The sequence below is a fragment of the Lachnospira multipara LB2003 genome, assembly GCF_000702205.1.
Taxonomy (GTDB): domain Bacteria; phylum Bacillota; class Clostridia; order Lachnospirales; family Lachnospiraceae; genus Lachnospira; species Lachnospira multipara_A.
In genome coordinates, this window is the sequence record NZ_KL370871.1 from 230,687 (window position 1) to 461,372 (window position 230,686).

Genomic DNA, 230,686 nt, shown 5'->3' on the forward strand with positions numbered 1-230,686 from the left:
TCAGATGGTAAATACAATATAACCAATGATTTTGGTGGAACCCTTCACAACTACATAGGAAAGCAAAAAGCGCTAGAGCTAATGCACTATGTGGATGAAATCAACTTAGCTAATGGGGGAGAAGGAACCAAACTTTACTCAACAGCCGGAACTGATTTTAAGAAAAAATGCATACAAAACGGATTACATCTACTTGATGCATCCGTTAGACACTTAGGAACAGATATTAATTATATAGTGCTAAAAATTCTATATGATAAGCTAAAAGATAAAGTAGATTTTTATTTTAAGACTAAAGTAGAATCTGTTAAAGCCTTAAATCCTGGATTTGAAGTGCTTTGTAAAAATAAGACATACACTTGTAATACCTGCATTATTAGTGTGGGACGAAGTGGAAGCAAATGGATGGAAAAAGTCTGTAATGAGCTAAATATTGATACACTTTCTAATAGAGTGGATTTAGGTGTTAGAGTTGAATTACCAGCTGAGGTATTTTCTCACATTACAGATGAATTATATGAAAGCAAGATTGTATATCGTACTCAAAAATACGAAGATCTTGTAAGAACATTTTGTATGAATCCAAAGGGCGCTGTTGTTAATGAGAATACCAACGGAATTGTAACCGTTAATGGTCACAGCTATGAAGATAAGGAAAAGCAAACAAATAATACTAATTTTGCCTTACTAGTAGCTAAGCATTTTACATATCCATTTAAAGATTCCAATGGATATGGCGAAAGCATTGCAAGACTAAGCAACATGCTTGGAGGCGGTGTAATTGTTCAGCGTTTTGGTGATTTAATAAGGGGACACAGAAGTTCTCAATCAGACATAGATGAGTCCTTTACTACACCAACCCTTAACGCAAGCCCAGGAGATTTAAGTCTTGTTCTACCAAAAAGAATACTTGATGGAATAATTGAAATGATATATGCACTTGATAAAGTTGCACCGGGAACCGCTAATGATGACACTTTGCTATATGGTGTGGAAGTTAAGTTCTACAACATGGAAGTTAATGTAGATAACAATCTTATGACAAAATACGATGGACTCTACGTTATTGGGGATGGTAGCGGAATTACTCATTCTCTATCCCACGCTTCAGCAAGTGGTATCTATGTAGCAAGACAAATTGCCAATTAACTAGTTTTTTTACTAATCCAAAAACACTAATTTTGGAGGATAGCCTATGTTTTTTGATGATGAAAACCTAATCGGGGCAGGATACGACCTTGATCATGATGGAGAAATTGATCCTAACGAGCGAAGTTTTGCCCATGAAGATTTTGAAAAAGAATGGAATAAAATGTGGCGACACAACTACTACTATTCAGATGATGAAGACGAGGAATCTTTATCTGATTCTTTGGAAGATGAGGATGAAGAAGAATATAGTGTAAGTACAGGAAATCCAAGTCTTAATCTAGGAAGGGGTGCAAAATCTAATGAGCCTGATTCCAATAATACACCCCTTAATAATAAGCTTAAGCTTTTAAATGCAGTCCTTGAAAGAAAGAAAATCTCCAAGGAAGATTGGGATTTAAAAGACGATGAAGACAAGTGTAGATTTCTTCGTGCAGCTGGCCTAAACCCAGCGCTATATGACATTATTTATCCATTGGATGATGCAATTTATAAAAATAATTATACTTGGACTGATTGGGATTCCTACTTTTCTGATAACGACAAATGTAAAATAATTAGGAAAGAACACTTAGACCCTGCAGATTACAACATACAAACAGACCTAGATACATTCCTATACAGCCACGATTCATCTTGGAAAGTATGGGATAATCAAACCTTTGATGAAAGAGATGAATGGCTTAAAGGCTTTAATTTAAGCATTTATGACTTTGACACAGATTAATTACTTCTTTTTTATATTTTTACCATTTTCCTTTCTATTCTAGGCAAATGCTTAGAAAAAGAGCCTCCTGTAAATTTACAGGAGGCTCTTCCCATTATATAATGGTGTTCTATATTATCTAATCAGCTATTAATTAGTCAACTATTAATTAGTCTTCCTTAACACTTACAAGTTCAATTTCAAAGTTAAGTTCCTTACCTGCAAGTTCATGGTTAGCATCAAAAGTGATTTCTTCTTCTGTCTTATCTACTACACGAACAGCTACAGCTCCGCCGTATGCATTCTGTAAATAAGCCTGATGACCAACTTCTAAATCTTCTGAACCTGGAAGATCCTTGATTTTTAACTTAATAATATTGTTCTCATCTGGCATACCATAAGCTTCTTCTGGTGAAAGATGAATTGTAACTTTCTCACCAACTTCCATATTGACAACAGCCTTATCAAAGCCAGGAATCATCATACCTACACCACTTAAGTAATCAAGAGTCTGACCTCTATCATATGATGAATCAAACTGAGTACCATCATTTAAAGTACCTCTATAATGTACACTTACTGTCTTGCCAGCATTCTTACCTTCATAAATAACTTCAGGTGTGCCACCGCAACCAGAGCATGAACCGCAGCTACCAGAACATTCTTCTTCGCCACATTCGCTACCGCACTCTGATTCTTCTTCATGATGTCCGCAACCATGTTCACCACAAGCATGATCTTCACCACTGTGGTGATCACAATTAGCTCCTGTTGAAACTAATTCACCCTTTAAATAGCTTTCTACTGCTTCATCAGTATTGCCGCTAGCACCAGCAATTACTTCAATACCTGCCTCTGTAAGTGCTGTTAGGGCACCACCGCCAAGGCCACCACAAATAAGCACATCAACATTAGCTTCCTTTAATACATTAGCAAGTGCGCCATGACCAGCTCCATTAGAGCTAATAACCTCGCTTGAAAGAATTTTTTTATCTTCAACTTCATAAATCTTAAAGCTTTCTGTCTTACCAAAATGTGGGAATACATCACCGTTTAAATATGTTACTGCTACTCTCATTTTAAACTCCTTAAATCTCAATATGATACGAACTATAATTTTTCAAATTTACAGTCAAAGTTTATTGTACAAGAATATCAAAAATAAAACAACCATCAATAATTTTTTCTCAATAATTGATTTGATGATTTTTATCATTTATATATTTTTCCTTGCATTTATAGGATTCTTATAGTATCTTAGATTCAACAACAAAAAGGTGGTGACTAAATGAATATATCAGATTTACGAATTGTAAACATTGGTATCCTTATACCGTTTCTTGGTACAACGCTTGGGGCTGCCATGGTTTTTTTCTTTAAAAAAGACACCATGAATGTAGGTGTCCAAAAAATTCTATCAGGATTTGCAGCAGGCGTAATGGTGGCAGCATCCGTGTGGTCCCTACTTATTCCTGCCATGGATCAAAGCAGTAATTTAGGAAGACTAGCTTTCCTGCCTGCAACAACAGGTTTTATGATAGGTATTCTATTTTTATTACTTATCGATTTTATCCTTCCTCATATGCACGTGGGAAGCGAAAAACCTGAAGGTATAAAGGCTAATTTAAAAAAGAGTACAATGCTTGTTTTTGCCGTAACACTGCACAACTTTCCAGAAGGTATGGCAGTTGGTGTAGCACTAGCAGCCGTTATTAGCGGCACATCAAGTATTTCCTTAACTGCTGCCCTTGCTCTATCTATTGGTATTGCAATTCAAAATTTCCCTGAGGGAGCTATTATTTCACTTCCCTTAAGACACGAACTTGGAAGCAGAAAAAAAGCCTTTCTTTATGGATTTTTATCAGGAGTTGTGGAACCAATCGGAGCAATTATCACAATTTTACTCACAAAATTTATGGTGCCAATACTTCCATATCTATTATCATTTGCAGCCGGTGCCATGATTTACGTAGTTGTGGAAGAGCTTCTACCAGAAGCTTCCGAAGGAGAGCACTCTAACTGGTCAACTCTTTCCTTCTCTCTAGGATTTGTCCTAATGATGATCCTAGATGTAGCACTTGGGTAATTTATCTTTAGCTTGTTTTTATTGCTCTGGAAGATACTTTCGTCCTGTTGGTGTTGTGGCAAGGCCACCTGTAGAAGTTTCTCTAAGGGAAACATCCATTTTTCTACCAATTTCTCCCATGGCATCAATAACTTCATCAAATGGAATTCTACTTTCAATTCCTGCTAGTGCAATTTCTGCTGATGTTACAGCATTAGTTGCTCCTGTAACATTTCTTTTGATACATGGTACTTCCACATATCCCCCAACAGGATCACATGCAAGACCAAGTAATGCTTTAAGGGAAAGGGCTCCAGCATTCATAATTTTATTAATATCTCCGCCATTTAAATATGCAAATGCGCAAGCTGCCATTGAACTAGCTGCACCAATTTCTGCCTGACAACCACACTCAGCTCCTGCAATTGAGGCACGCTGGGCAATAACCTCACCTACAGCAGCTGCTAAATAAAGACTTCTTACGATTTTTTCATCAAGGGTAAAATTCCCACTTTCATCATTAAGCGAAAGACGTACATCACCATTAGCTAAATTGGCCTTAACATGATTACAATAAGTTACCAAAACCGCTGGAATAACTCCACAAGAACCAGCTGTTGGTGCTGCAACTATTCTCTTCATGCAGGCATTGGACTCAGAAACCTTTAAAGCATTTTTTATAAGGTCTGATAAAAGGCTTCCAACAACGCCGCCTCCATTATTTCTGTATTCTTCGTACTTAGCCGCATCTCCTCCTGACAAGCCACTATTAGAACGAAGTCCTCCATCATAATTATTAACAGAAGCCACCATAGCTTCCCATAACTTCTTCATCTGTTCAACTGACTGTTCCCTTGTAATATCTCTTTCGTGGCAGTCACCATCTATGATTTTTTCAATAAGTTCCTCACTGTTTGATACATCTTCAATCAATTCTTTTATGCTTAAATATGACATAATATCACCTTTTTTATATTTCCTTGCTTATGTTAATATAGGTTACCTTTAAAATTCCTTCCAAATGCTCAATCCACTTAATTGCAGACTCTGGAATATCCTGATCTGTTTCTACAATCATAACTGCAAATCCGCCCCTCTTGTCTCTATAAAGATTAAGAGTTGCCACATTGACACTTTTATGAGCAAGTGTTGATGTAACTTCAGCTATATGACCTGGCTGGTCAATGTTTCTTACAATAAGAGTTGGATAATCGCAAGAAAATCTTGTATCAATTCCGTCGATTTGCTCAATAGAAATTCTTCCACCACCAAGACTTGCACCTATTAAATTTAATTTCTTTCCTGATGCCGATGAAAGCTCAAGACCTGCAGCATTAGCACACTCAGTCTTTAACTGTTCCTTTACCACCTCTATTTTTATATTTTTTTCTTTGGCTATATTAAAACTATCAGGAATTCGCTCATCGTCTGGCATCATTCCCATAAGTCCTGCAACAATCGCTTTATCTGTACCATGTCCCTTACCTGTTGCGGCAAATGAACCATGTAATTTTATCTTAGCCTCTACTAATTCTTCCCCAAGTAACTGTCTTGCAACATAGCCTATTCTACATGCCCCAGCTGTATGGGAGCTCGATGGCCCAACCATAATAGGCCCCATAATATCAAAAATATTCATACCTTTTTCCACCTGCTTTACTAAAAAAGGAGCCGATGGCTACTGCTATCGACTCCCTCGTCTTCTCTCGTCTTCCGTATTCTATCATATTAAAAATTAAAATCAAGTTATTAATGTAGCTTACTAAAGTGTTATTTTTTACTTCCGGAACCTGTATATTCCGGACCTGAGGAGTCACCAGTTGCATAATCAATTGTTATTCCTGGCTGCACATTATAGCAATATACACAAAAGCTCAAACCTGCACCATTATCCTCTACAGACTTTCCTTCCATAAGCACACCAGAAGCAAGCAAATTACTTCCTTCAAAAATAGGTGTTACCCTGTACATCACGTGATTACCTGTGTTTTTAATATAATCAGCTGTTTTATTCTCCCATGGAAGCATACCATCCACATTTAAATAACGAGTTCCTGTTATTAAGTTTCTTGTGTTGGCATTCTCAGCCGTTAACTGATATCCAATTAAATGACATCTATTATATAAATAATTTCCGTTAATTCCTGCATACTTTACAAGATGCCAACCTGTTGGATGAACATTTCCTATATTTCCTCTCTGGCTTGTTGGCATAAGGTCAGTTCCTATTGATGCCATACATGTCCGACATCTTCCCAAAGCATCTAACTCACCGTATGTTTCATAACTTTGTGTTGTCATCTCATCCTGTGTAAAAAATGGATTTCCTCCATTTATCTCGCACCAAGGGCTTCCCTGATATTCCGGCACAGTTGATAAATCAAAGACTTCAAGTCCAGTCTTTACACTTTCTCCTGCAACTACGGACTCACTGGCAACCCCAGTCTCTTGACTAGTTGTGCTTTCACTTTCAATTGTAGTTGCAATTGTAGTTACATTTTCTTTATTACTGTCCTTTGTGGAACATCCAGTAAATAAGCTTAAAACAAGCAGCAGCCACAATATTGGCCAAAACTTCTTCTTCATAAAATTCTCCCTAAATCCCTTTTATTCGCAATTCATCCCAGCAGCTACACTTCGTTTAGATGTGGGGATTTCTTGCTCACGGCCTATTAAACCTAAATTATTTTATACTAGGGCAAGGCCTGAATCAATACAGAAATCGAGAGTTTAAGTTATGAGTTCAAATTTATGAAATTTTTAGCACTCTGACTTGCAAAGTGCTAAGTGTAGTGTTATAATACATCCCAGTAAAACGTTTTACAGATACATGATAATTTAATATCACTTAACAATACCTAATTCTATTATGCAGAATTTGAAGGCTGCTAAGCGATGAGTTTTTAAAAGAGTAAACTAGAAACTATTATTATAGTTAATCTTAGTTTGCCTCAGGAGGTAAAGACAAATGGATACTTTAAAAACACAGCGCAGAGATATTGCCGACAAAGCTAAGAAACTAAGAAGAGAAGGTTATGTAGTCGGTAGCCTTTTTGGAAAGGAAATCAAGAATTCACTTCTTTTCAAGGTTGATAAATTAGAATTGACTAAATTTTTAAGAAACAATGGTAAGGGATCAAAAATCACTCTTGATATTGATGGAGAAACTCATATAGCTCTTATTAAGTCAATTGACTATGACCCATACAAAGGCTGCATTAACGAAATTTCAATGCAGGAACTTCTTAAGGACGAGGTTGTAAAATCAGTTGCAGAAATAGTTATTGAAAATAGAGATAAAGTCCAGGATGGTGTTCTTCAGGAAGATTTAACAGAGGTTTCATACTCAGCACTTCCTAGCGACTTAGTAGATAAAGTTATAATTGATGCTTCTAAGCTAAAATTTGGTGATACACTAAGAGTTAAGGATCTTGACCTTTACAAGAATCCAAAGCTTACAGTTCACACAAATCCAGAAGCTATCATCTTAAGCGTAAGTGCTTCTCATATTAACGAAGAGGAAGAAGAAGCAAGTGAAGCTGCTAGTGCAAACTCAACAGTAGCATAATATAACAAAAATACTTAACAATAGCCAAAAATATAGGTGTAGTTGTGAATACAACTACACCTTTTTATTTGTTATTAGATGACGGGCTTTTAGTGCAATGCTAATCCCAACCTTGCATCTTCAATCGCAAAATCTAGACTATATTTAGACTTGCCAAGAAGCAAGTCAGCAATAGCTATTTCATCATTTCCAAAGCCTAAATTCAAATATGGATTTATCCATAGACACTTACCCCTAAAGCAAATTTTTTCCACTTCAGAAGCTGAATAGTGGATTTCAAGTTTTTCTTTGCAATATCTATATTTTTCTACTATTTCTTTATGAATTTCATCGACACTAGCAGTGTTTTTTACCTCTTTCGCAAAAATGAATTCTCCATCCTTGTATTCTCCAAGACTCCCTCTAATTGTCAGGCTTTGATTTGCAATTTCTGTATGATAAAGAAGAGATGAAAAATCATAAGTTGCATGTCGATTAGCGCTAAATTCCAGCAAAGCAATAGATCTTTTATATTCTTTTAAGCTGCCGTCATATTTAACTCCACCGCGGTTGCCTGTTTCAAGGACATTAATTGGATACTCCGTATTAAATAAGACCTTAGCGCCATCTATATTTCCAAAGAAAAAGCGCATTAAACTTACGGCATGATAGTCATGACATAGGCTCATAACCATATCGTTAATGTTTCCAAGAATTCCAGTTTCCAACACGCTTTTAATTGCTTGATAGATTGGATATCTGTGGTACTGCTCCGCAACACTTATTTTATCTTTACAATTACACGTCTCAAATTTACTAAAATCTTCTTCACTAATCCCTGCAGGTGTCTCCATCAACACTTCAAACCCGTAGTTAGCCCACTTAATAGCAGTATCAACTATGTTTGTTTTGGATGTGGCAACTACCACTAAATCTGGATTTAGATCAACGCACTCCTTTTCATTTGTTGTAACATAAATGCCATTTTCGCTAGCCACTCTTAAAGCTGTTTCTTCTGATCTAGTAAGCATGGCAAGGAGCCTAAATTTATCAGGCATAGCCTTAATTACACGTACAAAGAAAAGTGATCTCCATCCAGATCCTACAATTACAATATTCTTCATCTTATCCTCCCTTATAAAATCCTTGATATGTTCTTCTTTATAATAACCTAGTTCAAACATTTTTTGCATAATTATTTCCTTTAACTTCTCCAAATTATTCTGTCTGTCATACTCATCGTTATAGAAATATTACATCACATTCTATATACTTTTGCTTTTTTTATTGATTTATTTTTTTCACTATGCTAAAGTGAGTCCTTGGATGGTATTCGAAAGAAGCTGTACCGATAGAATTAATTGATTATAAGTTAATATCCCTTATCTTTAACCTTAAAGTAAGTAGGCTTTCTTGTTTAATTTAGACCTATATGGCTAATATTTATAAACTTCTTAGGACTTACTAAAGGGAATCCATTTAAGTTAGATTCAGTATTTTGCTGAAACTATTTGGAGTTATAAAGAAAGGCGGTGATTTTATGAATATAGGTTTTATTGGTGCTGGTAAAGTTGGGTTTTCCTTTGGAAAATACCTAAGTCTTAACCAGCATTTTTTATCTGGTTATTACAGTAAGAACTTAGATTCAGCATTAGAAGCAGGGAAATTTACTAATTCCTTATGCTTTGACAATTTATATGAACTAATAAAGAAGAGTGATATTATTCTCATCACAGTGCCAGACGGACAAATTAAAGCTGTGGCCCAGGAAATAGCTACAATCCAAGGGCTCAATTTTAGTAATAAGTTTTTTGGCCACTGCAGTGGTGCTTTTAATCACACTATCTTATCGGATTTAAAATCTTTAGGAGCTTATACTTTCTCTCTCCATCCATTCCTAGCAATTTCAGATAAATACAAGTCATACAGAGATTTTTCAAATGCCTTTTTTACAATCGAAGGCGATGACATGGGCACTAAGATGGCCAGTTCATTAGTTAAGTCTCTTGGCAACCACTACAAGGTTATTGATTCAAATTGTAAGCCTAAATACCATACTGCAGCGGTTTTTGCCACTAACCTTATGGTGGGACTATGTGATATGGCATCGGATTTACTTATGGACTGCGGTTTTTCAAAGGAAGAAGCTAGTCTCTCCCTTAGTAACATCCTTCGGGCAAATCTTGAAAATGTTATTCAAAAAGGTAGCGTAAATGCCTTAACTGGCCCAGTGGAGCGAAATGACGAAGGCACAGTAATCACCCACCTAAACTGTCTATCTAACAGGGAGGATTACAGCCATGTATACAAGGACTTATCACTACATTTAATCGAAATTGCAAAAATCAAACATCCAGACAGGGACTATAGCGACTTAGAAGAAAAGCTTATGGTACTTGGCTAAGAAAAAAGAAGGAGAATTTATGAAACGTACTGTTACTACTTTACAAAAAGCTAAAGAAGAAGGTAAGAAAATCAGCATGCTTACTTGCTATGACTACACAACTGCTTGCATCGTTGAAGAGGCTGGCATTGACTGCGTACTTATTGGGGATTCCCTTGGTATGACTATGTTAGGTTACGATGACACTCTTCCTGTTACCATGGAAGATATGATTCATCACACAAGAGCTGTATCTAGAGGTCTTTCTAATACTTTTCTTGTAGCTGATATGCCATTTTTATCTTATCAGACTTCTATCTATGATGCAGTTATGAATGCTGGTCGTCTAGTTAAGGAAGGTCATGCACAGGCTGTAAAACTTGAAGGTGGTGCTAAGGTTTGCCCTCAAATCGAGGCTATTGTCAAAGCTGACATTCCTGTTGTTGCTCACATCGGTCTTACTCCTCAATCTGTTAATGCATTTGGTGGCTTTAAGGTTCAGGGTAAAACAACAGACAATGCTAAACAACTTATTGAAGATGCCCTTGCTGTAGAAAAGGCTGGTGCTTTTATGGTTGTTCTTGAATGTGTTCCTGCTAAACTTGCTAGTTTAATTTCTAAGAAGCTTTCTATTCCTACTATTGGTATCGGCGCTGGTGCTGGCTGCGATGGACAGGTTCTTGTATACCAAGATATGCTTGGTATGTTTAATGGCATCAAGCCTAAGTTTGTTAAGCATTTTGCTAACATTGGAGAAGAAATGAAGAAGGCATTTATGGCTTACGATGAAGAAGTTAAGGCTTGTAGCTTCCCAGCAGAGGAGCATACATTTGCGATTTCTGATGAAGTTATGAAGGAGCTTAACTAGTAAGACTTGTCTTTAATATAAAATTTTGGAGGATTGTAAAATGATTAGAACTGAATTTATTGCTGATGTTAAGAAACTTGTTCGTGAATGGAAGAGTGCTGGGCTTTCTATTGGCCTTGTACCTACTATGGGTTATCTTCATGAAGGTCACGCTAGTCTTATTAAGAAAGCTAGAGAAGAAAATGACCGTGTTATTGTTAGTGATTTTGTTAATCCTATTCAATTTGGTGTTGGTGAGGATTTAGAAAGTTACCCTCGTGACTTTGAGGCTGACTGTAATTTATGTGAAAGTTTAGGAGTGGACCTTATTTTCCATCCATCTCCAGAGGAAATGTATTTACCTGGTTTCCACTCTCATGTAGGTGTAGATACTTTATCAACAAATCTATGCGGTAAGAGCCGTCCTATCCACTTTAACGGTGTATGTACTGTTGTTACTAAGCTTTTTAATATCTCTGAGGCTGACAGAGCTTACTTTGGTCAAAAAGATGCTCAGCAGCTTTGCATTGTTAAGCGTATGGTTCGTGATCTTAACATGAATATTAGTATTATTGGCTGCCCTATCATTCGTGAGGATGACGGCCTTGCAAAGAGCTCTCGTAACACTTACCTTAATGCCGAAGAAAGACAGGCTGCTCTTATTCTTCACAAAGCTTTAACTAAGGGTGAAGAACTTGTAAAATCTGGTGAAACTGATGCAAGCAAAGTTAAGCAGGCTATTACAGATATTATTAATTCAGAGCCTCTTGCAAAAATCGACTACGTTGAAATCGTTGATGCATCTGAATTACAAGCTGTTGAAACTATAAATGGCGAGATTTTATGTGCTATTGCTGTTTACATTGGAAAAACAAGACTTATTGATAATTTCTTTGCATAAGATTTCAATTTTGATATATTGCTAAATTTAATTATTAGGAGAAGTATTATGAATTTAACTATGTTAAAGGGTAAGATTCACCGTGCAGTTGTTACACAGGCTGAATTAAATTACGTTGGAAGTATTACAATTGATAGTGAGCTTCTTGAAGCTGCTGGAATCTTAGAATATGAAATGGTACAAATCGTTGACGTTCAAAACGGTAACCGTTTCGAAACATATACAATCGCTGGAGAAGCTGGTTCTGGCATGATTTGCCTTAACGGTGCTGCTGCAAGACAGGTTTCTGTTGGAGATAATGTCATTATAATGTGCTACGCACATTATAACGAAGAAGAAGCTAAGTCTCATAAGCCTAAGGTTGTATTTGTTGACGAGCACAACAAAGCTACTCGTATTACAAATTACGAAAAGCACGGAGAACTAGGTTAATGTAAACCGTAAATAGCTAATTAGTTAATACTAAAGATAGGCTGATAATAAAAGGCTAATAAAGATGGCTGATAAAAGAAAGGCTGTCATGCAATGCATGACAGCCTTTCTTATTCCCATAACCTATTTAATTAATAGTCGGGGTGACAGGATTCGAACCTGCGACCTCTTGATCCCAAATCAAGCGCTCTAGCCAAGCTGAGCCACACCCCGTAAGGTTTAAATTAAATCAAAGACGTTTAATAGAATACCATATTTTTAGATAAAATCAAGCACTTTCTATTAAATTCCGTAAATTTCTTGGGTAATTGTATCTTTCCCGGGGCTTTGGCGCCCTTTGGGCGCTTAGTTTCGTACTGGAATTCTGAGATTTTGCGGGTAAGTTGAGATTTTGCGTGTTTTGATGGTATGCGAAATTACAGGACTTGGGAAAAAATCCGAATATTCAACAGTTGATACGGGCACACCGAAGAATTCTTATAATTACCCGTATTAAGCTAGTTAAATGTTTGCAACAAGTTGCAGGTAAGATTTGATTTCTTGGTTTTTACCGGTAATCTCCTACTTGCCTTAAAACTTACAATACCGGTAGATGATAAATTTCTGAGAATTGCCTGTAACTTGCTTAATCAGGGAAGGCTATGCCAAATCAAGGCATACAAGCAAAAAAAGAATTCTTAAGCTTTACCTGTACGATATTAAATTAATTTAGTTAGCTTAATACCATCAAAATTAGAATTCTTGGCTGTTGCCTGTAGGCAAGGCCGAAATTCCTCAAAAAGTCGCCGGAAATTCCTCAAAAAACACTGGAATCCCCTCAAAAACTACCGGAATACCCTCAAAAACCACAGAAATTTCCAAAAATGGAGTTGCCAGTTCACACTGGCAACTCCATTAAATCTTACAACTTCATTTCCATACCTAGCTTTAAGCACTCAAATCCATTCCTCTCATAGAACTTCATTGCGCTTTCATTACAAGCCCAAACATTTAAAGTTACGTTGTAGTATCCATTATCCTTGGCAAAGCTTTTAACATAGTCAATAAGCTTTGTTCCAACATGCTTTCCTCTTGCCCTCTCATCTACGCATAAATCATCAACATAAAGAGACTTTATATCGGTTAAGATGTTATCTCCAATATGCTGCTGTGTCTGACAGAAAGCATAACCTAATACCTTTCCTTCTTCCTCTGCAACAAAAATAGGATTTAAATCGTTCTTTATTAATTCCTCTAACTGTTCCTTAGTATACTTAGTTCCTACGTTAAAGATATCCGGTCTTCCCTTGTGATGAACTAAGTTTACTTGTAAAAGCAAATCTAGAATTGTCTCTAAATCTTTAGATTGCGCTCTTCTAATCATTTCTTCTTCCTCCTTGTTGTTAACGCAATTGCTTTATATCACTGGTTAACAACACAATCTTCTCTAAAGCTATAATACGCTTACTTACTTAATTTTTTATTAACTATAAGATTAATGAACTTAGTTTATATACGGTTTCATTAATCAAAGTCGCAATAAAAATTATGTTTTTAAGCTGTTAATTCATGTCTTATTTTTTCAATAAGTGTTACATCAGCAGGTAGCCATGCAACCTCGTCTAAATGCTTACTAGTTAGCCACTTTGCGGCTTCATGTTCCTTAAGAACTAAGTCTCCCTCTTCGATCTCAGACCAGAAACAATCCATTGAAAGATGGAAAGTTGGGTAGTCGTATTCGATTGTATCAATTAAATCGCCCACCTTAATCTTAGTGTCCAATTCTTCCATAATTTCTCTACGAAGGGCTTCCTTAGGAGTCTCCCCCTCCTCAATCTTACCGCCAGGAAATTCCCAGCCACCCTTTAAATCACCATACCCTCTTTGAGTTGCAAAAATGATTGGATCACCGTTAGCGTTTTTATCCTTTATGACAGCTGCCACAACTCTAATAGTTTTCATATGTCCTCCCGTCTTTATAGTTATTTTTATTCAAAGTCGATTAACTAATCAAATATTCATATATATCCTCACGAACCTCTCTATCAAGGCTAAACAAGAAATTCACTATAGGCAAATCTTGACCTTTGTCATTCTTAATGGTCTTTTGTTGCCAATCAATTGGCTTTACATTTCCCATATAATAAAAATCTGAACCCTCGCCATCACTCTTCTTAATAAAGAGACAAATTTTAAGATTGTTATCTTTATAGTTGATTATACTCTGTGCTTCATCCTTTTCAAGAGTCACCCTACTTCTTGTCATCCAACTAAATATACGTTGATTAATAAATTGATCCTCGTATTTTGTACTTTCTGAGATATCATCTTTTTTCTCATAAGTTATAAAAATAGGACAAGTATTATGCTTAATTCTATATCCATACATAGTTGAACTCTCATCCTTATCCCAGTTCATAAGACGACATACATCTTTTCTGGAATATTTTTCATAGAGAACTAAATTGTTATCATCATGATTCTTATAAATATCCTCATATCGTCTAAAGCCGTATTCTATGAGATTTTCCAACTCATTTTTAAAATACAAATCATGTAAAATATTATAAAAAGCAGTTTCTCGTTTTAGGTAATCCTTATTGAAAGTCTTCATATCAACAAAATCAACATCTTTAAAATTTTTCTTATCTGAACCAGATAAAAACTCCCCTGTAATAATTCTTAAAGCTGATTCATAATCTGCTTCTTTAAACTTTTCATTTTGGGCTTCCAGATTTTTGATAAAATCGGACTTTTCAATTTTTCCCTTTTCAATTATTGCCTTTAACATTAAAAGCTCATGAATTCTCTTTCCATCAACTATTAAATTAGATATAAAGCTAATTGTATCCACTTGCTCCTTATTAAAATTAATGACGTAATCCTTATCAACGCTCTTAACGAATTCATAATAAGAACCAGAATATTTTATAAATAGCATAGGATCAACTTCACCATGTTCATAAAAATCTAGCACTGAAGGAATCCTACCAAGCTTATATTTCATCTGATAATACTTCTCAGAAAGCATCTTCTTTTTTGTTGTCATCTTATCGATAGATTCATAAATTTGCTTTCTAGTTATTTCATCAAAATGTATTGTTGAACAGCCAGGAATCACCCTTGAACCTTCTCTTACATACTTACGAATTGTATCCTTGTTATAGCTTCTATCTCCAGAAAGGGCAATTGGAATCAGGAAGTTATTCTGATAATTTCCAATAAAATCAAGAACAACAACATATTCCTTGTTGTCAGCTTTTCTTAAGCCTCTTCCTAATTGCTGCACAAAAATAATTGCTGACTGTGTTGGACGAAGCATAATAACCTGATTAACCTCAGGAATATCAACACCCTCGTTAAAGATATCTACAGTGAAAATGTAGTCTAAGGCCTTATGTCCATTTTCTTCAAAATTATCCATCTCAAGTCTTGCAACTGCTGCCTCACGTTCCTCTTCTGAATTCTCACCTGAAAGTGCAACAGTGTTTAAACCTCGGCTATTAAATTCTTCAGAAAGCTGTTTAGCCTCTTCATTTCTAGAACAAAAGATAAGCCCTTTAACCCTATTTCCAGAATGGCCATAATAATTTGCCTGTTCTAAAATGTGGTCCACTCTAGACTTTGATGTGAGTTTATTAAAGGCTGTGTTATCGTCAATCAATTCTCCATCAATGGATAAATCCGAAATTCCAAAGTAATGAAATGGACATAATAAATCCTCTTCTAAGGCTTGATTAAGGCGAATCTCGTAAGCAATATTATGATCAAAAAGCTTATATATATCAAAGCCATCCGTTCTTTCTGGAGATGCTGTCATTCCAAGAAAAAGACGTGGTTTAAAATATTCCATAATTTTCTGATAAGTTGGGGCACCTGCCTTATGAGTCTCATCAATTACAATACAATCAAAACGATTGATGTCGAATTTATTCAAAATTTCATCTCTACTCATTGTCTGAACAGTTGAAAACAAATAATCGGCATGGTAATCCTTATGATTTCCTGACAAAAGCCCTGTGGATACCGTACTTGGCAAAACCTTTTTATAAGAATTCCTTGCCTGCTTTAAAATCTGCTCACGATGCACCAAAAATAAAACCTTCTTAAACCCCAACTCACGCATGGCAAAAGCTGAAGCGTAAGTCTTACCAGTACCTGTTGCAGAAATAAGTAAAGCCCTAGTTTTTTTATTTCCGTCTGTTTCATTTTTTTCTATAATCTTTTTTAAATTAGAAATAAAGCCTACTTGCATGCTGTTAGGTTCTAGTTTATATTTTTCTAAAGATATCAATTCTTCAGCCTTAGCAATCTGTCGTTGCTTGCTTATGATTTGATACTTTTCTTTATAATTCTCAATAAAATCCTCAAAGCTTAAGCTATCCTGCGAGTTCCATAAAGCATTAAACTCCTCAATGATCTGCTTTGTCATCTCACCATCTTTAGTCGAGACAAGTTTTGTGTTCCACTCAATATTCTTAGTAAGAGCTGAACCTGTAAGATTCGCACTACCAATGATTATTCTGTATATTTCTTCTTTTTTGAAAATGTATCCCTTAGTGTGAAATCCTTCTTTGCCGTCCTGTACGTGATACATTTTAAGTTCTATATTCTTTAATTGGTGAATTGTTTCAAGAGCCTTGGGTTCGCTAAAGTTAAGATAATCCGTTGTTAGAATCTGACCGGGAATATTCTTCTCTTCAAGCTCCTTTAATATGGATAATAAAGGAGTGATGCCACTTCTAGTAATAAAGGCAACGCTGATTTGAAAGCTATCACAAACTCGAAGTTCATTCTCGATAGACGAAATAACTTTCTTACCCTCTCTATAATTATTAGATACAAACTGAGGTCTAAAACTTTCGTTAGACACAACTGAACCATCTATGTATGCAGTTTCAAAACCTCTTCTCATTTCCTCTATCATAATGTCCCTCACTTTTACGTATTTTGCTTGATTACTGTATTCTATTATACTACATGGATTATTTTAGTGACATTATTTCTAGATTAATAATTTCAATTAATACCATAAAAATAAGGTGATACAGTGTTTTGCTGTACCACCCAGTAGTTATTATTTAATTTTTACTTGATAATAATATCCTGTGTAATTATAGTTAGTAATTGTTATATTTTGTGCCTGTTCAATTACATCTTTGTTAACTTCAGCGAATAAAATAAAATCGTATTCTTTAAAACATTCAAGCTGTTTATCAGGAAATGGCATTGTTAATATTTCATCATTCAACTTACATAAAGCTTTACATCGAATTTCAGCTCCATCAATATTTAATGTTACATTTATCTTATCATTATTCTTAAAATAATCTGATAAAAAGAGATTATCGTAAAGATGTAGTGGGATATCCGTATAATCATATAAAGGTTCTACGTACATACTATACTCACATATAAAAAAAGTATTATTAACATCCTGTAAATCATCTATATATTCTCCATAAGGATATCCCTCATTATCCAAATAATAATCTTTAAATGTAAATGTATTTTTTTGTATATTATCATCTATTGTATATTCTTCAACTTTATTTAGTTCATATTTCTCTATATCCTTTTGTGATTCTGTTTCTTTTTCTGTTTTAGCAACTGTCTTAGTTTCTAATTCAGCAGGAATAGATTCTGTTTCAATTTCTTTTGGACTTCCTGTTTTACCACACCCAATAAGTGATAACATCAATACAGATAATGCTGTTATAAATATTTTCTTCATACTTAACCCCCTTAGATTACTCTTATAGCTTTAATACATAACTTCATCATCTACTAATATTACTAACTCCGATTGTGCTCTTGTATAAGCAATGTACTTCTCATTCTTAGACATTTTATTTGGAAGAACAAAAACCTTATCAAATTCTATGCCCTTAACTTGTTCAACTGTCATAAATGATATTATACCCTTACCTGTACTTTCTTCTGATATTCTATTTAATTCTTTCAAATCTTTCTTTGAAAAAACATAATTTTTATCAAGCTTTCTAGAAACTATAATAGCTATTCTAGAATCATCATATGACATATCTTTAATTGCATCTTTTAATCGTTTTAAATTAAGTTCACTTACCACTGCACCATCAACACCAGTTTGTTGTACTGACATATCAAAATTCTTATTACAGAATTTAGTAATTTGATTTGTATTTCTATAATTTTCATTGAGCACAAACATATTTGCTTCATATTTGTTTTTTAATTCAGACCAATCCGTTATCCCTCTTTCTTTAAATATACATTGATTTATATCTCCATATATATTCAAATATGGTTTTTTCTTGTTCATTGACATAATAAGTTTAATTTCATTTACAGCAAGGTCCTGACCTTCATCAATAGAGATAAACTCATAACTACCATATGTCTTATTAAAGTATTTCTTACATAGATACAAACGTACATATAAATCATATCTATGCAATCCACCCTTTAATTCTACTTTGTTTTCTTCTCTAAACTTTCTGCTTGCCTTTAAGAAAATGTTATTAAATGTTTTCTTAACCTGCCAATCAAGCGACTCTTTATATAGCTTATTTATTCTCTCATATAACTCCTCACTTTTTTCGTTTTCTTTTAGATTAGCTAGTTTATTTGATATTTTCTCTATTCTAGTTTTACAAGCGTTCAACTCCTTAGTTCTTCTGTCTAACCTTTTACTTAGGTTTTCACAGTCTTTAACTAGTTTTAAAGCGTCTAACATAGTAACACATATAGCTGATATTTCATCTAGTGCTTTTGATTCATAGTCATAATTAAGCATTGTTACATATTGTTTTTTTACATTATCTAATTTCTTTAATTCATTAAGATTCTCGTCAATTTTTTCTTGAATACGCTGTATCTTTCTTGCTCTACCAATGTTAATAAATGCGCTTTTTTCTTTCTCAACTCTGGTGTTTAATTCTGCAATTGTATTATTAATCTTTTCTTCTTCTATTTGATTCTCATTTATTTTCTCAATAATTACATTTTTAATTTTATCTGGTAATTCTTGAATACTTGTTACATATTCTTCATTAGATTTTAAATAGGCTTCTTCCCTAGCTTTTAAATTTATCTTTTCCTGTCTAAGTTTTAAGGTCTCATCTTCAATATTTTGCTTATTAATTTCAATAAGGTTTTTATATCCTTCTACTTTCATCCTGAAATTAAAAGCATATGTAAATTCATTTTCATCATTTAGCCCTTTTACTGCTTTTCCAAACTCGACAGATATCTCCTGTAGGTCCAAAAATTTCTTTTTTCTTTTTTCTATCTCCTTTTTATATGCATTGTCTAAATCCTTTAAAAATGTATCTGAATATACATATTCAACGAATTTTGATGATTGTTTCATATCCTCATCAACTTTTTTAATTGCTAAGAAAGCAGTGTCATATTTTCCTAAAAAGTACTTATAATACTGTTCAATAGACATTCTCTCAATCCCACTTAACTGCAATTCGTCTGCTATGCCTCTAATATGCAGATTAAAAGTTTCATTAGGTGTTAATATCACATATTTATCAGCATCTATTTCTGGATGTCTATATATTAAGGAGGAAAGTCTGTGAAGTAAAACCATTGTTTTACCTGAACCTGCACAACCTTGTACAATAATATTTTTAAAATAAGATTCATCTACAATAGAATTCTGATTTTCTTGTATAGTTGCAATAATATCCACAAGATTTCTTTGTTTCTTTCTTATTGCTAACACGTTTCTTAAATATGGATCCGTAATACCTTTCTTAAATATAATATCTTCATCACTTTTCAAATTATTATAGCCATACAATTTTGCATCATAAATATCAAACTCTCTTGAAAGTTTAATAGAATACTCTATTCCATTTCTTTCCACTTTACGAGTTTGCACATTAACCAATTCTCTACCAAAAGGACTCATAAATGAAATTACTTTTTTCTCACCATTTAATACAACATCTTTTGCTCCTAAATAAAAAACTTTCGAATCGCCATCTTCACTTTCTATCTCAACTCTATATCTATAAGGCTTTGGCATATAACTGTATAATAAATCCAATTCACCCTCATACTTTCTCTTACTATTAGATTTAGCGTATGTTAACGAATCATCATAGCCACCTGAAAATGTAGCATACTGACTTACATAATCATTCTCACTTTTAATATCATCTATACGATTTTCAAGCTCATTTTCTAAACCTTCTAAATGTTTCTTTTCTTCATTAAACACTTCACCAGATGTGATATTATAACTACCATCTAAAACATCAACTACTATTGAAACATCTGGACGTCCAATATTATAGATTGAATCATAATCTAATTGACTAATATAAAACTTCTCACAATCTCTACAATATGAAGCCTCAAAAGCATAACTCTTCTTTGTATCACCTTTTCTTACAATAAAAAATGCAATTATGCATTCTTCATTAAAATGTGATTCATGATTACAATATGCCCCTTCTGATACAACAACAATATCATTTTCAGTTAGCCAAATTACATCCTCAGGATACTTAACCGTACTTTTCTTTACTTTTCCGTTCTCAACAACAAAATTCAAAATATAGTTCTTTTGATTATCTCTATCTTCCTTATAAGTTCTTTGCTTTTGTACTACTAACTCTGGTGGAGTAATTCCTAAATTATGACATTTATCTTGAATGTCTAGAGCTATAGAACGTCTTACAAATATCTTTCTACACTTAGGACAAAGGTAAACAACAAATTCAAGTCCTTCAGTATTCTTTTTATATTCACAAGGTAATTTCATTAGTTTCACATTATCATCAGAGCATGTGGGATTATCTTCTATCCATTCTGATGCAACATATATAATAGAATCTTGATTTAAAACTTCTGGCTTTAGATTCGAATTTAGAAATCTATTTGTCTCCTCTAAGGAATATATTCTTACCTCATATCCCATTTTTTCTATATTGTCTTTTACAATAGCTACATCCTTTTCTTTTAAATAAAGCCTTTTGCATTTAGGACATACTAATGGAGCAACTCCATAAACAGACTTACCATTTTTATATCTAAGATTAATCTTTTCTAAATTCATAGAATGAATTAAACAATAATCCACAGAGTTTTCAATTGTAAAAGTTTCAAACGGAATTAATTCTTTATCCTCATACATTTTAAAATCTTTAATTTCACTATATGGATTATTAGAAAAATCTTCTTGATTATTTTCAATAATATTTTCTAATTCTAGTTCTTCATCAATGCTTACTTCTAAATTAGTCTTTTCAATTTCAGGAAAATCTTCTTCTGAAAAAATCGAATCATCATTTTCTACATCTATTTCTTCAGAGATTTCACTTTCATTAATTTGTGACTCATAATTTAAAGCAGCACTTAAATCAGGACGAGATAAAATTATCTCTTCCTGTCTCTCTTTTGATAACCCATTAAAGTAATTAATAAACTCTTCAGGTATATTATTTACCTCAAAATTATCTATGTCTCTTTGTGTGAAAAAAAATAATCCCATAGCAACACCTTACTCTCCTGCATATATTTCAAATGCTCTCTTTAAAGCTAGAAAATGTCTTGGACTATATTTAATAACAACTTCTTCTCCCTCAGGGATTTCCACCTTTATTTTTATCGGTTCATCAGAATCTACTTCAATTTGAGTCTGCATAACTTGATCATATAATCCTGATATAACCTTAGAACAATAATTATATTTAGCTGCACAATTAGGACATAAACTTAACGAATTCCAACCCAAATTAAAACTCTTAGTCATATGCTCTTGTAAATCATTTGCTTTTACTATATTAATAGCTTCAAAATACGAATCTCCATTCCACTTCTTTATTCTTGTTTTACATATCTGACAATATCCTCCATATTCACTTTCTAAGAAAAGTTTTTCTTCTTTATTGGATTCTCTTCTTGTAAATACAACGCCTCTGCCAAGATAGTCCTCATTTTTCATGGAATTCAAAAATTCTTTTTCCAAATTAGCTTCACGCTTTTTTAAGCCTCGCTCTGAAATACTTCTAACTTCAAAATCTGTTTCATCATTATAAACATCCCTTTGAGACTTATCTGCTTGTCCTAATAAGCTTTTTAAATCGGATTCCTTTTTTGCTTTTGCATCTCTTTTAGCCTTAGCTTTATTATACGTTTGCAACATTTCTTTTATTTGGCTACCATTATCATTCATAATCATTTCTATAAATTGCTTACTCGTTTCATTATCAATACCAAATGCCTTAAATGACTGTACTAATAATTCGCTATCTTTTTTAAAAGGTAATACGTCAATTATTCTTTTATAACGTGAATATTCATCTGCTATTTCTTCTTTGTTAAGTTCTCCAGGTGAATATATTCTATCTTCATCCTCTTTATATATCCATTTTTCTCTACTAAGAATTAAACCCACTGCTGAATATATTTCCATGGCATCAACATTTCTACCGTCATAATTTCTATCATCAGCTCCAAGTAACCTATCTTTTATTAAAAAATCATTAGTGTGGGCATTTAAAAATTCAAATATTAGTTTTGACTTTTCTTTAGTCATGTTCTTAAACAGCAACTCAAATTGATCATAATATACATTCCAAAAATCATTAGAAATATAATTCTTATACAAAATCTTAGTTTGTATTTCTCTCATTTTTCCCGCACCATCATATTGTCTTACTAATCTTAAATAATGTTCTCTATCAATTTCTGTTTTTTTCAGACCTTCAGAACAACCCAATGTTTTAAAAAAATTGTCATCCAAATTTACTTCTAACACAGTATCATCAAAATATTTATTAGATAAATATTTTATATCCTGTAAATCTGATAAAAGCTTATATCCCGTTCTAACATCTGTGGACTTTATATGAAGTTCCTCCGGTTTAAACCACTCATTCCCATCAGTTACAATATAATATTCTTTTATTTTTTCTTTAAGTCCAATATTGGTTTTTAAAGCCTCTTTTATAGTTGCTAAATCGTTTATATTTTCCTTTATGTGATTAGTTGTATTAAAAGATACACTTCTAGAGAGATATTTAGGTAGTATTTTATCTACAACCTCACGCTCTATATTGTATTCAGGAATGTGTAACACTCTATTGTAAAAATTGTAAACAATATCATTATCAAGAAACTTGCTATCAATTCTATATTTAGCTATCTCAGGATTATTTAAATACACCTGATACTTGCCTTCTTTTTGTGCTGTAATTTGCTCACCTGCGCTTGTTCTGACAAAAGGGATACTTAGCGCATTAATTGAAATTGATTTATTAGCTGTTTTATAGCACATATTCTCTATGGATGAAAACAGATTTTCAAACCAAGATACATTTTTAGTTTTTAAAAATATAGCATTTAAGTTTACTACTAATTCCTTCCAACTACATACTCTAAATTTAAAATTTGTATTCAAATATTCTCTAAATTCTGAATACCTGCTACTAGTTATATCTTTAGCCATCCAATACAAATCTCTATCTCCAAGTAAAAAATGCATATCTTCATCATCAAATACATCTACTATGCTACGCGATTCAGGTACCAAGATTTCTTTTATATTTTTGAATACGCCTTCTTTATTTGTTGGTAAAATTCTTTCTCCTGATTGAATAAAATCGACACTATTTACATAAATGTCATAAAACAAATCTTCTTCATCATACTTATATATTGGATAAACTTTATTTAAAACGTCTAGATTTAAATATCCATTATCTTTCATCCAAATAAAAGCAAATTGAATTAATCTAGATAAATTTTTTACAAACATTTTGTTTCTGTTTGCTGCTTGTGTTACTGCTATTAAGTTATCTCTTGCTGGTGTTGTATCAAATGGTGCATGAATAATAAAATTTTGATGGGACTCCTTAGCTGTAGGAAAATAAGCATAAATTAAGCTATTTCTTATTTCCTTAATTTCCTTACCATCTACACTAAATAAAATTGTTACAGCTTCTTTTTCCGCATCTGTAAATAATAAATAATTCTTTTCGTCCTCTTCATTCTTTTTACCATCTACATTTTCTGTACGAATATTGACATCGAAAACATTTCCACTGCCATCCTTTTGTCTCATTTCCTTATCAACATTAATTTCCTCTTCTGTACCATCTATAATTATATGTATCTCTCTAATATTTTTTAAAATCAATAAGCTATCAGAATTCATTTTCTTCTTTAAACCTTTATGAATTTCTTCATAACAAATTTCTTTAGGTACGCTTGCTTTATTAAAAGGCAACACGATTTTAGTTTCTAAGTCATCTAAATTAGGATCTGCTTCCACCTCATAAGGTTTTACATATTCCTCAATTCTAAAATGATACTTAGATGAATAAATTACTGGTGTTTCTGTATAACCATATACCGCTTTAAACCCTATTCCAAAGTGTCCAATCTTAGTGCCTTCATCACTGTAATCTTCTTTTTTTGTACTAGCCATCATACCGCAGATACCAATAACATCTTTTTCATTAAATGGGCGACCATCATGTCTAATCTCAAATCTATCCTTAAACAAAATGAATTTAATTTTACTAGCCATTGCATCTTCAGCATTTTGTAAAATTTCAAATAAAAAATGAGTTCTATCACTATATTGGTTTGCAGCCAAAGAAAGAGTATCACTCGCTTTTCTTCCAAAATCTAATATATTATCTTTTCTTAATTGTTCATAAAAATCCATAGACAACTCCATAATCTTTTATCATTTACTATTCTCAACTCTTAAGATTCCATAACATAATACTTCCGAAAATATATCCGCTTTTTTCTTCTTTTCTTGTAATTCATCATAAAGAAACTTGTAATCATTCTTTGCCTTATTTATTTTTCCTTCTGTTAATCTTAAATATACTTCACCAGAATTGTTAGAATTTAATTTTTGATCCTCAAGCATTGCAATACGTGCCATAGTGCTAGTATAAAGACTTGTTTCTCTATACTTGATTCTTTCCTCTGTTTTTGCTTTATTTTTCTCTATTTCATTTTTCCAAATATCATGACTTTTCTCTTCTAATTCTTTCCAATCAAATGGATCTTCATACTCTTCATTATCATCCTCACAATTTTTTAAAAAGCCAAATATTGCATTGTCTAAATCAGAGTTTTCCGATAAAACTCTAATCTCTATATCTTTCTTGTCGCTAACTATTACCCATTGATATAGAATAAAATGATAAACACCCTCTTTTATATCATCAGTTGTTACTTTAATACGACAAATAGTTTTCTTATTGCTTTCTAAAAATTCTGCTGCCTGTCTAACCATAGGATGAGTTGTATTAATCAAATTAAGATTCATATCCTCTAAACCAGCTTCTGAACTAAAAGTAACCTTCCAAAAAGTCCCTTCACCTTTTAAATACTTCTCATATGCTCTTACCAGTTTATTCTTTTTATAATGTCTGCCTTTAAAATCATCTAATAATACTTTTCTTGCTTCCTGTGATAATCTAAGGTTTTTTATATTCTTTTCACCTAAAAGATACTCTGCTGGTTTTTCTAAAATTTCATTTAAAAATTCCTCTACTAAATTTTCTATCATATCTTGTGATAGCCAATAATTCTTAGCATTATCTAATTTTTTATCAAATTCTGCACTATCTATATTTATTCCAAAAAGCTCCCTTTGTTTTTCTTCTAATTTTTCTTCTTCCTGTATAAAACGAACCCTGTTGTCTGTCATTTGCTGTAGGGCATCTCTTCTTTCTTCGTCTGACATATCAAAATTAGTAGCTATTTTATTTATTTCCTTAGTAACACCACCTAATATATCTTCACAATCACCTATTGATTCTTTAAATACTCCCACTCTTAATAAACATCTATCATATATGTCTGCATCAATTGTTCCTGGAGTTATTAGATTATAAATATTAACTTTCTCACTTGTTTGACCATTTCTATCAATACGACCAATTCTCTGTTCTATTCTCATAGGATTCCAAGGCAAATCATAATTAATCATGCAATCACAAAATTGGTAATCTAATCCTTCTGTACCAACTTCAGAAAATAACATAATATCTATAGCGTTTGAAGAACTAATATCTGTAATTGATGGATCAAATCTTTCTCTTAATTCTAGTCTATCACTATCTTTTACTCCGCCATGAATTAAACCTACTCTGTAGCCATCACTAATTAATCTCTTATAAAGATAATTCAATGTATGTCTAAAGCTACTAAAAATCATTACCTTATTTTTTTCAGATTGCTGTTTCTTTTCGATAATTTGTAGCATTGCATCATATTTAGGATCTTCTTCCGGTAAATTCTTAGCTAAAGTAATAATCTGATTTATTCTTGTATTAATTTCTAAGTCACTTAAAATTGAAGAATTATCAACAGAATCATAGCCTTCATCAAATTCAAAAATTAATTCATTCTCATGCCTTCTTAATAACTCTTCAAGCATGGGAACAAGACCAAATAAGCAACTTGCTACTTGGCGTCGTATAGTTGTCATCATAAACATCGTATTCTCTGTCATATGTATTATTGATAACATTTCATGTATTATTTTCAAAATTGCATCATGTAACATTTTTTGTGCAGATGTAAATTGAATTTCAACTGTTTGCGAATCTCTCGTTGTATAACGTCCAATATCCCTTCTTCTCGTTCTATTAATAACATTTGAAAATGTATGCATATTTTCAACATCTGTTATTAACTTAACGGTATCTTCTATTTTAATTTCATTACTTTTTAATTTTGATATAATGTCCTTTACATCAGGGTTATCACTAAATATTTTTCTTCCCCAAGCGGTATTGCACGCTTTATTTATATTTTCTAGTGCTTCTTCCTGCCAATTATCTCCTCTAGCTCTTATTATTCTTGATGCAGAATTTATAAATACGTTTGGTTCTGACATTTGTTGAAAAGTATTTTTGTCAATCACATAATCTGGTCTTAAAAGTTTTAAAAGTGTATATAAATCATCTGCTTCAAGCTGTACTGGTGTAGCTGTAAGGAATACTACTGCCTCCGCATTATCTACAAAGGTTTCAACTGCTTTATAAGCATAAGTTTCTGTATTTCTAATATGATGCGCCTCATCAACTATTACTAAATCAAATTTAGGTGGATCAACTTCTAATAATGCTTTTGTCTTTCTTTTATATTCATCTGAACCCTCTACTTTATTTTTATCAAATAAAGAAAAAGGAATAATTGCTTTACTATATTTTTCCGGCCATTCTCCCTCTAAATCCATTTGACTAAGGCAAAACTTAAATTTATCACCATCTATAGGTTCAAATGATTCATCAAATCTTTTCATTTCCAATTCCCACTTACGTTCAGCTATAAGTGGACGCGGACATATAATCAAAACTGAATTAATATTACTTCTTGCCTCAAGTTCTTTTAAAATCAATCCTGCTTCAATTGTTTTTCCAACACCTACGCCATCAGCAATTAATAAACGAGGTCTATCTGAATTTATAAATTTTAAAACAGGTCTAAACTGATGTGGTATTATATTTATTTTTGCACTGTTAAGCGAATAAAGCGAAGAAACCACTGGATTTCTAATTAAAGACGCAGTTATCCTAGCATTAAAGGTATTAAAACCTACATAGTCTTTTTTTGACTCTAAATCTATCTTCTCTAATTGGGATTCATAATAAGTTTTATCACCATTCTTGGTATAAACTGTATACTTTGTTTCTTTTTGATCCTGAAAGATTCCAATTACAGCACCTTCAATGCTATTATCCGAAATAAGTGTCACCTTATCTCCCATTTTAAAATTTGCCATAAATGCTCCTTAATTAGTATAAATACAAGATTTCAATATTCTATTATCACGAATGTTATATATACTAATTATATAGTTTTTAACCTTTTCTTTCAACTTTTAAGATGGAATACTTGCTTTCATTAAACACAAAAAGACCTAGTCTCTCGACTAGGTCCTCATTTGCTTATTTATAAATTAATTATGTATTTCTTCTTCCTATATTTCTTTTATCTCATGTCTCTTAGTAGCCACTATTACTAGTGCTGATAGGATTAGAACTAAGACAACTAGTGCCATCTGCTGTTTATCGCCTGTATTGCTTGTGTCTGCTGCGACTTCGCCAGCATCTTCTATTACTGGACTCTTTACCTCATCTGATAGTGCTACTGTGTCTTTTGTTGTTGGGCTTGGAAGGACTGTTGCTGTGTCTGCTGCAATCTCACCCTGCTCTGTTGTATCCTGCTCTTTTGTAGTCTGCTCTGTTTCGGATTGCTTAGTATCATCCTTTGTTGCTTCTTCTTCAGGCTTGATATCAGCTGGGTTCTCTTCTTTTGCAACTGGATCTAGTTTTAAATAAAGACCTGGATCTAGAATAACTCCAGCTGTGTAATCAGGTGAATTTGGTGTCTTTAAATAATAGCCTCCATAATAGGACATTTCAGTAGCTGCTAATAAGAAATTTCCGCCCTTATTTAATTTTTCAATACTATCTTCCTTTGCCTTTAATCTAAAGCTAAGCTTTTTTTGATACTTATTAAAACCAATATCATAACTAAATTTAGAATCATTTACTTTGATTATACCTGGAGTACTAACATCATCAATTTTTTCTGAGCCCTCTACTAATTCAAAATCTTCTCCAATTATTTCTTTAAGATTTAAATTAATGCCTAAATATTTTTCCATATCTAAAGGATTTATCATATATGTAACATCATATGTGTAATCCTCGCCCTCCACAGGAGTATAATATCCGTAAAATTCAAATATATTCTGGGCAATTTGTATATTTACACCCTCTGGTTTTTCCTCTGGTTTATTATAAACTACAACTACTTTGTTCTCGCTACCGCTTTGGGCATAGCCTGTGTAATTGTCTGATTTTGTAATTTCAACCTTTCCTGTATATCCTTCAGGTCGATTATAATCAATGTCATTATTAGGATCAGCTAAATTATCATTAAATGGAAGCTTATCACCAACATAAATCATATTTGATTTTGCATTAATGAAACGCAACTCACCATTATCATTATAGTTATACACAATTGTATAACCAGTATATTCCCTATACTTATAAACTACGTTAACCACATTTTTATCATCATCTTCTACAACCTCAATGGTTCTGACATTATTGTCATCAATAAATCCAGTATCTTGATATCCATAAGGAACAAATTTTCCACTATACTCTATATCAGATTTATTAATAGTTGATCCAACTTTCATATTAGCGTAAGTTGTATCATCTGTTCCTAGATAATACTTATAGTTTCCATCTTCATCCTTTTCATCACTTACCTTATCTTTGTAATAATTAACAACTACTGTCCTAAAAGCTGGTAGATTAATTTTATTAACTGTATAATTTTTTCCTACCACATTAATTACAGGAGTACCCACTGCATTTTCGTATGTATACCTATATGTCATATCATAAAAAATAGCAGTTTCACCACCTCTTAGCACTTTATCCATTGCAGAATCCTTTGCTTTTACTTGAAAGCTAAATCTTATTCTAGACGATTCATTAATTTTAAATTTGCCCTGTAAACGGTTGCTACTTGATGCTGTAATACTACCAAGGTTTTCTGAAATAATAGTAGCTCCATTGATTTTTTCAGAGCCATTTACAAACTCAAAATTCTCATTAATTTTCCCTTTAAATATCACATTAAAATCTGTAAACTTTGCTATATCTAAAGCATTGGCCACGACATTAATTTCATATGTATAATCATCTTCATTTACTCCAGTTACATATGAACTAAATTCAAAATAATTCTTTACATTAACAATCTCTTCTCCAAAAAGCCCTATATTATCATCACCTGAATTAATATCAGTCATTGGATAAAGCTTTCCTATATCTTGCTCAGTTGGTGCTTTAGCTGATACATCTGTCTTAAACTCTACTAATTGTGACATGACAATAATTAATACTAACCCTAAGGTCACTAACTGCCTAAACTTTCCCATTAGTTTATTCATTTTCTCTCCTCCATACTCTTACATTAAAGATTTTTTGCGAACTATACTAAAATCGTATTTTATTTCGCAAAGCTTTTCTTATATTACCCCCTCTCATCCCCCTATCCACCCCTCTTTTGGTGGGTATTTTGTTGAATAATGCAGGTGAGTTGTTTTTATTAAAGTGCAATATTTTTTAGTATAAATAAAAAGCCCCATACTTTAGTATGGGGTCTTCAGCTCTAATATATTCTATTATATGCTCACTCTATTAAATACTAATCTTATTGCTGTTTATCTTTGATTAGAATTCAATTGTTTCTGGTTCTCTAGTAAATGAACAAAATGTAGCTTTTGCATTTTTAAAATATAACATCTGCATGTTATCATCATCTGCACTATACATTTTCTTAAGACTTGGCATTGCTTCAAGCATTGCTTCCTTTACTTCTTTTGAATCGTCATTTACTAATTCTCCACAAACTCTAATCCATTCGCCACCCTTAAAAGCTGTAAGTTCTACCTTAGGATTAGCTGCAATCTGCTTTGAAACGTCCTTAACCTTACCTGTCTGGATGTAAAGCTTATCATTACATAATAAAGCTGTTCCAAAAGGACGCACTCTTGGCTGATTGCCTTCTACTGTTGCTAAATAATACGTCTTTGCTTCTGTTAAAAATTGGCATACTCTCTCGATATTCTGCATATTTGTTATCTCCATTTCTTAATTAAATTCATTGTGCATATTTAGATTGTACTCAACTATGTTTATAATAATACCGTAATTTTTAGAATACAAGGGATGAGGAAAAATTTAGATTTTGTTAAGACTATTACTCCTCCATAAATAGCACCCCAAGTGTTCCTGGGCCACAATGACTTGAAATTACACTTCCTGCTCTTGTGACAAGTATCTCATCAAATCTATTTAGGGCTTCTAGTTTCTCCCTTACCTTAGCAATCAGTTCTTTATCACAACCTGAATGTGTAATAAAGACTCTATCTTTCTTTGCCTTAGCTAGCTCTTCTTCTAGGTCTACTACGTATTTCAAAATTGCAGAATCGATGCTACCTCTGTATTTTTTACTAGCGATCATTTTTCCATTTTCCACAACTATCTTTGGATGGAGCTTAAGTAAGCCCCCTGCTATAGCTGCGACGCTTGAGCACCTGCCGCCTCTTTGAAGATAAACTAAAGTGTCGATTACGAAACTTGCTCTTACACGATGTCGCATTTTTTCAATTTCTTTTACGATAGTTTCGGCAGATTCGCCATTTTTAGCCATAATAGCAGCCTCCACTACAAGATGCCCCACACCTGTTGAAAGATTCATAGAGTCTATGACATGAATCTTATCTTCCTTTTCTAACTCTTCTGCTGCGATACGCATAACATTGGCAGTTGTGGACATATCCTCAGAAATTGCAAATGCAATTATTTCCTCTCCGGCATCAATATATTTTCTAAAAAGATTGATTGCCTCCCCAATTCCTACTGCGGAAGTCTTAGGAGTTTCCTTATGTTCATCGGACCACACATAGATTTCATCAGGGCTTATGTTGACACCATCAATATACTCCTTATCCCCCATAACCACATGAAGTGGCAAAATATCAATGTCGTATTTATTCAAAAGTTCTTCAGATAAATCGCAAGTGCTATCAGAAATGATTTTTATCATGGTTCCCCTCCGTTTCATTAAAGATATACATAATTTTAGACTGCAAATCTTGCAATGTAAAGCAAAAGAAAAAGGCGCAACCACTAGGGTCACGCCATATAATAGAAAAGACATATCACTTGGTTCCCACAAGTAGCATAGATCCTCTTAGTCCGCAAAAATAGCCCTCGAACTTACTCATAAATCTACCCTCATCTGTGCGTATTAGATGAACTTCTTCATAGCCATCCGCTCTTAATTTGTCCACCAATTTTTCTATGTCGCCGTATTTCGACTTGGTCATAATATCATGAATTGCGAATTTGCCGCCCTTTTTCACAGTACGTAAACTCTCTAAGATAAGCTCCTGCTTGTTAAATCCAGAAATATTGCTGTATACGTAGTTACACACAAGCCCGTCAAATACTTCATCTTCAAAATCAAGGCTAGATGCACTGCCTTGCTTAAATTCCACGTTGCCAACACCCTCAGCCTTGGCATTTTCTTCGCACAAAGCCTTTGAAAAAGCAGCGTATTCCTTGCCCCATCTATCAACACCAATAACTTTAGCATCTGGATTTTTCTTAGCCACTGCAATTGAAAGTGCACCACTTCCAGCTCCAACTTCCAAAATCTGACCTTTCACCTCTCCTAAGCACTCTGCTGTCCCATCAATAATTCGTCTTGATAACTGCCTCTTCCCATCATAGGAAAAAGCCATGTACATAAAGGTTAACCTAAAGGTCGCAAATAGGAATAAAATGGACACAATTGCAAAAATCACAGTCAGCTCCACCATATCCTTCTTATAACCTGCATATGTAAAATACGCCGCGATGACACTGGCTCCAAAAGACGAAAAAATCAACCTTTTAGGCACCCAATTTTCGTAATTTGCCTTCATAAAAACCCTCCCCAGTATTTCAATTTCTCATTTTTTCTTAAAAATATCTATTAATGATATTATAGCATTAATCTGACATTACTAGGAAGTTAAATTTGATTTTTAATATTCAAGACAGGCAGTTATATAATTAATCTCCGCAGCATCCCTTTTCTTTTTCTTTAAATGTATTGCTCTCTTTATCATAAATTATAGTTTCTGGGACATTTTCCAAGGTTGGATAAACCTTCTTAGTAAATTCTTCAAGGTTAAGGGATGGATCTAAGTCGCCTGTTTCCTGTAAGTCCCTAAATGTAGACACAAATGTCTCTCTACCAAGTTTAATTGAAGGTTCATAGTTTAAGCCTGCTAAAATCTCGCCATATTTTACAACGTCTTCATCGCTTTCTGAAGGCATGTATCCATTAGCAACCTGGAGTCTTGCTGCTTCTTGTGGATTTGCCTGTACAAAAGCTGCGGCTTTTTGAATTGCTCTTGCATAGGCAGCTGCGCCTTCTGGATTTTTAGCTATAAGATCTTGTGAAACATAAGCCTGGCAGCAGTATTCCTCAGAAAAATCCGGATCTATACCTATATCAAAAATCTTCTTAAAATCATAGTTTTTCTCTGCTGTATAAGCTACCGGGTCATGAATTCCAATAGCATCAACTGCGCCCTTATCAAGAGCTGTTGGAAGATCTGTCATTGCATATGTTACAAACTGAATATCAGCGTCGCTTCCATTTATTTTAAATCCAAGACGGTAAAGTTTTCTTTTTAGCTGAATTATTGCTGAATCAGACAATGATGCAACACCTACTGTCTTTCCCTTTAAATCCTCTAGGCTGTCTATTCCAGTTCCCTTTTTAGAATAAAATTTAGTACATCCTCTATGTAGGCCAGTAACATAGGCAATCTCAAGACCGTTGGCAATAGGCTGCATTAAAGTTCCTGTAAGTCCATAACCTGCATTAATTTCACCACTAGTAATCTGTTCTGTAATAGTATCCAGATTAGATGTTACAATTTCGTACTCCTGTCCAATAGCTGCAAATTCCTCATCAAAATATCCGTTAATAATTGCAATGTGTACTGGGGCAAGGCACAAACTTTCCTTGTTGTTTAATATCTTAACAATATTCTTATCCTTTGTTGCCTCCTTCTTACCCTGTCCACAGCCAGCAAGTGTTGAAGCAAACACAACAACACTTAAAACTAAGGCCCATAATCTCTTCATCTTTTTCATCATAATTCCTTCATTCTCCCTTTATTTCATAAAATTTTATAAATAATACTCAGGTTCAACATTTTCCCCTGCGTAATTAAGTATCTTAAGTATCTGGGTTCTGTACTTGAGAAAGTCCTCGTTTCCCCTGGCTCTAGGTCTAGCAAGTTCTATATCTATGACTTTTTCTATCTTGGCCGGACGAGGAGTCATAATCACAACCTGATCTGACAAATATATAGCCTCATCAACATCATGAGTTACCATAATAATTGTAATTTTCTGCTCCTTCCAAATTCTTAGAATTTCATCCTGCATATTCATCCTAGTAAAAGCATCTAGTGCGCCAAGTGGTTCATCAAGTAGCAAAACCTTAGGATGTCCTACTAGAGCCCTTGCAAGAGAAGCCCTCTGATTCATACCTCCCGATAACTGATGTGGATATGAATTTTCAAAACCCTTAAGCCCCACCATCTCTATGTATTCCTTAACATCCTGCTTTTTTTCTTTATAAATTCCCCTTGCCTTTAATCCAAAGGAAATATTTTTCTCTATAGTTAACCATGGATAGAGATTGGCCTGCTGAAAAGCAAATCCCCTGTCATGCCCCGGTTTTTTTATTTCTTCCCCGTCAAGAAGTATCACTCCCGTATCTTGAAGGTTTAATCCTGAAATTGCCCTTAACAAGGTGGTTTTTCCACAACCAGAGGGTCCAATCAGTGATATGAAAGAGCCAGGCTTAACCTTAAGATTTACATTATTAAGGGCTTTAACCTCACTGCCATCAGGATTTGTAAAGCTTTTTGACACATGGTCAATCACAATTTCTCCTACCATTTAATTACTCCTTTCTGCCATCCAAGTAATCTGTCTCTTATTTTGAATAAAAGGGTAATAATCAAATTACATAAAAGTGCCAATACAATAAGACCCGCGTAAACATTGGCATACAGCATCATGCTTTTTTGCCAATTTAGATACCAACCGATTCCCGATTTACATCCAAACATCTCAGCCGTAACCAGTGTGATGAAGGAACCCGTAGTTGCATAGAAAAATCCTAAGAAGACACTTGGCAAGGCTGCAGGTATCCCCACCTTAAAAATCTTATAGAACTTACCAGCCCCTAGAGTGTCTGCCACTTCAAAATAAGTCTGCTGCACATTATTAATTCCGTTGCTTGTCATAACTGTAATCGGGAACCACACCGCTAGGGCTATCATAAACACTGCTGCCTGATATGATGTGCTAAAAAGCGATAACACCAAAGGCGACCAAGAAGTTGCAGGTATGGGACCGATTATTTTGATAAATGGGTTTATCCAATAGGCCAATTTCTTATTAAATCCCACTACTATACCAGTTATAAAACCTAGGCTTGCCCCAACTAAAAATCCTATTCCTAGAAGTTTTGCCGATGATAAAATACATTTCACAATCAAAGACCTATCCTTTACAAACACCGCAAAAACTCTATCTAGAGATGGGAAAAAAAGTACTGGCAACAGGGCATATTTACTGCAAACCAGATTTATAATGCTAAGTAACAGTATCCCTCCTGCAAGTAGGGGAGCTTTTTTCTCAAACTTTGCTGATAACTTATTACTAAAAAAGGACAGCAGATAAAAAAATACGATTATTATCCCTGCAATTCCTAGAAAATACAGAAAGTAGGGCTTGTCTGTAACAGGTTGTCTAGCTGCGTTTGGAATTAACACAGCCACTGCAATAGCAAGCAACAAAGATATGATGACACTAACTTTCTTAATCTCTTTCACTAACATGTTCTTCCTCCTTCTAAGCAAAAAAACCAGAGGTCCTGACACGCTTAACGCGATGCCAACCTCCGGTTTTCCAGTCAGTTTTTGATTTTTATTCACCAAACAGTTTCATATCAATTTATAAATCCTAAAATTTAAAAATCGCAGTTCTTATAAAGCGCCCGTTTGGGATACAAAAATAGTATCATGCCAAATATAATTTGTATAATCTGTGTAATTAATTGTTGGTGATAAATGAAACTTATTATGGGATGAAATTTCTTTACTTAAGATACTTCCATTATTACTGTTAAATTGTTGTTTATTGCATAATCTAAAATATCCAATATTAAATTATAAGCTTCCTTAGTCTCTTCATTTTTAAATTTTTTATTACCATATTGCAATAAATCTTCTTTATATTCTTTTAAATCAATTTCATAATCGTCACATGTATAAGCGCCTTCTTCTTGATGATAATCTCTAGTAAATCCCTTCCAACCTTTTCCTTCCAAGTTGGCCTCTTTAAATATTTCATCAAAATATCCACACCAAATATGAATGTTTATGGAAGGATTTTCCTTTATCAACAGTATTATTTCTTCTTCTCCTTCAAAGCCTTCATACAATTTGTAATTATTTTTTAGATTTCCAATGTCCATTTTTTAACATCTCCTTTTGCTTCTTTGTCGCCATTCCATTTTTTCTTGCCTTTATTGCCTCATTCCATTTTTCTTTATCTATCCATATATTGTTTCCTTTTTTATCTTTTCCAATTAATACTTCTACAACTTTATGTCTAGCATTAGGTCCGTATCCAATACCTTCCTTTTTTCGTTCAACAACCCATGTATTTCCTTGATCTTCTGGAGCGTTAGGAGTTCTTTGATGCCATCTTGAAGTATAATTATAACCATCTTGTTTCCATTGATACTTTATCTGCCTATATCCTGCTATTTTATTCTGATCTTTTATACTAGCTCCTGGAGGAATTTTAATAGGTGAATCTTTAGGTAATTCGTTTTTTAAAAAGTATTGTTCTTGTTTTAAATTATTTAATTCTATTTCACTAGAAATAATTTGTTCTTTCATTTCGTTTAATGATAGCTGTGAATTTGTACCACACCCTGTTCCTTGACCTATGTTACTTATATGCATTTTTTCGTTCCTCCTTTAACTTTATATTTCTCTCTTTTAAAGTATTTGGAGGAATAATTACATTTATGCCTTTTTTTATAGCATACTCAAAAACATCTAATGCAGTTGTATAATCACCACAAACATCATAAACTATTATTGCTTCGAGCTTTTCCAATTTATCTACAGTATATCTTATGGCCTTCTTTAAAAGCTTCAACTCATATTCATCTTTCATATAACCTTTTGTACTAAAACCAACAACCGAACATTCTTCCAAGCCATCTAAAAACCACTTAAAACTGTCTTCACTCGGAAATGTTATTGTCGGAATTACCACTGCATTTAATTCCGTAGTTAACCATATAGCAACTACCCTAGCTTTAAATATTCTATACTCATTATCAATAGCAATCCCATCACCACACTCACTATAGTCTGGCGTAAAGAAAAATTTTACATTTTTAAACCTTTCTTTGAATTTTTTTAAAGTATTTTCGTCATTGAAGTAAATTGCTTCAAACAAGCCATTTCTACCATCAATTGTATTATCATATTCAAACCATACAACTGCTGTATTTCTTGTTTTATAATATGTACTTTTTTGTGAATATAATGCCAAATAATCAGGATATACTTTTGTCCTACATACAATTTGTGGTAAATTTTTTTCACCACATTTAGAAGTCAGGTTAGTATATTTCAGATAATAAAGATTCATCAACTTCATATAATTTTTTTCTTCTTTTACTTTTTTACCTGTTTCTGAAACTATAATCTTATAGTATTTCATAAAAATCTCCTTTCTTATCGAGAAGATTTCATGATTTAAAATCTTCTCAGTAATTATTTATTGAATTATTACTGAGAATCTGGTAAACTCAACTTGCGAGGTAGTAGTCTATCAGATTACTCATATTAAAGCACTGACAATTTATTTGTTACGTGCTTTTTTTAGTCAAGCTTAAACTCTAACTGATTTTATATCTGCCATTCATAATTTTCACTTTTTAATTTCATCGTTTCCTCCTGTATCTATTAATAATTTAATAATTTCCATTTTTTCTTCTTTGCTCATTTTTGAAGCATTTCTTTCAATTAAAGACTTTGCAAATTCTAGATCTCTATCTATATCACCATCCAATAATTCATCTGTAGTTATTCCTAAAGCTTTTGCAATTTTCATTAAGTTTTCCTCTCTAGGCACTCTCTCTCCTTTAATATATCGTGAAATTGCAGACTCTGTAATTCCTGTATCTACTGATAGTTGTTTTTGTGTAATGCCCTGCTTTCTTAATATTTCCCCAATCTTATTAGTTATTACTCTTGACATTATACGTCCTCCTTAGAAGAATTTAATTTTCTTCTTTTAACAAGATATCATCAAATTATAATTTTGTCAACACGTTATATATATATTGTATTTAATTCATTAATTTTAAACTAGATATAGCGTTTATAACGTATTACTTGACATTTTAAAATTTATAACTTTTATATTATAACATATTTAATTAACCTTTGCCAAATTTTAATTTTTTTGATTTTTAATAAATATAAAATAAAAGCACCTGCCATGTTGACAGATGCCTTTAACCAAATCATTATCAATACTATGCCCACTCGTATCTTGGTCGAGCCTTCCAAGGAATTATTTCATCCTTCATAAGCCTACCTTGGACAATATAATTTTTCACATTCTGTGTGCTTGCAAATCGCTCAATCTCACTTGCTCTTTTATATCCCTCTGCAGCCACAAATTTCTTGTATGCCTTTGAATCAATTAAGAACTCGCCTGCCATACTATCAGCCTTTGCTTCAACTTCTCCTGAAACCGAATCAAAATCAATGAATTCATGTTTTGTGTCGCCATTTAAAATATGGGCAATTTCATGAAACAACGTAAACCAAAAGATATCAGCAAACTTTTGTCTCAATGTCATACATAGAATTAATGCCCCATCTTCTGTTTTCTTAATAAAGCCCTGCACCGGCGCACCAGTAAAGTTTGGAACAATTCTAAAAGCAATTCCACATTCAGAAAAAATAGCAGTCAATTTCTTCTGAATTTGATTTGCCCTCATGAACATTACCTGTTTAATATCAGGTATCATCTCTCTTAGCTTTTCCGTGTCTACTTCATCTGCTATTTCGATGTTCTTTGTAAGAAGCTCACACATTCTTTGCCATGCAAATAGTACATACGGATCTACATTTTTATTTTGAGCACGGTAAGCAGCTGCATATGAAATTTTTGGAGTATCGAGCAGATTACTAATACCAAAAATCATCCGAAAATCCAGCACCATTGCGGCAGGATTCGTTTCTTTATCAAGCCATCCAAAAGACGTCCAAACTTCTATAACTTCCTTAAGATTTTTCAGAACGCCTAATTCGGCTTCAGTGATATTATTCACTTCCTCAAACTCAAGTAATTCACGGTCGTAGTTTGCTTGAAGATTCATCCAAAAAGATGTCTCAATTCCCAAAGCATACTCTAACTTTCTTGCAAAAGCAGCTGATATGCCCTTCTGTCCATGAATAACTGTACTGATATGCTTTTCAGTCATTCCAGTTCTGACAGCAAGTTCCCTTTGCGACATCTCCCTGTCTTCAAGTACTTCCGCTAATGTCTCTCCCGGATGAATAATATAATCACGGGATAATCCAACTAAATTTTTTTCCTTTACCATGATAATCAATCACCCCTTCGATAATTAGTGTGTCGCAACTCTTAAGGCTTTCTGCACTTAAATCTTTTGCTTTTGGTTTAACAATCAAGCGATAGTTTGCGGAAACCCTTAATGAATATGACCCCTTTCGGTCGCCCTCCAAGGATTCCATTTTTCCTATTCCAGATTGTCGAAGTGCTGAAAACGAGGTAAACGCAACAATTTGATTATATCGTTTCTTAACAGCCTTCGTTAATTCTGCACCGATTTCCTTTTTCATTAAGTTTTTAGAATTACGAACATCATTCAAATCGTCAAATAGTTCTTTGACCTCATTATCTTCATACTCAACGTTCAGAACAGGATCACCTCCCTGTTAAAAACTTACCTTTTAGGTAAGTATATTATAGCATTTCTAAATGAAATGTCAACGCTTTTTTGAAGATAATACACCAACAATCTACAGAACCAACAGGCTGCGCTCATCATAAACACTCCCCTGCAGCTCCATCTGATTGCGGATGCACCGATCAAAAGCCATGATTGCAGCTACAATACCAAAAGAGGCCAATTTACTGATATAGTAAATCGGTCTCTATAAAATTTAATTATTCTATTATACTCTTCTTAAAGTTGGTCGTACTTTAAAGCCTTACCCTTAGCTTTCTCAACTGGGTATTTAGCTTCGTTCTGTGTCATCTTCATATTTACGATTTCATCTGCATCAAGACCTAACTTATCTAGTAACTGCTGGCTACATATAAGTACGTCTGCAAGTTCTTCTTTAACGCTTTGCAAATCGTAGTTATCGTTATCCCATTGAAAACACTCTAGAAGCTCTGCTGCCTCAATGACAACTGACTTTGCTAAGTTAGCAGGTGCGTGGAACTGATCCCAATCGCGGTCCTCTGAAAATTTTCTAATACGGTTAATTGTTTCTTGGTTCATTTTAAACTCCTTTATAAGAATATAAAGAACCTACATCAACTATTAGTTAATGTAAGTTCTTGCTTACTATTCTATTTTAGACACTCTCTTAAATAATTAGCTAAGTTCTTGTCAGTACAATAAACATAACAACCCTTCATTCCTCGTGTCATAAGGGTTCTGTAGGTATTTTTTATAATCTCATCTGCCTCAGATAAAGCTTTCTCTGGATTCTCCTTATAGAGCTTTTTAATACCCTTAAGAGATTGGTCAGTTGTGGCTCTCTTGGTAAAATCTGTGACTATGTGCCCATTTTCATAACGCATATCATCACCAATAATTACGCCAACATAATCAAACTCAAGTCCCTGTGAAGTATGAATACAACCTACTTCATTAACTGAAGTGTCTGAAAGGGCAAATGGCTGAGAATCCGATAGATTCCAGCTCATCTCAAAATCGCCAATCTTGATATCATGCACGTTAGTATCTGCTTTACCATCTTTTAGCCATTCCCAACAATAGCCTGCAACCATACGAGCTCTATTGTGAGAATTTAAGTTCTTTTCTATGATAATATCTCTTACTTCATTAGGATCATCAACGATTTGTATATCATACTCAATATCTTTCAAATCATGATTTGCTGTCTCTCTAATTTCTAGCACATCATCTAGCCAAGCAAGATAGCCATCTGAACCATTACATCTAAACTGAGACAACAATTCCATTTCAAGAATTTCAGAATCTTCTTCGTCTGCCCATTTCTTGATTTCACCAATAGAACCAATATCACTTAAAGTAACTCTCTGACTTTCATCTATAAAGAAAACGCTACATAAACTTGCATTTATAATTTCTTTAATCTGGTTCTCTCCCTTGTTATGGAATAAACCAGACTTCTCATTAAGTCTATGGGCTTCGTCGCTAAGAATAACATCGATTACATTTTTATCAACATCAACATAAGAACCTGAACCCTTAAACATATTATTAATACTTGATTTCTTAAAGCCTGTAAGTTTCTTAGAATAAACTTCTCTAGGCGCACTATTCTTAGAGGTATACTGAACAAACATACCTTCATTAGTTAGCTTTGCAAGCAAATTAATGGCTACAACAGTTTTTCCTGTGCCTGGACCACCCTTTACAACCACCGTACGTTTCTTTAAATCTGTCATACACTGCTTAGCCACCCTTAAGATTTCCTCATACACAACTTTTTGCTCATCAAGCATAACAAATTCCTGATTGCCCTTTAACATACTATTTATCGTATCCTGAAGGCTTTTAGATGGTCTTATACGTCCATTATCTATGTCGTATAGGACTTCTTTATTATCCCCTATCTTAACAGATTTTTTGATGAATTCTCTTAATTTATAGACTTCACCTCGACCAAAAATCGGAGCATCCTCAACGTATTCTTTATATTGATTTTCCTCTAATTTTTCTGGATTGGATTTTCTATAATTATGCATAAATGCGCATGGATGAAGAATTATGTTACCTTCCTGCACATTTTGATTATAATCATAAATCATAGCTGCATATGACCAAGCCTGATATGATGGATGAACTACCTTTCTTATGGCGCCTCCTGTAAAGGTCTCAACTAAAGCATCCTGCCCATTTACTGTATCTACCTTGTCCCACTGCTTTAACTCTATAATAATTACATTAGGATCTTTCTTCTCACCATATCCTGATATAATAAAATCAACTCTCTTTGAAGTTTGTGGAATATTATATTCTATAGCAATACCTGAGTTTTCTGGAATTGTGTCATCATTAAGCACTTTATACATGTATTCTAATGAATTCTCCCAAGAACGAAATTCATTACGAGCTGTTTTTTTATGCATCTTGTTATAAATTGTCTCTTCAATTTCTTCTGCTATAGAGTCTTCTTCTACAGACCTTAAAAAATCTTTCTTTAAGCCAGAATAAACTAACATATATCCTCCCTTAGGTCTTTATTCTTTTTCATTTTTTTAAACATAAGCAAACTTTTTTTATTATTTAATAGTGTTCTATTTCTAGTCGCCTTTTTATCATAACTCTCAGACGAATCATAAACAATCCTTCTATCCTTATATTTTACTGATTTACATATAATTACAGCCTCGTAAATTATATAATTACTTCTCTATCACTCTACTATCATGACAAGTAAAATATATAATCTGATATTTTTCTGATATCTTCTTTAAGAAATTCTTACCACCTTGAATCTTATCTTCATCAAGATTTACAAAAGGATCATCAAATATTAAAAATGGCTTTTCCTGAGTATACATTGCATCTATCATAGCAAGTCGTCTGCATAATCCAACCATGTCACTATAACCCGCACTTAAATGTGCAATATTATGAGACGTGCCCTGTTCTATAAGTTGAATCTCAAGTTTAGCATCAATTTCATATTTCTTACTATCATCATCAGTTAATATTGAATAATAACTATCAAAAGCTTCCTTAATTGGATTAGAGTATTTCTTAAGATAGTTTTGTTTTGCTTCTTCCAAATACTTTTCAGTAGATCTTAAAATTTCATCTCTAAATATGTTCTCTTTATATAGTTCTGTTTTACTTTCTAGTTCTAGTTCTTTTTTTTCAATTTCATCAAGCTTTTCAGATAATTCATCACTAGTTTTTTGATATACATGTAGACTATTTATAAGTGCATCTCTTTTTTCATATAAAGCATTATTTTGATTTGCATATTCCTGTACCTTTTCTGCAGCATTTGCATCTACTGTCATTAAAGCCTCCATATCATTTACTTCTTCGAAACTATGTAATTCTTCTCTTTTTTCAATTACTCTCTTTTCAATTTCATTGTATTTTATAATATTCTTTTCTAATCTATAAAGTTCATCAACATAATTCTGATTCAACTCTAGATTTAAATTATATTCATCATTAAAAGAAAGCAATTCATTTTTTATATTATCTAACGATTGCTTATTATTCTCATATCTTAACTGTTTATCATTTAATCGATTGTATTCTGTACAATCTGATTTTAAAGAATACAATGTCTTCTCGAATAAATCCTCAGAAATATCATTATAATAATTACTCAATTTTCTAACAATATTTTTCCCTAATTCAAGATTATCATCATTAACGATACTGTTTTCCTGTCCTTTTCTATTCTTAAAAGACTGGTACTGAATTAGTTCTCTATTAACTTCATCTAATGCATGTGTTATTGAGTCATCTGTATAAAACTCACCATAGTTAAACTCTGATAAAAATGCTCTCACCTTAGCATCTAACTTTTCAATTGTTTCGTTAGCAGTATTTATTTCTAAATTTAAATTTGCAATCTTTGTTTCTAACGCATCATTATTTTTGTTAGATGATAATACAAATCCTAACACAGCCATTACAACAGCAAAAGCACCTGATACAAGGCCTACAATTGGTAATTTAATAACAGCTAAAGAAATAATAGCAACTACAATTGCAACTGCTGCTATGCCCCATAACATATAGGATATAGAATTCTTTTTATTACTCTTTGTATTATTGTAAGCAGTAACTTCAGCATTCTTGTTAGATACATTACTTTTTAAGCTTTTAACGTCTTCCCAGTTACGCATCAATCCTTCAACCTCAGAAGTTTCTGGTAGTCGTTCTTTATACTTAGCCTTTAGTTGTTCCCATTTAATATTTTCTTCGCTTGATAATACACTATTATATTTTAATGCACTTACCTCATTGTATTTTTTTATATCAGATTCGATTTCTTCAAGCTCTATATTTGATGGTACTCCATTAACAAATAATGCCTTAAGTTTTTCTAAGTTTCCTGCTTCTATTGAAGTTAACTTCATTTCTTCTAATGACTTATTCTTATATTTGTAATCATTAGCCTTATTTATTTCCTCATTAAGTTTTGAAAGCTCCAACTTTTTATCTGGAATACTTTTCTTTAGCTCTTCTAATTCACTTTCTTCTAAACTAATATCTTTCTGTTTTCTTTCATACTCTTTCTTTTTATCAGCATTATTAATAACTTCTTGAATCTTCTTTTGTTTCTCACCTATTTCATTTATCTTCTCTTCTATTGCTAATTTATTAATCTTCGTAGCTTTGATATTTTCATTAACTTCATTTAGTTCAGATTCAATTCTTTCTTTTTTAGAAATTTCTACTTTTAAGAAACTTATCTCATCTTTAAGTTTAGGTAAAACAGAATTTTTATTATATGATAACGAATTATACTCATCCTTAATCTTTTGAATTATTTTTTCAAAATTAGATAAATCACTTGTTACTTCTGCTTTATCAGTTAATTTTGCCGACATATCCGGTTTTACTTCTAACTGACAATCCTGTTGTCCAACAAAGACTGTATTTTTAAATGCTTCTAAATCAATACCAAATAATTCTTCACCTATATTATCTTTTAATTTTTTTATCTCTAATTTAGTATCTGCATTAATGAGCTTATATGTATCAGCGCTTTTTTTCTCTCCAAAATTTCTCTCTATTGTATAGGTATTGCCATTTTCTTCAAATGTTAATTGTCCACCATAAACCCCTGCTTGCCATGGTTTATAAATAAACCTCTCTTTAGCTATATTGTCACGTTTAGTTTCATTTTCAAATCCGTAAAACATAACCTTAATAAAACTAGCTAATGTAGTTTTTCCCCAGCCATTCTCTTCATTTATACAATTTATATTTTTATCAAAATCTATTGTTACATCCGATAATTTACCAAAATTTTCTATATGACATCTTATTAAATGCATTTATTAATCTCCTCCCCATCTAAGGCTTTTATTCCACATCTGATTATGGCAGCTTTTTTCTCTTCATCTATATCCTCAAGACCACTTACCAATCTTACAAATTCGCCTTTTAATGAAACGTCTCCTGAGTAATCTTTTACATCTACTGCAAGCGTACTTTCATCATATATCTTAACGAAGAAAAATCGCTGTTCTAGATTAGTTGTCATATATGAGATGCTCTTTTCAATATTCACATCCACTTCACCAGTTAGTATGATCTTAATCATATCTTCCTTAGTGCATTCAATCTGTGATAATTCAGCATTAATCTTTTCTAATACTTCAATTGTTGTCATACATTCAGATATATCAACTGCTACTTCATATAAACATCTTGTTGAAAATGCAATAAAATCATCTCTTAATTCTTTTGTGTCCTCATTAATATCAAGCACTACAAATCCGTGTACGCCTAATTCATCAAATCCGCGACCTTCAAGACATCCTGGATAACAATAGATTCCTCTTGCGTCCAATTCTCCTCTTTCATATTTATGTACATGACCTAGGGCTAAGTAATCAATATTTTTATTACGTAAATCACTACGACTAATTACTTCTGCTCTATCCTTGCTTTTATGTTCATTTTCTTGTCCATGTAAAACAACAATATTAAATTCATCACTATTTAAATGTAAAGATGAATATATCTTGTTGTTATTATCATAAGTTAATTCGACCCCAGTAACTGCAACTTTAAAATTTCTACTTGTTTCTGATACTATATAATATGTTTTCCATTCATCTTCAAACATGTGAAGATTTTCTGGTACTACATCTAATGAAGTTATGAAATTATTGCTATCATGGTTCCCTCTAAGATAATAGAATTGAATATTAGGATAATTTGTTATATTACCTATAACAACATTTTGTACTTTAGTAGATACGTTATCTCTATCAAATAAATCTCCAGCTATAATTATATGCATAATTTCATTTTCATTAGCATATTCTACTAGCTCTGCAAATTTATTTAGTATCTCATTTCTTCTCTTTTTTGCTTTTTCTGCTTTTAAATTGGTTTCTAGTCTAGAATCCAAATGCAAATCCGCACAATGTAATATTTTCATATTTTCTACCTCTTAATTTTCAAAATATTTTTATATAACACAAGGGCAAAAATCGAAATATCATTTGATTTTTGCCCTTATTAATTCCCTCTAATTACTAAAAATCATCCTCTGTTAAAAAACATTCGGATTTATCAACTACGTGTTTATTTACTATTATTCCATATTTATTTAACAATTCAATAAATTTTTCTCCATCTATTAATTCAATATTTTCTTCTTCTGCAAATTGTTTTGCCCCGGCCGTAAAATTACCTGTTGTAATTATTATTTTATTATCGACTTGATAATCTTGTATAATTATCTTCTTTACAAATGGTTTACCAACATTAGATTCTGTGTCTATACACTTGCATAACACAATTGTTTTTTTCCCATTTTTATCTAGATATAAACCACATTCATCAGCTTTTATTTTCTCTTTTATTTCATATCCCATCTTTAATAAAAGATCTCCACATAAATCCGTAAAAGCATCATTCATGTTTTCGTATTTATTTGCGAGTTTAACTAACTTTTTTGATTTCCATTCTTTCTCTTTCTTTATTCTCAAAGATTTTAATTTACGTTTTTCTTGATCACACAACTCAATTTTATAATTTGTTCTTAACTCTAGGACTAATTCGTATATATCTTCAGCATAATAACTATAAAGATAATTTTTATCAAAAAACAGTTCACTACGCATCTTTACTAATCTGTTATTTCGTGTGTATCGCTCATCTTTTGTTCCATCTTTCTTGTGATGGTACCAATAAGATTTTCTTAAAACGAAATAATTTCTATTCTCCTTTTTTCCTTTTCTCACTTTTATCGTATTACTTATACTGGATAAATCATACTTTATCATAAAAGTTTTTCTTCTAGCCGCCTCAACTAACATTATTACAACATAAATGATAATAGCAACAATACCAAACACAATAAAAAACATTAAGGAAAAAATATCGTCATCAAACATTACAGACTCCTTTACAAACATTAATTATCCCTTATATTTATTTGTTCCGTTTTTTATGAATTTATTATAACATAAACTTATTAGCTTTTATACAACTTAAAACTAGTCTTATAACCACACCTGATAGCCCTGCCTTTTGGCAGAATCATACACAGGCTGCATATTTTTTTCTAAAATTCCATAAAACTCATCTTTTGAATTTCCCTTGCGATACAATTCCTGATTTGCCCAAATCGAATGCAAGTTATCCCTAAAGCAGCCTTCAAAAAGTCTTCTAATCTCTGGCTTACTCCCATCATTTACCAACTGATACATCAAATATTGATTCCTAGCAAATTTTTTAAAAAATGGATTCCACTTTGGCAACTTATTGCTTTTAGCCAAATTTAACGAGCTATCCATAGGCATTAAATTCCACAGCTCATCATTCATCACAAAAGACCAAGGAATAAAATGATCCACATCATAAGCCTTATCATCAATCACAGTATCCTTGAACACATCCATCACAGGACTTAAATCTATAATAGCATCCCAAAGCTTATGCACATGAGCGAGCTTTCTTACATTTTCATCCATAGGCTCTAGCTTATAAACCAAACTTGGCACCTCAGGATTGTTGTTTTGTAGCCACTTCACCTTCTCATACTGAATCCAACTAAGAATAGCAACGGTGTTGTCTTGTATCATTTTAATCCAAAAAGAATTGAAAGCAACTTCCCTGTTAAGCCCCGTCTCCCTGCCTATTATATAAGGCAAAGCTCTAAGTTTGTTGACCTCTTCAATATAAACTGTCAACCTGCCAATGCTCTCCCAATTTGGATTTTTCTCGTATCTATCAAAAAATCCCGCCAAAGCCCTATAAGGCACCATCTTTGTCAACTGAATCTTAACCGCCCTCATGGCAGTTTCATTGGCCTTTATCGCATTTTTAATCTCAATCTTTGATGCGCTTGTGGGCAAATCACTAAGCTCCTTTAATAAAAGCACAGCCCTCTCAAGGCCATCCCTAACCTCGCCTAGAACCACGCCGCTTAGATGGATGTGATACTCTAGAACCGTATACCATGCATTTGCTATCATCTCATCTATTATTTCTGAAAATGTAGTTCTTTCCACATCTTCAGCGATCAACTTCACGCAAGCCTCTAACCAGTAGAATTTGTAGCAATAAGAGGGATTCTTTAACATTTGATAAAATGCTTCCATATCCAAATGGTTATAATATTCTTCCTTAAGATTAACTTTTAGTCCACTTTTTTCAAAATCAAATTCAGCCATTTCTCGTCCTCTCTTAATTCTCTAACATCATTTCACCATAATTATATGGTCTCATTCAATTGCATCTCAATTGCATCATCGTCAATTCAATTATATCATTTTGGTAAAAATGATATAATTGAATTTCAAGATGATGTTATTAAACTAAAAAACAAGCCATAAAAATACCGACCTCCCATCGTTAGATTTTTAGGTCTAACTTTTGGGGGTCGGTACAAATATGACTTGTCTTTTCTCACATATTTTTCTTATCTCACAAAATTTGTTGCCTGCCATTCTTCTTTTTCTGGCAAGCCGTATTTTTCCTTGCCAAGGGCGATGCTCTTAATAAGGAATGACATGTTTCGTGCAAGTACGCGCATTGTCTGTAAGCCTTCCTTGTCGCTTTCGGCTTCTCCCTTTAATCTACCGTGAATGCTATTCCAGTACTGGCTTGATGCCACCGGCATGCCGCTTATTGTAAAATACTTATTTAACTCGTCAAATGTTGCTGATGAGCCGCCTCTTCTAGCAACTACCACGCTTGCTCCAACCTTCATTGTCTTATCAAAACTTGTGCTATAGAAGAGTCTATCAAGACAGGCGATAAGTGTTGCATTTGCAGAAGCATAATATACTGGAGATGCTACAACGAGTCCATCTGCTTCTTCAAACTTTGGTGCGAGCTCATTAACCACATCATCAAATACACATTTTCCCTTAGTTGAACAGACGCCACAAGCTATACAGCCTCTTACATCTTTTTGTCCGATTTGTACAATTTCAGTTTCGATTCCTTCCTTATCAAAAATCTTCACCATCTCATTTAATGCTATTGTTGTATTGCCCTCTATTCTTGGGCTTCCATTAATTATTAATACTTTCATATAAATCTCCTTTATTACCACACCAAAATCTTATTAACTATATGATTATAGCATTTTTGTCAATCTTGGCGGGATGTATAGGTCTTAATTAATATATAGTGTAGAGGTTAATTTGTCCCGTGTCCGCATAAAGGCTTGTTTCTATGAGAAGTACCCATACGCCATAAAAAAGCTTCCTAAGGGCAACAAATTTCATTTCACACGGAAGAATTTTAATCTTTTTGGGAGGATTCTATGAGATTTAGATACTTTTCATTATTATACTCTCCCAAAAAGACTGATTTTCTCATCCAAATCATCAATTAATCTTCAAAAAAGATTACAGGTAAAATTTTTACAATTCTTAATTTGCTATTTAGTTGCCTTTTACAAGGAATTTTCCATTATTTAGGCAAACCCCGGACCCCCCACTCATAAAGATTTCACCCACACAAGTCACAAAAAATATGCGCCTATAAATAGGCGCATACTCTCACTAGTATCAAAATAAATACCGTTCTTTATAATTTCAAAAAGTCATAAAATAAGACTCGCATGTACTACGAATTTTTCATAAAGCTAGTCGTAGTCCATGGATTTGCAGACTCCACATGCAAGATGCATATGGCTTAAAGAATCACACATAGATCATGTATGAATTTGTTAAAATATAATAACCTGGGGTTATTGGCAGTTTGATTAGCTCTAATCGCACTAAACTAAATTGAATTAAAATACATTTATTTGAAGATACATAACTTTAACTCAACATAAATTAAGATGCAGCTTTACAACTGCCCTAAAGAAGTTTCGATGATTCACAACCACATTGATATATATTTAGTACTTTATATTTCATTTATCTTTAGAATTAATTTGCCATTTTTCTTTAGTATTCAACCTTCGCCATCCTATTTTACAAATATATTAGAATCTATCTTTTAAACTAAATAGAATAAATAAGACACGCACAATTCATAAATAATCCTATTAATTCAATAAAAACAGTTCCTTCAGCATCTTTTTTATCACCTTAGAATTTAAGGGATGTTGATCAGTTTCAAAAGTAAATATTAGATTTTTCCCTAAAAAAATATTGTTCTTTTGATACTCATCAAGCTTCTTTAAACTTGCCTTTAAGTAATCTCTCTCGTCTAAAAGTCCAAAATGTTCAAAGTATATTTCCGTTCCTGTTTCCTTGTTATATAGCGTGAAATCTGGAAATCTAACCTCTCCATTTTTAAGGAATAAAGCCTTTTCATAATGATATGGAATGTCCAATTCGTACAAAATATCAGCAATTATAGCCTCTGACTTTGAACGAACCAACTCTCCTCGCTTTGTTTCATAAACTTTATTCTCTTCCAAAAAATCTGTTGTTTGAATTTTCTTATTTTGCCACTTCATGGCGCTTTGTTCCTTATCCAAAATATAGGGATTTACTAGGCTTTTTCGAACATCTGACAGATTGTCATAAAGCAAATTTAGATTCATTGTTGAGATTTTTTTCTTTACCTTCTCAAGGTAATTGATTTCATTTTCGCAATGCTTAATAAAATCAGCATGATATTTCTTTTGTGCAAGATTTTTCGCTATTTTAATGTCGTTTTTCTTCAAATATCTCTCGCTACTCTTATCATTTGGAAAAACTTGATAAAAACGCGGCCTCCGATTATAAAATGAAACTCGCAAATAGCCTTCACAAAACTTGTCATTGTCTCTCTTTGCCAGACTAAGCGCTTGTTTATCGGCAATAATCCGCTCTTCTAGTATTGATATTAATTTCTTCATTACTTCTCCTGTGTAAAAAATTGTAATAGGAATTCTGCGCGTAATTAGAAGTGTTAGAATTCTACATATATTGAAATTCTAGGTGTATTGAAATCTACACATATTGGAATTCTACGTGTGTTGAAATCTACACGTATTGGAATTTTCACATAAATGTAAAAATTAGACATAGTCGCGCTAAAGTTGATTGATGGTTAAACCGTGCTTGTGCATTATTGTTGCTTAACCGTGGTTAGTATATCATATAAGAATTATTTTGTCACTAACAATATATTTAACAATATGGCCCTTTGGGGATGAATTGCCCGTGGTTACTGCTTTTATCCCAGAAAGGCAATTTTTTTAGAAATAAAAAAAGTAAGATTCATCTTTTTGGATACTTTTTCTTCTTTTTGGATTATCAAGCTAACGATTTACCAGCAAATAAAGCAAAATAATTGCCCTTATGTGAAATTTCTCTTTCAAAAAGATGCTTGCTTAATTATCTTTAACTTTCATTTTTCAAAAAAATTGCCCAAACAAGCATTTTTCTGCTCATTTGGGCAATTCCCACATCAAACTAAGCAAGTTGCCGCACTTCCCGCCTGTTCTTCAAAGCTGTCCTGGCCGGACAGCTACTTTCTTTCTTTTTCTTTCTTTTTTTCACTTCTCACCAAACTAAGCAAGTTGCCATGCTTCCCACCTGGTTCTTACAGCTGTCCTGGCCGGACAGCTACTTTCTTTATCTAGTTTTCTCGAAGGCTATTCTTGGCATGTCGTCGCTTTCCACATAGACTGTGCCTGTGTGCTTAAATCCAAGCTTTGTAAGAAGATTCTGCATTACCTTGTTATCACCATGTGTGTCGATTCGTACATGGCCTGACTTTTCAAAAGCCCAATTAAGGCAAAATGTGCCTATGCCTTTTTGGGAGCCATCAGCTGCTAGTCTGTGAACCACTGCATATGGGCTTTCATCAAACCAGTTACCATCTGTAATATCGCCATAAGTTGGATCAATATCCTTACCGTAGTCATAGAAGAAGACGCCTATTACTTCGTCATTGTTATTAACACATACATAGCTTTTCTCTCTTTGTATATCTTCTTCTATAAGATTTCTTGGAGGCCAATTGCTAGTTCCCCACTGTGTTGGATTTCCATGTTCTGCCATGAAAGCTCTAGCATAAGCATAGATATCCATAATACGATCAAGATCTGATTTTACTGCATTTCTAATTCTCATCTTTATTTCCTTTCATTTTCCTTTCAATCTCATTTTCTTCCATCTTTAATTCGTTTGCAATTTAATTGTGTCAAATATTATCCACAATCATTTTACACAGCCTACTCTTGCTTGTAAAGACTTGAAAAGCTTGACTAGCTTGTATTTTGTCACAAACAATATATTAAATAATATGGTTCTTTGAGGATGAATTGCCCGTGGTTATCACTTTTATCCCAGAAAGGCAATTTTTTTAGAAATAAAAAGAGTAAAATTCATCTTTTTAGATGCTTTTTCTTCTTTTTGGATTATCAAGCTAGCAATTTACAAGCAAATAAAGCAAAAAAATTACCCTTATGTGAAATTTCTCTTTCAAAAAGATGCTTACTTAATTATCTTTAACTTTCATTTTTCAAAAAAATTGCCCAAACAAGCATTTTTCTGCTCATTTGGGCAATTCCCACATCAAACTAAGCAAGTTGCCGTGCTTCCCACCAGTTCTTCAAAGCTGTCCTGGCCGGACAGCCACTTTCTTTCTCTATTTTTTCAATTCTCGCCAAACTAAGCAAGTTGCCGTGCTTCCCGCCAGTTCTTCAAAGCTGTCCTGGTCGGACAGCCACTTTTTTCTCTATTTTTCAATGCCAACTAGCCAACTCAATACTTACTAGCTAACCCGATTCTCACTAGCTTGCAAGACTTTCGCTTGCTTCATTTCTTTTTCCTACTGTAACTTTCTTAATAACAACAAGTGTAAGAATCATAAGAACAACAGCTATAAGAAGACATATTGCCCAGTTTCTTACAAAGCCTGCGATTACGTAAGAGACAAGTGAAACAGTTGCAACTGTAATAACGTATGGAAGCTGTGTGCTTACGTGTCTTATATGTTCACAACCTGCACCAGCTGATGCCATAATTGTTGTATCAGAAATAGGTGAGCAGTGATCTCCACATACAGCACCTGCCATACATGCTGAAATTGCAATAATCATAAGCTCGTTGTTTACATCACCACCAAAGAGGTTAACAACTATAGGAATTAAAATTCCGAATGTACCCCATGATGTTCCTGTTGCAAATGCAAGGAAGATACCTACTAGGAATACAAGTGCTGGAATTAAACTCATAACTGCGCCATTAGCTGCAACACGAGCAACTACGCCACCTACATATTCTGATGCACCTAAAGAATCAGTCATTGCCTTAAGAGTCCATGCAAATGTTAATACAAGAATTGCTGGTACCATACTCTTAAAACCTTCAGGAATTGCATTCATACAGTCGTTGAAGCTAAGAACCTTAGTTGCAACAAAGAATACAATTGTAATAATAAGAGCTACAACTGAGCCATAAACTAAACCAACTGATGCATCTGAATTTGAGAATGCAGTTACAAAATCTACACCTGAGAAAAATCCACCTGTATAAATCATACCAATTACACAGCAAATAATAAGGGAAACTATTGGAAGTACCAAGTGAATTACCTTACCATTTTGTGAAATTGGAGGATGTGGCTGATCTTCTGCACCTGTAAGACTGGCTGCATCCTTCTTCTTCTTGTTCTTGTTCTCAACCATATGGTTAAGTTCAGCAAGATTCATTGAACAATAATCAAATTTCAATGTTGTAATTGTAAACATCATTACAAGTGTAAGTAATGCATAAAAATTATATGGAATTGCCTTTACAAAAAGAGAAAGTCCATTAGCCCCATCAACAAAGCCTGTAACAGCTGCTGCCCAAGATGAAATAGGTGAAATAATACATATTGGGGCTGCTGTTGCATCAATAATATATGCAAGCTTTTCTCTTGAAATTCCATGCTTATCAGTTACAGGTCTCATAACTGAACCTACTGTAAGACAATTGAAATAATCATCAATAAAGATAAGTACACCAAGAATAATTGTGGCAATCTGTGCACCTGCCTTTGTCTTAACGTGTTTAACTGCCCATTTACCAAATGCAGCAGATCCACCGGCTCTATTCATAAGCATAACCATGCTACCAAGTATAACTAAGAATACTAAAATACCAACATTCCAGCTATCTGAAAGTTGACCAATCATACCATCTACAAAGATGTGATTCATAGCAACTGAAAGGTTAAAACCTGCAAATAATAATCCGCCTGCGAAGATACCAATAAAAAGTGATGAATATACTTCCTTTGTAATTAAGGCCAAAATAATGGCAATAAGTGGTGGAAGTAATGACCAAATTGTGTTAGTAAAATCCATATTTTTCTTCTTCCTTCAATCAATATTTGTTATATAGCGGTTCTAATTTTGCGCTGTAACAAACAGTATAACAAACATTGTCAAGGATTTCATCTTAAAAAAAATAAACTTTTATTAGATCCAGAAAAATCCTTACTTTAGAACAAATCAAGCATGCTATCTAAATACATTTCTTCTCTAATTAGAAGCTGATATTCAGGCTTTACCATATAATAAAGTATAAACTCAAGTAGTATTGCGCTTCCAAGGCCTCGTCCTTCAATTTTAAAGTGAGAAAAACCCATCTTAGCATATGTATTTACAATATCATCAATCCCTATAAATCCTGGATTTTTCATTGCTACAGAGAAACGATAACCTTCTTTTCCCCTTAAAGAAGCGCAGTGAAAATCCCTTTCAGTCTTACCAAGAGCCTTTAATGATACATTTTTATAACATTCTTTTCTAGCCTTGCAATCATAGTCGCAACACTCATTGCATAAAAACTCCACTTTACTCTTTAAATTCTTTGGGAGATCCGCCAATTCCTTGAAAGACTTATTAAGTCTAAAATCAGGAACCACAAATCTAAATTCTTCCCTTTCTAGCTCTTTTTCTAAATCCTTAAAGTCTGTTAATACCTTAGTTGTAGAAGATACAAGATAAAGCCCTGGATATTTTTTTCTTAAATATTTAAGAAGTAATTCAGAGTGAACTATAACGCCATTTTGTCCATTTTTTTCAAAAGCTTCGCATAGCTTATTACACATATAGTCCTCTAGGTCATCTTCTTCAAGCTCAGAGTTACTAAAGGTGAGTCTTGCGCTTATGCCATACTCTCCCACTAGCTTTAATACATCACCAAATCTAGCATCTCCAAAGCCTACTCTACCACCACCCCACAGAGCATCTGATGGAGCACCATAGATTGAGCCTATGTCACACCAGTCGTAAAAATATTCTCTTTTTTCTGACCAGATTTTTAAAAACTCCTTATAAAAATCATAAAACTCAAACAAACCTGGTAAGTGGTAGTAAATCTTCATTAATACTAAAAATCCTCCTTAAACTTTTCACTTTTTGGCGGAAAGTCATTACAATCAAATCGTGGCAACAAAAGCTTATTATCCTTAGTTAAATCTGCCAGTCTAACTTCTGTTGAAAGGCCCAAAACTGCGCCTTTTTCCTTAACTATTTCAAGTACATCATCGTTATAACTTCCATAAGGATAATTCATAACCCAAGAACTCTTATCAATAAACTCGTCCATAACGTCTAAAGCCTTTGTTAAGTCCTGTCTTACTTTTTCCTTATCAATATTTCCAAGCCAGTAATGCTCGTAACTGTGAACCCCAATAAACATGCCATTGTCCTGCATAAGCTTTATCTGGTCTTTATTTAGGTAGAGTTCGTAAGCTAACTGCTCCTCAGTTATTCCAACATATTTTGAAAAAAGATTACTAGAAATAATATTTCTTAGACGCTCTGGAAGGGCTGTTTGCAACATTCTTTTTACAAAAATTGTTTCCTTATTGTCAAACCTGTTGGCAACCGCGTATTTTTCATATAATTCATCCGTTGATGGGAACACAAATTCCGTGCCCCTATGCCTATCCATCTGCTCCTTAACATCAGCCATAAGCTTCATTATATCCGCACAAGCTAAGATATAGTGCAACTTATTCACATCAAGAAGCTGATGCTCATTAATGGTTTTTCCTATTATAAAAAAGGATCCCTGCAGGTGACGCTCCTTTAATATAGGAAGTGCCACTGTGTAATTGTCTATGTAGCCATCGTCAAAGGTTAAAAGTAGCGGATTCTCTGGTAATTTTCCGCCAGCATAGTAATCAAGTACCTGCTCCATGGTCACTATGTTAAAATTAGCCATCATAAAATCAAGCTGCCTTTTAAAGATATCAACATCAAGCCCCTTAATTCCTGGATATCTGCTATGTAACAAGTCCCTAGTGTAATGGTACATAGAGATATATAATTTCTGATTCTCCATATTTTTTCCCCCGTGCATAATCTACTTCTGTAGCTTATTTTAAACTTTTGTAGCATTTTTGTAAAGAATTGCTGTTGGTTTCCTCAAAATATAAACAATTCATAAACTCTATTGACTTGGAGTTCACTCAAGGGCGTACAATATGTATAACCACTGATGCAATCACAAAATATCCCTAAACATTTGTCTTGGTGGAAATCACAGGAAAGGAATTGAGACGACATGTATTTAGAAAATATCAATGGACCTGAAGACATTAAAAAAATCAGTGTTGATGATTTACAGATTCTTGCTGACGAAACAAGAAGCGCACTTATTAACCGAATCAGCAAAATCGGCGGTCATAAAGGTCCTAATTTAGGTGTTGTTGAATTAAGCGTCGCTCTACACTATTGCTTCAATTCTCCAACAGATAAATTTGTCTGGGACGTTTCTCACCAAAGTTACCCTCACAAGATTCTAACCGGTAGAAAGCTTGCTTATCTTGATGATGAACATTTTGGCGACGTAACTGGATACACAAACCCTAAAGAAAGTCCCCACGATTTCTTTAAAATTGGACACACATCCACATCTATATCTTTAGCCCTCGGTTTAGCTAAAGGTCGTGATGTTAACGGTGGCAAAGAAAATATCATCGCAATTATTGGCGACGGTTCTTTATCTGGTGGTGAGGCCCTTGAAGCTCTTGATTATGCTGGCGAGTATGACAAGAATTTCATCATCATTGTAAATGATAACGACCAGAGTATCGCAGAGAATCACGGTGGTATTTACAAAACACTTAAAGCCTTAAGAGACAGTAACGGCACTGCTCCTAACAACTTTTTCAAAGGATTTGGCCTTGACTATATGTATGTAGAAAATGGACATGATATCAAAACCCTAGTAAATGTGTTTAGTGAAATCAAAGATATCGATCACCCTATTGTAGTCCACATCCATACAATTAAAGGTAAGGGTCTAAAATATGCCGAAGAAAATCGCGAAAGCTGGCACGCTGGCGGACCATTTAATGTAGAAGACGGCTCACCAAAAATAGTAAGTAATGGTGGCGATACTACTGTTTTTGACAGTCTTATTAACTTACTTGAAACAGACGACACATCTGTAATTTTAAATGCTGGTACTCCAATGGGTCTTGGATTTGTTGGTGATATCAGACAAAAATGGGCTAGTCTTGGACGTTTTGTGGACGTTGGTATTGCCGAAGAAAACGCCATGGCCATGGCAAGTGGTATTGCCAAAAATGGCGGAACTCCTGTATTTGGTACATTTGCACCATTCCTACAAAGAACATACGATCAGCTATCCCATGATTTATGTTTAAATGATAACCCGGCTACAATTTTAGTGTTATCCCCTGGCGTTTATGGCATGAACTCTGATACTCACATTGCCTTAAGTGATATCCAGTTCTTCGCTCACGTTCCAAATTTAATCTATCTTGCTCCAACTTCTAAGGAAGAATACCAGCAGATGTTTAAATTTGCCACAACTAATAAAAAGCATCCTGTTGCTATTAGAGTCCCTAACTCATTTACAAGCACAGGTGTTGCCGATACAACAGACTACTCCTTATTAAACAAGTCTTTAGTTGTTAATGAAGGCTGCGACACTGCTATTATTGCAGTTGGTCCACTTCTTTCCATAGCACTTGATACAGCTAAGGCTTATAAGGAAAAAACCGGCAAAGACATAACAGTAATCAACCCTAGATTCCTTACTGGAATTGACACTGATTTACTTGAATCCCTAAAGAAAAATCACAGTCAGGTTATTACTATCGAAGATGGCTATGTTGATGGCGGCTACGGCCAGCGCATCGCTTCCTACTATGGCACATCTGATATGAAGGTTACAAACCTTGGTTTAACAAAAGAATTCCATACAGACTATGACGCTGACGAACTTCTAAGTTCATGCGGAATCAGCCTAGAAGGACTACTGGCACGCTGCATTTAAGGCAAGCTTGCTTTCGCTAGCCAACTAACTCAAAACCGATAAATAGCGGTTTTGGGCGGTTGGCTAGCTTTTTTTGTAGCCTGGCGGGGGGTGTGGGGTGTTTGGGGCTGGCTGGTAGTGCAGGATGGCGGGGGTGTGGCGGTGTGTGCGAGTTGCTTTACGGGGCTGCGAGTTGTTTGAAGTAATGTAGTGGGCTGTGTGGCGGGAGATTGTTGCCCTAATTGGGCAAAAAATCCCAATACGGATTAGCTTTTGCCATTTTAGATAGTTAAATAAATTTAATGCTAATCCGTATCAGGAAAATTTCGTCGAAAAAGGCAACAAAATCCCTGATTTTTCTTCTTTTTAAAAAGCATAATTGCCCAAATGTAGAATTCTTCCGCGAAAAAGATTAATTTCAACTTGCTAATTTCTGAAATCTTTGCCCTAAAGCCAAAATAATTGTTGATATGGGCAATTCTTTATTTTTTAACCCCTCCAGCTTCTTAAAAGTTTCCTTCCATGCGATATCCCCGATTTCACACAACAGCTTGCTTTCTCTTCCCCTCCACTTTTCGATGGCTTCCTCCAAGATGCAACAAAGCACAGGGCTTAGAATTTCCCACTTATCTGTAGGATTTCTTCCCTGTGCTTTATCTCTATTTCGTTTATTTAATTCTATGTAATATTAATGTCATCACAATTTTGCTAGCTTCCATGAATCATAGCTTCATCACAATTCTACCAGTCTTCCCAGTAATCATAGGCATCATCCCAATCATCGAAGTCATTGCCCCATGCATCATCTGCGAAGTCCTCTGGGCTGTCGTAATCATCAGGATCGTAGCTATTTCCATTATAGATTCGTTTACCTGAGCTTCCGCTTGTGCCTCCGCTACTTCCGGAGCTTCCACTACTTCCAGAACTGCCGCTACTACCAGAGCTTCCACTGCTGCTTCCGCTGCTGCTAGGACTATAACCGCCAACTTTATATTTTGAAACATTTAATTCTTTATCAAGACTTCTTGTGTAGTATTTTTCTTCGTCCCAGTTATGAACCGTAAATAAAGGAGTATTGTTCTCGCCCCAGTATCTAGTGCCACCATAGCGAGTTACTTCCGATATTTTTTTGTTACGACATACCACCTTCATATAAATTGTGCTGTATCGATTATTTTCTAAGTCAGCCCAATAATAAATATTGACATATACCTTTTTTTTAGTTTCTTTGTCGGTTTCCATACGAGAATAATAAAAAGCAGGTTTGCCTGTGTTGCAGTAGTCTACTGCCGTTGACGGCATTCCCACATTTATGGCCTTATCTCCAAACTGATCATACCATATCTTTTTTTGGGCATATTCTTTTTCCTCGCTAGCCTTTTTTGATTCAGCTTCTTCTTGCTTTTTCATTGAAGTATAAAGCTCATTGTATTTATCGTAGCTTTCACGCATTGCGGCATCTAAGTTGCCTTCCGCAATTTTTGTGAAATTAAATTTTTTACACACTTCATAGATTTTAAGAGGATCAGCAGCTTGAGCCTCCATGTCCAAAAGCTCAATATAAATTTCCAAATTATTCTGATAATTTGATTTATAGTCAATTTCATCCAATTTTTCCTTAGCTTCGCTAAGTTTATTTTCCTGAATGAGTTGCTCAATTTCGGCTGTTTTTTTTATTATTCTATCACTTTTATATTCTGACAAAGCCACCATAGCAAAAATAAATATTATTACTACAAATACTGGTATAAGCTTAACTAAGCTTTGCATAAATTTCTTTATTTTAGCTTTCCTGCGCTTCTTTTTTATACGCTCATACAATTCATCCATAGGCATCTCCTATAAAACAAACTTCTAAACCTATAACTTCTTGCTAAAAATATCAGCTATTATCAACTATTATTTTCTATAATTTATACAACTATTATTACCCTTAATCGTCTGTGTCTACGATTTGGGTCATTTTCTCTGCAAATTCCTTTTGATACTCTTCCTCTTCTATTTTTAATTCACTTCTTGTTTTTTCATAGTCCTTAAAAACTTTAGCTTCCACAAAAGTCAGATTATTCCTGGCCTTCTCGGTCTTTATAACAAGCTGCTTATATTCAGGGCCCACCATCAATAGGCTTAGAAGCTCATCATCTGATAAATAGCCACTTCCAATTATTCCAAAGGTATCAAAAATTGTATCGTTAGAAATTGGACCAACAATTACATCCGCATCTAGTCCGTCTTTTAGCTTTCTATTGTTTAAAATATAGTGAAGCCAATCCTTGCTTCTATTAAATTCTACAATTTTAAGCCCGCCCAAGTTCAGCTCATACTCGTTAATGTAAGCATTAGCTACTGCCCACTTTGTAACAAAATCATAGTCTGGGCTTAGGTAAAAGCCTTGACCAAAATCCGCATTTTTCCTACCTCTTTTTAAATCTGGGAAGGGAATCTTTGTCTCGCTTGCATGAAATAATTTCACACTTTTCTCAGAATCTTGCTTCATAAAACCCCCGATTTTTCTTCTAACAAAAACTACTGAATGTTAAGCACTTCTCCAAGGGATAGAACTGCGTTTCTAACGCATTCATTACATGGACATAGAACGCAACCACTGCCAACTCCCTTTAAATCCTTACAGATTGTAGCGCCGCACTTATCGTTAAATTTAGCAACAATGTCCTTAGAATATCTAGCTGTTGTCTTGCCTTCTGTCTTAACGCCTGCCACCATAACAGCTCCAATTAAGGCACCACATGTACTTTCCATGCATCCCATACCTGCAGCAAAACCTGCTGAGAGATTTGATAAAACCTCCGGCTTTACATCTATTTTATCTTCAAAAACCTTTAAAACTGATTGTGTACAATTACACTTTCCTGTTGCTTTTAATTCTGCTGCCATATCGGCTCTTTCATTAATTGTCATATCTAATTCCTTTCTGTAAAAAACGGACATTCTAAATCCGCTTTGCTTATTTTTAATAAACGCAATAACACTTTATAACACTTCACTTTATACCGCGTTCAAATTTTTCCGCCTCACATCTAAGTCTATTATATCAAACTCTTATGCTCTATGCTAATCTTTGGTTTAGTTTTCCTTCTTGTCCTTATTTTTTAACTGGCAGATTCCCTGAGTCATTGTTCCCATTGGGCAGAATGTACACCAGGTGCGTTCCTTAAATAGCACCATACAAATAAGGCCAATAAGTGTTGATGTTAACATTAAACTGTAAAAGCCAAAGGCAAACTTATATGACCAGTCTGGTAGGGCACTGGCATGATAAGCCCACTTAAATGGGACCTTGAATGTCCAGAAGAGCTTTATTGCCATTTTTAGGGACTGAGCCTTACTAAAAACTAGATAGGTCTGAAATAACATATTTCCAAACATAGTTAAAAAGAAGGCCAAAAAACCGTATCTAAACCATTTTGAAGAAAGCCATTTAGGCGCTGATGCTCTTCTTGAACACTTCCCTTTCCTACCAAGGAGCCATAACAACTGACCGCGTCCACACATATTATTACAAAACCACTTATTTCCAAAAACTGCTGCAAAAACTAGTGGCAATAGAAAGTCGATTAATCCTAGCCATGCAAATAAAATATTAAAAAATCCCAACGCAAAATATAGAATCGACCATATCCAAAGATAGTCATACCAATGATTTTTTCTTATTTTCTTCATTAACTAATTAACCTCACTTTCCGCCACAATATCAATTACATCCGCTGGACATGCCTTTGCGCAGATGCCACAAGCAACACAAAGGTCCAAATTAACAACTGCATAACAGCCTTTATAAATGCTTATTGCGACCCTTGGACATTCCTTTTTACAGACCCCGCAGGCAACGCATCTACTAGCATCAGGCCTAGCTTTTTTCTTAGTCATATTATTAGACTCCTTAAAAAATATTATCTTTACATATACGCAAGATACGTTTATTATATTTGGTATAAAAAATATATCAAGTACGCAAAATTTACTTACCTAGTAAGAAAAAACTGACCAGTTTAAATTGACTAAATAAGGAGGAGTTTATGCCTAGACCAAAAAAAGAATCCCTATGCGATGATATTGCCGGAGACGGATGTGGACTTAAGAAGGTCCTTAACATCGTTGGTGGAAAATGGAAAATTATGATTTTATGTGTTATTGACAATAGAGAAACCGTCAGATACGGCGATTTAAGAAGGGCAGTTTATGGAATAACTAATACCATGCTTGCCCAATCCTTAAAAGAGCTTGAATCTGACGGTCTTGTTAAGAGAATTCAGTACGATGAAATGCCGGTTCGCGTGGAATATAGCCTAACCCATAAGGCATCAACTATGATTCCAATTTTATTAGAATTAAAAAAATGGGGCGAGGCGAACCTATAATATTGCCCACAAAGCCACTAGGATCACTAGGAAAATTAGGTTTGTAAGGGTGAATTCCTTCATATACTTGCCTGTATTTTCCTTGTATTCCTTAGTGTAGGCCTTATATGAAATTAGACTTGCCATTGAGGCAATTAAAGTTCCAAGGCCACCTACATTAACACCAATTATTAGTTCTTTATAACATGTTGTAAAGCCAGATAACATAAGGGTTGCCGGCACATTGCTAATAAACTGACTTGTAATTAATGCAATAATAAATTCTCTACCATTCATTAATTTTTCTAGTAATTCTCTAACCAAATCCAGCCTTCCCATATTACCTGTAAATATGAAAAATCCAATAAAGGTCAAAAGTAATGTATAATCTGCGCTAGCAATAAGTTCTCTATCCATTAATAAAATAATAATTAACACAACTGCATCAAAATATAAGTAAGGCACTATTCTTGCCACTGTAAGAATTGCCACTATAAACGCTAGGCTAAATAGGAGGATTGCAAGCTTTCCTCTATTATCTGTGCTTAACTTATCCACTTCCTTTTTATTTTCAAGGTCTTTTTCCACACTTTTTTCTAAATTATTAACAGATGCAAAAGCTTTATTCACAATAAAAATTGCAAGCCCAAGGCCAATAAAGGAAACTAAGCTAAATGGAAACATTATGCCACAAAATGATATAAGAGACATTCCTGTCTTTCCATACATATAAAGATTTTGTGGGTTACCTATTGGAGTTAGCATACTTCCTAAATTTGCAGCCACAGTCTGTAATACAATTACAGGAATTAGTAAGTTTTCCTTATCTGCACCCTTTAAAATCATAATAGCTATTGGCACGAAGGTTATTAAGGCCACATCATTTGTTATTAACATACTAGAAAAAAAGCAGATAAACACTAACACTGCCATTAATTGCCAGTCCTTATTAAATTTCTTAATCAACTTATTTGCTAATAAATCAAAGACATTTTCTTTCTTTAGGCCTTGAATTATTATCATTAAACCCCATAAAATTCCTAAAGATCTAAAATCAATATAGTTAACATATTCCTTATCGGGATGTATAAAAAAAGCCGAAATTATGGCTAATATCCACGCAATAGTCATAACCGGATCTAATCTTTTTATTTTTTCTAAAATCATAGTCATTACCCTTCCATTTTTTATTAACGTGCACTGCCTAGTATAACACGAATGACCTCAATAAAAAGCCATTTTTTAAACAAAAAACTCCCACAGCAAAATTGCTGCGGGAGACACGTAAATCTATCAAGACTACATTCCTACATATCCTCTTTATGATGCGGCACTATCATCCTTTGATAGTTCCTTATTAAACTCAGTAACCTTTGCTCCAAGATTATCTGTCTTATCAGCCTTAAGCTTATTAAAATAAGCCTTTGTATCTGCTACCACTACCCCATTTAAGGCAATAAGTGCAATTAAGTTTGGAATTGCCATAAGACCGTTAACAATATCAGCAATTGTCCAAACAGCGCTAACTGTCATATATGGGCCAATGAATACACAGAAGATATAAAGCCATCTATAGACTTTAACTGCCTTAGTATTCTCTCCTGTTAAGTATTCAAGACATTTTTCAGAATAATAATTCCAACCAAGTATTGTTGTAAATGCAAAGAATACTAAACAGCACATAAGTAAAAATGCTGAAAACTGTGTTGGGAAAGGTAATCCCTTCTGGAAGGCATAACTTGTAACATTAGCGCCCTCAAGTCCTTCAACTTTAAATGCACCTGTAACAATAATTGCAAGACCAGTCATTGTACAAATCATAAGTGTATCAATTACAGTACCAAGCATTGAAACAAGTCCCTGCTTTACAGGCTCGTCTACCTTAGCTGCTGCAGCTGCAATAGGTGCTGAACCAATACCAGCTTCGTTAGAGAATATACCTCTTGCGATACCCTTTTGCATAGCCACCATCATAGCTCCAAGAGCACCACCAGCTGCTGCTTTTAAACCAAATGCTCCTTGGAAAATCTGAACAAATGCATCTGGAATCTTATTAAGATTAAGTAAGATAATAAGCACTCCGCATAAGATATAAAAGATTGCCATAAATGGCACAACTACCTGTGCTACAGATGATATTCTCTTTAATCCGCCAATAAGAACTAATGCTACACAAATTGTTAAAATAATACCCGAAATAACTGTAACGACTGAATAATCCATTCCAAATAAAGAAATTGTATTAACAGAATTAGGATCAAAAAATCCCTTAATTGCTGATGTGATACCGTTGATCTGAGTAAATGTACCAATACCAAAAAGACCAACCATAACTCCAAAGACGGCAAAAATGCTAGCTAACCACTTCCACTTAGCACCCATGCCTTTTTCTATGTAATAAAAAGGTCCACCAATAATATGACCATCCTTAGCAACTGTTCTATATTTAACAGCTAACATACATTCTGCATACTTTGTTGCAGTACCAACTAATGCGGCAAGCCACATCCAAAATAGCGCACCAGGACCACCTGCGGCAATAGCTGTTGCTACACCAACGATGTTACCAGTACCAATTGTTGCTGAAAGTGCAGTACAAAGAGCTCCAAAGCTTGAAACTTCGCCCTTCTTACCACTCTTGTCATTCTTAAACATAAGCCCAAATGCCATGCCTAATTTGGCAAATTGCATACCGCCAAGTCTAATAGTAAGTAAAAGTCCAGTAAACAATATCAAGACTATAAGCGGCACTCCCCATACGAGACTATCGAGAGTTTCTAGAAAGTTATTGATTGCATTAAACATAAATAATCTCCTAAATATATAAATGTGCGATTCATTGCACTAAAGCAATAAACTACCTCATTATATATAATTTAGGAGATTATGACAATATATTTTGCTGCTCAATTTCAATCTATTCCAGTCAATATCAATCTTTGCAGCCTCTAAACACTATAGTATTATAAAAATTGCTTCGCCATTTTTATTAATCTAGCTTTGTACAGTGCTTATCATTGATTTCCTGTACCTTTTTAACACGACGACGGTATTTTTCTTCCATAAGTGGATCTGTATTTAACCATGTCTTAACTGTCTCTAAGGCAATAAGTCCACCAATAATCTTAGCTCCAAGACAAAGAATATTAGAATCTGTATGCTGTCTTGCAAGGGTTGCACATAAAGGATCCTGACAAACTGCTGCATAACAGCCATTAATTTTATTAGCAATTAAGGCACTTCCATAGCCTACTCCATCGCAAAAAATTCCTCTGTCACATTCTCCCTTTGCCACTGCAAGGGCTGCAGGATATACAAAATCAGAAAGGTCACAAGACTCCTCGTCAAATGTACCAAAATCAACTACTTCGTAGCCATTGTCCTCTAGGTATTTCTTAATCTCTTCCTTCATGCGAGTTCCTGCATGATCATTAGCCATAGCTATCTTCATAAAAAACCTCCAAACATATGAATTAACTGATATTGCTAATTATAAGTATACCACATTTCTAAGATTTTTCGCTGCCTGAACTAAATTAGTTAAACTCTCCTTAGTTTCCTTAATTCCTCTAGTTTTTAAGCCACAATCCGGGTTTACCCACAATTTATCCTTATCTACCTTAGTAAGCATAATCTTTAAGGCCTTCTCAATTTCTTCAACTGATGGAACTCGTGGAGAATGAATGTCGTAAACTCCAGGACCTACCTCTGTTTCAAAATCATTATCCTTTAAGGAATCTAGAATAAGCAAGTCTGATTTTGATGCTTCAAAGGTGATTACATCTGCATCCATATCATCAATTTCCTTGATTATATCTGTAAATTCAGAGTAGCACATATGTGTATGAATCTGTGTTTCTGGCTTTACTCCACTATGGGTTAATCTAAAGGCTGGTATGGCAAAACTTAAGTATTCACTATGCCAATCAGTTTTTCTTAATGGAAGCTTTTCTCTTAAGGCTGCCTCATCAATCTGAATAATATTTACCCCATTAGCCTCTAAATCAAGAACTTCATCTCTAATTGCAAGAGCTATCTGATAAATTGACTCCTTAATTGATATATCCTCTCTTGGGAATGACCAGTTAAGGATTGTAACAGGACCTGTAAGCATGCCCTTCATTGGCTTATTAGTTAGGGATTTAGCGTACAAGATCCAATCAAGGGTAATTGGCTTTGTTCTATAAACATCGCCCCAGATAATAGGTGGCTTAACGCATCTAATACCATATGATTGCACCCAAGCCTTCTTAGTAAAAATAAAACCATTTAGGGCCTCACCAAAGTATTCAACCATGTCGTTACGCTCATATTCTCCATGAACTAGCACATCAAGTCCCACTTCTTCCTGCCATTCTACACATGCCTTAATTTTTTCTTTGTTAAAAGCAATATAATCTTCCTTTGATTTTTCCCCCTTCTTATAGAGACTTCTGTTCTCCTTAACTTCCTTAGTCTGTGGGAATGATCCTATGGTTGTTGTTGGAAAATGTGGTAAATTAAAGGCTTTCCTTTGAATCTTACTTCTTTCATTTCTTGCTGGTGTTCTAACAAAATCCTTATCAGTGATCTTATCTAATCTGTCCTTAACATCCTGATTAAATGAATTTCTATCGCTATTTAATAAATTCTGATTATTTATGAAAATATCAGTAGTTCTATAATCCTTATTGTCTGCTAAATCACCAAGTATTCTTAACTCATCCAGCTTTTCATAGGCAAAAGATAAGTGGCTTAAATACTGCTCTGACAACTTATCTTCTCCCTTAGTTGTATATGGTACGTGAAGTAGAGAACAAGATGTCTGTAATACAATTTCTATGTCCTTTTCTTTCAATCTATCAACTATTCCTAATGTCTTAGAAAAATCGTTCTTCCAAACATTCTTACCGTTAACTAATCCTGCAAAAAGAACCTTTCTGTTAAGTCCATTTTTTTCAATTAGATTTAAGTTTTCCTTACCCTCTACTAAATCAAGGCCAAGTCCCCAAAAATCCAATTCTAAAAGCTCATTATATATGTCTCTTACATCGCCAAAATATGTCTGTAAAAGCACCTTAGTATTTAAATCCTGTCCTAGAATTTCTTTATAACTCTTTATAAAATCCTGCTTTTCTTCATCAGTTAAATCAAATACAAGGGCAGGCTCATCTATCTGAATCAATGAAATTCCCTCATTATCACACTCTTTTAGAATATTAGAATATGCCTTTACAAGACTAGCTAAAAACTCCTTAGAATCCCTATTTCCCTTAATTCTTGCTAACTTATGGAAAGTGAATGGCCCAATAATTACAGGTTTTGTCTCTATTCCATAGCTTAAAGCTTCATGATACTCTCTAATTAATTTATCAAGATTAATTTCTAGCTTAAGAGCATCTTCTATTTCTGGCACCACATAGTGATAATTTGTATTAAACCATTTTTTCATAGCTAGGGCATGTACATCTTTACCATCCTTTTGATAACCTCTTGCCATTGCAAAATATGTATCTATGTCCGATAAATTCAATTCCTTATAACGTGTTGGCACTAAACCAAGCATTACAATTGTATCTAACATTAAATCATAATAAGAAAAATCATTAGTTGAAATATAATTTATCCCTGCATTTTTCTGTACTTCTAAATGTCTCTTTCTAAGAGTTTCAGCGCTCTTTTTTAACTCCTTACTATCAATCTCTCCTCTAAAATATTTTTCAATAGAAAACTTTAACTCTCTATTTTCTCCAATTCTTGGAAATCCTACTACTGATGTATTCATATAATTACCTCCTTCATAAATGATTAAGCTAATTATATTTTCTACTTGTGTCATTGTATAATATAAAAAAAATCAAGTTAGCCATAGTTTAAAACTATGACCAACTTGATTTAATAGATTTATTAAAAATCAAAATTAATACTGCTAGCGCTGAGAATACAAATGGTGTTGCAAGTAGCATTATTGCTGTCCTTAGACCAATATAGTTTCCAAGAATGCCGGTTATTGCTGTAAATATAAAACCTCCAAGCCCTGTTGCTGTAGTTATCATGCCTGTTGCTAGGGCTTTTGATTTGCCTGATAGTGGCATAGCTAAGTTTAGGGAACATGGATAAATTGCTCCGCTAAAAAATCCTAGTGGCACACATAGCATAAGTATTAACTTAGCTGAATTTAATATTGAAATAAGCACTGTTATAGCTGGTATTGCAATAACAGAAACAAGCAAAATTTTTCTTGAATATTTTTCAAAGCTACCCACTAACATTCTTGATGGAATCATTACTATCCAGAAGATGCTAATGGCAAATTTGCCCAATGTTGATGCTAATTCTTCACTAAACATTGAATCTATAAAGAATGCAAATCCATTCTCAAAACCTACATAAATGGCCATTACAAGGCATAATAACAAGACTCCTGAAAGGATAAAGCCTTTTTTATCTCTTTCTTTCGTAGAGTTCTCTTCTTTTTCTTGAACCTTATCTGTAATTCCATGCATATATGCAAATGAAAGCGCGCTGGCAACTGCAATTATTATAAATAAAGTCTTCCATGACAAACCGCATTTTAAATAAAATGTCACAATTAATGGTGCCACAAATGCGCCAAAAGCATACATTGATGTCATGTAGCCGATTCTTTTTTTGCTGCTCATTGGATAAATATCAGCAAATGCAGCAATTGTAATAAATTGCAATGTTGATGTTGTAAGTCCTATTAAAAACATGCCAATTACAAACACGTTTCGTGAAATTGGTAGACATATTCCCAATGTAACTACTATTTGAATTATTAGTGCAATTCTTAAGCATTTAACCTTATCATTTCTATCTGCCCATGCTCCAAGTAATATTGGTGCTAACATGTCTGCAAATAGCTCCACTGCTGCTGTTAATCCCTTAGATGTGTTGTTTAAATCATAGTTTTTTCCTATGTCTAATAAACTTGCCTGATATCCTCCAGACTCAAAGCCATTAATAAAAATAATTAAGAAAAAAATAATCCACAAAAACCGTGCATTTCTTTTCATATAGCCACCCCACTATTTAGTTTTGTTTTGCCTGTATACTAATAGTATAACAACCATACAAGAAACGCAATATAAAGGATGGCTTATATTTAGCTCATATTAGAGTTCCTTAAATTTTAAAAGTTCCTCCACATAAGCCTCTCCATAGATGCTAAGCGGACTTCCCTTTCTCTTAATATAGCCAATTACAAGGGGATCTTCTTCCTTTAATTTAATAGAAACAAAGCCCTTTAAAATCGCCTTATCATCTGATAGCATTCCACTACCAATTGAATAGCCATGAAGCTCTGATATTATCTCCATTGTTGATGCTCTATCATCTGATTTAATCATCTTATTAAAATTATAATCTGACATGGCCTCTTCTGTTAAATAGAAGTTACTATCATCACTTTGATCAAAAAAGACACATGGATAATCCTTTAATTCCTCAATTGATATTTCATCTCTTCCAGCAAATTTATGATTTTTCCAGACATATACATAAGTTTCTCTTTGCATTAATGGGACAAATTCCAAATTATATTCCTTGAAAAACTTCTTTAAAACCGCTTCATTTGAACCTGAAAATGAAACGATTCCTATTTCACTTTTAAGGTTTCTTACTGACTCTAGAACATCTCTTGTCTTAGTCTCATGTATTTCAAAAACGTATTTTTCTGGGTCGAATTTTTTCAATACTTCTGTAAAGGCTTTAATGGAAAAATTGTAGTGCTGTGTTGATACTGCAAATCTCTCCTTATCGCTATCCTTTGATAAATACCTATCTTCTAGTATTTCGTACTGACCCACTACTTTTTTAGCATAGGAAACAAATTCCCTTCCTTCATCTGTAAGTGAAATTCCCTTATTAGTTCTATCAAATATCAAGATACCAATTTCCTCTTCAAGCTCTTTAATGCTTAATGAAAGGGCTGGTTGTGAAACAAAAAGCTTTGTTGCTGCCTCTCTCATAGAACTTGATTGTGAGATTTCTAAAACATACTTAATCTGTGTAATATTCATGGCATTTCCTCCCTATGCTTATTATAAAAAATTCTATCTCTTAATCAAGATACTATTTACTTTTTATTAGTCCTGTAAGTTCTAAAACTTCCTTAACTGTTGTTACTGGGATTATTTTTAAATTGTCCTTAACAATAGGTGCCACATCAATTAAGTCATCTTTGTTCTCAACTGGTATAAATACTGTCTTTACTCCGCTTTTATATGAAGACGGGGATTTAACTGTAGATTTTATAGCTGCTGGTCTTACAACCATTGCAAAACATTACCTTATGGATGATGCAAGTTGGTCAAATAAAGAACTCTCAGACACTATATTAAGACTATTTAGTGGTGACTTTTTTAGATAAAAAAAGCCCTAAGTTTTGATTTATCCTAATGGATTTTCAAAACCTAGGGTTTTTGTTTTTTATATTAGTCTGTAATTAAGAGTCTTAAAACTTATCTTAAGCTTTTAGTAACTATCTAAGTCCTATCTTAAGCTTCTGCTTCTGCCTCTGTTGTTACAGTTTCTTTTTTTTCTTCTGATTCAGCTGGAATAAGTCCTGCTGCAACTCTTTTTTCATAACGAGTATAAATAAACCAAGCTGCAACACCGAAGATTACTGGACCTGCAAGTGACCAGAATGTTGTTAAATAGTCACCATCAAGTGCTGGCTGAATAATAGCAAATACGTTAGCTAAAACTAAAACGATTGTTACTACATAACCCCAGAAGTTAGCTGACTTCTGTGTCTTGTAAACTTCGAAACTTCTATCGATATTTGTAAGCTTCTTAAATCTTGGGAAAGCAAATGAAATAAATACGTAAGGTACTGTCATACCAACGTTAACCATTGCTGTTAAGATTAAGAAGAACTGCTGCATGTTGTCGCCACCAAATGAAATTAAGAGGATTAATGCACATACGATTACACACTGAATCCACATAGCATTTCTTGGCATACCATCTTCATCAACAACACCCATCTTACCAGGCCATAATTCCTTAGGTGTACCATCGATGATCTGCTTTAATGTTGAGTAAACAAGTGTAAACATAGCACCTAATAATGCAAGTAACATGATTAAAGCGTAAATTCTAGCAAATCCACTAGCAAGTGCAGCCTGAGTTGCTGCTGATGCACCAAATGCCTTACCAAATTCTGCTGCAAAGTTTGACATGATTACATATGATACATTACCAAGTGTAATATTGTCAGCGCCAAGAATTTCGTTGTAGTTAGTAAATGAACCAACTAACATAATAAGAAGAGCATAACCTACAACGATTACTAATGCTGCAGTTACAATTCCCTTAGGGAAGTTCTTCTTAGGGTTCTCTGTCTTATCTACAAGACCACCAACTGCTTCGATTCCACCGTAAGCAAATAATGCATAAACGATGAATGATAATATCATAATTACATTACCCTGATATGCTACATTAAGTGGTGTCTTAAGTGATTCAACGCCAAGGAATGGCTGCTCAAGATGACCGTGACGAGCAATAATCATGATAATAGAACCTAAAACTACTAAAATGTTAATTGTAAGAACAGCTGTACCACCGATTGATGTTACTTTTCTGATCTTATCAATACCCTTTGTTACAAAGAATGTAATACATATAAAGAAAATAGCAGCCATTAAACCAAGAAGCTTTGTTCCTGATAAGAAGCTTGATCCAAAGAATGACCAGCTAGCTGTATTATCCTTACCAAAAATAACGTTAGATACTGGAACCCAGATACCTGATGAAACATTTACCATCCATAATACATATGATGTATACCACATAAATGTTCCGATAAATGCGTACTTAGGACCTACTGATTTGCACATCCATGAGTACATTCCACCCTTCTCTTCACGGAAAGCTGAACCATATTCAGCAACCATAAATGCAAATGGAATAAAGAATAAAATACCAGCAATTACAAACCAAGGAATTGCTGCGTATCCCATAAGATAATAAGATCTTGGAATGTTGTTAAATCCATAAACTGATGTAAAAATCATCAAAATTAGGGCCATTAGCCCAAGTTTTTTCTCTTTCATATTCCTTTACGATGTGTAAAAAACACATCTTTTCTCCTTTACTTTTTCGCTTTGAAATCATATGATTTTCCATTACGGAAATCCTTAAATATCTAGATAACTAGTATTTAATTTCGTCTTTAGCATCTTACCTCTAGATTGTATAGGTTTGTCATACGATTTAAACACCCTACATAAAAAATAAGACTCCTTAAATTGCCAAGGGGTCTATAAAAAGTTGCGTTACTTATTTGTAAACGTTACTTAAAAAAGCCAATAACATTTAATTGTAAATATGCGGTTAAATTCTGGTCTCTTAACTACAATTATCTGTAGATTAGCCAATGCCGAGATGTTTATAAATCATAAGCTTCACAGCCATTGAATTATACTTGAAACTAAATATTCTGTCAAATTACAGTTATGAACTTGTAAAACTTAGGTGTTTTAAACAAAGCACTTAATTTTATAAAGTTACAATTTCATTTAAAACTTTTTCTTGTTTCAAGAATATTTTTTAATTCTAACATAGTTTCCCAGTGTTTAGGCTGATTTCTTTAAGATTTAAGGAAATTTTTCTGACAATTTTAGATTTTGGGGGCTATATTTCAGAATTATTTTATTAAGTCAAATTCAGTTTTTCTTTAATAATATAAAGGGATTTTTAGCAGTTTATGGACTAAAAAAATGTATTTTTTTGTTTTTTTATTTGCCTGTCGATTTCTTATTCCTAGTTGGGATTCTCACTTTGCTGGTTATATATTTAGTTGGGATCCTCACTTTACTGCTTATATATTTAGTTGGTGATCCTCACTTCGCTGGTTATATATTTTTCTTCTAATTTGGTCATTTTCATATAACCAATATTGCAATAATATTTATAAAAAGTTCAAGGGAGGAAATGAAAATGAACAATACACAACAATATGAACTTAATAAAGGACTTGCTCAAATGCTAAAGGGTGGCGTTATCATGGACGTCACTACACCTGAACAAGCTAAGATTGCACAGGAAGCTGGTGCTTGCGCTGTTATGGCTTTGGAGCGCATACCTGCTGATATCCGTGCAGCTGGCGGTGTATCTAGAATGAGCGATCCTAAGATGATTAAAGAAATTCAGGACGCTGTTAGCATCCCTGTTATGGCAAAATGTCGTATCGGTCATTTTGTGGAGGCTCAGATTCTTGAGGCTATTGAAATTGACTACATCGACGAATCTGAGGTTTTATCTCCTGCTGATGATATTTACCATATTGATAAGACTAAATTTAAGGTTCCTTTTGTCTGCGGCGCGAGAGATTTAGGTGAGGCCCTCAGACGTATTAACGAAGGAGCTTCTATGATTAGAACCAAGGGTGAACCTGGCACTGGAGATGTTATCCAAGCTGTAAGACATCTTCGTAAAATGAATTCTGAAATTCGAAAAATCGTTTCAATGAGTGAGGATGAGCTTTTTGAAGCTGCTAAAGAGCTTAAAGTTCCATATAATCTAATCACATATGTCCACAACAATGGCAAACTTCCTGTTGTTAACTTCGCAGCCGGTGGCGTTGCAACTCCTGCTGATGCTGCTTTAATGATGCAACTTGGAGCTGAGGGCGTTTTTGTTGGTTCTGGTATTTTTAAATCCGGTGATCCAAGAAAAAGAGCTTCTGCTATCGTTGAGGCCGTTACTAATTACAAGGATGCTAAACTTATTGCCAAACTATCAGAGAACCTTGGAGAAGCTATGGTTGGCATCAATCCAGAAGAAATCAAAATCATTATGGAAGAAAGAGGAATTTAAAGAAAGAGAAATTTTAAAAAAGGAGTGTGATTTATGAAAATTGGAGTTCTTGCCCTTCAAGGTGCCTTTATTGAGCATATCAATATGATTAATAAGATTAATCAGCAGAATTGCCCTAGTCTACTCTTTAATCAATCTAACAACTTTGCTTTTTCTAATTTTAAATTACAAATTGAATGTGTTGAAATTCGTAGGCCAAAAGATTTAGCTGAAATTGATGCCCTTATTATTCCTGGCGGGGAAAGTACTGTGCAAGGTCTACTTCTAAGGAAATCCGGTCTTTTTAATTCAATAAAAAAATTAATTGAATCTGGAATGCCTGTTCTTGCCACTTGTGCTGGTCTCATCCTTCTTGCTAAAGAAATAGAAAATGAGTCATCAGCCCATCTTCAAACTTTTCCAATAAAAGTTGTCCGTAACGCCTATGGTAGGCAACTTGGAAGTTTTTGTAGCACTGCTAATGTAGGCGAAATAAAGGATTTTCCTTTAGTTTTTATCCGTGCCCCATACATCAAAGAATGCCTTTCTCCTGATGTTACCGTACTTTGTAAAGACAAAGACCGCATAGTAGCCGCCCAATATAAGAACCAATTTGTCTATGCTTTTCACCCTGAAATGAGCGATGACACAAGAATTCATGAGGAATTTATAAAAGCGGTTTTTAAATACTCAAGTAAGAAACTGTTAGCCGGATAATTTATGAACAAAAAAGACATTGAGTTGTTGGTCATATGTTAATTCCAACCTAATCTCAATGTCTTTTTTATTCTAATACATTTCCATTCTATGCATTCCCATATCAAACAAGAACTTTTGCTCATCTATACAGAATGTATAATATGGACTTTTTGCCGATTCATATTGTTTTTTACTTACTTCTATCGTCTCAGTTTTTCCGTCTTCATACTCAAACTCTATATTGTAAACTCTTCTTTTGCTTTTCCCTGTTGTAATGTGAGTCTCTCTACTTACCACTGTTACTTCTTTTTTAACATGTGTAGAGGTTAAGTTCACTAAAGAATATACTACAACAACTGAAATAAATAACATACCTATAAACATTGCTACTTTTTCGTTTGCTCTATCTTTTTGAGTTCCCATAGTTTTTCTTATAAATAAGTAGCCTAGTGTTGCTACTATTCCTACGCACATAAACCAAGCTATAAGATTATCATAATTATAAAATTTAGCTGACCACAAACTCATTAGTAATATTATCGATGTCTCGTAAAGAAAAATGTCACAGCAAATCATATTATTTTTATAATAATAGTTATTTTCTTTAGAATAGTCTTTAGCTTTCTTCACTAGTTTTTCTGTTATATAAACGCTTCCTCTATAATGATAAATAAATACTGCATCTAGGAAATAAATCAACAAGCAAAGAAAGGAAAATCCTTTTCTTATAAATTCTGACGGAATCTCACTATCATCCTGCATTAATAAAAAACCAATAACGAACACACACACTACTGCAAAAACACTAATTCCAACTAACCAATTTAGTTTGGATTTAGCTTTCTTTATTTCCGCTTGGGTAAAGCGCCTTCTGTTAGAGTATTGGGGATTAACTCTATTACTTGCATCACCGTTATTATTAATCATCCTGTTAAAATACGGATTAACTCCTGCATTGAACTGGCGCATGCTTGGATTTGATTGGTAATTTCTTGTGTTTTGGGGTGAGTTATAAGCATTACCAAATCCAGCATTGGGATTTCTTCTGTAATCATTCATTGTAGTACTGCCTCACATTTTTATTTTCTTTACAAATGTAGTTTTACCATAGGCTGTTGCTGTTGTCTATACGTATTTTGAAGAAAATAAAATGGAAACGTTTAATTTAGTGCACGTTTGGAGCGCTTGAAAGTGCTAAGATAGCAGGTAACTGGCGGGGAACGCGAAAGAATTGTGGGCTGGCGGGGGGTGCGCTTTATGGAACCTTTTTGTGTGTTTTTGGACTTTTTTATTGAAAAACAGCTGTTGGGTCATGAAATAAAACTACTGACCAATGGTCATTTTGACCTTTTTCTCTTGCTACACAATTTAGGTCCATTGTAGCATTTAATTACCTAAAGCTTCCTCCTATGATCATTGACCTTTTTTGTTAAATTCTTGTTTTAGTCCTATTTTTACTTTTCAATTTCATAAATTGGAGTTGACCTTTTTCCTAAATTATCGAAATAAAGTCCAATTACGTAGGAACTTACTTAAATTGACACTGACCTTTTTTCTCAAACTATCAATATAGGTCAATTTGTAACTTCGCCATAGCCATAATTCCCGACTTCACCACAGCCATAATTCCAAACTTCACAATAGCCATAATTCCCGACTTCGCCATAGCCATAATTTCCAGCTTCGCCACTCATTCTCATCCAAGCACAATTAAATATCACACAAGATGCTTTTTAACATTGCTTTTATGCCTTGAATGTCTAATGGGCTTCCTTGCATTTCATAAGTCATGATAAGATTTTTTCCAAGATAAATGCCATTTCTTCTGTATTCATCGAGCTTTTTTAGATTTGATTTCAGATAATTGTCGTCATCTAACAAACCAAAATGCTCAAGGTAGATTTCTTTTCTGGTTCGTTTATTAAGTATCGTAAAATCGGGATATCTGATTTCTCCATTCTTTAGTTTTAGAGCTTTTTCATAAAGATACGGTATTTTTAGTTCTGTGAGAATGTCAGCTATTATAGCTTCTGACTTTGATCGAACCATTTCGCCCTGCTTGGTTTCATAGGTTTTATGCTCTTGCATAAACTCATTAGTCTTGTAAGTTTGCGACATCCATTTTGATGCATACAAATCATCGTTTTCAAAATATGGACTTATTAATTCTCTTCTTGGGATTTTTTCTTTAACAAATGCAGCATCTGCATCGTATTTAGATAATTTCTTAATTGAATTTTCTAGACATTCTATTTCTTTTGTAGCAGTTTTTATAAATTTTTCTCGATATGTTTTTTGTGCAAGCTTAACCGCCATTCCTCGCTCGTGTTTCTTGATATATCGCTGGGATTCAGAATTTTCGCCTTTTACATGGTAATAGCGATAACTTGTGTCTGATCTTGAAATTCTCAAACGTCCATCCGGATACAAATCATCATCGCGTAAAGCAAGATTTAACGCCTTTTTCGTAGCTTTTAGCCGCTTTTCCATTAATTCTATTATTCTATTCATCTGTCCTCCTTTGTTATTTTTGAAGTGGATAATATCTTTTGTAATATAACTTCTGAAAAAGTATATCATATATAGTTTTCATGCACAACTCTTCTTGCTAAAGCCCGCCATTATAAAAAGCATGTCGCCTAAACCCAGTAATAAATTGTAAAATTTAATTGTACGCAATTTTTTTATTCATAATTTCATTCCCTACTCGCTGGCTGATTTTTCTAATCGCAAGTTATAAACATGTAATTAAATACATGTTTTTTATGACAATATTTTATTTATGTGTTATTATATTTATCGCGAAATATATTTTTGTTATTCTATTTTATTAAGAAATTGGGGGAATTATAGGAGGATTTATGAAGGACAAAAAGAATATTAAAGATTTAGTTCTACGATATCTTATTTTTCTTGTAGGACTTTTTATTGCATCCATCGGGGTTGCTTTCTCTACAAAGGCTGAACTTGGCACTTCGCCGGTTTCATCTGTACCCTATTCTGTTTCTTTGGTGAACCATTTATTTAGTTTTGGTGGTTGGATCAATGTTTTGAGCATCACTCAGATTATTATCCAAGTTATAGTACTTAAATTTAAGTGCAATTATGTTGAAATCGCGATTCAAACTGTGTTGGCATTTGTTTATGGATATTTAACTAATCTCTCATGCTACTTGCTTAGCGGAATTAATCTTTATTCATATCCTGCAAAATTCACATTTATGATCTTAAGCTGCATAATTCTTGCTTTTGGTATTTGGATTCAGTTTAAAGGAAATGTTGCTATGCTTCCTGGTGAGGCCATGAACCGCGCAATTAGTAGCGTTACAAAATTTAGCTACGAAGCTATGAAGATTTTCTTCGATATTTTGTATATTATAATTTCTGCAATTATTTGCTTTGTTGCTTTCCACAAGCTTCTTGGAGTACGCGAAGGCAGTATCATTGCGGCTTTATTAGTCGGCACAATCATTAAGTTTTATAATATGATTTTCGATAAAATTGCTTCTGCAAAATGTCCAGAGCCAAACCCGGACACATTATAAATATAAAGATGCCCACATTAAATCTTTAATGTGGGCTTTCTTGTATTTATTATCTAATTTACCGCTAGTTCACTAGGCAGCATGCTTGATTATTGTAGCAATTCTTAACCGAACGATTAAACCTAATTTAATTCGACAATTCTTTGCTTAGCATGTAACCGTGATTTAGTGGGCCATTGCCCTTGCCTAAATTGAGGTTTGCTGCAATTGCGCCTGTAATATATTCCTTTGCTTTACTAACAGAAGCTTGAAGTGTCATGCCTTTGGCTAAGTTAGAAGCTATTGCACTAGATAGAGTGCAGCCTGTTCCATGAGTATTCTCATTTTGAATTTTCTTTGTTTCATACCAGATTTCCTCGCCCTGGCAATACAAAAAATCATTGGAATCGCCAATGCTGTGTCCCCCCTTAACAAGGGTTGAACAGTTATATTCCGTACTTATTATTCTTGCGGCTCTAACCATATCCTCTTCGTTTTTTATGTCGATGCCAGAAAGTACACTGGCTTCAGGAATATTGGGTGTTACAAGACTTGCCAGGGGAAAAAGCTTGGAAGTCATAGCTTTTATGGCATCCGTTTTTAGAAGACGCTTGCCTGATGTTGAAATCATAACGGGGTCTATCACTATGTTTTTAGCCTTATAAAAACTAAGTCTTTCAGCCACAAGCTCCACAAGTTCCTTAGAAGGTAACATTCCAATTTTTATTGCATCTGGATAGATATCTTCAAAAACAGCATCAATTTGCTCCTTTAAAAGCTTAGGACTTGTCTCTTCAACATCCTTTACTTCTTTTGTATTTTGCGCTGTAATTGCTGTGATTGCACTCATGGCATAGACATTATTCATAATCATGGTCTTAATATCAGCCTGAATTCCAGCTCCTCCACTACAATCACTGCCTGCAATTGAAAGTGCGGTTTTTAATTCCATATATCATCCTCCCAAGTTAAAAACTAAAGATTATTATATACAGACTATGCAAAATTTTAAAGATATTTATGGCAAAATATCATAATTCGTGCAAATTGGATGACCATCTTTATCATCATATATTATTTGGGCGTCGATATCATAAATTGCCTTTAGATTCTCCTTTGTCACAACAGTTTTGGCATCGCCCTCACAAATGATTTTTCCTTGTTTCATGGCTATCATGTGATCCGCGAAACGAGATGCTAAGTTTAATTCGTGAATAACAATTAGGATTGTGGTCTGTCTAGCTCTATTTAATTCCTGCAAAAGCTTTAGAATTTCTAACTGATGAGCCATATCAAGATAGGTTGTGGGTTCGTCAAGAATTAGAGTATCTGTGCACTGAGCAAGGGCCATAGCAATCCATGCTCTTTGTCTTTGACCACCTGATAGTTCCTCTACATTGCTGCATTTTAGGCTTGTTAAACGAACTTCCTTTATTGCTTGTTCTATGATTTCATTGTCAGTTTTTGTAAGGCCGCCAAAACCCTTTCTATATGGGAATCTTCCAAAGGCTATTAACTCTTCAACAGTAATTTTTTGCGGAACCACTGGGTTTTGAGGTAAATAAGCAAGTTCTTTGGCAATTTCCTTAGTCTTATAAGATTTTATGTCTTTATTATTCAGAAAAATTTGGCCATTTTTAGGCTTAATAATTCCGCCAATTGACTTTAAAAGAGTAGATTTTCCGCAACCATTAGAGCCAATGACCATGGTAATCTTACCCTTTGGAATTTTTACGCTTAAATCAGAAATTATTATTTTGTCATCGTATCCAACCTTAAGATTTCTACATTCTATGGACATTCTTATCGCTCCTTCACTAAAAAATACACAAAAATTGGGACTCCAATCATAGACACACATATTCCCACAGGAATTTCTATTGGAGAAAAAAGATTTCTTGCAACTATATCGGCAACTATTAAAATAATCGAGCTTATTATTCCTCCAAGTGGAATTATAAATTTGTGTCTATCACCCACTAAAACTCTAGCAAATTGTGGTCCTATAAGACCTAAAAAAGCTATGTTTCCAGCCACTGCTGTAGCAAGTGCTGATAAAAGAATTGCCAAAATATATAGCTTAGTTGTTTCCATTGCTACATTAAGGCCTAGTCCTGTCGCTAATTCATCACCAAGCTTTAAAAGATCAAGTCGTCTATACTGACAAAAAACTATAATCGTTAACAATAAAACTAATGGGCCAACGGCTTTAATGTAATCCCAGCTTGTTCCCCATAAAGAACCGCTTGTCCATACCAAAACCTCATTAAAATCCCCTCTACCCATATTCAACTCAAAATATGTGATTATTGCGTTAATCCCTGCATTTACACCCATTCCCACAAGAATAAGTCGAATTGGATTAATTTTACCTTTTTTAATTGCTATTAAAAATATTATTGTACTTACTAGACATGCTCCAAAAATTGCCACAAGTGGCATTAGAAAAATCTTATTTCTTGAAAGGGTGTCGTAGTAGGCTCCTGTACTTAGCGTTATGTAAGCTACAACTGCAAGGGCTGCGCCACTATTTATTCCCATCATTCCCGGTTCACATAATGGATTTTTTGAAATTGTCTGCAAAATTGTGCCTGCACTAGATAGAGCAAAAGCCACAATTATTGCAATAACCATTCGAGGAAGTCGAATTTTTACAATTACCAAGTTCTCAGCTCTGCTGCCATTACCAAGAAGTGTATCTATTACTCTATCTGCGCTCATATGGTAACTTCCACTCATTAAAGATAGGATAATTGCTGCTAGTAAAATTGCTATTCCAAGAAAAAAGGCTATGGCGATTTTTCTATTATTTTTGCGCAGTTTATTTAATTCATTAACTTCTTTAAATTCCATTATGCACGCTCCCGTCTTACAAGATATAAGAAAAATGGTACTCCAAGAATTGCAGTAAATAAGCCAACTGGAGTTTCATAAGGCACATTTACCATTTTAGCTAAAATGTCGGCCCATACTAAAAGAGCGCCGCCATAAAGAAAGGAAATAGGCATCAATTCCCTGTAATCCGATGTTACAGCCCTTCTAATAATGTGTGGAATAATAAGACCAACATATGCAATATTTCCTCCAACACTTACGCAAGCTGCACAAATTGGGATCATAAGAAGAATTGTTATTAAGCGAATAAGCTCAGGCTTAACGCCAAGGCTTAAAGAAACCTCATCTCCAAGACTTATAACATTAATTTTTCCTGCAAAAAATAAGAGGCAAATTCCTAGAGTCAGCCCGACAAATAGAAGTATTAGCACATCTTCCCATGTTACATTTCCAAGTCCTCCTGCAAGCCAAAAAGCAAGCTCCTGTGACCTATTTCCAATTAGCGCAATTGTGGATGCTAGGGAAAGTGTAAATGTACTTATGGCAGTTCCAACAAGCAGAAGTTTTGAAATATCTCTGCTAGCACCAAATTTTATACTGCATAATAAAATAGCCAATCCAGCAAGTATGGCACCAATCATAGCCATTAAAACACCCTTAAGTCCTTGGCTAGTGCCTAAAAAAACAGAGGAAAAACTAATGGCTAGTGTAGCCCCCTGACTTATTCCAAGGACAGTAGGTTCAGCGATTGGGTTTCTTGTAATTCCCTGCATCACGCTACCACAAAGGGCTAAAAGTCCACCAATTATAAATGAGACAATGGCCCTTGGAATTCTTGCATCCCTAACCAAAATCATGTCAATTGATCCATCAAAAAGAAAAATACTGTTTACAACCGTATTAAACTCGATGTTTTTAGAACCAACACATGTGGCAACGGTAAGTCCCGCTGCCACTAATATAATTCCTATTACAACTATTATTATTTTTTTAATCTTATTAATTATTTCCATTAGAAATTCCTAAAAAAGCTGGTATTTCATTAACAAGTAACTTTCTACCTATGCAGCTGTATCCTTCATTAAAGTAAGGACTAGCGCTTAATGTAGTTACATTTCCATTAGCAACTGCTGGGATTGCATTCCAACTTGCATTTTTTTGAAGGGCAGCTAAATCATCCTCTGTACCAATGGCAAAAATATAATCAGCATCAATTGAAGCTAAGCCCTCGTAACTTACTACTGGAAGGGAAATATTTTCCTGCTGTGGCATACCTTCAGGTTTTTTAAGGCCTAAATCCTCATATAAAACTGAACCAAAACCTGCAGCATCAAAGATGTAAAGATTTCCACCAGATGCAAGGAATGAAAGATATGTTGCATCCTCACCCTTAGCTGACTTGATTTTACTGCCAACTTCCTTAGCTTCTGCATAATAACTATCTAAGTATTCATTAACTTTATCGCTTTTTCCAAAAATCTCGCCGACTTCCTTTAAGTCATCAGTCCAATCAGTCTGAGCAAGCTCAATCATTACTGTTGGTGCAATATCTGAAAGATCATCATACATCTGCTCCTGAACTGAGCTTATAACAATTAAGTCAGGGTTAAGATCTAAAATTGCCTCAATATCCATTGTGCTCTGCATGCTATATCCAAGAATCTTAGTTCCTGATAAAGTATCTTCTAAATAACTTGGGAACTTAGTGTAATCATAAGCATCTGAATTAGCTGTACCTACTACACTAAAACCTAGAATTGAGAGCATATCGCTGTTACCACTTAAATCAACGATTCGCTGTGGATTTGCAGGAATTGTAACTTCTCCTCTTGCATCTGTAACCACAACTGTTTCACTTGCTTTATTATCTGCAACATCCTTATCATTTTTTGACAAGCCACATGCTGCTAAACTAAATGCCATAACTAGGGCTAAAACTGAACTAATTAATTTTCTCTTTCTCATAAATCGTTAGTCTCCTTTCACTTAGGTTAGAATCATCTAACCGCGTGTTGTATTATATAGACTAGCTTTTAAATTAGCAATATATACATCTGATTTAATATTTGATACATCCATTTTTATAGTTTATAATACAAATAAAAAATCACCGATTTCAAAACGTAAACAGTGTTTATAACACATATTTCATAAATATTATTTTTTTATAAAGAGGATTTTTAATATGAAAAAGGTTAATTCCATAAGTGAATTTTTAGAATATACACTTCGTAAAAATCAGTTTAAATGTGTTAAAGATGAAGCTAATTGCAAGGTTTACATAAATAAAGCTAATGAAGAATATATAGAATACTCCAGCAAAGATAAGTATTACCTTGGAATTGCTAATTATAAAGTTGCTAAGGATTTTAGCATTTCCTTTACTAATCCATCTAAGATTTTTAAATTTGGTATTGTATTTGATGGAACTACTTCCTTTAAAATTAATGACGTAGAAGGGCATTTTACTCCTTCTGCCTACTTTACTTTCGAAGAAGGAATTAAAGGAATCCAAAAATTTAGTGAAGGAAGCCATCATCATGGTATGGAGATTACTATTTTTAAAGATTATCTAGATGAGGTTTGTAAAAAATTTGATTGCCCTTGTGTAGACAATTTTAACCTTAAGGTCAATACTCCTTACCCCTACTTACCTAAAGAAGTTGTTATCCAGCTTCAAAAAATCCTATTTCTTCACAACAATGGTCTTCTTAATCCCATGCGATTAGAAGCTAATATACTAGACTGTTTGGGAATATTTTTTCATGAATTTATGAATAATAAAGAACAAAAAAATAAGAGTATCTCCACTCCAACTATTATTAACATTGGAAACAGAAAGGTAAGCCTTACGGATAAAGATATTAAGGCCATTGAGAAAGCCTATGAAATACTTACAAAAAAAATGAATGAGCCTATTACCATACTAGAACTTAGTGATATGGTTTATTTAAACGAGCAGAAATTAAAGGCAGGCTTTAAGGCAATTTATAAACTTACAATTCATCAATATACCACATCCCTACGTATGTCTGTGGCAGCTAATCTTCTAACCACCACAAACTTGAAATTATCAGAAATTGCCAACTACATAGGTTATTATCATACTAATAATTTTATTGCCGCCTTTAAAAAATTCTATAAGGAAACACCTAGCAAATTTCGCGCCAAGCTAAATACTGACAAAGCGAGATAAATGGGTGATTAAATCATAACCATCCCATACTAAATCAAAATCCATGGTGTGTCCAATTTCTACAATTCTATCAATACCCTTAATGCCAGATGTTATTAGTTCTCTAAACATATCTTTATTGCCAATAACTGATAATGTCTGGCAAGAATTATTATCTGCAATATCTCTTAATTCTAATATGTCACTACAATTGTATTCATAGAAAAATCCACAGCTTTCCATATAATCCATCAACTTAGAATCAACCCTATCTACCTCAACACGATATAGGCTAGTATTATCAAGCACTGTATTTACTAATTTAGCATTATAATCCTTTGTAGCAATAATTGAAGCTGTTGTTAATTTATTTATTGCAGATACTGCTTGAATCGTATATTTTTCATGTATTTTTTTTAAATTTTCTTCCCAAAAAATACTCTTAGCCTCATCAATTCTACTACCAAGCCAAATCACAATTCTTGGACTTGTACATGCATTTTGATCTGATAAATAAGTATCATTATAAAAATTAATTGCTACACTTTTCTTGTCCGATTTTTCCAAATAATAATCCGAATCTATAGCAAGTATTGAATATCTGTTGGCAAATGTGATTTCATTAGATCTTGGCTTTATCTTGGATGTTCTTAACTCATTTATAGTATCATCCCCACCCCATATTATTCTTGTATCAGCCATTAGAGATAAATAATCGTTAATGTCCTTATTCCTCTCATAACGAATCAACACTATATAATGTCGTATTTTTTCATAGTCTTCTAATAGTTCATTAATAGCATCTACAACTATATCAACCTGTTTAAAATCTTTAGATGAAAGTCTTACCACATTAGCATTGCCCGAAAGTAAGCCTGCTACCAAAGAATAAGCAAAATTCATAGCTACATTAGACGGTGCTATATGAAAGCACACTCCTCGTCCAAGCCTGTAAAAATTGTCTTTATTATTCCAACGTTTTTTTAAATTATTCAGGGATGCCTTTCTAATCCAAAAAGCAAAACTAATAATATCCGGATAATTCTTAGCTAACTTAGAGTGCATAAGCTTAGCTGACAATTCGTTTAGCATTTCCATTATCTCATCATCAAAAATGGGTCTTGTTGCTAGCTTTGACATATTCTCCAAAATTGCTTTATTTCCCACTAAATAATCTATATTATCTAAACTTGTCGGCATAGGTATCACTGCACCCCCTTATTTCAGCATTTTTTAATCGTCCAAAAATCTTAAAATACTTACCCTTTCTACCACAAGGACAATCATCTTCGCCTAGGATTACACCCTCATCCTCTGTTAGTAGACTATGTCCTGGATATGAGGTTGGAATTGTAGAAAGCACCTGTACAATGCCTCTTTCTCCTATCTTATTCACCGAAAAATCCAGCGGATTTCTCACTATAACATCAGAAAAAATACTAGCATGTAAATGTCCACACTCACATTCCATATATATGCAGCCTGTCTGCTCAACCATACCATAATAATCATGAATATCTTTTATATTACATACTTCATTTAGCTTCTCATGAAATTCATCTCTAGATACGGCTTCACTTGTAAGTTTTTTCCATCCTCCACCATGAATCATTATTGCATTAGATAAATCAAACTCTATCCCTGACTTTTTAAGCTCTACTAACTCCTTATAAAAATGTTGCCAGATCATAAAAGTAAAACCAAATATAAAGATTTTCTTATCCTTATTTACTTCTAAAAAATTTCTTAAACCATCTACATCTAGCTTCATTTCATCATCTAATGCAAAAAATTTCTTAGATGCAAAAATAGAAAATCCAAGTATTCCGGCGCCTCTTGCTGAAAATAGTGCTCTGTTTTTTATAACAGATGGGCAGTCTATTATAATCATTGGCATTCGACTTGAACCTGTAAAATCAGAAACTATCTTAACCATAGCTTTTTGCTGATTTGCAGAGGTTTCTTTGTCTAAATATATTTTTGAAACTCTTTGATTTGTTGTTCCAGAACTATGCATGGTCTTTATAATCTGGTCATCTTTTACAGACTTTAAATCTAGTTCCTTAAATAAGCGCACAGGTAAAAAAGGTAAATCTTTATATGTTAATCCCTTTGATTTAAACTCATCTGCGCTTTCAAAATCTTTAAAATGCCATAATCTATTAATAATTTCCCTATACTCACTACAATTATTAAGATGTAGCTTAGACAGCCAAAGAAGACGATCAGTTAACACTTCCGTTTTTTTTGCGCTATCCAGTTCAAAGGGTTTTATACCTAGTATTTCCTCAAACGTCATAATATTTCTCCAACTCTTTATATGTGGTCTTTCCTGCATCATTTTTAGGGATTTCATCTATTACTACTGTTTTAAAAGCGGCTGGATTTAGTCTTGTTTTTTCAGAAACAAATTTAGCTACTTCACTTGCTTTTGCTTTATCTGTTAGGAATATATACATACAATCATCAACCCCTGCACAGGCTACCTCTATCTCAAATTTTCCCTTTATTAACCTATCCACTTCATCTAAATTTACTCTATTTCCATAGATTTTCAAAAATCTTTTCTTTCTTCCAACGATGTAATAATATCCATCTTCATCAAACTGTGCCATATCACCTGTATAAAGGATTCCATTTCTTTCATCTCCTTTACTAAGGTCTGAGAGCGAACTTGCATAACCTAAAGTTACATTAGCTCCCTCATATACCAACTCTCCTGTTGTATAACTTGTCGTAATTAGCTGTCCTTTTTCATCAATTAGCTTAAAACTGCCACCAGGAATTGCTATTCCCATGGAGCCCTTCTTTAATACTGCCTGATCTGCTGGTAAATATGCCATCCTTGCAGTTGCTTCACACTGTCCATACATTACAACAAAGTTTCTTCCTGTATTCTGTGCGAATTTCGCAAATTTCTCATGAAGTTCTGGAGTAAGCTTTCCACCAGCCTGTGTCATGGTTTTTAAACTTTCAATGTCCATTTTGTACACTTTCAATTTATCAAGCATTTCATATGTATATGGAACACCGCCAAAGGATGTGGCTTTTTCCTGCTTAAAAAAATCCCAGAATCCCTTATGCATTAATGTCTTATCTGTTAAAAGTAGTGATGCTCCTGCCTGCAAATGAGTATTTATTATTGATAATCCATATGTGTAATTCATTGGCAGTGTCGTAATTGCCCTTTCTTTGTCGTCAATTTTTAAATACTCTATTATTGATTTTGTGTTAGATTCTATATTTATATAAGATTGTCGCACAAACTTAGGAGATCCTGTTGACCCAGATGTTGTTAGTAATAAAGCTAAATCATCGTAGAGCTTAGCATCTTCAATAAGACCTGAACTAAAAAGCACATAGTCACTAAACTCATAAATTGATTCTAGCTTTCCATCCCTAAAAACATCTAACTTTAAAATGTCATCTTTCATATTTAATGGCGCCATAATAAAAGCCGGTCTATAGTTCTGAATTAATGTATCTAGCATTGTTACATCCAAATTTCTACTAATTAAAGCCGGCACAACTCTTTTCTTTAGACATGTTACATATGAAATTATGGAGCCAATTGTGTTAGTTGTTAGTATAAAGCACAGACAGCGCCTATTAATGTGCTTAAATAAGCTTTCTACTTCTTTATCTAACTGTCCATAGCTTAATGTTCTACCATCGTCCTGATAAAGGGCTATTTTCTCTTTATTATTAAATTCCCACATCTAGAATCCTTTCTGCTATAGCGTCTGCCGTAAGTCCATATTTTTCTAACATATATTTATAAGTTCCTGCTATTAAAAAATCATCTGGTAATGCTATATTTATGACTTTTCCTTTATAGCCCATCTTTACAATCTCAGAATTTATTATTGAAGCCAATCCTCCTATAATACTGTGTTCTTCAACTGTAACTAGCATTTTATATTTATTACTCAATACAGACTTATCTATTGGTTTTAAAGTATGCATATCAACTACATTAGCCTCTATGTTTTTTTCTGATAAAATATCAGCAGCCTTTAAGGCACTATAAACCATGCTTCCTGTTGCAATAATAAGAATATCATCTCCCTCTCTTAATTGATTGGCTCTGCCAATTTCAAAAGGGAATTCCTCCTCATAAACCCTTGGCATTGAAGGTTCTCCAGTCATTCTAATATAAACTGGACCTGTATAATTTGCTGCTGCCTCAATACACAAAACTAACTGTGCACAATCACTCGGGGAAAGAATTACAACTCCAGGAATTGCATTCATTACCGCAACATCCATTAATCCGTAATGTGAATTTCCCAAAATACTCATGGAAATTCCGCTTCCAAGAGCTACTATCTTTACATTAAGATGCATATATCCCAAATTCATTCGCACCTGATCCTCACAGCGATGACTTATAAAAGGTGCAAAAGATGATGCAAATGGGATTAATCCTTCTTTTGCAAGACCTGCAGCAACTCCAATTAAGTTTTGCTCTGCTATTCCTACATTTATGTAATGATCTTTACTTTCCGTCATTAAACGAGTAAGTCCTGAAGAAGCTCCTAAATCTGCAGATAAAGCATACACTTTATCATTTTTTTCTATTAAGTCTAACATTGCTAGTCCATATGTTGCCCTTGGACCCATACGTGACCAGATTTTAGCATTTTTCTTAGATAATTCCATACCCTCTCCTTTAAAGCTCACTTAAAGCACAGTCATACTTTTCCTTAATTAATCTATTATGGTGCCATTCGTTATTGTTTTCCATAAAAGATATTCCCTTACCCTTAATAGTGTTGGCAATTATAATTTTAGATTTTCCATTAAAATCAACATTATAAGCCTTCCTTAATTCATCCTCATTATGTCCATCTACCTCTATGATTTCAAAACCAAATCCTGATAATTTAGTAGTTAAATTTGATAAATCTATAATATTCGCACTATCACCATCGCTTTGAAGTCCATTATTATCTATAATTATTGTAAAATTATCCAATTTCCATTGTCCTGCTAACATAAATGCTTCCCAGACAGAACCTTCATTACACTCTCCATTTCCAACTAAAGTATAGACTTTAAAATCTTCTTTTTTGAGTTTAGCAGCCTTTGCTATTCCTAAAGCAAGGGATATTCCTTGCCCTAAACTACCGCTAGAACACTCTATTCCATGAGCCAAATTCATTATAGGATGTGAAGAAAAAAGACTTCCATCCTTCATATAGCTTTGAATTTCATCTTCTGATATAAGACCATTCTCTACAAAAATTGCAAAAAGAGACATAACGCAATGTCCCTTACTAAGTATAAATCTATCTCTTTTTTCCCAGGTTGGATTTGAAAAATCATAATTTAACACATCTCTATATAGTACTGTAAGTATATCAACAATTGACAATGCCCCGCCAAGATGCGTGCTTACACCACTATAATAAGCCATATCAAGTATTCTTTTTCTGACATTCTTAGCCTCTACACTCATATTCATTCCCTATCTTCCACCATCAATTCTTATAATTTGACCTGTTATAAACTCGCTATTATCTGACAATAAAAAAGTACAAAGTTTACCAATTTCTTCAGGCTTTGCCAATCTTTTTATTGCCAACTTATTTAACATGTCCATCTTTAATTCTTCTGTCATATTAGAAAGCATGTTAGTATCAACCATTCCTGGTGCTATGGCATTTACTCTAATATTAAAGGGTGCCAACTCATTTGATAACTTTTTTGTTGCACCATTAATTGCAGCTTTACTTGATACATAAGCAAATTGACCAGGTTCGCCATCCAGTGATGCTATAGAGGATATATTAACAATGCTTCCCTTCTTCTGTCTCATTAATCTCTTTAACAGTCTTTGTGTAAATTCCATTGGACCAAAGAAATTAATTTCAAAAGTTTCTTTAATATCATCCATTCTTGTCATAGAAAATAACTCTATATTTCCCACTACACCGGCATTATTCACAATACCATCAATACTTATCTTCTCTTCTATAATTTTTGAAGCTGCTTCCCTTATGGATTCTCTATCTAAAAAATCTATGATAACAGGCTTAATTTCCACATTGTTTTCTTTCTTTAGCTCTTCTATCCACATTTTTGTATCATCATCAACTTTTCTTAAAAGAGCCCATACATTTGCGTGATTCTTAGCACATTCATTTACTATTGCCCTTCCTATTCCACCAGTTGCACCTGTTATAACTATATTTTTATTCTTTAGCATCTTCTATATAATCCTCTTTTCCAAATATTTCATGAGCGTCCCTTGGCGTAAAAATATTTCCCGCATCTGGTAAGTATTTCTTTCTAAATTCTCTATTATGCGCACTTATACACATTGGACTATAATTTCCAAAATACTTTATAGAAAAACCATAATCTAATATTTCTTTTAATGATTGCTCTTTTATATTACCTATTTTTATATTGATATATGGACAAACCAAAACATCACCAAGTGGAGTTATATAGGTTCTATTTACTGTCCAACATCCTGATATTCTTTCCCTTTTTGGATCATACATATCCCAGGTATCAAAACAACAATCATATTTTTTTCTAATATCAGCTAAGATTTTTAAATCATTTGCATCCATTATGTTATCTTTCCACGTTCCAAAGGGCATTGCCATCATAAAATATGTTGTATATCCTTTGTTTTTGGCATAATCAAGACATGCATATAAATCTGGATCTGTAGAATTATGATGTCCAAAAATTAAATTAGGCCACGCAGCCATTCCCGCCGCATGAACGTTATCTAAGGCTTCTAGTGCCTTTTTATGAGCATCTTTTACGCCTCCTCTTTCTTTATTATGTTTAGTCTCATCCATTCCTGATAATGATATTCCTACACAATCTATCCCTTTGCTTGCTAATTTTTTTGCCATTTCCTTAGTCATTAAATATCCATTTGAAATTATTATCATTTGAAAGCGTTCTGGTTTAAAAGCATCTATTAACTTAAAGAGTTTATCTGGTGCTACTAATAACTCTCCACCTGTTAATACGATTTCCCATATTCCTAATTCGTCAGCCTGATCAGCTAAATGTCTAATTTCTTCAAAACTAAGGCAATCGTTTAAATGCGCATTGTTTTTTTCAGCTGAAAAACAAAACTCACAATTAAAATTGCAAACATTATTATAATTAAGAGTAATTGCACGAGGTAATTTTCCTACCTTATTATCATTTTTCTTCTGAGCCTTCATAAATTTTCTAACTTTTTCCACTACTCGTGGTTTATTCATCATTGCCATAAGATTCTCCTATTGTTATAGGCTAATTACATCATCTAGAACAACTAATATAAATTCCGCATCCATGCACAATTCCGTACCTACATATATTTCGCCCTTTATAAATCCTAATCCACGTCTAAATTTTTCTACACATGTTTTAATATAAATCTCTTCATTGGGTAAAATATGCCTTCTATACTTTACCTTGGAAATATCTGATATATTAGTTGTTTTATCCTTATTTCCATCAATTGTTTTTATTGCAAGGGCAGCAGTATTAAATAAAGCTTCTTGCTGTAAAACCCCTGGCATCATTGGATTCCCTGGAAAATGACACTTAAAAAACCATTCATCCTCCTTTAACACTCGCTTACTTGTTGCAATTTCTCCAGGTTTTACATATGCTTCATTTATCATTAAAAGCGGTGGTCTATTTTTTAAATACTCATATATATCTTCTTTATTAAGATATAAAAAACCATCTTCGTTTTTTTTCATATTTCTACACCATATTTACTAAGGATTTCCTTGCCCTTCTCATAGCTTGAGAAAGCAATTACATCATCTGTTTCCATTTCAATATTAAAAGCATCTTCGATTTCACCTATTAAATTCATATGTCCTACTGAATCCCACGAAGAAACTCCCTGATACTCCAACCCATCTAGTTGATCCTTTGTTAATTCTAAAGCCTCCATAAATATTTCGTCATACTTCTCTAAATTCATAAAATCCCTCCTATACTTAATTATTTATAATACTTGGTCTATCTTGATCTCCATCTGCCTTAAAACAAAATGTTTCATCATCTCTTCTATTCACCCATATTTCCTTATTTTCTTGTACAAATGGTTCAAAATAATTTGGAATTATATTAACATCATCTTCTAGCCTTTCTACAAAGCCTGCTGCCAATAAATCCTCATCATTCATCTTTTGCTCATATAAGTCTATATATTCATATTCATTGTCATTTATTAATTTTTCTAAAGCATCACCCACATACTTAATTGCAGAAGGATCACCTAAAATATCTAGTATTCTTAATGCCTTAGCTTTATTTCTTTTGACCTCTTTACAAACAAAAACCGTAGAATCAGCTATGCCATACATATAATACTTATATACTGGATGATTAAAGTATCTTCTCTCAACATACCATCTATCCTTATATGGTCTTCTCTCTTTAAATCTTTCATCACAAAATTGTTTATACATTTCATCAGCTGTATTAAATAAAACTAAATCCAACTGTGTATCATTTTTTTTGGCATTTGAATGGACTTTTTTTACAATTCTTGATATTTTCCCTGTATCATTACCTGCTATATAAAAATGTCTCATTCTTTCAACCTTATGCTTTAAAAAACGTTTTATTAGTGGGGCTGACGTCTTCATATCAATACCCGGTGCAATATATGATCTTGGTTTTAAATCCAATAACACTCTTTTATGTAATTCAATTCCAATAAATGGAACCCTAACCGTTGGATTTGCAAGCAACATTCCTGTTGCCATATCAGTCTGTCCTCTAACATACTCTTTACTATAAAAATACATGCAGTGCATTGCAGCTATTTCTCCATTAGCTTTATTTATTGCAAGATATATGTTTGGTCTAGCAAAAGGACAATACTCATATCTAAAAAAACTCTCATTAGTAGCCAATATATGTTTAGGATTTCCCCAGTATTTCTTTATAAATTCCATGATTTTTGGAACTTCATAATCATATGCTAATCGAAACTCATATTCTTCATCATATCTATTCCCCACAACAATTCCTCCAATTGCTATAACAAATACGTTTTTCCTTAATCTTTATTTAATTCTATATCACGGCTTCTTATTTTATCTTTAATAAATTTATTATATAATACAAATAATTTATTAGCAACAAATTATCTTACAATCAACTAGTCTTATTGTAGCTGTACTTATTACCTTATTGGGGGCTGGATTTCGTTAAAATTTACTTTGTGACATTTGTCATATGCAGTAAATGACAGCAATCACTAGTATCTGAGAGGACTTTTATTTATTATAATTTTAGGATTTATAAATTCAACAAAAAATGGGGTTTAATAAGGAGAATAATTTATGAATGAATCCATCGTTAAAGTTAACAACTTAGTTAAGCGATATAAGGAAAAAATCGCTGTAGATAATTTTTCTTTCGAATTAAAGCAGGGAGAAATTCTAGGACTTTTAGGTCCTAATGGTTCTGGTAAAACTACAACTATTAACTGCATTTTATCTCTTCTTAGTTTTGATAAGGGAGAGATAATAATTTTTGATAAGGCCATGAGTCCTAAGGCCTACGACATTAAGTCAAAAATTGGCGTAGTTCCTCAAAACGTGGCTGTTATGGACACTTTAAATGTTTATGAAAATGTAGACTTCTTCTGCGGACTATATATTAAAGAAAAACAAAAGCGCCGCCAGTATGTAGAGGAAGCCCTAGAATTTACAGGTCTTAGCGACTATAAAAAATACAAGCCTAAAAAACTATCTGGTGGTCTTTTACGTAGATTAAATATTGCCTGTGGTATTGCACATAAACCAAGCTTAATAATCTTTGATGAACCTACTGTAGCCGTTGATCCTCAAAGTAGAAACGCTATTCTAGAAGGCATTAAGGAAATGAATAGAGCCGGAGCTTCTATTATTTACACTTCTCATTATATGGAAGAGGTGGAGGAAATTTGTAGCCGTATCTTGATTATGGATCATGGTAAAAAAGTAGCCGAAGGTAGTGCAACTGATTTAAAGAATTCTTTAAAGATTCGCGAAAGAATTTGCATAGGCATGCCTGCTATAAATGATGATATTATCAAGGATATTAAAGCCATAAATCATGTCTATGATGCTAAGTTTGATGGTAAAGAACTTATTATTAGCTTAGATGGTGGGGAGCATAATCTTGTACATATACTTGAATATTTTTCTGAAAAAAATATACCTTTTGGTCATATCACAACTAAGCTTCCTACTCTAAACGATGTATTCTTAGAAATTACTGGAAAGGAGTTGCGTGACTAATGTTTTTTAGATTTTTTTCTTATAGCTTAAAACAACTAGTAAGAATGCGCTGGCTTGTGGGCTGGAACTTTTTATTTCCATTAGTTCTTGCAAGTGCTTTCTACCTTGGTTTTGGCAATATGATTAAGGATGACCCAAACCGTTTAGACACTATTGAGGTCGCCTATGTGGCTGGTGATGGTATAAATAGTAACTTTTTATCCGTTATAAACGAGCTTTCAAAAGAAACTGAAGATCACAATAAAATCCTTGATATCACAAGCTTTGATAGTTTAGATGAAGCCAAGGATGCTTTAAATAAAAATAACATAGATGGAATCTACTATCAGCATGATGACACTATAGAAGTTATTGTTAGTGAGAATGGGCTTAACTCTACTAGCCTTTCTCAGATAGTAAAGAGCTACCAAAATTACCAAGCAAGTTTTGAAAAAATTTTATCTGAAAAACCAGAAGAAATTAATACACTTATGGCTAACATGGAATCTAATCAAAGCTTTATAAAAAAACATGACTTCAATACTGGAGTTTCACAGTATATGCAATTTTTCTATGCTTTACTTGCCATGTCCTCTCTTTTTGGATCTTGGATAAGTACAGCTATAATGACCAATTTATGTGCTAATTTATCTGAATCTGGCAAAAGATTTGAGATTGCACCTGGTCATAAATTAAAGGCTATTTTTGCAGGTATTCTTGCAGGAACCATCCTTCAAGCTCTATCAAACGCAGTGGTTATCTGTTATGTAGAGTATGTACTAGGCCTTCATTGGGGCGCACCGATTTGCATGGTTATTGCCATAACTATCCTTGCTAGTGCCCTTGGTATCTCCGTTGGAACTTTAATTGGATCGATTTTTAAAAATCAATTAGCCCTTTCTATGGTACCTCTTGCCTTTACCATGACTTGTTCCTTCTTTTCAGGACTTATGATGGGTGGTATTCAGCAAATCATTCAGAATTTCTGTCCACTTTTAAATAAAATCAATCCTGCAACAGTATTTACAGATAGTCTATATCAATTAGCTTGCTATGGTAAAACTAGTGCCTACTATGAGGATTTATGCATAATGGTCCTTATGATTGGCCTTTGCCTCGCAATTAGCGTATTGATTTTAAGGAGGAGAAATTATGACAGTATTTAAGGCTACGCTTCTATCTTTACGAAGCTTCTTATCAACAATAATAATATACTTTTTAATATTTGCCATATTTGCAATTGTTAGGGCTAAGGTTTCATATAACACAACAGCAGACCTTTACAAGGATACAAGCCTAGATGTTGCAGTGCTTGATTTAGATAATAGTCAGCTAAGCAATGCTTTGATTGACTATTTAGATTCTAGTCAAAAAATCACAAAATTAGATTCAAATAATGAGGATATTAACTATCAAGCAATCAATGATAATATCCGTTTTGAAATATATGACTACGCTATTATTATTCCTACAGACTTTAGCGAGGCCATAATCTCAGGAGATTATCAAGATAAGCTAGAATATTTAGCTTCTGCTAATTCTGCTAGTGGATATTTAATAAGTGAAAAAATAAATACATTTTTATCAGACGTAAAAACTTATCTAGACTGCGGTTATAGTGAGGAGGATGCAATCAAAATCTCCCTAGAACAAGTGGAAAAAACAGACATTGTAGATACTAAAATTTATTCTAACGACAGCTACAATTCAGTTACTAATAATGCTTCTATTTCTTACTCTTTTGTCTTTAGTGCCTATTCTTGCCTTATGATTCTTACAGTTTGCATTGCTTCTGTTTTAGGATTTTTGAAAAATAAAGACTCAAAGGATAGAATCAGCGTTAGTGGTAAATCATTTGCTAGCCGTAATAATGAGTTAATTTTAGCAGTTTTTCTTATAGGTCTTGGAATTACTCTTTGCTTTTTTATTTACTCTGCTATACTTGGAAGAAAACAGCCAGATTTTCATATGCTTTTATTCTATGGAATAAATGAGTTTTTCTTAATGTTACTAGGCCTTGGAATTGCTTACTTTATATGTTCAATCACTTCAAATACAAACCTTATAAACATGCTTTCAAACATGATTGTATTATCATTAAGTTTCCTTTGTGGAGTGTTTGTTCCTTCTGAATTTATGTCAGAAGCAGTAGTGAAATTTTCACAGCTTCTCCCAGTTTACTGGTTTGTGGATTGTTGCAAATATATTGAGCATCACGACTTTTCAAATATTCTTAGTTCACACTTTTTTGAATGTTTGCTAATTCAATTAGTTTATGCAATAATATTCTTTGTAGCAGGAATTATTATTAACAAAAAGAGGGAGCAATATGCTTACTGATGTTTTTATTAGACTAATTGCAGCAATTTCGCTGATAATATTATTAAATGCAAAGGACATTACGACAAGTTCCGTCGTAGTGTCTATTTGCATATTCTTATTTTTAGAAATCACTATCTTAATTCCTAAAAGAAAACTAGCAGACAGTCTTCTTTTTGTACCTTTTTTGGTTTGTCTTATTTTTCTTATTATAAATAAGCCAGAGGACTTTCTACTAAATTTTGCCTATCTATTAATATCTTTGGTTTTTACATACATATCCACAATACTATATCAAAAAGTCCAGGATTATAAACAACAACTGTATAAAACTAGGGATGATAGTGTGGAAATCGAGAACTTACTAAAAAATAAAAACAAGCATTTAGTTCTAGAGCAAGACCAGCAAATTCATCTTGCCACTTTAAATGAAAGAAACCGAATTGCTAGAGAAATTCATGATAATGTGGGGCACATGCTTAGTCGTGGCATTTTACTTCTTGGGGCCATTAAAACTATGAATTCTGATGAAAATATAAAACCCCAGCTTGAAATGTTAGCAAACACTCTAGATGAGTCTATGGAGAAAATGAGAAGCTCCGTTCACGACCTTCATGACGACTCTATTGATCTTAATAAAAACTTTGAAGACATTATCAAGGAACTTAGTAATTTCAAGGTTTCTACAGAATTAGATTTTGAAAATAATTTACCTAAGGAAGTTAAATTCAGTCTCATTGGAATCTTAAAAGAAGGGGTTACTAATATTATTAAGCACAGTAATGGTGATAGTGTTTCTATTATTCTTCACCAAAACAGAAGCTTTTGTACTCTTTCTATTTCTGATAATGGGAAGGTTGATTCAGATATAAAGAAGAAGATTCAGTCCGGAGTTTTTGAAGGAATCGGACTTGAAAATATAAAGCAAAGAGCCAACTCTTGTAATGGAGATGCATACTTTTATTGTAATGACGGTTTTACAGTCTTTGCCAGATTAAATTTCTAATATCAAGCTTGATAGCTATAAGGAGATAAAATGCAAAAATCTATTTTACTAATTGATGATGACGAACTTATTACCATGTCTCTTGAAATGATAATTTCAAGCAAGGAAGAATTTAAAATTGTAGGAAAAGGACATAGTGGATTAGAAGCCATTGAGCTTTATGACAAGCTTCAGCCTGATTTACTTCTAATGGATATTAGAATGGAGGGAATGAATGGTTTAGAAGCTGCCAGGGCGATTCTAGCTAAATACCCTGAGGCAACTATCCTTTTCTTGACTACATTTTCAGACGACGAATATATAATCGAAGCTTTAAAGCTAGGGGTAAAGGGCTACCTTCTAAAACAGGACTACAAAGCCCTAGACACAGCACTTACTGCAGCCATTAATGGTCAATCTGTCTTTGGCGGTACCATTATTAATAAATTACCAAGGCTAATGAATAGTGAGGCTAAAACTGCTAACTTTGACTATGCCGCTGCTGGCATTACCGATAAGGAATTTGCCGTAATTCAATTAGTGGCTGATGGTTATTCTAATAAAGAAATTGCAAATAAACTTTTCTTATCTGAGGGAACTGTAAGAAACTATCTCTCAACAATTTTGGAAAAATTAGAACTAAGAGATAGAACTCAACTTGCTATTTTTTATTTAAAGAACATATAAAAAAGTGCCATCAAGGCGATTATGTCAGATATCTGTCATATCACCTTTGATGGCACTTTTTATAAATTCCCTTAAATTCACCCTTATATCTTTAATTCTTACTTTCTTATAAAATCTGCATCGCTTTCTGGCATACTGTCATCCGATATATATCTTTCTACAGTCATATGAAGATCATACTTTTCTCGAAGCTCCATAATTGTTTTCATCATAGGTGAAGCATGGTGAACATCAATGGATTCCTGATCTTTCCAACTATCTATCAGAAGTATTGTTTCAGGGTCATCCAATGACTGAAAATATTCATATTTGAGATTTCCTGCTTCACTGCGGATCTTATCGACTGTTCCACTACTGACCATTTCCTCTGCAAACCTTTTTGCAGCACCATCCCTTCCTTTGTAACGTAAATTAACTGTAATGCTCATAATAACCTCCAATCAAAAATTCATTTTTGCACAATCGCCCACTTTTTTCCTTGCTACAAAACTTTCTACTAAAATCATAAAATCAGCTTTAAAAACTGATAGGTCATTTCATAAATAGTTACATCCCGATGCGACAGCTTAACTTCATCCATTGCTGATATCTGCTTGGCTGTGGGATATGCATAAGGATAAATGCCATACATATAAGGGAAAAACACATATCTTATCTGTTCACTTTTCTCTGCAGAAACCCCAAGATGCTTTTTAAGACATTCGTCAAAAAGCTCTATAGACTCCTTGAAAGTTCTCTTATATTCTACAAGAAGTTCATCTCTGCTATTCTCTTCTATCTCATATAAATTCATGGCAGAAACTTTAAGAAGTGTTTTTCTCTCTTCCATAGATTTTGCCAATGCTCTTGCTAGTGCATCCTTATCCATAATAGCTTTTCTTCCAATAACGCTCCTAAGCGCATCATTCCATTTCATATATTCGCGAGTAAGAAGACCTAAGAAGATTTCTTCTTTAGTCTGGAAATAATTGTAAATGGAAGGTCTGGAAAAGCTGGTTTCAGTACTGATATTTTTTATAGTAATAGCATGGAATCCCATGCTTTCATAGAGCCTCTCACAGGCATCCATTATTTCCTCTCGTCTTTTGTCTATTGTTTCTTTAAGTTCTACTGCCATGATTTTCTCCTATAAACTTTGTATCAACTAATTATATGTTATCGCTTAATTGACATCATGTCAACATTGATTTTTACACTGCGTTAAAAAATATTAGCCTCACCAGTATATACCGATGAGGCCAATTTATCATACTATTTAATTGTATATTACACTTTAAATATTTAAGTCCTTGTAAAAGCTTCTTATAACCTCAGCTGAATGAGCTAATTCTTTAGCTTCTTCATCACGAAGTCTTATTTCTACAATTTCTTTAGCACCATCTGCATTAAGTATTGTTGGTACACTAAAATATAAATCCTTTATCCCATATTCACCATTTAATCTTACTGATACTGGTAGGATTCTATTCTCATTAAAGAGAATTGACTTAACAATAGCTGTAGTTGATGCTGCAATACCATAGCAAGTATTTCCCTTTCTTGTAAAGATTTCCCAGCCGCTTTTCTTAGACCAGTCAAGAAGTTTTTCCTTAGTAATATCATTAGATCTTTCACTATTATCTGATAATACATCAGCTAAATGCTTACCACCAATTGTAGCACTTTCCCATGCCATTGTTTCTGTATCACCATGTTCACCAATAACAAAGGCCTCTACGCTTTTAGCATCTAAATCATAAGTCTGTGCTAATTTACAGCAAACTCTTGCTGTATCAAGGGCTGTTCCTGAGCCAATAACATGATTAGCTGGAAGCTTTGATAATTTCTGTACATAATATGTCATAATGTCCACAGGATTAGAAACTACAATAAAGATACCATTAAATCCACTCTCCATTACAGATGTTACAATGGATTTTATAATGTTCATACTTGGAGCTAACATCTCAAGTCTACTATTGCTATCCTTAGGCATTGGTGCTGCAGCTGTAATAATTACAATATCTGCATCCTTACACTCACAATAATCACCTGCATGAATATTTATATTTCTATTAAGAAAATACATTGCATGCTGCATATCAAGAGCTTCTGCATAAGCTTTATCCTTATTAACATCAATTAAAACAACCTCTCCACATATGCCCTGATTTATTATACTATATGCTGTATTAGCGCCTACATTTCCTGCACCAACCACAACAACCTTAGAACTCTTAAAACTCATTATTTTCCTCCTTAAATAGCTTATTTAAAAACTCGGTCAAAGAACATTAACCGAGTCAATATATGCTCACAAGGAATTATAACACTAAAAAACCGACTCTTAAAATTAGATTATATATCTAACTTTAAAAGTCGGTTTAAATTTATTTTTAAATTATATTTTCATTTATTCTAGTATAACTTTGCACCAGCTGGAATGTGGTTATCAATCATAAGAAGGTGAAGTTCTTCATCCTCTGAGTTCTTAATGTTATTAACTGCTGATAATAACATACCGCATGATTCAATACCCATCATCTTTCTTGGTGGAAGATTTGTAATAGCTACAAGTGTCTTTCCAACAAGTTCTTCTGGTTCATAGTAAGCATGAATACCTGAAAGGATTGTTCTATCTGTACCTGTACCATCATCTAATGTGAACTGTAATAACTTCTTAGACTTTGGAACTGCAACACAAGCCTTAACCTTAACTGCTCTAAAGTCTGACTTGCTAAATGTATCAAAATCAACATCCTCTTCAAATAATGGCTCAACAGCTACATTGCTAAAATCAATCTGGTTGTTTGGTGTAAAGAAACCATTATTGTTATTAGCTGAAGATGAGCTAGACTTTGTTGGATTCTGGCTCTTAAGTGTTGGGAACAAAATTCTTTGTTCTTACATATCGTTCCAAACAATGTACGAATCAATCCGTACTGCCATATAGGGTATTTCCAAATCAATCCGTATCTGTCCGTATTATTAAAAAACTTTACGGTCAAATATGTGTCAATCTGTACTTTTCCCATGCACTAACGCTGTTCAAATATGTCCAAATAACTTCTCATTAAAGACATATCTATCTATTTAATTATAACTCTTCCTTCAAGATTATTCAACACTTCCTGCTTCTGCTCTGCAGTACAATCAGCATAGATATTCATAGTTGTTGATATATCAGAATGCCCCATTATACTCTGGATCACTTTCAGGTTTGTTTCACTCTCACAAAGTCTTGTACAAAACGTATGCCTCAATATATGGCAGCTAAAGTCTGGAAGTAATATAGGACTTCTTTTTTCTTTTTTTGCCAACTGAGTTTCTTCCTTATTATACGCTTCACAAATTCTCTTAATTGCATTATTCACAGATTCAGGTGTATAGACATTCCCTTTTGCAGAAGAAAACACAAATCCAGAATAATCATCTACAACTGACTGACAAAAACCTGTGCACTTCTGTATTTCATATTCCATCAGAAATGCCTCTCTTACTTCCGGCAACATAGGTATAGTTCTTATACCAGCCTCTGTTTTAGGTGTCTGAATAGAATGAACTACTTTTCCCTCTGCATTCGGTCTATAAATAAGGTTATGATTCACACTGATGTAGTTTTCATCAAAATTCAAATCATCCCATCTAAGTCCTAAACATTCAGAAATACGCATCCCTGTTCCAAGCAACACCGTAATAACCGGATACCATCCACTATATGTATCACTTTCCTCCACATAGTTTAACAAGGCTTTTTGCTGTGGAACAGTTAGCGCTGTCTTCTTTTTAGGAGCCCAAGATTTATTCTTCTTAATTTCAGCCATTACACCTTCTGTTGGATTTACTCTTATAAGCTGATCTCTAATTGCCATCTGAAAAACAGGATGAAGCAAACACTGAACACTATCTACTGTATTCGCTTTAAGTCCTTTTTTGAGTATCAAATCATAGTAAAAGTCTTTTACGTCAGAGTATTTCACTCTCGACAACTTCAGTTTACCAAAACTATTTCTAACCCAGCGATCATAACAGTAAATGTAATTATTCCTAGTTGTATCTTTTAGGTCATACTTCTGCTTTATATACTTATCCCACAGCTGATTTACAGTCACAACATTGGCTGCTAAAGGATCAATTCCATCTTCTAAGTCATAGATAAGCTGCTTCTCACGCTTACGTAAAGCCTGCAGATTGGTTGAATAAATTGTTTTTCTCTCACCTCTTGGATTTGTCCAAGAATAGCTATATCTACCATCCTTTCTATAACATTCACCATTTTTTAACGTATGTCCTTGCGGATCTTTCCTCATTCTATAAGCCATTTTATTACCTCCAATTCACTTATAAAATAGGAACAACTACGCTTTTACCTTACATAATCATTATAAATCGACTATGTAAATCTCGCAAAAACGTAGCTGCTCCAAATTAGTCCATATTAGTACTATTTAAGAATACATATCCTCTATGTACTGATTTAATACTTCTAGATTCACGAGGCACACGCCTTTTATCTTTCTTACCGCTCCAGCCTCTTTGGCAAGGTCCATGAAACCATGGACCCCCATTGAGTAAAGTTCTGCGCCTTCGTTGTATCTAACATATTTCTTTTGACCTGTTCGAACATCAAATTCTAAACTCTCTACCGGTTTTCTCTTATACGCCATATCTATATCCTCCATTAACGCAATCCATACTGTGTCGAAAGTTCATCCCAAGTTTCACCCAAAATCTGTGTAAGACTCGACATTACATCATACTCATCAAGTCCCTTTTCCTTCACAAATTCTACAATTAAATCCCTGCAGCGAACTCTCTGATGAGTGATAAAGTTCACATCGATATGTTCTACATTGCATAATACGATTGGACCGCCCTGAATCACTGAACCATTCTTTCGTGGAGCATCAATCTGAACATCGCTAGTAACTAAATGTTTCTTGCCAATGACATCTTCCTTCACAATCTTAAGGAAGTCAGCGTCACACGCTAACTGTGCTAATGTGATGTCATCATACTTTTCTGAGCAAAATCCAAAATTCTGGCAGAAGATAAATCTCTGCATTGGACGTAGCTTATTAACGAAAGCATGAAATATATCTGTTATTTTCTGAGAAGCAATGTAAAGTTCTTCCATCTCTGTTGCATAATCACAGTTGTTCTCAATATCTTCCATTCCTGCTCTACTCATCATTAAAGACATTGTCTTTGCAATATCATTGACCGAAAGCTGTGTCGCAGACACTTCTTTCATGTTTGCGAAGATGTCCTCAGCTGTAATATCATCGACATCTATGCCATAATTATTTGTGATGTAACGCTGAGTCTTCTTAATGATGCTTTTTTTGTATCCCGCTCTCTTAGAAACACCATTTTCATTGTTTGTAACAGTTCTTGCTGGGTCCTTAGTATAAATCTTTACAAATGTTCTAAATGAGCAGGTGCCTTCGGTCTCTTTATAAGAAGGGTTGTTGAATTTGTGGAAGTTCTTCCATACTTCCAAATAAAGCTGATTGAGATAATCATCTGCAATTGCCTTCATGCCATTCTTGCGAATGTAATAACATCCCTCTTCTTTAATAGTAGGCATCATAATACCAAAGACATAATCAGCTACTTCTCTCTTCTCTTCTTCTGATAAGATTTCTCTAAGGCTAACTCCAATTTCGGGTGCCTCAACTCCATTACGGATTGAATCAATCACCTTTGCCATTCTTGTGAGGTAGTCTGCCTTGCACTCCTCTACTGGGTTGTAATAAAAGCTTTTAATCATCTTAAATTTCCTCCTTGTTTTTGCTTTCAAAATTCATGTGGACAATGGTCCAGATGAATCTGCAGAAATTCGCGGAGAAAATTTTCAATTCTGTTTTCATATTTCTCCTCCGCACGTTTACTAGTTGTTCTTGCTGGTAAAAACGTGTTAGGGAGGAGATCTGCTCCAATGATTTGCGAACATAAAAATGCCCCTTTCCACCTGAGTCAGTAGAAAGGGGCAAGAACAAAGCTTTAGCCTTCAGCCATTGCTTCCTAAAATTAGGCATAAGAAAGCAAGGCTATATCAAATGATTTACAATTTCATAATGTTAAATCATTCAATATGTCCTCACCCCTTATAGCGCTAACTTCAGGGTTCGATATTTTTTTAAACAAAAAAGACCCGACAAAGAATAGAGTTTTACCTCTATACTTCGTCAGGCCTTGGTAGCTATAGTTTCCTATGCTCCGATTCGCTCAGTACGAACTTTTTTCTGATGGAAGCTGACTGCAACCACTGCTTTACATATTGGACATTTAATTTTAATTATGCCCTCAACTGCATTCGGGTTTGCATCAAACAACCTTTTATTTTTACAACACGGACAAGCCACATGCATTTCTTGCATTCATTTTCGCCTCCTAATCATAGAGGCCAGTTAAAAGGGATTGTCAAACTGACCGTTGGAATTCAATCAATTTTCCTCTCACTTTACCGTGACTATACCTAATGTAGCGATAAAATTATTATATCGAACGCATGTTTGTATGTCAATATAATACATCATTTAAGGTTCTGACGATAAGTTATCTCTTTGTTATGCTCGTATCATATCAAAGCCCTAAATAATGCCCGTTGAACATTCTTCAACGCAAATAATGCCTATTCTTCAATCACCAGCAATGTTCTCCTTGGAAAAATATAGATTTCGCTCTAAATATCATTGAAGTTTGTTCAACAAAAAAATATAAAAAAAAATAGACCAGTTTCAAAACCGGTCTATTTCAAGCCTAAATATTAGCTTTAGGTGGTTGATGTATCAGGTATTCATAACCCTGAATTTCTAATGCATCATATATATCATCATAATCTGTTGCCCAATATACATTTAGAATAAGTGAATAATTACGATTATCTGCTCCTTTTTGCCCTGGAAGGGAGGTATTTAGAGATAGCTCAGCCAACTCAAGCATTTTACTACTTACCGGACAAGGAAGATGAATTCCCAAACATGTTGATATTACATTTAACTTCGTAAGGTTTTGCCCTTTCTTCATATTACTATATGTACGATTATCAATTCCTGTTGTAGATTTAAGTAATCCAGCACTAAATCCACAAATATTTTTGCTCATCAACTTGGTCAACGCATCACCGAACTCACATCCTGCGATTTCATTTAACATTTCTGTTGATATTTCGCTAACAAGACCAATTTCTTTCGCCATATCTTCTGTAATTTCATCAGAATACCTGAATGTTTTACTTGCTAAGCTTTTAGGGAGCCTTACATAATGTAATTTTCCATTTTCGTCTTTAATAAACTGTAAAAAACATTCTTCTTCATTATCAAGAGCATACTTAGTAAAGTTCATACGTCCATTATCATCACGCTGAACATATTTGGGATCGTTGATGCATAGCTTTTCATCAATGTAGGCAAAGCAACCGCTTTCCATTACGCAAGCAACTGCCGTACTCTCTGAATACCATTCATTCATAGTTGTAGTATTAACTGTAGTTGAGATTGTTTTTCCCTCAAGCATCTCTGCTGTAAGTTCCACTCCAATCTCTTTCGTTTCTGTATCAGTTTCTACTACCGCATTTCCACCCTCGGTAACTAAAACCCTATTCTTAACTACCTCAATAGAATCATTTTCTTCAGGATAAGGATCTATACCACCAGATAGAATAAACTCTCTAAGGTATCGATCTACCAACATTGTTAAGCGTTCTGGCTGATATTCATCTTTCTCTTTCTCTTCAAAAAATTTAGCAGCTTTCTTTCTATCTACCGATTCTTTAAGTTCTGAGAAAGTTCCATGTTCCTCTATCGATTCTTTAGTTACTTTCTTTTCAAGCAAATCTCTCAGAAGATTTTTTACACATCCCAGCCTCTTTACAACAAGATTTATTCTAATATCTTCTGCAGATTTCATCATGTCAGAAATATAGTCTCTAAATGATTTATTGGGATCAATTTTAATATCGCCCTTTCTAACATCATGAACAAAAATATCTGCATATCTTTGTTCTTCAGCTGTTAACATTGAATATGATCTATGTAGCTCTTTTAGAGCTTCATCTACTTTTTCCTGATCGTACCCCTCTTGTAACAACTTTAAAAACAATACGAATTTTGAATTCATATAATCTGCATCAATTTTCGTCGTATCAAATTCTGTAATATGAGTATCGATATCATAAGCGACATCTCCACCTCTTCCGCCTCCACCTCCTGTCGAAAGCTCTTTATATCTAGCAATTAATGTGTGATATGTAATTTCATCAATAAGAACTGTAATATTCCCATGGTCCTCATCTTCATACAAATCAACATCCCAAACAAATCCTTGTATTAATGCAGCTTCCAAATGTGTAGTAAATTGTTTAAAAGCTTTGGCAAATTTTTTCCTAGCTGCTGTATCATCAGGAAGATGCTCAAAATTGTTTATTTTTTTACCCTCATAAGTCGAATGATCAAAAATATTAACTATTTCCTGATACAGTACATTCATATTCCGTAAATTGTTAGGTAGTTTATCTACAAACAAGCCTATTGGAACATCTCCAGAATATGCCTTTACTGCAGCTTCAATATTCTTTTCCATTGTATGTGGTCTTCGATAATACTTAATAATGCCAAATGGTTTCTCATCCATTGAAAAAATTCTATTAGTTCTAGAAAATGCCTGAATAAGATTTTCATATTCCATTACCTTATCTAAATACAGGGTGTTGACCCATTTAGAATCAAATCCTGTTAGCATCTGATTAACTACAATAAGAATATCAATCTGCTCATCTCTCTGAAGATTATCATATGGTTTTTTATGTGCCAGCCTCAAGCTAACATCCTTGCGGAATTTGTCATAAGTTGGAATTGTAAATTCTTGTCCAAATGTTTTTTTATAATCTTCAAGCATTTCGACAATTCCATCTTCCTTTTCAAGCGATCCGCCACCCTCATTGTCTATTGATGGATCAAATAAAGCTGTTATTCTAAGCTCCGGCATTTCTGTTTTCATTAAACGATAATATGCCACAGCTTCTGGAATACTACTAGTAGCAAATATTGCGTGGAACTTGCCGCCTCTACTATATACAATCCATTTTTTCTTTATATCTTCAATAACACCTTTACAATATTTTTCTGTCTGATACTGCTCATTCGGAATATAGTCTTCTATTCCTGGGACCCACTTCCCATTAACTTTTTCTCCATACATCTTTATCTTTGACGAATCCATATACTTATAGAAGATTTTTTTCTTTTTATCGTCAGCCATAACTTCAGCATCAGTCTTTGCCTTTGCTTTTGACAGTGCGACTTCATGACGTAGATCATAATCGTCGTAAATAGTCACCTTGTATGGATCAAAGCCTAGTACATTCCCGTCTTCAATTCCATTTGCAAGTGTATATCTATGTATTTCACTTCCAAATATGGTTGCTGTTGTACTATCTTTTTTAATATTCACATCCTGGATAGGAGTTCCTGTAAATCCAAAAATCAATGCCTTTTCGAAAGTATTCTTTATAGTTGTTAACATTTCTCCGAATGTAGATCTATGACACTCATCTATAATGATAACCATTCTTTTGGATTGAATCTTTTTTAAATCAGCGCCCTTTAAACCTTCAACACCCTCAGAAATATTGCTCATCTTCTGAATAGATGTAACAATTAATGTACTGTCCGCATCATCATCCTTCAATTTTGAGACAAGAATATCTGTATTCTCAGTTGCCTGAACTGATTCATTTTCATTTGCAAACGATCTATATTCCTTTAAGGACTGAATACCTAATTCTTTTCTGTCTACAAGGAAAACAACTTTATCGGCATCATGCGAACTAGCAATAAGTTGAGCAGACTTGAATGATGTCATAGTCTTTCCCGAACCCGTAGTATGCCATACATGTCCGCCTAACTGATTTCCATCATCCCAATTTTTATTCTTTTTTGTAACTCTATCTGCTATTCCAATAGCTGCATTATATTGATAGCTTCTCATAACCTTTAATACGCCATCCTCAGTATCCGCTATCGTATAAAATCCAATCAGCATGTGAGCCATTGGTATATTCAACAATTCTGCTACAACATTTTCCCAATCATTAATTTGTACATTATCAAAATTTGCCCAATGAAAGTAAAATGCCTTATTAAAAATTCCATCTTCTCCTGGATTTGCAAAATATACTGTTTCCTTCGGCTCCATTGCAACAAAAATCTGTACTAACGAAAAAATACCTCTAAAAACACCTTCATGTGAATATTTTTCAATTTGATTATATGCCTCGCTTACTGGCACACCACTTCTTTTCAACTCAATATGAATAACTGGCATACCATTAATTAGAAGCATTAAATCTCCACGTCGATTATTTAGAATTGGAGATTTCGTATTAAATTTAGGTTGTTGTACAATTTGATATCTACTCTCACCAAGCGCAATTTCTTGACGATCATATATCTTCAAACTTACCTCGTGACCAAAATTCAACTTATCCTCTTCATTATCTCGCTTAATAGTAATACTCTTTCCATTAATAAAACTATTAAGTTTAAGTGGCGATGCTAAGTCTCTAATTTGGTCCAATATTTGCTGCATTTCAGAATCTGTTAATGGACAATTATTCAATCTTGTTCTTTGTCTATTATTATTGAATAAAATATCAGCCCAGTTCTTTATTAGATCCTGTTCAGAAGGATATTTTAAAACCTCTTTTTCCCATCCTCGTTCCTGTAATTTTTTTATAACGGCTTTTTCAAAGTCTGCTTCCTTACTAAAATACATCCCCAATCACCTCCTTTATACAAACATCTTTTTCATACATGCTCTTTTTATATTTTTTAGTTTTTTTAACTTTTGCTGATGAAGGGTGATAAGGTTATCGAGGTTTGTAAAATAACTTCCCAATCGCTTTTGTTCATCTATAGATGGCAAGGGAATTTCTATTTCCATCACCTTGTTTTTTGAAATATTGTATCTCGATATTCCTTGTGCCAAGAAAACAATTTTCTTTCTTACTTTCTCGGATCTGAGAACATACGCCATAAAATAAGGATCTATATTTATAGATGGTCTGTAACCGAAGCAGAAACTATTAAGGTATGTATTTTCAGTGTTTTCAAGCCATACACAAGACATTCCGACTTCTTCAGGAGTCTCGGATGAAGTGGTAAAAAATACATCACCGTACTTAACGCAGTTTTGAGATTGGTCTATTTCCACCGCTTCAACTTTGTCTTTATCAGCAATCGGATTTGAAAATACATTCATATATGTAACAAATCTTGCATCGCCGTGCCCGAAATCCTCTTTGGTTTTTCCGGATAATCCAGTAAATGTTTTTCCACATTCGCCAAGCTTACGCTGTTCCCAAGGAGTACTAAATCCTTGAAACCTTATTTCCGGTTTATTGCACCCTTGCTTCGGGAACATTTTTGTAAGCATAGTTGCCTTTAGAACACTAAGCATTTTTATTTTATGTTCCTCATATTTTATTTTGTCATCCAAACTACTAAAAAAATGTCCAATTTCTTTTTGTTCTTTAGCATTATCCGATACTGTTATTTTTGTGTCCTGTATTCCACCTCTTGAAATAGATAGAACCTTTACTCCTTGCATAAGTGCTCTAAGTTGATTCTGATAGCAATCAGAATTAAGATAATAGCCTAAGTATTTTGGTGAGAACTTCTCTTTAGGTCTACATGGCATCGTATGCAATCCAGCAATCACTTTTTTGTCACCTACTCCAACAATTTCGGTACACTTTCCAACAGTCTCATCCTCTGCTGTATCTGCTATAATAATATCTCCATCTTTTAGCCACGAGCTTTTAAATTTTTCAACTATATCTAAATCAGTAACAAATTGGAATTCGTCCTTAGTGGCATCAATATATTCACCATACTTCACCAAAATATCTCCATAATGGACATTTAAAGCTTCGCCCACTTCATCATTCAAGTTATCCCTTGCCAATGTGTTATTCGACATTATGTCAAATGTATTTCCAAAACTCTTACTTACCCATTCTTTGTCATATTCTCCAAATCTTATCTTGGGTACTTTTCTATCATTCATTTATACTTCCCCCCAAAATCTTCTTAAACTCTAATAAGCCTTCTATGTCGGAACTTTCTCCAACAAGTTCGCTTATAAGCATACACAATTCCTTGTTCGCCTTCTCGATTTCATTTTCCACATCTGCAAAAGTCACCTCATATTTTTTAGAAAGTGATTCTATCTTCTCAATAAAATCTGAAATGGTGTCTTCTGGAATTTCATCTAAAGCATCTGTAAGCGGTTTAATCCATTTCAATTCAAGCAAATGAAGTGCGGTATCCTCATCATTTTCTAATGATTCAATAGTTTCTTTAGTCTTGATATGTAGTTCTTCTACTTTTGACTTTAGACTTTTCTTTATCTCATTTTCTTCATCCATAAGCTTCAACGCTAGTACTAATTTTCCGTCTAATGTGTCCTCGTCAAAATCACACTCCATTTGTAATGATTTAATTCTATCTTTAACAACAGCCTTACCATATGTACCATCCTTACCAGAAACCATTTTATTCCAATCAACTAGCTTACAATTATTTATATAATCTTGTTTTTCTTTTTTCTTTGAAAGCTGAAGATATTTCGTTAACGCAATAATTTCATCAGTTTCTACATCATTAAGAATGTCTGCCACTACATTCTTTAATTCTTTGGATACAAAGGCATCATTTGAGTCATTCAAATAATTTCCCTCTCTTTCTTCTGCATCCATAGACTCAATTATTTCAGCGTATTGTGTATTAATTTCTACTAACCTATTTTCTAATGATGTTACTTCACTAAGCTCAGTCGAAAGGAGCTCTTTTTGTACCAATTCAAAAGGTAAAATACGCCCCTTCCATCCTTCCTGTACCTCTGGCACCTCGTCCTCATTATTGTTTTTCTTTTTAATTACCATATTAGGATCAACTTGTGTTAACGCCTCAAATCCTTCCGATTGTATTATTTCTAAATCTGACGATATAGTATTCCATTTTTCAGAAATTATTTGATAAGCATCATATTTATTCAGTAATGGAAATTTATCTAATCTAGCAAACACATCTTCACTTACTATCTCCATCTCCTTTTCCGAAGAAACATCCAACAAATCATCAATCAACTCTTTCTTTAACTTGCCATACAAATCATTAAATTCTGCATGATAAGATTTTATATATGAATCAACAGATTGGTGATTTAAAATAATACTACTAATATCACTGCCATTATTTTCCATATATTCATCAGAGATAGAATTAAACAAAGCATCTTTTAAACCTGGTAATATATTCCAATACTTTTCATAGTTATCAATTTCTGAAACCGGAATTCCTCCAAACATTGTTGCATGAATATCCCATTCTTCCGGCATTTCTGATGAGTCTACATATCTAGAAATATTTAAATTATATGAATTCTTATTTACAATAGTTTCCTTGGATACTAACGCGGAAAACTTATCAATTGTGGTTCTATTCTTTATAACATCAACGATCTTTTTAATATCACAAGCTCTTAGTTTATTATTCTTCCCCTCCTTAACAAATCCTTTTGAAGCATCAATAAACAATACATCACTTTCAGGTCTATTTTTTTTCAAGACCATGATAATTGTAGGAATTCCTGTTCCAAAAAAAATATTTGCTGGCAAACCAATAATAGTATCTATCTTATTTTTTTCTATAAGATTTTCTCGTATTTTTCCTTCTTCTCCACCTCTAAACAACACTCCATGAGGAAGAACAATTGTCATAATTCCATCATCCTCAAGATGATACAATTCATGTAATAAAAATGCATAATCAGCTTTACTTTTTGGTGCAACTCCATAGTCCTTATATCTAGGATCAAATTCTTTATCTTCAACATCCCATTTCTGTGAATATGGTGGGTTTGATACTACAGCATCTACTTTAACTAATTTATATGTTTTATCCTTATCATTTTCTTCAAAAAATGGCCAATCATCCTCCAAAGTATCTCCATTACGCACAAAAATATTTGAAGGCTTTATTCCTCTCATAACAAGATTCATGCGAGTAAGATTGTAAGTGTTTTCTTTAAGTTCCTGCGCATAATATTCAATTTTATCCTCACCATCCATAAATTTTGAAATAGAATGTCCAATATTAATAAGCAATGAACCCGAACCAGATGTAGGATCATATATTTTAATTTGTTCTCTATCCTTTAAATGATTAGCTACTATTTCTGACATTAAGACAGACACTTCATGTGGAGTATAGAATTCTCCGGCTTTTTTCCCTGCATTTGCAGCAAACATACTAATTAAATATTCATAGATAAATCCAAGGACATCATAATCCTGCTTTCCATCCATTGGTATTCTACGAATAAGTTTCAATAATGATCTAATTGCCTTTGTTCTAGACTGGTTGGTATCTCCTAATTTTGTAAGACCTGTTTGTAGTGTATTAAATATTTTCTCATATATCCTTTTATATACAGGGTCAATATTGGAATTAAAAGCATTTAATGCATCTGTTACATCTGAAATATCAAAATCGTTTCCTTTTGAAAGCCATGTAGAAAACAAATTATCATATGAAATAAAGTACCCTAGCTCATTTCTTACGTGTTCGGCATATTTTACATCAGACTCATTCACCAACTGTATTTTTTCTTCAGAAAACCCTTCTGATTTCATCAAAGCAACTTCTCTTTCAGAAAGATATTTATAGAATATAAAACCCAAAATAAAATCCTTATACTCGTTTGCTTCTATTTTTGATCTCATCTGGTTAGCAGATTCCCAAATTGTAGATGCTAATTGCTGTTTATTCATTGATATTATCCTCCCGTTTTACATATGTTAATTCGATATCATAGCCAAGACCTTCCATCATCTGTACAAAAGTCTTATTTACTACTCCATCATTATTCTTTACAATTCTGTTCACATATTGACTTGTCTTCCCGATTTTTTCAGCAAGTCCTGTCTGTGTAGTATCATTTTCGATACACTTAATTTTTATATCCTTTTCTAGATCATTAAGTACCATAATTATTCTCCTTATACATGCACCTCATATCTATAAAGCTATATTTATACCAATACATTATATCACAATTTATGTTGCTATCCAGCACAAATAAGATGATTTTATAAACTTTTCTATTTAACGCAAAAGAGTCCATACAGCATTACACTGTATAGACTCTCTCATTTACTTAAACGGAAGTTCTTCATCAATATCATCCGGGATATTTAAGAACTCTCCATCCGGTGCTGAAGGCGGATAAGATGTATTAGCATTCTTGCTCTCACAGAACTCATGCTCATCCACAACGACATCTGTTGTATATACCTTCTGACCATCCTTGTTTGTATAGCTGCCAGTCTGGAATCTTCCAACGACTGCAATTTTAATTCCCTTATGTAGGTAGGACTCGACAAAATCAGCACTCTTTCCAAATGCTACACAACTAATGAAATCGGCTGTGCTCTCCTCCCCCTCTTTTCTTCATCTGCGATCCACCGCCAAGGTATATCTCGCAACCTTGGTTCCATTCTCTCCTGATGAAATTTTGATATCCGGTTCTCTCGTAAGTCTACCGGTCAACTCTACTTTATTCATATTTCACCTACTTTCCTGCTAAATAAAGCTGAATACCTTCATAACTAATTGCTGTATTCATCTGATCCACCTCATCTGGTGCTACCTTTACAGAGAACACAACTGCTGTTGCTGTACCATTTTCAGCTTCATAACTCTTAGTAAGTTCATTACCCGAATTATCATATGCAGCTTCTACATAAACGTTCTCAACCATAAGCACAAGCTGATTTGTGGACGGATCTTTCGCATATACATTTACAATATCTCCATGTCTGATAGTTCCACTTACAGAGTTATTAAAGTCGTTTACCTTAATAGAAGTCACCTGAGTCTCTGCAGTGTACTTATCCATAACAGAATCCTTCTCAGCAATATCGTCCTTATTGACCATCTGTCTTGCAGATAGATCAGACTCAACATAGAAACCACCATCAGGTAATTCCTTGATGTCTGAGTAAATGCAGTCAGGCAAGATTGCTTTTTCTACATCCTTGATTTCAAAGTAATCGTTCACCTTATCTTCAGCGATAAAGGTATTTGCTTCGATATCCTTTGTTGCACATACCACATGTGCTTTCACCACTTCATTCTTTGTAATGTTTGTCATCACAAGATAAATTAGGCAAGCTACGATAGCAGCAAGGATAAATGGAATAATCAGTGATTTCACTGTAAATCCAATGTTTCGCTTACCCTTCTCAGGAGCCTTGTCCTTTGCCTTCTTATCTACTTCTGTATTCTTTTTCTTATACATAAACTTAAATCCTCCTAATAATTAATCTTTAGGGCGCAATAGATGTCCCTAGTCTTTCTAATATAGCTGTCATCTAAAATACTCTTTAGATCGAATGTCACCTTTGCATATGCTGATGTCTTTCTTACAACCTCACCGGCTGGTGTTTTCACGCTTCCAACTCGACCATAGCTTGTGGATCTAGCCCCACCATTTCCTGAATATGTTGTAATCCGAACCTGTGAATCTTCCACCTCATATTCAATGAATGTCGTGTATTCAAAGTTGTAATAAAACCCTTCCGTGTTAGAGATAGCATCTCTCATGCAAGCCATATAGTTGTTATATGACTCCTCTCTGTTTCTAAATCTGACAACTGGATAGCCATAGCTTTCCGCTGTTTCAAAGTAATAAACATCATCAGCAACAAGCGATGCTAAAACCGAATCTGATAATGCATCATCTATAGTATGCTGCTCGGACATAAGCTTACTCGCCATAGCAATGTACATCGTTGTAATCACTAAGATAAGAGCCAATCCAAACAAGATACAATAGCCAACAGCTCCTGTAGCTTCCTTTTTCTTACATACAATTTCTTCCATCGCCACCTCCTACTGCTTTGCAGTACTTGTTCTATTAATGGTGATAGTTGTCGGATGAGATGCCACTTTTGATATTCCACCCGCAAAGGCAAGAATGTTATCATCATAGGTTCCTGTAATCTTTAAATAAATTCGATCCCCATAGTTAACCTCTCGTGTTGTCGTACCAGAAATTGAAATATTATAAAGACCCTCGCTCTCTAAATCCGCAATCAATGCACTCTGATCTGCCGGCTTCAAATATCCCTCTGTTTCCATAATCAAAAGGTATTCCCTCGCAGTCTGTCTCATCGCCCACTTGTCGCTAATACCAGAGAAGGCTCCAAAGATGATTACTAAGAACGCTGTTCCCATTACAATACCGATAAGCGCAACCAACATATTTTCAACTACGCCACTTGCTTCTTTTTTCTTTTTCATACGCCCTCCCTTCTAAAATGCTATCTGCATTTCCAATAATTTCATAATGATGCAGTAAAGAATCACGCCCAAGATATCAAAAGCTATCATCATAACATACATCATTGTTTTATTCTCTAGAATTACACATCGTCTCTTATTTACACCGATCTGCTCACGCTCGATGTTATTCTCAAGCGTTTTTAATGACTCATCTACCTGACCTGTTGACTGCAGAGACTTAATCACTGTACAGAATGCGGAAATTTCACCATTATCAAAGCTAAGCTCCATTTCATCTAAGCACTCATCTAATGACATACCACCATCTAAGTTATTCTTCAGACGGATCAGCGACATCTTTAGTCTCTTATTCTCTACCACCATAACTGCATCTCTTAGAGCATCAGCAATATACTGACCACCTCTTTTGCCATAGAGAACAGATCTACTCATCTCACAGATATCAGCCATCATTTCTTCATTACTACTCTTGTTCATAAGCTTTAGATATACATCCAAAAAACTCCATCCAATCAAAGCTGCAAGCACTGTAAACAATGGTGCGCTTGAGCTATGTATCACTCCTTTTGAAATAAGGAATGTAATGATTGAAGCAAGACCAGCAAATACCGTCTTATATAAATACCAATGACCTACTGTAATCCCATCACTCAAAAAGACATCTGCTCCCATCTTCTTAAGCCTAATCTGCTTCTGGTATACAAACTCCTGAAATCCTTTTGCTTCCTTTACCTTCTTTAACTGCTTTCTTGCTTCTTCCTGCGGAGTAGTATGAAGTGCAAGCATTGCAATTGTCTGGAAGAAGATAAACACTGCAGCAAAGAATACTACCATTAAAATTCCTACTACCATTTCTCCTCCTTACTTATCTGTGCTAAACAGTTTCACTACTACGAACAGGTACAAGATTCCTGTAATAAGAAGTATCGCCTGTCCTACTATATTGCTTGTTAATATGTGCTTTACATCAATGCCAATACCATTTCCAATGAATAAGACAATGAAAACGGATGCGATTGATATAACAACCAATGTCAGTTTCATAGAAAAAAGAATGTTCTTACGCTCTTCTCTCGCTGACAAACTAGCTGCAATCTGCCCCATCATCTGCTCTAGTACTTCCTCATAATTTGCCTGAAAGTGCATACAGTTCTTCAGGTTTACTAGAATCGTCTGAAGCTGTCTGTTATCCGTTGATTCCTTCATATAATCAAATGCTAGATCCACATTACCGGTCTGCTCACAATCTAATAAAAACTTAGATATCAGCTCTTTAATTGGACCTTTCATTGATGGCAATGTATTCTGCATAATGGTTACAATATCTGAGCTTCCCTTTGAATGGTTAGAAAGAATCGACACAAACAAGGATGTTGTATCTTCAATCTCGTTATAGGTCTTTCCTGCTAATGCAATAACAATTACATACAATGCAACAAACTGCACAGCACCGATAAACAAGGCAATGAATACATTATGTGTAAATGCAATCCCTTCTATGATTCCACCCATAAATGAAAGTATTAATAGCATTAGATACTTCTCTCCATTGAGTCATGGAAGAAATCTCTTTAATCCACTTGTTAGAATCAATCGATCCATCTTATAAAGAAGCGACTTATTCTCGATAGAACCAAATTTAGATACAAAGCTTGCCTCCAAATTCAGTTTCTTTCCTATGCTGTCCTGATGCTGTTTCACTAAGTTATCCCAGACGTTATGCTCTTTGAACTTCTTATGAATCATGTAAAACAGTGCTACGAGCAAAAGTCCTAACACAACCCAAGCAACAATCTCATATCTACTCACTTGCTTCTCCCTCCTTTACTTCTGTTACATCACTATCGCCTTCAGGTTCCATCTCTGTCTCTTCCTGCTTTTCTTCAAAATCAGGATCACTTGGATCAGATATCACAGACCCATTTTCGTCATAGATAATGATTGGATCATTCCAATCCACGTTTTCATCGTATGCTTCACCGTTGTATGTATCTAAATCTTCATCCGCTACATATCTGAATAATCCGACTCCGTTTACAAAGTAATAACCTGTTTTAAAATAATCAGGAATGGTAATAGCAATGCAATTGCTATGTAAAAAATCAAACTCATAACTTACAAACCTCTCTAATGAACCAAAACTGTGAATATTAGCTTTAAGTTTAAAATCCTGGTAATACGTACCTGTATAGAATTCACAAGCATATGACTTACCTTTCTGCAATCCCAAAACAGTACCACCATCCGATACGGTTTTCTTTGAAAGCTTTGTATCACCAACCTTATCCAAATACAGTTTTGTAATTGACTGCAATTTTGATAAGGCACCTGCATCTGACTTCAAATCAATGTAATACTTGTAATCATCTTCACTACTCTGCGCAAATGGAATGTAATAATGATCACCACCATCTGCTATAAAATTTGATACACCAATGGTATATCCATAATCTGCGAAGCGCTCAAAGACAATAGAATCTGGCACCTCTGTATCCGAGACATATAACAACTTATCTTTGCTTGTTACTGTTGGAATTTTTTCATCTGCTTCATCACTTACCCAAATGCTTCTCGGATTCTCTGTAACCTCCTCCAACTCTTTCCCTGTAAAGTTGATATCTCCAGTAATACAAGTCTGGAAGGTATTAGAACCAGATACTTTATTCACATCTGATTCATTTGCATCCTTCCACACATATGCTTTTCCGCTTTCCAATTCGTCTACTGTTGAAAAGCTTGTAGGCCTACCACTTGCGTTACCACTTAAGGTCTCAAAAATACCGCATCCAGTAAGTGAAATTACAGAACACCCCGCTAATAGAATTGCAGCTATTCTCTTTACACACTTACTTTTCATCCACAACCTCCTCGAATGGATATACAGGCTTTAAAATAATGGAGTCCGTATTCTTATCCCATCCATCAATCTTCTTAATCTCGTCAATACGGAAATTTCTTAAATGAATTACATATTCGAATCCGCATAACTGCTTCAATGATTCCTTCGTCTTGTATCCTGTAGCCTGGCTAATGTAATCTGCCATCTTATCAACCGCCATCTCACAGCTTTCACCATGCACGGATGTCCAACACTTATGTCCAGTCATAGAAGCCTTTGATAATCCAGCTGCTTCACTACCTTCCTTAACCTCACCTACAATCACTCGGTCTAGATCCACAAGAAGTGCTGCTCTGGTTAAATCACCAAGGTTATATGACACCTTTGAATCACCACCACTAATCATTACATGAGCTGCTAATAGATCCGGATGATCCTCATCAAACAGCTCCGCATTCTCCTGACAAATCATCACGGATTCATCCCATGGAATTTCTTTAAGCATTGCATTCATAAGCGTTGTCTTTCCGCTTGCTCCCTTACCGGTAAATAAGATACCCTTTGAAGCAATCATCTTCTGAAATAGTGCATCAAACTGCTCATTTACTTCTGACAAAAACTTAAGCTCTACAATTCCATCGATACATGTTCTTCCCTCATCCGGCTGAAGATGATTAAACATTCCTGCCTGTTCCAAAGCTCTAAGAGTATATTTTTCCTTTGGAATCTTTCGAATTGCAATACAAGTGTTCCCACTATCTGTGAGAAGTCCACTGATTGCTGTTATACGCAAAATGAAGTCATCCTGAGTCGCATCTGTAAAAGTCTGAATTGCATTAGCGGTTCCAAGGTTGACTTTGTTTCTTTCAAGCAATCTTGTTACAAAGTTCTTATAGTCTGCTCGATTAGCGAACCTCACTCCTGAATCCATACGCTTGCCATATCTTTTTACTCGAATCTGCTTGTCGTTATAGATTTTGATATCTGAAATCTCCTTATCATGGATTAATCCATCAATAATTCCATAACCCCAAAGCTCTTTTCTTACCAGCTCTAAGACTTCATCTTTCTGCTCTTCTGTCATTTCATTACCATCGACATCCTCATACTGAGACATTTCATCTCGAATCTGACTTAAAATCTTCTCTCTTGAAACTGACAGTTCATCATAATTACGCTTACTTAAGCTATTTAGGACTCCTGCATTCTGTTTCTTATAAAACTCATCTACGAGTGTCCTCGATAGTTCAATAAGCTCTAATTCTTTTGTTTTCAATCTCTACTCCTCCGTTTCCTCTATGGTGTGATGTACCATCATACCTTTTTTATGATTGGAATAAATGAAGGTTGAAGCTACTACGATTACCATAACAAGCACAAAAGCAATAACCTTAATCAGAAGTGCTCTCTGTGCCTTTGGATCTGCTGCTTTCTGTCTTGCTAGTTTCATCTCTTCTTCCTTCTTAATTTCTTCTGCCTTCTTCTTCATTCGCTCTACATCCTCTGTAGATTCATACAATAGATGTTTCGATGGCTTAAAGAAGAAGTAATATAGATATTTTCCATACGTCATGTCTTCGGTATAGTTACAGCCAAATGCGATTCCTACCATCAAAAGTCCAAGAAATATTGCTATACAAGCAAGTCTTGGAGTCTCTAGAAAGATAGGCATACACACATTGGCTGCTACTCCTAAAAGGACACATCCGAAGAATACTACCTTCTGTATGAATGTCTGATTCTTGAATGCATCGATTCCAAACAATGCATCTGAATCTATTTCCTCTAAATTTACATTTCGATTCATCTGAGGCATGTTCCTTTTCCTCCTACATCATTCTCTGAACCATACTATCTGTTCCCTTTACAAGTCCTGCGATTACAATAGGTGTAATAGCTGACTGCACTGTGATTAACACGCACTTATATATGTTTGATGCTCCTGAGAGATCAAAGTTAACCAGCGAAGTACACAGCGTTACACCTGTCTTTACGCAAATAACCATGAGCGCTCCCGATATGCAGAATCCAAAGAACGTCTTTAGATACTGCACAAGCGATCTTGAAATCTCGTGTCCCCCTGCACCCATCGCAATAGCAATTCCTGCAAAAGGCAAGATAACTAATGGCTTCAGTATTCTCTGAAATCCTGCACTAATAATTGAGATGCAAGACGCCACCATAATGAACACCATCACGATTCCAGCAATCAGGAATAACAAACTACATCCGATTGTTGTCCATACCCCAGCAAACCATTCTCCTGAAAGCTCAAAGTCCGGTAGTTTTAGCGTGGAATCTATAATTGATTCCAAGTCACTATTCATCGTCAACTTATACCCGGATGTTGTCCCCATCTTTGCTGTGATTCCATCTGCAAAATCCATTACATAGCCCATGATTTTCCACATGTTTGCAGCTACAAATAGAATGATGCAGTATCTAAGCGCATCCATTAGAAATCTCTGTGCCTGCTGTTCTGGTGGTGCACTTACTACTGTCTTATATAGCGCTATTAAAAAGAAAACAGTCGCTATAGGAACCGTTGCATCACTTATTGCATTAAAAAGCGTATGCACTGTCGAATATGGAGTGCCCCCAGCTGCAGTCTTTGGACTTGTTGTAAAGAGAGTCATCGCTATTTTCATCAGCGTGTTCCAGATAGTAAAAGAACAGTTATACAGTGCTTTTACTACATCAATCATTCTCTTTGCTCCTCCAAAAAATAAGTTCCGACCGGCTCCCGTTGCCAGCCGGAACTTCGGTTAATAGGTTACTTATGTCAATGCATTTACCAATGCACTGAGACCAATAAGCACACCGCCAGCCACAACGGAATATACAGCCTGGTGTTCACCCTGCTGATCCATCTGACGGAATGCCATCGCAAACTTGATGCCACCATACACAAGCATTACTGCACCAATAGCTGAACCAATTGAAATCAGTACACCCTTTAAGCTTGTAATTGCATGCGTGTAACTAGCAGCTGCTAAAATTGCTGTTCCAGTCATATTCGCTTCCTCCTTATCCTTTAAATTCAAGCTTGTATAAACTCTTCTACTTGCTTGTTACATAAGGCATATAGGAGTGCCTGTTCCTAAATCTGCATTTTTATTTGCAAATTTTTTCAACAAATTTTTCAATCGTATCTTCTGAGTGGTCATTACTAAAGAATGCCTCTATCTCATCGAATCCATATCCATCCTTAATAAGAGGAACCAGATTCATGATCTGCCCATCGCTATACCCCGCATTCTTCAATTTCTGAACCAACATTACCCTATCCTTATAGAGTTTCACAGATTCATCTGTAACTTCATCCTCATCAAAGACACTGTAGTCAAACCCATTATCCTGACTATGTGCCTTCAAATACTTCTCATAGTTTTCTTCTAGCATTGCTTTATCTTTTGCCATAATTGGCAGTGATGACACTGTCTCCCCAATGGTAAATGCTTTTATTAAATCATCTGCATCCTCCATGGTTAATCTAACAATGACCTCTCCACTCTCTCGAATCTTCTTTGCCTCTTCCTTCGCATCATCGCCAGACAAGAAAAATCCCTTATTCTCTAATCTAGCTAGCTTTCTCTCACGGTTACGCTTTGCTGGATCATAAGGATTATGCTTTCGGCATAAAAGCTTAACAAACGGAGTGTTCTCCATCTGACATTTCTTCTGAAACAACGGATCTGCACCCTTGATTACAATGGCGCATTCCCCATCCTTCTTCATCGCGAAGATATCCTCTGCAGATAGCAAGCTCTTCTCCATAACATCCTCAGATCTTGAACTAGAGCCCTTATAATCCTTAGCATCGGAATCGGATGCCTTATGGATGGTCTGAGTACCAAAATGCTTACTCAGATATTCACAGGAATCCATATCAGGTGCACCGAGAATATCTATAATGGCACAGTTACCAATCAAATCCTTATCCATATCATACTTAGGAAACTTTCTCTTAAGCTGAATAAGGTTCTGAATGATAATGACCGCTGACATATTTCTTGATCTCATGGTCGAGAGCTTCTCCACAAATGAATCAGGAAGTGTAACATTCGCAAATTCATCCATTAGAAATGTTAGATGCTGTGGAAGACTTTCATGCAAGCTTGGATCAATTGCAGTCAAATGATAGAGCTCGTCAAAAAACAATGAATAAACCATACTAGGAATCCAATCGTAATAGCGCTTATCTTCACTAGTTACGATGAAAAGGATTCTCTTTCCTGACTTACTCTCTGGTGAAGGTTTTGAATATCCAAAGCTCTTTCCAATATGAATCTCATCCTCTGACAAAAGATCCACAACACACTTCAGCTTCATATATCTGCAATGTGCATCTAATGAAGCAACAATAGAACTTGTTGTTTCCGCTGCTCCGTTATAAAACTTTTCCACTGCAACATAGCCAGGGAAATCTGTATCATGATCTTTATGCCATTCCTTCTGGGCTTTTTTCATGATATCCATGATTCCATCCGGTCTGTTATCAATAGATCCATCCGCTTTTGTAAATACTGTTGTAGCATCTAAAAGCTTTACAAAAGTCTTCCAGTTCTGCATATCCTTCTTGTAGTAATAGTGAATTAAGTAAATCAACGATGTCAAAAGTACTTCTGCCGACTGCTCGAAAAACTGGTCATTCCCTCCTCCGGCATCATCCTGTGGTGTAGTGGACTTCATTAGAATTCCTGCAATACTCATGATGTCTGATTCGTTTCTGATGTACTCGAACGGATTAAAGTGAATACTCATAGGCATTCCTTCTTCTGACTCCACATTCATAACCATCACTTCATACCCATTGTCTTCAAAGTACTGACCTGTCTGTTTGTACAGCTCTCCCTTCGGATCTGTAACGAGGAAATTTCCGCATAACTGACTTAGCATTGGACGCGCTAATCTAAATGACTTACCAGATCCAGGAGGTCCTACTACTAACATATTTAGATTTGATGTCTTCTCATTATTGATAGAAAGATATACATCTTCTGCCAACCAATAATTTGCTGTGTTTACCTTAAGTGATTCACCGATATGCTCATCTCCGGTATTCACAATGACTTCATTCTTTTCATCATGATTTGCAAATATCTTAGTAAACTCCTTCGCATTACCCCACTTTGCTACACCATATTCCTGACCAGCAAAAGGATGCTCAAAGCGTGTCATAATCATAATGAATGCCATTGAAAACGCCGCCCAAAATGTTCCAACAAACTTAATTGTTGCTGGTGTTACGCCTACAATATAATGATGCTGCTCAATAATGAACTTCTGAAAATTATTCATAAATTCGTTGAAATCATTACCAGGCATCCAAACTGCTCCACATAAAAAACCGGCATAGACACAAAGAATCGTGCCTATGCCGTAGATTAATACAGTCTGTTCTACTGTCCTGGTATGTTTCTTTATTGAGGAGCCCTGATACTGAAAGCTTTTAAAAAACTCCTTAATAAATTCCATACTCTCCTACTTTCTGGCTATGTGATGCATAGCCTTTGACTCATCCTTACTCTTTGTACTTATAAGTTCAGCAATAATATCTTTTCCCTTAATGCTAGATACTTCTCCATCTGGCTTCTTCATTTCAAAGATGTCATCTGAATTAATCTTTAGTGTTGCCATTTTTTTATTTGCGCTTGTAACTGGTGCACCACTTACAAGACCTCCTGCAAGTTCAAGAGACATTTTTCCTTCTCCATCTGACATTACTGCCGCTGCAGGTACAGTAATAGTGGTATAAAGGGATTCATCATATCGATCTGCCTGTTCCTTATCACGCTTAATACCTTCAACAAATTCCTTGGCTTCTTTTGAGCTATACTGTTTCTCTTCAGACCCCTCATCCTGGGTTTTAGAAAAATTTGAATCAAGCCCTTTGATATATGCCTTTAATCTATCTTCTGTGACAAGCGCTGTTGTTGGCTGATCAGCAAACATTCCTGCATACTTAAGCATCTCAGGAAGCTTCTTCATCCAAGCTTCTCTTGTCATTCCCTTATCAGAGAATGTCTTCACCTTGGATGGATCTTTAGCATCCGTTACTGAATAAACAGAGAAGAATACACCATTCTCATCAGGTTCAAAGGTTCTCTTAATCGTAAAAAGCTCATTGTCCTGTGTCTTCTGACTGTAGAACAGCTCCTTACTATCAGGAACCAAACCTTCATCTCGGATTGGCACCATACACTCGATAGGCAAGAACTCTCTTACAATTCCAACCTCCGGCTCCATCGCAAGTGCCTTTTCAGGATTCTTCTCAAAGTTTGTTCCCTTGCCCTGACGAAGATACTCTTCAAAGGTGAGTGTGTTATCTCGGCTCATCTTATCCTTTGTTTCCTGAAGCTTATCCTTATTCTCTTCCTTCGCCTGAACAAGTTCTGCAAGTTCACCTTCTAACTTTTCTTTTTCTTCCGGTGTTTTTGCATTCGCAATCTCCTCACGCTTTGCCTGAATCTTTGCATCATAATCCTTGTCCTTATTTTCTTCAGTTTCCTGACGTATACTCATCCAAGACTTCATCTGTTTCTGATGAATTGCAAGATCCTGTGAAGGTACTCCAATTGGAATGTAATCATCATTAGAATTTAGATCCGGCATGATGCAATATCTCAAGTTATTCTCCTGACAGTAGTATTCAAACGGTGAGATATATTCATCTCCAAACCTCTTTGGATTCTTAACCGTCTTTTCAAACATTTCCTTAGGAAGTTCAATTACTGGTGCTGTCCCCTCTGATACTTCCTGTATCTTCTGCCAAGTGCTACTTCCAGGGCTTTTCAAATTCTTTTCATGAGCCCAATTTGATAATGCTCGAATTGCTCGAATTATAGTTGTGATAGCCTCATGGCTACCCTTTAATAGGTAATAGACACCTTTGTATTCCATCTCTACTACCTGTGCTACTTCATCTGCCATAGTTTATTCCTCCTACTTCTTATTTGGTCTACAAACCATTACTATGTCATCTGTGTCCATTGACTGATAAATAACGCCATACTTTGTGCTATATGCTTCTGCAGTCTTTCCATCCCCCACATATATTGCTACGTGGTGAATTCCTAAATACCGATTATTATTTGATCCACCATAATAGATAAGATCTCCCGGTTTAAGGTTCTCCAATTCAGTACCACTTAAAGACTTTCCATCCGATTCTAGTGTCTTAGCTCCACTTGCTGCAGTTGGTGGATAATTCGCTCCGTAACTGATATCTACCCCAGCTGCTTTTCATGCATAATATGCAAGGGAACTGCAGTCATAATAATTTCCACTCGTTCTGTAATCCTGACTATATGGATAGCCAACCTTAGACAGAGCAAACCGCAACACCTTTTCCTGCGTTTCATCACAATTTGCTTTCTCGATAATTTCATTGATCTTATCCTCACTTAGCGATGTATTTACGAAGGTATTATCATCCGTAAAGTTAGATACGAACTTCTCAATAGCATCATGAACTGCAATTGCCGGTGATAATGCATCAAACAGCAAGGCTATAATCATGACAAGCACAATCGCAATCGTTGCAAAAATCAACACATATGGTACTAACAAGCTTCCAAGATAAGCCAACAACTTCTTCAAGTAATAAAAAGGATTGATGTACTGAAGGAATGTTCCAACAAGCCCACTCTTACCATCTTCAAAAGCATCCCCGGTCACTCCACCGATACCACCAACTTCATTGGAAATCCCCTTCTTTGCCTTAAGCATATTGGCTACATTCAATTTAGCTGACTGCTTTTTTCGTTCCTTATTCTCTTTTTTCTTGACGTCCTTCTTCTCAGCCCTTTTCTCATTTAGCTTCAGTTCTTTTGTCTCTATATTGCTTGCTTTATCGTTTAAGAATCGCTCCTGTTCCTTAATCTTCGCCTTCTCCTCTTTGAATTCCTTGGAGGCGCCCTGGCTCTTCATCTTGGCTTCAAGCATATCCTTCTTATCCTGAAGCTCCTGCTTCGCTTTCACATACTCAGCTTTTTCCTCCTTCAGAAACTTTTCCTGAGTTTTAATCTGACTAGCTATGTCTTTTCTCTGAGCTTTGATATCCTTATGCTTTGACTTTGTCTTCTCATAAGAGACTCTTACTGCCTTCTCTGCCATATCATCAACAGCACCAGCAGCTGTCTCATTATTAGAAAAGCTAGCTACTTCGTCTCCCACAAAACGAGACATCTCATTTGTAAAATGGGACTGACTTCTAAAGTCAGCCCCTTCATTCTTAAACGCCATATCCACCTCCGTCTGTATTTACAATCTTGTAAATCTCTGACTCCTTACTCATTCTCATATCAAACGGAACAGTAACACTTCCCATCTTTAAAAGTCCGGTTCCTGAATCAGCATTATCAACGAAGTTAAACATCGCTGGACTGATCTGTGGCAAGAACTTCATCAGTTTCTCTTTATCAAGAGTTGACTGTGATAGTAGTGCAAAATACTCCGTATTAGAAAGAATGGCGGATAACTTTCCTCCATTATCATTGTTAAGAAGGTCAGTCATATTCTGAGTGATTCCATTTAGGATACCGCTCATTTTACGGATTTCCTTCCAAAGCTTCAGGATAAATTCCGCTACCTGGGGAACTCCCAATAGTTCGTGGAATTCATCTACGTAAAGATGTGTCCACCTGCCTTCTTTCGCGTTATCCTTCACCTTGTTTCGGACTGTCTCCATCATTACAAGCATTGCTGTAAGTCGGATATTATCCTTAAGACCACTGATATCAAAAACAATGAATCTATTATCTAACATGACATTGGTTCTGTGATTAAAGAGGTTCAAAGATCCGTTAACAAAGATCTCCATTGCTGCAGCCAAATGAGCTGCCAGGCTGCTTCCTTCATCTAAAAGCCCCTGATAAATATCCTGAAGTGTTGGTGAATAAGCCCTTATCTGCTCTTCAACACTTAGATTCTGCTCTACATCAAACATCACTGATTCCGTTCGCATGTAGCTTGGCACCTCATAATCACTTGCTTTCTCAGCTTCGCCATTAAGTTTCTTTCTCAGTGAATAATTCTCTGAGTAAACCTTTTCAATGACGCTATCTATGATTCCCTGCTCCTCTGGTAAGATATCTCGTTTCATACAGCTTGATAACAATGACAGAATAAAGTCTGCCTTGTCTGAGATAATTTCTCTAAGCTTCACATAATCCACATCCGTATAATCTACATCCATCGGATTAAGATAGAATTCCTTCGATGAATCAAAGCTGATAATCGTACCATCTGTAATCCCTGACAGATTTCCATACTCTGACTGTGGATCGATTATAAGAATCTGATCTGTAGGATTATTTACAAATGTGCTTATGATTTCAGACTTCGCAAACACCGATTTACCGGAGCCTGACTGACCAAGAATCAGTCCATTATGGTTCTTTAACAACTTCTTATTTGCAAAGATTGCATTCTGACTCAGCTGGTTTACTCCATAATAGGTTCCACCCTCATCATTAAGCTCCTGTGTCTTATATGGCATAAACATTGCAAGACATGTTGAACTTAAATTACATACTCTCTTAAACTCCTGAATACCAAGCGGAAGGCAAGAATTAAAGCCTTCTCTCTGCTTGCCAAAACAACTGTGCAGCTTAATAGATTTCAAAGAAGCAATGTTCTTTAACTTCTCTTCAATCTGCATCAATTCTTCTTCGCTACTTGCCAATACCATAACTAGTATTGTGGTGTTAAAGTAATGCTCATCCAAGGTATCAATCTCCTTGGAAAACTCATCTAACTTCTCTTTCTCATTCAGAAGCTTCTGGCTTGCATCAGCCAAGTAATCATTATTATTTCTGTTACGCTGCTTTTCATTCTCAATCTTCATTCCGACAGCCATATACTTACGTCCAACTTCCTGTTTGAATCCTGCGATATCAAGAAGTTCGCTATTAACCGTCACATAGCTTGTACAGTTCAGCTTGCTTAAACTTGAGATGATGTCTGACTCCAATGACTTCGGATATTCCTCGATATACATCACTTTTCCAAATCTGCCATTCAGCATAAACATCTCATTTTCAAATCTTACAGATGCCGGAGCCAAGGTATTTAACCAATCATGACAAGCTGCATACTCCTTCTCAAAGTCGAACTTATAATTGTTCTCGATTCCAACATGTGTCACGTTATAAATCTTCTGCATTCTCTCATTGATGCCGACTGGTCTCATTATCGATCCCTGCATTCCATTCGCACCAATTCCAATAAATGCACTTCTAATTGCTGTATCCGTAGACATAAACATCTGCTTCGCATCATGCATATCTTCTGCCTCGATAGTAAGTGTCAGATAGATTGTCTGATACAATCCCTGCCTAGCATCAGAAACCTTATCTCGAATCACCTGGTTATAACTTCTTCTTAAAAAATCGTATTTATCGCCCCTTAACGCATACAGTATCTTTTCATGAAACAGCTTCTCATCTACATATTCGTTTGCGACCGTGTATGAAAATCTGCATGGAATTGTCTTCAGGACTTTACCAAAATTGATAATGATTTCTTTCTGCTCTGCGTCTGTCACACCTGCAAAGTTGATGTCACTTAAAACATACAGTTTCGAAAACATCTTGTTGTTCAACTCAAAGATTCCACTTTCATCGATACTTTTTACTGATAAGATATCCTGTACAGAGGTCATCTCTTTTACAAGCGGAGCATCGCATGTCTTTGTCTGCTCATATTTGGTTTTAATTGCTTCCATCTTCCTGACCTCCTAATACATTTATCTGATCTAAAACATCTACTGTTACATTTCTCATGTAAGTTAACTGCAATAGACCTAAGCTACTAATCGATTCAGCAGCAATCTTCTGGGCTCCAATACTTGGAGCGATAACGAAGTCTTCGGCTGATAGGATTGATATGATTGTTTTTTCTACAATGGCTCTCGCATCATCTGAATCGCAAAGAAACATAATCTGAAATGAGCTATTCAGAAATTCCAAGTCACTCTTTCCTCGCCTATTAAACTTCTGCTCAAGGGTTCTGCCAAAATCAATCTGATCTGCTGTAGAGATGCTATCTAAGTCATAAGCGATCTCAATTTCACATCCCATCTTTCTTAATTTCTCAACGACATCGCCCTTAAGCGTTTCTGGATACTGCATCACAAAAAGTGTTTCACCAAAGTCGGCTTCCATTCGGAAACTGCTTACATCCTCAACCACCTCTGCAATGCATTCCTTCTTCCAATCTTTCTTTCCACGCACCATAGAAGCATATGAGAAGTTTTCCTTATTCCTATTTACTGCCTTCATCGTTTCATCAATACTGCACAGCGAGATTTCCAGATGCTTGGCAACCTTCTCTTCATCTTCTGAGAAGTAGGTCCTTACCTCGTCATAGGTTTCTCCGTTTTCAGTGAGCGTCATATAGGTGTTTTCTTCTCCTTCACTACCAATTACGGTAGTTATCCTCACACTGGCCTTTAGCTCTTTGGCAAAAGATCCAGCTCCAATCCCACTTGCACTTCTGACCTTATAAACTCTTTTCCAACAGTCCCTCTCAAATCTGAAGGTTCCTGCCGGATCAAAGCTTACTAATTTCATCGATGCTACTGTTATCTTTGGAACTGGAATGAGCATCCTATTTGCTTCACGGATACGCTTTTCTTTTTCTTTCTTTAGTCGCTTCTCTTCACGACTAATGGCTTTACTGCCAGCTCCTCTTCCCATGGCTACACCTCCTAATTAGTTGTGATCGAACCAACCATTAATGAGTGTTGTAATCTTGTTCTGGAAGTTTGGAAGTAATGTCTTTGTACCGAAAATGTACAGAAGACCTGCAATACCAGCAGCAACAGCAATAATGATAAACATAATGATGATCTGGTCAGAACCTTCCACCTTCTGTGCCATAAAATTCTTTGCTCTGATAATTGCTCCATCCATCTTTCTTACCAACTTATTCATTAACCTATCCTCCTTGTGATATTAAAAATTTGTAGTTTGTAAGTGGACCTCGCCTTACATAATGCATATAGACCTCAGACGAATTACATCTGCAGTTTTTCTGATGATTTATTTTGCATCTTTAATCTATTTGCTTGTTACAAATTTCATATAGGCAACGCTTCCAGCCAATCTGCAAAAATACAACAAAAAAAGATCTACGGAAAATATCCGTAGACCTTCGCATTTAATCTTTATTATTTTGCTTCTTTTTCTTGTCTGCCCTCTTCAAATTTCTTTTTTGCAGCTTCTATTGTTTCACCATCAATATAGTATGATATTGCAGCCTTTCCGATTGCTGAAGTTCCAACAGCAGCTACTCCTGCACTCACAGCAGATCCAGCGCCTGGCCAAATCGCATTAATGAATTTAGCCACTTGCTGAGCCACTAATCTAAATACATACCCAGCACCAGCTATTCCACCCATACTAAATATGAACTCTTTTGCCGTATCTAATGAGATATCTCTTCCGCTTAATGATGCAATCAAAGATACCAACAACGTCTGAATAATTAAGAGCACATAAATATCAGATACAGGTATCGGTGTAAGCGCAACCGTACCAGATAGCCCTGAGAAGATACTATTCAGATGGCGAGCTAATCTGTGAACAACTTCGGTAAGTCTCGAAGCCATCCTTAACCCCATCTGTGCCTCAAAGTCCTGGATGGCTTCTTCCAATATATCAAGCAATTCCTCGATATTATATCTTCCGTCAAATGCAATTTCTAAATTATTGATATCATGAACTGGTAAATTAGGAATGTCTTCCACATCAATTTCCATTCCGTCTGGTGTCTGCCAATCAATTAAAGATGATACAGCAATAATATTATCTATCTTAAGACCATTCTTTACAATGATGCCCTTATAATACTGGACAACTTCATTGATTTTATCAATCTTATTCTGTGGATACTCTGCAGGTTTTTTAAATCTTGATGGTGCCATTTCATCGCATTTATTTACTACAACTACAATTGGCAATCTCAGATTATTTGTTTCTGCATAACTCTTTGCAACCTTTTTCAGAAATTCAACATCAGAATTTACATCATCTCGGTGCGTACAATTAAGCATTAAAATTGCCACGTCAGGTGAAAACTTATTCACCTCTTCAATTAGCATATCTTCCGCAGAAACATCTGTATTCAAGCTATCTGATTCGGCAATTCCTCTTGTGTCCAAGATTTCCATGAGTGTTCTATCTCCATCCTTACACTCATAAATTTGTGCACTTTCTGTACAGCTTTTCGTGTCACTTACGCCAGCAGTATATGCACCACATAAAGCATTTATCAAACTACTTTTTCCAACACCAGTTCTTCCGATCAAAAAGATTCTTGGAGGTCTATGATTATCAATTCCCTCCATAAGTTGCTTAAGTTCTTTATCTCCAAGTATTTTGTCCTTAAGCATTTCTCTAGTCTTTTCTGGAATCGCATCTGGCAGTTCATCAATAAGTTTTTCTGCCTTATTGTAGAATGCTTTCATGTTTTGCATTCGTTCTTCAATTTTCATGTTTTCGTCTTTCATATCGACAATGCTCCTTTCATATAAGGAATTGTAATTTTCGCGAATGATTTAAAAATCTTCTCCTTTACTTGTTTTCCCCATTTTTATCAATAATCAATATGAAATAATTTTACCATAAATAGCCAGTTGCGTATTATTTTTAGGATCATTTTTTTTAAATGTATCATTATTTGATTTTCGATGCACACTACTTTTCCTTTTCTTTCTGTACCATTCCGACCCCCGTACCCCCTGCCCGACTCCCAGGGGGACAAGTCAGCTTTGGATTACAACTTAGTAAAGGTATTTGCTCCGGTACGATCTTTGTCATTTACTACGATTCCAAGCTCAACCTGATGGTTATAAAGCTTCACTCCAAGATTTGAAGGTGGTGTATCAATAAGATCTCTTAACGCAAAAGTCTTTCCCTTTTCCATTTCAGAAATCTTCGTTGTTACCTTGTTCCAAAGTTCTGCATATGTACGAAGTCTAAGTACCTCATCTTTACAATATGAACTGATATCAGGATAACCAGCTTCTTTCGCATAACTCTCTAGTCTCTTTAACTCTTCATCATTAACTGAAAATTGTACTCTCATAGTGTATCCTCCTGTTATATATCATTATTCGCAGAGGTTTGTTCAGACCTCTGCATTAATATAATAACACCTTGCTGGTGTTTGTGCAACCATCTGCATAAAAATAAGGACCTCATTCGAGATCCTTATCTTCCTCTTCTACCATTTCTAATATTTTTTCTGATGTTTTAAGCGCTGTTCTAATATAACCTTCAAGCTCTTTGATTTTCTTTGGATTTCTCCTTTTTGCATCAAGTAGCATATCTGCTTTCTTTGCTGCTACACGAGTAGACTCAATCAATGCTTCATAGGTTGCATACCGTTTTGTGTTCTTGTTCGAAATTACATTCTTCATCAAGTCCTCATCGGGTTTTACGCTCTCATACCATTTGATTTTTCTTAGTGCTGGTGAATCTCCAACATACTTTCTTGCAGAACCAACATAGCTCCTGATATCTTCATGAATCGTATTAACTGCAACATTATATTTCTTCGCTAGTTGTCCTTCACTTATGCCTTTCATATATGAACGCAGCACATACTTCTGACGAGATGTCACGCCCACTTTGCTCATGTATTTCATTAGTCCTTCTTCTTCAATAATCTGGCGATACCTTGGGACTGTCTTTTTCTTCTCCTCCATATTCACCCTCCATTGTTACATTACCCCATATAGAAATATTATCACAATACAGAAAAAAGGACATTGCTAATGCAACGCCCTTTAAACTCTATTTATTATAAGTGCTTCTATCAATACTTGTATGGAATGTAGTAAGCAGATATCGCTGTGTTGTCAACTTCTTTTCTGTTATATTTCCAGCATGATCTGAAACCGCAATCACATAATACTCTGGTAAATCACTTGCAACATTATCATCGTAATAGATATTAAAGTATGAGTGCGTGTCTGAACTTGCCCAACTTCCATTCGTTGTACTTGAATAAATAGGATATCTATGACCGTCTACAACCTTATAAAGCATTACACTTCTAAGACCAGATGTCACATTTGGATTATTCACGCTTCTTCGCGCTTCATCATCCGTGTGCTGATTTATAACATTATCCTGACAATATCCAGATACCGTCATTCCCTGAATTACTTTTGTAATCTCAGTTCCATCAATCCCAGGCTTAGTAATATCATACTTTGTTGTAACATAAGCTGTCGATGCATGATCAACATTATCCGTTGCAACAATCTTCCATGTATGAATCCCCTCATACTTATCTGTAAGAGTATATACTACACTACCACTTCCTCTTGCAACTTCTCGTCCTGCATCGTCATAGACAACCATGGATGCCATTCCAGAACCAGTATAACTTGTTCCAGATAGATAATCCGTTCCATTTACACTAATAACCGGAGCTCTATTTGTCCAATCCGTATCCGTTGTTTCTAGCCCATGTATTACCGGGTTACTGTGATCCAAGTATATATATGCCGATGTCGCTGCCCAAGAATTACCCTTCTTGTCAGTTACAGTCATTCGATATTTATAAACTCCCTCACTTGTTTCTGTATAAACCTTTGTCTGCTGTGATGTAGTACCATTAAATGACCATGTCTTAACGGTAGTTCATGTTCCCGTTACCTTCGAATATCTCTCTAGCACAATACTACTAAGACCTGATCCCTCATCAAGAGCTGTGACTGTAACTGTTCCATTCCCTGCACTCCACGAATTAGGTCTTGCAACAATCGAACCTGTTGGCTTCGTCTCATCTTCCCAATGTGCCTTCATTGTAACTGTTCCGCCGTCCTGGTCATGCGTATATGAACCACTAGGATAGTAATGACCACCAATTGATGCCACCCAATACTTAAAGGTCCAGCCCCTTCGTGTAGGCTTCCCACTTCTTAGTGTTAATGTCTGCCCCTCTTTCTTTGTCTGACTTGCCGGAGCACCTGTTCCACCATTTGCATCATAAGCTACAGTATGTTCAATTTTTCTTATCTTCACAGCTGATACATATGTTAAATAGCCACCACTATATTTCCAAACACCATTTCCCTTATCATAATAACCCATAGCTGCAAGCTGCTGTTTTGCTTCAGCTACCGTCATATTATAATTTCCATGGCTAATTAAATCGGCTAATGCATCATCTAAAGATCTTCCTAAAACTGGATTCTGTGTATTTAATACTATTCCATCATCAGGGCTACTATATGTATGACTAGTTGTATTTCCAAAACTCTTAATCGGATTCTTTGTTACAACAGTCAATTCAATTGCATTATCTGTGGCACTGTAATAATAATAAAATGTATAAGTATTGCTTCCACCTATGTTTCCCTGTCCAGTACCTCCTGTATCTCCGATATTATCTGCATATGCTGTAATAGGACTTGCAATAAAAAGACAAAACATTAACATCACGACGCCAACTAGCTTCTGCTTAATATTCATACTACTCCTCCTCTCCACTATAAATTGTTATCTCAATATACACCGTCTTTTTGTAAGTAACGTCCCCTATTCGATACTCTACTTCTGCGGTTTCATTCTCTGGGATCTCCACGCCAGCTTCTGTCTTCATAGTCTGATAGTAGACTTTAGATGACTTAAGTTCATCGTACTTCGTGTCTTTAAGCAACGACTTAAGAACACTCGATTCACCATTTAATACATATAGTTTTCTTCCATTTGCATCATACGTTTCATCATCAAAAGTTACATCCTTAAGGTTTGTATCCATCCCATTAGATTCCATTAGTCCATTGAATATCCCATCTGCAGACTTCCCCTTATAATCAAATCCAAAGACTTCCTTAAAGCTTAACTCCTTAATCTTATCTTCTATTAATTCACCACTTGCTAACGCTTCTGTTGAATCAAAGGTAGAATCTGTCTCATCTTTTAGGTTAATATCCGAAGTAACATACTTCTCGTAGGTCATACTGCTATTACCATCTAAATCATTTGTCTCGGTTCTTTTCACAACGCTCACTGAGATATGATTAGCATTTGCAAAGTAGTTTTCACACTCTGTAGTGATTGGATTGTCTTCACTGACTTTGATTGTTTCTTTACTCTCCTTCTTTCCGCAACCAGAAATGGTCCCAAGAAGCATGATTGCTGCCAATGCTACAATTAAACATTTTCTCCTCATTACTTATCCTCCCCTGTTAAATGAATCATCGTTCTCAAAATACTCTTCTCATAACCTCGTAACACTTCTCCTTCATCCTCAGGATTAAGCAATGCTACAGGAACCAAACCATTCCTTGCTATGAATAAATATTCTTCTTTACCATCAATGATTACCCCTAACTTCTTAATATATGCTGACTGTTTCATATATCCTGACACCGCTAATAACAGATTCGTACCAGCGAAAGTTGCCTCGTCTTCAATGGCTCCATCCTCACCTACAATCTGAATCTTAATAGGAACATCAATCGTTTCATTCCAATCATCTTCTGTATTAACCTGAGGCTCTTCTTCCTTAATGAATCCATTAATCTCAATAATTAGGTTATGAATATCATCAAGCGAATCCATTGATATCACATGATTCTCACGAATTAGATCCAAATCTCTAATATACCTATGACCATTCTTATCAATAAGATTCTCTACAATCTGTTCTCTATCATCCGGAATTTCCAAATCATATCCAGACATGTAATCCATATAGCGATCCGCCAACATTAATGCCTGATAGTACTTTGCTTTAAATCCAGCTTCAAGGTGAAACATCTCCATTAAAATTCGATTGTAATACTCCTTAAACTTCAAATACTCCTGAATGCTAAGTGTTTTCCCAATATATTCACCAAAGCAAACTGACACAAAATCAAAGTACATAGCCAATGAAGCCTTATCAATTTCTCTATAAGGTAAGAGACAATATTCCCCAGACAGAAGGTCTTCTATCATATACTGGCAAAAATCTTCTGTAGCTTTTGTAAGCTCCAAAAGACTGTGATCACTGTTGTTATATGATTTGGCTGATATATTTCTCGTTAAGCCAAAAAAGATATCATTCTTTCTCTTCATCAAAGAGTATTCCGGCATATCCTTGCATGGATGACACTCATTAAAATACAAAGTCTTATCATAGAACGGAATCTCAACGCACTTTGTCTTTGAACTCTTTGCCTCAACCATTCGAAGCTCTTCTCCAATATCCTTCTGATTCTTTTTCTTCTCCACCACCGACTTCATGCGATCTACAAGAGATGTTCTTTTCACTTCCGGTTTTGCTACGTTCTTTACTTCTTTTTTCTCTGGCTTTTCTTCTTCCTCAACCTGTGGCATTCTCTCAATCTGCTTTTCCAAGTCAACAATTTCCTTTTCAAAGCGATCAAGAAATGCTTCATTCTTCGCTGCTGTGATCTCGATTGCCTCTTTCTCATAATCAGCTGCGCTCATTGCGTTGATTTTTGAAAGCTTAATGATATTAATAACCCTAGAAATCTGAGCTTTATACTCTTTTATTAACTGTCTGGTTAATCTAGCATTAAAGTTCTCTGTCTCAGCTTCTACGAGCGTTCTTACCTTAACCATCGCAACTGCACTCTTTGCAATATCTTCAATCTCAGCACCTTCATTTTTCATAAAGACCTGATTATATTCACCAAGCGCATTCTTCAGATCCGAAGCATCCATGCGTCTCTGTAAAATAACTAGAGTATCCCCATCTGTGATAGTGAATCTCTCTCCTGGTGTTGCATTTATGATGTCCTCCATCGAGTTCATCATTCTTCTAATCAAAACTAATTCATCGTTCATTACTTAAACCTCCCAATGACATAAATTGCCATGACAACTATCAAAACTATTGAAAATCCTGGTATCACTGCCATATCTCCTGACAATGCAAACTTCCTTTTCCTACATCGATACTCAATAGCACCGATACCGATTGATATTGCTATTGAAGCTATCAGTAATAAGCACTCTGTAATAGCAAGTGCTATGATATTTGAGGTTGGAACACATACTAGACATATATTTGCAAAAAGAAGGAACATATCACTATCTCCATCTCCCCATACCTTAAATACCTTCATTAAAATGAATAAAACGGAATGTACTACAAGAAAGCAGATAACCTCTGCTTTCCTGTAACTAACAACATTCCACAAAACTATTGCCCAAGCATCAATTAGGACTAAACAGGGAAAGGAAAAGACTGTTCTTTCCTTGATATCCTGGACAAAGGAAACTATCAAAAATATTGCTGTAACAACTGCCATAACAAGCATTAACCAATTCATTACGCTTCGTCCTCCTTCTTAAATACAGACCGAAAGTTCAGTCTGGATCTCTTCTCATCCCAGCCATCTACTTCTAAAATTTCATCAATTGAGAAGTGGCTCATATGGATTAATACAAAGGGCATACATGTAAGCATCTCTTCCAATGTCTCCATTGAATAATCAGATACATATCTTGCACACTGAGCTAGTCTTGTTACCGAACTAGCTGCATCGTTTGAATGAATCGTCCCAAAGAATCTTGCTCCGGTACTCATCGCTGTGGTGAATACATATAATGCCTCACCACCCTTGATTTCACCGATGATGAAATTATCAATATCCTGCAAAAGACCAAGTCTAAGCTCATCTTCCAGTGAAAAATCCGTCACCACATCATGCTTTCTTACTGTCATTGTGTGCTCAAACTGGATCTGAGGATGAACATTGGAATACAGCTCATCTGACTCCTGTGAGACTAAGACAGACTGATTGAATGGGATTAGATCTATCATGTTATTAAGCAATGTAGATTTACCCGAACCACCACGACCCGAAATTAAGAATCCATATCCAGCAGATATCCTGTCCTTTAAATACTCAATCATCTCGTCATCAAGCATGTTGTTTTCCTTTAAGTAATCCCAAGACAGCTTTGTCTTAGGCATCTTTCGAATATGGATATTGTTCTTTTCTGTTGATGTCACATAAGAAAGCTGCACATCAATTCTCAGATAGAACTTCTCTACGCCTTTTCGATCAGTACAATGACCAAGTGCAAATTCTTCAGCCCTGCCTAATCGATGGATTCTAAGGATTCTTTCAAACCAATTCTTATAGTCATTCTCATCAAAGAAACTGATATCCGTAAGATATCGTTCTCCATTTGCTTTTACGACTATGTGGTTATAATTCAGCACCTTAATATCTGATACATCCTTAGCCTCTATCAACGGAGTAAGAATGTAATATCCAAAGACACACTGTCTGAACATCTCTAACAGCTTTTGAACATCCTCATCAGTGATATCTCCAAAGCTACAAACAACATAGTCTTTCGCTCTATCCATAAGCATGATGAAATCCTGTTCTGTTCCAGTGATACACTTTTTAACGAGTGCCTGATTCAGATCACATACATTCGCTTTTAACTGCAAGAATCTTTTATTTAGCTCTTCATCCTGATACAAAGACTCTGTATGATAAATATCTGACTCAAGTTTCAATGGGGTTTTGGATTCTTTTGTATAAAATAAATTGCCCATAACGACCTCCTTTACAATGCATATAGGAATCGCTATGGGCATATCTGCAGAAATTATCTAACTTTCTTCTTACTTTCTTTATTCAATTCATTTTTAGCTGCATTTTCATTATCATTCACAATACAGCTTCTCACTCCGTAGTCTCTACGAATGTCTTTTATTCTCTGGTTAAATTCCTTTGCAGTCATCTCTTCTGACGAAAATTCCTCAAGTTCAACTCCTGCTTTACTCATCACGGTTACTGTTGTTGATACAGAATTTCGTCCATTGATTACTGCCGGCAAGGTTAAAACCCTGATATAACACTCCTTATTATCTTTTGATGTAAGATATACCTGTCGTGTCTTAAGAAGGTTATATAAAAAAGCTTCATTCTTTGCTTCTGAATGTCCAATTGCTGTAAATAAATTTATTTCATCATTTCGCTCTTCTTCATTTCCTCTACCCTGAAATGAGAGAATCGCTTTATACTGATTTGATAATTCCTTTACCTGAGCCTGAGCGTAAATAAGCTGGTTATTTAAGTCTTCTGCATACTCGGCAACTTCCGCTATCGTTTTACCATATCCGTCCTCTAAGCGTTTTTCTAATTCCTGATAACGCTCATATTCCAACTGATATTCCTTCAAATCTGCAAATTCATATAGATACGCTTTTTTCGTAATCAACTGCATTTCTTTATAAATTGCAATCTGTGGCTTATACTTCGAAAGTAATTTCTTTACGGATTTAATCTCTGTTCCAAGTTCCTTCTTTCGTTCTACGATTTCTCTTTTTGCAGCTTCTGGGTTATTAGTTGTTGAATAGGTAGTTACAATCTCATGCACCAAAGACAGTCTTGCCATCTCCTCTGAAGCCTGCCTCATTGCAAAATTTCCATGAATCTTAGTTAACCACGGATTTCTCCCTAGCTTCAACATATGTATAGCTTCTCTCTTCTCCTTTTCAGTCATATCTTTATATTTTTTTATGACATTCGGAGTATAGCTCACTACATCTCTTCCAGTAATTGTTGATACATGATTTTTTACTTCAGCCAATTCAAATGGCTCAAGTCTGTTAGAAATACGTTCTTTTATTGCATCTAGGGTATAATTATTTCCCAAATTATATGACCTCATTGCCTTTGACATTTCAGCTGTTCTAAGCGACATATACTGACCTATATTTACAACACATCCGCTTTCCCTTAAATACTGAACACACATATCCAAATCTGTACTATTTTCTATTGCATGATCAATTAAGTTCCTGAGCTTAATTTTCCTCTCTACGATTGATAGCTTTTCAGCTTCTAACTCCCTTTCCCACTCTATATTAGGAGTAAATCCATACCGCCTTGCTAGCTTGTTAACTGCGGGATGTAATTTCAATGTAAGGTAGTCATTATCCATATGTATTTTTCTTCCATCTAATCCAACTGTATTAACCAACACATGAATATGCAGATTATCTGTATTCGTGTGAACTGCATATACAGCCTGATTTTCTGGAAGCAATTCATTCATAAGATCATCTGCTAAGTTCATTAAATTGCCTGCATTCTCTATACCAGATTCTTCTTCATTTAGAGAAATAATTAAATGAAGCGCCACACGCCCTCCGGTCTTTCCATAAAATTCCTTCACCTGCATCATTTCTTCAACAGCAAACTTGATATCAGAGATCTGCCGACAACCTATGTATAAGCCTTCGACAGTTTTTATATCATTCAAAACGTAATTGACCTCTCTAACCACCTGTCCCTCAGTAATATTACTCAGTTTCATATCACATTTTTCTTTATTCATAATATATGCAAGGGATGTAGACATGTTCTTCACACCACTACGATTCATACTTCCATCTTTTATATGTTTAATCTTTGCGATAATTCCACTTCCCATATTCCCTCCATACCAAGAAAAGCTGCCCTCAGGCAGCCTTTACATGGGTAACAATTTGTAACAATCCGTAACTCTATTTACTAGTTTCTATAACTCCTCAAATTTAGAAATCACTTTCATGTGAATATCTTCTCGAAGAGTCTGTGTCATAGGATAACAAATATCCTTATAATCTCCCTGCTGATTCCTTCTTGATGGATAGCTGACATATAGATTGCCTTCTTTTGATCTCATCACCTTGATTCCATTTATTACAAAATCTCCATCAAGGGTGATACTACCATAGGCTTCCATTCTGTCTTCTCCAACCTTCTTGGTCAGCCTAACATCTGTAATTTCCATATTTATTCACCGGCTAGGCTTTCGCCTAGCCAGCTACTCAACCTCCTTCCTACTTGCTTCTGCCTCTCTTCTTAGAAGCCTCCTGTGCTGCAGCCTGTTCCTGCTCAACTGCCTGGTCTTCTGACTGCTCCTGCTTTTCTTCCTTTACCTTCTGATATTCTGCAACAATGGCATCATCAATCTTGTGGTAAAGCTCCTTACTAAGAGGAAAAGCAATGTCCTCATAGGAACCATCACTCTTCATTCTAGATGGGAATGCAACGAAGTTCTTTCCGTTTTTATCCTCCATCACTCGAATTCCTCTGACTGCAAACGCTCCATCTAACGAGAAGCTACCAAATGCCTTGGTTCCCCCTTCTCGATTAGATAAGCTGAGTCTAATGTCTGTTACTTCCATAACTAAATCCCTCCTTAGCGATGACGTCTAGGTCTACTTGCTTCCTGAACTTCAGTGTCCTTCTGATTCTTCTTAAGCTCCTCGATTGTTGTATCAGCTAATGTGATGTCCTTAGACTTCGCATCATACTTATACACATGATCTGAAAGCTGCTCTTCAGGTGACACTTCATTTCCGTTTACTTCCTGTACCATATTGGCAAGCATCTCAGGAGTTCCCATATCCTGACTTATAGCGATTACCTCATGCACTGACGATGGTAAGATATATAAATCCTTTCCACCAAGCTTCTTTGATAATTCATCTAATACATCACTATAGAAAATAGCTGTTGCGCCATTTACACTATTAGAATTTGAAATGACGTACATCTGATTTTCCGGCGGCATACTATCCATCATAGAATCAATTACCTCCTCTGGAACACCGTCTCTACCAAGCATATCTCTCATGATTTCGTTCATTGTCTGAAGCTTGGCAGGAAGCTTTTCCTGACTGTTCTTTACTGCATACTGGTGAAGATCTTCCACCGTAGCATCCCAATACTTCATATGCTCATCTTTAATTGTGATGGTAGCCATTCCGTCTTCCTCAGGATCTCCAACAAGTACCTTATAAATAAAGGAAAGGTCTTCCTTTTCAGTATGTGGAGTATGCTCAAGCATCTCACGGTTCTTCTCTGTATTAACTACAGTCATAATTACACGATCTTTAATGAACTCAAAGTTCATAAAGTCAGCTGCAATATTCTCAGCAAACTCCGGTCCTTCCATATGATCGCTAGTTACCTTTGCGATGTTGCCAACCACTTCATCAAGGTCAGCGCCTCCCTGGTACTTCTCATAGAAGCCTTCAAGATAAATGTTTGGTGTTACCACCTTACCTTCCGGTCTTACTGATAAAGCCTGAAGCTTCATACCATTGTTCTTTGTTACTGTGTTAATTACTACGTCTGCGTTTGCGTACTGCTCTGGCAAATGATTCTTAATTTCCTCAGTAACCTGTTCCTGAAATTCAGTAAAACTAAGCATTTTTCTTTTCCTCCTTCTCGTTTTCATTCTTTGCTAAGACGATGCGATCCGCATACACCTTAAGAATGTTTGTACTGTCTTTGCTCTTCTCTGTAACAACAAGAGCATTTTCTAAAATGTAATCCATAATTCTTTTCCTCCTTGTTTTGTGCTGGACTACTTGCTACATCTTTCCTATAGACATATCCCAAAAGTAATCTGCAGAAATATTTCACTTTTTATCTACTTTTTCCTCTGTGCGGTCTGTCAGCTATCTGCTGATCTATTTCTACGCGTTTATTCAATTCTGCTCTACAGTCTTTAATTGCTTTCTGCACTAGCGGATTCTGTCGATAATACTCAATCATGTTGATCAAGTCTTCATGCATATGACCACCTGACATTAATTCATATTTACCCTCATAGTCAGAACCATCCTGTAGTTCAAACCCAATCCCACCATGCTGATAACTATCAAATAATTTGAAAGCTTCCTCCAAGGTCAAACCATCTTTGCTGTAACCCAATGTTTCAAACTCCATATTCTCTGCGTAGTAATATGTAATCTTTGCTTCCGGATTGAGTTTCGTCACGATAGGTTTCTCACTAAAAAAGTCTGGTGCCTCATGGAATCCAAATGAATCCACATACCACGCTTCATCCTTCTCATCCTTATGAAGCACTACAATGTCACTTACACTTAATGAGTAACCCTTAAAATCATCAGGGTGATTGATATTGAATGTTTCATAAATGGAATCCAATGTATCTGATTCTTTGAGTGGGGCTGAATAAATTAAGTCATAATTAGATGGATCGACTCTCACACCAAGCTTTTCCAACACAGAATATGAACTGAAGGATAACTCTCTGTTTGCCTTCTCATTCAGCTGATAAATCTCAAAAGTTGGCTCCTGCTTCTTCTCCTGGCGTTTTGCTAACTCTGCCTCTATCGCACTTGAAATCTCATCAGCTGTCTTCTTAATAATTTCTAAGTTATCCTTCAGCTCTGACACCTTCTTGTCCTTACTCCATCCACTGATATAACCAAAGGAATAATCCGAAGTATCTAACCCAATCATCTGAGATACCCAATATGCAACTGACTCAGCCTGTACCTCTTTTGTTTCTCTATCCCATTTGTCTTCTTTGCCACCATGTCCAAGAGATGCATGTCCAATCTCATGGATCATAGTTTTAATTGTCTGGAGCTCCGGCAAGCCTTCCTTCACAACAATTCTCATTTCACTTGGGCTAAAGTATCCATTTGCTGCAGACTGAATTTCTTCAAATGTAATCGGAACAGGACTTACTTTAATCAGCACCTCTTTTAATGTCTCAAATGAATCCACATTCTCATCTAGCATTGTTGCCAGTGTTGGTAGTGGCTCTCCATCTGTGTCTGAATAATCAAATACATATGCCGGTCTGAATGTCTGGTATTCACGAACAACCTCCTCTGTAAGTGGCTTTCCATCTTCGCCCTTTACTGGATGATTCTGCTCATCAAACACCTGCTCCTTCACATTTGTCTTAAATCTCATTGGCGCAATAATCATGATCCCATGACTACCCTTTTTTACTGCACGCCCAAATTCATTTCATTTTTTAAACCCGCAAACATAAGTCGCATCTGGTCTCTGACTTGCAATTAAGATGCAATTGTTAATGCTATAGGACTTAAACTTCGACATCGTCTGGATATACTCCTTATACTTATCAGAAGAGAAAATATCTCTAACTCCATTCTCAAGCTTTTCCTGTATATCCTTCATCTTCTCGCTTCTATCCATTTGTTAACCTCCTAATACATGAGATAATCCATAGCCTCGCAGTATTCGATTACAGCATTTGGAACCGCCTGATATACTGCTCTAAATCGTGGCATACCATCTGGTATGTTCCACTCTGCCCCCTGCTCTCTTTTAACAAATGTATGAACATAAATCGCTTCTTCTGTTTTATGCACAGATAAAACCACTTTATGCCCTTTATACAGATGCATTGCATCTAGCACTCCAAAGTTAAATTCAGCAATTGGACAAGTATCCTCCCATTCATATGCTGTAATGGTATATAGATAATCTGCATCCTTAACCATTCCATCAGCCGGCATCATTTCCTTAACTAACTGAGCCATTGGTAATCTCTTTACCTTATTGTTTTCTATAAAAGCAACCAGCTTTCCTTTTTCATCACAAGCTGTTTCCTCGTCTTCAATCGCAAATTCGATTAATTCCTTCAAACACTGCTTACATGTAATCTGGTTACTATAAACTGCTACTAATTCGTTCATTTACTTCTCCTTTTCAACTTGTGGTCACGATGACCACAAGTGACCTAACTTACTATTTTCTTTTTCAAATCATCCAGCTTTGCCAACAAAATCAACTTTTCTTCATCTGTGACACTCGGCTTCATTGCAATGATTTTGATATCTCTTTCAACATCAGCCATTCACTTTATGATTTCTCTGTCTCGTATTGCCGGTGGTTTGAATTCTTTGTTCACTGCCATTAAATGCTTGATATACTGCGCACGTTCCAGTCCTAACTTTCCTCTTGTAGATTCAAAAGCCTCGTAGTCTTCTGGGGATAATGACAGCGTTAACCTTTTACTATTTCCCATTACGACTCCTCTTCTTCATTACCATCTGGGTTCATTTCATATGTAGGTACAAAACTTCCTTTTTTAAGAGGTTCCAATTCCTTCTTGTCAGCTTTGGCGCCACACTCTTTTTTCTGTTTACCCGTTATCACGAAACTCGTATTACTTCTCTCAATACCGAGATCTGACTGAATTAAACGAATATCATCAATAGGAACTAACTGGAACTTTGTGGGTTCCCCATTATATACAGCTGTGATATACCAATCCCCAGATATCAACTCCTCTGCTAAACGCTGTTTCATTTTCCATTCACTTGCCTTTGCGCACTGTCTTATGAGGTTCTTTACATTCTCATAATTATTTCCAATGTCTGGGGATTCTAACAATGCAATCAGCCAATTAGCATCTGGACACTCATCGCCTACATAATTAAGCAATCGTTCCAAATCTGTATTTCTATATGGTGAATTGAATGCATATAAAGCAAGCTTTTCCTGATTAGTTAAGCTATTATCATTCAGAATTTCCTGTACCGAAATTGCTCTGCCCTCTAAATAACTTATCTGCTTACTTGCTTCTTCCTCTGAAACATGAAGACTTGAACTAATCTTGTCTTTCACGGAAAGCTCTTTCTTTGGATTTACATTTTTCAGATTCTTCAACTCCTGAAACCGCCTAACAAACCATTTGGGTGAAAACACTGTTTTTAAAGTCTTACGCTGATAGTTTCTTTGATTTAACTCCTTTTCATCTGGGAGTTCCTTATAAAAAGCTTCTCTTAAAACACCATACTTATTCAGGTAGGAATCCTGATCCACCTTTGCAGGAACAGATTTCATAAAAATACCATCTCTGATTTCTTCTACCTTTTCTGCCTGAACAGTGTCTATTAATAAAACCTGAGGCTTTACTTTCTTACTAGATTTGTTTTTAGCTGCCGCCTTTTTCTTAGCATCCACTAACGCCTTTTTAAGCTCTTCGTTTTCACTTCTAAGTTTTTCAAGCTCTGTGTATTCTTCAGCTTTGATATGTGTTAGCGGTGAAAAAAGGTCATTCATCTCTGATACTATTTCTCTAGCCTTTGCAGAATCCACAGTTAAGAATTCTCCATTCATTCGAAACATGCCCGGATTGGTGTTTGTTACAGCTCCAATCTGTGATGTAATCGTTTGCTTTTTAACGCCTAGTGATGCTAGATGATTTCTTATCTCTTCTGGCGTATGACTTTCCTTCACCACAAACCGATAGATTTCTTCATAATCACCAATATGCTTTAGTAACTTGCTATCCATTTTTCCTCCTTTCTAGACTTGTGGTCACAGTGACCACAAGAACTTTATTGATTGCTTTCAAAAGTCATATAGAGAAACTTAGTCTCAAATCTGCAGAAATTTATTCAAAAAAATAAGCCAGGCTTTCACCTGACTTAAACATTAAGTACGAATGCATCGTACACACCCCAAACCATTGATTTTACTGGGGTTTATGCCATTCTTCACTATATACATGACCACTTCGTACCATTTTTTATATTTTTACACTACAACGATTTTGGTATTAGCAGGATTCGCCTTCATGCACACTTTGTTTTCTTCAAAAACAAAGAAAGCCACCTGTGGTCATTATGACCACAAGTGACTTTGCATCGGCATACCATCTGCCCAGGGCATCTGCATAAGGGAGAACCCTATGACCCCATTGTATTATCACTAACGTTTATTAAATCGTGTGATATTCTAAATTTGAAAGGAGGATACTCACAATGAATACAGCCAATAATAACAATGATAATTTAGCTTTAGCTAATTGGAAGCTTGATGGTTTACGAACGATTTGCTCCGCCCTACAAACTTCAGAACAATTTGAAGAGGAACAACAAAATCTATTTTTTGTTATCTCCGAAGAATTGAATAGCATATCACAGCTATTAAAGAAAACAGAGTGATAATCGAAAAAGTCACTTGTGGTCATCGTGACCACAAGTGACTAAATCCCACCTTTCAATAAAAAAACATTTTCATGTATTATCTAAACTAGTATTTACATGCTCTGAAGCTATACTTAAAAGATAATCATGCATTCTGCTAAAGATTGATTTAGCAGAAACTAGTGTTTTATACAAGGCAATTAAATCATACTCCGCATTCAACTTTAGTTCACTTAATTCTTCATCCGCATCCTGCATTGCTATTTCCACATATCGGTCTAAATTCTCATCCCAAGCTTCTGAGGCATATTCATTCTGAAGAATTTCGTTTGCCCTTTCTACATCATCGAAAACAATGAGATTATAAATATTTCCATCTTCTAAAAGAGAATCTTGAACATCAGATAAATCTAGTTCTTTTAATTCGTTAATAAACGAATATAAGTCATTATATTCATCTTCGTTTTCCTCATCATATAAGTCATCCACTACATTCTCAATATCCTGTATAATATCAAAATCATTATATAAATCAACCAAAGTCTCTGTACTTAAGTTAGTCCCATCTGTTACAAAAACTCCATCTTCACCTACATATATAGTTCCTTCTTCTAGCAGCTTTATATAAACTTTATACTTTACTTCAAATCCAACAATAAATAGTCTTAATGCATTATAAGGATCATCGAAGTATGGCTCAGATGCAATCTTTGTAGTTTCAAATATTTCTTTATATACTTTCTCAATAAAATCCTTGTCGGTAGTTATAAATCCCATCTCTTCATTTCTGGCACTTTCGTCAGAATAATTAGCAGAACCTATATATAATATATTATCTGTTCCGATTAATTTTGCGTGGTTATCAAATTTAAATCCCACAAAATTATTTGCATTGTACAGTTCTGGATTTAATTTTCCCAAGTATAATTCTAGCGAGGCACGATACTTCTGTGCAGCGCCCTTGAAATATGTATCCCAATGATTCGGAATATTGGTTATGATCTGTATATCAGTTCCTTCAGGTAAGTCCATAAGCCTTTTTAAATTTGATCCATCATTAGTCTTTTTAGAAATATTATATGTTACGATTCTTACTTTTTTTGCATTTTCAAAATCATCAAGTACCTCTTGATAGTTCAAACCATCACCGTAACTACAAATCAATTTCAAATTATCATCATATTTTATTTCTGTCATTTTTTTAACATCCCATCATCTATTTTGTTTAGTCTTTCTAGCCATCTGTTAATAGCTTCAATCTTTGGAATAGCCATCGCTTATCCCCCTTTACATTTTTCTTCAATAATCCTTGAATCCTTGAATAATTTCACTTGTCACTATGTCCCATTTTACGGACTTTTCTTGGATCTTCTGGTTTTTCAGTATTTTTAGGAATCATCCACATTCGACCCATTAATACGGCTCCCTTTATTCTGCCCTCTTTACAGTATATTGCTACTCGTCTTTGTGATATATGCCATTTTTCGGCAAACTCTGCAGTTGTCATGTAATCCATCATTTATCCTCCATTTAGACAACAATGTACCTATTTTTAATTATATTCGTTGTTGCGAATACTTTCAATCAAAAAAAGAGCGCCCTAAATTAATCTAAGGCACTCCATTTTATTTACTCTAATTTTGCACCAGCTGGAATTGCATCATTAAGCATAACGAGATTTAATTTCTCTTCTCCGTTTTCTTCATGAATTGCTGACATAAGCATTCCACAAGAATCAATTCCCATCATGCTTCTAGGTGGAAGATTTACGATAGCAAGTAATGTCTTTCCAACAAGTTCTTCAGGTTCATAAAATGCATGAACACCAGAAAGAATTGTTCTATCTGTTCCCGTTCCGTCATCTAAAGTGAACTGAAGCAACTTTTTGCTCTTAGGTACTGCAACACAGTCCTTAACCTTCACGACTCTGAAATCCGACTTACAGAAAGTATCAAAGTCTACGTTTTCTTCTTCAAAAGGTAAAAGTGAAACAGGAGATGTCTCTTCAACTACTTCTTCTGTTACCTGATCTTCTACGTTTAATTCTAAATTATCCATAGGATAAGCACACTCCTTTTCTTATTTTGAAATACGTATTGAATTATACCAAAAAAACCTCGATTTTACTATGAATTACGCATATAGAAACAGCCCCTTCCAGTAATGTAAAGGCTCGCTTTGCTTCTACCTTGACATCACTAGAAGGAGCTGTAAGTTAGTAATCAAGGCACTTCATAAATGAAGTGTCTCTTATTACATTTGAGCCCTTCTTATATTAGTTTTTCATCGTCATGTTAACTGCTATGCTAAGTTCTAATAAACCAACAAATCCTGCAATAATCACTTTTAGAATAATTCGGATTGCAGTAGTTCCCACCTTATCACAAAGCGCCCACAGTAGTCCCACATACATAATTGTACTTGCGATTCCAACTACAAATGATACATACGGAATCAGTGTTAATGCCATGTAAACAATAACAAATACGATTCCGGCTCCAATTCTAAAACCTCCTGAAAAGTTTTTCATAAACTGCCCGGTAATAACTGCAGCATAGATAATTGCTGGAATTAGATTAATAAAAGCCATCTTCATACTGGCTTCACTTGCACATGCACTCTTCATGTCGATACCTCCAATAGATCACTTGTGGTCATCGTGACCACAAGCTATTATTCTTTAACCAACACCATACAAATCATGATTTACTTCTGCAGTGTAATAATGATCCATTGTATTTGGCGCATTATAAAGCGATGTAATCAGATATGCCTTGATGTTATTTACTTTAGTTGTGTTATTGCTTATGCATCCAATAACATACTGTAAATGGCTTGATGTCAGCTTTAAGAACTTACTCTTAACCAACTGATATGGATAATCTTCACCACCAATACGTATTGTCTTTCTTGGAACACAAACAACATCACAGATGATATTAAACAATTCGTCATACAGATTTCTATCTGACCATGACTTATCACTCATCATAATATCATAATCAATGTTATCTTTGATAATTTCCATGTATGCTGATGCTTCATCCATCGCATCAATCTGTCTAGTGACGTTTGCTTCGCCTGATGGATAGATAGGATTAGTCTCACTAAGTTTATTATTATCTAGTATATTATTCGGGCTCAATTTCTGCGCTGGTACCGGTTCAATATTTGAGACGGTACCCCTACTAAGTCTTATCCGGCGCGAAAAATTATCCGGTTCATATGGATTACCAGCACTTAATATGGACTGGTTCGTATTTTCAACCGGTTCAATATTTGAGCCGGTACAAATATTGGACTGGTCCTCTATTTTATCCGGTTCTAATTTGGTACTGCTCTGACCATCATTCGGAATAATAGGTTCATCGACTGCCTTATTTTCCGAAATGAAATTCTTCACATAAATGATATTGGCTTTTCCATTCTGCTGAATCATTTCAATCAAGCCAACATCCTGAAGCTCCTTTAGTAAAGAAGCCCCAGTATTCTTTGCAATGTTTAAATCTTCTGCAATGCTAGTAATAGCATATTTAATATATACTCTGTTCTCATCATCAAGCCAACCTCTCTTTCTTGATAAAGACATTCTATCAAGCATAAGACCATATAATAGCTTTGCGTTATTAGTAACATCCTTAAATCTCGAATCTGTGATTAATGCTTTAGGTAAACGATAAAATGTGAACTGTTCTGACTCTTTACCATAGTAATAATCCAAATCCAGTTTCCCCATTAGTCTACACCTCCTCTCTCTTTCCATTCGTCAAGTAATCTGATTATTAACTCCTCAATATCTTCATTCGTCATTGTAGGATCAAAATAAGAATCTAACTTCTTTGCATTAAAAGTTACTTTTCTTACCTTAGGTTTAACCACAACAAGGACTCCCAGAACCGATTCTCTTGTAAACTTCCCTGCTTTAGCAATCTCCTTAATCTTTCCTGACTGTTCGGTAGATACGCTAAACTTCATATCTCTTAACACAACATACAGAATCTTCTGTTCTTCTTCTGTTAGCTGTGAAAAGTCCACTCCCTGAACAATCCCTAACTTGCCATCATCTACAAGCTTCATAAGCTCTTCAACGAGCTTGGATAAGGAAATATACCTCTGCACCGTTTTAGCGCCCTCTCCAGCCTCTTTAGCCATCTTATCGAGACTTCTACCACCATTTACTCCCTGATGCTTTAAAGCCTCGTATTTCATCGAATACGCCTTTGCTTTTTCACTTGGTAATAATTCCTCTCGCTGAATATTGGAATCAACCATTATAAGGACTGCTTCATCATCTGATACATCCTTAATAATCATTGGCATTGTCTCTTTACCCGCAAGCTCTGATGCGTGTCTTCTTCTATGTCCAGCCAGAATCTCATAACCACCTTCCGGTCTTGGTCTTGCGATACCTGGCACCAATACTCCATATTCTTTAATACTATCAACTGTCTCCGCCATTTTTTCATCATCTATAACTCTAAATGGATGATTCTTAAACTCATGTAATTCACTCAATGGCACTTCCACAATCTGTCCTTCAACCTTTTCCTTTGCAACTTCTGAAGACATAACCTCTTCATCGGTTCCTCCAAAGATTGAATCATATGCTGATAAGCTTGCTCCCGCTACTGCATTTCTTCTACTCATTACGCAATCACCTCCGTTGTTAATGCTTCATACGCTGTTGCTACTGTTCCTTTTGGATCATATTCATAGATGCTCTTTCCTACTGTTGTAGCCTCTGCAGCTCTTACTGAATGTGGAATCTTATTCTTAAAGATATTAATCTTCGAACCGTATGCCTCATCAAGCATCTCAGCAATATCCTTGGCATAATTTGTTCTTGAATCCACCATTGTAAGAAGAATTCCTTTAATCTCTAAAGACTGATTAATCTTCTTATGTATCTGATTGATTACTCTCAGTAGTTCTTCCAAACCTTTGATTGCTAAAAACGTAGGCTGAACTGGAATGATAATCTCATCACCAGCTGCTAAAGCGTTAAGTGTAAGCATTCCCAAATTTGGTGAACAGTCGATAATAATGTAGTCGTAATCATCCTTGACCATTCCAAGATATTCACTAAGTATCGTTTCTCGCCCCATAACAGTGATAAGAGCAGTTTCTATGCTATTCAGTGAATTATTTGCCGGTACAAGGTCTACACCTTCTTTATGGTGCAAAATAGCCTCTCGTGGATCGAACTCCACTTCATCAATGACATTGTTATAAACAGTGGTCATTGTATATTCCATCTGTCCTGGATTATGAAATCCTAATGCTACTGTAAGACTGCCCTGAGGATCGTTGTCTATTACAAGAACTCGATTACCCTTCTTTGCTAGTCCTATTCCTAAGTTAACTGTTGTTGTTGTCTTTGCTACGCCACCTTTTTCATTGGCACATACTAAAATCTTACTCATACGATTGCTCTCCTTTTAATTGCTCTCTGTAGTTGCTTCTTTTTCTACTTCCATGTATTTTCTAAAATATTTCTTGGTTCCCTGATTTTTAAAAATCTCTGATGACTCTGTGACCTGCACTTTTCTCAATGTGCGAATCTGCTTTTCAAGCCAGTTAATATCTTCTTTTGTACCCTGTACTCGAATCTTTATCATTCTTCCTCCTTTATCCTCATTTTCTTTATTTGCAACCATATGAGCTGCATCTAACGCTGTATTTCTCATTTTTCCTCCTTATCCATACATTGTCTCTATGTATTCATTCAAAACTTCTACGTTCACTAGACATACTCCATTAATCTTCCTTACAGCCCCAGCTTCTTTCGCTAATTGCTGAAATCCATGAATCCCAATGGAGTATAGGTCAGCACCTTCCTTATAGCGGACATACTTCTTCTGACCGGAGTTTACTTTGATATCTAATGACTCTACCTTCGTTCTCTTATAAGACATATAGACCCTCCTATCCGTAAATCTGCTCAATATATTTGCTCAGCACTACTGTGTTAACCAAGCATGTCCCATGAACTTTTCTTACCGCATGCGCTTCACCCGCCAAATCCCGGAATGAATGCTCACACATCGAATATATTTCTGCCCCTTCAGGAATCCTGACATATATTTTTCTTCGCTTAACCGGCTCAGCATATAAGGCATCCGGTTTTGTTCTTTCCTCCATTTCATCAACCTCCAAAGTTTTCTTCGATGTAGTCTATAACCACATCAATATTAATAAGTACGATGTTTCCTATTCTTCTGATTGAATTTGCTTCCTTAGCAAGTGCTTTAAAGCATGTCATACTCATTGAAAAATACTCGGCCGCCTCCTGGTAGCGCATGTACTCTTTCTTTACTGGCTCATAACTCTTAGCTTTCTCAAGCACAAGTTCAGTCTGCATCTGACGTTTTCTTTCTCTTAACTGATCCTTGTAAACCTTCTCAAAGATTGTTCTATCAATTAGCTGAGCTTTTCTTATTTCAAAAAACGCATTCGCAGCTCTTGCCATTTTTCGGCACTGTACACCAGACAAATCGTATTTCTCGCAAATCGATTCTTCAGTAACAAATCTCGGCACTGCATACTCTTTGAGATAATCAATCTGTGGTGGCTTAACCTTTTTTCTTCCCACATCCTCACTTCCTTTCTTTTGATTTTTGTAAGGTTTGAGAAAACAAAAAAGACATCCCGATTAGTATTTCTACTAATTGAAATGTCTTTAATGATTCTCATACAAGTTGTTCCTTGTTTGAGATAGTTATTTAATTGAAATTATTTGACACAAAGGACAACAAATTGTTTTGCATATTGCTTCACATGTGTCCCTTATGTTTTGCATATTTGTAACAATGCGTGTCGTACTAATATGGACTGTTTAAGGTCTATATGTAATACTTCGTACTCAAGCTGACGCGATTGAACTACTTCTGGGAACCGTTCGGAGTAGAACTAGTGTTCTGACTCTTCAGAGTTGGGAAGAGAAGTACATCTCTAATAGCTGGGCTATCTGTTAAGAGCATTGTTAATCTATCAATACCGTAACCGATACCGCCTGTAGGTGGCATACCGATTTCAAGGGCATATAAGAAGTCTTCATCTGTATGTTCTGCTTCGTCATCACCAGCTGCTGCATTAGCATCCTGTGCTGCGAAACGCTCACGCTGATCAATAGGATCATTTAATTCTGAGTATGCATTACACATTTCCCATGTATTACAGAAGAGCTCGAAACGTTCTACCTTAGAAGGATCTGTAGGCTTCTTCTTAGTTAATGGAGAAATTTCAATTGGATGATCTGTAATAAATGTTGGCTGAATTAAGTTCTCTTCAACATATTCTTCAAAGAATAAGTTAAGGATATCACCCTTCTTGTGGAATTCTTCAAAAGCAATTCCTCTTTCAGTAGCTAATGCCTTAGCTGCCTCATCATCAGCAACTTCATCAAAATCAACACCAGCATACTTCTTAACAGCTTCTGTCATAGTCATTCTTGCAAATGGCTTACCAAGGTCAATTTCCTTACCCTGGTATGTGATCTTAGTTGAACCACAAACCTTCTCAGCTAAGTAACGGAACATAGACTCTGTAAGTTCCATCATACCTTCATAGTCTGTATATGCCTGATATAATTCCATAAGAGTAAATTCTGGGTTATGACGTGTATCAACACCTTCATTTCTGAATACTCTACCAATTTCGAATACTCTCTCTAAACCACCAACGATAAGTCTCTTTAAATAAAGTTCAAGAGAAATACGAAGCTTAACATCTTCATCAAGTGAGTTATAGTGTGTTTCAAATGGTCTAGCAGCTGCACCACCAGCATTATGAACAAGCATTGGTGTCTCTACTTCCATGAAATCTCTATCTGCTAAGAAGTTTCTAATCTCTCTAATAATCTTAGAACGCTTAACAAATACTGCTCTTGAATCTTCATTCATAATTAAGTCAAGGTATCTCTGACGATATCTTGTATCTGTATCTGTAAGTCCATGGAACTTTTCTGGTAAAATCTGAAGTGACTTAGATAAAAGTGTCATTTCTGTTGCATGAATTGATACCTCACCTGTCATTGTTCTAAAGATATAACCCTTAACACCAAAAATATCACCAATATCAGACTTCTTAAAGTCTGCATAAACTTCATCACCTAATGCATCCTTAGATACATAAACCTGAATCTTACCCTTTAAGTCCTGGATATTAGCAAAAGAAGCTTTACCCATGACACGCTTGAAAAGCATTCTACCAGCAATTGAAACATTAATTGGCTGTGCATCAAGAAGTGCACGACGTTTATTATATGCTTCCTTTTTTGCCTGGCGATAAGCGCTGATTGTTTCATTGTCTGCACCTTCTGCAGGTTCAACAAGTTCAGGCTCTGTATAATCTTTTAAAATTTCCTTCTCATGCTCTTCATAGATTCTCTTTACTTCATCTGTGTGATGTGTTTGATCAAATTTAGTAATCTGAAAAGGATCCTTTCCTTCTGACTGTAAATTGGCTAACTTTTCACGACGAACCTTTACTAACTGATTAAGGTCTTGCTGTTCGCCCTTATTCTGACTATTATCTGCCATGGTTGTTCTCCTTTATATTATTTATTATTAACCGAAAACATGCTGTCCCCTCAAAAAACGAGAAGACAGCAATTAAATTCAGCTGAATTAGCTTTAATAGCAATTAGTTGTTATTTACTGCAACAATCTTATATTCAATCTCGCCTACTGGTGCTGCAACCTTAACAGTTGCACCAACCTTCTGGCCCATAAGTGCTGAACCAAGAGGAGATTCATTAGAAATCTTGTTGTTTAATGAATCTGCTTCAGATGAACCAACTATTGTATAAACAATATCGCCATCTTCTGGATAATCAACATCCTGAAGTGTAACTTCACTTTCAAGCTTTACTACCTTCTTACCACCCTTAGAATCATCTGAAATTACTTCAGCGTTACTAAGAATATCTTCAAGTTCTGCAATCTGAGCTTCGATGTCTCTTTGCTCATCTTTAGCTGCATCATATTCAGCATTTTCTGATAAATCGCCTTGTTCTCTTGCTTCTTTAAGCTTCTGAGCAACTTCTTTTCTTCTAACTACTTTTAATTCTTCGAGTAATGCAACTCTTTCTTCATATCCTTTTTTTGTAAGTAACTGTTTCTCTGCCATAGTTCTCACCTTTCGTACTATACTAAAATTTTCTTGCTCCTATCCCAAAGCTCGTCACAACATTATAAACTATGCATTTCTCGTTGTCAATCTGAACAAACTTTAGCAGATATTACGCAACTTTATTAGACTAAATCTTTGATAGCTCTTCTCTCATTTTTTCAACTAGACTTTTCATACCATCAAGAGATGTAACATGATTAGCTTCATTTCTTAATGCCGCAGCATGTTTTATTCCAGCTGTGTACCAAGCAAAATGTTTTCTCATTTCGCGAACGCCAGTAAATTCGCCCTTATATTCACATAGCATACTTGCGTGTCTTACTATCATATCGCAAATTTCTTCATAACTTGGTCTTTCAACTATCTTTCCTGTTTCAAGATATTCCTTTATTTCTCTAAAAATCCAAGGATTACCTCTTGCTGCTCGTCCAATCATTACTCCATCACAGCCAGTTTCATCTAGCATTCGCTTAGCTTCAATTCCTGAAGTCACATCACCATTTCCCCAAACTGGAATTGAAACTCTTTCTTTAACTTTTCGAATGATATCCCAGTTGGCTTTTCCTGAATAATACTGAGCTCTTGTTCTTCCATGAACTGCCACCGCAGCACCCCCGCATTCCTCAATGATGTGAGCAATCTCAGGAGCATTAATGCAAGTATCATCAAAACCTGTTCGAATCTTATATGTTACAGGTATAGGACAGGCCTTTACCATTGCTGTAACTATTTGTTCAACTAGCTTAGGATTTTTCATAAGAGATGAACCTTCGCCATTATTTACAACCTTTGGCACTGGACAACCCATATTTACATCAATAATATCCGGCTTTTTTTCTATAGCAATTTTTCTTGCCATATTAGCCATTATCTCAGGATCTGAGCCAAAAAGCTGTATTGCAATTGGATGTTCCTTATTATCCATAACCATAAGGTCATCTGTATTTTTATTATTATATAATATAGCTTTTGCGCTAACCATTTCTGTTACAAGATAACCACATCCCATTTCCTTAGCTAAAAGTCTATATGGTAAATCTGTAACTCCTGCCATTGGCGCAAGGGCTACGTTTGTTTCTATCTTTACATTACCGATTTGCATTTATTAACATTCCTCACCTAAAAAGAATACCTTATAAAACATCTCTAAGGACTCTAATAATTCAGCCTTTTCCTTCTGAGCTTTATTAACTAGCATTCCACAGGCAATTTCATCGTATAGCAAATCTTCCTCGTCTGCTTGGGACTTAAAGAGTAAATTTCCATCTTCGTCATATTCCATACTTAATATTCCGCCTACTTCTTCTGTAAAAAGTACGCACATTATCTTTAGTTCATCCTTAACATCGTCAGGAAGTTTGTCAAATTCAGGGTTAAAATAATATTTTTTATCATATGAATTTGAAACACATAAAACAACATTCTCATCAAACATAACTGTATAAACCTCTTACTGACACTTCTCCAGCTCTTACGCTTTCAAGTGCACCATCCTTCGTTTTTATTATTAATTCCCCCAATGAATTAATGCCAACTGCCTTACCTTCTATGGCAACAGCTCCTGTTGTTGACACTTCTCTTCCCTTGTTAATTAGCATTTTGTCATAGTCATTTACTAAATCTCCTAGGTCTTTTTTTACCATAAAGATATTATAGAATTTTTTGAACTCTTTTGAAAATGCTACAACTAACTGACTTCTATTAACTTTAACTCCTGTTAAAGAATATATAGAAGCTGCTATGTCCTTAATCTCATCTGGGAATTCTGTAGTATTAACATTGATTCCAATTCCTATTACAACGTAGTGAATATATTCTAATTCTGCACTCATCTCTGTTAAAATACCACATACTTTTCTTTCATTGATTACTATATCATTAGGCCACTTTATCTTGCAATCTGCCTCTGGCAATAAATCTTTTATTGCGGCAGCTACTGCCATTGCAGCTACAATAGTAAGCATTGACGCCTGTGACGGCATTATATCAGGTTTGAACAGAAGAGACATCCATATACCACTTCCCTTTGGGGAAACCCAATTTCTTCCTCTTCTTCCTCTTCCACCTGTCTGAGATTCTGTAATAAACAATTTTGGTTCTGAATTATAATCATCCCCTTGTCTCTTGGCTTCATTGTTGGTTGAATCAATTTCATCAAAATATTCTACCTTAGCTATAAAGCCATCGCTAAATTCTTTATTACTCTCAATCTCATAATCCTTAATTATATCAGGGCTATTAATTATCTTATATCCCTTATTACTTACGGACTCTATTTCATAGCCATCTTCCTTTAACTGATTAATCACCTTCCAGATTGCTGTTCTAGAAACTCCAAATTCCTCGCATAGCATCTGGCCTGAAATATAATCATTTGTATTTTTTAGTAATTTTAAAACATCTGTCTTAGTCATTAGATTGTCACCCTTAAAGTTAATATGCATAAAACTAAAAGCACTACTGCAACAGCAGTTAGTATACCACCTTTAACCGGCTCATATAAGATAAATTTCTTGGCCGCATTAGTTCCATTTACCACTGCACCTAGAAAGAATTCCAATGGAAAAAGTAATCCACTTCTACTTCTGAGAAAAATAATAGCAATAAATATAAAGCATATTACCACTGTTAGAAAAATATTAAGATAGTCTATAAATTTCTTGGTTCTTGCATAAGCACCCGTCGTTGTAAATTGCATTTTTTTGCTCCTTTAAGTTTATCTATAAAATTAATCGTTATATGCACCAAGTGTTGCAGCCATAACTGCCTTAATTGTATGCATACGATTTTCTGCTTCTTCAAATACAACAGATTTTTCAGATTCAAAAATCTCATCTGTTACTTCCATCTCATCAAGACCGAATTTATCATGAATTTCCTTACCAATCTTAGTCTTTAAATCATGGAATGCTGGAAGGCAATGCATAAATATTGCGTTAGAATTTGCATTGGCAAATGCCTCTTTATTAACCTGATATGGTTTAAGGACCTTTATTCTTTCTTCCCATACTTCATCAGGTTCTCCCATTGATACCCACACATCTGTGTATAAAACATTGGCATCTTCTGTAGCTTCCTTCACATCTTCTGTAAGTGTTACAGAGCCACCACTTTCCTTAGCCCATTCCTTACAAAGTGCAACTAATTCCTCATTAGGAAAATAGGCCTTGTTAGTGCAAGCCACATAGTGAAGTCCAAGCTTTGCACAAACTATCATAAGGGAATTGCCCATATTATATCTTGCATCTCCCATATATACAAACTTGATGCCCTTTAAATATCCAAATTTTTCTTTAATAGTTAACATATCTGCAAGCATCTGTGTTGGATGATATTCATTAGTTAAACCATTCCATACTGGCACATCTGAATATTTAGCAAGTGCCTCAACAATTTCCTGTCCATATCCTCTGTATTCAATTCCTTCATACATTGATGATAAAACCCTTGCTGTATCTGCTATACTTTCCTTCTTACCAATCTGTGAACCAGTTGGATCAAGATAGGTAGTACCCATTCCTAAGTCATGAGCTGCAACTTCAAATGAACAACGTGTTCTTGTACTTGTCTTTTCAAAAATCAAAGCCACATTTTTTCCAAGAAGAGGTTGATCAACGATTCCCTTCTTCTTCATGTCCTTTAATCTAGCTGCAAGATCTATTAAATACTCAATTTCCTCTGGTGTGTAGTCTTTAAGCGTTAAAAAATCTCTTCCCTTTAAATTCATCATTTTTCCTCCATAAATAACATTTACTAACATATAATCCAAGTATTAAAGCCTGCTTCCTCATTCACGCCTTATACCTTAAAGGATTTTACAATTATAAACCAATTACTTTGTAATTGCAATGTAGCCTCGTACCAGCGCAAAGCGCACTAAGACGTGCGAGGTTCACACTTAACATAAAAAAAGAGGCCGATAACTCGACCTCAAGTATTAATGTATATATAAACTAGTAAAAAACATGATTTCCAATGATTGAGTACTTTGATAAAGCATTTAGATTAGCACTTGATACTGTTCTAAATGATGAATAACTGCCAACATTATTAGTTCCTGAAATTGCTTCAAGAGCTGCAGTCATACATGATGAATAGTATGGTCCATTGCTTAATCTATTAGAAAATGCTGTTGATGCACTTCCTGAACCATTAGATACTCCTGAGAATTGTGATCTTGCATAAACAACACTCTGAATTGTGTTGCCCCAATAACCTGAACGTAATCTATTAAGAATTACATTAGCTACTGCAAGCTTTCCTTCATAACTCTCTGTTCCTGCTTCCCAATCAATTACACATGCCATAATCCAAATTTCTTCGTCTGAAAGTGTGATTGTTGGGTTATAAGTAATGTTTGTTCCGTCAATTGTGTTAGCTATAATTGCTGCTTTTCTTGCTGCCTCTGCATCTTCTGCAGCCTTTCTTGCTTTCTCAGCGTCCTCTGCAGCTTTTCTTGCTGCTTCTGCTTCTTCAGCTTCCTTAGCCTCTTTAGCTTCAGCTTCTTCAATAGTATAGGCACTCTGAATCTGTGATTCATCGAGTCCTTCTGCCATGCTTTCGGCTTCTTCGCCGAATAATAAATATTGGGTTCTAACATAACCCTTAACATTTCCTGATGAAATTAATGTCCAATCATTCGATACTTCTTCTGTGTCAACTACTGTATTCTCATATAATCTACCAATTGGTTGTGTGCTTTCATCTGCCTCACCAAATACATCTAGGTAAGGACTTGTAACTGCGAGAGCTCTATTGTAAAAAGAACTCTGTGATGTCTCATATCCAGTCTCTACTTCTTCAACAGTATTAGCTGAGTATGATGCGGTCTTAACTACGGTATCAGTAATTCCACTTTTCTGTTCATAGCTAGTCCCAGCATCTGCTATTACAGGCAATAATGGCGAAATGCCCATTATGATTGCAGCGCCTAAGTAACAAGCAGCCTTGGTACTTCTAAGTCTCATAAAGTATTTCCCTTTCCGGCGTTTGTAACACCTATGACAAAATGTTACGTAAATGTTACATTTTGTTACGGCATATGTTACCAAAATTACATCTTTTTGTCAAATATGTTACAAAGCCCAGTAGTTAAGCCGGTTTGACGATATTTAATTTTTTTATTATTACATTCTCTGTCGTAATGATTCGTAACAAAGTATTGTAGTTGCTATTGCTGCATTAAGTGATTCAACTTCTCCCTCCATTGGGATTTTAATAAGTTTTGTAGCTAAATTACTTGCTTTATCTGTTAAACCATTGCCTTCATTGCCAATTAAAAAAGCTGTAGGCTTTGTAAAATCTGCTCCCTTATAAACATTATCCCCCTTTAAATGAGCTGCATATGTATTTATCCCCATTTTATTTAACTTATCAATAGTCTCATAAAAATCTTCCACATACACAAATGGCATTCTATAAAGTGCTCCCATTGTTGACCTAATTGTCTTTGGATTATATACATCAACTGTATTAGCACTCATAATAACACCTGTTACACCTGCACCCTCTGCCATCCTTAAAATTGTTCCTAGATTTCCAGGATCTTGCAAATTTTCCAAACATATTAAAAGGGGCTGTTTATTTGAAGTATTTGAATTATTATTTACTAATACTATATTTTCAATGTCCATTTCTTTCATAGCGATTACAGCCATTACTCCCTGGGGTGTCTGTGTATCTGACATCTTACGAAATACGTTATCTTCTACAATTTCAAGCTTATCATCATTTATTAAATCATGAATTAATATTTCATTATCCTTATAATAGCTCTCTGAAACATATACTTTTACTATTCTTTCCTTTGGAGCCTCTTTTACCATTCTAATTCCTTCTACTACAAATTCTTTAGAATTTTTTCTCTCCTTAGATTTCTTATTTAAATTAATAATATGCTTAACTTGATTATTACTTGTACTTGTAATCATATTTTTTACCTCTTTTTACTATTCATATATTGCGCACATATTATATCAAAAGGTGCCGTATATTACTACGGCACCTCTTCATCTTCTTATTATTATCTTATTATAAAGGTGGATATTTCTCCACTTATCTAGCATTATATTGCATTTCTTCTTATTATTTAGAAAGAAGGTTACTTACATCAAATTCATATTCATTGATATCTTTCTTCATAGCTAATGCTTCATTAATATCATAATCTGTAAACTTACCATCCTTATAAGCTACTACTCTGTTAGACTTTCCTTCGTTAAGAAGATCTACAGCGTAAGCACCCATAATTGATGCATACATTCTATCCTTACATGTTGGAGATCCACCACGCTGCATGTAACCTAAGATTGTTGCTCTTGTCTCAATACCTGTTGCAGCTTCGATTCTTCTAGCCATGCCAGTTGAATGTCCGATACCTTCAGCATTAATAATTAAGTGATGCTTCTTACCCTTCTTACGGCCTTCAATAATGTGGTTAATAATTGCCTGTTCATCACAATCATATCTTTCTGGAAGAAGAATATCTTCAGCACCATTAGCAATACCACACCATAAAGCTATATAACCTGCGTTACGTCCCATAACTTCAATAATAGAACAACGTTCATGAGATGTAGATGTATCACGAATCTTATCAATAGCTTCCATTGCTGTATTAACTGCTGTATCAAAACCAATTGTATATTCTGTACATGCAATATCAAGATCAATAGTTCCTGGAACACCGATTGTGTTAATTCCGTGAGCAGCTAAATCCTTAGCACCTCTAAATGAACCGTCACCACCGATTACAACAATGCCGTCAATTCCAGCCTTCTTACAATTTTCTGCTGCCTTCTTAACACCTTCTTCTGTCATGAATTCAAGACATCTAGCTGTGTAAAGAATTGTACCACCCTTCTGAATAATATCAGAAACGCTGTGTTTATCCATATCAACGATTTCATTATTAATTAAACCGTTGTATCCCTTCTCTATACCCTTTACTTTAAGTCCTTTATTAATTGCAGTTCTAACAACCGCTCTGATTGCTGCGTTCATACCTGGAGCATCTCCACCACTAGTTAAAACGCCAATTGTCTTAATTTCCTTTGCCATAATATACCCTTTCCAATGGTTAAATAATTATCAATCCTTTTATATAACTAACGCTACACCCGATAAAATCTATATTTAACAAATTGTTAGTTATCTTCTAGGTTTAACCATTTCACGTCCATTACCCTTATATGTTAACACATTAACAAAGATTTGTGTATAGAAATGAGTACATTTTTCAAAAAGTTAATAATCTTAAGTTGTCTCCACGTTCTTAACTCCAAACTGCTTTCTTAAATCTGCAATAAGTCCGGAATCAATACTAATTAAAGGATTTCCATCAAGGCTTAGTCTTTGTTTTTCCTTAGTACAATAAATAATTACACTGTCCTTTCCTGGTCTGTTTCCTATTGTATTAACTAAGGCCTCCTTATTAGCATTATACATATCTAAGCTCTCAAATCTTACCCATAATTTTCTTGCTATACTATCAAATGAAATAACTTTATCGCAAATAAGCTTAGCTTTTTCATCCACATTGGCCTGAACCTTACCTGTAATAAATACTTTATTAGCACTTTCAATTACAGCTCTATTACTAATAAAATTACGTGGGAACACTATAACTTCCACATCACCAACTAAATCCTCAATTGTTAAAAAGGCCATTAACTGTCCATTTTTAGTACTCTTAATTGTCTTATTAATAATCATTCCACCAATTGTTTGATTTGACATATCAGAAACCTTTGTTTCACCTGTTTCCTCATCTAATTCAAAATCCGTAGACATAGCTGATATATGTTTTTTCCACATACCTGAGTATTCATCAAGAGGATGTCCACTTACATATACACCTAATACTTCCTTCTCAAATTCAAGAAGTTCTTCTTTATTATAGTCTTTAATCTTAGGCATTGGAATTTCATAACCTATCTTGGCGTCATCTGATACTAAATCAAATAAGGACAACTGGCCTGACATGGCATCCTTATTCTTTTTATTAGCTGTATCAAGCATCTTGTCATATACTGTTAACATCGAACGTCTATTATCATAGAATTCGTCAAAAGCTCCTGCCTTTATGAAGTTTTCAAGGGCTCTCTTATTTAATTCCTGACACATTCTGTTAATAAAATCCTGCATAGACTTAAATTCTTCGTGTTCTCTTCTATCTTGCAAAATAGCATTAATGGTAGGTCTACCAAGATTCTTAATAGCTGATAAGCCAAATCTAATTGCACCATTTTCAACACTAAAGCCCATTTCTGATTTATTTACATTTGGAGGTAAAATATCAATTCCCATCTGTCTGCAAGAGTAAATATATTCTGCAACCTTATCTGTTCTATCAATTACTGATGTCATTAGGGCAGCCATAAATTCCACTGGATAATATGTCTTTAAATAAGCTGTCTGGAATGAAACTACCGCATAACAAGCCGCATGTGACTTATTAAAGGCATACTTTGCAAAATCTATCATTTCATCGTAGATTTTTCCTGCAATCTCTTCGCTAATTCCATTCTTTATACAGCCCTTAACTCCCTCTTCTTCATTACCATAAATAAAGTTTTTACGTTCCTGTTCCATGACATAGGCTTTTTTCTTAGACATGGCACGACGTACTAAATCTGAACGACCCCATGAATATCCAGCTAAATCTCGAACGATCTGCATAACCTGTTCCTGATAAACAATACATCCATAGGTTGGCTTTAGGATTGCTTCAAGCTGAGGGCAATCATAAACTACCTTTTCCGGATTGTTTTTTCCTTCTATATATTGAGGAATAAAATCCATTGGTCCTGGTCTATATAGAGAGATTCCCGCTATTAAATCTTCTAAGTTCTGTGGTTTTAGTTCCTTCATGAAGGATTTCATACCTGCTGATTCAAGCTGGAATATACCATCACATTTACCTGTTCCAATTGCATCAAAAACATTCTTATCTGAATAGTCGATTTTATCCATATCAAATTCCGGATTTTTCTCTCTTACTAAATCAGCTGCATCTTTAATAACCGTAAGGGTTCTAAGGCCTAAGAAGTCCATCTTTAAAAGTCCTAATTCTTCAAGGGTTGTCATTACAAACTGAGCAACAATTGCCCCATCAGAACCCACTGATAAAGGTACGTATTCATCTACAGGTTTACCACTAATTAGTACACCAGCAGCGTGCATTGAAGCATGTCTTGGCAAGCCTTCTAGGCTCTTTGACTTATCTATTAATTCCTTAACAGTTGGGTCACTTTCATACATTTGCTTTAAATCTGGATTACTCTTTAATGCCTTATCTATTGTAATTCCAATTTCCCTTGGCACAAGTTTGGCAATAGAATCAACCATGGCAAATGGTAAATCAAGTACTCTACCAACATCCTTAATTACAGCACGAGCTGCCATTGTACCAAAGGTTACAATCTGGCTTACACAATCTTTGCCATATTTTTCTACAACATAATCAATTACGTCCTGTCTATGCTCGTAGCAAAAATCCACGTCAATATCAGGCATGGATACACGTTCTGGGTTTAAGAATCGCTCAAAAATCAAGCTATAGCTAATAGGGTCTAAATCTGTAATACCCATACAATAAGAAACAATACTACCTGCTGCCGAACCTCTACCTGGTCCTACAGGGATATTATGTGTCTTAGCATAATTAATGTAATCCCACACAATAAGGAAATAATCTACATATCCCATAGAATAGATTACTGATAATTCATATGCTAATCGCTGAAAAATATTATTAGTATCCTCTGCAGGCTTAATAACAACATCTTTTCTATCTTCAACAGATTCAGCCTCGGCTTTTTTTACATATTCTTCTACAGATAAATCCTTGCACTGCTCTGGATAACGCTTCTTTAAACCAGAATAGCATAAATAATTTAAATATGTCCAAGAGCTATACCCTTCTGGCACTTCAAAATGTGGTAATTTTGTTACACCAAATTCAATTTCCACATTACATCTCATAGCTATTTTATGAGTATTCTCTAAGCTTTCTGGAGCGTACTTAAATAAAGCTGCCATTTCTTCCTTACTCTTTAAGTAATACTGGCCGCCTTCATATCTCATTCTATTCTCATCTGAGACCTTCTTACCTGTCTGTATACAAAGTAATATATCATGTGCATCTGCATCTTCTGCGTTGATATAGTGAATATCATTAGTACATACAAGTTCAATTCCTGTTTCCTTAGCAATTCTTAAAATCTGCGGATTCACCATTCTTTGCTCGGCTATTCCATGATCTTGTAATTCCAAAAAGAAATTGCCCTTACCAAAAATCTCTTCATATTCTAGGGCTACTGCCTTAGCATCTTCATACATTCCCCTTGTTAAAAATCTAGGGATTTCACCTGCAAGGCAAGCTGAAAGAGCTATAATTCCCTTTCTATACTTTCTTAGCAATTCCTTATCAACTCGTGGCTTATAATAAAAACCTTCTGTAAATCCTCTTGATACAATCTTCATTAAGTTATTGTATCCTTCATTATTCTCAGCCAATAATACTAAATGATTATATTTATCATCACTAGCTCCAGAGGTCTTATCAAATCTTGAGCCTGGAGCAACATAAACTTCGCAACCAAGTATTGGCTTAATACCAGCTTCCTTACAAGCTTTATAAAAATCTATAACACCATACATTACACCATGATCTGTGATTGCTAAACTATCCATTCCAAGTTCCTTAGCCCTTGCAACAAGTTCCTTTATCTTACAAGATCCATCAAGTAATGAATATTCCGTATGGACGTGTAAATGCGTAAAATCCATATTTTTTTACCCTTCTTCTTATATTCTTAATTATGCCTATTAAAAAATAGGCCTATGTAAAAACATAAGCCTATTATAAATCATATATAAAAAATTATCCACGAGACATAAACATTTATTCGTCTTCAACTTCAGTTTTTTCAACTTTAGTTTCTTCTACCTCTGTTTCTTTGGAAGTTATTAGATCTTCATTAGCATCCTTCCAAATTTCAGATTCTGCAGGTCCACTAATTGTAGATGAATAAGTTCCATCTTCATTAAATGTAACTGATTCTGCTACCTTTTCTGAAGTTGTGAAATCACTTGTATCTACTGGTTCAGGAATTCCTTTAGCTTCTCTAAAAATCTTCATAAATTCCTTACCTGTAATTGTTTCATGGTCATAGAGATAATGAGCTAATTTATCCATTACTTCTCTATTCTCTTTGATTATTGATTTAGCTTCTTCATAAGCTTCCATAATCATCTTACGAACTTCTTCATCTATCTGTGCTTCAGTAGTTGGTGAACAATTCATCTGAGAATGGCCACTTAAATACTGGTCTTCAACTGTTGATAATGCAACAAGTCCAAATTTTTCTGACATACCATACTGTGTAATCATTACCTTAGCAAGATTTGTTGCCTTCTTAATATCATCTGATGCACCATTTGTAACAGAACCAATAACTATTTCTTCTGCTGCACGTCCACCAACAAGTGATACTAAATCTGTCATCATCTCTTCTCTTGATTCTAGGTGTTTTTCTTCTTCTGGGAAGTTAAGAACATAACCTAGAGAACCATTAGTATGTGGTATGATTGTGATTTTTTGAACTGGATCTGAATTATTCTTAATTGCTCGAATAATTGCATGTCCGATTTCATGATAAGCCACAATTCTTTTTTCTTTCTTAGTAAGAACTCGCTCTTTCTTCTCTTTACCTGCAACTACTACATCAAATGCCTTCATTAAGTCTGCCTGAGTTACAATGCTTCTGCCTTCCTTAACAGCACCAATAGCAGCTTCGTTAACCATATTAGCAAGATCTGAACCTACTAAACCGCTTGTTGCTAGAGCTAATTCTTCAAAATCTACAGAATCATCCATAAGGACATCCTTTGAATGTACCTTAAGTGTTTCAATTCTACCCTTCTTATCAGGTCTATCAACTGTGATTCTTCTATCTAAACGACCTGGTCTAAGTAAGGCCTTATCAAGTACTTCTGGTCTATTAGTAGCAGCTAAGATAAAGATACCCTTTGACGAATCAAAACCATCCATTTCAGATAATAACTGGTTTAATGTCTGTTCACGTTCGTCATTACCACTGCCATATCTTGAATCTCTACTCTTACCAATAGCATCAATTTCATCAATAAATATAATACAAGGTGCCTGCTTTGTAGCTTCTTTAAATAAATCACGTACACGAGATGCACCTACACCAACAAACATTTCTACAAAATCAGAACCTGCAAGGGAGAAAAATGGAACATTAGCCTCACCTGCAACTGCCTTAGCTAAAAGTGTCTTACCTGTTCCTGGAGGTCCTACAAGTAATGCTCCCTTAGGTAGTTTAGCTCCGATTTTTGCATACTTATCAGGATTATGTAAGAAATCAACGATTTCTGTAAGAGACTCCTTAGCCTCATCCTGTCCTGCTACATTCTTAAATGTAACACCTGTTTTTTTCTGAACATAGATCTTAGCATTGCTCTTACCTACGCTCATTCCCATACCCATGCCGCCGCTCTTAGCGATTTTTCTATAAACAACAGCAAATACAAGATAAAGTAATAATATTGGCAATACATATGACACAAGGAATTCAACTATTAATGAATTTGAATCCGGAATATGTCCCTTAAATGAAATATCCTTTCTCTTAAGAAGTGGTACTAAGGATTCATCACTAACATAACCTGTATAATATGTATATTTAATTCCTGTTAAATTTGATTCTTTAGCCACATCATCCGTTGGATAAATAAGAATTCTATCCTTTTCTAATGATACTGACTCAACCTGTCCATCGTCTATCATCTGAAGGAATTCATTGTATGTAACTTCCTTATATGTAGCACTTTGGAAAAGAGAATTAAGAAGTGTGATTGCAATAAAAGTTACAACAGCAGCTATAATAACAAAAATTATAAGACTGGTATTCTTTGGTTTTTTGTTATTGTCATTGTTGTCTTTATTACGATCATCACGATTATTATCGTAATTATTAGCCATTTATTTATATTCTCCTTATTATTAATAATCTAATGTCACGTTTTTGATAAAGCTAGTAAACATTAAGTTTTATCACACTAACATAATTAATTATAAAGAAGGGATTTTCATAAATCAATAAAAATCAGATAGATTTTCTTAAAGTTATATAAAGAATGGGCTAGACAATTTTTTTATTACGAGTTATAATACCAAAGTTATTTTTTAAATCAAGTCGTATGCGTGGCATCAAACCAAAGGTGGTATGGGTGACACGCCTACGACTTTCTTTATTTTTTGGAGGTATATTAATGGCAGTTAAGTACGTATTTGTTACAGGTGGTGTTGTTTCCGGACTCGGTAAGGGTATTACAGCAGCTTCTCTTGGCAGACTTCTTAAGGCACGTGGTTACAAGGTAACTATGCAGAAGTTTGATCCATATATTAATATTGATCCAGGAACTATGAATCCTATTCAGCATGGTGAAGTTTTCGTAACTGATGACGGGGCAGAGACAGATCTTGACCTTGGTCATTATGAAAGATTTATAGATGAAAGTCTAACTAAAAACTCTAACGTTACAACAGGTAAAGTTTATTGGTCAGTACTTCAAAAAGAACGTAGAGGTGATTTTGGTGGAGGCACTGTTCAGGTAATTCCTCATATCACTAACGAAATTAAGAGCCGTTTCTTTAGAGATTACACAGATGATGAAACAAAAATTGCTATCATTGAAGTTGGCGGTACTGTAGGTGATATTGAATCTCAGCCATTCCTTGAGGCAATTAGACAGTTCCAGCATGAAGTTGGTAAGGAAAATGCAATTCTTATCCACGTAACACTTATTCCTTATCTTAAGGCTTCTGGTGAAATGAAGACAAAGCCTACACAGGCTTCTGTTAAGGAATTACAGGGTATGGGAATTATGCCAGATATCCTAGTATGTAGAACAGAACATCCACTTGAACCAGGTATTAAGGATAAAATTGCTTTATTCTGTAATGTACCAAAGTCTCACGTTTTACAGAACTTAGATGTAGAAATTCTTTACGATGCTCCACTTGCAATGGAGGAAGAACATTTAGCAGAAGTTGCTTGCGAATGCTTAAAGCTTCCTTGCCCAGAACCAGACCTTACAGAATGGAAGCAAATGTGCTACAACGCCAAACATCCAACTAAAAAAGTTAAGGTTGCCTTAGTTGGTAAATATATTTCACTCCACGATGCTTATATCTCAGTAGTTGAGGCTCTTAAGCACGGCGGTATTACTAACCTTGCTGAAGTTGAAATCAAATGGGTAGATTCTGAAACAGTTACTAATGATAACGCCAAAGAAATTCTTGGCGATGTTTCAGGTATCTTGGTTCCAGGTGGTTTTGGTAACAGAGGTATTGAAGGAAAAATTGCTGCAATTAAGTTTGCAAGGGAAAATAACATCCCATTCCTTGGTTTATGCCTTGGTATGCAGTTATCAATTGTTGAATTTGCAAGAGATGTTGTAGGTTATGATGATGCACATTCTGTAGAATTAGACCCTAATACAACACATCCAGTTATTCACCTTATGCCAGATCAGGAAGGTATCGATGATATCGGTGGTACTCTTAGACTTGGCTCTTACCCATGTGTACTTAATAAGAATTCACTTGCTTATAAGTTATATGGTGAAGAAACAATTCATGAGCGTCATAGACATAGATACGAAGTAAACAATGATTTCCGTAAGGTTCTTACAGAAAAAGGTATGCTTCTTTCTGGTATTTCACCAGATGGTAGAATTGTAGAAATGGTTGAAATTCCTACTCATCCTTGGTTTGTTGCTACACAGGCTCACCCAGAACTTAAGTCTCGTCCTAATAGACCACATCCTTTATTCAAGGGATTTGTTGAGGCAGCACTTAAATATCAGGATAATAACTAATATCTCTTATAATAGTAATAAATAGTGATTAATATACATCCCCAACTCTTATAATATGTAGAGAAACACGTATTTTTAAGATTTTGGGGATGTTTTTTTAGTATTTTTATGAAGCTTTACCAAGCTTTATTTATCCACTTTAATGTGGTATAAATATATAGAATTAAATCAAGAAAATTTAAATAAGAATGGAGAAAAGACATGCGAAAAATCAAAAAATTATGTGCATGCCTTGTCTGCATGTGCCTAATGATTGGCGCTATGACAGGATGTTCACAGTCGTCATCACGAATGATGTTTGGAACCGGCGGTACTGCTGGTACTTATTACTCATATGGCGGAGTAATTGCACAGTATATGAAGACATATGCTAACGTTAAAGCCGTTGCCGTTTCAACAGGAGGATCTAAGGTTAATATTCAAAGTATCCAAGATGGAGATTTCCAATTAGGATTTACTCAATCAGATGTTATGACATATGCATGGGAAGGAACTAGAGCATTTGAACAAGATGGAGCAACAACAGATTTTAGAGTTTTAGGCTCATTATATGCCGAAACTGTACAGATAATCACAATGGATAAATCTATTACATCTGTAAATGACCTAAAGGGCAAGAGAGTTTCTATAGGTCAGGCTGGATCAGGTGTTTATTTTAATGCTATTGATATCCTTGAATCTGCAGGTATTGGACTTGATGATATTAAGCCACAGTATCAGTCTTTTGAAGATTCAAAGGAAGCTCTTAAGGATGGACGTATTGATGCAGCATTTATTGTAGCTGGTGCACCAACAACAGCCATTACAGAGCTTGCTACAACTAATGGTGTAGAACTTATTAATATTGACAATGAATTACAACAAACAATATTGCAAAATTGTCCATATTACAAGCCATACACAATTCCTGCTGGTACATATCCTGGCCAGACAGAGGATGTTCAGACAGTTACTGTAGAAGCTACAATTATTATTTCAGATGACGTGGATGAAGAAACTGCTTATAATCTTACAGCAGCAATTTTTGATCATACTGAAGAAATTGTACTTGAAAATGCCAAGGGTAAAGAATTATCCCTTGAAACAGCAACTGATATCACAACTGTACCTTATCACAAGGGTGCTGCTAGATATTATGCCGAAAAAGGCTACAATGTAAATTCAGATATCAATAACTAAAAAGGAGGACTTAAATATTGAGCGATAACAACAATATGAAGACTTCAGCACCTGAAGTTTCCAAAGAAACTATTGACGCCGTTATGAAAAAATACGACAGAGAAAGTAACACTCGTATTTGGGAAGGCAAGCCAAAGATTGCCATTACTCTTATATTAGTAGCATTTTCATTATGGTGTATTTATATAACACTTTTTGCAACTTTCCTTGAAGAAATAAGACTTACTTCTTTTATGGGACTTATTATTCTTATGGGATTTTTAATTTACCCTGCTAAAAAGGGTGAACAAAAGCCAAATCATATTCCTGTATATGATATTATTTTTACAATACTAGGAACAGGCTCATACATGTATTTTACATTTAATGCCAATAAGATTATTAATCAGGGTACTAGATTTGAATGGTATCAAATTATCATCGGCATCATTGCCATAGCTGCCCTTGTAGAAGTAACAAGACGATGCGTTGGTATTCCAATTTTAGTTGTAGCTGCTGTTTTCGTAATTTATGCTTTAACTATTGGACTTACTAACCCAGAATTTTTTGGTAGACTTAAGTATTTAGTAAGAAACCTCTTCTACACTAAGGAAGGCATTTTTTCTACACCGGTTAATGTGTGTTCAAAATTTATTGTAGTATTTATTATATTTGGTGCATTCCTTGAAAAAACAGGAATTTCAGAATTCTTTATTAAACTTGCTAATAGCGTGGCAGGTAGATTTGCCGGTGGTCCTGCAAAGGTAGCTGTTATTTCATCTGCTCTTTGTGGTATGGTGTCTGGTTCATCAGTTGGTAATACAGTAACTACAGGTTCTGTTACAATTCCAATGATGAAGGAAACAGGTTACAAGCCAGAATTTGCAGGCGCTGTTGAAGCTGCTTCTTCAACTGGTGGACAGATTATGCCACCTATTATGGGTGCTGCTGCTTTCCTTATGGCAGATTTTGTTGGCGTACCTTACTCAAGTATTATTGGAAGAGCTATTCTTCCTGCAGTACTTTATTTCTTAGGTATTTTTATCTCAGTTCATCTAGAAGCTAAAAAGCTTAGACTTACTGGAATTCCTAAGGAACAGCTTCCTAAGATTAGTAAGCTTATTAAGAAGATTTACCTATTACTTCCTCTTGTAATGTTAGTTGTATGGGTATCTGGTAACTTTATGACAATGCAAAAAGCTGCTGCTTTAGCTATTATTCTTTCAATTGTAGTAAGCTTATTTGATAAAGATAACAGAATTAATTTTAAGAAGATTTTAGAAGCCCTTGAACAGGGTGGAAAAAGCGCAATTACTGTAGGTGCTGCCTGCGGTGTTGCTGGTATTATAAGTGGTGCTATTACAATGACAGGTCTTGCTAATGATATGATCAATGCTATCGTTGGTGTTGCTGGTAACCACTTAATTATTGCATTAGTATTAACAATGCTTTGCTGTATCGTTCTTGGCATGGGTGTTCCTACTACAGCTAACTACTGTATTATGGCTGCCACAACAGCTCCAATCCTTATTAGAATGGGCGTTCCTACAATGGCTGCTCACTTCTTTGTATTCTATTTTGGTATTGTTGCTGATATTACACCACCTGTTGCTCTTGCAGCTTACGCAGGTTCTGCTATAGCTAAGAGTAATCCGATGAAAACTGCATTCCAGGCATCAAAGCTTGCCATTGCAGCCTTTATCGTACCTTATATGTTCTGCTACAACCCAGCAATGTTACTTATTAACACTAATCCTCTTGATGTGGCATTTATCTGCGTTACATCAGTACTTGGTGTATTTGGTTTAGCAGCAGCACTAGAAGGCTATTGTTTCACAGACATGAATCCTTTAATCAGAATCCTAGTTGCCGCTGGTGGTCTTATGTTAATACATCCATCAACAACAACAGATTTACTTGGATTATTATTACTAGTTTGCGGATTAGTCTTCCTTTACATTCGTTCTAAAAATAAACAAATAAAAACTAAAGCTAACTAGGAGGGGTTATGGAAAACTTAAATTATCCAGTTATAACAATCAGTAGAGAATATGCAGCATTTGGACGTACAGTTGCTAAACGTCTTGCTGACACTTTAGGAATTCCTTTCTACGACAAGGATTTCGTTAAGGAAACTGCTAAAAGAAGCGGTTACTCAGAAGAAGATATTAGAAGAGAAGGCGAAGCTATGAGCCGTGCTACTCGATTTATGAACAGCCTTATGAACAATGCCATGGTTTATACAAGCTCATATGATGGAATCTTCCATGCACAAAAAGAAGTTATTATTAACCTATCTAAGGAACCATGTATTATTGTTGGACGTTGTGCTGGATATGTACTAAGAGAAGCAGGAATTCCTTCTTTTAATGTTTTTCTTTATGCTGATAAAGATGTTCGTACAAAAAGAGCTGGGGAACTAGAAGAAAATGCTGGTATTAATCCCAAAAAAGCCAGAGAACGTCACGACATTCTTAGAGAAACATATTATAAGCAGTACACTCATCAGGAAATGGGTGATTATCACAACTATGATATTTGCTTAAATACAGGTGTTATTGGACCAGAAAGATGTGCGGATATTATAGCGGATATAGTTAGAAGGGGAGCTTGCAACTAACCTTTCTAGATTAAATAAATAACAGCAATTAAGCTTCCTTAATTGCTGTTATTTTATATCCTAGATATTCACTTTCTTCGATTATTACATTTTGTTTTTCACCATTGTAAATACATTCTACCTTATCTGTATCATGTAGAAATTCTACGTTTAGGATTGTTTTTGTTATTCCACAACCTATCATTTTTGAAAATGCTTCCTTCATTGTCCATATTGTAAAAAAACGATCATGTTTTGTTAAATCGTTTCCATAAACCCAAGCAGCTTCATTTTCTGAATAAAATTTATCTATCATTCTATCACTAAAATTTCTATTACCATCTATATCAATTCCTATTGCTTTTGATGATATGGCTACTACTACTATGCTTGCTGTATGTGAAATATTAAAATAGATATCTTTTCTTGTGGCATATACTGGTTTGCCTTGTCCCATTTCTTCAATTTCAAAATCATAATCTTTATCATAGGAGTCTATTAACTCATCTATTGATACTTCTACTATTGGGCTTTTACCTGCTTCTAATGGTAATAATCCTTCATGGTTTAGCTTTTTGTTATTATCTACATCTACCTCTTCATTTCCCTTTAGTAAATAGTCTTTTGTTGCATAATTTAGCAATAAACCTGCTGTTATGCTTGTTAGTCGTGGCATTTCTACGTGAAGTTTGTCCGTTTTTTTCTTACGATAATCTGTTAATTTTGCATAAGCTATTTCGCTATAATCCTTTAGGCTGCAAGCATTTGCAAGATATATTCTTGTCATCTAATCTCCTTATATATCAATCTCTATTGAATCTTGTATATTCTTCTTTGTATAAACAAAAACTAAATCTCCACTTTTTAATATTGTATTCCCATTAGGGATAAGAATATTACTACCTCTCTTAACCATAAGAACCAAACTGTGCTTTGACATATCTATGTCTTTAAGAGCATATCCTACCCATGAACTTCTCTCCTTTAGCTCAATTTCTCTTATGTGTATTTTATAATCGTCATTATAGCCTTGTGCCCCTAACACAACTTGATCACCTTCATAAATAACAGTATCTCCTCTTGGAACAGTTGCCTCTCCTTTTCTTATAATTGTTGCTAATATAAGACCTTCTGGCACCTTTAAATCCTTTATTTGCTTTGATACCCATTCATGATTTTTTGTCACATTTATTCTAATAAATTTTAAATCAATAACCTTTTCAATATCTGATGAACGTCGTGTGTTATTATATTCTTCTACAAAACCTGCACTAATAATACCTGTTGGAATTGCTACAATACCAACACCAAGAATTGTAATTGCTATACTTAATATTTTTCCCAATTCTGTCACAGGATAAATATCACCATATCCCACTGTTAGAAGTGTAGATACTGACCACCAAAATCCTGAAAAAGCGTTTTTAAAAACCTCTGGTTGAGCCTGATGTTCTACGCTATACATACAAAGAGATGATGCTAGCATCAAGGTCAAAACTATAAAGACAGAAGATAAAATCTGATCTTTCTTTCTATTTATTACTTTAGAAATAACACTTAGAGCATCTGAATAGGCGTTAATTCTAAATAATCTTAGAATTCTTACTACTCTAAACATTCTAAATGCCACTATTCCTGCTGGAAAGAAAAATGGCAAATAAAAGGGAACAAAGGACAGCAAATCTATTATTCCGTCAAATGATAATGCATATTTTCTTATCGCATGTGAATAACTTTCATATGGATAAAGTAAATTCGCTGTCCATATTCTTAAAAAATATTCCACAGTAAATCCTATAACCGTTACCATCTCTATCATATCAAAATATATTCTGTAAGCACTTAATTCATCAAATGTATCTGCTATGGCTATAAATATATTTAATACTATAGCAACTGTTATCAAGACATCAAATAGTCTACTTTGCCAGTCCCCTGTATAACCAATCTGTATGATTTCAAATATTCGCTTTTTCTTTTTCTCCATATTATATCCCCCAGTTATTAGATCTAACTAAATAAAATAATTAGGCAACAATATTGCTCTAATATACTTAGCAGATGGTAAATATAAAGAAATATTCATAAATACATGACAGAATATAAAGCAAGCTATAAGTAATACTAGAGAAACTCCAATAAATAAGTTGAGCTTCCTAAATATTAAACCTAGTATCCATGCATATATTGTGACAAGTACTACGTAAAAAATCCCAATTAATACTTCTTTAATACCAATATTTTCCCCTGAAATTATAAGTGCTAAAGTTGATGAAAACCAGAAAAGTATAGCTCCAATAAAAGCATATACTGGTTTACCAAGTATTTTATATCCTTTGCTAAGAGTTGCGTAAGTCCCTTTATTCTCGTCTTCAATAAACCAAGCAACGCCAAATAAACCACTTACAAAAACCAAAATCGTAAGCACTGCCTTTAACGGAAATTTTCCTGCTCTTTGATCAATTTGTCTTGTGGCAGAACCATCGTTATTGGTATCAATCACCTTAAAATCCAAATGAAATGTCTCATCACCTTCAAGATATTTCTCATATCTGTATCTTGCAATTTCAAGGCTTCTCTCTGTAGCTTTACTAAATGTGCTTTCTGTTCTAATAAACTTCTCTAATATATCATCTGCTGATTCCTTAAAAAGAGTCGCAAAAACTATTTCATTAGTCATTGAACTAACATAATTTGATTCGTTAATAACACATTCCATAAGGCCTTCTATTTCCCCGTCTAAAAGCCTCTTTTGTAAATTGCTTCCGAATACATAACCACATTCTGCCTTTTTATTCATTATATCATTAACTAGATCCTCTCTTGAAGGACAATAATAAAATTCTACAGGATAGTTTCCATTCACCAATTTTTCTGTTGTATTCTTAACGGTTTCATCATTATCTGTAAGACAAATTCCAACTCTTAATTTGTCCGTTTTATTCATAGCCGGAATATTTTTTGCTATTAAAGTAGCCAAGGGAATAGCAATTAACAAACATACTATGAATGGATTACTAATCTGCTTTTTTATCATAAGATAAATCCAAAATAATACTCTCTTCATTGCTACTCCTTTCTAATTCTTAATTTCAAGCAACAGCTGGCAATAAATGTAAGTAGCACACTAATAGCAAGATTTATAGCCATAAGACTTATACTTACATGGCTTGTTATTACCTGACCTGCCAATCTAAAATAATAATAGGTTGGTAAGTAATAACCTATTGTCCTTACTAATTTAGGTAAAAGTGATGTAGGCATAATACACCCTGAAAGGTACATACAAACAATGCCTATAACAAAAAGACCGATAATTTTATAAATTGTATTATTGATCAGAGTAAAAATAAAATATATAAAGCTTAGTAAAGAAACATTTAATACCAATAATGCTGTCATGGATTTTAACAATCCAATAACAGAATCTATCTCTACATAGTTATATACCCCTTTATATCTTATTCCTGCTAGAGATACAAAAATAAGTGCTAACCAACCTATTGCTGTATAAACAACACTTGTACTTGCTATCTTACTAAAGCTTATATAACCTTCTTTTATATCTATGATTCTTAAGACCTTAGTTAAGCTATTATTATCTAGCACAAAAAGTTTTTCACATATAATGCCACTAAATAAAAGTAGGAATAAAAAACCAGTACATATATAGAATTGCATTGTTGAAAGGCCCTCTGTCTTAGATACATCAGTTACCTTAAAATATACGTTTCTATCTATTCCATAACTGAAATAAATCTCACTTAGTTTATTTTCTAATCTTTCTCTTCTATCGCCATCAACTTTTAAGATAGAATCTAGTATATCATCCATAGAATATATTCCAGCTTCAGCTGTACTTAATACTGATGTTCCTGAATCAAGCATTTCCTGATAAATATAGGATGAATTATTTACACCAACCTTTGGAAAAATTACCTCTATACTCTTATTGCTTCCATTCATTACACTCCTAATAAAGCCTTTAGGAATAACTACAACAACTGAGATTGTACCATCCTTTAATTGCGTTATTGCACTATCGTAATCCATCTCCGTAAATTTGCATACAGAAGATATGCTTTCTTCCTTGGAAATTAGAGAAACAGCCTGTCTTATCATTTTTGATGAGTCTTCTTCATCATAACAGATAGCAACATTTAACAAGTTACCATTTTTGTTTTCTTTTTTGTATTTTGTTATACCATATGCTGCAAAAGCAACTATAACAGCTATAATAGCTGCTACCACTATAATCTGTGGAATCCATAACAAAGCACTTTTTATCTGTAATCTAAGATATTCTAATTTACGTTTCATCTAGATAACCCTTTCATTACTTCATTATGTGTTCCAACTTTAACTTCTTTTAAGACTCCGTCATTTAATAAATACATCTTAGTTGCAAGTCCTATTTCGTAATCCTCATGACTAGCCAAAATTACAGTTCCACCAACAGCCATATAGTTTTTAATATATTCCTTAATCTCTTGCTTACAAACTATATCAAGAGATGCACCAGGTTCATCAAGAATTAAAATTGGTGGATTTTTAGCTAGAGCTGCGCAAATGCTCAATCTCTTCTTCATACCACCTGATAACTGTTCTACCTTCTTATTTAAGAATTTATCAACTCCAAAAATCACAGGAGCACCATTAACTAAATCGGCCTCCATGCTTCTACCTGTTCCCATGTACCAAAATTTAAGGTTATCCTTAACGCTTAATCCTTCCATTAAAGGATTTTCCTGTGGAATATAGCCTATCATCCTATCAAACACCTTAGCATTAGCTAAAGCGTTATTTCCATCAATACTAATCTGGCCTGATGTAGGCTTATTACTTCCTGCAAGAATTGATAAAAGGGTTGTTTTACCACAACCATTAGAACCAATGATTACGGCACATTCTCCCTTATTAACCTCTAAATTAATATCCTTTAAAATGCTGTTTTTACCATAGCGTTTTGTTATATTTTTTGCACTAATTAACATGTTTCTCCCTTTGTTGCCTTTATAAACTGACTCTCATATAAAGTCTTATAAAAGCCATTAGCCTTTAATAATTCCTCATGATTTCCCTGCTCTATTATATTTCCGTCTTTCATTACTAAAATTACATCTGCATTCTTAATTGTTGAAAGTCTATGAGCTACAATAAAGCTTGTCTTGCCTTCCATAAGTTTTGCAAAAGCATCCTGAATCTTTAATTCTGTTCTTGTATCAATTGATGATGTTGCCTCATCTAATATAAGCATTGGAGGATTAGCTAACATTATACGTGTTATACATAATAGCTGTTTTTGTCCTGCCGATAAGCTACCACCATCTTCTCCAATTTCTGTATCAAGACCCTTAGGAAGCTTCTTTATAAAGCCCCATGAATAGCTGCTCTTACAAGCTTCTATAATTTCTTCTTCGCTGGCATCTTCCTTAGCCATAATAATATTATCTCTTATGGTTCCAGATTTAAGCCATGTTTCCTGTAATACCATACCAAAAGCACTTCTAAGTGCAGATCTTTTTATATCTCTAATATCATTGCCGCTTATTTTAATGCTTCCGCCCTTAACATCATAAAAACGCATAAGCAAATTAATAAGTGTTGTCTTACCGCATCCTGTTGGTCCAACTATGGCAATTCTCTGTCCTTTTTTTACATCTAAATTAAAATCTGTAATTAACTTTGTATCATCTGTATATGAAAATTCAACCTGGCTTAGATTTACACTTCCATCAATATCAGTTAGGTCTTTATTATTCTCATCTGTAATTTCTGGTGTTTCCTCGATAAGTTCAAAAATACGTCCTGCGCATACAATAGCATTCTGTAATTCTGTAATAACACCTGAAATCTCATTAAATGGCTTAGTATACTGATTAGCATAACTTAAAAATGAAGCTAATTCACCTACTGATATACCACCATTAATTGCCAATACACCACCACTAATTGCTACTACTGCATAAACGAGTGAATTTACAAATCGTGTTGATGGATTAGTTAAACTTGAAAAGAATACAGCTTTTAATGAATATTCTCTAAGTCGTTCATTTATTTCATCAAATTCTTCAATGTATTTTTGTTCGCTGCCAAAGGACTTTAAAACCTTGATGCCATTAATTGATTCATCTATAAGTGCTGTCTGCTCACCTCTAGTTTCTGACTGTCTCTTAAAGCTATTAAATGACTTCTTTGCAATAAGCCATGCACATATAAGTGAAAGTGGTGTTAATAAAACTACAAGGGCTGTAATTCTTGCATCAATTAAAATCATAAATATAATTGTGCCAACTATAGTTAAGACTCCAGTAAAGAACTGAGTAAATCCCATAAGTAAACCATCAGCAAATGTATCTACATCTGCAATTACACGGCTTACAATATCTCCATAGGAATTACCGTCAATATACTTAAGTGGCAATTTTTCAATCTTATCAAAGGCCTCATCTCTTAAGTCCTTAGTAACTCCATATGTTATTCTATTGTTACACATATTCATTATCCATTGAGAAATGAATACGCCTATAATTACAATAGCTATTCTAATAAGTGTTACAAACACATTTGAAAAATCTACCTGGCCCTTGCCAATAATATAATCAATTGCCCTACCAATTAAAACTGGTACATATAACTGGCAAATTACAGTTATTATTGCCATTAACATACTTAGGCTCAAAGATAATTTATATCTTGCAACTCTATTTAATATTTTTGCTAATACAGCTTTTTTCTTATTCTGACTCATTAATTAACACCTCCATTCTTATTGTCTGTATTGGTGCTAAACTGCGAATCATATATTTCTTTATAAATACTACAACTCTTTAGTAATTCCTCATGATTTCCCATGCCAACAACCTTACCATCATCAAGAACAATTATCTTATTACAGTTAAGTAATGAAGCTGCTCTCTGTGAGATAATTACAGTTGTTACATCAGATAAATCTCTTACAATTGCATTTCTAAGTGCTGCATCTGTGGCATAATCAAGGGCTGATGAGCAATCATCTAATATAAGAATTTCTGGATTAGCTGCAATAGCTCTTGCTATGTTTAATCTTTGTTTTTGTCCACCAGAAAGATTTTTGGCACCCTGATTTATCATATAATCAAGGTATCCTTCCTTCTTAGATAAGAATTCTTTTGACTGAGATATATTTATTGCTCTCTCAAGAGTTTCATCGGAAATATCAGTTCTTCCAAAGGTTAAGTTCTCTCTAACAGTTCCACTAAAAAGCACTGCTTTTTGCATACATACCGAAACCTTAGATAATAATCTTTCTCTTGGAATGTCCTTTATATTCACACCATCAATTAAGACACTACCACTTGTAGCATCATAAAATCTTGATATTAAGTTAGCAACACTAGTCTTTCCTGAACCTGTACCACCTATAATACCAATCATGTCTCCTTTATTAGCCACAAGATTTATATCTGTAATTGAATTTTCACTGTTTCCTTTATAACAAAGAGAAGCATGTCTTAATTCAAACTTAGCTACATTTTCTTTAGTCTCATCTGATTTAGTATCATATTTATCACTTAGCTTTTTAAATTCCATTGAGCTATTAATATTAAATACATTCTCAACTCTACTTGCACATGCTAAGGCCTTAGTTACTGTAATAATTAAGTTTGCAAGCTTTATTAATTCAACTAAGATCTGTGACATATAATTATATAGGGCTACTACCTGTCCCTGTGTTAAATCACCTGAGTTTACTTTAAAAGCGCCAACATAAATTAATGCAATAATACCGCCATTAACAATTATATATGTAAGGGGATTCATTAAACCTGAAATTCTACCAACAACTCTTTGAAGTTTGTTTAAGTCTTGATTTTCATTTTTGAATCGAATGTTTTCTTTTTTCTGCTTATTAAAAGCTCTAATAACTCTTACACCTGTAAGATTCTCTCTTGTTGTAAGTAAGACTTTATCTAGCTTATTCTGTACTTCTTTATACATTGGTCTTGTAATTGCCATTATTCCAAATACAATCACTGCCAACACAGGAATTGTAACAACAAAAACCAAAGCCTCTTTAAAGTCTATTGTAAATGCCATTATCATGGCGCCAAATACAATAAATGGTGATCTTAAAAATAATCTTAATACGAGATTTATTCCATTCTGTATTTGATTTATATCACTTGTTAGTCTAGTAATTAAGGTTGATGTTCCTAATTCGTCATAATCAGTAAATGATAAACTTAAGATATGTTCATATAAACTATGTCTCATCTTAGTAGCGCCACCAATTGCAGCTTTTGCACTAAAATACTGAGCTGTTATTGAACTAGCTAAGCCAATAATTGCAAGTATTATAAGCATTAAACTACACTTCATAATAAAAGCCATATCCTTATTAGCTATACCCTTATCAATAATTTGTGAAACTACCAAGGGTACAAACAATTCAAATATAGCTTCTAACATCTTAAAAAGTGGTGCTAGTACGCACTCTTTTTTTAACTGTTCCAAATACCTTAGTATCATCTTCATATTGCATACCACCTTTTTTATTTTACTAATCTAGCATAAGACAAATTGCCTCCAAATTAGCAATAGAGTAAATTTCTTCAGTTACAAATTTCTCGTTATATACTTCGAAATTTGAGTATGAATGTTCAAATTGTCGTGAATAAAGATGTGCAATGTCAACTTGTTTATCAAAGTCAAATTCCTTACCATTTTCATACCAAACAGCTAAACCAGCCATTTTTAATACTATATACCAAACTATACAAATTATAGCCTTAAGTAATAAATCATAATCATTTACAGCATCTAGGCAATATCTAAATATTGTATAATTAAATAGCTGCTCATATTCTTCTAGTCTTTCGCCCATATATTCATTAAATTCGTTTTTTAATTCTATGGCTTTTCCACTAGATTTAATTTCTTTGTAGAAATTATCCACAGCTTCACATACTTTATACCAATCAGGGTTAATAACTTCCATCCCTTCAAAGGCATCAAAGTAATGCTTCATGATTTCGAAATATTTAGCTTCTGCTGGTATTCCTAGCTTTCTAGCTGATAGTTTTTTTGTTTCTCTTCTTCTTTCGCGAATTGTATTTATCGCATTGTCAACAAGTTCCTTGTCTTCATAAGCTTTTAGTACATTGCCAATCTGTTCATCTTCTTGAATATCAAGAAGTCTTTGGACATCTCTATTCATTCCAAGAAAAGCCGCTACTCTTTCTCCAAGCTTATAATCCTTATCATTTATAAGCTTAAAGCTTAAGCTTCTTGCTCTTCTTAGCAACATATATACAAAAGGGTCAATGTCATTTGGCTCTACTTCTTCATCAATTGAAGATTCGCTAAATTCCATCATACCTCTTTTAGCAAAAATTATTTCACCTGCGGTTATACATGAAGGCGCAATTCCCATTTCCTTAACGCCACCATAGTTATTGATAAATCTAGGAAATTCTGCACATGTATCACAAAGCTTATCCTCACCTAATTCTGTAAACAAATCGCATAGATTCTCAGAGTTTAAAAAAGGACATCTTTTATCCCTTGTTAATCTGAATGTACATCCACCTTCATCATCATGTATGCTTACTTCCTTAAGTCTATCTCCAAAGGCACCCTCTACACTTTTATAATAATCATTGGCCTTCTTATCAACATCTACATCCCAGCCTGCGCAACATGTGTCAGTGCAGTCTCCTGCTATACATTTAAACTCCTCATAATACTTTGGTGTTACTAGTTTCATAATTCCCACTTACTTCCTCATATATTTATTATATTATCTATTCTTAATTGCATTAACTACATCAATTATAGCCTTAATTGCAAAAGGCAAACAAATCACAACACACACCATAAAGAGATAAAACTCATGGGGATTGCTTATTAAATAATTAACCTCTTCAAGATTATAAATTGTATTTAAAACATTCATGTCATTAATATATTTAGCATATTCTATACTAAATACCATAAGTACTGCTATTGACGATGAACTTGCTATTACTGCAGATAACACAAAGCAAATATTTCGTACTATATATTCATATTTAGCAGCTGTCCTTTTGGCTCTAATACTTAAGATAAAGCACACAAACAACAATAATACAAACAGACAATAGTTAGACGAGAGTGAAATAGCTAATTCCATACCTCGTTGATCAGAAACAGAGCTATAATTTCCAATCAGATTAAGCATTGCCGCAGCTGCTCTTATTCCCATTACTTCACAAATAATCATTACAACACTATAGACAATCTGTCTTCTTTTTTCATTTCTATTCATAATCTCTCCATATCAAGTCTAAATTTGATTAAAATAAAAAAGCTTGCTTGTTAAAATACAAGCAAACTTTATTTTACATTATATAGCGATAAATTTCCACTTTAGATTATTATTACATTATTTCGCATAGTGAACTTTTAGTAATGTAAGTCCTCTTGCTGGAGCTGTAGGTCCTGCTAAATTTCTATCTTTAGCCTCAATTAATGAGATCATAGATTCCGGACTTCTCTTTCCTTGACCAACTTCAATTAAAGTACCACTAAGGATTCTTACCATGTATTGTAAAAAGCCCTTACCATGATAAGTCAAATACATATATCCATTTCTACATGTAACATCGATTGAATATATTTCTCTTACTGTGGATTTTTTCATCTTAGGATTACCACAAAAAGACTTAAAATCATGTTCACCAACAAGATAAGTTGTGGCCTTTCTTATAGCCTCCACATCAATCTTACCTTCTAGGTAGGTAACATATTTTCTATCAAAAATAGGTTTTTTATCACCAATATAGCAAGCATACTGGTAAGTCTTTCCCATTGCATTATATCTTGCATGGAATCTATCAGATGCCACCTTAACTTCTAGCACTCCAATATCATCTGGAAGATAATGATTCATATAGTCTCTAATTTCTATTTCATTCATATCAGTTTCCATATGAACATTGCAAACATACGCCTTTGCATGAACACCTGCATCAGTTCTTCCACATCCTATAACCTCAACCTCCATTCCAAGCATCTGCGCAAGAACACTTTCAAGCTTTCCCTGAATAGTCATTTCAATATCAGGCTGATGTTCCCATCCATAAAATCTAGATCCATCATAAGCTATTGTCATTTTATAATTCTTCATTTATTTTTCCTTCATTCTTCTTTTTTCTTCATACATTGTTTCATCAGCTCTTTTATAAACTGTCTCAAAGTCTACATCATCTTCCCCAAAAATTGCAAGACCTATAGCAAGACCTGTCTTTGGATTTTGCTTTCTATGTACTGAATCAATAGCCTTTAGTCTAGAGACTCTTTTTTTCAAGTTCTTATGATATGACTTGTTTACTACAACAACAAATTCATCTCCGCCTACTCTATAAGCTTTTCCAATACCGCTAAATACTCTCTTTATAGCATCTGCTGCCCAACAAATGTATTCATCACCCTTATCATGTCCATAATTATCATTAATATATTTCAGATTATTAAGGTCAATAGCTATAATTCCTGTGTTAACAAAATCTGTAGTGTCCTCAATTGTATACTCAAGTTCTCGTCTATTATATAAGCCTGTCATTTCATCAATTCTTGACTGAGCCTTATAATATTCTGCAAGCTTTCCTTCTTGTATAACCACAAGAGTTTCTGAAAAACCCTGAACACTTAACAATAAAATATATATGAGAATAACAATTTTTCCAAATATATCGCTAACTGACTTATCTGCTATAAATAAATATAAATCCATCAAAAAAACTATAAACAAAATTGTAAAACCAATAATCGTAGTTATGCTTCTTCTATCAAGGCCATAATTATTGATTCTCCATATAATGCCATAGACTGTATACATAAGGCAAATAGAAAGCTGCAAGTTTATAATCCATGCAGATTGTCTAAATTCATATATGCCAGTGGCATGACCTATAATTAAAGCAATAACTGTAACACAGTTTAATGAAACTATAATATACGACAACTTAAGTTTTGTCACTTCTAGATATTCATTAACATACATAACATAAGGAATTCCTAGAATAAGCAAAAGTACATAGCTTATCAATGAGGCTATACCTCTATCGTAAAGCACTGTATAAGATAATTCTGTTTCATTAAATAGCCATATTCCTAAAATCACTGAAAACATAGAAAAATATAGCATAGAAGTATCTTTTTTAATATTTTTATTAGAAGCAAACCATAATAAAAATAATACAATTCCAAGAACTACACTTACAAAAGCAACACCACCATTTATTGTAGCGCTCTTTCCTATATCTTTATAAAGTGTCGACATGCTACCAAAACAAAATTCTGGTGAAAATGCCTTTTGATCCACATATGAACTTTTTAATACTATCTTAACCGTAGATGTTCCCCTTGGTATTTCACAAACATTCATCCTGAAACCTACAGTACTACCAAAGAAGCCATTCTTTGCCTCAATTCCAACAAGGGGCTCATTATCTGCGTAAATATACACATTTTGGTGTAGACTTCTAAATTTAAAAGCAACACTGTAATCCAGTCTCCAATTATTTGTAGCACTAATCATATCAAAATAATATGTAGACTCATCTTTACTTGTAAACACCTGTGTCGGTGCTATTTCAATTATTGATTCATTATGATACTCAATCTTTTTTGTAACCCCTATTACAGCTCCACTTATAACATATAAAACAGCTATAAGCACAACAAGCTGTGAACATATTTTTATTCTTTTTTTCATTTACTTCTCTCCTAAGTATTTGCACTATCTTCTAACAATAACATTCTTACCCTTATTCTTAGCTTCAAATAGCGCCTCATCTGCAAGTCTAAAAATTTCCTCAAAACTCTTTCTCTCATATGTAGCTGTAATTCCACCGCTAAATGTACATTTGTTATTGTTAGGCCCCATAAAAGAAAAATCAATCATTGAAAAGCTTTCACGCAAGGCATCAAGTAGTTCTTCATGCTCTTTTACGCTTCCTCCATTAAAAACAAATACAAATTCTTCCCCACTAAATCTGCCTACAATAACATATCTTTCATCAATTAGACTATTTAATAATAAGCCCAAAGTCTTTAATACTTTATCTCCATTATCATGTCCATATTTATCATTAATAGTTTTAAAATCATCTACATCAATAACTGCAACTGTAACTGGATTATACTGATTAGCACTTTTTAGCATATCTTCACCCTTAATTAGTACATATCCCCTTGAATGTACATTGGTTAATGGGTCAAAATCCAACTGTCTTTTTAATTCTAATTCCCTTTCCATGCTATTCTTATCTAATTCGCTTATATTTTTGGCATACTCCTCCATAGCATTAGAAATCAAGAAAGCCAGTACAGTTACAACAGCACATATAATGGCGCTTTGCATATAATACATAAATTCATCTGGATGGCTATTACAAGCATTCACAAAACATATGCAAATAACAAGCATTCCATAGATAAACATAACCCTTAATAACTTAAGATCATGAAAAACACTGCAAAAAATCAATGCTCCTATATGACATAACCATAATGGTGTGTAATAGCTATGAAAAATAGCTATATTTGCAATCATTGTACATAAACATATAGAGCAAACCCAGTATTTTGTTATGTTATTTTCTTTAGATGATTCATTAACAGTCTTTACAACTATCACGGTAATTATATTAATTATATTTGGTAACACCACTCTTAATACATGAAGAGGCGACTCACTTAATAAACTGACCTTTTCTACATAATATATAAAATATGCCACATCTGTTATTAAGCATAATAATAGACCTACTACCATGATTTGGGCGATTAATTCCCTAATTCTTGCCTCTAATTTATTCATAGATAACACATCCCATATTATTTTTTTCTCATAAATCTCTAATTAAATACTAAAATCATTCTGGAATGTTGTCAATAAATTTAAAAACTATTATCCATGTCCCAGTCTTTTTTATCTACTAAATCCCCTTCAAAATCAGCTATAGCCTTAGCAAAATAATAGCCATATTTTTTATTCTTATTCTCACCTACACCTGATATTCCCATCATCTGTGTAAAGGTTTTTGGTCTATAAACACACATCTGCATTAAGGACTTATCTCCAAAAATAATATATGCTGGCATTTTTTCTTCTTTAGCAATTCTTTTTCTTACTTCCTTAAGTTTAAGAAGTAATTCCTTACCTTCACTTGTTAAGCTTATGCTTGAAGAAGATGTATAGTAATCCTTACTAATACCAAATTTCTTAGGCTTTCTATCATTATAACCTTCATAATTATCCATGTAGTTGTAATTCTTATTAGTCCTATAATTAGCATCACTTCTATAGAAATTAGATGTATTGGATGTATATGATTTTTCCTTATCCTTACTATCATCTCTAATATAGACGTGAATATCCCCGTTATCAAAGGTCTTTCTTTCTCTTCCCATCTGAAGAAGAGGATATTGTCCTGTGCTTTTAGTTAATACATCTAACCTTAATAATTGCTCTATTATTTCCTTAATCTGTCTATCTGTAAATCCATTTAGTGCACCATAACATGAAAGCTCATTAAGACCGCTATTTATAATCCTATCGCTGTCCACTCCCTGCAATACAGATACTACCATTCCAACGCCATATCTTTCCCCTAATTCATAAACTGCCTCTACTATAGTTGTGGCATATGTAGTAACATCCATAAATTCCACTTCTTTACAGCAATTACAACAGTGTCCGCAAGCTGTCTTAGATCTAGACTTTTCATCATTATATTCTGCCTGCTCACCGAAATACTGCAATATAAAGGTTCTAAGACATCCCGTTGTATTACAATAGTCAATCATTGTATTTAGTCTTTTTAAATCTCTTCTTGCAATCTCTTTCTGGGTTTCTATATCTATATCTTCTCTAGCTTCCTTATTCTCAATCAAAAATTTATTAATAATAATATCCTGAGGATTATATAAAAGCACGCATTCTGATTCTTCCCCATCTCTTCCTGCTCTACCTGCTTCCTGATAATAATTCTCCATAGATTGTGGCATATTGAAATGTAACACATATCTAACATCAGACTTATCTATTCCCATACCAAAGGCATTAGTTGCAACCACAACCTTAACCCTGTCATAAATAAAATCATCTTGATTTTTACTTCTTTCATTAACGGATAATCCTGCATGATATCTTGTTGCAGCTATCCCGTTAGAATTTAAGAGTTCACACACCTCTTCTACATTCTTCCTAGTAGCACAATATACAATTCCACATTCATCACTATGGCTTTTACAGTAACTAAGCACTTCATTTTTCTTGTGATTTACATGCTTAACGCTAAAATATAGATTTGGTCTATCAAAACTTGTTATAAATATTTGTGGATTAATAAGACCAAGAATTTTTACAATATCCTCCTTAACCACCTTAGTAGCAGTAGCTGTAAAGGCTGTAAGAACAGGTCTTTTCTCTAAGCTATTTATAAATTTTACAATGTTAAGATATGCTGGTCTAAAGTCCTGTCCCCACTGAGAAATACAATGTGCCTCATCAACTGCCACCATAGATATATCAATTACATGTATCAATTCAAAAAATCGCTTAGTATCTAATCTTTCAGGTGCAATATATATTATCTTATACTGGCCTCTACATGCATTGTCAAAGGCCATATTAATCTGTCTTTCTGTAAGAGAACTATTAATATATGCTGCGTGAATACCTGCCTGATTAAGAGCAAAAACCTGATCTTTCATAAGGGAAATCAAAGGTGAAATAACTATAGTTATTCCAGAAAACATTAAAGCAGGCACCTGGTAACATATAGATTTACCTGCACCTGTAGGCATAATTCCTAAACAATCCTTACCACTTAGTATTTCGTCTATTATTTCTTTTTGTCCATCTCTAAAATCATCATATCCAAAAACTGACTTTAATACTTCTTCTGCCTTCACTTTTTATACCCTTTCCCTTTATTAGCATTACTACCATAAAAAAAGATGCTACCACAAATAGTAGCATCTTTATATTCCGATATGTATATCTAAATTCTTATTACTGCGAAACTAATTCTAAATATCTATTAACATATGCTTCAACATCTTCTGGATCTAATCCATGAACCTGACTAGCCTGTGCTAATGATTCACCCTGTGATGCAGGACATGAAATACATCCCATACCACATTCCATTAATGCATCAACTGCTAATGGGTATTGTGCAATAATGTCTGAAATTATCATATCTTGAGTAACTTTCTTTTCCATACTTAATTCTCCTTCTTATAGAATGAATTTATAATATCATATAATAGCAAAATTAAATATAAAAATTAACCGATTTTAAGCTTAAATTTTTGTAAATCGCGTTCATTATCAACCTTCTCAATGTTACCACCAAGACTTGATAACTTGCCTTCAAAATTCTCATATCCACGCTGGATATATTCAATATCATCAATTACTGAGAATCCATCTGCTGAAAGTGCTGCCACTACAAGAGCTGCACCAGCACGTAAATCTGGAGCACTTACTGTTGCCCCTGAGAACTTCTCAACGCCTTCGATATATGCAGTATTTCCTTCAACCTTAATCTTAGATCCCATACGTGCAAGTTCATCAACATACTTAAATCTATTCTCAAAAATGCTCTCTGTAACGATACTATTTCCCTTAGCTAAAGCTAATGCAATAGCCATCTGAGGCTGCATATCTGTAGGGAAACCTGGATATGGTAATGTCTTAACGTTAGTTGCGCTAAGTGTTCTATCACTAGCAATAACTCTAACTGAATCATCACCTTCTACAATTGTACAACCCATTTCTAATAACTTAGCAGAAATTGACTCTAAGTGCTTAGGAATAACATTACATACTGTAATATCACCATGAGTTGTAGCTGCTGCCATCATAAATGTACCAGCTTCAATCTGATCTGGAATAATAGAATAAGTGCATCCATGTAACTTCTCTACACCCTTAATTCTAATTACATCTGTACCAGCACCCTTAATATTAGCACCCATTGCATTAAGGAAGTTAGCCACATCAACAACGTGTGGTTCCTTAGCTGCATTCTCAAGTATAGTTGCACCTTCTGCTAAACAAGCTGCCATCATAAGATTGATAGTTGCACCTACTGTAACAACATCAAAATAAATATGAGCACCAACTAATTCTTTAGCCTTTACATGAACCATACCCTTATCAATATTATCTACTGCACCAAGTGCTCTAAAGCCCTTAAGATGCTGATCAATTGGTCTACTACCAATGTTACATCCACCAGGTAATGCTACATTAGATTCATGCTTCTTACCAAGTAATGCACCAAGTAAATAATAAGATGCTCTAATCTTCTTAATATAATCATAGTCAACAGTTACACTATTAATGCCCTTACCATTAATCTCAACTGTATTATTATCTAAATATTCAACACTAGCACCAATACCCTGAATAGCCTGTAATAATACTCTTGTATCTCTTACATTAGGCACATTCTCGATTGTTACTTTCTCATCACTCATAATTGCTGCTGCTAATATACCAAGTGCAGCATTCTTAGCTCCACCAATTGAAACACTACCATTAAGCGGTGTTCCACCTTTAACCACATACTGTTCCATTCTAAACCTCTTATCCGCTTGCGCTATAAACCCTATCTATATAAATTATAAAATACAGATACAAATTTTGCCATAAAAATAGCAATAAATTTAAAGTTACTTTAATTGTATTCCTAATTCGTAATCCTAAAGAATTATATCACAAGAATTATTTTTGTAAAGCACATAGAAAATATTTTAAAAAAAGCGCGAAATTCCTGCTATAGAATTTCACGCTTTCGTCTATTTTTTAATTTTGATTTACATAATCCAATGGATTTACATAACTTCCATTAATTAATATTTCAAATAGCAATTCGTTATCAGTTGCAACACCTGTATTACCTGTTAGTGCAATCACATTGCCCTTAGTAACGCTATCTCCTACTGATACCTTAATTTCGCTTAAATGGCCATATCTTGTAATGCTTCCATCTGAATGGGTTATTTCAACCATATAACCATAATTTGAATACCAGCCAGCTTTTGTAACCTTACCATCTGCACTTGCCAATACATCAGTGCCAACATCTACACTCCATTCAACACCATTATCTAAATCTCCATCAAGGAATCCTGACTTTAATGTACCTTGCTGTGATTTAAGCGGTCTAGCATAATTAGATGAAGATAATGTACCAACTGAAATGCTTGAAGGCTCTGCCTGAGATAATACATAGCTTCCAAGAGAGATATATTTTCTTTGTAGTTCTGTATCATTGTTATAAACAATTTCAGCCTCTATATATCTTTGACCTGTTGTTCCGCTTGTAGTAACTGCATTATCATATTTATTTCTAGTATTATCTTCACTATAATTTGGTGTCTCATTATAATCTTCCTGGAAAGACATTCTTCTTGTTGTTTCAACAGTGAGTAATGTCTTATTATATGGAACCGTAATTATATCGCCCTCAACTAATACTGTGTCATTCTTGATCTTAGGATTTAATGAAACAATCTTATCAACTGTTACACCATATTTATCAGCAATAAATTGAAGTGTATCATTAGATGCAACTATATAGCTTTGATTTACTGTTGTTGCCTTAGTAAGAGTCTGATAAGCATCATCTACTGATACCACATCATTCTTTCCTTCTGGAACTGCATAAATTGTAATATTCTCAACAAATCTTATTGAAGTAACACCTTCGTTAGTAATATCTGTTGCATCTACAACTGTAGCTCCATCTCCACCTACAGCTGCTGCAACAATATCAGATGCTGCATTAGTTGATGAAGACTTAACAAAATTAACAACATATCCACCATTTACTTCTTCTGATGATGCTATTTCCACATTATACTGTGATAATGTGTCATAACTGTCCATAACTTTCTCAAGAACAGTATTAATATCATCAAGACTAGCCATTGTTATTGTTGTATCATCTACTTTAAGTACATAATTAAAGTTTCTTTCTACTTCTAAGACATTATCAAAAAGATAGCTATATATTTCATCACTTAATTCATTAACAGTTGATCTATCAGCTATTTTTCTATCTTCTTTTTGAATTACTATCTCCGGATTCATATAGACGTCTCCGCTATATTGTGAAGATAATTTCTTTCTAGCTAAAGCAAAAGCTTCTTCTACATCGTTCTTAGAGTTGGCAGCACCTACTGTAACTCCGTTTATTGAAATTGTATAATATCCAACTTTAGCATCCAACATGCTCTTTGTATAAAATGGAATTAAAAAAGCAACTAAAAAACCAGTTAAGGCAGTTATTAAAACGATTGCTTTCTTAAGACTTCTCCCGTATCTAGTTATATGCATAACTTAAATCCTACCTCTAATTCAATTTCACAAAAACGTAATATTTTTGTAACAAATTACATAATACCAAAGTTGAAGAAAAAAGTAAACATTTCCCTATTTCTTCTTAGGCTTTGATTTTTTCTTAGCTTTATTTTTAATATTCTTTCTTACTGAAAAACCAAATCTTCCAAGCTCTTTACCCAGTGAAAAATATTGTCCATGGGCATAAGCTATTAAATCAGCTTTATCTAGGTGAAGACTACCCTTTTCGTCTAGTAAATCTTCATTAACATCAACTGCAACTACCTCTGCAATAAACATATCATGAGTTCCAAGTTCTAATACATTTACCACTTTGCATTCGATATTAACAGGACTTTCTAAAATTCCTGGTGTCTCTATCTTAGTTGATTCCTGTGTATGAAGGTTCATTTCCTTAAATTTATCTATGTCTCTTCCTGATTTAACTCCACAATAATCTGTGGCTTTAGCTAACTGTTTAGTAGTTAGATTAACTACAAATTCCTTTGTTTCGCTTATAATTTCATGGCTATATCTTGATTTTCTTACTGATATAGAAACCATTGCCGGATCAGAACACACTGTTCCTGCCCAAGCAACTGTAATTATATTAGCTTTTTCATTTTTTCTTTTACAAGTTACCATTACAGCTGGAACAGGATATAGCATATTCCCTGCTCTCCATGTCTGTTTTTTCATACTGTCTACCTCATGTATTTTCTTAAAAAGAGCAATTAATAAACTGCGTCCTTAATCATATTATATGTTTCAAGAATTATTTCACCATGATCTGCTGCAAGTCCGATTTTTTCAACTGTAGAATAATTTGTTGCCATAAGACCTGCAACTTCATAATCCTCATGCTTAATATCTGCTGCAATAACTTCTTCCTTTTCCTCGCATGTAAGTGTTAATCTTGTTACATTGTCAGAAAGTTCTTTTGTGTGGATTTCAAACCAACCTGCATCACTTGCATCATCTGCAGCATTAGGACTTTGCTCGCCTTCTTTAATCAATGTTACAAAAGCTGTTGTAATAATTCTTGTTCTTGGATCTCTATCATATCTTCCATATGACTTTACCTGAATTGCATCTATATCACTAATTCCAGTTTCTTCTCTAAGTTCTCTTATAGCTGCATCCTTTAAATTCTCTTTAAAATCAACAAATCCACCTGGAAGTGCCCACATGCCTATACTTGGATGATTAGCTCTCTTAATTAAAAGAAGTCTATTTAGTTTCTTATGTCCATTTTCTTCAATGTATGTAAATACCAATGTATCTACTGTGTTGCATGGGCTCTGATACTTACTTGGGTCATAGTTATTAAGAAAAACTTCTAATGTTTCTCCATTACTATTTACCTTGCCATTTCCAATAAATTCTTTGTTCTTGTCACTATCTAAATATGTCATAAAAACCTCCACATCTAATCTACAATGTATTATATAATAAACAATAAATTATGCAAATAAAAATCCTAACCAGTAAGTTTATAACCTACTAGTTAGGATTTAATCTATGATTTTAATATTTAATTACAAATTACATATTAAATAAAAGATTAATAAGGATTGAAGCTACCTTACTTGCAGCATATGCAAGACCTAATGTAAATGGTAACTTATTCTTATCTTTAACAAATACTGTAATACAAAGTCCAACTAACATAATTTCATAACCAGCGCCGAATCTTGAAATTACATCGCTGATATAATCAAAGAACTTAACATCAAAGAATTCGAATAAGTTAGCTACTATTCTAATAACTTCATAAGCAATCTCGCTAATTGCATAAACTGTGATAGCCTGCTTAAAATCGATTCTATTATTGTATTTCTTATCAAATGCATTAGTAAGGCAAACAATTACTAAAGCTCCTATTGAAGCAACTGCTAAACAATCTAATAAATCAATTGCAGAACTCTTAAATACATCTGTCCAGCTAAATTCTGAATATGCATATCTCATTGAGCTCTGGATTTCATCAAATAATACATTGAAGAAACCAAGAATTGCTGTAGCAATAAGAACAATATAAGCTCCACCAACGCTACCCATCTTTAAGAAATTAAGAATTGCATCATATGGTCTTACAAAAATATTCTTGCAAAGATCAACTAAAGATGCCTGAAGTGGGCTCTGTGGCTTATTAAACTGTGGCTGTGCGTACTGAACATTAGCCTGGTTAAACTGTGGCTGTGCATTTTGAACATTTGCCTGATTAAACTGTGGCTGTGCATTTTGTGCATTTACCTGGTTGAACTGTGGCTGTGCCTGTGTATTTTGTTGCTGTGCGTTTTGTGTCTGACATGTACAAACTTCGTTATCCTGAAGCCGTCTTCCACAATTAGGACAATATTTCATATTGTAACCTCCCGTTTTTATTTTTTTAACTAAAAAAAATGCTATCACACTTTATTGAATATTTCAACTTTATTACTCTTTATTTGCTTTTCTTTTGGTTAAGAATTCTCTTTTTCTTCTTAAAAAATCTATCAAGAACTTCACAGCTGGTTACAAATTTATCTACTAATACAATAACATAGCTTTCTTTATAACTTGGCAATGTTAGTGTTAATGGGAACATATGCTTAACTATTATATCCCCTTCTTTTCTTGTTAATTTAAAATATTTGTGTGCATTATATAAAGCTTTATTAGGATGTTCAAATCCATGTAATCTTTCATTTACACCTGGTGTATAATCATGCCAATCATAGAGGAATAAATCATGTAATAATCCACCCTTCATTAAAGCCTTAGCATCCCAATTAAGAATTTTAGCTATCTTATAGCAATAATATGCTACATGGACACAATGCTGATAGCAGCTTGTTTGACTATGATGATTGTATTTTTTCATTTGAAGAACTATTGGATGTGTAAGTATTTCCTTAGCTTCTTCGTAAAATTCAATTCCTTCTTTATCTTTTGCCTTATGGCCATCTATTATTTTATTAATTATTACATTTCCCATTTTTATCACCTCAAAGTATTATTCATGCTTCATTTTATACAAAAACATATATAAAATCCACCCCAATTATACGCAATGCCAAAACCTGCAATATCCAAGTCCTATCACCGCAAATCGGGGTGGATTATTTATTATTTATTATTTATATCGTTATTAGATATCTAACTTAAACTTGCTTACAATTTCTTCAAGCTCTTCTACATAGCCCTCACACTCATCTACCATACTAAGGTTGCCACTTGTTTCTGTAACAATCTCGGTTGTTTTTTCTGCGATATCAGAAACACCCTTAGCTGCTTCATCTACTGTCTGAGAAATGGTTGAAACTGAGTCTGTAACCATATCAATTGATGTACCAAGTTCTGAAAGAGATGTCTTAATATCTAACATACTATCCTTAAAACTATTAGCATCGTTATAATACTGTTTACTAACTTCACCAAACTGTGCATAGTCCTCAAGTACTGTTTTTTCAAGGAAGTCATTAATTTCCTCTAAACACTCTGACATCTTACTTACTGACTTATTAACATCGCCAATAATACCATTAATATTTCCTACTGCATCACTAGTCTGATCAGCCAAACTACCAATTTCTGTAGCAACAACTGCAAATCCCTTACCAGCTTCACCAGCTCTAGCAGCTTCAATAGAGGCATTTAATGCAAGTAAACCTGTCTGTGATGAAATAGCCATAATTGTATCTGTAAGTTCGTTAACCTTCTCAACAGCCTTAGAACTTTCAATAGCCTCATCTGCTTTAGCCTTAACTGATGAGTAGATTGTCTTGGTTTTATTAGTTGCCTGATCTGTGCTTACCTTTAACTTATCAGCTCTTGTCATAATTTCTTCTGAAAGATCTACACCTGAATCAGCCTGTTTATCAATATTCTTAGCTTCACCCTGCATCTCAAGTACATTCTGAGCAATTGTTTCAGCTGTTGATGAAGTTTCTTCCATGGCTGCTGCAAGCTCCTCACTTGTTGCAGAGTTATCTGTACACTTATTATTAACTTCATCAGTAGATTTACGAAGTTCTAAGACATTTTCATTAATCTTATCTCCCGCATCACTAATATTAACAACCATATTTGTTAATTGCTCAATCATGTCATTAGCAGATTTTGCAATAATACCAATTTCATCTTTTCTTTGAGCAAGTTTTTCACTCTGGTTATTGTCATCTTTAGTGAAATCAAAGTTAGCAGTCTTATCAAGTTCATAAACTACTGTCTTTAATGGTTCAAGGAATATCTTAATTACTACATAAAGGATAACTGCCATTGCAATCATACCAACTACTAAGAAAATAACAAGCATATTTCTTAGATTATTAATTGGTTTCATAACCTGTGTAAATTCACCAAGAACAACAACAACATTACCGCCGCTTGTAAATGCGTAACCTGCAAATTTCTTATATCCATCTGCAACATATGTTACTGCGCCATTTCCTATTGTGCTTGGGCTCTCGCCGCTTCTAAGTCGTGAACAAATCTTATTAATTGCTTCATTTGTTACTGCTGAACCTACTCTATCCTTCTTAGGATGGTAAACCATCTTAGCATTAGGACTTGCAAGATATGCGTAACTTGTTTCAATACCTTCTAGCTTGATTTCCCCAAGGGAATCCTGGAATGTGTTCATAATTAAATCTGCACTATTAGCTGCATCTGTTTCAGCCTTATTAGTAAAATACTTTTCTATAGCAGCTGCGCCTGTTGCATCTTGTGTAAATCCATATCTACCAGCTATGGTTTCCATCTGGATATCTACAGCCGTAGCTGCAGATTCTGCTAAGTTTTGTGCATACCTATAATACGTATCTTCCATTGTGCCCCTAGAATCTGTGATGGCAAATGTCATAAGTGCAACCATAATAGCTCCACCTACTAAAAATGCCACAATAGATAGCTTAAATGCCATTGAATTGTAAATCTTCACCGTTAGTTTTCTTTTCTCGGACATAAATAACCCCCTTAAAATAAAGAATTTAGGCATTTGCGGCTACCCATTATATTTAATTTAATCTGTAAATTATTATATCAAATATTATTATATTTTGCATCTATATTTTATCTTTTGATAGTAATTTTGACATTACAATAAAAATTATAATTCCAGCAAAAATTTGTAATGGATACCAGTATAAATTTTTTTCTGGTATCAAGAGTGCTAATATTCCCAATGCCGCTGCAGGTGGCATGTATAGCTTCATAGCCCTCATTATTAAAAGAGCAGCTGTAATTATAATGAATGCTGATAAACTAAGTGGTAAATCAATATAGACTGTAATTAATAATCTTGTCATTGCTCCAAGTAAAGCACATCCTCCCACTAAAATAACCACGTGCATTGGTTTTTTAATAGCCTTATTTCCCTTTTTTGAAAGCTCTGTAAAAGCTACAAGTAATGGTGGAGCCAAGATAAATTTATAGCCCTGTGGAACTGTGGCAAGAATAAGAATAGAAACTAATATGCATCGTTTAATAGCAAGTATAATATTATCCTTATTTAAGCTGTCTACAGGTTTATAAACAACACTTAGTTTATGACCTTCTTTTACAAAGATAAGTCGAATTACAACAATTAATGTTGTTAGACAAAAGGCAGATATAATATACACAATACTTCTTGTCTGTATCATTACAGGAAGACATATTGCTGATATCATTGGTGCCATAGTTGTACGGGACAAAAGGAAAATCACCTGACTTAAAATAAAAGCAAGTATTAACTGCCCCCATAAAGGTATAGGAATAAAGCATACAATTAAGACGCCTAAAATGGCGCAAATTGTAATATAAAACACCATTTTCCATTCATTTACAACCCAAGGAAAGGCAGGCAAAACTATAGAGCCTACGCAAAGAGCCGCCACTTCAGGAAATATTATTTCTTTATCCCCAAGAATTTCAGACATTGCCACCATTAAAGTCACTACAGCAATGGCAACAATATAGTTAATAATGTTTTTATGTTTCATAATCTAGTTCTCCAATCACCCTATCTTTAAATATTATCGGTTTATTTTCTATAATATTTAACTATTTATATCATATTTAATTGAATTTTACTAATATATCAGTTTAGATATTAGTCTTACGAAAATTATAATTTTCATTGCATAACTTTGTATAAAATTATATAATATCCTCTGTGACGCCAGTTATAATGGCATCAGTGATAGAAATATGTTAAGGGAAACAAAAGGAGATTTTATGAAAACCGTAGAAAGACGTGACGTAATCAGAACAAAGAAAGCACTAGTAACAGCATGTTACGAGCTTATTTTAGAGCAAAACGCTAGCGCACTTACAGTAAATGACATTTTAGAGAGGGCTAACATAAGTAGAGGTACTTTTTACGCACACTACGACGATATCGCAGATCTAATTGATTCCGTTGAAGATTATATATTAGATAACTTCACAGAACTCTTTGACTTTGCTAAAGTCGATGTATCAAAGGAAAACTGCACAGATTATCTTGAGAAACTCTTCAGTCTCATTGAAGAAAAGCAAGAAAAAATAGCACCTGTATTTAATTATGTTAACAACGTAAGACTTGAATATAAGGTAAGGGTTCGTTTCAAGAAGATTTTAAAGGAAAGCTACCTAGAAAAATATTCAGATAGAGATGCTTCATTCTTAAGCGCTTGCTTTTGTTCAATAGTATTTAGTTCAGCAACTGACTGGATTACAACAGGCAAAAAGATTTCAAAAAAAGAACTTTGTGAGAATATAACTCATCTTTTATTTGATGGATATAAGACATTTTTACTAAGTGCCTAATCTCGACAATAAACATTAAAAAAGCCGGTGGCTATCTAGTGATTTGTACCGACCCCCAAAAGTTAGACCAAAAATCTAACGATTGGAGATCGGTATTTTTATGAACAAATTGGACAATCCTTATTAGGACCTGGAAGCTTAATTTTTCTTATTTTCATATTAAGCCCATTAACTTCTAACATGTACCCAGAAAGCAGGTCTCCTATTTTAAGCAAATACTTAATAGCTTCAAGCGCCTGCATAGATCCTATTACTCCTGCTATTGCACCAATAACCCCTTTTCTTTTATCATCCTGTAAAACTTCCTTTGGAACATCTTCAAAAAGACATTTCAAGCAAAGAGTTTTACCCGGAATTATAGTAGTTAACTGTCCTTTAAAATTATATATTCCGCCATGAATAAATGCCTTATTATTTCTTATACAGAGTTCATTTATAAGAAATTTCGTTTCAAAATTATCGCAAGCATCGATTATAACATCATATTTTTTTATTATTTCATCGCCATTTTCTTTATCTAGGAAAAAATTATATTCACATACGTTAATATATGGATTTAGCTCCAACAATTTTTCTTTAGCAGATTTTGACTTTGCCACGCCAATATCTCTTGTTTTATGCAATATCTGTCTGTTTAGATTTGTGATTTCAACCTCATCACCATCTATTATTCCAATAGTTCCCACGCCTGCTGCTGCCAAATAAAAAAGTGCTGGTGATCCAAGACCTCCTGCTCCAACAACAAGACATGATTTTGTCTTTAGAAGATTTTGTCCTTCTTCTCCAATTTCATCAAGAAGTAACTGTCGTTTATATCTTTCTAGCTCTTCCACGCAAACCTCCTTAGCTCTGCTATATACGCAAAAACAAATATTGTATCAATGATTATTTTACTACAATCGCTCATTTTTTATGATTGATTTCGATAAATAATACTAATAAAATTATATATATACTTATGCTCGCTTACCAAATTTATTTAAACACTTTATAATACAACTAGAATTATTTTGTGAGTTATATTTTAATATTTATTTTTTGGGGGGGATTATGTCAATATTAAACGAAGATTATAGCAGTTTATCTGCTGAGGAACTTGAAGCCAAAAAGCGTCAAATTCTATCTTTAACAGCTAACGATATTAGAGAAGAATTTGTAAATGAGGCAAATCAAATGCTATTAAATATCAAAAAAGAATCAGACTTTTTGCTAACGCGAAGCATTAAAATAGGCGTTTGCTTTTTAATTTGTGTGCTTGTGTCTGCATTTGTTATTTTTAATTGCATTAAATCACCATACAAGGTATTTATTATAGCTGCACTAACCATGTGTTGTATGGCTCTTCTTATTGTGTTTATACATAATATGAAAGCATTAAAAATAGCTAAAATTCGAGTTTTTAAAAGTGAGTCAGAAGTTGAAGCACTAAAAAAGACAACACTTTCTGAAACGCAGCTAAACATCTTTAAAATGCAATGTTTTAAGCTAATTGAAGAAAATATTGCAAATACAAATCATACTAATTAAAACTTTGCTCATAGCCATTTGTATATATTTCCTTTTTTTAATTGACCTAAGGCCTTTATTTTGATAGAATTATCGTCGTTTATTCTTATAAAGAATAAACAAAGGTTTTATGTTTTTTAAGGAGGAATTACAAATGGCTAGTATTAATTCTGTCATGTTAGGTATTTCTAATACCCTCGCCCTTCCACTAGATGATTCTAAGTCTTACATTGCAGGGGTTTATAACAATTTCACTATCATTATCAGTAAACGTTCTGTAAATGGATATTATACAAATATCGATTTCAGAATAACAGCTTTTAATCCAGCTACTAATAATACACTTTCAGCTAATGATTTATCTGTATTTATTAACACTATAAATCAGAACACAAGAAAGAATTTTGTTAATGCATCAATTAAGAACTGCTTATTAGAATTTTCTTTCAGAAATGTTGGCAAAAAAGAGGATCTTATTTTAAACATCTGCAATAGTATTGCATATGTTACACAGCAGTTAACATCTAATAATTACGTATCTTGTGATGAATTCTATGGTAGAACAGAGAATGTATTACCTGTTGCAATTTCAGGAAATTACCACATTGTAGATAGCATTAGCTACAATGAAATTACAAACCAATTATCACAAGCTAGTGCTATAGAAACTAACACTAAGGAAAACTACCCAGCTGGTATTGTTGGTGCTATTCTAGGTTCCTTAATTGGTGTTGTTGTTATGGTTATTATTGGACAGTTAAATTACGTTGCAGTAATTTCAGGCTTAGTTATGGGATTTTGTACTTTTAATTTTTACCAGAAATTTGCTAAGAAGATCACATGGATTGGTATTATTATCTGCTCAGTAATTATGATTGCAATGATTTACTTTGCTGTTCAGGTTGACTGTGCATTATGGATTACAAGAACATATAGTGATTACTCATTCTTTGATGCATTTACTGCTATATCAGCTGCTAGAGAAGAAAGTGCTGAATTTGCAGCTTCCTACTCACACGGCTTATTTATGCAATATCTTTACAGTGGTATTGGTGCTATAATTACTGCAGTTAGCCTAATTGGTGCTCAGAAAAACAAATATACATCAAATATTCTTTAATCTTGTTTTTTTATTTTTCATATGATAGCATAACTTTACTTAGTAATAATAAGTCAAGATATTCTTTTATAAGGAGTTTTATATGAAAAAAGGTTATTATAAAGATCATGCATGTGAAGAAACATTTACATGCGATGTATGTGGTCGAGAAATTGTTCCAGATGGAGCAAGTAGTGATCATAGAAATCATTGTCCTTACTGTCTTTCTAGTAAGCACTTAGACATTGAACCAGGTGATAGAGAAGCTGATTGCGGTGGAGTTATGGAACCTATTGGTGTTTGGGTTAGAAAGAATGGTGAATGGGCACTTATCCATCGTTGTAAAATATGCGGAGCTCTTAGTTCTAACAGAATTGCAGCAGATGACAACCCAATGAAGCTTATGTCTATTGCTATGAAGCCTATTGCTAACCCACCTTTCCCACTTGAAAGAATCGAGGATATGGCTCGTATGATGGATGAGGAAGGAAAGCTTGGCTTAGATTAAAGTCTATATTTAACTAATCTAAAGCTTTTAAAAAAGCTAAATAAGAATACTAAAAGGAAGTTCTAATTAGTTTATGGTAAAACACAAAAGTTAGAACTTCCTTTTTATTATTTTGAAAATGTCGTTTTTTAACTAGATTTACTATATCTGTTTTTTACAAAATACAATTATGAATTAAAGCTCCACATAAGCCACTAATAATTTCATTGTATTAAGGGCACCTTCCTTATGACTTCTCTCATATCCATGGGAAGCATAAACCCCTGCACCAATAAGGCCATGCTTAATGTCATAACCAGCAGATAAAGTTGCCTCAACATCTGAACCATAGTGAGGATAAACATCTACTGCATAATCAGCCCCTGCTTTCTTGGCAGCCTCAATAAGGCCCTTAACAATTGAGAAAGCGTAAGGTCCACCGCTATCCTTAGCACAGATTGAAACCTGCTTTTCAGTACATGTAAGGCCTTCACCTACACAACCCATATCTACAGAAATAGCCTCAGTAACTCCCTCTGGAACAGAAGCACAACCACCGTGGCCTACTTCCTCAAATACAGTAATATGAATATAAATTGCACGCTTTGGTGTAATCTTATTGTCTGCGATATATTTTGCAAAGCCTAATAAAATACCTACACTTAACTTATCATCAAGGAATCTACTCTTAATATAGCCAGACTTGGTGATTCTTGCATTAGGTTCAAAGCAAACAATATCACCTACGCTAATTCCGAGCTTTCTAGTATCCTCCTCAGACTTAACGTCCTCATCAAGTACAACCTCACAACTATCAAAAGTTCTCTTAGTATCATTATATTCTCCATTGACGTGAATACTTGCGTTATTTAACTGGAAAGTACCTTCATATTCTCCATCAAACTTAGTAATTACTGTAACATTTTCTGTCTCAGCATTATTGGCATTCATACCTCCAAGTGGGGTAACTACTAAACGACCACTAGACTTAATGGAAGATACCATACCACCCAAAGTATCTGTGTGCGCCTCTAGAAGAAGGCCATTTTCCTTATCCTTTCCACCAATATTAACTAATACGCCACCTTTATTAGTTAACTTAGCTTCAAAACCTAACTTTCTAAACTCTTCTAAACAGTAGTTTGCAGCATCCTCTGTGTAACCTGTTGGTGAGTTAATATTTAATAGCTCTAGAGTTTTTTCCATAATGAAATCTTGATATTCATTAAAGTTCATTTTCCCTGCTCCTTTATAAATGTATTTTGATTTATGTCTTATTTTTACAAATCCCTTGAATCAAGGCAAATTGTAAATGGTCCATCGTTAGTTAAGGACACCTGCATATATGCTCCAAATTCACCTGTTTCTACCACAGGAATCTCTTTTTTACATTCAGCAATTATATACTCATATAGCTCGTTAGCAAGCTCTGGCTTACCTGCATTTATAAAACTTGGGCGATGTCCCTTTTTGCAATCAGCATAAAGCGTAAATTGAGAAATAAGTAAAAGCTCACCATTTACATCCTTTAAAGAGAGATTAGTCTTGTCGTTCTCATCCTTAAAAATTCTCATACCAATAAGTTTTTTAATCATCTTATCAGCCACTTCTTTAGTATCTTCATTAGAAACTCCGATTAATACGCAAAATCCCTTTCCGATTTCACCAATAACCTTGTTATCTACTTTAACGTTAGCGTTAGTTACTACTTGAATTACAAATTTCATTTAACATCCTCACTTAAAATATTCTCGTAAATATTATACATGGATAGATGTCATAATGCATTCATTTATTTTCTTAAAACAATAATATAACTTTGTGCAATTTATAACAAATTCTCTTTATATTGTTGTTACAAGCACCAAAAAGGAGTATAATTTTCTCATATTGTGTTTAGAACAATTTAAAAAATACTTGCAGAAAAAACTGCATGATTGGAGGTTTTATATGGTTAATTGGAGTAATATGGATACTCTTAGTGCTTACGATGCACTTACAAAAGCTAAAAAAGTTGACCTTACAGAAGTAATGGCTGGCGAAAATGGAGCTAAGAGAGTTAAGGAAATGTCAGTAGCTATGGGAGCTGGTCTTAGCTACAATTACGCTTCAAAACAAGTAGATGAAACAATAGTTGACGCATTGGCAGATCTTGCCAAGGAAGCTCAACTTACAGATAAATATGCAGCATTATATAATGGTGAAGTTGTTAACACAGGTGAGAAGAGACTTGTTCTTCATCAGTTAACTAGAGGTCAGTTAGGTAATGACGTAATAGCTGATGGCGTTAATAAAAGAGAATTCTATGTTAACGAACAGAACAAAATCGCTGAATTTGCAAAGAAGGTTCATTCTGGCGAAATCACAAATGCTGCAGGTGAGAAATTCACAACAGTAGTACAGATTGGTATCGGTGGTTCTGACCTTGGTCCTCGTGCTATGTATCTTGCACTTGAGAACTGGGCTAAGAAAAATAACCACTTTAAGATGGAAGCTAAATTCATTAGCAATGTAGATCCAGATGATGCAGCAGCAGTTCTTAATTCAATTGATGTTGCTCACTCAATTTTCGTATTAGTATCTAAGTCAGGTACAACACTTGAGACATTAACTAACGAATCATTTGTTAAGGATGCCTTAAAGAAAGCTGGTCTTGATGCTTCTAAGCATATGATAGCTGTAACAAGCCAGACATCTCCACTTGCTAAGTCTTCAGACTACTTAGCAGCATTCTTTATGGATGATTATATTGGTGGTCGTTTCTCTTCAACATCTTCAGTTGGTGGTGCAGTACTTTCTCTTGCATTTGGTCCTGAAGTATTTGCTGAATTCCTTGAAGGAGCAGCTAGTGAAGATGAACTTGCTAAGAATGACGATATTAGAAAGAACCCAGCAATGCTTGATGCATTAATCGGTGTTTATGAAAGAAATGTACTTGGTTACCCATGTACAACAGTTTTACCATACTCACAGGCTTTAAGCCGTTTCCCAGCTCACTTACAGCAGCTTGATATGGAATCTAATGGTAAATCAGTTAACAGATTTGGCGAGCCAGTTAATTATAAGACAGGTCCAGTTATCTTTGGTGAACCAGGAACTAACGGACAGCACTCATTCTACCAGTTATTACATCAGGGAACTGACATTGTTCCTCTTCAGTTTATTGGCTTTAAGAATAATCAGCTTGAAACAGATGTTAATATTCAAGATAGCACAAGCCAGCAGAAGCTTTGCGCTAACGTAGCTGCTCAGATTGTTGCTTTTGCATGTGGTAAGAAGGATGACAATGCTAATAAGAACTTTGCAGGTAACCGTCCATCAAGTATTATTATTGGCGATCAGTTAAATCCTAAGACTCTTGGTGCATTACTTGCTCACTTCGAGAATAAGATTATGTTCCAGGGATTTGTATGGAATATTAACAGCTTCGATCAGGAAGGTGTTCAGCTTGGTAAGGTTCTTGCTAAGAAAGTACTTGCTCATGAAACAGACGGTGCTCTTGCAGTATATAGCCAGTTACTTAACATCTAATTATTAGATATCTAATTATAATTTATAATAAAAAAAGCCCTCAAAAGCTATCTTAACTTGATTAGCTTTTGAGGGTTATTTTTATTCATCAATAATTTTATTAATTTCTAAACGTGATATTCTAATTAACTAGCAAATTAATTAGCAGATTAACTAGCAGATAACTCCACCACCAACTACCACATCACCGTCGTATAATACAACTGCCTGACCTCTTGTAATAGCTCTCTGGGGTTCATCAAATACCACTCTAATTCTATCTTCATCAATCTGTTCTACGGTTGCTGGCTGCTCTGTCATACCATAACGAATCTTAGCCTTAATATGACGTGGTTCATATAAATTCTCAACTGAAATAAGATTAATATTAGTAGCTTCTAATGCAGTCTTAAATAAATCCTCATTAGAACCAATAACTACCACATTTTCCTTAGGGTCAATATCTACAACAAAGGCTGGATGACCTAGGGCAATACCAAGGCCCTTTCTTTGACCTATAGTATAATGCACATAACCTTTATGCTTACCAAGAACATTGCCCTTAGTATCTTTAAATAAGCCTTCCTTATATTTCTTATTTCTGTATCTTTCCATAAAGCCAACGTAATCACCATCTGGAACAAAGCATATATCCTGACTTTCGTGCTTTTTAGCATTAACAAAGTTATTCTCAATGGCAATTTCTCTAACTTCTGTTTTTTTGTAACCACCTAATGGAAAAATTGTATGTGCCAATTGATTCTGAGTCATTGTGTATAATACATAGCTTTGATCTTTAGATAAATCAACAGCCTTTTTTAATACATATCTTTGTGTGTTCTCATCTTTTTCAATTCTTGCATAATGACCTGTAACAATATAATCGCAATCAAATTGTTCCATTTTATCAAAAAGGTGATCAAACTTAAATCGTCTATTACACTCAATACATGGATTTGGTGTTAAACCATTCTCATAGCTACATACAAAATGCTCTATAACCTCTTTCTGGAACAAATTTTCAAAATGGAAAATATGATAAGGCATATCAAGTCTTTCACAAACGCTTCTAGCATCCTGAGTGTCCTTTAATGAGCAACATGTGCTAAGCATATCTTCGCCAATTATATTGTTCTCATATAAACGCATTGTACAACCAACGCATTCATATCCTTCTTTCTTCATTAAATGAGCTGAAACGCTACTATCAACGCCACCACTCATTGCTATTAATGCTTTCTTCATTATTTCTCCTTAATCTAAACTACTTATCTAGTGTATTTTAATATAATAATTCCAGAATAAAAAGTTCATTCTAATTAAATAGTTCAGTCGATAAATACCTATCACCAGAATCTGGAAGAATTACTACTATATTCTTTCCCTTATTATCTTCCCTATTAGCAACAATTTTAGCTGCAGCAAGGGCAGCACCTGAAGAAATACCAACTAATACCCCCTCAGCCTTAGCAAAATTGCGACCTTCAATAAATGCATCCTCATTATCAATTGCAATTACTTCATCATAAATTGATGTATCTAATATCTTAGGTACAAAACCAGCACCAATACCTTGAATCTTATGTGGACCAGCTTCCTTACCAGAAAGGACTGCGCTAGTACTTGGCTCAACAGCTACAACCTTAATATTAGGATTTTGCTTTTTAAGATATTTACCAATACCTGTAATTGTTCCACCTGTACCAACTGTAGCTACTAAAATATCTACCTTACCATCTGTCTGATCCCAGATTTCTGGACCTGTAGTTAATATATGAGTCTCTGGATTTGTATCGTTATCAAACTGTCCAAGAATAATTGAACCTTCAACTTCTTTGTTTAATTCATTAGCCTTATCAATTGCTCCCTGCATTCCCTTATCTCCAGGTGTCAAAACGATTTTGGCACCATAAGCCTTTAATAAATTTCTACGTTCTACACTCATAGTATCAGGTAATGTAAGAATACACTTATATCCAAGAGCTGCTGCCACTAATGCTAAGCCAATACCTGTATTACCACTTGTTGGCTCAATAATTGTAGCACCCTTTTTTAATTTACCACTTTCTACTGCAGCCTCAATCATATGAAAAGCTACTCTATCTTTAATAGATCCAGCAGGATTTAAGTATTCAAGCTTTGCAAGAATTGTTGCTTTAGTATCATTTGCATAATTATTTAACTGTAATAAAGGTGTATTACCTATAAGTTCAGTTGCGCTTTGTTTTATTTTACTCATTTTTTTCCTCCAAAAAGCATAACATTTAGTTGTTATAAATTAAATTGCATTCATTATAGTTTTACTATTCTTCTTCCTCAAAATCAAACTCTTTAAAAAGATATTTTCTTGCAAATAGTAAAATTGCAATGGAAATTACTCTTATTAAGACATAAATAGCAGCCTCGTGGCCTGCCACAAGTCCTCTAGCTATGGCAAAAATAAGAACTTCAATTATAGTATTCATAGAATGTTTAACAAGCATTCTAACAAACTCTATAACAATAATTACACTAAATGCCGAATTTAGCAGGTTTTCTAAGTACTGAGAGGCTTCTATACTGCCAAAATTAAAAGCTTCCATAACTACATTGAAGCCTCCATAAAAAACACCTACGAGCAAAATTGCCGCTATAATTTTTTCAAGAAATGTAGGCATCTTAATAATCAATTTATGAAATGTCTCTCTACTTCTCTTCATTATAAGCTCCTTATTATGTATTATTTATTTCTAATTAACACTATGTGTAAAGCCGATAATTGCTTATACTGTTAATTTTATAATAAATAAAATACATGGGCAACTAAACTTTATATAAACACATTTTATTTAGCAGGCAAGACCATTTTCATCATCCACTTCATTACTAATTCTAATCATATTATCAAGAACTTCTAGGGCCTTACCTGAATCAATTATTTGGGCTGCTAAATTAACGCCTTCCTTAAAGGAATCAGCCTTACCACCTACATAAATTGCTGCTCCTGCATTAAGTAAGACAGCATCCCTTTTATGTCCTTTTTTTCCACTAAGAATTTCCTTTGTTATTTTAGCGTTTTCCTCTGGAGTTCCGCCCTTTAAGTCATCCTTAGTACAAGAATTTAGTCCAAATTCTTCAGGAGTTATTGTGTATGTTTTATACCATCCATCTCTAATTTCACATACCTTAGTTGGAGCTGACATAGAAATCTCATCTAACTTATCCATGCCATAAACTACCATACCTCTCTTAACACCAAGATTAATTAAAACCTTAGCTAATGGCTCAACTAAATATTCATCATACACACCTAGAATCTGATATTTAGGAGAAGCTGGATTTGTAAGAGGTCCCAATATATTAAAAACAGTTCTAAAGCCTAGTTCCTTTCTAATAGCACCAACATACTTCATAGATGTGTGATACTTTTGAGCAAAAAAGAAACACATGCCAGCTTCCTTTAAAAGTTTAATACATGTCTTAGGACTTTGATTAATATTTACTCCCAATGCCTCAAGACAATCTGCTGTACCGCATAAGGACGAAGCAGCTCTATTACCATGTTTAGCAACCTTAATTCCTGATGCTGCAATTACAAGAGCCGATGTTGTAGATATATTAAAGCTACCTGCATTATCACCACCAGTACCAACAATTTCTAGAATATCCATTCCTGTATCCACCTTAAGGGCATGATCTTTCATAGCTTTAGCACAGCCAGCTATTTCATCTGCTGTCTCTGCCCTTGCACTTTTAGTTGATAGTGCTGATAAAAAAGCTGCATTCTGAGTAGGTGTAGTTTGACCACTCATAATTTCATTCATAACTTCATAGCTTTCTTCAAAAGTTAAGTCCTCTTTGTTTACGATTTTTACAATTGCTTCTTTAATCATATTTGCCTCCTTCAATCTCTTTGTCAGGAAACAATAAAAAAAGTCCCTGACAAATTTAAATAAAATTTGTCAAGGACGAATAAACTATATCCGCGGTGCCACCTTGATTCATGACTAATTCATGCTCTTAAGAGTACCATCATACTCCTGACAACTAACGAGTGTCTTCCGTCACGGATACTCAGATTAACCTTTCCCCATGCCCTCAGCGGCCCATATAAGAATCCCAACAGGACTCACGCATTCGCATACCGCTCGGCTTCCACCATCCCGAACTCTCTTAAGATAAATCTTGGCGCTAATATGCTTTTTCTTCCGCTTCATCGGTTTACTTTATTAAATTACTATTATTTAACCACGAAGATTAATATATGTCAACTAGTTTTCTTCTTTTTTTACTAGAGCTACAACAATTACTCCTGAAACAATAAGAATTATAGCAAGATAAATTACCGCACTAGCAGTCAAATCTCCTGTATTTACTGTATTCACGCTTATCTCATCAGCTAAAATTTCATCGTTATTTATCTCTATATCTCTAGCTCCATAAAAACTATTATCTACTATTACTAGTAAGTCATCATCAAGTGATACACTATTTTCCTTGCCAGTATTAGTTGGCTTAGTTGGCATTTTTGCTGTCTCAATATTAATATTTATGGCTGGTATTAACCATACACCATCTTCATCAGCTGCCACTTCAACTACACTATACTCTAAATCTGTAATTGAATCTTTTTTTAGTAGATTTGTTTTGTAGATGACCTCACCTTCATCTCCTGCTAATTCAAAAATATCCACCATTACAACAAGGCTCTTACTATTACCAAGCTCATCTCTTGAAATAATTTCATATTCCACTTCTGGTAAAAGAACTGGTGCATCAGTGTTAATCTCGCTATCCCAAGTTGGATCAGTTCCTGCCACAGCTAGGCCGTCCTCATAATTAACAGGCACAATAACAGTATGAATAGAATTGTCTTCTTTGCCATTTTTAGTTACTTGTAAATTATCAAGTGTTAAGCCCATATTTTCATCAGCTGTCTCTATTGCATCAATAGTCATTAATGAAGCATCAGAATTAATTTCACCAATGACATCATCAAAAACTAACTTAGCATTTCCATCTTCATTTACAATTCTAAAGCTAATAGATTTGCTTTCTTCTACAAAACCAGCAGGTTGCTTAGTTCTTGTTAAGTAGTAAACACCCTCTGTTAAATCAAGTGCATTTACTTCTCCATTAGATGTCCATTCCTTAACAAGGTTCTTTGTTGCAGTAGGATTTTTACTATATTCAAGCTTAAAGTTAGCATCCTTTAAATATCTTCCCTGTTTTGAAATATCATTAACATTTACAGTTGCACTTACCTTTGGTTTGGTATTTTCATAAGTATTTTTAGCTAGTTCTTTCTTTGCTGTACCAAGGCCTGGCGCACTTGGAGTTGTTATCTTAATTCCACTATCAAGACCACTTCCCATTGGTAATACATATCCTTCTGGAATCTTTGACTCAACTATTGTGTACTCTGTGCTCGGCTCTAATTCACCAAGACCATTAAATACTATTATACCATTGCTATCTGTTACTTTTTCATCTATAACTTTTCCATTAGAATCTATTAACTTAAAAGTAGCTCCAGATAATGGCTTTGTATTATCCATTTCATCTACAAGTTTTACAGTTAGATATGTAAAGCTATCTAATCCTGCATTTGAAAAATCTGCAACAGATGTATCCCATTTTGCTGTCGTTGTATTAGACACAGTAGAACCAACTAATTCAACATCATTAGAAATATCTGTCTGGCTTGCATCAAGCATCCTTGCAGTATATGTAAGAACATAAGCGCTCTTACCTACATTTGGAATATTAACTGTAAGAATTGTCTTACCTGCATCGTTTAAGCTAGTATTTATATCAGCTTCAGTAATAATACTTTCTCCATAAGGAATTAAGCTTTTTCCATCCTCTGATGATTCTGCCTTATATAACTTTATGCTGTCTTTTAGAAGTGTAAAGCTTGTACCCATTGTATCCCTTGCAAGAATGATCTGATTTTCATTCATGCCATCATAGATATCCTGACTATTAGGATTTATATAAACTGTAAAATCCACATCTGTCTTTTTATCACTTTGCTTACCCTGCTTTGTAATCATCTTATTAGTAATGTTAGTCTTAACTTCATTACTTGTTACGCTTTCATTTAAATCATCATCACTAAATTTTTCTCTTGTAAGCACAGCCTTATTGAATATATCAATATTTACATTATTTGCTAAATATTTATCATCCTTAAGTTTAGCTTTAAATGTAATGACCTTACTAGAATCAATATTTCCTAGTTTAAATTCAAGTAAATCACTGCCATTATCACTTGTAATTACTGGCTCAATTCCTTCACTTCCAACTAATGCTGATCCAGTTACATATTCAAGTCTACTATCTAACTTATCACTTATATTAACATCATTTAATGTCACATTTTTACTATTAACTGTTAAAGTATATGTAATTTCATGGGTCTTATAATTATAAGTTGATGCTTTCTTAGTTAGGACATTTCCTGCGTATGACTTAATTACTTCATCTGAAACATCTTCATTTCCAGTGGATGATAGAATCACCTTGTTAGTATATGAAGCTGACATGTTTCCTGCCCATACCTTACTTTGTGTATCATTAAGCTTTGTAGTTATAATAAATGTTGCAACATGTCCATTTAATTCATTAGAAAAATTAAAAATCGGATCATTCTTGCCATTCTCTGTATCAAAGCTTATTTCAGGTACAAAACTTGTTTTACTAGCATCTATAGTGATATCTGAAATTGATACAAATTCTAAACCTCGTGGCAATACATCTTTAATTGTTGCATCTACTAACTGCTGCCTATTCTTATTTACAGTAACCATCCATCTCATTTGATGATTCTTATAATCATCACTTGTTAAATCCAATGCCTTTTTTTCAATAGCTGACTTATATGTTGTTACTGTATCTGTAAAAAATGGTTTTGAAACCGATGGAGATCCAGCACTTGCACTTGTGCCATTTTTATCATAGTCATAATAAATTTTGGCACTATTAGTTGGCATTCCATGGTTTTCATTTAAGTATTTTTCCTGGTAATTCAAAATCTTAGTTGTATATGATACTCGATATGTCTTATTTCCAGACATAGTTTCGTTAAAATTAACAGTTAATACATTGTTATTATAAGATGGAGTAAAATCAATTACTGCACCTGTATCATTGCCATTAGAATTTATTTCCTTAACACTTATTGTGTTTAAATCTAAATCTATATTAACAGGCTTAGCATTTTTTAAACTATCTGGTGTTATGGTATCTACTAATCTTAGGTTATTTAAGGTAAATCCATTATTCTTAATATCAACTGTCCAAGTTGTATTACCATCTGAATCTATAGTGCTTCCTGTTTTTTCTACCCATTTGCTAAGAAGTGTTGGAATATTAACAGTTGCCACTATAGGTCCTAAATTAAGGTCTTCATAATCTGAATCCTTACTTGTAGCCTTAACTGTAAGACTATTTTTTACAATGTCGTTTTTTTCCTCTGTCATATTCTCATTAGTCTTACTTGCCATTCCAAGGGTATCAACGTAAGTCTTATATCTATATTTAAAGGTCTTATTGGCTTCTTCTATATCTGCACCAGTATATTCCCACTCTAATTTACTAGAATCGCTTAAAGTCACATCTTCCCAACTATCTGATGCTTCTTTATAGATCTGAAGAGAGCCCTCTTTGTAAATCTGGTTCTTATCAAGGCTATCTATAAATGAGTAATTATTGTATAAAACTGGTTTTGCATCGTTAGTAACAACTACTTCCCAATCAATATAACCTGTAGGATTGCCATTCTCATCATATTCTCTTGTGCCATTTTTAGTTACATTAGGTTCATTTAACTTATATTCGTTGATTTTTACCTTAAATACGTAATTATCACCAAATTTTAATTCATAAACCCCTGACTTAGTATCTGCTTCACTAAAATCTGATTGGCTAAACTTTAGTTGAAATCCTGCTATTGCATTAACAATATCCACAGTATTTCCTTCGCCTGGATCATAAGTTACATTAAGATATGTCTTTCCATTTTCAAACTCTACAGTACCAAAAGGCTTATCTATTCCACTAATTTTAACCTCAATATTCTCTGTCCCATTTTGTGTAAGAACATCTGGAACACTAGGCAAAAGATATTTTTCACCAGTATGAACTATAATTTCGTTCTTAGTTAAAGTTCCATTTAAATCTGGTGTATTATCGCCTACAACTGTAATAGGGCTTGCAAATTTATATGTAACAGATATTACATCGTCCAATGATATATCAGTATTAGAATTAGGACTAAGGGCCATCTTAGTTCCATCTGTCATTATTTTTTCAACTGTAATTGATGGGACTAATGTGTTAGCACTTTCATTATCATCTCCCACCGCATTAGCTATACTTCCTGTTTCTACTACTGCAGCCGCAACATAGTTTAAGATAACTGTATTAAGCAACACAATTATCCCCATTAGAGCAGCAAATATTTTCTTTTTCATTTTTTCATCCTTTCAGTTCGTTGTTGTCTGTTTTATAGGTCTTAAGTACTAGGGCATTATACCATTAGAAAATTCTTACTACAATAGCTGTACAAAAATAAAATATAAAAAAAGTGTAAACTCAACTGACAAAAATAGTTTCCATACACATTTAAGTCCAAAAAAAGCTGTGGTAAATAATTTACCACAGCTCTAATGCTATATTATATTAATCTCTCCACTTTAAAACACCTGTTTTTTCAGCTAATTCATATCTTTCGATTTTGTAATTTAACTTTTGCAGAGCGATATCATATTTTGCTTTAGCCTCTATAATCTGTTCTCTTACTTCCTTTAGCAAATTCGTTCTTGCCTCAATTGTTGTATCCCCTTGCTGATATAAGCGAACATATTCTATTAGCATTTCTATTGGAACACCTGCATCTCTCATGCAAATTGCGTTCTCAACCCAACCTAAATCCACTTCCTTATAGTCTCTGATTCCTCCTGATGTTCTTGTAACCTCAGGAATTACGCCTACTCTTTCATAATATCTTAAAGTATCTGGCGTTAAATTATATTTCGCACAAACTTCCTTAATCGTCATAATATCACCTCCGTTTACAGATATGATATACCTTAGAGTTAAGTCCAAGTCAACTAAAATTTAGCAAACTATATGCATAATATTTATAAGTAAAATCCAAGTTAGTCCGTAATATGTAACTACAGCTACTAAATCGTTAACAGTTGTAATCAATGGTCCTGATGCTACAGCTGGATCTACTCCAAGCTTTTTAAAAATGAGTGGAATACATGTTCCAACCATACTTGAAATAACCATAGCAAGTAACAGAGCAATACCTATACATCCTGATATTAAAAATGCCACTAAAAATGTCTGATGCTTAAATAGTGCAATATAAAGTCCAATTCCCACAAAAGAAAGGGTTCCCAGGAACAATCCATTAAGTAAGCCAACTTTCATTTCCTTGGTAATTAATCTAAATTGATTCTTTCTAGTAAGTTGTTCGTCCATTAAGACTCTAATTGTTACTGCTAGTGACTGTGTTCCAACATTACCTGACATATCTAGAATAAGTGATTGAAAGCATACTATAAGTGTAAGTTGTGCTACTACTGTTTCAAAAAGACCTACAACACTTGATACAATTAGCCCTAGCCCTAATAATAATACAAGCCATGGAAGTCTTTTTCTTACACTGGCTAAAATAGGTTCTTTCAAATCTTCTTCTGCAGACAAACCACCCAATTTAGCATAATCTTCACCCATCTCATCATCTACTACTTCAACTAAATCTTCAGCAGTAATTACACCAAGAATTCTGTTATCGTCTGACAAAACAGGTATTGATTTTTCAGAATAATCTTTTAATTTTTCTATACAGTCATCAATCTTCTCATCTACATATACATATGGATATGATGTGGAAATAACATCTAGCAAATCATCATTCTCTCTTGCAATAATTAATTCATTAAGACTAATTGTTCCATAATAAATATCATTCTCATCCATAACAAAAAGATTGGATATATTATCATGATTCTTAGCCTGTTTAATAAGAGAATTCATAGCTTCCTTAATAGTATAATATGAATAAAGGGTCACAAAATTAGTTGACATCTTACTACCAATTTCTTCTTCATCATATGAATAGAATTCAGTAATTGCCTTAATATGTTCCCTATCCATTAAACTTAGCCAAACCTTCTTCATCTTAGGGTCAGCTTTTTTAAGGATATCAACAGCCACGTCTGTCTCTACTAATTCGAGTATTCTAGATGCTCTTTTTATGTCTATTTCCTCCAATAGCTCACTGGCATTTTCTAGATACTCAAAAACATCTGCTAATGTCTGCAAATCAAGTAATCGATATATTAATTCTCTTTCCTTATAATTACAATTCTCAATTGCATCAGCAATATCACTAGCATGATATTCTGCAAGTTTGTCTTTAACTACCTTAGGTGTGCTTTTGCTCCTAATTAGTGTTAGTATCTCATCTTGAAAATCAATTTTTATCTTATCGTTATCCTTAAGTGTTTCATTTACGTTTGTCATATCGTCCTCCTTATTTCTAGATTTTAGCTAGAATAGAGGGAAATGATATGCTCTTATCTCTGTAATTTTAGTAATTTATGAGACAAATTTCCTAATATTCCTAATATATACCCGGGGTCTTCAGTCTCATTCTCATAAGAGCACATCGACTTACTCCCTCCATTATCGCTTTTTTCCATTTGTCTCACCTCACTTTTACTTGATCTTAAATACGTAAACTTATTATAAATGTTAAGCATAAACACAAGTAGCTTCTATTACTTATGTAAACGCAACATTTTTTATGTTACCATTTTATTCTCTTTTTGTAAAACAATCCTTTGTAAAAAATTTATCTAGTTAGCTTCTTTAACAAGTTTTAGCTTATTATTTTTATCGCAAAATTCCATTTTATAAGAGAAAGTTGGAATCAGCTTATCACATATAACTAGTATTGCCGGAAGTAGTGTGATTGATAGTACAAATGCTACAACTGCTCCCCTACCAAGCATCAAGCCAAGTAATCTTACAATACTTTCTGAAGATGAAAGACCTAAACTAAAGCCAGCAATTGCAAGAGTTGAAGCCGATACAAGTATGGACTTTATTGAACTTATTAAGGTCTTTTTCATTGCTTCAAGGGCCTTAAGGCTCTTTCTATTCTTTATATATTCATCTGTAATAAGGATTGCGTAATCAATAGTTGCCCCCATCATTACAGTACTTACTACCAAATATCCAATATAGCAAATGGCTTCACCAGTTACTGCCGACATTGCAAGTGTTATCCAAATAGAACCCTTTACCACTAACACAAGTATAAATGGAATAATAAGAGACTTAAAATCCACAAGTAAAATAAGTGCAATTGCAATTAATGTAATAAGTGAAACTCTCTTATTATCAGCCTCAATACACTCTTTCATATCGTAAAGATTTACTGAGTTACCACACATATAAGTCTCATCTTCATCATAATACTGTGCTACTATGTTCTTTATCTGCTTAACTGCACTAAAGCTTTCTTCACCTTCTGCCTCTAGACTTGTGCTAAGAATAATTCTTGCATAATTTTCTGAATAAAATTTATCCGCTGTACCCTCTGGTAAATATTCCATTGGAATATCAAAACCAATTACATTAGCATAGGACATCACAGACTCTACATAAGCTAAATTAGCTAATTCGTTAGCTAAATTGGTTTCTGCCTCTTCATTTCCTCTTGGAACAAGAATTGCTACCATATTTGATTTGCCAAATATGTCTTCTATTTTTTGACTATCAATAGCCAATCTACTTTCCTTAGCCGGCTCTCCTGATCCGTAAATAAATGTATTCTCAGACTGAAGATTAAAGCTTGGAATTAACATAATGCCAATAAGTGCAAGTAATACAAATCTAGATTTTACAAGACCAGAACCTAACTTATTAAACTTAGGAAGGAAAGGTCTATGCTTTGTCTTATCGTTTAATTTATAAGTTACTAAAATAAGCGCTGGTAAGAAAATCAATGTAGCCACAAAACTTAAAACTACACCAGATACAAGACTGATTCCCATATCAGGACCAATTTTAAAGTTCATAAATAAAAGGGCTGCAAAGCCAAAAAGTGTTGTTAAACAACTTGCTGAAATTGCCTTTAATGAATCCTTCATAGCTAACTTCATAGCATTACATACCGAAGCTTCGCTATGTCTATATTTTCCAAAACTATGTGACAAGAATACTGCATAGTCAAGGGAAACAGCTAACTGTAGAATTGGTGCAACAGCAAGAGTTACATAGGAAATTTCACCTCGAATCAAACAAAGACCTAAGTTAATTCCTGTAGCAACACCAATAGTTGTTAGATAAAGTAAAGGCTCAATAAAACTCTCTGTTGCAAGTATTAAAACTAGAATGATAAGAGGTGCAAGTAAAGCAATTGCCTTAATTGACTGTGTTATGGCAAGGTTTTGTGAAGAAGCCTGCTCAACAGCTGACCCTATCATGGCATTATCCTCACCAATTAAATCATAAATTGCATTTACACCGGCCTGCTCGTATCCATTTTCTATAGTTACCTGAAATAGTGCATTTCCATCCTTATAAAAACCATTGATAGTTTCTGCACTTGTAGGATCAATTAAGCTTTCATTAAGACTTCCATCTTCCTTGTAAAGAAGCTTTAACTGCTCAATATCCATGGAATCATCGATCCATCCTACATTTTCTATATGACTAATTTCACTTATCCTCTCTTTGTAATCTAAGGCTTCATCTAGCGTTACATTTGAGAGCATTACATTTGCATTAGACATGCTCTCATTGAAATTTTCCGACATAACTGTAATCGCCTTAGTAGAATTTGCATCCTCTGGCAAATAATCTGACATATTATAATTTATCTTAACAAATGTTGCGCATATACACATTATTATTGCAGCAAGCACTGTTACTATAATTATGCCCTTTCTCCATTTAATTACATGATCTGCTATCCAGTTCATATTATCTCCTTTCAAATTAAAGTCTAGCTGTGTATCAACTTTAGCTGTATTTTAAGGAGCTAATATTTGATTTTTATTAAGTAATTGTTTGAGAATTATTAATTTGCTTCTTTTTCGTTTTGCTGTAACATTTTCTTATGAAGTAATACAACGATATTTATTACATTTGCAATTACAAAAAATGTACCTAGAGTTAGCATTCTACTAGGATTGTTTTCGTTAAATAAAACTATAGTTACTGCGCCAATAATAAAACTTAGCAAGGCTTCAATAGCTAGATAAATTTTCATAGCCCTTCCAGCGTTTTTGTCAAAAATTATTATATGTGTATTCTGATAAGCCGTATAAACTAGTAGAATACCTATCAAAATATTCATAAGAGCAACTAACATCTCTTGCTTTAATAGTAAAAAAATTACAAAAGCTTCACAGATTAAATACAGTAAAAACCTGGTCTTTTTTATAACAATAACTTTTTCCTTAGTATTTATAAGCTTATACACTTTTAATATCATAAAGAGAAATACAGCAATAATTATTGCTCTACCAATTCCCCAAAGAGCGTATCTAGGAGAAGCTATCATTATAAAACCCATTACAATTAAAACAAGACACATCCACAAATTCTTATCTTTAAGCAAGCTCTTAACCTCTAGCCTTTTTGAATTGCGATAAAAAGACTTAATCAACTTACCAAAGGCTTCTTTTGCCTTAGGCTTTGAGGTACTTAAGGAAAGAATAATATCTTCTAAGCCCCCTGCACCGGTTTTTGATAAGTCTTTAAAATCCTTAGCTCCACTTGCTTTTAAAGCCTCAAAAAAGTCATTGGCAAAAGCCTCTCTATTCTCTTTAGTTGCATCCTTTAGCCAATCATCCACGATTCTATTTAAAAACTGACTCTTTTCTGATACTTTGCCCTTTTTATTCAAATCACAGCCTGCCACCTGCCAGGTCATTATATCGTGCTGCATAACTCCATCCACATTGCTTCCCACCACTATTGGCTTTAAGTCATGTTCAAGTAGCATGCCAATAACGCAATATTCTGGTACAATTCTAATAATTCTGTCTCTGATTTTCTTGTATTGCTCTGATTCTAAATACTCTGGTAAAAAGCCCGGTCCGTCATTATCAAAAACATTCTCAATCCTTGACTGAATTTGTGGATCACACATAGAAGCAGCATAAACAGCTAGATTACCACCCTTTGAATGACCACCCACATAATATCTCCTATTTTTTTCAAGAGTTCTATTAAGATAATTAGTTGCATAACGCTGGGCGGCTATAACTTCATGTGCCATTCTAAAATCTTCCTGCCATCCAATAATTGACAAGTCCGTTCCTCTTATTGCTATATAACTATGCTTATCATCTATTTCAATATGAAAAGCCGCAAACTGAGACTTCTTATCCTCATCAAGAACATCAATATAGTTACTAAGTCTCATGTCTTTATATCTTTTTGAATTAGCCATTAGCCTCATTAAATCTGATTTAGCCAAAGCTAATTCGCCGTTTAACTTTATTTCTTCCTCGCTATACTTATCAAAAAAGTTATCAATGGCTTCCTTTATGCTAATAGAAGCCCCTGGTAATACGGGAACAATATCCTTAAAACATGTATACGAGAGAGCGCAAAAAACCACATTATCTACAATATTAAAAGGGCTAATATCTAGTGTTATATCAGACCTCCATTTTACATATGCTTCAATATTATCCATATTTTTTCCTTTATCCTCGGCTAGACTATTCCAACAAATTTTTTCCCTTACTGGTTATTTCGTAAATTTCATCCATCTTTTTTTGAATTAAAGGATTAATCTTCTGTGTTTTTATCTGTACTATTCTTTTGAAAATATAATTAGCCATTACAATTCCTAAAAATCCTGGAACTGACAATATCACCGCTAAAACCATAAATTTGCTGTTATTAACTGCTAACATTGTAGCCCCTGCCAAAATTAAGCAACCTAAAATTCCTGTAAAAAGGGAGACTGCAGTAGCTAAACTAGTTTTAGAACTTTCTAGACTTTCTATTTGTTTCATACAGTCCTCAAAATTTCTCTGTAATCTTGTAAGTTCAGCCCTGTTAAGTATTTTTCTATCACGTTTTAACTTAACTACTGTCTTACCGGCTGTGTTTGACTCCACAAGCTTTACTTGATTGTCATCTAAAACCCAGCCAAATTTCTCCATTCCATCTATATACATAGAAAGCTTGCTCTTATCTACAACAAGCTCTTTATATTCATAGCCTATATAACTATCTCGTCCAATTTTTATATAAGTCATATTCAAAACCTCCCTAATTCTTGGTCTTTGGTAAACTAACGCATATACTTGTTCCCTCAGAAAGCTTGCTATCTACGCTAATCTCTCCATCCACAAGCTGTAAAATCCTACTTACCAAAGCCAAACCTAGTCCATTACCTTCCGTTGCGTGGGAAGCATCTCCTTGATAAAACTTGTCAAAAATATGTCTTATGGTTTCCTCACTCATTCCTTCTCCATTATCACTAATTGTAACATTTACTTTATCCTCAAAAGACTCTTCCTTTATAGATATCTTGCCCCCATCTTTGGTAAACTTAATAGCATTGCTTATAATATTAGTCCAAACGTGGTCTAATAATTCCTCGTCCGAATCTATATAAACGCTATCTTCAATATCTAAATCTAACTCAATATTTTTCTTGTCCCACTGATCTTCAAAAAGCAAAACGCAATCACATAATTGACGAGATAAGTCGAATTTTTTCAATTGTGCTTTTATTTTCTGTTTTTCTAATCTGTTAAGTCTTAAAATGTTACTTATCAAGGCAGATAGCTTCTTAGAAGCATTATAAATAATATCTACTTGTGCCTTATCCTCTTCCTTTAAGTCGCTTTTTTTCAAAAGTTCACTAGTGTTTTGAATTACAGATATTGGGGTTTTAATTTCATGAGATACATTTGAGAAAAAATCAGTTTTTAAAGTCTCAATGCTTCCAAGTTCTTCTACCATCTTATTAAAATCTACAATCATTATGTCTAAATAATCTAATTTCTCTGGTGTGTGAATTGTTGGAACATATACACTAAAATCACCGTTAGCTACCTGATTTATGGCATTCGCTATTTCCTTTAGAGGTTTTTCATAGGCATTTTTTATCTGCAATCTTGTAAACACTGTAAATACTATAGCCACCAAAAGCCAATATGCAAAAACAAAAACAACTACAAGCCACCAGTCCCATTCTAAGGCCTCAACTCCTATAATCACTGCAAACTGCAAAGCACTCATGCCAATAAAAGCTAAGAAAACATAAAAAACCATTCCTATTGGAAAGTGGCTCTTTCTTACCCTATACCCATCCACCATTTTGTAATATCTGTTTTCCATCAAAACACCTCACTAATCTATAGTAAAGAGAATAAAGGCTTAATTTACAACTGCCTTATAGCCTAGACCTCTAATTGTCTTTATTTCAAAATCCTCACAAACCGAGAATTTATCTCTTATCTTAGTTATATACACGTCCACCGCTCTAAGACTGGTATCTGTGTCAATTCCCCAAAACTCATCCATTAATTGTGCTCTTGAAAAGGTTTTGTTTGGGTAAGATAACAATTTAAAAATAATATTAAACTCCCTTGTAGTGGTCTGAATCTCCATTCCATCATAACTTGCCACAAAAGCGTCTGCATCAAGCACTAATTTACCAATGGTAATTTTACGCTCCATTTCAATATTGGCTCTTCTAAGAAGGGCTCTAACTCTTAATAAAAGTTCCTCCAAATCCACAGGTTTTACCATGTAATCATCAATTCCTAGTTGGAAACCTCTTTGCTTTGAAGGTAGATCATCCTTTGCAGACATAAAAAGAATCGGTATAGTTTTATTGACCTTTCTTATAGTTTTGGCAAATTCAAAGCCGTCGATTCCAGGCATCATAATATCCGATACGATAAGTTCAAACATACAATTATACATTTCATCAAAAGCATCCTCTGCATTTAGGCAACCTACTGTGTTAAAGCCGCTTTTATTAAGATAGGAACACACCACCTTATTAAGATTTTTGTCATCTTCTAAAACTAAAATATTAACCACAAAGCTACTTCCTTTCTTCTGTAATAGAAATAAGATTATCACAAATATGTTTCTAAATTGTTTACGCTGTCATTATCTTTATTATATCTTCTATATACTTACTTTAGCAATAAAATGTAGCTAACTAAAATATGGGCAACTAAGGTATTCCTTAGCTGCCCATGGTTTAGTTTATTCTATTCTACTTTCAAAGTCTTTATTCTACTCTACTTCCCAAATCTTAATTCTTGTGTAATACTCCTCTTCATCTTCGTGATGAATATAAGCACCATTTTTTGTTTGAACTTTAAGAGAAGCAGGATTGTTTTTTCTAACTGACATGTAAAGCTCATCCTCTAAGATAATATCTCTTGCCATATCAAGGGCAAGGGATAGTCCCTTAGTTGCATAACCTTTTCCTCTGTATTCCTTAGCAATACCATAACCTATATGACCGGCGTGCTCCTTTAAGAATTCATTTAAATAATGTCTTACTCTAAACAAACCAACGATTTTATCCTCATCCCATAAAAAATAGCTAGTCTGTGGCACAAATCCCTTTGGAAGATCAATACCTCTAGACATCTTTATAAGTCCTGGTAAAATCTTATCTTTAAAATCCTCTAAACTACAACCAGAATTTGGGTTTGTAAATCCATTTTCATCCTCAGGTGTGTTAGTTATAAACTCATATTCTTTTTCCACGTCTTCCATGTTTGCTTCTTTTAGATAAATCATAGGTCTCCTTAAAATACGTCATCGATGACTTTCTGTAATGTGCTAGCTGATTCCTTTAAGGCCTTTTCTTCCTCTGTGCTTAGAGAAATTGGCACCGTGGCCTCTACACCATTTTTACCAACAATTGCTGGCATACTAAAGGCAATGCCTGAAACTCCGTGATTGTCATGCTGAATGCTTGAAATAGGAAGAATTGTCTTCTCATCTCTAATAATCGCCTCTAAGATTCGACGAACTGACATGGCAATTCCGTAGTAAGTTGCGCCCTTCTTATTAATAATCTCATAGGCGCTGTTCTTAACGTCTTCAGCTATTCTTTGCATTGCTTCTTCGTGATGAAAATGTCCTCTCATCTCGCAAAATCTATTAATCGGAATTCCTGATACATTAGCACTACTCCAAACTGCAATCTCACTATCTCCATGCTCTCCGACGATAAATGCATGAACTGATCGGCTATCCACATCTAAGTGCTGGCCAAGCAAATACTTAAGTCTTGCTGTATCTAGTGTTGTTCCTGAACCAAATACTCTATTCTCTGGATATCCTGAAAGCTTCCAAGCAGTATAAGTTAAGATATCTACTGGGTTTGCAACAATTAGCATGATTGCATCCTTATTAACCTCAGAAATCTGCGGAATAATGGACTTAAAAATAGATACATTTTTCTTAACAAGATCAAGTCTTGTCTCTCCTGGTTTCTGGCCTGCGCCAGCTGTTACTACAATAACTGCAGCATCGGAAATATCCTTATAATCTCCTGCATAAATCTGCATTGGTTTTGAAAAAGGAAGACCGTGACTGATATCTAGTGCCTCACCCTCAGCCTTGTCCTTATTCATGTCGATTAAAACCATTTCTGAAAATAAGCCACTCTCCATAATGGCAAAAGCAGAAGCAGCTCCAACAAAACCACAGCCTATAACCGCAACTTTTCTATTATTTAATGTTCCCATAATATACCCCTTTCTAGGTGCATATACCGTAGACTAAAACTAGTCCTTGCATCTGTTATAATTATAACGAACTATGCAGATAGTGTAAAGCGGACACTCTAAATCAGATTAAAGTGCTTAAAGGCCTTGTAAATTCCATCTTCATTTACACCCTCTGTTATATAATCTGCCATTGCCTTAATTTCCTCTCCGCCAGAAGCTACTGCTATACCGATATTACATTTTTCAAGCATAGGAATATCCACCTTGGCATCCCCAATAGCTATGGTATTCTCTATAGATTCGCCAAGATACTCAAGTAACACATCTATTGCTTTGCCCTTATCAATATCCTTAACTCCTAAATCCCCAAAAAGGGCAATCTCTCCTGCACCGCCCCAGGTTGAGGCCTTAAGCTCAAGAAATTCCTTAATTGAATCTAAGTGATCTTGATAACTTGAAAGGATGAAGGAAACTTTATTTACATCATCTCTATAAAGATCTGCTCCAAAAATCATATCAGGAAAAGCGTCTCTAACTGTCATATTGCTTGAGTCTTTTCCCTTACGACTTGCGTATTCTCTTATTGCAGTTTGTCCTTTTTCTTCAAATTTTTCTGAAGCATAAAGACCACTATTACACTCTAAGTAAAACTCTAATCCTCTTTCATGAAGCCAATCCACAATATGCTTAGTTTCTTCCTTGCTTATCTTTTTGTGCAGAATTACTTTATCACCATCCTTTACATAGGCTCCGTTCCCACCTATCATTCCATCAAGTCCTATATCCCAGATATAATCGTAAACCTCTGCTTCTGATCTTCCAGTACAAATATAAACCTTATGTCCATTGTCTCTAGCCATTCTAATTGCCTTAGTTGCTGACTTAGGAAGCTTTCCTTCATAATCAACTAGTGTTCCATCTACATCAATTAATATTATTTTTTTTTGCATAAAAACTCCATTTCTTTCTTGCTATCCGTGAACATAAAAAGCCTACCAAGTTAGCTTTATTACTAGCTTAGTAGGCTTATTTTTTATAGATACTTTACCATCTCATTAATTGGTCTTAAATCTGTATGCATAGGAGATGGCACAACGCCTTCCTTAGCATAACCCATAGGCATTAAGCACACTGGCTTAACGGATTCTGGTAAGTTAAATTCCCTAGCTGTTAAAGTATTAGGGAATACATCTACCCAAACCGAGCCTACTCCTAAGTCTGCTGCCTCTAGCATCATATGACAAGCTACAATACTTGCATCCTGCTGACCTGAAGAAACTCCTTCTTCCTTAGAATTAAAATACTGCTCAGACTCTTCATAAGCAATAAGTAAGACCGTTGGTGCATTATAAGCACATCTACTAAGACTTCTAATCTTAGCAAGGCCTTCTTCACTTTGAATTACATAAACTCTTGCACACTGGTTATTCTTCGCTGTTGGCGCAATATAACCCGCCTCAATAATCTTATCAAGAACTTCCTTTTCTATCTGCTTATCCTCATAATCTCTAACTGAGAAACGCTTCTTTGCTAATTCTAAAAACTCCATAACGCCTCCTTAACACTATATATTATACCTTATTGTAACATAGGTAAGGAAATTTGTGAGGAAAAAAGAACTAACTGTCTTTATCTACCTGTTCCCATTGCTTGCTCCCCTTGCAACCCTGCTTGCCTTCCCCCTCTCTACCTCCCTTTTCTTTCATATGTCGTCATAGACTGCGATTTTGCAGTCAATCTTTCCTTTTTATAAATTTACCCGTAGGCTAATTTTGAGTCCTACGGGTAATCACTTACTTTTCTCTTATTTAACTGTATCAAAAAAATTTTGTTTTTCATCTTATACAGTCATTTATTGATTTCTCTGTTTTTGCCGGTAATGTAAAAAATCACTTTTTAGTGGTCGCTACATTCAAATTATAGATTTCTTGTGTTTGACTGTATCTCTCCCAAATGTAATATTAAATAAAAGTTGATAACATACAGGTAGAACATAAGAATTCTTCCTCTTACCTGTATGTATAAATAAAAAACAATTTTAATTTACCATCAATTCTTATTTTTCTTTATTATGCACGTATGATATACAATTTATTTAATTTTGCCTTTACGGGTAATCCCTAAGAAACTTATCTTTACCTGTATACGACACCAAAACACCTTAATTCTTTTCTATCTTCTTATATTCCCCCTCTACTACAACAAGAACTTCTTAATCTTATCTTCAATAGACTTTACGTCAAATTTATATTCACTAGATTCTAGACTTAATATCAAGTTGTCTCCTGGAATATAACCATTCTTTTCATACATAAGAATCTTTTCAAAGTTCTTTGTTGCATAATCATCATCTGATACTAGCCCAAGATGTTCCCAGTAATAGGTCTTCTTAGTTCTTACATTTAATGCTACAAAATCTGGATAATATGATTGATATTTATTAGATACGAATAAAGGTTCATATTCGTAGGGGACACCATACTTATCTAAAGTATCGGCTATAATTTTTTCAGATTTAGATCTTACCTTTTCACCTCTGTTTGTAGAAAACTGTCCTTCTTCTGGATATTCATTTTGATTTCCGGGATGCTTCTCTCTCCACTCTGCTATAAAGTCTTCTTCTGTCATTACGATAGGGACAACACACCTTTTCCTACCCTCCGGTAACTTTAAATACAAATTTGCAATGTCATCTACATCGTAGTTTTTTATAAACTTCTCTAATCGTTTTTCCATTTCAATTAGCTTTTTATTAACTGATAACTCATATTCTCTTTGGATTATTTTAGTTGCTATCCTGCTATCAGCAACTGAAACATACTTCTTACCACCTTTTTTGCCTTTATTAAGATAATACTGAGTATATCCCTTTCTTGTAGATACATTAATATGCTCTTTGGGTGTACCCTTAAGTTTCTTAAGATTTCTTTCTGATTGTCTTAAAAGTTGTTTAATTTCATCTAGCTGTTTTTCTAATTGTGATAAATAATTCTCCATTATTACCTTCTTTCTTTTGTTTTAAAGATGAAGTATCTTATTCACCTTTTAATTTCTTTATAATTCTTTTTATTTGCCTGTTAGTTTTTAAACATGTCTACAGTCAAATTTATCTTTTTCTGTTATTACCTGTATGGAAGATTTTGGAAAAACTACTTTTTTACTGAATGATACATTCACATCTTATAAATTTGCAATTTACCTGTATGAAGATTTGTTGTGAGTTTTTAACTATTGCGGTCAATGAGAAATTTCTTACGATTTACCGGCATGAAATCAATTAATTTCAGTTTATGTTTTTCGGTTGATACCAACAAATCAATCTTTTTCATGAATTAACTGTATTGAATTTTGTATTATATAAAAGGGCATGCAGCTAAATTTCTTTTTTACATGTTTTACCTGCATACACTTAGAAACATTTAAATAGCTCGATACAGTTAGATTTCCTTTTTCATCATTTGCATGTATAGGTAG

Annotated in this window: 207 protein-coding genes, 1 tRNA gene and 3 pseudogenes (1 of these 211 only partly in view); 29 read left to right on the forward strand and 182 right to left on the reverse strand. The window is 34.4% G+C overall.

Features of this window, described 5'->3' with window-relative positions; genetic code table 11:
* Together T537_RS0110540 and T537_RS0110545 are read left to right on the forward strand one after the other, a co-directional pair.
* Positions 1 to 1,149 carry the 3' portion of an NAD(P)/FAD-dependent oxidoreductase gene (locus tag T537_RS0110540; protein ID WP_031557788.1) on the forward strand. It extends 216 nt beyond the left edge of the window, so only the last 1,149 of its 1,365 coding nucleotides appear in the window; its start codon lies beyond the left edge, outside the window; it ends in the stop codon at positions 1,147 to 1,149.
* Positions 1,150 to 1,195: 46 nt separating this feature from the next.
* Positions 1,196 to 1,876, forward strand: coding sequence for a hypothetical protein (locus tag T537_RS0110545; RefSeq protein WP_031557789.1), 681 nt, complete (start codon positions 1,196 to 1,198; stop codon positions 1,874 to 1,876).
* Positions 1,877 to 2,024: 148 nt separating this feature from the next.
* Here T537_RS0110545 and T537_RS0110550 read toward each other — a convergent pair whose 3' ends face one another.
* On the reverse strand, positions 2,025 to 2,933 hold the full coding sequence (locus tag T537_RS0110550; protein WP_031557792.1) for a NifB/NifX family molybdenum-iron cluster-binding protein: 909 nt from the start codon (positions 2,931 to 2,933) through the stop codon (positions 2,025 to 2,027).
* A 210-nt stretch (positions 2,934 to 3,143) separates the two neighbouring features.
* Between T537_RS0110550 and T537_RS0110555 the strand changes: the two genes are divergently transcribed.
* On the forward strand, positions 3,144 to 3,941 hold the full coding sequence (locus T537_RS0110555; protein WP_031557794.1) for a ZIP family metal transporter: 798 nt from the start codon (positions 3,144 to 3,146) through the stop codon (positions 3,939 to 3,941).
* A gap of 18 nt (positions 3,942 to 3,959) precedes the next feature.
* On the opposite strand, the gene sdaAA is transcribed toward T537_RS0110555, so the two are convergent.
* The 3 genes and pseudogenes from sdaAA to T537_RS12185 all read right to left on the reverse strand — a co-directional run.
* Positions 3,960 to 4,877 (reverse strand): L-serine ammonia-lyase, iron-sulfur-dependent, subunit alpha, encoded by a 918-nt coding sequence (sdaAA, locus tag T537_RS0110560; protein WP_031557796.1) that lies wholly within the window; start codon positions 4,875 to 4,877, stop codon positions 3,960 to 3,962.
* Positions 4,878 to 4,890: 13 nt separating this feature from the next.
* Positions 4,891 to 5,559, reverse strand: coding sequence for an L-serine ammonia-lyase, iron-sulfur-dependent subunit beta (gene sdaAB, locus T537_RS0110565; protein WP_031557799.1), 669 nt, complete (start codon positions 5,557 to 5,559; stop codon positions 4,891 to 4,893).
* A 170-nt stretch (positions 5,560 to 5,729) separates the two neighbouring features.
* Positions 5,730 to 6,506, reverse strand: a pseudogene (locus T537_RS12185) (DNA/RNA non-specific endonuclease); the annotation flags it as partial.
* A 382-nt stretch (positions 6,507 to 6,888) separates the two neighbouring features.
* Between T537_RS12185 and T537_RS0110575 the strand changes: the two are divergent.
* On the forward strand, positions 6,889 to 7,488 hold the full coding sequence (locus T537_RS0110575) for a 50S ribosomal protein L25 (protein ID WP_027438312.1): 600 nt from the start codon (positions 6,889 to 6,891) through the stop codon (positions 7,486 to 7,488).
* 89 nt (positions 7,489 to 7,577) lie between these two features.
* Here the strand turns inward: T537_RS0110575 and T537_RS0110580 are convergent, their stop codons facing one another.
* Positions 7,578 to 8,591 carry a Gfo/Idh/MocA family oxidoreductase gene (locus T537_RS0110580; RefSeq protein ID WP_197018740.1) on the reverse strand — a complete coding sequence of 338 codons (1,014 nt, stop codon included), beginning with the start codon at positions 8,589 to 8,591 and terminating at the stop codon, positions 7,578 to 7,580.
* Between the two features lie 416 nt (positions 8,592 to 9,007).
* Between T537_RS0110580 and T537_RS0110585 the strand changes: the two genes are divergently transcribed.
* From T537_RS0110585 to panD, 4 genes are read left to right on the forward strand one after another with little or no spacing between them, the layout of a single operon-like run.
* Positions 9,008 to 9,871 carry a Rossmann-like and DUF2520 domain-containing protein gene (locus tag T537_RS0110585; protein ID WP_027438313.1) on the forward strand — a complete coding sequence of 288 codons (864 nt, stop codon included), beginning with the start codon at positions 9,008 to 9,010 and terminating at the stop codon, positions 9,869 to 9,871.
* Between the two features lie 19 nt (positions 9,872 to 9,890).
* Positions 9,891 to 10,718: a 3-methyl-2-oxobutanoate hydroxymethyltransferase gene (gene panB, locus T537_RS0110590; protein ID WP_031557806.1), complete on the forward strand. Its 828-nt coding sequence runs from the start codon at positions 9,891 to 9,893 to the stop codon at positions 10,716 to 10,718.
* A 40-nt stretch (positions 10,719 to 10,758) separates the two neighbouring features.
* On the forward strand, positions 10,759 to 11,598 hold the full coding sequence (gene panC, locus T537_RS0110595; RefSeq protein ID WP_031557808.1) for a pantoate--beta-alanine ligase: 840 nt from the start codon (positions 10,759 to 10,761) through the stop codon (positions 11,596 to 11,598).
* Positions 11,599 to 11,646: 48 nt separating this feature from the next.
* Positions 11,647 to 12,030 (forward strand): aspartate 1-decarboxylase, encoded by a 384-nt coding sequence (gene panD, locus T537_RS0110600; protein WP_031557810.1) that lies wholly within the window; start codon positions 11,647 to 11,649, stop codon positions 12,028 to 12,030.
* 138 nt (positions 12,031 to 12,168) lie between these two features.
* Here the strand turns inward: panD and T537_RS0110605 are convergent.
* From T537_RS0110605 to T537_RS12195, 33 genes are all read right to left on the reverse strand, one after another.
* A tRNA-Pro gene (locus T537_RS0110605) sits at positions 12,169 to 12,243 on the reverse strand.
* Between the two features lie 688 nt (positions 12,244 to 12,931).
* On the reverse strand, positions 12,932 to 13,393 hold the full coding sequence (locus T537_RS0110610) for a GNAT family N-acetyltransferase (RefSeq protein ID WP_031557812.1): 462 nt from the start codon (positions 13,391 to 13,393) through the stop codon (positions 12,932 to 12,934).
* A gap of 170 nt (positions 13,394 to 13,563) precedes the next feature.
* Complete coding sequence (locus T537_RS0110615) at positions 13,564 to 13,971, reverse strand: (deoxy)nucleoside triphosphate pyrophosphohydrolase (RefSeq protein WP_027430182.1); 408 nt, start codon at positions 13,969 to 13,971, stop codon at positions 13,564 to 13,566.
* A gap of 40 nt (positions 13,972 to 14,011) precedes the next feature.
* The gene (locus T537_RS0110620) at positions 14,012 to 16,936 is read right to left on the reverse strand and encodes a DEAD/DEAH box helicase (RefSeq protein ID WP_031557816.1); all 2,925 of its coding nucleotides are present in this window, start codon (positions 16,934 to 16,936) and stop codon (positions 14,012 to 14,014) included.
* A 150-nt stretch (positions 16,937 to 17,086) separates the two neighbouring features.
* Positions 17,087 to 17,743 (reverse strand): hypothetical protein, encoded by a 657-nt coding sequence (locus T537_RS0110625; RefSeq protein ID WP_031557819.1) that lies wholly within the window; start codon positions 17,741 to 17,743, stop codon positions 17,087 to 17,089.
* Between the two features lie 30 nt (positions 17,744 to 17,773).
* Positions 17,774 to 21,502: a UvrD-helicase domain-containing protein gene (locus T537_RS0110630; protein WP_031557821.1), complete on the reverse strand. Its 3,729-nt coding sequence runs from the start codon at positions 21,500 to 21,502 to the stop codon at positions 17,774 to 17,776.
* Positions 21,503 to 21,511: 9 nt separating this feature from the next.
* Positions 21,512 to 24,685: a sacsin N-terminal ATP-binding-like domain-containing protein gene (locus tag T537_RS0110635; RefSeq protein WP_031557823.1), complete on the reverse strand. Its 3,174-nt coding sequence runs from the start codon at positions 24,683 to 24,685 to the stop codon at positions 21,512 to 21,514.
* Positions 24,686 to 24,706: 21 nt separating this feature from the next.
* The gene (locus T537_RS0110640) at positions 24,707 to 27,769 is read right to left on the reverse strand and encodes a DEAD/DEAH box helicase (RefSeq protein WP_051637225.1); all 3,063 of its coding nucleotides are present in this window, start codon (positions 27,767 to 27,769) and stop codon (positions 24,707 to 24,709) included.
* Between the two features lie 198 nt (positions 27,770 to 27,967).
* A complete protein-coding gene (locus tag T537_RS0110645) occupies positions 27,968 to 29,965 on the reverse strand; it encodes a hypothetical protein (protein ID WP_031557827.1) in 1,998 nt (665 codons plus the stop codon).
* Between the two features lie 283 nt (positions 29,966 to 30,248).
* A complete protein-coding gene (locus T537_RS0110650) occupies positions 30,249 to 30,641 on the reverse strand; it encodes a pyridoxamine 5'-phosphate oxidase family protein (protein ID WP_031557829.1) in 393 nt (130 codons plus the stop codon).
* A 136-nt stretch (positions 30,642 to 30,777) separates the two neighbouring features.
* Positions 30,778 to 31,626, reverse strand: coding sequence for a DegV family protein (locus tag T537_RS0110655; RefSeq protein ID WP_031557832.1), 849 nt, complete (start codon positions 31,624 to 31,626; stop codon positions 30,778 to 30,780).
* Between the two features lie 115 nt (positions 31,627 to 31,741).
* Positions 31,742 to 32,509 (reverse strand): class I SAM-dependent methyltransferase, encoded by a 768-nt coding sequence (locus tag T537_RS0110660; protein ID WP_031557834.1) that lies wholly within the window; start codon positions 32,507 to 32,509, stop codon positions 31,742 to 31,744.
* A gap of 130 nt (positions 32,510 to 32,639) precedes the next feature.
* Positions 32,640 to 33,737, reverse strand: coding sequence for an ABC transporter substrate-binding protein (locus tag T537_RS0110665; RefSeq protein ID WP_081823293.1), 1,098 nt, complete (start codon positions 33,735 to 33,737; stop codon positions 32,640 to 32,642).
* A 33-nt stretch (positions 33,738 to 33,770) separates the two neighbouring features.
* Positions 33,771 to 34,550: an ABC transporter ATP-binding protein gene (locus tag T537_RS0110670; protein WP_031557839.1), complete on the reverse strand. Its 780-nt coding sequence runs from the start codon at positions 34,548 to 34,550 to the stop codon at positions 33,771 to 33,773.
* Positions 34,544 to 35,497: an ABC transporter permease gene (locus T537_RS0110675; RefSeq protein ID WP_034244686.1), complete on the reverse strand. Its 954-nt coding sequence runs from the start codon at positions 35,495 to 35,497 to the stop codon at positions 34,544 to 34,546. Before T537_RS0110675 ends, T537_RS0110670 begins: the two co-directional genes overlap by 7 nt.
* A 263-nt stretch (positions 35,498 to 35,760) precedes the next feature.
* Positions 35,761 to 36,135, reverse strand: coding sequence for a hypothetical protein (locus tag T537_RS0110680; RefSeq protein ID WP_031557844.1), 375 nt, complete (start codon positions 36,133 to 36,135; stop codon positions 35,761 to 35,763).
* Positions 36,110 to 36,631: a hypothetical protein gene (locus T537_RS0110685; protein ID WP_197018741.1), complete on the reverse strand. Its 522-nt coding sequence runs from the start codon at positions 36,629 to 36,631 to the stop codon at positions 36,110 to 36,112. The genes T537_RS0110680 and T537_RS0110685 overlap by 26 nt, the downstream gene beginning before the upstream one ends.
* Positions 36,618 to 37,403: a DUF4417 domain-containing protein gene (locus tag T537_RS0110690; protein WP_031557849.1), complete on the reverse strand. Its 786-nt coding sequence runs from the start codon at positions 37,401 to 37,403 to the stop codon at positions 36,618 to 36,620. The genes T537_RS0110685 and T537_RS0110690 overlap by 14 nt, the downstream gene beginning before the upstream one ends.
* A gap of 210 nt (positions 37,404 to 37,613) precedes the next feature.
* Positions 37,614 to 37,943, reverse strand: coding sequence for a helix-turn-helix domain-containing protein (locus T537_RS0110695; protein ID WP_031557852.1), 330 nt, complete (start codon positions 37,941 to 37,943; stop codon positions 37,614 to 37,616).
* Between the two features lie 280 nt (positions 37,944 to 38,223).
* Complete coding sequence (locus T537_RS0110700; protein WP_031557855.1) at positions 38,224 to 39,303, reverse strand: HigA family addiction module antitoxin; 1,080 nt, start codon at positions 39,301 to 39,303, stop codon at positions 38,224 to 38,226.
* Positions 39,266 to 39,592, reverse strand: a complete 327-nt coding sequence (locus tag T537_RS0110705; protein ID WP_051637227.1) for a type II toxin-antitoxin system RelE/ParE family toxin — start codon at positions 39,590 to 39,592, stop codon at positions 39,266 to 39,268. The genes T537_RS0110700 and T537_RS0110705 overlap by 38 nt, the downstream gene beginning before the upstream one ends.
* Positions 39,593 to 39,909: 317 nt before the next feature.
* On the reverse strand, positions 39,910 to 40,230 hold the full coding sequence (locus T537_RS0110710) for a nucleotide pyrophosphohydrolase (RefSeq protein WP_027430166.1): 321 nt from the start codon (positions 40,228 to 40,230) through the stop codon (positions 39,910 to 39,912).
* 71 nt (positions 40,231 to 40,301) lie between these two features.
* Positions 40,302 to 42,167, reverse strand: a complete 1,866-nt coding sequence (locus T537_RS0110715; protein ID WP_031557860.1) for a DUF2075 domain-containing protein — start codon at positions 42,165 to 42,167, stop codon at positions 40,302 to 40,304.
* Positions 42,168 to 42,350: 183 nt separating this feature from the next.
* Positions 42,351 to 44,978, reverse strand: coding sequence for an ATP-binding protein (locus T537_RS0110720; protein WP_031557862.1), 2,628 nt, complete (start codon positions 44,976 to 44,978; stop codon positions 42,351 to 42,353).
* On the reverse strand, positions 44,969 to 46,093 hold the full coding sequence (locus tag T537_RS0110725) for a metallophosphoesterase family protein (protein WP_031557864.1): 1,125 nt from the start codon (positions 46,091 to 46,093) through the stop codon (positions 44,969 to 44,971). Before T537_RS0110725 ends, T537_RS0110720 begins: the two co-directional genes overlap by 10 nt.
* Positions 46,094 to 46,190: 97 nt before the next feature.
* The gene (locus T537_RS0110730) at positions 46,191 to 47,054 is read right to left on the reverse strand and encodes a restriction endonuclease (protein ID WP_031557867.1); all 864 of its coding nucleotides are present in this window, start codon (positions 47,052 to 47,054) and stop codon (positions 46,191 to 46,193) included.
* A 108-nt stretch (positions 47,055 to 47,162) separates the two neighbouring features.
* Positions 47,163 to 48,335 carry an HNH endonuclease domain-containing protein gene (locus T537_RS12980; RefSeq protein ID WP_031557869.1) on the reverse strand — a complete coding sequence of 391 codons (1,173 nt, stop codon included), beginning with the start codon at positions 48,333 to 48,335 and terminating at the stop codon, positions 47,163 to 47,165.
* 248 nt (positions 48,336 to 48,583) lie between these two features.
* Positions 48,584 to 49,201, reverse strand: coding sequence for a flavodoxin family protein (locus T537_RS0110740; RefSeq protein ID WP_031557871.1), 618 nt, complete (start codon positions 49,199 to 49,201; stop codon positions 48,584 to 48,586).
* 969 nt (positions 49,202 to 50,170) lie between these two features.
* Complete coding sequence (locus tag T537_RS0110745) at positions 50,171 to 50,971, reverse strand: hypothetical protein (protein WP_031557873.1); 801 nt, start codon at positions 50,969 to 50,971, stop codon at positions 50,171 to 50,173.
* 721 nt (positions 50,972 to 51,692) lie between these two features.
* Positions 51,693 to 52,193, reverse strand: a complete 501-nt coding sequence (locus tag T537_RS0110750) for a GNAT family N-acetyltransferase (RefSeq protein ID WP_031557876.1) — start codon at positions 52,191 to 52,193, stop codon at positions 51,693 to 51,695.
* A 662-nt stretch (positions 52,194 to 52,855) separates the two neighbouring features.
* Entirely contained in the window at positions 52,856 to 54,415 is a 1,560-nt protein-coding gene (locus T537_RS0110755) for a Na+/H+ antiporter NhaC family protein (protein WP_031557878.1), read from the reverse strand.
* Between the two features lie 137 nt (positions 54,416 to 54,552).
* A complete protein-coding gene (locus tag T537_RS0110760) occupies positions 54,553 to 55,440 on the reverse strand; it encodes a hypothetical protein (protein ID WP_031557881.1) in 888 nt (295 codons plus the stop codon).
* Between the two features lie 5 nt (positions 55,441 to 55,445).
* On the reverse strand, positions 55,446 to 56,405 hold the full coding sequence (locus tag T537_RS12195) for a polysaccharide deacetylase family protein (RefSeq protein ID WP_031557882.1): 960 nt from the start codon (positions 56,403 to 56,405) through the stop codon (positions 55,446 to 55,448).
* Between the two features lie 222 nt (positions 56,406 to 56,627).
* On the opposite strand from T537_RS12195, the gene T537_RS0110770 reads away from it, so the two are divergent.
* Positions 56,628 to 58,370, forward strand: coding sequence for a 1-deoxy-D-xylulose-5-phosphate synthase (locus tag T537_RS0110770; RefSeq protein ID WP_031557884.1), 1,743 nt, complete (start codon positions 56,628 to 56,630; stop codon positions 58,368 to 58,370).
* Positions 58,371 to 59,090: 720 nt separating this feature from the next.
* On the opposite strand, the gene T537_RS12925 is transcribed toward T537_RS0110770, so the two are convergent.
* The 5 genes from T537_RS12925 to T537_RS0110800 all read right to left on the reverse strand — a co-directional run bounded on the left by T537_RS12925 (position 59,091) and on the right by T537_RS0110800 (position 62,237).
* Entirely contained in the window at positions 59,091 to 60,179 is a 1,089-nt protein-coding gene (locus T537_RS12925) for a hypothetical protein (RefSeq protein WP_027438771.1), read from the reverse strand.
* 103 nt (positions 60,180 to 60,282) lie between these two features.
* Positions 60,283 to 60,846 carry a DUF3990 domain-containing protein gene (locus tag T537_RS0110785; RefSeq protein ID WP_051555038.1) on the reverse strand — a complete coding sequence of 188 codons (564 nt, stop codon included), beginning with the start codon at positions 60,844 to 60,846 and terminating at the stop codon, positions 60,283 to 60,285.
* Between the two features lie 29 nt (positions 60,847 to 60,875).
* A complete protein-coding gene (locus tag T537_RS0110790) occupies positions 60,876 to 61,298 on the reverse strand; it encodes a C-GCAxxG-C-C family protein (protein ID WP_242839186.1) in 423 nt (140 codons plus the stop codon).
* 135 nt (positions 61,299 to 61,433) lie between these two features.
* Positions 61,434 to 62,030, reverse strand: a complete 597-nt coding sequence (locus T537_RS0110795) for a 4Fe-4S binding protein (RefSeq protein ID WP_155895267.1) — start codon at positions 62,028 to 62,030, stop codon at positions 61,434 to 61,436.
* Positions 62,031 to 62,033: 3 nt separating this feature from the next.
* The gene (locus tag T537_RS0110800; protein ID WP_031557889.1) at positions 62,034 to 62,237 is read right to left on the reverse strand and encodes a 4Fe-4S binding protein; all 204 of its coding nucleotides are present in this window, start codon (positions 62,235 to 62,237) and stop codon (positions 62,034 to 62,036) included.
* A gap of 149 nt (positions 62,238 to 62,386) precedes the next feature.
* Between T537_RS0110800 and T537_RS0110805 the strand changes: the two genes are divergently transcribed.
* Positions 62,387 to 62,728, forward strand: a complete 342-nt coding sequence (locus T537_RS0110805; RefSeq protein ID WP_031557892.1) for a winged helix-turn-helix transcriptional regulator — start codon at positions 62,387 to 62,389, stop codon at positions 62,726 to 62,728.
* On the opposite strand, the gene T537_RS0110810 is transcribed toward T537_RS0110805, so the two are convergent.
* From T537_RS0110810 to yjeM, 8 genes are all read right to left on the reverse strand, one after another.
* Complete coding sequence (locus tag T537_RS0110810) at positions 62,723 to 63,874, reverse strand: SLC13 family permease (protein WP_034244692.1); 1,152 nt, start codon at positions 63,872 to 63,874, stop codon at positions 62,723 to 62,725. The genes T537_RS0110805 and T537_RS0110810 overlap by 6 nt on opposite strands.
* 153 nt (positions 63,875 to 64,027) lie before the next feature.
* Positions 64,028 to 65,512 (reverse strand): alanine/glycine:cation symporter family protein, encoded by a 1,485-nt coding sequence (locus T537_RS0110815; RefSeq protein ID WP_081823296.1) that lies wholly within the window; start codon positions 65,510 to 65,512, stop codon positions 64,028 to 64,030.
* Between the two features lie 184 nt (positions 65,513 to 65,696).
* Positions 65,697 to 66,158: an RpiB/LacA/LacB family sugar-phosphate isomerase gene (locus T537_RS0110820; RefSeq protein ID WP_027438777.1), complete on the reverse strand. Its 462-nt coding sequence runs from the start codon at positions 66,156 to 66,158 to the stop codon at positions 65,697 to 65,699.
* Between the two features lie 39 nt (positions 66,159 to 66,197).
* Positions 66,198 to 68,471 carry a 5-methyltetrahydropteroyltriglutamate--homocysteine S-methyltransferase gene (metE, locus tag T537_RS0110825; RefSeq protein WP_031557899.1) on the reverse strand — a complete coding sequence of 758 codons (2,274 nt, stop codon included), beginning with the start codon at positions 68,469 to 68,471 and terminating at the stop codon, positions 66,198 to 66,200.
* Positions 68,472 to 68,565: 94 nt separating this feature from the next.
* Entirely contained in the window at positions 68,566 to 69,723 is a 1,158-nt protein-coding gene (locus T537_RS0110830) for an MFS transporter (protein ID WP_031557902.1), read from the reverse strand.
* Positions 69,724 to 69,822: 99 nt separating this feature from the next.
* Positions 69,823 to 70,728, reverse strand: coding sequence for a LysR family transcriptional regulator (locus T537_RS0110835; RefSeq protein ID WP_031557903.1), 906 nt, complete (start codon positions 70,726 to 70,728; stop codon positions 69,823 to 69,825).
* Positions 70,729 to 70,780: 52 nt separating this feature from the next.
* Positions 70,781 to 70,984, reverse strand: a complete 204-nt coding sequence (locus T537_RS0110840; RefSeq protein ID WP_031557905.1) for a S16 family serine protease — start codon at positions 70,982 to 70,984, stop codon at positions 70,781 to 70,783.
* A gap of 221 nt (positions 70,985 to 71,205) precedes the next feature.
* A complete protein-coding gene (gene yjeM / locus T537_RS0110845; RefSeq protein WP_031557908.1) occupies positions 71,206 to 72,768 on the reverse strand; it encodes a glutamate/gamma-aminobutyrate family transporter YjeM in 1,563 nt (520 codons plus the stop codon).
* An 886-nt stretch (positions 72,769 to 73,654) separates the two neighbouring features.
* Here yjeM and pdxS point away from each other — a divergent pair.
* Entirely contained in the window at positions 73,655 to 74,533 is an 879-nt protein-coding gene (gene pdxS / locus T537_RS0110850) for a pyridoxal 5'-phosphate synthase lyase subunit PdxS (protein ID WP_027438784.1), read from the forward strand.
* Between the two features lie 33 nt (positions 74,534 to 74,566).
* Complete coding sequence (pdxT, locus tag T537_RS0110855) at positions 74,567 to 75,229, forward strand: pyridoxal 5'-phosphate synthase glutaminase subunit PdxT (protein ID WP_027438785.1); 663 nt, start codon at positions 74,567 to 74,569, stop codon at positions 75,227 to 75,229.
* A gap of 72 nt (positions 75,230 to 75,301) precedes the next feature.
* Here the strand turns inward: pdxT and T537_RS0110860 are convergent, their stop codons facing one another.
* The 3 genes from T537_RS0110860 to T537_RS0110875 all read right to left on the reverse strand — a co-directional run bounded on the left by T537_RS0110860 (position 75,302) and on the right by T537_RS0110875 (position 77,722).
* Positions 75,302 to 76,270 (reverse strand): hypothetical protein, encoded by a 969-nt coding sequence (locus tag T537_RS0110860; RefSeq protein WP_031557910.1) that lies wholly within the window; start codon positions 76,268 to 76,270, stop codon positions 75,302 to 75,304.
* A gap of 515 nt (positions 76,271 to 76,785) precedes the next feature.
* Complete coding sequence (locus T537_RS12930; RefSeq protein WP_155895268.1) at positions 76,786 to 76,932, reverse strand: hypothetical protein; 147 nt, start codon at positions 76,930 to 76,932, stop codon at positions 76,786 to 76,788.
* On the reverse strand, positions 76,922 to 77,722 hold the full coding sequence (locus T537_RS0110875; RefSeq protein ID WP_051555039.1) for a PDDEXK family nuclease: 801 nt from the start codon (positions 77,720 to 77,722) through the stop codon (positions 76,922 to 76,924). Before T537_RS0110875 ends, T537_RS12930 begins: the two co-directional genes overlap by 11 nt.
* Positions 77,723 to 78,072: 350 nt before the next feature.
* Here T537_RS0110875 and T537_RS0110880 point away from each other — a divergent pair, with 350 nt between their 5' ends.
* On the forward strand, positions 78,073 to 78,756 hold the full coding sequence (locus T537_RS0110880; protein WP_051555040.1) for a YczE/YyaS/YitT family protein: 684 nt from the start codon (positions 78,073 to 78,075) through the stop codon (positions 78,754 to 78,756).
* A gap of 127 nt (positions 78,757 to 78,883) precedes the next feature.
* Here the strand turns inward: T537_RS0110880 and thiD are convergent, their stop codons facing one another.
* From thiD to T537_RS0110905, 5 genes are all read right to left on the reverse strand, one after another.
* The gene (thiD, locus tag T537_RS0110885; protein ID WP_027438788.1) at positions 78,884 to 79,687 is read right to left on the reverse strand and encodes a bifunctional hydroxymethylpyrimidine kinase/phosphomethylpyrimidine kinase; all 804 of its coding nucleotides are present in this window, start codon (positions 79,685 to 79,687) and stop codon (positions 78,884 to 78,886) included.
* A 66-nt stretch (positions 79,688 to 79,753) separates the two neighbouring features.
* Positions 79,754 to 80,536, reverse strand: coding sequence for an ABC transporter ATP-binding protein (locus T537_RS0110890; RefSeq protein WP_027438789.1), 783 nt, complete (start codon positions 80,534 to 80,536; stop codon positions 79,754 to 79,756).
* A gap of 2 nt (positions 80,537 to 80,538) precedes the next feature.
* Positions 80,539 to 81,588 (reverse strand): FecCD family ABC transporter permease, encoded by a 1,050-nt coding sequence (locus tag T537_RS0110895; RefSeq protein ID WP_081823297.1) that lies wholly within the window; start codon positions 81,586 to 81,588, stop codon positions 80,539 to 80,541.
* The gene (locus T537_RS0110900; protein ID WP_031557920.1) at positions 81,588 to 82,583 is read right to left on the reverse strand and encodes a FecCD family ABC transporter permease; all 996 of its coding nucleotides are present in this window, start codon (positions 82,581 to 82,583) and stop codon (positions 81,588 to 81,590) included. Before T537_RS0110900 ends, T537_RS0110895 begins: the two co-directional genes overlap by 1 nt.
* Entirely contained in the window at positions 82,570 to 83,535 is a 966-nt protein-coding gene (locus tag T537_RS0110905) for an ABC transporter substrate-binding protein (protein WP_031557921.1), read from the reverse strand. Before T537_RS0110905 ends, T537_RS0110900 begins: the two co-directional genes overlap by 14 nt.
* 220 nt (positions 83,536 to 83,755) lie before the next feature.
* Between T537_RS0110905 and T537_RS0110910 the strand changes: the two genes are divergently transcribed.
* Positions 83,756 to 84,766, forward strand: a complete 1,011-nt coding sequence (locus tag T537_RS0110910; protein ID WP_031557925.1) for a helix-turn-helix transcriptional regulator — start codon at positions 83,756 to 83,758, stop codon at positions 84,764 to 84,766.
* Here the strand turns inward: T537_RS0110910 and T537_RS0110915 are convergent.
* The 10 genes from T537_RS0110915 to T537_RS0110965 are packed head-to-tail and all read right to left on the reverse strand — an operon-like array spanning position 84,743 to position 93,750.
* Positions 84,743 to 85,945: an acyl-CoA reductase gene (locus T537_RS0110915; protein ID WP_031557927.1), complete on the reverse strand. Its 1,203-nt coding sequence runs from the start codon at positions 85,943 to 85,945 to the stop codon at positions 84,743 to 84,745. The two genes, T537_RS0110910 and T537_RS0110915, sit on opposite strands and share 24 nt — an antisense overlap.
* A complete protein-coding gene (locus T537_RS0110920) occupies positions 85,926 to 87,044 on the reverse strand; it encodes a LuxE/PaaK family acyltransferase (protein WP_031557929.1) in 1,119 nt (372 codons plus the stop codon). The genes T537_RS0110915 and T537_RS0110920 overlap by 20 nt, the downstream gene beginning before the upstream one ends.
* Positions 87,034 to 88,464: an AMP-binding protein gene (locus T537_RS0110925; protein ID WP_031557932.1), complete on the reverse strand. Its 1,431-nt coding sequence runs from the start codon at positions 88,462 to 88,464 to the stop codon at positions 87,034 to 87,036. Before T537_RS0110925 ends, T537_RS0110920 begins: the two co-directional genes overlap by 11 nt.
* On the reverse strand, positions 88,451 to 89,407 hold the full coding sequence (locus T537_RS0110930; RefSeq protein ID WP_031557933.1) for a transketolase family protein: 957 nt from the start codon (positions 89,405 to 89,407) through the stop codon (positions 88,451 to 88,453). Before T537_RS0110930 ends, T537_RS0110925 begins: the two co-directional genes overlap by 14 nt.
* A 10-nt stretch (positions 89,408 to 89,417) precedes the next feature.
* On the reverse strand, positions 89,418 to 90,212 hold the full coding sequence (locus tag T537_RS0110935; RefSeq protein WP_197018742.1) for a transketolase: 795 nt from the start codon (positions 90,210 to 90,212) through the stop codon (positions 89,418 to 89,420).
* A gap of 3 nt (positions 90,213 to 90,215) precedes the next feature.
* Positions 90,216 to 90,956 carry an SDR family NAD(P)-dependent oxidoreductase gene (locus T537_RS0110940; RefSeq protein ID WP_031557938.1) on the reverse strand — a complete coding sequence of 247 codons (741 nt, stop codon included), beginning with the start codon at positions 90,954 to 90,956 and terminating at the stop codon, positions 90,216 to 90,218.
* Positions 90,943 to 91,992, reverse strand: a complete 1,050-nt coding sequence (locus tag T537_RS12760; RefSeq protein WP_081823298.1) for a radical SAM/SPASM domain-containing protein — start codon at positions 91,990 to 91,992, stop codon at positions 90,943 to 90,945. The genes T537_RS0110940 and T537_RS12760 overlap by 14 nt, the downstream gene beginning before the upstream one ends.
* Positions 91,993 to 92,007: 15 nt before the next feature.
* Positions 92,008 to 92,472 carry a 3-hydroxyacyl-ACP dehydratase FabZ family protein gene (locus tag T537_RS0110955; RefSeq protein WP_031557941.1) on the reverse strand — a complete coding sequence of 155 codons (465 nt, stop codon included), beginning with the start codon at positions 92,470 to 92,472 and terminating at the stop codon, positions 92,008 to 92,010.
* On the reverse strand, positions 92,469 to 92,702 hold the full coding sequence (locus T537_RS0110960) for a hypothetical protein (RefSeq protein WP_031557943.1): 234 nt from the start codon (positions 92,700 to 92,702) through the stop codon (positions 92,469 to 92,471). Before T537_RS0110960 ends, T537_RS0110955 begins: the two co-directional genes overlap by 4 nt.
* A gap of 16 nt (positions 92,703 to 92,718) precedes the next feature.
* Positions 92,719 to 93,750 carry a hypothetical protein gene (locus T537_RS0110965; protein WP_081823299.1) on the reverse strand — a complete coding sequence of 344 codons (1,032 nt, stop codon included), beginning with the start codon at positions 93,748 to 93,750 and terminating at the stop codon, positions 92,719 to 92,721.
* Between the two features lie 324 nt (positions 93,751 to 94,074).
* On the opposite strand from T537_RS0110965, the gene T537_RS0110970 reads away from it, so the two are divergent.
* From T537_RS0110970 to T537_RS0110990, 5 genes are all read left to right on the forward strand, one after another.
* Positions 94,075 to 95,016, forward strand: coding sequence for an ABC transporter ATP-binding protein (locus tag T537_RS0110970; protein WP_027438803.1), 942 nt, complete (start codon positions 94,075 to 94,077; stop codon positions 95,014 to 95,016).
* A complete protein-coding gene (locus T537_RS0110975) occupies positions 95,016 to 96,161 on the forward strand; it encodes an ABC transporter permease (RefSeq protein WP_031557946.1) in 1,146 nt (381 codons plus the stop codon). Before T537_RS0110970 ends, T537_RS0110975 begins: the two co-directional genes overlap by 1 nt.
* Entirely contained in the window at positions 96,148 to 97,335 is a 1,188-nt protein-coding gene (locus T537_RS0110980; protein WP_027438805.1) for an ABC transporter permease, read from the forward strand. Before T537_RS0110975 ends, T537_RS0110980 begins: the two co-directional genes overlap by 14 nt.
* Before the next feature lie 325 nt (positions 97,336 to 97,660).
* Positions 97,661 to 98,320 carry a sensor histidine kinase gene (locus T537_RS0110985; RefSeq protein WP_197018743.1) on the forward strand — a complete coding sequence of 220 codons (660 nt, stop codon included), beginning with the start codon at positions 97,661 to 97,663 and terminating at the stop codon, positions 98,318 to 98,320.
* A gap of 30 nt (positions 98,321 to 98,350) precedes the next feature.
* Positions 98,351 to 98,986 (forward strand): response regulator, encoded by a 636-nt coding sequence (locus tag T537_RS0110990; RefSeq protein ID WP_031557951.1) that lies wholly within the window; start codon positions 98,351 to 98,353, stop codon positions 98,984 to 98,986.
* A gap of 98 nt (positions 98,987 to 99,084) precedes the next feature.
* Here T537_RS0110990 and T537_RS0110995 read toward each other — a convergent pair whose 3' ends face one another.
* The 48 genes and pseudogenes from T537_RS0110995 to T537_RS0111240 all read right to left on the reverse strand — a co-directional run bounded on the left by T537_RS0110995 (position 99,085) and on the right by T537_RS0111240 (position 147,269).
* Positions 99,085 to 99,414 carry a putative quinol monooxygenase gene (locus T537_RS0110995; RefSeq protein WP_031557953.1) on the reverse strand — a complete coding sequence of 110 codons (330 nt, stop codon included), beginning with the start codon at positions 99,412 to 99,414 and terminating at the stop codon, positions 99,085 to 99,087.
* A 74-nt stretch (positions 99,415 to 99,488) separates the two neighbouring features.
* A complete protein-coding gene (locus T537_RS0111000) occupies positions 99,489 to 100,103 on the reverse strand; it encodes a TetR/AcrR family transcriptional regulator (RefSeq protein ID WP_031557954.1) in 615 nt (204 codons plus the stop codon).
* Between the two features lie 156 nt (positions 100,104 to 100,259).
* The gene (locus tag T537_RS0111005; protein ID WP_031557957.1) at positions 100,260 to 101,213 is read right to left on the reverse strand and encodes an L-lactate dehydrogenase; all 954 of its coding nucleotides are present in this window, start codon (positions 101,211 to 101,213) and stop codon (positions 100,260 to 100,262) included.
* Between the two features lie 170 nt (positions 101,214 to 101,383).
* A pseudogene (locus T537_RS0111010) lies at positions 101,384 to 101,860 on the reverse strand (hypothetical protein); the annotation flags it as partial.
* A 194-nt stretch (positions 101,861 to 102,054) separates the two neighbouring features.
* Positions 102,055 to 103,287, reverse strand: coding sequence for a tyrosine-type recombinase/integrase (locus tag T537_RS0111015; protein ID WP_031557960.1), 1,233 nt, complete (start codon positions 103,285 to 103,287; stop codon positions 102,055 to 102,057).
* A gap of 126 nt (positions 103,288 to 103,413) precedes the next feature.
* Complete coding sequence (locus tag T537_RS0111020; protein ID WP_031557962.1) at positions 103,414 to 103,632, reverse strand: DUF6462 family protein; 219 nt, start codon at positions 103,630 to 103,632, stop codon at positions 103,414 to 103,416.
* Positions 103,633 to 103,646: 14 nt separating this feature from the next.
* Positions 103,647 to 104,738: a hypothetical protein gene (locus tag T537_RS0111025; protein ID WP_031557964.1), complete on the reverse strand. Its 1,092-nt coding sequence runs from the start codon at positions 104,736 to 104,738 to the stop codon at positions 103,647 to 103,649.
* Positions 104,739 to 105,730: 992 nt separating this feature from the next.
* Positions 105,731 to 109,744 (reverse strand): type I restriction endonuclease subunit R, encoded by a 4,014-nt coding sequence (locus T537_RS0111035; protein WP_031557965.1) that lies wholly within the window; start codon positions 109,742 to 109,744, stop codon positions 105,731 to 105,733.
* A 15-nt stretch (positions 109,745 to 109,759) separates the two neighbouring features.
* Positions 109,760 to 111,037 (reverse strand): restriction endonuclease subunit S, encoded by a 1,278-nt coding sequence (locus T537_RS0111040; protein ID WP_031557966.1) that lies wholly within the window; start codon positions 111,035 to 111,037, stop codon positions 109,760 to 109,762.
* Complete coding sequence (locus T537_RS0111045; protein WP_031557967.1) at positions 111,030 to 113,804, reverse strand: type I restriction-modification system subunit M; 2,775 nt, start codon at positions 113,802 to 113,804, stop codon at positions 111,030 to 111,032. Before T537_RS0111045 ends, T537_RS0111040 begins: the two co-directional genes overlap by 8 nt.
* On the reverse strand, positions 113,797 to 114,021 hold the full coding sequence (locus tag T537_RS0111050; protein ID WP_031557969.1) for a helix-turn-helix domain-containing protein: 225 nt from the start codon (positions 114,019 to 114,021) through the stop codon (positions 113,797 to 113,799). Before T537_RS0111050 ends, T537_RS0111045 begins: the two co-directional genes overlap by 8 nt.
* A gap of 165 nt (positions 114,022 to 114,186) precedes the next feature.
* Positions 114,187 to 114,597 (reverse strand): annotated as a pseudogene (locus T537_RS12205) (single-stranded DNA-binding protein).
* Positions 114,598 to 114,604: 7 nt separating this feature from the next.
* A complete protein-coding gene (locus T537_RS0111060) occupies positions 114,605 to 115,333 on the reverse strand; it encodes a CpaB family protein (protein ID WP_031557970.1) in 729 nt (242 codons plus the stop codon).
* A 14-nt stretch (positions 115,334 to 115,347) separates the two neighbouring features.
* A complete protein-coding gene (locus T537_RS0111065; RefSeq protein WP_031557972.1) occupies positions 115,348 to 115,917 on the reverse strand; it encodes a hypothetical protein in 570 nt (189 codons plus the stop codon).
* Between the two features lie 9 nt (positions 115,918 to 115,926).
* Complete coding sequence (locus T537_RS0111070; protein WP_031557973.1) at positions 115,927 to 116,337, reverse strand: hypothetical protein; 411 nt, start codon at positions 116,335 to 116,337, stop codon at positions 115,927 to 115,929.
* 12 nt (positions 116,338 to 116,349) lie between these two features.
* Positions 116,350 to 117,192, reverse strand: a complete 843-nt coding sequence (locus tag T537_RS0111075) for a type II secretion system F family protein (RefSeq protein WP_031557974.1) — start codon at positions 117,190 to 117,192, stop codon at positions 116,350 to 116,352.
* Positions 117,193 to 117,201: 9 nt separating this feature from the next.
* Positions 117,202 to 117,873 (reverse strand): type II secretion system F family protein, encoded by a 672-nt coding sequence (locus tag T537_RS0111080; RefSeq protein ID WP_031557975.1) that lies wholly within the window; start codon positions 117,871 to 117,873, stop codon positions 117,202 to 117,204.
* A 21-nt stretch (positions 117,874 to 117,894) separates the two neighbouring features.
* Positions 117,895 to 118,149, reverse strand: a complete 255-nt coding sequence (locus tag T537_RS0111085) for a hypothetical protein (protein ID WP_031557976.1) — start codon at positions 118,147 to 118,149, stop codon at positions 117,895 to 117,897.
* Entirely contained in the window at positions 118,142 to 119,197 is a 1,056-nt protein-coding gene (locus T537_RS0111090) for a hypothetical protein (RefSeq protein ID WP_031557977.1), read from the reverse strand. Before T537_RS0111090 ends, T537_RS0111085 begins: the two co-directional genes overlap by 8 nt.
* Positions 119,187 to 120,455 (reverse strand): ATPase, T2SS/T4P/T4SS family, encoded by a 1,269-nt coding sequence (locus T537_RS0111095; RefSeq protein ID WP_031557978.1) that lies wholly within the window; start codon positions 120,453 to 120,455, stop codon positions 119,187 to 119,189. Before T537_RS0111095 ends, T537_RS0111090 begins: the two co-directional genes overlap by 11 nt.
* Before the next feature lie 3 nt (positions 120,456 to 120,458).
* Entirely contained in the window at positions 120,459 to 120,995 is a 537-nt protein-coding gene (locus T537_RS0111100) for a hypothetical protein (RefSeq protein ID WP_031557979.1), read from the reverse strand.
* Positions 120,996 to 121,008: 13 nt separating this feature from the next.
* Entirely contained in the window at positions 121,009 to 121,884 is an 876-nt protein-coding gene (locus tag T537_RS0111105; protein WP_031557981.1) for a hypothetical protein, read from the reverse strand.
* A 72-nt stretch (positions 121,885 to 121,956) separates the two neighbouring features.
* Positions 121,957 to 122,193 (reverse strand): hypothetical protein, encoded by a 237-nt coding sequence (locus tag T537_RS0111110; protein ID WP_031557985.1) that lies wholly within the window; start codon positions 122,191 to 122,193, stop codon positions 121,957 to 121,959.
* Positions 122,194 to 122,293: 100 nt separating this feature from the next.
* Positions 122,294 to 124,657: a VirD4-like conjugal transfer protein, CD1115 family gene (locus T537_RS0111115; RefSeq protein ID WP_031557987.1), complete on the reverse strand. Its 2,364-nt coding sequence runs from the start codon at positions 124,655 to 124,657 to the stop codon at positions 122,294 to 122,296.
* Positions 124,658 to 124,663: 6 nt separating this feature from the next.
* Positions 124,664 to 126,112, reverse strand: a complete 1,449-nt coding sequence (locus T537_RS0111120) for a hypothetical protein (RefSeq protein WP_031557989.1) — start codon at positions 126,110 to 126,112, stop codon at positions 124,664 to 124,666.
* Between the two features lie 12 nt (positions 126,113 to 126,124).
* The gene (locus tag T537_RS0111125; RefSeq protein ID WP_031557992.1) at positions 126,125 to 126,319 is read right to left on the reverse strand and encodes an NlpC/P60 family protein; all 195 of its coding nucleotides are present in this window, start codon (positions 126,317 to 126,319) and stop codon (positions 126,125 to 126,127) included.
* A 105-nt stretch (positions 126,320 to 126,424) separates the two neighbouring features.
* A complete protein-coding gene (locus T537_RS0111130) occupies positions 126,425 to 127,426 on the reverse strand; it encodes a hypothetical protein (RefSeq protein ID WP_031557994.1) in 1,002 nt (333 codons plus the stop codon).
* Positions 127,416 to 129,845, reverse strand: coding sequence for a VirB4-like conjugal transfer ATPase, CD1110 family (locus T537_RS0111135; RefSeq protein WP_207640524.1), 2,430 nt, complete (start codon positions 129,843 to 129,845; stop codon positions 127,416 to 127,418). The genes T537_RS0111130 and T537_RS0111135 overlap by 11 nt, the downstream gene beginning before the upstream one ends.
* A gap of 49 nt (positions 129,846 to 129,894) precedes the next feature.
* Positions 129,895 to 130,881, reverse strand: a complete 987-nt coding sequence (locus tag T537_RS0111140) for a hypothetical protein (protein ID WP_031557998.1) — start codon at positions 130,879 to 130,881, stop codon at positions 129,895 to 129,897.
* Positions 130,882 to 130,896: 15 nt separating this feature from the next.
* Entirely contained in the window at positions 130,897 to 131,118 is a 222-nt protein-coding gene (locus T537_RS0111145; RefSeq protein WP_031558000.1) for a hypothetical protein, read from the reverse strand.
* 236 nt (positions 131,119 to 131,354) lie between these two features.
* Positions 131,355 to 132,662, reverse strand: a complete 1,308-nt coding sequence (locus tag T537_RS0111150) for a GTPase (protein ID WP_197018744.1) — start codon at positions 132,660 to 132,662, stop codon at positions 131,355 to 131,357.
* 299 nt (positions 132,663 to 132,961) lie between these two features.
* Positions 132,962 to 133,273 (reverse strand): hypothetical protein, encoded by a 312-nt coding sequence (locus T537_RS0111155; RefSeq protein WP_051637230.1) that lies wholly within the window; start codon positions 133,271 to 133,273, stop codon positions 132,962 to 132,964.
* A 112-nt stretch (positions 133,274 to 133,385) separates the two neighbouring features.
* Complete coding sequence (locus tag T537_RS0111160) at positions 133,386 to 133,895, reverse strand: hypothetical protein (RefSeq protein WP_031558007.1); 510 nt, start codon at positions 133,893 to 133,895, stop codon at positions 133,386 to 133,388.
* Positions 133,896 to 133,983: 88 nt separating this feature from the next.
* The gene (locus T537_RS0111165; RefSeq protein WP_031558010.1) at positions 133,984 to 134,748 is read right to left on the reverse strand and encodes a hypothetical protein; all 765 of its coding nucleotides are present in this window, start codon (positions 134,746 to 134,748) and stop codon (positions 133,984 to 133,986) included.
* 90 nt (positions 134,749 to 134,838) lie between these two features.
* A complete protein-coding gene (locus tag T537_RS0111170; RefSeq protein WP_031558012.1) occupies positions 134,839 to 135,672 on the reverse strand; it encodes an InlB B-repeat-containing protein in 834 nt (277 codons plus the stop codon).
* Position 135,673: 1 nt separating this feature from the next.
* Positions 135,674 to 136,336: a hypothetical protein gene (locus tag T537_RS0111175; protein WP_155895269.1), complete on the reverse strand. Its 663-nt coding sequence runs from the start codon at positions 136,334 to 136,336 to the stop codon at positions 135,674 to 135,676.
* Between the two features lie 38 nt (positions 136,337 to 136,374).
* Positions 136,375 to 138,000 (reverse strand): hypothetical protein, encoded by a 1,626-nt coding sequence (locus tag T537_RS0111180; RefSeq protein WP_031558017.1) that lies wholly within the window; start codon positions 137,998 to 138,000, stop codon positions 136,375 to 136,377.
* Positions 138,000 to 138,488 (reverse strand): hypothetical protein, encoded by a 489-nt coding sequence (locus T537_RS0111185; RefSeq protein ID WP_031558019.1) that lies wholly within the window; start codon positions 138,486 to 138,488, stop codon positions 138,000 to 138,002. Before T537_RS0111185 ends, T537_RS0111180 begins: the two co-directional genes overlap by 1 nt.
* A complete protein-coding gene (locus T537_RS0111190; protein WP_031558021.1) occupies positions 138,488 to 139,732 on the reverse strand; it encodes an ATPase, T2SS/T4P/T4SS family in 1,245 nt (414 codons plus the stop codon). Before T537_RS0111190 ends, T537_RS0111185 begins: the two co-directional genes overlap by 1 nt.
* 53 nt (positions 139,733 to 139,785) lie before the next feature.
* Complete coding sequence (locus tag T537_RS0111195) at positions 139,786 to 141,618, reverse strand: relaxase/mobilization nuclease domain-containing protein (RefSeq protein WP_031558023.1); 1,833 nt, start codon at positions 141,616 to 141,618, stop codon at positions 139,786 to 139,788.
* Between the two features lie 87 nt (positions 141,619 to 141,705).
* Positions 141,706 to 141,960 (reverse strand): SpoVG family protein, encoded by a 255-nt coding sequence (locus T537_RS0111200; protein WP_031558025.1) that lies wholly within the window; start codon positions 141,958 to 141,960, stop codon positions 141,706 to 141,708.
* 49 nt (positions 141,961 to 142,009) lie between these two features.
* Positions 142,010 to 142,357 carry a SpoVG family protein gene (locus T537_RS0111205; RefSeq protein WP_051637231.1) on the reverse strand — a complete coding sequence of 116 codons (348 nt, stop codon included), beginning with the start codon at positions 142,355 to 142,357 and terminating at the stop codon, positions 142,010 to 142,012.
* 14 nt (positions 142,358 to 142,371) lie between these two features.
* Positions 142,372 to 143,388: a DUF5688 family protein gene (locus tag T537_RS0111210; protein WP_031558029.1), complete on the reverse strand. Its 1,017-nt coding sequence runs from the start codon at positions 143,386 to 143,388 to the stop codon at positions 142,372 to 142,374.
* A complete protein-coding gene (locus tag T537_RS13150) occupies positions 143,381 to 143,515 on the reverse strand; it encodes a hypothetical protein (protein WP_278244483.1) in 135 nt (44 codons plus the stop codon). Before T537_RS13150 ends, T537_RS0111210 begins: the two co-directional genes overlap by 8 nt.
* Positions 143,516 to 143,606: 91 nt before the next feature.
* Positions 143,607 to 144,926, reverse strand: a complete 1,320-nt coding sequence (locus T537_RS12210; RefSeq protein WP_051637232.1) for a YodL domain-containing protein — start codon at positions 144,924 to 144,926, stop codon at positions 143,607 to 143,609.
* 42 nt (positions 144,927 to 144,968) lie between these two features.
* On the reverse strand, positions 144,969 to 145,160 hold the full coding sequence (locus T537_RS12565; RefSeq protein ID WP_051637233.1) for a hypothetical protein: 192 nt from the start codon (positions 145,158 to 145,160) through the stop codon (positions 144,969 to 144,971).
* Positions 145,161 to 145,171: 11 nt separating this feature from the next.
* Entirely contained in the window at positions 145,172 to 145,663 is a 492-nt protein-coding gene (locus T537_RS0111225) for a hypothetical protein (RefSeq protein WP_031558030.1), read from the reverse strand.
* A 331-nt stretch (positions 145,664 to 145,994) separates the two neighbouring features.
* Positions 145,995 to 147,269: a hypothetical protein gene (locus T537_RS0111240; protein WP_031558032.1), complete on the reverse strand. Its 1,275-nt coding sequence runs from the start codon at positions 147,267 to 147,269 to the stop codon at positions 145,995 to 145,997.
* Between the two features lie 470 nt (positions 147,270 to 147,739).
* On the opposite strand from T537_RS0111240, the gene T537_RS0111245 reads away from it, so the two are divergent.
* A complete protein-coding gene (locus T537_RS0111245; RefSeq protein ID WP_031558034.1) occupies positions 147,740 to 147,922 on the forward strand; it encodes a hypothetical protein in 183 nt (60 codons plus the stop codon).
* A gap of 72 nt (positions 147,923 to 147,994) precedes the next feature.
* On the opposite strand, the gene T537_RS0111250 is transcribed toward T537_RS0111245, so the two are convergent.
* The 23 genes from T537_RS0111250 to ftsH all read right to left on the reverse strand — a co-directional run bounded on the left by T537_RS0111250 (position 147,995) and on the right by ftsH (position 170,048).
* The gene (locus T537_RS0111250) at positions 147,995 to 149,101 is read right to left on the reverse strand and encodes a phospholipase D-like domain-containing protein (protein WP_051637234.1); all 1,107 of its coding nucleotides are present in this window, start codon (positions 149,099 to 149,101) and stop codon (positions 147,995 to 147,997) included.
* Between the two features lie 130 nt (positions 149,102 to 149,231).
* Positions 149,232 to 149,423, reverse strand: a complete 192-nt coding sequence (locus T537_RS0111260; RefSeq protein ID WP_420323112.1) for a DNA-binding protein — start codon at positions 149,421 to 149,423, stop codon at positions 149,232 to 149,234.
* A gap of 110 nt (positions 149,424 to 149,533) precedes the next feature.
* Complete coding sequence (locus tag T537_RS0111265; RefSeq protein ID WP_031558040.1) at positions 149,534 to 149,962, reverse strand: methionyl-tRNA formyltransferase; 429 nt, start codon at positions 149,960 to 149,962, stop codon at positions 149,534 to 149,536.
* A 217-nt stretch (positions 149,963 to 150,179) separates the two neighbouring features.
* A complete protein-coding gene (locus T537_RS0111270; protein WP_031558042.1) occupies positions 150,180 to 150,530 on the reverse strand; it encodes a hypothetical protein in 351 nt (116 codons plus the stop codon).
* Between the two features lie 54 nt (positions 150,531 to 150,584).
* Positions 150,585 to 151,640 (reverse strand): DUF6017 domain-containing protein, encoded by a 1,056-nt coding sequence (locus tag T537_RS0111275; RefSeq protein ID WP_031558044.1) that lies wholly within the window; start codon positions 151,638 to 151,640, stop codon positions 150,585 to 150,587.
* Positions 151,640 to 152,551, reverse strand: coding sequence for a ParB/RepB/Spo0J family partition protein (locus T537_RS0111280; protein ID WP_031558046.1), 912 nt, complete (start codon positions 152,549 to 152,551; stop codon positions 151,640 to 151,642). The genes T537_RS0111275 and T537_RS0111280 overlap by 1 nt, the downstream gene beginning before the upstream one ends.
* A complete protein-coding gene (locus T537_RS0111285; protein WP_031558048.1) occupies positions 152,551 to 153,327 on the reverse strand; it encodes a ParA family protein in 777 nt (258 codons plus the stop codon). Before T537_RS0111285 ends, T537_RS0111280 begins: the two co-directional genes overlap by 1 nt.
* 15 nt (positions 153,328 to 153,342) lie before the next feature.
* Entirely contained in the window at positions 153,343 to 153,591 is a 249-nt protein-coding gene (locus T537_RS0111290; protein ID WP_330372611.1) for a hypothetical protein, read from the reverse strand.
* A gap of 9 nt (positions 153,592 to 153,600) precedes the next feature.
* Complete coding sequence (locus T537_RS0111295) at positions 153,601 to 153,819, reverse strand: DUF6462 family protein (protein WP_031558054.1); 219 nt, start codon at positions 153,817 to 153,819, stop codon at positions 153,601 to 153,603.
* Between the two features lie 10 nt (positions 153,820 to 153,829).
* Complete coding sequence (locus T537_RS0111300; protein ID WP_031558055.1) at positions 153,830 to 154,045, reverse strand: DUF6462 family protein; 216 nt, start codon at positions 154,043 to 154,045, stop codon at positions 153,830 to 153,832.
* Positions 154,046 to 154,049: 4 nt separating this feature from the next.
* A complete protein-coding gene (locus T537_RS12570; protein WP_051637236.1) occupies positions 154,050 to 154,496 on the reverse strand; it encodes a DUF6462 family protein in 447 nt (148 codons plus the stop codon).
* A 289-nt stretch (positions 154,497 to 154,785) separates the two neighbouring features.
* Positions 154,786 to 156,444, reverse strand: a complete 1,659-nt coding sequence (gene lysS / locus T537_RS0111310) for a lysine--tRNA ligase (RefSeq protein WP_031558060.1) — start codon at positions 156,442 to 156,444, stop codon at positions 154,786 to 154,788.
* 103 nt (positions 156,445 to 156,547) lie between these two features.
* Positions 156,548 to 157,033: a transcription elongation factor GreA gene (gene greA / locus T537_RS0111315; RefSeq protein WP_027438811.1), complete on the reverse strand. Its 486-nt coding sequence runs from the start codon at positions 157,031 to 157,033 to the stop codon at positions 156,548 to 156,550.
* Positions 157,034 to 157,163: 130 nt separating this feature from the next.
* Positions 157,164 to 158,138 (reverse strand): tRNA dihydrouridine synthase DusB, encoded by a 975-nt coding sequence (gene dusB / locus T537_RS0111320; RefSeq protein ID WP_027438812.1) that lies wholly within the window; start codon positions 158,136 to 158,138, stop codon positions 157,164 to 157,166.
* A 3-nt stretch (positions 158,139 to 158,141) separates the two neighbouring features.
* The gene (locus T537_RS0111325) at positions 158,142 to 158,471 is read right to left on the reverse strand and encodes a DUF6145 family protein (RefSeq protein WP_027438813.1); all 330 of its coding nucleotides are present in this window, start codon (positions 158,469 to 158,471) and stop codon (positions 158,142 to 158,144) included.
* Positions 158,464 to 159,450, reverse strand: coding sequence for a biotin--[acetyl-CoA-carboxylase] ligase (locus T537_RS0111330; RefSeq protein ID WP_031558062.1), 987 nt, complete (start codon positions 159,448 to 159,450; stop codon positions 158,464 to 158,466). The genes T537_RS0111325 and T537_RS0111330 overlap by 8 nt, the downstream gene beginning before the upstream one ends.
* Positions 159,450 to 159,734 (reverse strand): hypothetical protein, encoded by a 285-nt coding sequence (locus T537_RS0111335; protein ID WP_027438815.1) that lies wholly within the window; start codon positions 159,732 to 159,734, stop codon positions 159,450 to 159,452. The genes T537_RS0111330 and T537_RS0111335 overlap by 1 nt, the downstream gene beginning before the upstream one ends.
* A 30-nt stretch (positions 159,735 to 159,764) precedes the next feature.
* Positions 159,765 to 160,763: an ornithine carbamoyltransferase gene (gene argF, locus T537_RS0111340; RefSeq protein ID WP_027438816.1), complete on the reverse strand. Its 999-nt coding sequence runs from the start codon at positions 160,761 to 160,763 to the stop codon at positions 159,765 to 159,767.
* A gap of 226 nt (positions 160,764 to 160,989) precedes the next feature.
* Positions 160,990 to 162,003, reverse strand: coding sequence for a cell wall hydrolase (locus tag T537_RS12575; protein WP_027438817.1), 1,014 nt, complete (start codon positions 162,001 to 162,003; stop codon positions 160,990 to 160,992).
* A gap of 159 nt (positions 162,004 to 162,162) precedes the next feature.
* On the reverse strand, positions 162,163 to 162,966 hold the full coding sequence (locus T537_RS0111350) for a TrmH family RNA methyltransferase (RefSeq protein ID WP_027438818.1): 804 nt from the start codon (positions 162,964 to 162,966) through the stop codon (positions 162,163 to 162,165).
* Between the two features lie 154 nt (positions 162,967 to 163,120).
* Positions 163,121 to 164,095 carry a 6-phosphofructokinase gene (gene pfkA, locus T537_RS0111355; RefSeq protein ID WP_031558065.1) on the reverse strand — a complete coding sequence of 325 codons (975 nt, stop codon included), beginning with the start codon at positions 164,093 to 164,095 and terminating at the stop codon, positions 163,121 to 163,123.
* Between the two features lie 195 nt (positions 164,096 to 164,290).
* Positions 164,291 to 167,827 carry a DNA polymerase III subunit alpha gene (locus tag T537_RS0111360; RefSeq protein ID WP_031558068.1) on the reverse strand — a complete coding sequence of 1,179 codons (3,537 nt, stop codon included), beginning with the start codon at positions 167,825 to 167,827 and terminating at the stop codon, positions 164,291 to 164,293.
* Positions 167,828 to 167,942: 115 nt separating this feature from the next.
* Entirely contained in the window at positions 167,943 to 170,048 is a 2,106-nt protein-coding gene (gene ftsH, locus T537_RS0111365) for an ATP-dependent zinc metalloprotease FtsH (protein WP_081823303.1), read from the reverse strand.
* Between the two features lie 290 nt (positions 170,049 to 170,338).
* Here ftsH and T537_RS0111370 point away from each other — a divergent pair, with 290 nt between their 5' ends.
* The 4 genes from T537_RS0111370 to T537_RS0111385 all read left to right on the forward strand — a co-directional run bounded on the left by T537_RS0111370 (position 170,339) and on the right by T537_RS0111385 (position 175,727).
* Positions 170,339 to 171,949 (forward strand): CTP synthase, encoded by a 1,611-nt coding sequence (locus T537_RS0111370; protein WP_031558072.1) that lies wholly within the window; start codon positions 170,339 to 170,341, stop codon positions 171,947 to 171,949.
* A 201-nt stretch (positions 171,950 to 172,150) separates the two neighbouring features.
* Positions 172,151 to 173,128 (forward strand): TAXI family TRAP transporter solute-binding subunit, encoded by a 978-nt coding sequence (locus tag T537_RS0111375; protein ID WP_027438822.1) that lies wholly within the window; start codon positions 172,151 to 172,153, stop codon positions 173,126 to 173,128.
* A 17-nt stretch (positions 173,129 to 173,145) separates the two neighbouring features.
* Positions 173,146 to 175,107, forward strand: a complete 1,962-nt coding sequence (locus tag T537_RS0111380) for a TRAP transporter permease (protein ID WP_330372612.1) — start codon at positions 173,146 to 173,148, stop codon at positions 175,105 to 175,107.
* An 8-nt stretch (positions 175,108 to 175,115) separates the two neighbouring features.
* The gene (locus T537_RS0111385) at positions 175,116 to 175,727 is read left to right on the forward strand and encodes a cytidylate kinase-like family protein (RefSeq protein WP_031558077.1); all 612 of its coding nucleotides are present in this window, start codon (positions 175,116 to 175,118) and stop codon (positions 175,725 to 175,727) included.
* 28 nt (positions 175,728 to 175,755) lie between these two features.
* Here the strand turns inward: T537_RS0111385 and T537_RS12580 are convergent, their stop codons facing one another.
* The 22 genes from T537_RS12580 to T537_RS0111495 form a co-directional block, all read right to left on the reverse strand.
* A complete protein-coding gene (locus tag T537_RS12580) occupies positions 175,756 to 176,493 on the reverse strand; it encodes a 4'-phosphopantetheinyl transferase family protein (RefSeq protein ID WP_031558078.1) in 738 nt (245 codons plus the stop codon).
* Between the two features lie 9 nt (positions 176,494 to 176,502).
* Entirely contained in the window at positions 176,503 to 177,693 is a 1,191-nt protein-coding gene (locus tag T537_RS0111395) for an ion transporter (protein ID WP_031558080.1), read from the reverse strand.
* Positions 177,694 to 177,720: 27 nt separating this feature from the next.
* On the reverse strand, positions 177,721 to 178,773 hold the full coding sequence (locus T537_RS0111400; RefSeq protein WP_031558083.1) for a hypothetical protein: 1,053 nt from the start codon (positions 178,771 to 178,773) through the stop codon (positions 177,721 to 177,723).
* 2 nt (positions 178,774 to 178,775) lie between these two features.
* The gene (locus tag T537_RS0111405; RefSeq protein ID WP_031558086.1) at positions 178,776 to 180,026 is read right to left on the reverse strand and encodes an ABC transporter permease; all 1,251 of its coding nucleotides are present in this window, start codon (positions 180,024 to 180,026) and stop codon (positions 178,776 to 178,778) included.
* Complete coding sequence (locus T537_RS0111410; protein ID WP_031558088.1) at positions 180,023 to 180,700, reverse strand: ABC transporter ATP-binding protein; 678 nt, start codon at positions 180,698 to 180,700, stop codon at positions 180,023 to 180,025. The genes T537_RS0111405 and T537_RS0111410 overlap by 4 nt, the downstream gene beginning before the upstream one ends.
* Positions 180,694 to 182,457: an ABC transporter ATP-binding protein gene (locus T537_RS0111415; protein ID WP_031558090.1), complete on the reverse strand. Its 1,764-nt coding sequence runs from the start codon at positions 182,455 to 182,457 to the stop codon at positions 180,694 to 180,696. The genes T537_RS0111410 and T537_RS0111415 overlap by 7 nt, the downstream gene beginning before the upstream one ends.
* On the reverse strand, positions 182,457 to 184,223 hold the full coding sequence (locus T537_RS0111420) for an ABC transporter ATP-binding protein (protein ID WP_031558092.1): 1,767 nt from the start codon (positions 184,221 to 184,223) through the stop codon (positions 182,457 to 182,459). The genes T537_RS0111415 and T537_RS0111420 overlap by 1 nt, the downstream gene beginning before the upstream one ends.
* Positions 184,224 to 184,248: 25 nt before the next feature.
* Positions 184,249 to 185,454, reverse strand: coding sequence for a flagellin lysine-N-methylase (fliB, locus tag T537_RS0111425; RefSeq protein ID WP_155895270.1), 1,206 nt, complete (start codon positions 185,452 to 185,454; stop codon positions 184,249 to 184,251).
* Between the two features lie 33 nt (positions 185,455 to 185,487).
* Positions 185,488 to 185,994 (reverse strand): hypothetical protein, encoded by a 507-nt coding sequence (locus T537_RS0111430; RefSeq protein WP_031558097.1) that lies wholly within the window; start codon positions 185,992 to 185,994, stop codon positions 185,488 to 185,490.
* A gap of 117 nt (positions 185,995 to 186,111) precedes the next feature.
* Entirely contained in the window at positions 186,112 to 186,855 is a 744-nt protein-coding gene (gene truA / locus T537_RS12985; protein ID WP_031558099.1) for a tRNA pseudouridine(38-40) synthase TruA, read from the reverse strand.
* The gene (locus tag T537_RS0111440) at positions 186,856 to 188,445 is read right to left on the reverse strand and encodes a GGDEF domain-containing protein (protein ID WP_031558101.1); all 1,590 of its coding nucleotides are present in this window, start codon (positions 188,443 to 188,445) and stop codon (positions 186,856 to 186,858) included.
* 24 nt (positions 188,446 to 188,469) lie between these two features.
* Positions 188,470 to 189,552, reverse strand: a complete 1,083-nt coding sequence (locus T537_RS0111445) for a GGDEF domain-containing protein (protein ID WP_027438835.1) — start codon at positions 189,550 to 189,552, stop codon at positions 188,470 to 188,472.
* 80 nt (positions 189,553 to 189,632) lie between these two features.
* On the reverse strand, positions 189,633 to 191,651 hold the full coding sequence (locus T537_RS0111450) for a RecQ family ATP-dependent DNA helicase (protein WP_051637237.1): 2,019 nt from the start codon (positions 191,649 to 191,651) through the stop codon (positions 189,633 to 189,635).
* 100 nt (positions 191,652 to 191,751) lie between these two features.
* On the reverse strand, positions 191,752 to 191,964 hold the full coding sequence (locus tag T537_RS0111455; protein ID WP_027438836.1) for a DUF1858 domain-containing protein: 213 nt from the start codon (positions 191,962 to 191,964) through the stop codon (positions 191,752 to 191,754).
* 65 nt (positions 191,965 to 192,029) lie between these two features.
* Positions 192,030 to 193,325, reverse strand: coding sequence for a UDP-N-acetylglucosamine 1-carboxyvinyltransferase (locus T537_RS0111460; RefSeq protein WP_027438837.1), 1,296 nt, complete (start codon positions 193,323 to 193,325; stop codon positions 192,030 to 192,032).
* Between the two features lie 229 nt (positions 193,326 to 193,554).
* On the reverse strand, positions 193,555 to 195,090 hold the full coding sequence (locus T537_RS12225; RefSeq protein WP_034244714.1) for a M23 family metallopeptidase: 1,536 nt from the start codon (positions 195,088 to 195,090) through the stop codon (positions 193,555 to 193,557).
* A gap of 96 nt (positions 195,091 to 195,186) precedes the next feature.
* Entirely contained in the window at positions 195,187 to 195,792 is a 606-nt protein-coding gene (locus tag T537_RS0111470) for a flavin reductase family protein (protein WP_031558107.1), read from the reverse strand.
* A 35-nt stretch (positions 195,793 to 195,827) separates the two neighbouring features.
* On the reverse strand, positions 195,828 to 196,508 hold the full coding sequence (locus T537_RS0111475; protein WP_031558110.1) for an NUDIX domain-containing protein: 681 nt from the start codon (positions 196,506 to 196,508) through the stop codon (positions 195,828 to 195,830).
* A 130-nt stretch (positions 196,509 to 196,638) separates the two neighbouring features.
* Complete coding sequence (locus T537_RS0111480; RefSeq protein ID WP_031558112.1) at positions 196,639 to 197,460, reverse strand: hypothetical protein; 822 nt, start codon at positions 197,458 to 197,460, stop codon at positions 196,639 to 196,641.
* A gap of 79 nt (positions 197,461 to 197,539) precedes the next feature.
* Positions 197,540 to 198,073 (reverse strand): HDIG domain-containing metalloprotein, encoded by a 534-nt coding sequence (locus tag T537_RS0111485; RefSeq protein WP_031558114.1) that lies wholly within the window; start codon positions 198,071 to 198,073, stop codon positions 197,540 to 197,542.
* 153 nt (positions 198,074 to 198,226) lie between these two features.
* Positions 198,227 to 200,041, reverse strand: a complete 1,815-nt coding sequence (locus T537_RS0111490) for a methyl-accepting chemotaxis protein (protein WP_051637238.1) — start codon at positions 200,039 to 200,041, stop codon at positions 198,227 to 198,229.
* Positions 200,042 to 200,141: 100 nt separating this feature from the next.
* Positions 200,142 to 201,059 carry a hypothetical protein gene (locus T537_RS0111495; protein ID WP_031558119.1) on the reverse strand — a complete coding sequence of 306 codons (918 nt, stop codon included), beginning with the start codon at positions 201,057 to 201,059 and terminating at the stop codon, positions 200,142 to 200,144.
* 235 nt (positions 201,060 to 201,294) lie between these two features.
* Between T537_RS0111495 and T537_RS12585 the strand changes: the two genes are divergently transcribed.
* The gene (locus T537_RS12585) at positions 201,295 to 201,867 is read left to right on the forward strand and encodes a TetR/AcrR family transcriptional regulator (protein WP_031558121.1); all 573 of its coding nucleotides are present in this window, start codon (positions 201,295 to 201,297) and stop codon (positions 201,865 to 201,867) included.
* Positions 201,868 to 201,965: 98 nt separating this feature from the next.
* Here the strand turns inward: T537_RS12585 and T537_RS0111505 are convergent, their stop codons facing one another.
* On the reverse strand, positions 201,966 to 202,700 hold the full coding sequence (locus tag T537_RS0111505) for a HesA/MoeB/ThiF family protein (protein ID WP_051555046.1): 735 nt from the start codon (positions 202,698 to 202,700) through the stop codon (positions 201,966 to 201,968).
* Positions 202,701 to 202,917: 217 nt separating this feature from the next.
* On the opposite strand from T537_RS0111505, the gene T537_RS0111510 reads away from it, so the two are divergent.
* From T537_RS0111510 to T537_RS0111520, 3 genes are all read left to right on the forward strand, one after another.
* Entirely contained in the window at positions 202,918 to 203,394 is a 477-nt protein-coding gene (locus T537_RS0111510; RefSeq protein WP_027438844.1) for a hypothetical protein, read from the forward strand.
* A 133-nt stretch (positions 203,395 to 203,527) separates the two neighbouring features.
* A complete protein-coding gene (locus T537_RS12590) occupies positions 203,528 to 204,493 on the forward strand; it encodes a hypothetical protein (protein ID WP_051555047.1) in 966 nt (321 codons plus the stop codon).
* A gap of 82 nt (positions 204,494 to 204,575) precedes the next feature.
* Entirely contained in the window at positions 204,576 to 204,980 is a 405-nt protein-coding gene (locus T537_RS0111520) for an RNHCP domain-containing protein (RefSeq protein WP_031558128.1), read from the forward strand.
* A 174-nt stretch (positions 204,981 to 205,154) separates the two neighbouring features.
* Here T537_RS0111520 and T537_RS0111525 read toward each other — a convergent pair whose 3' ends face one another.
* Together T537_RS0111525 and dtd are read right to left on the reverse strand one after the other, a co-directional pair.
* A complete protein-coding gene (locus T537_RS0111525) occupies positions 205,155 to 206,195 on the reverse strand; it encodes a M42 family metallopeptidase (RefSeq protein ID WP_027438846.1) in 1,041 nt (346 codons plus the stop codon).
* Between the two features lie 44 nt (positions 206,196 to 206,239).
* On the reverse strand, positions 206,240 to 206,686 hold the full coding sequence (dtd, locus tag T537_RS0111530; protein WP_027438847.1) for a D-aminoacyl-tRNA deacylase: 447 nt from the start codon (positions 206,684 to 206,686) through the stop codon (positions 206,240 to 206,242).
* A gap of 223 nt (positions 206,687 to 206,909) precedes the next feature.
* Here dtd and T537_RS0111535 point away from each other — a divergent pair, with 223 nt between their 5' ends.
* On the forward strand, positions 206,910 to 208,490 hold the full coding sequence (locus T537_RS0111535) for a glucose-6-phosphate isomerase (RefSeq protein ID WP_031558131.1): 1,581 nt from the start codon (positions 206,910 to 206,912) through the stop codon (positions 208,488 to 208,490).
* Positions 208,491 to 208,643: 153 nt separating this feature from the next.
* On the opposite strand, the gene mnmA is transcribed toward T537_RS0111535, so the two are convergent.
* The 17 genes from mnmA to T537_RS12595 all read right to left on the reverse strand — a co-directional run bounded on the left by mnmA (position 208,644) and on the right by T537_RS12595 (position 230,209).
* Positions 208,644 to 209,714, reverse strand: coding sequence for a tRNA 2-thiouridine(34) synthase MnmA (mnmA, locus tag T537_RS0111540; RefSeq protein WP_051555048.1), 1,071 nt, complete (start codon positions 209,712 to 209,714; stop codon positions 208,644 to 208,646).
* A 70-nt stretch (positions 209,715 to 209,784) separates the two neighbouring features.
* Positions 209,785 to 210,708 carry a cysteine synthase A gene (cysK, locus tag T537_RS0111545; protein WP_027438850.1) on the reverse strand — a complete coding sequence of 308 codons (924 nt, stop codon included), beginning with the start codon at positions 210,706 to 210,708 and terminating at the stop codon, positions 209,785 to 209,787.
* Positions 210,709 to 210,772: 64 nt separating this feature from the next.
* Positions 210,773 to 211,168, reverse strand: coding sequence for a hypothetical protein (locus T537_RS0111550; protein WP_051555049.1), 396 nt, complete (start codon positions 211,166 to 211,168; stop codon positions 210,773 to 210,775).
* 129 nt (positions 211,169 to 211,297) lie between these two features.
* Positions 211,298 to 212,341, reverse strand: a complete 1,044-nt coding sequence (trpD, locus tag T537_RS0111555; protein WP_031558137.1) for an anthranilate phosphoribosyltransferase — start codon at positions 212,339 to 212,341, stop codon at positions 211,298 to 211,300.
* Between the two features lie 378 nt (positions 212,342 to 212,719).
* On the reverse strand, positions 212,720 to 216,925 hold the full coding sequence (locus T537_RS0111560) for a SpaA isopeptide-forming pilin-related protein (protein ID WP_031558141.1): 4,206 nt from the start codon (positions 216,923 to 216,925) through the stop codon (positions 212,720 to 212,722).
* Between the two features lie 208 nt (positions 216,926 to 217,133).
* The gene (locus T537_RS0111565) at positions 217,134 to 217,511 is read right to left on the reverse strand and encodes a MerR family transcriptional regulator (RefSeq protein WP_027438853.1); all 378 of its coding nucleotides are present in this window, start codon (positions 217,509 to 217,511) and stop codon (positions 217,134 to 217,136) included.
* Positions 217,512 to 217,571: 60 nt separating this feature from the next.
* Positions 217,572 to 218,990: a magnesium transporter gene (gene mgtE / locus T537_RS0111570; protein WP_031558143.1), complete on the reverse strand. Its 1,419-nt coding sequence runs from the start codon at positions 218,988 to 218,990 to the stop codon at positions 217,572 to 217,574.
* Positions 218,991 to 219,325: 335 nt separating this feature from the next.
* Complete coding sequence (locus T537_RS0111580; RefSeq protein WP_031558145.1) at positions 219,326 to 221,458, reverse strand: efflux RND transporter permease subunit; 2,133 nt, start codon at positions 221,456 to 221,458, stop codon at positions 219,326 to 219,328.
* Between the two features lie 98 nt (positions 221,459 to 221,556).
* Complete coding sequence (locus T537_RS0111585; RefSeq protein WP_031558148.1) at positions 221,557 to 223,185, reverse strand: Mbeg1-like protein; 1,629 nt, start codon at positions 223,183 to 223,185, stop codon at positions 221,557 to 221,559.
* 25 nt (positions 223,186 to 223,210) lie between these two features.
* A complete protein-coding gene (locus T537_RS0111590) occupies positions 223,211 to 223,756 on the reverse strand; it encodes a hypothetical protein (protein ID WP_027438857.1) in 546 nt (181 codons plus the stop codon).
* 13 nt (positions 223,757 to 223,769) lie between these two features.
* A complete protein-coding gene (locus T537_RS0111595; protein WP_034244720.1) occupies positions 223,770 to 224,846 on the reverse strand; it encodes a sensor histidine kinase in 1,077 nt (358 codons plus the stop codon).
* 39 nt (positions 224,847 to 224,885) lie between these two features.
* Entirely contained in the window at positions 224,886 to 225,557 is a 672-nt protein-coding gene (locus T537_RS0111600) for a response regulator transcription factor (protein WP_031558153.1), read from the reverse strand.
* Between the two features lie 201 nt (positions 225,558 to 225,758).
* The gene (locus T537_RS0111605; RefSeq protein WP_031558155.1) at positions 225,759 to 226,274 is read right to left on the reverse strand and encodes a GNAT family N-acetyltransferase; all 516 of its coding nucleotides are present in this window, start codon (positions 226,272 to 226,274) and stop codon (positions 225,759 to 225,761) included.
* An 8-nt stretch (positions 226,275 to 226,282) separates the two neighbouring features.
* A complete protein-coding gene (locus T537_RS0111610; RefSeq protein WP_031558159.1) occupies positions 226,283 to 227,230 on the reverse strand; it encodes an L-lactate dehydrogenase in 948 nt (315 codons plus the stop codon).
* 98 nt (positions 227,231 to 227,328) lie between these two features.
* Positions 227,329 to 228,162 carry a Cof-type HAD-IIB family hydrolase gene (locus T537_RS0111615; protein ID WP_027438862.1) on the reverse strand — a complete coding sequence of 278 codons (834 nt, stop codon included), beginning with the start codon at positions 228,160 to 228,162 and terminating at the stop codon, positions 227,329 to 227,331.
* Between the two features lie 83 nt (positions 228,163 to 228,245).
* On the reverse strand, positions 228,246 to 228,761 hold the full coding sequence (locus tag T537_RS0111620) for a nitroreductase family protein (protein WP_027438863.1): 516 nt from the start codon (positions 228,759 to 228,761) through the stop codon (positions 228,246 to 228,248).
* Positions 228,762 to 229,408: 647 nt separating this feature from the next.
* Positions 229,409 to 230,209, reverse strand: a complete 801-nt coding sequence (locus T537_RS12595) for a PDDEXK family nuclease (RefSeq protein WP_051555050.1) — start codon at positions 230,207 to 230,209, stop codon at positions 229,409 to 229,411.
* Between the last annotated feature and the right edge of the window lie 477 nt (positions 230,210 to 230,686).

Excerpts from the sequence above, each read along its gene's own strand:
- T537_RS0111115 (WP_031557987.1), bottom strand. The coding sequence starts at position 124,657 with ATGGAATTTATTAAGGAGTTTTTTAAAAGCTTTCAGTATCAGGGCTCC.
- T537_RS0111475 (WP_031558110.1), bottom strand. The coding sequence starts at position 196,508 with ATGACATATTTAGATAGTGACAAGAACAAAGAATTTATTGGAAATGGC.
- T537_RS12585 (WP_031558121.1), top strand. The coding sequence starts at position 201,295 with ATGAAAACCGTAGAAAGACGTGACGTAATCAGAACAAAGAAAGCACTA.
- T537_RS12580 (WP_031558078.1), bottom strand. The coding sequence starts at position 176,493 with ATGACAAGAATATATCTTGCAAATGCTTGCAGCCTAAAGGATTATAGC.
- T537_RS0110915 (WP_031557927.1), bottom strand. The coding sequence starts at position 85,945 with ATGCCGACAAGTTTAGATAATATAGATTATTTAGTGGGAAATAAAGCA.
- T537_RS0111620 (WP_027438863.1), bottom strand. The coding sequence starts at position 228,761 with ATGGAGTTTTTAGAATTAGCAAAGAAGCGTTTCTCAGTTAGAGATTAT.
- pdxT (WP_027438785.1), top strand. The coding sequence starts at position 74,567 with ATGAAAATTGGAGTTCTTGCCCTTCAAGGTGCCTTTATTGAGCATATC.
- T537_RS0110730 (WP_031557867.1), bottom strand. The coding sequence starts at position 47,054 with ATGTTTGATGACGATATTTTTTCCTTAATGTTTTTTATTGTGTTTGGT.
- T537_RS0111360 (WP_031558068.1), bottom strand. The coding sequence starts at position 167,827 with ATGGATTTTACGCATTTACACGTCCATACGGAATATTCATTACTTGAT.
- T537_RS0111605 (WP_031558155.1), bottom strand. The coding sequence starts at position 226,274 with ATGATTTATCTAAAAGAAGCAAACATGGAAGACGTGGAAAAAGAATAT.
- T537_RS0110860 (WP_031557910.1), bottom strand. The coding sequence starts at position 76,270 with ATGAATGATTACAGAAGAAATCCCAATGCTGGATTTGGTAATGCTTAT.
- T537_RS0111440 (WP_031558101.1), bottom strand. The coding sequence starts at position 188,445 with ATGAAAAAAAGAATAAAAATATGTTCACAGCTTGTTGTGCTTATAGCT.
- trpD (WP_031558137.1), bottom strand. The coding sequence starts at position 212,341 with ATGATTAAAGAAGCAATTGTAAAAATCGTAAACAAAGAGGACTTAACT.
- T537_RS0111410 (WP_031558088.1), bottom strand. The coding sequence starts at position 180,700 with ATGTTAATTAGTGCAAAAAATATAACAAAACGCTATGGTAAAAACAGC.
- T537_RS0110875 (WP_051555039.1), bottom strand. The coding sequence starts at position 77,722 with ATGAATAGAATAATAGAATTAATGGAAAAGCGGCTAAAAGCTACGAAA.
- pdxS (WP_027438784.1), top strand. The coding sequence starts at position 73,655 with ATGAACAATACACAACAATATGAACTTAATAAAGGACTTGCTCAAATG.
- sdaAB (WP_031557799.1), bottom strand. The coding sequence starts at position 5,559 with ATGAATATTTTTGATATTATGGGGCCTATTATGGTTGGGCCATCGAGC.
- T537_RS0111330 (WP_031558062.1), bottom strand. The coding sequence starts at position 159,450 with ATGACTAAGACAGATGTTTTAAAATTACTAAAAAATACAAATGATTAT.
- T537_RS0111185 (WP_031558019.1), bottom strand. The coding sequence starts at position 138,488 with ATGAATTGGTTAATGCTTGTTATGGCAGTTGTTACAGCAATATTTTTG.
- T537_RS0111245 (WP_031558034.1), top strand. The coding sequence starts at position 147,740 with ATGAATACAGCCAATAATAACAATGATAATTTAGCTTTAGCTAATTGG.
- T537_RS0110550 (WP_031557792.1), bottom strand. The coding sequence starts at position 2,933 with ATGAGAGTAGCAGTAACATATTTAAACGGTGATGTATTCCCACATTTT.
- T537_RS0111160 (WP_031558007.1), bottom strand. The coding sequence starts at position 133,895 with ATGGAGGAGAAGAAAAAGACAGTCCCAAGGTATCGCCAGATTATTGAA.
- T537_RS0111035 (WP_031557965.1), bottom strand. The coding sequence starts at position 109,744 with ATGTATTTTAGTAAGGAAGCAGACTTTGAAAAAGCCGTTATAAAAAAA.
- T537_RS0111560 (WP_031558141.1), bottom strand. The coding sequence starts at position 216,925 with ATGAAAAAGAAAATATTTGCTGCTCTAATGGGGATAATTGTGTTGCTT.
- T537_RS0111595 (WP_034244720.1), bottom strand. The coding sequence starts at position 224,846 with ATGGAAAACAGATATTACAAAATGGTGGATGGGTATAGGGTAAGAAAG.
- T537_RS0110895 (WP_081823297.1), bottom strand. The coding sequence starts at position 81,588 with ATGGAATTTAAAGAAGTTAATGAATTAAATAAACTGCGCAAAAATAAT.
- T537_RS0111130 (WP_031557994.1), bottom strand. The coding sequence starts at position 127,426 with ATGGCGTTTAAGAATGAAGGGGCTGACTTTAGAAGTCAGTCCCATTTT.
- T537_RS0110575 (WP_027438312.1), top strand. The coding sequence starts at position 6,889 with ATGGATACTTTAAAAACACAGCGCAGAGATATTGCCGACAAAGCTAAG.
- T537_RS0110655 (WP_031557832.1), bottom strand. The coding sequence starts at position 31,626 with ATGATAAAAATCATTTCTGATAGCACTTGCGATTTATCTGAAGAACTT.
- T537_RS0111485 (WP_031558114.1), bottom strand. The coding sequence starts at position 198,073 with ATGGGAAATGTAATAATTAATAAAATAATAGATGGCCATAAGGCAAAA.
- T537_RS0110610 (WP_031557812.1), bottom strand. The coding sequence starts at position 13,393 with ATGATTAGAAGAGCGCAATCTAAAGATTTAGAGACAATTCTAGATTTG.
- T537_RS0111090 (WP_031557977.1), bottom strand. The coding sequence starts at position 119,197 with ATGAAAAGTAAGTGTGTAAAGAGAATAGCTGCAATTCTATTAGCGGGG.
- T537_RS0111295 (WP_031558054.1), bottom strand. The coding sequence starts at position 153,819 with ATGTCTTATAAGAGAACGAAGGTAGAGTCATTAGATATCAAAGTAAAC.
- T537_RS0110790 (WP_242839186.1), bottom strand. The coding sequence starts at position 61,298 with ATGTCCGTTTTTTACAGAAAGGAATTAGATATGACAATTAATGAAAGA.
- T537_RS0111455 (WP_027438836.1), bottom strand. The coding sequence starts at position 191,964 with ATGGAAAAGAAAGTTACTCAAGATATGATAATTTCAGACATTATTGCA.
- T537_RS0111000 (WP_031557954.1), bottom strand. The coding sequence starts at position 100,103 with ATGGCAGTAGAACTTAAAGAAACAATAGACAAAAGACGAGAGGAAATA.
- T537_RS0110670 (WP_031557839.1), bottom strand. The coding sequence starts at position 34,550 with ATGGTAGGAGAAATTGTGATTGACCATGTGTCAAAAAGCTTTACAAAT.
- T537_RS0111180 (WP_031558017.1), bottom strand. The coding sequence starts at position 138,000 with ATGAACGATGAATTAGTTTTGATTAGAAGAATGATGAACTCGATGGAG.
- T537_RS0111045 (WP_031557967.1), bottom strand. The coding sequence starts at position 113,804 with ATGAATAAACAGCAATTAGCATCTACAATTTGGGAATCTGCTAACCAG.
- thiD (WP_027438788.1), bottom strand. The coding sequence starts at position 79,687 with ATGGAATTAAAAACCGCACTTTCAATTGCAGGCAGTGATTGTAGTGGA.
- T537_RS0110980 (WP_027438805.1), top strand. The coding sequence starts at position 96,148 with ATGACAGTATTTAAGGCTACGCTTCTATCTTTACGAAGCTTCTTATCA.
- T537_RS0110620 (WP_031557816.1), bottom strand. The coding sequence starts at position 16,936 with ATGATAGAGGAAATGAGAAGAGGTTTTGAAACTGCATACATAGATGGT.
- T537_RS0111375 (WP_027438822.1), top strand. The coding sequence starts at position 172,151 with ATGCGAAAAATCAAAAAATTATGTGCATGCCTTGTCTGCATGTGCCTA.
- T537_RS0111145 (WP_031558000.1), bottom strand. The coding sequence starts at position 131,118 with ATGAATAAGTTGGTAAGAAAGATGGATGGAGCAATTATCAGAGCAAAG.
- T537_RS0111205 (WP_051637231.1), bottom strand. The coding sequence starts at position 142,357 with ATGGAAGTAACAGACATTAGACTCAGCTTATCTAATCGAGAAGGGGGA.
- T537_RS0110840 (WP_031557905.1), bottom strand. The coding sequence starts at position 70,984 with ATGGTTGTAAGACCAGCAGCTATAAAATCTACAGTTAAATCCCCGTCT.
- T537_RS0111080 (WP_031557975.1), bottom strand. The coding sequence starts at position 117,873 with ATGCTATTAATACTTTCATTTATGGGTGGAATCATAGAAGGGATTGCA.
- T537_RS0110720 (WP_031557862.1), bottom strand. The coding sequence starts at position 44,978 with ATGCATTTAATAAGATGTCATATAGAAAATTTTGGTAAATTATCGGAT.
- T537_RS0111140 (WP_031557998.1), bottom strand. The coding sequence starts at position 130,881 with ATGGGAAGAGGAGCTGGCAGTAAAGCCATTAGTCGTGAAGAGAAGCGA.
- T537_RS13150 (WP_278244483.1), bottom strand. The coding sequence starts at position 143,515 with ATGGATTACATTTTAGAAAATGCTCTTGTTGTTACAGAGAAGAGCAAA.
- T537_RS0111290 (WP_330372611.1), bottom strand. The coding sequence starts at position 153,591 with ATGAGAAATACAGCGTTAGATGCAGCTCATATGGTTGCAAATAAAGAA.
- T537_RS0111270 (WP_031558042.1), bottom strand. The coding sequence starts at position 150,530 with ATGAAGAGTGCATGTGCAAGTGAAGCCAGTATGAAGATGGCTTTTATT.
- T537_RS0111520 (WP_031558128.1), top strand. The coding sequence starts at position 204,576 with ATGAAAAAAGGTTATTATAAAGATCATGCATGTGAAGAAACATTTACA.
- T537_RS12195 (WP_031557882.1), bottom strand. The coding sequence starts at position 56,405 with ATGGAGAATCAGAAATTATATATCTCTATGTACCATTACACTAGGGAC.
- greA (WP_027438811.1), bottom strand. The coding sequence starts at position 157,033 with ATGGCAGAGAAACAGTTACTTACAAAAAAAGGATATGAAGAAAGAGTT.
- T537_RS0111265 (WP_031558040.1), bottom strand. The coding sequence starts at position 149,962 with ATGGATAATTTAGAATTAAACGTAGAAGATCAGGTAACAGAAGAAGTA.
- T537_RS0111400 (WP_031558083.1), bottom strand. The coding sequence starts at position 178,773 with ATGAAGAGAGTATTATTTTGGATTTATCTTATGATAAAAAAGCAGATT.
- T537_RS0110585 (WP_027438313.1), top strand. The coding sequence starts at position 9,008 with ATGAATATAGGTTTTATTGGTGCTGGTAAAGTTGGGTTTTCCTTTGGA.
- T537_RS0110920 (WP_031557929.1), bottom strand. The coding sequence starts at position 87,044 with ATGACGTTTGAGGAAATACTAGGTATAAAACCCTTTGAACTGGATAGC.
- T537_RS0110910 (WP_031557925.1), top strand. The coding sequence starts at position 83,756 with ATGAAAAAGGTTAATTCCATAAGTGAATTTTTAGAATATACACTTCGT.
- T537_RS0111165 (WP_031558010.1), bottom strand. The coding sequence starts at position 134,748 with ATGACTGTAACTGACAAGAAGGGTAATTCTTGGGCAGCGACATCGGCA.
- T537_RS0111015 (WP_031557960.1), bottom strand. The coding sequence starts at position 103,287 with ATGGCTTATAGAATGAGGAAAGATCCGCAAGGACATACGTTAAAAAAT.
- T537_RS0110645 (WP_031557827.1), bottom strand. The coding sequence starts at position 29,965 with ATGAATAAACTAATGGGAAAGTTTAGGCAGTTAGTGACCTTAGGGTTA.
- T537_RS12225 (WP_034244714.1), bottom strand. The coding sequence starts at position 195,090 with ATGCATATAACTAGATACGGGAGAAGTCTTAAGAAAGCAATCGTTTTA.
- T537_RS0111430 (WP_031558097.1), bottom strand. The coding sequence starts at position 185,994 with ATGAATAGAAATGAAAAAAGAAGACAGATTGTCTATAGTGTTGTAATG.
- T537_RS0111565 (WP_027438853.1), bottom strand. The coding sequence starts at position 217,511 with ATGACGATTAAGGAAGTTTGTGCGAAATATAATTTAACGCCAGATACT.
- T537_RS0111395 (WP_031558080.1), bottom strand. The coding sequence starts at position 177,693 with ATGGAGAAAAAGAAAAAGCGAATATTTGAAATCATACAGATTGGTTAT.
- T537_RS0110935 (WP_197018742.1), bottom strand. The coding sequence starts at position 90,212 with ATGAATATGAGTGTAGAGGCTAAGAATGTCAGAAAAAGAATACTTGAT.
- dusB (WP_027438812.1), bottom strand. The coding sequence starts at position 158,138 with ATGCAAATCGGTAATGTAAAGATAGAAACAAACGTAGCCCTTGCGCCA.
- T537_RS0110990 (WP_031557951.1), top strand. The coding sequence starts at position 98,351 with ATGCAAAAATCTATTTTACTAATTGATGATGACGAACTTATTACCATG.
- T537_RS0111495 (WP_031558119.1), bottom strand. The coding sequence starts at position 201,059 with ATGAAACATAAAAACATTATTAACTATATTGTTGCCATTGCTGTAGTG.
- T537_RS0111510 (WP_027438844.1), top strand. The coding sequence starts at position 202,918 with ATGTCAATATTAAACGAAGATTATAGCAGTTTATCTGCTGAGGAACTT.
- T537_RS0110810 (WP_034244692.1), bottom strand. The coding sequence starts at position 63,874 with ATGATTTTAGAAAAAATAAAAAGATTAGATCCGGTTATGACTATTGCG.
- T537_RS0111580 (WP_031558145.1), bottom strand. The coding sequence starts at position 221,458 with ATGAACTGGATAGCAGATCATGTAATTAAATGGAGAAAGGGCATAATT.
- T537_RS0111025 (WP_031557964.1), bottom strand. The coding sequence starts at position 104,738 with ATGATTAAAAGCTTTTATTACAACCCAGTAGAGGAGTGCAAGGCAGAC.
- sdaAA (WP_031557796.1), bottom strand. The coding sequence starts at position 4,877 with ATGTCATATTTAAGCATAAAAGAATTGATTGAAGATGTATCAAACAGT.
- T537_RS0110615 (WP_027430182.1), bottom strand. The coding sequence starts at position 13,971 with ATGAAAACTATTAGAGTTGTGGCAGCTGTCATAAAGGATAAAAACGCT.
- T537_RS0111285 (WP_031558048.1), bottom strand. The coding sequence starts at position 153,327 with ATGAGTAAGATTTTAGTATGTGCCAATGAAAAAGGTGGCGTAGCAAAG.
- T537_RS0111585 (WP_031558148.1), bottom strand. The coding sequence starts at position 223,185 with ATGGATAATATTGAAGCATATGTAAAATGGAGGTCTGATATAACACTA.
- T537_RS0111370 (WP_031558072.1), top strand. The coding sequence starts at position 170,339 with ATGGCAGTTAAGTACGTATTTGTTACAGGTGGTGTTGTTTCCGGACTC.
- T537_RS0110680 (WP_031557844.1), bottom strand. The coding sequence starts at position 36,135 with ATGGACATTGGAAATCTAAAAAATAATTACAAATTGTATGAAGGCTTT.
- T537_RS0110795 (WP_155895267.1), bottom strand. The coding sequence starts at position 62,030 with ATGAAGAAAATAAGAAAAAATCATTGGTATGACTATCTTTGGATATGG.
- T537_RS0110665 (WP_081823293.1), bottom strand. The coding sequence starts at position 33,737 with ATGATGAAAAAGATGAAGAGATTATGGGCCTTAGTTTTAAGTGTTGTT.
- T537_RS0110640 (WP_051637225.1), bottom strand. The coding sequence starts at position 27,769 with ATGGCAAATTTTAAAATGGGAGATAAGGTGACACTTATTTCGGATAAT.
- T537_RS0111590 (WP_027438857.1), bottom strand. The coding sequence starts at position 223,756 with ATGACTTATATAAAAATTGGACGAGATAGTTATATAGGCTATGAATAT.
- T537_RS0110905 (WP_031557921.1), bottom strand. The coding sequence starts at position 83,535 with ATGAGAAAGAGAAAATTAATTAGTTCAGTTTTAGCCCTAGTTATGGCA.
- T537_RS0111480 (WP_031558112.1), bottom strand. The coding sequence starts at position 197,460 with ATGAAATATTGTCCTAATTGTGGAAGACGGCTTCAGGATAACGAAGTT.
- T537_RS0111005 (WP_031557957.1), bottom strand. The coding sequence starts at position 101,213 with ATGAGTTTTAAGAGTTCTAAGGTTGTTGTGGTTGGTGCAGGAAATGTA.
- T537_RS0111050 (WP_031557969.1), bottom strand. The coding sequence starts at position 114,021 with ATGGTACTTAATGATCTAGAAAAGGATATAAAAATTAAGTGTATCGAA.
- T537_RS0111060 (WP_031557970.1), bottom strand. The coding sequence starts at position 115,333 with ATGTATAAGAAAAAGAATACAGAAGTAGATAAGAAGGCAAAGGACAAG.
- T537_RS0111615 (WP_027438862.1), bottom strand. The coding sequence starts at position 228,162 with ATGCAAAAAAAAATAATATTAATTGATGTAGATGGAACACTAGTTGAT.
- T537_RS0111350 (WP_027438818.1), bottom strand. The coding sequence starts at position 162,966 with ATGATTACAAGTACAAGTAATAATCAAGTTAAGCATATTATTAATTTA.
- T537_RS0110900 (WP_031557920.1), bottom strand. The coding sequence starts at position 82,583 with ATGGAAATAATTAATAAGATTAAAAAAATAATAATAGTTGTAATAGGA.
- T537_RS12210 (WP_051637232.1), bottom strand. The coding sequence starts at position 144,926 with ATGATTATTGCGCCAATGAGATTTAAGACAAATGTGAAGGAGCAGGTG.
- T537_RS0110740 (WP_031557871.1), bottom strand. The coding sequence starts at position 49,201 with ATGAAAGTATTAATAATTAATGGAAGCCCAAGAATAGAGGGCAATACA.
- lysS (WP_031558060.1), bottom strand. The coding sequence starts at position 156,444 with ATGGCAGATAATAGTCAGAATAAGGGCGAACAGCAAGACCTTAATCAG.
- T537_RS0111610 (WP_031558159.1), bottom strand. The coding sequence starts at position 227,230 with ATGGGAACATTAAATAATAGAAAAGTTGCGGTTATAGGCTGTGGTTTT.
- T537_RS0110940 (WP_031557938.1), bottom strand. The coding sequence starts at position 90,956 with ATGCTAAAGAATAAAAATATAGTTATAACAGGTGCAACTGGTGGAATA.
- T537_RS0111150 (WP_197018744.1), bottom strand. The coding sequence starts at position 132,662 with ATGCAAAACATGAAAGCATTCTACAATAAGGCAGAAAAACTTATTGAT.
- T537_RS0110815 (WP_081823296.1), bottom strand. The coding sequence starts at position 65,512 with ATGTTTAATGCAATCAATAACTTTCTAGAAACTCTCGATAGTCTCGTA.
- T537_RS0110555 (WP_031557794.1), top strand. The coding sequence starts at position 3,144 with ATGAATATATCAGATTTACGAATTGTAAACATTGGTATCCTTATACCG.
- panD (WP_031557810.1), top strand. The coding sequence starts at position 11,647 with ATGAATTTAACTATGTTAAAGGGTAAGATTCACCGTGCAGTTGTTACA.
- T537_RS0111120 (WP_031557989.1), bottom strand. The coding sequence starts at position 126,112 with ATGGCAGATGAAGTAGCACAGGTAGTAGAGATGGAATACAAAGGTGTC.
- T537_RS0110800 (WP_031557889.1), bottom strand. The coding sequence starts at position 62,237 with ATGACTAAGAAAAAAGCTAGGCCTGATGCTAGTAGATGCGTTGCCTGC.
- T537_RS0110635 (WP_031557823.1), bottom strand. The coding sequence starts at position 24,685 with ATGGATTTTTATGAACAATTAAGAAAAGATAATATATTAGATTTTGGA.
- T537_RS0111070 (WP_031557973.1), bottom strand. The coding sequence starts at position 116,337 with ATGAAAAAGAAAAAAGAAGCAAGTGGCGTAGTTGAAAATATGTTGGTT.
- T537_RS0110880 (WP_051555040.1), top strand. The coding sequence starts at position 78,073 with ATGAAGGACAAAAAGAATATTAAAGATTTAGTTCTACGATATCTTATT.
- ftsH (WP_081823303.1), bottom strand. The coding sequence starts at position 170,048 with ATGGCTAATAATTACGATAATAATCGTGATGATCGTAATAAAGACAAC.
- T537_RS0111195 (WP_031558023.1), bottom strand. The coding sequence starts at position 141,618 with ATGGGAAGTGGAATTATCGCAAAGATTAAACATATAAAAGATGGAAGT.
- T537_RS0111535 (WP_031558131.1), top strand. The coding sequence starts at position 206,910 with ATGGTTAATTGGAGTAATATGGATACTCTTAGTGCTTACGATGCACTT.
- mgtE (WP_031558143.1), bottom strand. The coding sequence starts at position 218,990 with ATGACAAACGTAAATGAAACACTTAAGGATAACGATAAGATAAAAATT.
- T537_RS0110750 (WP_031557876.1), bottom strand. The coding sequence starts at position 52,193 with ATGAGAATTAGAAATGCAGTAAAATCAGATCTTGATCGTATTATGGAT.
- T537_RS0111075 (WP_031557974.1), bottom strand. The coding sequence starts at position 117,192 with ATGGTAGTAGGAATTTTAATGGTAGTATTCTTTGCTGCAGTGTTTATC.
- T537_RS0110675 (WP_034244686.1), bottom strand. The coding sequence starts at position 35,497 with ATGTTAGTGAAAGAGATTAAGAAAGTTAGTGTCATCATATCTTTGTTG.
- T537_RS0111335 (WP_027438815.1), bottom strand. The coding sequence starts at position 159,734 with ATGCAATTTACAACGACGGGTGCTTATGCAAGAACCAAGAAATTTATA.
- T537_RS0111175 (WP_155895269.1), bottom strand. The coding sequence starts at position 136,336 with ATGCTTCTTGGGACCATTTCTGGTTGCGGAAAGAAGGAGAGTAAAGAA.
- T537_RS0110630 (WP_031557821.1), bottom strand. The coding sequence starts at position 21,502 with ATGGGATTATTTTTTTTCACACAAAGAGACATAGATAATTTTGAGGTA.
- T537_RS0110710 (WP_027430166.1), bottom strand. The coding sequence starts at position 40,230 with ATGAACCAAGAAACAATTAACCGTATTAGAAAATTTTCAGAGGACCGC.
- T537_RS0111155 (WP_051637230.1), bottom strand. The coding sequence starts at position 133,273 with ATGAGAGTACAATTTTCAGTTAATGATGAAGAGTTAAAGAGACTAGAG.
- T537_RS12575 (WP_027438817.1), bottom strand. The coding sequence starts at position 162,003 with ATGAGACTTAGAAGTACCAAGGCTGCTTGTTACTTAGGCGCTGCAATC.
- T537_RS0110960 (WP_031557943.1), bottom strand. The coding sequence starts at position 92,702 with ATGAATTTAGAGAAGTATGACGAAATATTTATGGAGGCTTTAGAATTA.
- T537_RS0110700 (WP_031557855.1), bottom strand. The coding sequence starts at position 39,303 with ATGGTAAAGGAAAAAAATTTAGTTGGATTATCCCGTGATTATATTATT.
- T537_RS0110995 (WP_031557953.1), bottom strand. The coding sequence starts at position 99,414 with ATGAGCATTACAGTTAATTTACGTTACAAAGGAAGGGATGGTGCTGCA.
- T537_RS0111250 (WP_051637234.1), bottom strand. The coding sequence starts at position 149,101 with ATGACAGAAATAAAATATGATGATAATTTGAAATTGATTTGTAGTTAC.
- T537_RS0111020 (WP_031557962.1), bottom strand. The coding sequence starts at position 103,632 with ATGGCGTATAAGAGAAAACCGGTAGAGAGTTTAGAATTTGATGTTCGA.
- T537_RS0111405 (WP_031558086.1), bottom strand. The coding sequence starts at position 180,026 with ATGAAACGTAAATTAGAATATCTTAGATTACAGATAAAAAGTGCTTTG.
- cysK (WP_027438850.1), bottom strand. The coding sequence starts at position 210,708 with ATGAGTAAAATAAAACAAAGCGCAACTGAACTTATAGGTAATACACCT.
- T537_RS0111470 (WP_031558107.1), bottom strand. The coding sequence starts at position 195,792 with ATGAAAAAACAGACATGGAGAGCAGGGAATATGCTATATCCTGTTCCA.
- T537_RS0110770 (WP_031557884.1), top strand. The coding sequence starts at position 56,628 with ATGTATTTAGAAAATATCAATGGACCTGAAGACATTAAAAAAATCAGT.
- T537_RS0110805 (WP_031557892.1), top strand. The coding sequence starts at position 62,387 with ATGCCTAGACCAAAAAAAGAATCCCTATGCGATGATATTGCCGGAGAC.
- T537_RS0110625 (WP_031557819.1), bottom strand. The coding sequence starts at position 17,743 with ATGAAGAAAATATTTATAACAGCATTATCTGTATTGATGTTATCACTT.
- fliB (WP_155895270.1), bottom strand. The coding sequence starts at position 185,454 with ATGAAACTAGTAACACCAAAGTATTATGAGGAGTTTAAATGTATAGCA.
- T537_RS0110970 (WP_027438803.1), top strand. The coding sequence starts at position 94,075 with ATGAATGAATCCATCGTTAAAGTTAACAACTTAGTTAAGCGATATAAG.
- T537_RS0111460 (WP_027438837.1), bottom strand. The coding sequence starts at position 193,325 with ATGGAACAGTATGTGGTTAAAGGTGGAACACCGCTTAATGGTAGTGTT.
- T537_RS0111445 (WP_027438835.1), bottom strand. The coding sequence starts at position 189,552 with ATGAATAAATTAGAGGCAAGAATTAGGGAATTAATCGCCCAAATCATG.
- T537_RS0110745 (WP_031557873.1), bottom strand. The coding sequence starts at position 50,971 with ATGAAGAAATTAATATCAATACTAGAAGAGCGGATTATTGCCGATAAA.
- T537_RS12590 (WP_051555047.1), top strand. The coding sequence starts at position 203,528 with ATGGCTAGTATTAATTCTGTCATGTTAGGTATTTCTAATACCCTCGCC.
- T537_RS0111420 (WP_031558092.1), bottom strand. The coding sequence starts at position 184,223 with ATGAAGATGATACTAAGGTATTTGGAACAGTTAAAAAAAGAGTGCGTA.
- T537_RS12925 (WP_027438771.1), bottom strand. The coding sequence starts at position 60,179 with ATGGATGAATTGTATGAGCGTATAAAAAAGAAGCGCAGGAAAGCTAAA.
- T537_RS0110925 (WP_031557932.1), bottom strand. The coding sequence starts at position 88,464 with ATGTGGGAATTTAATAATAAAGAGAAAATAGCCCTTTATCAGGACGAT.
- T537_RS0110955 (WP_031557941.1), bottom strand. The coding sequence starts at position 92,472 with ATGAAAAAAAACGAAGATGGTTTTTTATATCTTAATAAAGAAGATATA.
- T537_RS0111040 (WP_031557966.1), bottom strand. The coding sequence starts at position 111,037 with ATGAATGATAGAAAAGTACCCAAGATAAGATTTGGAGAATATGACAAA.
- T537_RS0111100 (WP_031557979.1), bottom strand. The coding sequence starts at position 120,995 with ATGCCTCAGATGAATCGAAATGTAAATTTAGAGGAAATAGATTCAGAT.
- T537_RS0110580 (WP_197018740.1), bottom strand. The coding sequence starts at position 8,591 with ATGAAGAATATTGTAATTGTAGGATCTGGATGGAGATCACTTTTCTTT.
- metE (WP_031557899.1), bottom strand. The coding sequence starts at position 68,471 with ATGAATACATCAGTAGTAGGATTTCCAAGAATTGGAGAAAATAGAGAG.
- T537_RS0110660 (WP_031557834.1), bottom strand. The coding sequence starts at position 32,509 with ATGAAGGCAAATTACGAAAATTGGGTGCCTAAAAGGTTGATTTTTTCG.
- yjeM (WP_031557908.1), bottom strand. The coding sequence starts at position 72,768 with ATGAAAGAGAAAAAACTTGGGCTAATGGCCCTAATTTTGATGATTTTT.
- T537_RS12595 (WP_051555050.1), bottom strand. The coding sequence starts at position 230,209 with ATGGAGAATTATTTATCACAATTAGAAAAACAGCTAGATGAAATTAAA.
- T537_RS0110830 (WP_031557902.1), bottom strand. The coding sequence starts at position 69,723 with ATGAAAAGAAATGCACGGTTTTTGTGGATTATTTTTTTCTTAATTATT.
- pfkA (WP_031558065.1), bottom strand. The coding sequence starts at position 164,095 with ATGGCAAAGGAAATTAAGACAATTGGCGTTTTAACTAGTGGTGGAGAT.
- T537_RS0110725 (WP_031557864.1), bottom strand. The coding sequence starts at position 46,093 with ATGAAAATATTACATTGTGCGGATTTGCATTTGGATTCTAGACTAGAA.
- T537_RS0111105 (WP_031557981.1), bottom strand. The coding sequence starts at position 121,884 with ATGATTGATGTAGTAAAAGCACTGTATAACTGTTCTTTTACTATCTGG.
- T537_RS0111280 (WP_031558046.1), bottom strand. The coding sequence starts at position 152,551 with ATGAGTAGAAGAAATGCAGTAGCGGGAGCAAGCTTATCAGCATATGAT.
- T537_RS0111210 (WP_031558029.1), bottom strand. The coding sequence starts at position 143,388 with ATGCTTAGTTTTACTGAATTTCAGGAACAGGTTACTGAGGAAATTAAG.
- mnmA (WP_051555048.1), bottom strand. The coding sequence starts at position 209,714 with ATGAAGAAAGCATTAATAGCAATGAGTGGTGGCGTTGATAGTAGCGTT.
- T537_RS0111385 (WP_031558077.1), top strand. The coding sequence starts at position 175,116 with ATGGAAAACTTAAATTATCCAGTTATAACAATCAGTAGAGAATATGCA.
- T537_RS0111275 (WP_031558044.1), bottom strand. The coding sequence starts at position 151,640 with ATGGGGAAACTGGATTTGGATTATTACTATGGTAAAGAGTCAGAACAG.
- T537_RS0111490 (WP_051637238.1), bottom strand. The coding sequence starts at position 200,041 with ATGTCCGAGAAAAGAAAACTAACGGTGAAGATTTACAATTCAATGGCA.
- T537_RS0110690 (WP_031557849.1), bottom strand. The coding sequence starts at position 37,403 with ATGAAATACTATAAGATTATAGTTTCAGAAACAGGTAAAAAAGTAAAA.
- T537_RS12980 (WP_031557869.1), bottom strand. The coding sequence starts at position 48,335 with ATGGCTGAATTTGATTTTGAAAAAAGTGGACTAAAAGTTAATCTTAAG.
- T537_RS0111190 (WP_031558021.1), bottom strand. The coding sequence starts at position 139,732 with ATGGGCAATTTATTTTATACAAAAGAATCCAAAACCCCATTGAAACTT.
- T537_RS0111300 (WP_031558055.1), bottom strand. The coding sequence starts at position 154,045 with ATGGAGGAAAGAACAAAACCGGATGCCTTATATGCTGAGCCGGTTAAG.
- T537_RS0110755 (WP_031557878.1), bottom strand. The coding sequence starts at position 54,415 with ATGGATTTTACTAACACAATTTGGTCATTACTTCCACCACTTATTGCC.
- T537_RS12760 (WP_081823298.1), bottom strand. The coding sequence starts at position 91,992 with ATGGCAATGATGAATAAACCACGAGTAGTGGAAAAAGTTAGAAAATTT.
- T537_RS0111550 (WP_051555049.1), bottom strand. The coding sequence starts at position 211,168 with ATGAAGAGAAGTAGAGAGACATTTCATAAATTGATTATTAAGATGCCT.
- T537_RS0110930 (WP_031557933.1), bottom strand. The coding sequence starts at position 89,407 with ATGGAATTATCTAAGAAAAATGCTAAAATCTGGTCACGTATGGGTCCA.
- T537_RS0111260 (WP_420323112.1), bottom strand. The coding sequence starts at position 149,423 with ATGATGGATTACATGACAACTGCAGAGTTTGCCGAAAAATGGCATATA.
- T537_RS0110975 (WP_031557946.1), top strand. The coding sequence starts at position 95,016 with ATGTTTTTTAGATTTTTTTCTTATAGCTTAAAACAACTAGTAAGAATG.
- T537_RS0111065 (WP_031557972.1), bottom strand. The coding sequence starts at position 115,917 with ATGGAAGAAATTGTATGTAAGAAAAAGGAAGCTACAGGAGCTGTTGGC.
- panB (WP_031557806.1), top strand. The coding sequence starts at position 9,891 with ATGAAACGTACTGTTACTACTTTACAAAAAGCTAAAGAAGAAGGTAAG.
- T537_RS0110545 (WP_031557789.1), top strand. The coding sequence starts at position 1,196 with ATGTTTTTTGATGATGAAAACCTAATCGGGGCAGGATACGACCTTGAT.
- T537_RS0110785 (WP_051555038.1), bottom strand. The coding sequence starts at position 60,846 with ATGAAGCAAGATTCTGAGAAAAGTGTGAAATTATTTCATGCAAGCGAG.
- T537_RS0111415 (WP_031558090.1), bottom strand. The coding sequence starts at position 182,457 with ATGAGTCAGAATAAGAAAAAAGCTGTATTAGCAAAAATATTAAATAGA.
- T537_RS0111200 (WP_031558025.1), bottom strand. The coding sequence starts at position 141,960 with ATGGAAATTACAGATGTTAGGCTGACCAAGAAGGTTGGAGAAGACAGA.
- T537_RS0111525 (WP_027438846.1), bottom strand. The coding sequence starts at position 206,195 with ATGAACTTTAATGAATATCAAGATTTCATTATGGAAAAAACTCTAGAG.
- T537_RS0111240 (WP_031558032.1), bottom strand. The coding sequence starts at position 147,269 with ATGGATAGCAAGTTACTAAAGCATATTGGTGATTATGAAGAAATCTAT.
- truA (WP_031558099.1), bottom strand. The coding sequence starts at position 186,855 with ATGAAGAATTATAAAATGACAATAGCTTATGATGGATCTAGATTTTAT.
- T537_RS0111110 (WP_031557985.1), bottom strand. The coding sequence starts at position 122,193 with ATGACTGGAACAGCAATTTTAGCAGCTGCTAGTTACACGCATGCAATT.
- T537_RS0110695 (WP_031557852.1), bottom strand. The coding sequence starts at position 37,943 with ATGTCAAGAGTAATAACTAATAAGATTGGGGAAATATTAAGAAAGCAG.
- T537_RS0110685 (WP_197018741.1), bottom strand. The coding sequence starts at position 36,631 with ATGCATATAAGTAACATAGGTCAAGGAACAGGGTGTGGTACAAATTCA.
- argF (WP_027438816.1), bottom strand. The coding sequence starts at position 160,763 with ATGAATTTAAAGGGAAGAGATTTTTTAACGCTTAAAGACTACACACCA.
- T537_RS0110760 (WP_031557881.1), bottom strand. The coding sequence starts at position 55,440 with ATGAAGATTTACTACCACTTACCAGGTTTGTTTGAGTTTTATGATTTT.
- T537_RS0111325 (WP_027438813.1), bottom strand. The coding sequence starts at position 158,471 with ATGTTTGATGAGAATGTTGTTTTATGTGTTTCAAATTCATATGATAAA.
- T537_RS0110715 (WP_031557860.1), bottom strand. The coding sequence starts at position 42,167 with ATGTTAGTTTATTCTGGCTTAAAGAAAGATTTTTTAAGGTCTGTAGAA.
- T537_RS0111135 (WP_207640524.1), bottom strand. The coding sequence starts at position 129,845 with ATGACCTCTGTACAGGATATCTTATCAGTAAAAAGTATCGATGAAAGT.
- T537_RS0110820 (WP_027438777.1), bottom strand. The coding sequence starts at position 66,158 with ATGAAGATAGCTATGGCTAATGATCATGCAGGAACTCGCATGAAGGAA.
- T537_RS0111225 (WP_031558030.1), bottom strand. The coding sequence starts at position 145,663 with ATGAACGAATTAGTAGCAGTTTATAGTAACCAGATTACATGTAAGCAG.
- dtd (WP_027438847.1), bottom strand. The coding sequence starts at position 206,686 with ATGAAATTTGTAATTCAAGTAGTAACTAACGCTAACGTTAAAGTAGAT.
- T537_RS0111170 (WP_031558012.1), bottom strand. The coding sequence starts at position 135,672 with ATGAATATTAAGCAGAAGCTAGTTGGCGTCGTGATGTTAATGTTTTGT.
- T537_RS0110890 (WP_027438789.1), bottom strand. The coding sequence starts at position 80,536 with ATGTCCATAGAATGTAGAAATCTTAAGGTTGGATACGATGACAAAATA.
- T537_RS12565 (WP_051637233.1), bottom strand. The coding sequence starts at position 145,160 with ATGGATAGAAGCGAGAAGATGAAGGATATACAGGAAAAGCTTGAGAAT.
- panC (WP_031557808.1), top strand. The coding sequence starts at position 10,759 with ATGATTAGAACTGAATTTATTGCTGATGTTAAGAAACTTGTTCGTGAA.
- T537_RS0110835 (WP_031557903.1), bottom strand. The coding sequence starts at position 70,728 with ATGAATATTACACAGATTAAGTATGTTTTAGAAATCTCACAATCAAGT.